We start from the raw sequence: 229201 nt of genomic DNA on the forward strand, positions 1-229201 counted from the left end.
CCTGGCACTGGGTATCGGCAAGATCGGCCCGATCGGCATCCCCATCATCATCTTTGCCGTGGTCGCGCTGATCTTCTGGATGGTGCTGCGCTACACCACTTACGGCCGCTATGTGTACGCGGTGGGCGGCAATGAAAAGAGCGCGCGCACCTCCGGCATCGGCGTGCGCAAGGTGATGTTTTCGGTGTACGTGGTCTCGGGCCTGCTCGCCGGGCTGGCCGGCGTGGTGTTGTCGGCGCGCACCACTTCCGCCCTGCCCCAGGCTGGGGTGTCCTATGAGCTGGACGCGATTGCCGCCGTGGTGATCGGCGGCACCAGCTTGTCGGGCGGCACCGGCAGCATTGTCGGCACGCTGTTCGGCGCGCTGTTGATCGGCGTGATCAACAACGGGCTGAACCTGCTCGGCGTGTCGTCCTATTACCAGCAGGTCGCCAAGGGCCTGATCATCGTGTTCGCAGTACTGATCGACGTGTGGCGCAAGAAAAAACGCTAGAGAACGACCCAACTACAACAATAACGGAGTTCCCCTCATGAAACTTGGTACCACCTTGGCCGCCGTGGCGGCCCTCTCCCTGCTCGCCAGCAGTATCGCCGTGGCCGCCGACGGCAAGACCTACAAGGTCGGCGCAGCCGTCTACGGCCTCAAGGGCCAGTTCATGCAGAACTGGGTCCGCGAGCTCAAGGAACACCCGGCGGTCAAGGACGGCACCGTGCAATTGACCGTGTTCGACGGCAATTACGACGCCCTGACGCAGAACAACCAGATCGAAAACATGGTGACCCAGCACTACGACGCGATCCTGTTCGTGCCCATCGACACCAAGGCCGGCGTCGGCAGCGTGAAGCAGGCCATGAGCAACGACGTGGTGGTGATCGCCTCCAACACCAAAGTGGCCGACGCCGCCGTGCCGTATGTGGGCAACGACGACGTCGAAGGCGGCCGCCTGCAGGCCCAGGCCATGGTCGACAAGCTCAACGGCAAGGGTAACGTGGTGATCATCCAGGGCCCGATTGGCCAGTCGGCGCAGATCGACCGGGAAAAAGGCGAGCTGGAAGTGCTGGGCAAGCACCCCGGCATCAAGATCATCGAGAAAAAAACCGCCAACTGGGACCGCGCCCAGGCCCTGGCGCTGACTGAAGACTGGCTCAACGCCCACCCCAAAGGCATCAACGGCGTGATCGCGCAGAACGACGACATGGCCCTGGGCGCTGTGCAGGCCCTGAAGTCCCACGGACTGACCTCCAAGGACGTGCCCGTCACCTCGATCGACGGCATGCCGGATGCGATCCAGGCGGCGAAGAAAGACGAAGTCACCACCTTCCTCCAGGACGCCCAGGCCCAGTCCCAAGGCGCATTGGACGTGGCATTGCGCGCCCTCGCCGGCAAGGACTACAAACCGCAATCGGTGATCTGGGAACGTTATGCCAAGGACGTGAAATGGGCCGACGGCACCGCCAAGACCTACATCCTGCCGTGGGTGCCGGTGACCAACGCCAATGCCGACGCGCTGTACCAACAAGTCAGCGGCGGCAAGTAACTACTGGCTTGAAACACACTCAAGTGTGGGAGCAAGTGTGGGAGCAAATGTGGGAGGGGGCTTGCCCCCGATAGCGGTGCACCAGTGATAGATCAGGTGACTGACACACCGCCATCGGGGGCAAGCCCCCTCCCACATTGAATCTCCAGTGCTATTTAAAGAGGAGTCATTCATGTCTGGATTCTGGAACCAAGCCTTCGACCTCACCGGCCGTTGCGCGGTGATCACCGGCGGTGCCGCCGGCATCGGCCTGGCCTGCGCCAGCCTGCTGGTCGAACGCGGCGCGCGGGTGGCGCTGCTGGACCGCGACCCGGCGGTGGTGGCCGTGGCCGCCGGCCTCGGCGCCGAGCATCTGGGCATTGCCGTCGACCTCAGCCAGATCGACCAGGTGCAACACAGCGTCGACCGGGTTTTCGCCCACTTCCAACGCCTCGATTACCTGATCAACAGCGCCGGCGTGGCCTTGCTGGACAAGGCCATCGACGTCAGCGAAAGCGCCTGGGACACCACCCTCGACATCAACCTCAAGGCCAGCTTCTTCGTCGCCCAGGCCTGCGCCCGGCACATGCTCGCCCAGGGCGGCGGGCGCATCGTCAACCTGGCCTCCCAGGCCGCGGTAATCGGCCTGGACCGGCATGTCGCGTATTGCGCGAGCAAAGCGGCCATCGTCGGCATGACCAAGGTATTGGCCATGGAATGGGCGCCACAGATCAACGTCAACGCCATCTCCCCCACCATCGTCGAGACCGCGCTGGGCAAGCAGGCCTGGGCCGGCGAAGTCGGCGAACGGGCCAAATTGCAGATCCCGGCGGGCCGCTTTGCCCAGCCGGAAGAAATCGCCGGACTGGCGCTGTACCTGCTCAGCGACGCGGCGCAAATGATCACCGGCGCCAACATGGTGATCGACGGCGGCTACAGCATTCAATAATTCATCTATTTGTCGTGAGGTTTTGTCATGTCCACCGTTACCGAACGCACGCCCGAGCAACTCACCCCGATCATCCCGAAAACCATGCAGGCCGTGGTCTGCCATGGCCCGGAAGACTACCGCCTGGAAACCGTCGACGTGCCCACCCCCGGCCCCGATGAAATCCTCACCAAGGTCGAGCTGTGCGGCATTTGCATGGGCGACATCAAGACCTATCGCGGCGCCCCGTCGTTCTGGGGCGACGCCGAACAACCGCGCTACGTCAAACCGCCGATGATCCCCGGCCACGAATTCGTCTGCCGCGTGGTGGCCCTCGGCCCCGGCGCGGAAAAGCGTGGGGTGAAGGTCGGCGACCGGGTGATCTCGGAACAGATCGTGCCGTGCTGGGGCTGCCGCTTCTGCAACCACGGCCAGTACTGGATGTGCCAGAAACACGACCTGTATGGCTTCCAGAACAATGTGCAGGGCGCCATGGCGCAGTACATGATCTTCACCAAGGAAGGCATCATCCATAAAGTGCCGGACTCGATTGCGCCGGACGAAGCGATCCTGATCGAACCGCTGGCCTGCTCGCTGCACGCGGCGGAACGCGCCAATGTAGATTTCGACGACGTGGTGGTGGTCGCCGGCGCCGGTACGCTGGGCCTGGGGATCATCGGCGCAGTACGCATGCGCAATCCGAAAAAGCTGATCGTGCTCGACATGAAACCCGAACGCGCCGCCCTTGCCCTGCGCATGGGCGCCGACGAAGTGTGGAACCCGGCCGAGGTGGACGTGCTGGCGAAGATCCGCGCAATCACCGACGGCTACGGCTGCGACATCTATATCGAAGCCACCGGTCATCACAAGGCCGTCAACCAGGGCCTGGCGATGCTGCGCAAACTCGGGCGTTTCGTTGAGTTCAGCGTGTTCAACGACGAGGCTACGGTGGATTGGTCGATCATCGGCGACCGCAAGGAACTGGACATCCTCGGCTCGCACCTGGGGCCGTACATGTACCCGCGCGCCATCGACTTTATCGGCAACCGCAAGATCGACATGCGTGACGTGGTGACCCACAAGTTCGCCCTGGCGGACTTCAAGGAAGCGTTTGCGGTGATGGAGCGAGGCGACAAATCACTCAAGGTCGTCCTCGAACCCTAAACACACCACACATCCCAATGTGGGAGGGGGCTTGCCCCCGATAGCGGTGGCTCAGTAATTGATGAGCTCACTGTCACGCCGCCATCGGGAGCAAGCCCCCTCCCACACTGAACAGCTGTGAACCCATAAAACAAGAACACAGGAACCCGCGTTATGAATCGAGTCATCAACGATCCGGACCACGTGGTCGAGGACATGCTGCGCGGCATCCTGGTCGCGCATCCGCAATTGCGCCAGTACGAAACCAATCCACGGGTCATCGTCAAAGCCAAACCGTCGGGCCAAGGCTGCGTCGGCATCGTCACCGGCGGCGGTTCGGGCCATGAGCCGGCCTTCCTCGGCTACGTCGGCCCCGGCCTGGTCGACGCCGTGGCCGTCGGCGAGATCTTTTCCTCGCCCACCGCCAAGAGCTTCTTCGATGCGTTCCGCGCCGCCGACCACGGCGCCGGCGTGGCCTGCCTGTACGGCAACTATGCCGGCGACAACATGAACGTGAAGCTGGCGATGAAAATGGCCGCCAGCAAAGACATGCGTATCCGCACCGTGGTCGCCAACGACGACGTGGCGTCCGCGCCCAAGGCCGAGATCGCCAAGCGGCGCGGCGTGGCCGGGGAAATCTTCATGTGGAAGATCGGCGGTGCCGCCGCTGCCCAGCACTACGACCTCGACGGTGTGATCCGCGTCGCCCAGAAAGCCGTCGACCACTGCCGCTCGATCGGCATCGGCCTCACCCCCTGCACCATTGCCGCCGTGGGCAAGCCGAACTTCGAGATTGCGGACGGCCAGATGGAACTGGGCATCGGCCATCACGGCGAACCGGGCATCGAAGTCATCCCGATCGAACCCGCCGCCGCCATGGCCGAGCGCATGCTCGCGCCGATCCTCGCCGACCGCGACTTCAGCCAGGACGACAGCGTGGTGGTGCTGGTCTCCGGCCTCGGCGCCACGCCGGTGATGGAGCTGTATATTTTCTACGCCGAGGTGGAACGCCAACTCACCGCCAAGGGTTTGAAGATCCACCGTTGCTACGTGGGCAACTACTTCACGTCCCTGGAAATGATGGGCGTGACCCTGACCCTGCTCGGCCTCGACACCGAGCTGAAAACCCTGATCGACCAACCCTGCCGTTCCATCGGCATGACCCAGGCGGAGTGAACCATGAGCGAGCATTTTTCCACCCGCGACGGCAGCGCCATCGTCGCCGACCTGGTCAGCGTGATCGTGGCCAACCGTGAGTACCTCAGCGAAATCGACGGCGCGATTGGCGACGGCGACCACGGCATCAACATGGCCAAGGGCTTCGCCCATTGCGGGCGTGCGATCGAAGGCCGCCAACTGAGCCTGGCCGAAGCCCTGGACGAACTGACCCTGAGCCTGATGGAAGGCATCGGCGGCTCCATGGGGCCGTTGTACGGCAGCCTGTTTATCGGCATGGCCGATGAAGTGCGCGGCTGCGAAGACATCGACGCGGCCACCTTCGCCCACCTGCTACGCGGCGGCCTGACCTCGTTGCAGGACATCACCGAGGCCGGCGTGGGTGACAAGTGCCTGATGGACACCTTGATCCCGGCGGTCGAAGCGTTCGAGCGGGCCCATGCACAGGGGGCGTCCTTCGGCGATGCGCTCGACGCGATGAAAACCGCCGCCTCACAGGGGCGCGACTCGACCAAGGACCTGGTGGCCAAGATCGGCCGCGCCAGCCGCCTGGGCGAACGCTCACTGGGCGTGCTGGATGCCGGCGCGGTGTCGTGCTGCCTGATCCTCACCCGCCTGGCCGATTCCGTGCAGCCGCGGCTGGTGTAACGCCTCAGGCTGGCGTTTGCTTGACCTGCTGGATATACCGCGCCACCGCCGGCGCTTGCTCGAAGCGCCGGTGAATCAACGACAGCCACGACGCCGCCTCACTGCCCTGAATACTGCGATAGACCACGCCCGGCAGACTCACATGCCCGACCACCGACGCCGGCACCACGGCCACGCCCTGCCCCAACGACACCAATGCCACCACCGCGACCAACCCGCCCGGCTGCGGCCCCAGGCGCGGCGCATAACCGCCTTGGGCGGCGACGTGCAACGTGCCGCTGATCTGCTCCGGCAGGATAAACGTCTCGTTTTGCAGATGCTCGCAACCGATGCCCTTCAAGCCCAGTAACCAGGAATCCTGGGGCAGCGCCAACACGAAACCTTCGCGGTGCAGGCGTACCGCCTCCACGCCGTCGGGCAACGTCATCGGCGAACGGATGTAGCCTATGTCGTAGCGCCCATCCGCCACCGCGCCGGGCAAGGTCGCCATCGCACATTCGCGCACGTTCACGCTGACGTCGGGAAACGCCTGGCTGAACCCGTGCATTTGTCGCTGCAACAGCCCGGAATACACCGCCGAAGCCACGTAGCCCAATTCGATGTGGCCGGTCTCGCCACGCCCGGCACGCTGGGCACTGCGCTGGGCAAATTCGAATTGACGCACGGTGGCTTCGGCCTCGACCAGCAGCGCCGCGCCGGCTTCGGTCAGGCTGACTTCGCGCTGCTGACGGATAAACAAGCGCGTGCCCAGGCTGGTTTCCATGTCCTGGATCTGCCGGCTCAAGGTCGGCGGTGCGATGCCCAGTTGCTCGGCGGCGCGGGTGAAGTTGCGCTGTCGGGCCACGGCCAGGAAGTAGCGAAAATGGCGGATGTCCATACGAGGATTAGCTCAAAGGTAATGAAGTGCTTCGCCGTGGCTAACAAAGGCAGCAGCGTGCGGGGATAAGCTCAAGGTACTTCAACAGTAGAGAGCCCTTGCGATGTCCGTCAACTGCCTTTTCCATATTGCCTGTAGGGTAATTACAGCATGAGCCGGGTCAGTCCACGCCTGACACTGCTGACCGCTTCCGGCGTCTGCTCGCTGATCGTGCTCGACACCAATATCGTCGCCGTCACCCTGCCGAGTATCGCCCGCGATCTGGGGGCCAATTTCGCGGATATCGAGTGGGTGGTCAGCGCCTATATGCTCGCCTTCGCCGCGCTGTTGTTGCCCGCCGGCAGCGTCGCCGACCGCTTCGGCCGCAAGAGGAGCCTGATCTGGGGCCTGGGTATTTTCATCCTCGCCTCCCTCGGCTGCGGCGCCGCGCCCAGCGCGCTGTGGCTGGATATCGCGCGCGCCGTCAAAGGCGTCGGTGCCGCGCTGCTGCTCACCTCGGCGCTCGCCTCCATTGGCCACACCTTCCACGACGAAGTGGAGCGGGCCAAGGCCTGGGCGTTCTGGGGCGCGTGCATGGGCGTGGCAATGACCGCCGCACCGACCCTCGGCGGCTTGATCACCGAGTTCCTGGGCTGGCGCTGGATTTTCTACCTCAACCTGCCGGTGGGCCTGGGGTTGATGGCGCTGGTGCTGCACGCCATCCCCGAGTCCCGCGATACCCTGGCTGCGCGGCTCGACCCGTGGGGCAGCCTGGCGTTCAGCGCCAGCCTGCTGTGTTTGATCTGGGGGTTGATCGAGGCCAACCGCATCGGCTGGGACAACCCGCTGACCTACGCGCGCCTGCTCGGTGGCGGGTTGCTCCTGGGCGTGTTCGTACTGGTCGAGCGGCTGCAACAGCGGCCGATGGTCGACCTGCAACTGTTCCGTCACCCGCGCTTTATTGGCGCCCTGCTGGGCATGTTCGCCTACGCCGGCTGCGCCCAGGTGATGATGACGTTGCTGCCGTTTTACCTGCAGAACGGCCTGGGCTTTTCCGCGATTGCCTCGGGCCTGGGCATGCTGCCGTTCGCGCTGACAATGCTGATTGGCCCACGGATCGGCGCACGCCTGGCGCAACGCTTGGCGCCGGCGACCATGATGGCCAGCGGTTTGACCCTCGTCGGCTGCGGCAACCTGTTGAGCGCCTGGGCGCTGAATGTCGGCGGCTACCTGCCCTTTGCCCTGGCGATTGCAGTCACCGGGGCCGGGGCCGGTTTGCTCAACGGCGATACGCAGAAAAACATCATGGCCTGCGTGCCACGGGAGCGTGCGGGGATGGCCTCGGGCATGAGCACCACCATGCGCTTCAGCGCGATCATGCTGGCCATCGGCGTGTATGGGGCACTGCTGAGCAGCCACAGCGAACAGCTGTTGCGCGCAAGTATCGACCCGCAATGGCAGGCGCAGGTGGCGGGAATCGCTTCGCGGGTGGTGGCGGGTGATATGCCGGCGGCGCTGAACCTGGTGCCCGAGGCGGCGCGGGTGAGGCTGCAACCGCTGGCGCGGCAGGCGTTTGTGGACGGGTTCAGCGGGGTGTTGTGGGTGGCAGGGTTATTGGGATTGCTCGGAGCGCTGGTGGTGGGGAGGCTGATGCGCAAGCCGATACCCACACCGAACTAAATGTGGGAGGGGGTAAGCCCCCTCCCACAGGTATTACCTATACCCCAAAGAGGCTTACCAGAACCGCTGCTGGGTCAACCGGCTCCACCAGGTCAGCAGCACGCGGTCCACCGAACCGCTGGCCGCCAGGCCCACGCGCTCTTGCAGGCTCTTGCGCTCAGAGTAATGCAGGTGGAATACCTCGGCGGTCTTGGCCTTGGTGGCCAGGTATTCGTCGCTGGTTTGCAGCTCGTCGACCAGTTGCTTGTCGAGGGCTGCAACACCCAGCCACACTTCCCCGGTCGCCACTTCGTCGATCGCCAGCTGCGGGCGATAGCGCGACACGAAGTTCTTGAACAACTGGTGGGTGATGTCCAGGTCTTCCTGGAACTTCTCCCGGCCCTTCTCGGTGTTTTCGCCAAACACGGTGAGGGTGCGTTTGTATTCGCCGGCGGTCAGCACTTCAAAGTCGATATCGTGCTTTTTCAACAGGCGGTTGACGTTGGGCAACTGCGCCACCACCCCGATGGAACCGAGGATCGCGAACGGTGCGCTGATGATCTTCTCGCCAATGCACGCCATCATGTAGCCGCCGCTGGCCGCGACCTTGTCGATGCACACGGTCAACGGCACGCCCGCCTGGCGAATCCGCGCCAGTTGCGACGACGCCAACCCGTAGCTGTGAACCATGCCGCCGCCGCTTTCCAGGCGCAGCACCACTTCGTCCTTGGGCGTGGCCAGGCTCAGCAAGCCAGTGATTTCATGACGCAGGCTCTCGGTGGCCGAGGCCTTGATGTCGCCGTCGAAGTCGAGCACGAACACCCGTGGCTTGGCCTCGGGTTTCTTTTTGCTGTTCTTCTTTTCGGCTTTGCTTTCAGACTTGCGCAGGGCCTTGAGCTGATCCTTGTCGAGCACGGTCGATTCAAGGCGCTCGCGCAGGCCTTTGTAGAAATCATTCAGCTTGCTGACCTGCAACTGGCCAGCCGATTTGCGACGACCTTTGCTGCGCAGTGCCGCGAAGCTGATCAGTACCACCAGAATCGCGACCACCAGGGTGACGGTCTTCGCCAGAAAGCTCGCGTATTCAGCCAAAAAATCCATGTGTCTCCTTAACAATGCACGGCGCCAGGCGCGGATCGCCCAAGCATACCGACGGGACCGCCGGGGAGCCAGTGCTCAAACCGCCAGCAGGCAGGCGCTCTAACGCGCTTTTAAAACAAGCGTATGTTTTTTCATTGACAGCTCGCAGGCATCCTCATAACCTCGCCAGACTTTCAACGTACCGGGAAAACGGACGTGGGCAGCATCTATCTGATTCGACATGGCCAGGCCTCCTTCGGTGCAGACGACTATGACGTCCTGTCGCCCGTCGGCGTGGAACAAGCGCAAATCCTCGGTCGCCACCTGGCAGACATGGGCGTGACGTTCGACCGCTGCGTCGCCGGCGACCTGCGCCGCCAGCAGCACACCGCCACGGCCGCGTTCGATCAATACAGCGCCCTCGGCCTGGCGGTTCCAGCCCTGGAAGTCGACAGCGCCTTCAACGAATTCGACGCCGACGCGATCATCCGCGCCCTGCTCCCCGACCTGCTCACCCGCGAACCCGACGCCCTGGAGATCCTGCGCAACGCTGCGCAGAACCGCAGCGAATTCCAGCGCATCTTCGCCCTGATCATCGAGCGCTGGGTGGCCGGCACTTACGATACGCCGGGGCTGGAAAGCTGGCTGGGGTTTGTCGAGCGCGTCCAGGGTGGCCTGCAGCGTCTGCTGGAAGCGGCCGACAACACGCACAAGATCGCCGTGTTCACCTCCGGCGGCACTATTACTGCCCTGCTCCACCTGATTACCCGGATGCCGGTCGCCCAGGCCTTCGAACTGAACTGGCAAATTGTTAACACCTCGCTCAACCAGCTGAAATTCCGCGGTCGCGAGGTGGCACTGGCTTCCTTCAACAGTCATACCCACTTGCAACTGTTGAAGGCGCCGCAGCTCATCACTTTCCGATGAAGTGCGGCCAACCGTGACCCCAAGGTCGCTGGACTCTACCCTAAAGGATCGAAACCATGACTGACGTAGCTAAAGCCGTAGAAGCAATGAAAGCCAAATTCAACCCAGCCGCTGCTGCCGGCCTGGACCTGGTATTCGGTTTCTGTATCGATGACAGCAAACACTTCTCGCTGATCGTCAAAGACGGCACCTGTGAACTGCAGGAAGGCGAAAACCCTGACGCCCAGGTGACCCTGGTCATGAACGGCGAAACACTGGAAGGCATCGTCAGCGGCGAAACCGACGGCATGCAGGCCTTCATGAGCGGCAACCTGCGCACCGAAGGCGACATGATGCTGGCGATGAAGCTGAGCGATCTGTTCCCTTCCTGAGAACGCTGGCTGTAACGCACGCATTGAAACGACAAATCCCGCCAATGGCGGGATTTGTCGTTTCTCGGCCGGCGATCAGCGGCGTCGACTTTCTTGAACTGCTCCAAATCTGGTGGGGGATGGCAGCGTTCGCCATGATCTACATCCCTGTAAAAGTCGGGGCGGCGAATTTGCCCGATTCAAGGCGTGGAGGGTACATGCAACAGCAACACCACCAACGCACTCCACCCCGTCTGGTGTGACGCCCCCAACCCGCGCCCGGTCTCCCCATGGAAATACTCATGGAACAACACCAGATCACGGCTGGCCGGGTCCGCCTCCAACTGCGCATACCCGGCCATCGACGGACGCAGGCCATTGTCATCCCTGAGGACCAATCGGCTCAGACGCTGGCTGAGGCTGTCGGCGACTTCCTCCAGGGACGACAGATAACCACTGCCCGTCGGGTACTCCACCGAGAAGTTATCCGCGTAGTACCGATGAAACTCGCGCAACGATTCGATCAGCATGTAATTCACCGGCATCCACAACGGCCCGCGCCAGTTGGAATTGCCGCCGTACAGACGCGAATCGGATTCACCGGGTTGGTAGCGCGCGCACAACGTGTCGCCGTTCATCTTCAGCGCCAGGGGCTGCTCGGCGAAGGCCTTGGACATTGAGCGCACGCCAAACGCCGAAAGAAACTCATCGTCATCCAGCATGCGCCGCAGCAAATCCTTGGTGCGCTCGCCGCGCAATAACGCCAGCAACAGGCGATTGCCCTGCCCCGGTTCGTTCCAGCGCGAGACCAGCTTGGCCAGGTCCGGCCGGTGGTGCATGAAGCCCAACAACCGCTCACGCAAGCCTTCGAGGCCCTCATGCTCGCGCTGTTCCAGCACCAGCACGGCGAACAGCGGCATCAGGCCGACGATGGAACGCAGGCGCACCGGTTCGTTCTGACCGTCGGGACGGTGCAGTACGTCGTAGAAGAACAGGTCCTGCTCGTCCCACAGGCCCTCGGCGCTGTCGTCGACACGGTTGATCGCGCCGGCGATATACAGGAAGTGCTCGAAAAACTTCACCGCGATATCGACGTACACGACATTGCGCTTGGCCAGTTCCAGCGCGATACGCATCAGGTCCAGCGCATACGCCGCCACCCACGCCGTGCCGTCGGCCTGATCCAGTTGGTAGCCCGGCGGCAGTGCGGCCGAGCGGTCGAACAAGGCGATATTGTCCAGGCCGAGGAACCCACCCTGAAACAGGTTGCGCCCCTCGGCATCCTTGCGGTTGACCCACCAGGAGAAATTCAACAGCAACTTGTGGAAGATCCGCTCCAGGAAATCCATGTCGCCGACGCCGGTCAACGTCTTGTCCTGCTGATACACCCGCCAACAGGCCCAGGCATGCACCGGCGGGTTGGCGTCGTCGAAGCGCCACTCATAGGCCGGCAACTGGCCGTTGGGGTGCATGAAGCGGTCCTTCACCAGCAGCAACAGTTGTTGCTTGGCATACCCCGGATCGATCAGCGCCATGGCCACCGCCTGAAAGCCCTGGTCCCAGGAGGCGTACCACGGGTATTCCCAGGTGTCGGGCATGGAGAGGATGTCGAAGTTGGACAGGTGCCGCCAATGGCTATTGCGCCGTTGCAAACGCTCGGGCGGCGGCGCGGGTTGGGTCGGGTCGCCGTCGAGCCATTGGTTCACGTCGAAGTAATAGAGCTGCTTGGACCACAGCAAACCGGCCAGGGCCTGGCGCTGCACATTGCGCGCGTCGGCATCGGCGATGCCCTGCTGCAACGCGGCGTAGAAGTCATCGGCTTCCTGGCGGCGCTGTTCAAACAGCTTGCGCGCATTGACCTCGGGCGCGTCCTTGGGCGCAAAGCGCAGATACACGACTTTGCGCTCCAGACCCGCCAACTCCAGGACGAAACGCGCGGCCGCCTTGGTGCCGCTGTCGCGGCGAATCGCGGTTTCCTGCCCCGCCACCACGTAATCGTTGATCCCATCCTTGAACGGCCCCGGCGCCGGTTGCCCGTCCAGCTTGGGGGCGTTGCTTTCGTTTTCGCAGAACAGCCATTCGACGCCGTCCTGGCCCCAGGCACTGAGGTGGCGGTCCGGCAATTCATGATGCCGCGCCAGCACGCGCTCGCCGTCCAGCCGCAACTGCGGTTTTGGCGCGCCGACGGCCCAGCTCCAATCATTGCGCGCCCACACCTGCGGCAGCACTTGCAGGCGTGTCGGCTGGTCGGAGCGGTTGTGGACGCTGACGCGCATGAAGATATCGTCGGGCTGGTGCTTGGCGTATTCGACGCTGACGTCGCAATACCGGTTGTCTTCGAACACGCCGGTATCGAGGATTTCGTACTCGGCGTCCGCCAGCCCGCGCTGGGCGTTTTCGGCGATCAGGTCGGCGTAGGGAAACGCCGCGTGGGGATATTTGTAGAGCATACGCATGTAGGCATGACTCGGCACACCGTCGACGAAAAAGTACAGTTCCTTGACGTCCTCACCGTGGTTGCCCTCGGCGTTGTTCAGGCCGAACAGGCGCTCCTTGATGATCGCGTCACGCTCGTTCCACAGCGCCAGGCCCAGGCACCAGCGTTGCGCCTTGTCACTGAACCCGGCCAGGCCATCCTCGCCCCAGCGGTAAGCGCGGCTGCGCGCATGTTCGTGCGGGAAATAACGCCAGGCATCGCCGTCGGCGCTGTAGTCCTCGCGCACCGTGCCCCATTGGCGTTCGCTCAGGTACGGGCCCCACTCGCGCCAGCACTCGGCGGAATCGGCGGCCAGGCGCTGGCCTTCAGTGGTTTGCACAATAGTGGCGCTCATCCAATCCTCCCTCAGCCATCGCGTAAGGCCAGTGTAGAACCCATTCCCGGCGGGATGCACATGAAGACGGTTTTACCCCACTCATTCGTTTGCAGAATGAAGTCCAGAGGAATCTTCGTTTGCGCGGGCCTGCGGCGCCCAACAGAATCGGGGGTAACGGCATTCATTACTCTTACCGCAGCCAGGAATTTTTCTATGCCCAGCACCGCGTTTATCAGCCCCGACGACATCCGCAAAGGCTTTTCCAAGGCCATGTCCGACATGTACCGCGATGAAGTGCCCCTGTACGGCGCGCTGATGGGGCTGGTGGCCGACATCAACCGCCGCGTGCTCGACGCCGACCCGAGCCTGGCGCAACAGCTGCAACGGACCGGCGAAATCCAGCGCCTGGACATGGAACGCCACGGCGCCATTCGCCTGGGTACCGCCGCCGAACTGGCGACCATCCGCCGCCTGTTCGCGGTGATGGGCATGCAACCGGTGGGCTACTACGACCTGACCCCGGCCGGCGTGCCGGTGCATTCCACCGCATTTCGCGCCGTGCATGAATGCGCGCTGCAAACCAGCCCGTTTCGCGTATTCACCTCGTTGCTGCGCCTGGAACTGATCGAAAACCCCGAACTGCGCGCCTTCGCCGAAGCCGCCCTGGCCAAGCGTTCGATCTTCACCCCCGGCGCCCTCGCCCTGATCGAACAAGCGGAACGCGATGGCGGCCTCAACGCTGACGACGCCGAGGCATTCATCCGCCAGGCCCTGGAAACCTTCCGCTGGCACCACACCGCCACCGTCACCGCCGCGCAGTACCGGCAACTGAGCGACCAACATCGCCTGATCGCCGACGTGGTGGCCTTCAAGGGCCCGCACATCAACCACCTGACCCCGCGCACCCTGGATATCGACCAGGTCCAGGCCGCCATGCCCGGCAAAGGCATCACCCCCAAAGCCGTGATCGAAGGCCCGCCGCGCCGCCACTGCCCGATCCTGCTACGCCAGACCAGCTTCAAGGCCCTCGACGAAACCATCGCCTTCACCGACGCCCAAGGCAGCCACAGCGCACGCTTCGGCGAAATCGAACAACGCGGCGTCGCCCTCACACCCAAAGGCCGCGCGCTGTACGACCAACTGCTGAATGCCGCCCGCGACGCACTCGGCGCCTTCCCCAACGAAGCCAACGCCGCGCATTACATGCACTTGATGGAACAGCACTTCCAGGCCTTCCCGGACGACCACACACAAATGCGCGAACAAGGCCTGGCCTACTTCCGCTACTTCGCCACCGACAAAGGCCTCGCGGCACGCGGCCAAGCCGACCAACCGCGCACGCTGGACGCGCTGATCGCCGCCGGTCACGTCGATGTAGAACCGCTGGTGTATGAGGATTTTCTGCCGGTGAGTGCCGCGGGGATTTTCCAGTCGAACCTGGGGGATGCCGCGCAAAGTCACTACGCAGCCAATTCGAACCAGGCCGAATTCGAACAGGCACTGGGGCGCAAGACCCTTGATGAGTTGGCGCTGTATGCCGAGACGCAACAGCGCTCGATGGATGAATGCACCCACACGCTACTGGCCTGACACAAACTGCCCGCCCGGCTCAGCAGCGCAATCCTCGCGCCCTATAACCCCCCAGAGCCGGGTGGACGGCGGGCATCATAAGTATCGGCGGGAAGGATGTCGTTCAGCCAAATCTGAAAAAATGTGCAAGGGAGCGACTGACGCGCTCCCTCCGTGGTGAATGGATCGCGCGCTTTACTGCAGCAAATCCTTGATCTCATCTTTAACCAACAAGCGTCTTTCCTTTAACTTCTTCAGCTCCTCATCGCTGCCGGCTGCCTTTTCAGCGCTCACCACCAATTCGTCGACGGCGTTGTATTTATCAAACAGCGCGTTCAGACGCGGATTTTTCGCCCGGTGTCCATCGACTTCGTCCTTGCTCAAACCCAAGTCCTGATACAGGTCGTGTTTCACTGGCATGGCCTACCTCCGCAAGTTGATCAATGATTACGCCCTTGAAGCTAGCCCATTCCAGGGGGTCTTGTCATGTTTGCGGGCAAACCAGTTCCGTTCGTCGCTACACCGGCGATGGAATCAAACCTTTGCCGCGCCCTGCCCTCCACTGTAGATCGCTACCTGAGGGAGACCGGTTTCATGAATCACGCCGCCACCGCTGTCGACACCCAATGCATCAACACCCTGCGCACCCTGGCCATGGATGCCGTGCAGAAGGCCAATTCCGGCCACCCCGGCACGCCCATGGGCCTGGCGCCGGTGGGGTATACGCTGTGGAGTCGCTTCCTGCGTTATCACCCGGAGCATCCCGACTGGCCCAACCGTGACCGCTTTGTATTGTCGGTGGGGCATGCGTCGATGTTGCTGTATTCGTTGCTGCACCTGGCCGGCGTGGTCGAGATCGATGCCCAGGGCCAGCGCTCGGGGCAGCCGGCGATCAGCCTGGACGATATCAAGCAGTTCCGGCAGATGGGCTCCAAGACCCCAGGCCACCCCGAGTACCGCATGACCACCGGCGTAGAAACCACCACCGGCCCCCTCGGCCAGGGGTGCGCCAACAGCGTCGGCATGGCCATGGCCGGGCGCTGGCTGGGCGAGCGCTTCAACCGCGACGGCCAGGTGCTGTTCGACTACAACGTCTACACCCTGTGCGGCGACGGCGACATGATGGAAGGCATCAGCAGCGAAGCCGCCTCCCTGGCCGGGCATTTGCGGTTGGACAACCTGTGCTGGATCTATGACAACAACACCATCAGCATCGAAGGCCACACCGAACTGGCCTTCAGCGAGGACGTGATCCAGCGTTTCCAGGCCTATGGCTGGCACACCTTGCACGTGACCGATGCCAACGACCTGCACGCCCTGAGCACGGCGCTGCAGACCTTCCAGCGCAATACCGGTGCGCCGACCCTGATCGTGGTCGACAGCGTGATCGGCTACGGCTCGCCGCACAAACACAACACCGCCGCCGCCCATGGCGAGCCGCTGGGCGAGGCGGAGATCCGCCTGACCAAGGCCGCGTATGGCTGGCCGGAAGACGCCAGCTTCCTGGTGCCCGAGGAGGCACGCACGGTGTTGCGTGATGCATTGCACGCGCGCGCCGAGCCGTTGTACCGACAGTGGCAGCAAACCCTGGCGTCCCTCGACCCGCAACTGGCCGACGAACTGCAACGCATGCGCGCCGGGAACATGCCCGAGCAATGGCAGGCTGAACTGCCCAGCTTCGACCCCGACGCCAAGGGCGTGGCCAGCCGTGCCGCCGGCGGCGAGGTGCTGAATGCCTTCGCCCGGCAGATTCCCTGGCTGCTGGGCGGTTCGGCGGATTTGTCGCCGTCGACCAAAACCAACCTGACCTTCGACGGCGCCGGACGCTTCAGTGCCGATGACTACAGCGGGCGCAACCTGCACTTCGGCATCCGTGAACATGCCATGGGGGCGATCGCCAATGGCATGGCGCTGTCCTACCTGCGCCCGTACACCTCGACGTTCCTGGTGTTCAGCGACTACATGAAGCCGCCGGTCCGCCTCGCGGCAATCATGGAATTGCCGGTGGTGTTCGTGTTTACCCATGACTCGATCGGCGTCGGCGAAGACGGCCCGACGCACCAGCCGATCGAACACCTGAGCCAACTGCGCGCCACGCCGGGGTTGCTGACCCTGCGTCCCGGCGATGCGAATGAAACCCTGGAACTGTGGAAGGTCGCCCTGGCCCAGACCCACCGGCCGAGCTGCATGGTGTTGTCGCGCCAACCGCTGCCGACTCTGGACCGCACGCAGTACGCAGCCGCGTCCGGTGCCGCCCAGGGCGCCTATGTGCTGGCCGGCGCCGCACACCCCGAGGTCATCCTGCTGGCAACCGGCAGCGAAGTCAGCCTGGCGGTGGCGGCGTATGAACAGCTCAAAGGCGAAGGCATTGCCGCGCAGGTGGTCTCGATGCCCAGCTGGGAGCTGTTCGAAGAGCAGCCCACCGCCTACCGCGACAGCGTACTGCCGCCAGCGGTGACCGCGCGGGTGGTGGTGGAACAGGCCGGTCCGTTGGGCTGGGACCGCTATGTCGGACAGACCGGCGCCAAAGTGGTGATGAACAGCTTTGGCGCATCGGCGCCCCTGGCCAAGTTGCAGGAGAAGTTCGGGTTTACCGTGGAGAATGTGGTGAAGCTGGCCAAGCAACAGATCCAACGGCAGGAACATTGATCACAACGGTGACTGACACTCCGCTATCGGGGGCAAGCCCCCTCCCACATTGACCGCATTCCCTTGGTTGATCGGCGGGGTTAGTGGCATTTGCTCATGCTCGGGTGCCGGCGGTGAGCCCCACTCTCCCATGTGGGAGGGGGCTTGCCCCCGATAGCGGTGCATCAGTCACTGCATGAGTACCCGAACCACTGAAGTGCGCCCCATTGATGGTCAGACCAGCTCCCGGGCGAGAAACGGCGCAGTGCGGCTTTTCTTGCTCTTCGCCACCTGTCGCGGCGTGCCGCTGGCAACCACCTTGCCGCCCAGGTCCCCAGCGCCCGGCCCGATATCAATCACCCAGTCACTCTGGGCCACCACGCGCATTTCATGCTCCACCACAACCACCGTATGCCCGGCGTCGACCAGATGGTTCAGCTGGCGGAGCAAGCGGTCCACATCCCGTGGGTGCAGGCCGGTCGTCGGCTCGTCCAGCACATACAAGGTGGCGCCCCGGGCATTGCGTTGCAGTTCGGTGGCCAGCTTGATGCGCTGCGCTTCGCCCCCGGACAGTTCCGTCGCCGGTTGGCCGAGGCGCAGATAGCCCAGGCCGATATCGCGCAGCACCAGCAACGACCGCAGCACCCCCGGCTGCTCGGCGAACACTGCCACCGCCTGCTCGACGGTCAAGCCGAGCACTTGGGCAATGTTCAAACCATGCCATTGGATCGCCAGGGTCTCGGGGTTGTAACGCGCCCCGTGGCAGGTCGGGCACGGCGCGTACACGCTGGGCATGAACAGCAACTCAACGCTGACGAACCCTTCGCCCTCGCAATTCGCGCAGCGGCCCTTGGCGACGTTGAAAGAAAACTGCCCCGCATCGTAATCACGCTGCTTCGCGGCCGCTGTGGCGGCGAACAGTTTGCGCACGTTGTCGAACAGCCCGGTGTAGGTCGCCAGGTTGGAGCGCGGCGTGCGGCCGATGGGTTTCTGGTCCACCTGCACCAGCCGGTGAATCCGTTCCAGCCCGGCGCTGATGCACCCGCCGCTGGTGGGCGGGGCATCGTCTTCCAGGCTCGGTTCGTCGTCGCTTTCCGGCACGCGGCCGAGGCCGCTGCCCACCAACTCCAGCAGCGCCTGGCTGACCAGGCTGGATTTGCCCGAGCCGGAAATACCGGTCACCGCAGTGAAGCAACCCAGCGGGAAATCGACACTCAAATCCTTGAGATTATTACGTGTGACGCCCTCCAGGCTCAGCCAGCCGGTCGGTTCGCGGCGCCGGGGATTGGCCGGGCGCCGTTCGGCAAACAGGTACTCACGGGTCTGCGACGCTTCAACCTGCGCCAAACCCGCCGGCGGTCCGCTGTACAGCACTTGCCCGCCGTGTTCACCGGCCGCCGGGCCGACGTCGATCAGCCAGTCGGCGCGGCGCATGGTTTCCAGGTCGTGCTCCACCACAAACAACGAATTGCCGGCGGCTTTCAAACGCGCCAACGCAGTGAACAGCGCTTCGCCATCCGCCGGGTGCAGCCCCGCCGACGGCTCATCCAACACATAGATCACGCCAAACAACTGCGAGCCCAGTTGCGTAGCCAGGCGCAAGCGCTGCAACTCGCCGGACGACAAGGTCGGCGTGCTGCGCTCCAGGGACAGATAGCCCAGCCCCAGCTCGGTCAGGGTGCTGACCCGTTCGAGCAGATCCTCGGCGATGCGCTGGGCGGCCAGGCGCTTTTCCAGCGACAGTTTCATCGTGTCTTGCCCCGCCGCCACCGGCCGCAGCAGCTCGGCCAATTGAGTCAGCGACAGTTGCGAGAGTTCGCCGATGTCCACCCCGGCAAACTTCACCGACAACGCCGCCCGGGTCAGCCGTTTGCCGTCACACAACGGGCAGGCGCTGCCCTGCATGAACTGCGCGACGCGCTTTTTCATCAGCGCACTTTGGGTGTGGCTGAAGGTGTGCAGGATATAGCGCCGCGCGCCGCTGAACGTGCCCTGGTAGCTCGGCTCCAGCTTGCGTTTCAGCGCCTCGCGGGTCTGCTCCGGGGTGAAACCGGCGTACACCGGCACGGTCGGGGTTTCGTCGGTGAACAGAATCCAGTCGCGCTGCTTTTTCGGCAAATCACGCCACGGGATGTCGACGTCATAGCCCAGGGTCACCAGGATGTCGCGCAGGTTCTGGCCTTGCCACGCCAAGGGCCAGGACGCGACCGCACGCTGGCGGATGGTCAGCGAGGGATCGGGCACCATCAGCGCCTCGGTCACCTCATACACGCGGCCCAGGCCGTGGCATTGCGGGCAGGCACCCTGGGGCAGGTTCGGCGAAAAGTCCTCGGCATACAGCATCGCCTGCCCCGGAGGATAACTGCCGGCGCGCGAATAGAGCATGCGGATCAGGCTGGACAACGTCGTGACACTGCCCACCGACGAACGCGCACTCGGCGTGCCGCGCTGTTGTTGCAGGGCCACGGCAGGCGGCAGGCCTTCGATGGAGTCCACATCGGGCACGCCGACCTGATCGATCAGGCGTCGCGCATAGGGCGCCACCGATTCGAAATAGCGCCGCTGGGCCTCGGCATACACCGTGGAAAAAGCCAGGGACGACTTGCCGGAACCCGACACGCCGGTAAACACCACCAGGGCATCCCGCGGGATATCCACATCGACGTTACGCAGGTTATGTTCGCGAGCGCCGCGAACCCGGACGAACCCAAGCTGTTGGGCAGTGATCTGAGGGATGTTGCGCGATGAAGTCATGGTCAACCTTGTGGCGCGGCAAGCACGCGGCGCACTCGATGCGTCTGGGTTTCGGGGTTATAGGGCTTGCTCAGCAGATGAATGTCGGGGCTCAGCAGGTGCGGAATTGGCTAAAAAATGCATCGGTTGGCTCTTGGCGAAGAGAAGCGTGGGTTGGTGGTACAGCACCACGCATAGAAAATAGGAGCCTGCCGACAATCATTCGTTTCATTGCATATAGCTTATCCACGCAGGCTGGGGCAACTGCGCTCAGTGAAAATCCCGGCTGCGCACAGCGATGCCTTGCAGCAGCGGCGACAGGTCGGTGAGGCGCCCGGCGATCAGGTGCCGCACCTCGCCCACCGCCTCCCAGCGCCCGTCCACCTTGAGCAGGCGCGAGCCGACCAGGGCCTGGCGCTGACGTTCTGCCAGATCGCGCCAGACCACCACATTCAGGTTGCCGAATTCATCCTCCAAGGTGACAAAGGTCACACCGCTGGCGGTGCCGGGGCGCTGGCGACCGGTCACCAGGCCGGCGACGCTGACAGTGCGGCCATGCTCCACCGCCATCAGCTCACGGGAACTGCGGCAGCGCCGTTTGCGCAATTCATCGCGCAACAACGCCAACGGATGCGGGCCCAGGGTGGTGCCGAGCGTGGCGTAATCGGCCTGCAGGTCTTCGCCCACCGTGGGTGTCGGCAACTCCACCCGCGCTTCGTCGGGGCTGGGCAGGCCGGCGAACAGCCCGAGTTGTTTGTGTACCCCCGCCACTTCCCAGCGCGCCGTGTGCCGGTTGCCGGCCAACGCCCGCAAGGCTCCGGCATCCGCCAGCAAGGCTTGGGCGCGGGGATCCAGCCCGACGCGTCGGTCGAGGTCGGCAATGTCACTGAATGCACGGTGCTCGCGCGCCGCTTCGATCCGTCGCCCATCCTCTTCGCGAAACCCCGCGATCATGCGCAACCCCAGGCGAATCGCCGGTTGCGCGCCAGCGATGGGTTCCAGGCTGCAATCCCAGTCACTGGCCTGCACGTCCACCGGGCGGATCTGCAAACGATGGCGCCGCGCGTCCTGCAGGATCTGGTCCGGGCTGTAGAACCCCATGGGCCAACTGTTGATCAACGCACAGGCGAAGGCCGCCGGTTCATGGCATTTGAGCCAGCAACTGGCGTAGGTCAACAAGGCAAAACTGGCGGCGTGGGATTCCGGGAAGCCATAGCTGCCAAAACCCTTGATCTGCTCGAAGATCTGCGCGGCGAAGGCTTCGCTGTAGCCGTTTTTGAGCATGCCGGTGCGCAAGCGTTGCTGGTGCGGTTCAAGGCCGCCGTGACGCTTCCAGGCCGCCATGGAACGGCGCAACTGATCAGCTTCACCAGGGCTGTAATCGGCGGCGACCATGGCGATCTGCATCACCTGTTCCTGGAACAACGGCACGCCGAGGGTGCGTTCGAGCACCGCTTCAAGCTGCGGCGACGGATAGGTGGTGGGCTCCTCTTTGTTCCGCCGCCGCAGGTACGGATGCACCATGCCGCCCTGGATCGGCCCCGGGCGCACGATGGCGACTTCAATCACCAGGTCGTAAAAGGTCTGCGGCTTGAGCCTGGGCAACATCGACATCTGCGCCCGCGACTCGATCTGGAACACGCCGAGGGTGTCGGCCTTGCTGATCATTGCGTAGGTGGCCGGGTCTTCCTTGGGGATCGTCGCCAGGCACAGGTCGTGGCCACGGTGGCGACGCAGCAGGTCGAAACAGCGGCGGATCGCGCTGAGCATGCCCAGGGCGAGGATATCCACCTTGAGCAGGCCGACGGCGTCGAGGTCGTCCTTGTCCCACTGGATGATGGTGCGCTCGGCCATCGCCGCATTTTCCACCGGCACCAGGGTGTCCAGCGGGTGTTCGGAAATCACGAAGCCGCCGGGGTGCTGGGACAGGTGCCGGGGGAAACCGATCAGTTGCTGGGTCAGCGCGAGTATGCGGCGCAGCACCGGGCTGTCGGGGTCGAAACCGCCTTCACGCAGGCGTTCCAGGGGCGGCGCCTGGTCACTCCAGCGCCCGCAGCACTCGGCCAGGGCATTGACCTGGTCCGGCGGCAACCCCAGGGCCTTGGCCACATCGCGCACCGCGCCGGCACCGTGGTAGCTGCTGACCACCGCCGTCAGTGCCGCGCGGGTGCGGCCGTAGCGCTGGAATACGTATTGCAGCACCTCTTCGCGGCGGTCGTGTTCGAAGTCGACGTCGATGTCCGGCGGCTCGTTACGCTCCCGGGACAGGAAGCGCTCGAACAGCATGTTCATCAGGCTCGGGTTGATCTCGGTGATGCCCAAGGCGAAACACACCGCCGAGTTGGCCGCCGAACCCCGGCCCTGGCACAGGATCGAACGGCTGCGGGCAAAGCGCACGATGTCATGCACCGTGAGGAAATAGCTTTCATAGCCCAGCTCGCTGATCAGTTCCAACTCGCGGTCGATCTGCTGCCGGGTCTTGGCGTCGACCCCTTGCGGCCAGCGCCGGGCGATGCCTTCTTCGGTGACGGCGCGCAGCCAGGATCGGGCGTCATGGCCGGCGGGCACCAGCTCACGCGGATAGTGGTAGCGCAGTTGGCTGAGGTCGAAGGTACAACGGCGCGCGATGGCCAGGGTTTCGTCGAGCAACGATGGCGGATACAACGCCTGTAACGCCGGCAGGCTGCGCAGATGCCGCTCGCCATTGGGATGCAGGCGCGTGCCGGCTTCGGCCACCGGTACGTGATGGCGGATGGCGGTCATGGTGTCTTGCAGGGCGCGGCGGCCGCGGGCATGCATATGCACATCGCCGCAGGCCACCGCCGGGAGCTGCAGGCTGGCGGCCAGTGCCAGGCGTTGCTCCAGGTGACGCGCATCGTCCTGCCCGCAATGCAGATGCACCGCCAGCCACAGGCGCTCGGCGAAGGTACGGCGCAGCCATTGGATCGAGGCCTGGGTGTCGCTGTCTTCGGCAATCCAGAGCGCCAACAGGCCGGGCAGCGGTTGGTCGAAGTCTTCTGGCAGCAGGCGATAACGGCCCTTCTCCGCCCGTCGTCGGGCCAGGGTGATCAAGCGGCACAGGTGTTGGTAGCCGCTGAGGTCTTCCACCAGCAGTAGCAGTTTCGGGCCGTTTTCGACGCGCATCTCACTGCCGATGATCAGCGGCAAACCCACCGCTTTCGCCGCCTGCCAGGCGCGCACGATGCCGGCCAGGGTGCATTCGTCAGTGATCGCCAGGGCGCTGTAGCCCTCGCGCTTGGCCCGCTCGAACAACTCCAGCGCCGTGGAGGCGCCGCGCTGGAAGCTGAAGTTGGACAGGCAATGCAGCTCGGCGTAACTCATGCGAACCAGCCTTGCAGCCACAGCCCGTCGCATTGCCCCACGGTGCGGTAGGCCCAGCCTTGCTGGCCGGCGCGGGTCTGGATCAGGTAATAGTCGCGGCGGATATCGGCGCCATCCCACCAGCCCGATTCGATGCGCTCCGGGCCCTTCAGGATCTGCACGCCTGCCTCGGCCAACAAGGTCGGCTCGGCGAGCAGCCAGCCGGGGCGTTGCACGTTGTTCAAAGTGGGGCACGGGTTTTTATCGGTCGCCGCTTGCCAGGCACATTCGGGGCGGTGGTCGGCGTGAAAGCGCAGGCCGTGTACCGCCTCATCGCCAAGCCGGGCGCGCAGGCGTTCGCGCAGTTGCGCCCAGGGCAGGGTCTGTTGCGGGCGGGCGTCGAACAGGTCCTGGCGTTGCGGCACGAACACCGGCAGGTCCTGGGCTACCAGGCGAACACCGCGCACGGGGGACGTCACTTGCACCTGCTCCAGACGCCCGCGGGCCAGTTCGAACAGCATCGGCGCTTCACGCTCGGCGCTGAGCAGGCCGACCGGGATCACGCTGTCGAGGGCCTGGGCGTGTTCCAGGTGCAGGGCGAAACGCTGGACGCCACTGTCGCGGCCACAGAGGAAGGCGGACAGGTCGCCGGTCAGGCGGCGCAGCGGGAATAACAGGGCCTGGTGGGATTGCACGTCGTAGTTCAGCTCGATGCGTACATCGAAGCGGTCCGGCGGCTGATAGAAGCCCAGCGCCAACGGCCGCTGCCCGCTCAGGGCATCCAGATGCTTGAGCAACGCCGCATCGAAACGCCGCGCCAGGGTGTGCCGGGGCAACGCCTGCACCTGGGCCAGGCTGCGCAAGCCCATGCGCGACAAGGCGATAGCGGCCTGCGGGTCCAGGCCGGCGCGGTCGATGGGCAGTGGCGCCAAGGCCTGCATCAACGCGTGATCATCGGCCACGGCCAGGCCATCGTAGCGGTTCGCCAGCACCCGCGCCGCCGCCGGGTTGGGCGCGGCGACGATGCGATGACGAAAGCCCAGCTCGCTCAGCTCTTTGCGCAGGCGGGCCTCGAAGCGCGGCCAGGGCCCGAACAGGCCCAGGCTCGACTCGATCTCAAACAGCAAGGCGCGCGGGTAAAACACGCTGACCTGGGAACTGAACTGGTAGGCCCAGGCCGCCAGAAACTGCTGCCAGCGTTCGATCTCCACGGGGTCGTATTCGGCGCAGGCAAAGGTTTTGACCAGCGCATGCGCCGCCGTCAGCGATTGACCGGGGCGCAGGCCCAAGGCGTGCGCGGCCGCGTTGACGGTTTGCAGGACGCGCCGCTGCGGCGTGCCGGCCAGCAGCGCCAGCGGCTCGTGCGGCGTCGGATGCATACGCTGCACCGCGTCCAGCGCCAATTGCGGGAAGACAATACACACCCAGCGCATGCCAACCTCAGTGCCCGGCCAGCGCAATCGGCGCCGGGTGGGCCAGCCCGCCCCGGCACTTGAGCACCCGCACTTGCGCGGGCCGGGCGTCGACCGCCAGGCGCAGAGCGGCCGGCGAGGCGTTGAGCGCGTCACTCAGGGCGCGCCAGGCAAACGCCAGGGTCTGCCCGGTTTCCGCCGCTACCTGCAAGCGCCGCAAGGCACGATCATCGGCCTTGCGCGGCCAGCACAACACCGCACCGCAACTGCCCGAACGCAGGCACTGCTCGACCGCCCACAACGCATCCCGCTCCTCGGCCCGGACCACCGCGATCTGACGCAAATCCACCCCGGCGTTCTGCCAGGCGTGGGGGTACGGCGTGTAGGGCGGCGCCACCAGCACTATGCGCTCCCCCGCCGCCGACAAACGCGCCAGGGTCGGCAACACCAGTTGCAGTTCGCCCACGCCGTCCTTGGCCATGAGGATTTCGCTGAGGGCCGACTCCGGCCAGCCGCCCGTGGGCAGCACCGCATCCAGCGCCGCCAGCCCCGTGGGGTGGACACTGGCCGGTGGCGCGGCGGGCCGGCCCTTCCACACACGCCCGCCATTGAACAGCGCGTCCAGGGCAACGACGGCGCCCATCAGCCTTGCCTCACCAGGCCGCAGAACACGCCTTCGATGGCCAGGTCCTGATCGGGCCCGACCACGATGGGTTGATACGCGGGGTTGCGCGGCAGCAGCCGCACGCTGTCGCCATTGCGTTCGAAACGCTTGATGGTGACTTCACCGTCCAGGCGCGCCACCACAATCTGCCCGTTCACGGCTTCGGCACTGCGGCGCACGCCCACCAAATCGCCGTCGAGGATGCCGTCTTCGATCATTGAGTCGCCCTGCACCCGCAACAGATAGTCCGGGGTTTTCGCGAAAGTGGCCGGGTCGAGTTGCAGGCGGCTGTGGACTTCGGCATCGGCGCCGATGGGCAAGCCGGCGGCGACACGGCCCAGGACCGGGACGTCCAGCCATTCGGGCCGCGCTGGCGGGTTGAGCAGGCGAATGCCACGGGCCTGGTTGGGGTTGACTTCGATGAAGCCGGCTTCGGTCAGGGCCACAACGTGTTTGCGGGCGACGCTGCGGGAGGCGAAGCCGAATGCCTCGGCGATCTCGGCGAGGCTGGGGGATTGGCCTTGTTGCGCGATGCGGTCGCGGATGAAGGTCAGGATGGCGGTGCGGCGGGGGGTTAGGGTTGTCATGGAGTACATTTGTACTCTTGTGGGAGATTTCTGACAAGAGCCGGTAGTCGGGGGGTTGGGGGTTGGGGGTATATCCGTTATTTAGGTAACGGCAGCTATTGGTTCCGCTCTTACAGCGGGTCACTTTGGAAAAGCCCCAAAGTAACCAAAGGGCTCTTGCCCCACCACTCGGCACCTCGCTAGTGCTCGGTGTGCCCTCACTCCGGCTTGAATCCGTGGGCCGCCGTCATGGGCCATCCCTGGCCCAGGACGGCTAACCCGGCGTCCTGCCGGGTTACCCACGGATTCAAGCCTGCGTTCGGCCAGCGTGGTTTTACGGGGCGCCTAAGATCAAAAGCCAGAGCCAGAGCCAGAGCCAGAGCCAGAGCAAAATGAGGTCTATCTGATCCATGGAGATCAAAATGTAGGAGGGGGCTTGCCCCGATGGCGGTGGATCAGTCATGCATGTAGTGACTGACACACTGCCATCGGGGGCAAGCCCCCTCCCACATTTTTGACCGAGTTCGGCTCGCAGAGTCAGGTCGGCTACAAGGCCGCTTTGCTTTTGATCTGGGGCACACCGGGCCTAGTTTTGGCTACTTTTGAGAAAACGGATATCGACACGCCCCACTCTCACCATCCCTCTTTCAACATCCGCAATTCCAGATGCTGCAACAGCATGATGGTCTTCCCATCCACGATCTCACCGCTCGCCACCATCGCCAACGCCCGCTCGAACCCCAGTTCCAGTACCTCAATGTCCTCGCCTTCCTCTTCGATCCCGCCGCCCATTCCCACCCGATCCTCCGGTTGGTATTCGCCGAGGAAAAAGTGAATCCGCTCCGTCACCGATCCCGGGCTCATGAATGCCGCATAGATCTTCTCCACATGCCCCACGCGATAGCCCGTCTCTTCTTCGGCTTCCAGGCGAATGCGTTCCTCAGGGCTGGCGTTGTCCAGCAACCCGGCCGCGGCTTCGATCAGGTAACCGGGGTAGTCGTTGACGAATGTGGGCATGCGGAACTGTCGGATCAGCAGCACAGTGCGCTGGGCGCGGTTGTACAGCAGGATGGTCGCGCCGTTGCCCCGGTCGTACACTTCGCGGGTCTGGGCCTGCCAGCTGCCGTCTCGGCGGCGCAGGTCGAAGCTGTATTTTTTCAGCAGGTACCAATTCTCCGAGAGCGTTTCTTCGGCGGTGATGCGAACGGGGCTGTTGTCCATGGTCGGGCCTTTGCTCAAAGGAGCAGGAGCATGTCGCGCCAGCAACGCCAACGTCAAGCCGGTCGCATACCGCTACAATCGGGCCCCACAAAAAGTCTCTGCAAGGGCAAGGCAATGTCGCTGCATATCCCGACGCTATTGTTAGTCGCCGTGTTCGTGTTCTGCCTGATGGGCCTGCTCACCGTGCATGCCTGGAGCCGTGGCCGTGAACCGACCCTGGGCTATCTCGGCATCATGCTGCTGCTCGCCACCCTGGGCACCGGGCTGATCGCGGTGCGCGGCGTGGGCCTGGACTTTGTCGCGTTGATCCTCGGCAATGTCGTGCTGTTGCTCAGCGCCGCGATGAACTGGACCGCCATGCGCGCTTTCGTGCAGCGCAAGCCGAGCCTGCCGGGGATCTTTGCCGGGTGTGGCGTGTAGCTGTTGATGTGCCTGTTGCCGCAGTTCTATGGTTCGCTGTCGGCGCGGGTCACCCTGTATTCGCTGCTGGCGGCCGGTTATGGCGTGCTGTCGGCCCTGGAGCTGTGGCGCAACCGCGCGACCCTGGAAGTCGCCTACGCTCCCGCGCTGGCGCTGATCCTTTGGCACACCGCGTTCTATGGCATACGCGCAATCACCGACGCCGGCCTGCCGCTGAAAAACGCCCAGGCCTCGGGGGGTGAAGGCGCGCCGTTTTTCTCGTTCATGCTGTTTGAATCGATGCTGTATGCCATCGGCATTGCCTACATCACCCTGGCGATGGTCAAGGAGCGTGCCGAGTTGCGCTTCAAGGCCGCCGCCTTCAGCGATGCGCTGACCGGCGCCGGCAACCGCCGCGCCTTTATGCTCAGGGGCGAAAAACTGCTGGCCGACTGCAGCCGTCGCCAGCGCAGCGCGGCCCTGCTGCTGTGCGACCTGGACCACTTCAAGCGCCTGAACGACAGCTTCGGCCACCCCATGGGCGACCAGGCGCTGATCGCCTTCAGCCAGATGACGCGGGCCATGTTGCGCAGCGGTGATGTGTTTGCGCGTATCGGCGGTGAAGAGTTCGCCTGCCTGCTGGCCGACAGCGATGCGGCCGGGGCGTTTGAAGTGGCCGAGCGCATCCGCCGCGGGTTTGCCGAACTGGACCTGCTGACGCCGGGGTTCTTGAGCGTGAGCATCGGCATCGTCACCACCACGGCGGCAGGCCACGACCTCTCGCACTTACTGTCCCAGGCCGACCAGGCGCTGTACCAGGCCAAGGCCTATGGACGCAATCGCGTGCAGGTGGTGGCGCTCGCCTGAGCGGACGACGCTTGAATGCCGCAATACTTTGCAAGCAATCAGTAAACGCCTGATCTACGGGCATTCCCTGGCGGATGTGGCCACCGCCGTGGCGGATACCGCCTTGCCGGTGCGCTGGCTGCTGTCGCAGAAACTCGATTCCATCGACAAGATTGCCGACATCCATATGCCACTGCTGGTGGTCCACGGCCTGGACGACCGCTACGTTCCCCCACGGTTCAACGAGCAATTATTTGCCGCCGCCCAGGAACCCAAGCGCTTGTTGCTGGTGCCCGGCGCCAGCCACAACAACAGCATGAGCCTGGCCGGGCGCAGCTATCGCAAAGCGCTGGACAACCTGATGCAAGCGAAGATGCCGACACAGGTTGTCACCCACTCAACCGGGCGCGCCAACGACTCATAAAATGTGTTTTCGGCACTGGGTTCGCGCGGGGCTGTCAAGCGCAAACCCAGCCTATGCTGGCCCGCGCCAGAAGTTGATCAAATATTGATCTTGGGTTGAATCGCCAACCCCTGCCGGGCCCTCGCAAAGTTATCCACAGAGATACCCACGGTTTTCGTGGACAACTCTTTTTATTTTTTTACGATTTTTTTGCTCAGCCCGCGCCTTGGGGAAAGGTGCCAGGCAGCAAAATTTCGCGATTCACATCGCGTATATCGTTATACCCGCACAGCGCCATCGACACGTCCAACTCGCGGGCGATGATCTCCAGCGCCTTGGTCACCCCCGCTTCACCCATCGCGCCCAGACCGTACAAATGCGGGCGACCGATCAGGGTGCCTTTGGCGCCCAATGCCATGGCCTTGAGCACGTCCTGGCCGGAACGGATACCGCCATCGAGCCACACTTCAATACGCTCGCCCACCGCCTCGACGATCGCCGGCAATTGGCTGATGCTCGATGGCGCGCCATCCAACTGACGACCGCCATGGTTGCTCACCACCAACGCATCGGCGCCGGCATTCGCCGCCAGGCGCGCATCTTCCACATCGAGGATGCCCTTGATGATCAACTTGCCGCCCCAGCATTTCTTGATCCATTCCACATCGTCCCAACTCAGGCGCGGGTCGAACTGTTGGGCGGTCCATGCCGACAGCGAACTCATGTCCGCCACACCTTTGACATGCCCGACGATATTGCCGAAGCCATGACGCTTGGTGCCGAGCATGCCCATCACCCAGCGCGGCTTGGTCATCATGTTGAGGATATTCGGCAGGGTCAGTCTGGGCGGTGCCGACAGGCCGTTGATCAGGTCCTTGTGACGTTGGCCGAGGATCTGCAGGTCCAGGGTCAACACCAACGCATCGACACCGGCGGCCTTGGCGCGCTCGATCAACTGCTCGATAAAGGCGCGGTCGCGCATCACATAGAGTTGAAACCAGAACGGCTGGCCGACCTGTTCGGCGATGTCTTCCAGGGAGCAGATGCTCATGGTCGACAAGGTGTAGCGCAGGCCAAAGGCAGCAGCGGCACGGGCGGTGAGAATCTCACCATCGGCATGCTGCATCCCGGCCAGGCCGGTGGGCGCCAGGGCGACTGGCATGGCCATGTCCTGGCCGATCATGGTGGCGCGGATCGAACGTTTATCGATATTGCGCGCCACCCGTTGGCGGAATTTGATCTGGGCAAAATCGCTTTCATTCGCCCGGTAAGTGCTTTCAGTCCAAGAGCCGGAATCGGCGTAGTCGTAAAACATCCTTGGAACACGTTTTTGCGCCAGCTTGCGTAAGTCTTCGATGGTTGTGATCAACGACATCTGCGTCACCTCTCCCTGAACTGAGTAGGAAGAGTAACCGCCCATCCGCCGTACAACCAGCCATTGCGTTGATTGATCAGGCCGCTGACGGTTCGTCCGTGGCAGGTGGCTCAGGGGTGAGTCCCCAGTCGCCGTGCTCGTACCAGTCATCGCCGATCATCTCGGCCGGGTGCATGGTACGGTCGGCGCCGTTGCCACAGGCCAGATCGGTCGTGGCGCAATAGCGGTCGCAGCCCCAGCAGATGCGTTCGGGGTGCTTGGGGTGCAGCGGGAAAGGCTTGGCCATGATGAGGTTCCCTACCGGCGAACAATAGAGTCAACCTAACCTGCTCGAGGGGGCATGGCCTTGACTGCGGTCAAGGTTGGCCAACATGAAATATCGCAGAAACTTGACAAGAATCATTATTATTTACGATCAACCTTCCTAGACTCGGGATCTTTCCCCCTCACCCGTCAGGAAGCCTCCATGCGTATCCCTTCTACTGTGTCCCTGGTCCTGCTGTTGTCCACCTCTGCGGCGTTCGCCAAGGAGTACCCGATCGGCGAGCCGCAGCACTGCCCAGGCCTGGAAATCGGCGCGGTGTACCTGCAACCGATCGAGATGGCACCCGCCGGCATGATGCGCGCCACGGCCGACTCCGACGTCCACCTTGAAGCCGATGTGCGCGCCACGGCGGACAATGCCCAAGGCTTCCAGGAAGGCAGTTTCGTGCCGTACCTGAACCTGTCCTTTACGTTGAAAAAGCAAGGCAGCGACACGCCGATCACCGGTGATTTCCACGCCATGGTCGCCAATGACGGGCCGCACTACGGCGACAACGTCAAGCTGCAAGGCCCAGGCAAATACACCCTGACCTTCAGCGTATTGCCGCCCAGCGGCCACCAGTCCCTGGGCCGCCATACCGACAAGGAAACCGGGGTCGCACCGTGGTTCGAACGCTGCGAAGTCCACTACGAATTCGTCTATGCCGGCATCGGCAAGAAAGGCGGCTACTGATGCGTCGCGCCTTGCTGCTGGGCAGCTTGCTGCTGAGCGGCGCGGCCCTGGCGGCGCCGTTGCCGACCTATGAACTGACCCTGCAGGACGGCCACTTCATCCCGCCGCAACTCACGGTCAAGGCCGGCGAGCGCTTCAAGATCGTGCTGCACAACCTCGGCCAAGGCCCGGCCGAATTCGAGAGCACGCCGCTGCGCGTGGAGAAAGTCTTGTCCCCCGGCGTGACCACCTTCGTCGTGATCCACCCGCTCACGCCGGGGTTGTATCCGTTCTTTGACGAGTTCAACCCACAGTTGCCCGAAGGCAGCATCCTTGCCCAATAGCCCCGGGAGCCGTTGATGAATCAATCGATGTTTATTGTCTGGCGCGAAAGCGTCGAGGCGCTGCTGGTGATCGGCATTCTGCAGGTCTGGATCAGCCGCCAGACCGCGCACTCGCGCCTGGGGCGTTTCCTGTGGGCCGGGGTGGTCCTGGGCTTGTTCTGCTCGGCCGGCCTGGCCGGCTTGATGCTGTGGGCCGGTGAGGCCATGACCGGCCCCCAGGGCGAATGGCTGCAAGCGGCGCTGACGTTATTGGCCAGCGGCCTGATGGTGCAGATGGTGTTCTGGATGCATCGTCACGCGGCCACACTCAAAAACACCCTGGTACGCGAAGCCGATGAACGCCTGGCGCGCCAGGGCGGTTGGGGCGTGTTGCTATTGACGCTGTTGGCGGTGAGCCGCGAAGGCAGTGAAACCGTGGTGTTTCTGTACGGTGCCGGCGCGCGTCTGCAGGGCCCGGCGCTGAACCTGTTCGCGATCGGCGGCGTGCTGGGCCTGGTGTTGGCGGGGCTCACGGTGCTGTTGTTGCGCAGTACGCGGCGCTTCATTTCCTGGTCGCTGTTTTTCGCCCTCAGCGAAGCGCTGTTGCTGCTGCTCGGCGGGGCTTTGCTGGTGGCGGCCGTGGACCGTATCAGCGGGCAATTGCTGGCGATGGACATGCCCGAGTGGGTCTATTCGAGCTTCGGTGAAAGCCGCTGGGACAGCAGTACCCTGCTCAGCGACAGCCACGGCCTGGGCGCGATGTTGGCTGACTTTGTCGGCTACCGCGCCGCGCCGAGCCTGGTCACCGTGCTGGTGCTGCTCGGCTATTGGTTGTGGGTGGGCAACGGCCTGCGCCGTTCGCGGCACGCGGCATGAGCTGGCTGCAGCGCCTGGGCGATGGCATGCGCCGCCATGGGCGCTTGATCCGTGCCGTGCAATGGGCGGTGGTGCTGGTCTACGCCGTGCTGCTGGTGCTGCCGGCGCTGCTGCCGTTGCCGGACAGCCAGGCGCGCCTGGTGAACAACCTGACGCTGCTCGCGCAATTCATCTTTTGGGGCCTCTGGTGGCCGTTCGTGTTGCTGTCGATGGTGTTGTTCGGGCGCCTGTGGTGCGGCGTGCTCTGCCCGGAAGGTTCCCTGAGCGAATGGGCCAGCCAGCACGGACGCGGCCTCGGTATTCCGCGTTGGCTGCGCTGGGGCGGCTGGCCGACGCTGGGCTTTTGCCTGACCACCCTCTACGGCCAATTGATCAGCGTATATGACTACGCCCAGGCGGCCCTGTTGATTCTCGGCGGCTCGACCCTCGGCGCGGTGATCGTCGGCCTGTTGTTCGTGCGCGGCAAGCGCGTGTGGTGTCGGTACCTGTGCCCGGTCAGCGGCGTCTTCGCCCTGCTCGCCCGCCTGGCGCCGGTGCATTTCGCGGTGGATGAGCAGCGCTGGAAAGCCAACGACGCACCGCGCCTGCCGCTGCCCAACTGCGCGCCGCTGCTGGATATCCGCCGCCTGCAAGGGGCCAGCGAGTGCCATGCCTGCGGCCGCTGCAGCGGGCAACGTGGCGCGGTGCAACTGATCGCCCGCTCGTGCAATCAGGAGATCCTGCAGGCGCCGCGTCAACCCGGCTCAGTGTGGGACGCGCGGCTGTTGCTGTTTGGTGTGATCGGCCTGGCGATGGGGGCGTTTCAATGGACCGTCAGTCCGTGGTTTATCGCGCTCAAACAAACCCTGGCGACGTGGCTGGTCGGCCATGACTGGCTGTGGCCGCTGCAAGACAACGCGCCGTGGTGGTTGCTCACTCATTATCCGCAGCTCAATGACAGCTTCAGTTGGTTGGATGGCTTGTGCATTGTGTTGTATCTGGGGGGGAGTTCGTTGGTATTGGGGGGCGGCTGTTGGCTGCTGTTGCGGTTGGCCGCGTGGGTGGCGGGTGATCGTGCACTGTTTCGGCCCTTGGCGCTGACGCTGACGCCCCTCGGTGGTGCAGGTTTGTTCCTGGGGTTGTCGGCGACCACGGTGAAGTTGTTGCGGTATGAGGGCTTGGGGTTGGCTTGGGTGCAATCGGCGCGGGCCGTGTTGTTGATGGCGGCGGTTGGGTGGTGCTTGTGGTTGGGGTGGCGGCAGATTCAGGGGGTTGGGGGGCTGCGGCGTTGGGGTGGGTGGTTGTGTGTGGGGTTGAGTGTTGGGTTGGTGGGGGGTGGATGGTGGTTGCAGTTTTGGGGGTGGGGTTGAGTGCCGTTTTTTTCGGTGATTGCGGCGGCGGCTGAGTACATATCCGTTATGGTTCCGCTCTTACAGCGGGTCACTTTGGAAAAAAAAGCCCCAAAGTAACCAAAAGGCTCTTGCCCCACCACTCGGTGCCTCGCCTAGGCTCGGCATGCCCTCACTCCGGCCAGCGTGGTTTGACGGGGCGCCTAAGATCAAGATCAAAAACCAGAGCCAGAGCCAGAGCAGAATGAGTTCTATCTGATCCATGGAGATCAAAATGTGGGAGGGGGCTTGCCCCCGATGGCGATGGATCAGTCATGCATGTAGTGACTGACACACTGCGATCGGGGGCAAGCCCCCTCCCACATTTCTGACCGAGTTCGGCTTGCAGGATCAGGTCGGATATAAGGCCGCGCCCAAGAGCAAGAGCCAGAGCAGAACGAGTTCTATCTGATCCATGGGGATCAAAATGTGAGAGGGGGCAAGCCCCCTCCCACATTTTCTGACCGCGTTGGGCTTGCAGGATCAGGTCGGTTATAAGGCCGCCGCGCGTTGGTTACTTTTCGGGTTGGCCATTACCGAAGAAACGCATCGCCACACCACCTAAACCTTAAACCGCGCCACCGTCTGATGCAGTTCCCCCGCCATCCCCGCCAGATCATGCCCCGCCGTTTCGGTATGCAAGGCCCCTTGCAATACCTGTTGCGACAGGTTCCGAATCCCCACCAGGTTGCGATCCACTTCCCGCGCCACCAGTGCCTGTTCTTCGGTGGCGCTGGCAATCATCAAGTTGCGCTCATTGATCTGCGAAATCGAGCGGGTGATTTCATCCAGCGCCTCCCCCGAGCGTTGCGCTACGCCCAAGGTCGCCTGCACCCGTTCGCTGCTGCTGTGCATGGCGGCCACGGCGTGTTCGGTGTCCTGGCGGATGTTGCCGATCATCTGCTCGATCTCCTGGGTCGAGGTCTGGGTACGATGGGCCAGGGCGCGCACTTCATCGGCGACCACCGCAAAACCGCGCCCGGCATCGCCGGCCCGGGCCGCTTCGATCGCGGCGTTGAGGGCCAGCAGGTTGGTCTGGTCGGCGATGCTGCGGATCACGTCCAGCACGCCGCTGATGTCTTGCACGCGGCCGGCGAGTTGCTGGATGCGTTCGGAGGTTTCCACCACACCGGTGGCCAGGGTGTTGATCGAGGCCACGGTTTCCTGCACCTGCGCCCGCCCAAGCTGGGCGGTCTGTTCCGACAGGCGCGAGGCTTCGCTGGTGCTCACCGCGTTGCGCGCGACTTCATCGACGGCGGCGGTCATTTCGTTCACCGCGGTGGCGGCCTGTTCGATTTCCTGGCCCTGCAACTGCAGGCTGCTGCTGGTCTGGCTGCTGACTGCGCTCAACTCTTCGGATGAACTGGCCACGCCATCCACCGAGGCGGCGATCTGCCGGACCATCTGGTTGAGGTTCTGCTGCATCTGGTGCAGGTTGCGCATCACGCTGCCGTCGGCACTGTTGCCCAGCGGCACCTCGATGGTCAGGTCGCCCTGGGCGATATGGCTGAGCACCCGCGCCACCTCGTCCGGCTCGCCGCCCAAAGGCCGGGTGACGCTGCGCGTGACGATCACGGCGGCCGCCACGACCAGGCTCACGCATAGCAGGAATAATCCGATCATCGTGCGGCGCGCATCGTCGTAGAGAATTTGCGCAGCCTGCTCGCGCTCGACGAACAGTCGGCCTTGCATGGCCATCAACGCATCGAGGCTCTTGAACACCTCAAGCTCGGCCGGCACCACCTGCTGTTTGAGCTGGGCCAGGCCCTGCTCGCGGGCGCCCTGCTTGATCAGCGCCTGCACCTGGGTAAAGGCCGCGACGTAGGTTTCCCGATGGGTTTTCAACGCGGCATAGGCCGCCTTGCCTTCGGTGGTATCGAACAGTGGCTCCAGGGTGGCGAACGCCTGGGTAATGCGCTGCCGGGTGGTGCCAATGGCCTCTTGGGCCTGCTGGTTATCCTGGTCGATCAGCAGGTCGCGGGTGTTGCGCCCGTTATCGCGCACGCCGGTGGCGATCACCATGATCGGTGCGATTTTCGGCCAGTCCTGCTGCACGATCTGTTCGGACTGTTGCTTGAGGGTTGCCAGGTCGTGCAAGGCGTAAAACACCAAACCGACCAGAGCCAGCGGCGCAATCGCGAAGCCGATGACAATGCGTTGTGCCGTGGTTAACTGCGTCATTCTAAACATTCCTTGATGAATACCTGCCCGAAACGGGCAGCATCTTTAAAAATCCTGGAAGGGCGATCGGTCACCCTCGTAATACAAAAGCCGGAAACAACTCGCGCATGTGGCCCCACAACTCCGGCAATGCCATCTGTGCCGGGGCAATCGGCAATTGCTCATCGAGCATGCTTGCCGTGCGGACCATCTGCACGGCGAAGCGCTTGACACCACTGGCTTGCAAACGCTGGGCCAGGCGCAGCAGGCGCGACGTATCAATCAGATGCCAATGCACCGTGGTACGGCACTCGTAGTCCACGCCACTGGCCAGCAAGGTCTCCAAACTGCGCCAATTGGCGGCGCCGCTGCCTTTGACCTGGGTGACCAGTTGATAGTCCTCGACCAGGGCCTTCACATCGAAGCCCACCCAGTCGGCATGGCGCAGCGCATTGGCAAAGCCTGCCGGTTTGATCCCCGCACTGTGCAGGCCCACGCGAAAGCCCATGGCGCGTACCTCGTCCATCGCCGCTGGCAAACCTTCCTGCAAGGTCGGCTCACCGCCGCTGAACACCACTGCGTCCAACAGGTCCTGGCGGCGCTGCAAAAACAGCAAAACCCGGCGCCAATCGATCTCCGCGCTACCGCGCGGTGCAATCAGGTCCGGGTTATGGCAGTAACGACAGCGCCAGGCACAACCCTGGCAGAACAGCACACAGGCGAGCATGCCGGGGTAGTCGAGGGTGGTCAGGGGCACCATGCCCCCAACCCGTAGCATTCGACTCATTGGCGCCCGGCCGCGCAAGCCGCTTCGGTAAAGTGAACACGCTCCTTGTGTTCGGACTGCTTGCCGGGGTTGAACGCGGACACCGGCCGGTGGTAACCCATCACCCGGGTCCAGACTTCGCAGCGCTGACGTTGTGGCTGGGATGTTTGCATGGTGAATCTCCTTGCGGGTTGAAAAACAGGTTCAAGACTGGGCGGCAAGCGCGAGGATCTCATCGCACTTGGGGCAGAACTCGTGTTCGCCGGCGAGGTAGCCGTGTACCGGACAGATCGAGAAGGTCGGGGTCACGGTCAGGTACGGCAGGCGGAAACGCCCCAGCGCTTTGCGCACCAATTGCTTGCAGGCCTGGGCCGAGGAAATCTGTTCGGCCATGTACAGGTGCAGCACGGTGCCGCCGGTGTATTTGCATTGCAGTTCGTCTTGCAGCTCGAGGGCTTCGAAGGGGTCTTCGGTGAAGCCCACCGGCAGTTGCGACGAGTTGGTGTAGTACGGCGCATCCAGGCTGCCGGCTTGCAGGATGTCCGGGTAGCGCTTGCGGTCTTCCTTGGCGAAGCGGTAGGTGGTGCCTTCCGCCGGTGTGGCTTCGAGGTTGTAGAGGTGACCGGTTTCTTCCTGGAAACGCAGCAAGGTGGCGCGCACATGGTCGAGCAGGCGCAGGGCGAACGCGCGGCCTTCTTCGGTGTGCGTGCCCTGCGTGTCATCCGTGAAATTGCGCAGCATCTCGTGCATGCCGTTGAGGCCGATGGTGGAGAAGTGGTTGCGCAACGTCCCCAGGTAACGCTTGGTGTAGGGGTACAACCCGGCGTCCATGTGGTGCTGGATCACCTTGCGCTTGACCTCCAGGCTTTCCATGGCCATTTCCATCAGGCTGTCCAGGCGTTGCAGCAAGCCGCCGGTATCGCCCTTGAACAGGTAACCGAGGCGCGCGCAGTTGATTGTCACCACGCCCAGCGAGCCGGTCTGCTCCGCCGAACCGAACAGCCCGCCGCCGCGCTTGAGCAGCTCGCGCACGTCCAGTTGCAGGCGACAGCACATGGAGCGCACCTGGTTGGGTTGCATGTCCGAATTGAGGAAGTTCTGGAAATACGGCAAGCCATAGCGCGCGGTCATCTCGAACAGGCGGTCGGCGTTCTCGCTGTCCCAGGGGAAATCATGGGTGATGTTGTAGGTCGGAATCGGGAAGGTGAACACCCGCCCCTTGGCATCCCCGGCCTGCATCACTTCGATGTAGGCGCGGTTGATCAGCTCCATTTCCGTTTGCAGGTCGCCATAGGCAAATGGCATTTCCTCACCACCGATCACCGGCACCTGCTCGCGCAAGTCTTCCGGGCAGACCCAATCGAAGGTCAGGTTGGTGAATGGCGTCTGAGTGCCCCAGCGCGACGGCACGTTGAGGTTGTAGATGAACTCCTGCACCGCCTGGCGCACCTCGGGGTAGCTCAACTGATCTTTGCGCACATAAGGCGCAAGATAGGTGTCGAACGAGCTGAACGCCTGGGCGCCGGCCCATTCGTTTTGCAGGGTGCCGAGGAAGTTGACCATCTGCCCCAGGGCACTGCTCAAATGCTTGGGCGGCCCCGCTTCGACGCGGCCCGGCACGCCATTGAGGCCTTCGTGCAGCAACGAGCGCAGCGACCAACCGGCGCAGTAGCCGGCGAGCATGTCGAGGTCGTGGATATGCAGATCCGCCTCACGGTGTGCGCGGCCGATCTGCTGGCTGTAGACCTCGTCCAGCCAGTAATTGGCAGTGACCTTGCCCGACACGTTCAGCACCAGCCCGCCGAGGGAATACCCCTGGTTGGCATTGGCTTGCACGCGCCAGTCTTCACGGTCGAGGTATTCGTTCATCGAGGTGGCGACTTCCACCAGGGTCTTGCGGTCGCGGCGCAGGCGACCGTGCTGTTCGCGGTAGACGATATACGCGCGCATCGACAAGAAGTAACCGGCATCCATCAACACCCGCTCGACGCTGTCCTGGATCTGCTCCACATCCAGCCGTTCGATGCCGCGCAGCCGCGCCAGCACCGCACCGAGCAACAGGTCGACCTCGGCCTCCCGATACTCGCCGGTGGCATTGCCGGCGGCGATCAGCGCCTGACGGATTTTTTCGGCGTCGAAGGCAACGAGGCTACCGTCGCGTTTGTGCAGGCGGTTACTGACCAGCGGGCTGAGCATGCTTTGCATTGGAAGGCTCCAGACACTACATATAGATTTAATAGATCTTTGAAACACAATATGCAGTGATATTACGGTCAAGCGTTTGGGCTGCCATTGATCAAGGTCAAGTCTGAACGAAGATCAAAATGTGGGAGGGGCGGTGCGACGATTCGACTTGTTCCCGATAGCGGTGGATCAGTCGTGCATGTATTGGCTGACACACTGCTATCGGGGGCAAGCCCCCTCCCACAGTAAGCCTCCTCCCACAGTAAGTTCCCTCCCACAGTAAGTCTCCTCCCACAGTAAGTTCCCTGCCACAGCAAGTCCCCTGCCACATTCAACCGCCGCTCATATTCATGAAGCGCACCACCTGCACCTCCCCTGCCCCGGTGAAATCATGGCGCAGCGGCTTACCCCGCAATCCCTTGTGCAACGCCTCGATCAACGGCGCGTCGTCCAACGGGTAACGCCGCAGCAAAGCGCGGAAGTCCACCGCGTTGTCCTGCCCCAGGCACAGCAGCAACTGCCCTTCGACGGTCATCCGCACGCGGTTGCAACTGCCGCAGAAGTTGTGGGAGTTGGGCGAGATAAAGCCGATGCGCGTGCCCGGATGCCGCGCCAGGCGCACATAGCGCGCCGGGCCGCCGCTGTTTTCGGTGCTGTCGAGCAAGGCATGGTGACGGGCGATCACGCTGCGTACTTCATCACTGGCACAGAACGTCTCGCCGCGGGAGCGGCCCACGTCGCCCAGGGGCATTTCCTCGATAAAGCTGATGTCGATGCCTTGGTCAATCGCGTACTGCACCAGCGCCGGCACTTCATCGAAGTTGCGCCCTTTCATCACCACGCAGTTGAGCTTGACCCGCTCGAACCCGGCCTCTCGCGCCGCCTCGATACCGTCCAGCACCTGGCGCAGATCACCGTTGCGGGTGATCGCGCGAAAGCGCTGCGCATCCAGGCTGTCGAGGCTGATGTTCATGCGCTTGACCCCGGCGTCCACCAGCGGCTGCGCGAGGCGCGCCAACTGCGAGCCGTTGCTGGTCATCACCAGTTCGCGCAAGCCCGGCAGTGCCGCGATATTGCGGCACAACCCGACAATGCCCGGGCGGATCAACGGCTCGCCGCCGGTCAGGCGGATCTTGCGCACGCCCTGGCCGACGAACAGCGCGGCCAGGCGTTCCAGCTCTTCCAGGGTCAGCACCTGCTGGCGCGGCAGGAACGTCATGTTTTTCGCCATGCAGTACACACAGCGAAAATCACAACGGTCGGTCACCGACAAGCGCAGGTAATCGATCGAACGGCCCACCCCATCCACCAGGCTCATGTCACTGCACCAGCGGCGAGTCGGCGCCCTGCAGCGCGATGCCACGAATGTCCGCCGCGCCGATCAGGGTTTGCAGGTACTGCACCAATGCCTTTTGCCACACGCCTTGCTGCAACTGGGTGCGGATCGCCACCGCCACCGCTTCATACGGCAGCGGTTGGCCTTCGATACGCTGATCGACATAGATCACATGCCAGCCATAACGACTCTCCAGCGGCTTGCCGGCCAAGCCCGGCGCGAGGGTGAACAACTGACGCTCCAACTCGGGCACGGTCTGGCCCTTGCTCACCTGGCCCAGCGAACCGCCCTGGGCCTTGGACGGGCACGCCGAATACTGCAGGGCCAGCTCGGCGAATTGGCCGGGCTGCTCGTTCAGGTTCAGCAGCAGCACTTCCGCCTGACTGTGCGCCAGATGGCGCGCCTCGGCGTCGTCCGGCGCGCATTCGAGCAGAATGTGCCGCACCGCCAGCAACGGCGCGCTGTGAAAGCGCCCGCGGTTGTTCTCGAAGTAGCGCACACAGGTGGCCTCGTCGCACTCAGGCACCTTGACCTCACGCTCGAGCAGCAAGCGCGTGGCGGCTTCTTCTTCGTTCTCGCCGGCGGCGATCTCCACCGCCAGGCCCAGCTCGGCGATCCGCTGCTGCAACAGCTCGCGGATCACCAGCGCACGGGCGGCCAGATACACCGCCTCCTCGCGGCTTTCGGCCGGGTGATATTGCAACTCCAGGGCCATGGCCTCCGGCGTGACGGGCACGCCGTTGACGCTGATGATCGGCCATTCCTGTTCACTGCTGGCGATCAATTCAGGCGCCTTGAGTTCCTCGAACAGAGCCGGGGCCGCAACCTCGGCCACCACCGGTTCTTTGACCGACGAGCCGCAACCGCCGCTGCCGCCATTACCGCCACCACATCCGCATCCAGTTGTCATGACGCTCTCCTCAATACTTCTGCCGCACGATTTGATAACGACGCCCCAGGTACCAGATTGGCGCGCTGACCATATGCACCAAGCGGGTAAACGGGAACAGCACGAACAGGGTCAAGCCCAGCGCCACATGCGCCTTGTAGATCAGGCTGACCGGCTCGATCGACGCCGCCGCGTCCACTGGCCGCAACAGCACCACGTTCTGCGCCCAGTCGGCGAGCATCACCATGACCGAACCGTCCATATGCCCGGTGGACGCGACGATGGTCAGCAAACCGAGCACCAACTGCGCGAGCAGCACCAGCAGGATCAGGATGTCCGACGGGCTCGACGTGGCCCGTACACGCGGGTCGCCCAGGCGGCGCTTGACCAGCATCAGCAAGCCCACCAGGCACAGCAGGCCGAAGACGCCACCGGAGACCATCGCCAGCAACTGCTTGTGCTCAGTGCTGATCACATGGTGATAGACCGACGCCGGGGTCAGCAGGCCGACAAAGTGCCCGGCCAGCACGAACAGCACGCCAATGTGGAAAAAGTTGCTCGCCACGCGCATGCCACGGTTGTTGAGCATCTGGCTGGAGCCAGCCTTCCAGGTGTACTGCGACAGGTCGAACCGCGCCCAACTGCCCAACAGGCAGATCGCCAGGGCGACATAGGGGTACACCCCGAATACCAGCAAATTCCACTTAGACATTACCCACCTCCGTGGCCGGCACTGCGGCCTGCCCTTCTTGCTGAAAATCCACCCAGTGCAACGGCACCGCGCTTTCTTCGCGGGCTTTGCCCGGTGCGCTGGGCATCGAGCTGCAACGGTCCTGTTGTTCGGCCTGCATAAAGTCCACCGCTTCCTCTTCCCAGATCTTGTCCAGGGCTTCGAGGGAGTCGTCACGCGGCTCGGCGGCGACCTGCGCGCGCAGTTCGGCCACGGCCTGGTGCGGCTCGGCACCCGAGATCTGCAGCAACGCACGGAAGCAACTGGCGTAGCCGCTCTCGCGCTCGTCCAGACGTGCGGCGAGCAGCGCCAGCAGGTGCGCCACATCCGCCAGGCCCTCGCGGGCCTCGATGTCTTCGCGGGTCGAGAGGAACTCCAGGTACAGCGGGATATAGTCCGGCAGCTCCTTGACGCCGATGGCAAACCCGGCCTCTTCGTACTGGGCCATCATGTCGACCATGGCCTGGCCACGGTCGCGGGACTCGCCGTGGACGTGTTCGAACAACAGCAACGACAGCGAGCGCCCACGGCCGAACAGCGCACCGTAGTGTTCCTGGCCGTCCATCAGGTCATTGGCGCAGATCAGCTCGAGCAACTCGAACAACGCGCCGCGCTGCTTGGGGCTGATCTCCCGCGACTCGATGATCGCCTGTTCCAGTTCGTCGCGGCCGTTCACCAGGGTTTCGGTGGGGTAGTCCAGCAGCAACGAAATCACTTTGAGAATACGCATGCTCAGTCCTCCCAGATCTGTACGGTTTTCAACACGTCGCGACGGTTGGCCTTCTTGGCGCCGAACATGTTGGTGTCGGAGCTGCCGCTGCAACCGCTGCCGAAGCTGAAACCACAGCCGGAGCGTTCGGCGAACGCGTCGCTCATGGCGTCTTCACGGTGCGCGCTCGGCACCACAAAGCGGTCTTCGTAGTTGGCGATCGCCAGGTAGCGGTACATCTCTTCCACCTGTTCCACGCTCAGGCCGACGTCTTCGAGCACTTGCAGGTCCTGCACGCCGTCGACTTGCTGGGAGCGTTTGTAGGCACGCATCGCCAACAGGCGTTTGAGCGCACGCTTGACCGGTTTTTCATCGCCAGCGGTGAGCAGGTTGGCCAGGTAACGCAGCGGAATGCGCAGGCTGTCGACATCCGGGATCACCCCGTTCATGCCCACGGTGCCAGCGGCGGCAGCGTTCTGGATCGGCGACAGTGGCGGTACGTACCAAACCATCGGCAAGGTGCGGTATTCCGGGTGCAGCGGCAGTGCGAGTTTCCAATCGACGGCCATTTTGTAGACCGGCGAGCGCTGGGCCGAGTCGATCACCGACTGCGGCACGCCATCGGCCAGGGCCTGGCGAATCACCGCCGGGTCATTCGGGTCGAGGAAGATTTCCAGCTGTTTCTCGTACAGGTCTTGCTCGTTGGCGGTGCTCGCCACTTCGCTGATGCGGTCGGCGTCGTAGAGCAGCACGCCAAGGTAGCGAATCCGGCCGACGCAGGTTTCGGCACACACGGTGGGCATGCCGGCTTCGATGCGCGGGTAGCAGAAGATGCACTTCTCGGATTTGCCGCTCTTCCAGTTAAAGTAGATCTTCTTGTACGGGCAGCCGCTGATGCACATGCGCCAGCCGCGGCACTTTTCCTGGTCGATCAGCACGATGCCGTCTTCTTCACGCTTGTAGATCGCACCGCTCGGGCACGAGGCCGCGCACGCCGGGTTGAGGCAGTGCTCGCACAGGCGCGGCAGGTACATCATGAAGGTGTTTTCGTACTCGCCATAAATGTCGGCCTGGATCTGGTCGAAGTTCTTGTCCTTGCGGCGCTTGGCGAACTCGGTGCCGAGGATTTCTTCCCAGTTCGGGCCCCACTCGATTTTCTGCATGCGCTTGCCGGACACCAGCGAGCGCGGACGCGCGGTCGGTTGGTGCTCGCCCAAAGGCGCGGTGTGCAGGTGCTGGTAGTCGAAGTCGAACGGCTCGTAGTAGTCGTCCAAGCTCGGCAGGTCAGGGTTGGCGAAAATGTTCGCCAACACGCGGAACTTGCCGCCGATGCGCGGGTTGATCGAGCCGTTGGCGTTGCGCACCCAGCCGCCCTTCCACTTGTCCTGGTTTTCCCATTCTTTCGGGTAACCGATGCCGGGCTTGGACTCGACGTTGTTGAACCAGGCGTATTCCATGCCTTCACGGCTGGTCCAGACGTTTTTGCAGGTGATGGAACAGGTGTGGCAGCCGATGCATTTGTCCAGGTTCAGGACCATGCCGATCTGTGAGCGAATCTTCATCTCAGTTCTCCTCGATATCAGTCGGCAATGGGCGCGGCAAGTCATCGCCGGTGGAACCATCGAGCCAGTCGACCTTGGCCATTTTGCGCACCACGACAAACTCGTCGCGGTTGCAACCGACCGTGCCGTAGTAGTTGAAACCGTAGGCCTGCTGGGCATAGCCGCCGATCATGTGGGTCGGTTTGAGCACCACGCGGGTCACCGAGTTGTGGTGGCCGCCGCGGGTCTTGGTGGTTTCCGAACCCGGCACGTTCACGATGCGTTCCTGAGCGTGGTACATCATCACCATGCCTTCCTTGACGCGCTGGCTGACCACCGCACGGGCGGTCAGTGCGCCGTTGACGTTGAAGCACTCGATCCAGTCGTTGTCCTCGATCCCGGCGCGCTTGGCGTCGATCTCCGAGAGCCACACAATCGGCCCGCCGCGGCTCAAGGTGAGCATCAGCAAGTTGTCGCTGTAGGTGCTGTGGATGCCCCACTTCTGGTGCGGAGTGATCCAGTTCAGCACGATCTCGGTTTCGCCATTGCTGCGCTTGCCCTTCACGCCTTCGATGGTCTTGGTGTTGACCGGTGGCCGGTAGCTCATTAACTGCTCGCCGAACGCCTGCATCCACGGGTGATCCTGGTAGAACTGCTGGCGGCCGGTGATGGTGCGCCATGGGATGTTTTCATGGACGTTGGTGTAGCCGGCGTTGTAGCTCACGTGTTCGTCTTCCAGGCCGGACCAGGTCGGGCTGGAGATGATCTTGCGCGGCTGCGCCTGGATATCGCGGAAGCGGATCGCTTCATGGGCCTTGGAAATCGCCAGGTGGCTGTGGTCGATGCCGGTGAATTCCGACAGCGCGGCCCAGGCTTTCAAGGCCACCTTGCCGTTGGTTTCCGGGGCCAGGGACAGGATCACCTCGGCGGCATCGATAGCGGTGTCGATTTTTGGCCGGCCATGGCTGATCCCGGCATCGTTTTCGTGATGGTTCAGTTCGCCAAGGAACTCGACTTCTTCATCGGTGTTCCAGTTGATGCCCTTGCCGCCGTTGCCGAGTTTTTCCAGCATCGGGCCCAGCGACGAGAACTGTTTGTAGATGTTCGGGTAGTCGCGTTCCACCACTGCGATGTTCGGCGCGTTCTTGCCGGGTACCGGGGCCACGCGTGCGCTTTTCCAGTCGGTGCCGCCAAACGGTTGGGCCAGTTCGCCGACGCTGTCGTGCATCAGCGGTACGGTGACCAGGTCTTGTTCCACACCCAGGTGACCGACCGACATGGCCGAGAACGCCTTGGCGATGCCTTTGTAGATTTCCCAGTCGGAACGCGATTCCCACGCCGGGTCGATAGCCGCCGACAACGGGTGGATGAACGGGTGCATGTCCGAGGTGTTCATGTCGTCTTTTTCGTACCAGGTGGCGGTCGGCAAGACGATGTCGGAATACACGCAGGTGGAGGACATGCGGAAGTCCAGCGTGGTCACCAGATCGAGCTTGCCGATGGCGCCGTCCTCGACCCATTCGGCCTCGGTGGGCTTGCATTCGGTGCTGTGGCCGATGTCTTCGTTCATCACGCCGTTCTTGGTGCCCAACAGGTACTTGAGCATGTACTCATGGCCCTTGCCCGACGAACCGAGCAGGTTGGAGCGCCAGATGAACATGTTGCGCGGGAAGTTCACCGGGCTGTCCGGCTGTTCGCAGGCAAAACGCAGGCTGCCGTCCTGCCAGGATTTGACCACGTAGTCTTTCGGCGTCATGCCGGCAGCGGCGGCCTCACGGCAGATGTGCAGCGGGTTGGTGTTGAGCTGCGGCGCGCTGGGCAACCAGCCGGCGCGTTCGGCGCGGATGTTGTAGTCCAGGGCGTGTTCGGGGAACTGCGACTTGTCGGCCAGAGGCGAGAGCACATCGTGCATGCTCATTTTTTCGTGGCGCCATTGCGAGCTGTGGCCATAGAAGAAGCTGGTGCCGTTCATCTGGCGCGGTGGGCGGTTCCAGTCCAGGCCGAAGGCCAGGGGCAGCCAGCCGCACTGCGGGCGCAGTTTTTCCTGGCCGACGTAGTGGGCCCAGCCGCCGCCGGTCTGGCCGACGCAACCGCAGAGCATGAGCATGTTGATCAGCCCGCGGTAGTTCATGTCCATGTGGTACCAGTGATTCATCGCCGCGCCGACGATGATCATTGAGCGACCCTTGGTCTTGTCGGCGTTGTCGGCGAACTCACGGGCGATCTGGATGGCTTTCTCGCGGCTGACGCCGGTGATCGCTTCCTGCCACGCCGGGGTGCCCGGCACGCTGGCGTCGTCGTAGTCCTTGGCCACGTTGTGGCCGCCCAGGCCACGGTCGATGGCCAGGTTGGCCGCCGACAGGTCGAACACGGTCGCCACCTTGGCCACGCTGCCGTCGGCCAGGGTCACGTTGTGGACCGGCACGCGGCGGTACTGCACCGCCTCGCCAGCGACGTGCTGGAAATGCTCCTGGACTTCGCCGGCGAAGTACGGGAACGCCACTTCGGCGACGTCGTCACCGATCAGGCTGAGTTTCAGGTCGATCGCGCGGCCTTCACCGCCCTCTTTGGCGAGGATGTTCCACTTGCCCTTCTCGCCCCAGCGATAGCCGATGGAGCCTTGCGGCGAGACCAGTTCGCCGCTCTCGTCGAGGGCGATGGTTTTCCATTCCGGGTTGTTGTCCTGGCCGAGGTTGCCGGTGAGGTCCGAGGCGCGCAGGAAGCGGTCCGGCTGGAAGCCTGCGCCGGGAGCGAAACCGGTCATCGGCTTGAGCATCACCAGCACCGGCAAGTCGGTGAAGCGCTTGGCGTAGTCGGTGAAGTAGGCGCTCGGCTTGTCCAGGTGAAATTCTTTGAAGATCACATGGTTGAAAGCCTGGGCCAACGCGGCGTCGGTGCCCTGCTTAGGGTTGAGCCACAGGTCGGTGAGCTTGGCCACTTCCGAATAGTCGGGGGTGATCGCCACCGTCTTGGTGCCCTTGTAGCGCACCTCGGTGAAGAAGTGCGCGTCCGGGGTACGGGTCTGCGGAACGTTGGAACCCCAGGCGATGATGTAGTTGGAGTTGTACCAGTCGGCCGATTCCGGCACGTCGGTCTGCTCGCCCCACACCATCGGCGAGGCCGGTGGCAGGTCGCAGTACCAGTCGTAGAAGCTCAGGCACACGCCGCCGATCAGCGACAGGTAACGCGAACCCGCCGCGTAGCTGACCATCGACATGGCCGGGATCGGCGAGAAGCCGACGATGCGGTCCGGGCCGTATTGTTTGATGGTGTAGACGTTGGAGGCGGCGATGATTTCATTCACCTCCTCCCAGTTCGAGCGAATGAAACCGCCCATGCCGCGCTTGCTTTTATAGGAGTCGGCCTTGGCCTTGTCCTCGACAATGCTCGCCCAGGCTTCCACCGGCGCCAGGGTCTGGCGCGCTTCACGCCACAGCTTGAGCAGCGGCTTGCGGATCTTCGGGTACTTGAGCCGGTTGGCGCTGTAGATGTACCAGCTGTAGCTCGCACCGCGCGGGCAGCCACGGGGTTCGTGGTTGGGCAGGTCGTTGCGGGTGCGCGGGTAGTCGGTCTGCTGGGTTTCCCAGGTGATCAGGCCGTTCTTCACGTAGATCTTCCACGAGCAGGAGCCGGTGCAGTTCACGCCATGGGTGGAACGCACGATCTTGTCGTACTGCCAGCGCGAACGGTAGACGTTTTCCCAGTCGCGGGACTCTTTACGGGTCTCGCCGTGGCCGTCGGAAAATTCGTTTTGTTTGCGGTTGAAGAACCGCAGTTGATCCAACAAATGACTCATGGTGCTTTCCTCATCAGGCGTGCTGCGGGGTGCGTTGCCCCGCGAATTCAGGTCGGACTAGCAGGGGGTGGCGCAACCTTTGCGGGCATACCACCACCAGGTCACGACAATGCAGCTCAGGTAGAAACCGACAAACATGTAGAAGGCCATCGCCGGGCTACCGGTGGCGGCCATGGAGGTGCCGAAGGACTTGGGAATGAAGAACGCACCGAAGGCGCCCATGGCCGAACTGAACCCCAGTACGGCGGCGGATTCCTTGCCGGCATTCTTGATGGCCTGCTCGCGCTCGGCGGCGGATTTACCGGCGCTGGCTTTCTCGTGCTGGGTGCGGAAGATCACCGGGATCATGCGGAAGGTGGAGCCGTTGCCCACGCCTGTGGTGATGAACAGCAACATGAACAGGCCGAGGAAGCCGTAGAAGTTGCCGCCCTGGCCGTTCTGCGGCAGGAAGTGCAGCACGCCGAATACCATCACGATCATCAGCACGAAGTTCCACAGGGTCACTCGCGCGCCGCCCAGTTTGTCCGCCAGCCAGCCGCCCAGTGGGCGCACCAGGGCGCCGACCAGCGGGCCGAGGAAGGCGAACTTCAACGCCACCACGTCCGGAAACGAGGTTTTGATCAGCAGCGGGAACGCCGCCGAAAAGCCGATGAACGAACCGAAGGTCGCCAGGTACAACCAGCACATCAGCCAGTTGTGCTTGCGTTTGAAGATCACCGCCTGCTCGCTGAACGAAGCGCGGGCGCTGGACAGGTCATTCATGCCGAACCAGGCCGCCACGGTGACGGTGAGGATGAACGGCACCCAGATGAACCCGGCGTTCTGCAGCCACAGCTGGCTACCGTCGGGCAGGGTTTGCGCTTGCCCGCCGACCATGCCGAACACCCCGAAGGTGATCACCAGCGGCACGCAAAACTGCATCACCGACACGCCCAGGTTACCGAGGCCGGCGTTCAGGCCCAGGGCCGTGCCTTGCTGCGCCTTGGGGTAGAAGAAGCTGATGTTGGACATGCTGGAGGCGAAGTTGCCGCCGCCAAAGCCGCACAACAAGGCGATCAGCACGAACACGCTGTAAGGGGTGTTGGGGTCTTGCACCGCGAAGCCCATCCACAGCGCCGGCAGCAACAGCGACGCGGTGCTCAGGGCAGTCCAGCGACGCCCGCCGAAGATCGGCACCATGAACGAATAGAACACCCGCAAGGTCGCGCCGGACAGGCCGGGCAACGCCGCCAGCCAGAACAGCTGGTCGGTGGTGAAGCTGAAGCCGATGGCGTTGAGGCGCACGATCACCGTGCTCCACACCATCCACACGGCGAAGGCCAGCAGCAGCGCGGGAATCGAGATCCACAGGTTGCGGGTAGCGGTCTTTTTGCCGCTGGCCCCCCAGAACGCGGGGTCCTCGGGGCGCCAGTCGTGAATCACCGGGCCCGAATCGGGCTTTTGCGCGATGGACATGTTCATTCTCCTTGGAGACGTTGGGCGGTGTTGCCCAGCAGCGGTTGTTTGCGGATTTCGCTGAGGTACATCCAGGTCAGGGACACCCAGACCACGCCGTACATCAACATGAAGCAGGACGAGCGCACGCCGGTGAGGTCCACCAGGGCGCCAAACAGAATCGGCAGCACAAAGCCCCCCAGGCCACCGGCCAGGCCGACGATGCCGGACACCGCGCCCATGTTCTGCGGGTAGTCATTGGCGATGTACTTGAACACCGAGGCTTTGCCGAACGCGAAGGCGATGCCCATCACGAACAGCAGCACGGTGAACAGGGTGGGGTTGAGGCCGATGTGCAAATCCAGGGGACCGTTGACGGTCTGCACCTGCAATTGGGTCTGCGGGTAGCTGAGCAGGAACAGGCAGACCCAGCTCACCCACAACACCCACCAGGTCACGCTCTGGGCGCCCCAGCGGTCGGACATCCAACCGCCGACCGCGCGCAGCACACCGCCGGGCAGGGAGAAACAGGCGGCCAGCAGCGCCGCGCTTTGCAGGCTGAAACCGTATTCCTGTACGTAGTACTTGGTCATCCACAATGCCAGGCCGACGTAGCCGCCGAAGACAATCGAGTAGTACTGGCAGTAGCGCCACACGGCCGGGTCTTTCAGGCACCGCAGTTGCTCGCGCAAGGTGGCGCCGCCGGCACTGCGGTGGGCCTTGTTCTCGCTGGTGAGGAACCAGAACAACAGCGCGGTGATGAACAGGATCGCGCCGAACACCTTGGGCACCAGGTGCCAGGTGCCGAGGGCGATCAGCGCCGGGGCGAGGAACTTGGTGACCGCGGCCCCGGCGTTACCGGCGCCGAACACGCCCATGGCGAAGCCCTGGTTGTCCTTGTCGAACCACTTGGCGACGTAGGCGATGCCCACCGAGAACGAACCGCCGGCCAGGCCGACAAACAGGCCCAGCACCAGGAACTGCCAATAAGCGGTGGCGTAGGTGATCAGGTACAGCGGCAGCACGCAGGCCAGCATCAACAGGAAGAACACGATGCGCCCGCCGAAGCGGTCAGTCAGCAAGCCCAGGGGCAGGCGCACCAGGGAACCGGTCAAGACCGGCGTGGCGGCCAGCAGGCCAAACTGGGTTTCGTTGAGTTGCAGCAGCTCTTTGATGGGCACGCCCAACACGGCGAACATCATCCACACCATAAAGCAGACGGTGAAGGCCAGCGTGCTCATGCCCAGCACCAAGCCTTGTCTTATACGGGGTTGAGTCACGGTATGCGCTCCGAAAGGTGATTTCATGAGCGCAGGTTAGGGGCGACACCCCCTTGGAACTTGACGCAGATCAACGTCGGCCAGGTGGGTATAAGGCTATGCTGATCCCATATACCTCTAAGGAGGTAGTTCCTATAACAAGAGAAAGTCTTTATTTATCAATGGATTGATCTCTTGTGCCGGCGTTTTCCCGTGGGAGGGTTTGCCGGCAACTCTTTAGAGGTAGTGCGCCAGGGATCGCCGTTTTCCAGCTCGTTTTTCCTTTTCAGGTGCCGCCATGCAGGCTTTCTCCCCCCTCCGACTACGCCGTGATGTTTAGCTGGCTACGCAGCTCCCTGCCCGCACGCGCCGGCTTGGCTGTGATCCTGATCGCTATCCTGGCCCTTGCCAGTTCCTTGAGTGCGGGGCTGATCGCCTGGTTCAGCCAGGGCGACGCCGCCGCAATCAACACCGCCGGCTCCGTGCGTATGGAGACCTACCACCTCAGCTGGCGGCTCGCCGCCGCCGCGCCGGCCGAAGAGATCGACAGCATCACCCAGAGCCTGCAAGGGCGCCTCGACAGCGACTCGCTCAAGGCGGTGCTGGAAGACGGCCCAAACAGCGCCCTGCTGCAGAGCTACCAACAGATCCAGCAACGCTGGAACGACGAGCTGCGCCCGGCCCTGACGCGCGGTGATACGGCGCAGTTCCAGGCCAGCGCGCCGACATTCGTCGAGCAAATGAATCAATTCGTCAGCCTGTTGCAGCAACAGAGCGAACGCAAACAAAGCTGGCAGCAAGGCATCCAGGGCCTGGCGCTGTTCAGCACGTTGATCATCCTGTTGATCGGCCTGTATGAGTTGCAGTACGGCGTGGTCAACCCTTTGCAGGAACTGGTACAGGCCACCCGGCGCTTTCGCGACGGCGATTTCAAGACCCGGGTCAACCACCGCTCCGAAGATGAGCTGGGGCAACTGGCTCTGAGCTTCAACACCATGGCCGAGACCATCGAGGCGTCCCACCGCACCCTGGAAAGCCAGGTGCGCCTCAAGACCCTCAACCTGCAACAAGCCAACGCCGCCCTCGAACTGCTGTACCAGAGCAGCAGCAGCCTGGCCACGCGCCTGGCCAATGCCGAGGGCCTGGACGAATTGATCCGGCGCTTCCAGAAACGCCTGCCGGGGTTGCGCCTGTCGTTGTGCCTGCAAGGCCACTTCCTCGCACCGGCCCAGCAGATGCTCGCCTTGCACGGCGGCGACAGCCGTAACATCTGCGCCATCGGCGATTGCGCAAGCTGCCATAAACACAAAGTGGCGCCGCCGCAGATATTCAGCATCAGCAACCAGGGCTCGGAACTCGGCGAACTCAAGGCCCACTTCGACGATGGCCACCCTCCGCAAGACTGGGAAAAGCAATTGATCCAGGCCCTGGCCAACCTGATCGGCACTTCACTGTCGCTCAAACGCCAGCGCGAACAGGACCATCGTTTGCTGCTGCTCGACGAGCGCACCATCATCGCCCGGGAACTGCACGACTCCCTGGCGCAGGCGCTGTCGTACATGAAGCTGCAAGTCAGCCGCATGCAAACCCTGATCCGCCGGGGCGAACCCGTGGAAACCCTGGCCACCGTCACCGCCGAACTGCGCGACGGCCTGAACAACGCCTACCGTCAACTGCGCGAGCTGCTGACCACCTTCCGCCTGCAAATCCACGATGCCGGGTTGGTACAGGAGCTATCGGAAACCGCCGAAGAGTTCTCCCGGCGCGGCGAATTCCAGGTCCACCTGCACGTCGACGCCCTCGCCTTCCAATTGTCGGCCAGCGAACAGATCCACTTGCTGCAGATCACCCGCGAAGCCCTGTCCAACTGCCTGCGCCACGCCCATGCGCAAAACGCCTGGCTGCAACTGCGCCAGGAGGGCGAGACCGTGAGCCTGAGCATCGAGGACGACGGCCGTGGCTTTTGCGGCGCCGTCGACCAACGCGAACACCACGGCCTGACCATCATGGACGAACGCGCGCGCAGCCTGCACGGCCAACTCGACATCAGCCCCCGCGAGCCCCAGGGCACACGGGTGCATTTACGTTTTCAACCGGAATTTCTCGGGCAACCTCTACAAGGTAACCTCCCATGAGCACACTCCCCCGCCACCGCATTTTGCTGGTCGACGATCACCCGATGATGCGCCACGGCATGCGTCAGATACTCGAACTCGAAGACGATCTGCAGGTGGTCGGCGAAGCCGGCAATGGCCAGGAAGCCCTGGACCAGATCGAAACCCTGCAACCGGACCTGGTGCTGCTGGACAACAACATGCCGCAGATGAACGGCCTGGAAACCCTGCGCCGCCTGCGCGCCATGAACTATGCGGGCAAGGTGCTGCTGTTTACCGTGTCCGATGCCGAGGATGACATTCGCGATGCACTGCGCCTGGATGCCAACGGGTATCTGCTCAAAGACATGGAGCCGGAGTTGGTGGTGGAGTTCATCCGTGATGCGTTGCATGGAGCGCTGGTGATCAGCCCCGGGTTGACGCGGGTGCTGGCCCAGGCACTGCGCTCGCCGCAACCCCATGCGGCGGTGGACTTGACGGAGCGGGAACGGCAGGTGCTGCGCACGATTGCCAGTGGCTACAGCAATAAGGTGATCGGGCATAAGTTGGGGATTACCGAAGGGACGGTGAAGGTGCATGTGAAGAATCTGCTGCATAAGTTGGGGTTGCGGTCACGGGTGGAGGCGGCGGTTTGGGCGATGGAGCACTTGCGGCAGGCGGGTTGATGGTTTTTCTGGGGATTGGGTACATATCTGTTTCTTCGGTAGCGGCGGCTGGTGGCTCCGCTCTTACAGCGGGTCATCTTGGAAAACTCCCAAAATAACCAAAGGGCTCTTGCCCCAACACTCGGCACCTCGCTAATGCTCGGGCAAGAGCAAGAGCAAGAGCAAGAACAGATCAAAAGCAGAGCAAGGTCTATCTGATCTATGGAGATCCAAATGTGGGAGGGGGCTTGCCCCCGATAGCAGTGTGTCAGCCACTACATGCATGACTGCTCCACCGCCATCGGGGGCAAGCCCCCTCCCACATTTTGACCGAGTCCAGCTTCCAGGATCAGATTGGCTATAAGTCCGCGCCTAAGAGCAAGAGCAAATACAGAATGAGGTCTATCTGACCCATGGAGATCCAAATGTGGGAGGGGGCTTGCCCCCGATAGCAGAGTGTCAGCCACTACATGCATGACTGCTCCACCGCCATCGGGGGCAAGCCCCCTCCCACATTTTTGACCGCGTTCGGCTTGCAGGATCAGGTTGGCTATAAGGCCGCGCCTAAGGGCAAGAGCAAATACAGAATGAGGTCTATCTGACCCATAGAGATCCAAATGTGAGAGGGGGCTTGCCCCCGATAGCAGTGTGTCAGCCACTACATGCATGACCGCTCCACCGCCATCGGGGGCAAGCCCCCTCTCACATTTTTGACCGCGTTCGGCTTGCAGGATCAGATTGGCTATAAGGCCGCGCCTAAGAGCAAGAGCAAATACAGAATGAGGTCTATCTGACCCATGGAGATCCAAATGTGGGAGGGGGCTTGCCCCCGATAGCAGTCTGTCAGCCACTACATGCATGACTGCTCCACCGCCATCGGGGGCAAGCCCCCTCCCACATTAAGGCCGTCTCTTTAACCCAAGCTGACCGAACGTGGGAAGAGGTACCCCCTTCGAGGCATATCCCCAAACCCCGGGCCGCCCTACCCTGATGAACCGCGGAGGCCCTTATGCTCACCCATCCCAACATCGTTCTAACCCTGCGCAGGCATCACCTGTTCAGCCGGCTGCCTGAAAAAACCTTCCAGGATGTCTGCACCCTGGCCAGTCTCAAGCGTTTGCCCAATCACACCCCGCTCATGCACCAGGGCGATCCCGCCGATCGGTTCTTTCTGCTGGTCAGCGGCCAGATCAAGCTGCACCGGGTCACTGGCGAAGGTCAGGAGCATCTGGTGGAAGTCATCCGCCCCGGCCAGACGTTTGCCGAAGCGCTGCTGTTCACCCAGGCCAAGGCGTACCCGGTGAGTGGCACCGCGCTCAAGGACAGCGTGCTGGTGAGTATCGAAGGCCAACACTATCGCCGCGCCCTGGAAGACCAACCGGCCATTTGCCTGGCGATTCTGGCGAGCATGAGTATTCACCTGCATCAGCGCCTCCAGGACATCGACACCCTGACCCTGGCCAATGCCAGTCGCCGGGTGATCAATTTCCTGTTCCAGGAGCGCGACGACGTCAGCGGTGAGGTGGTGTTGCAGGTGCCCAAGCGCCTGGTGGCGTCGAAGCTGGGGATTCAGCCGGAGACGTTTTCGAGGATTCTGCATCGGCTGGTGGAAGGCGGGTTGATCGAAGTGCGCCAACGCACCATTCGAATCCTGAACGCAGAACAGTTGATGGGGTATCAAGCCGGTTGATACCCCCTCGCGGTCAATGCCCGCTGTGCATCATCGGCATCGGTTGCTGCAACAGCGCCAGGTCGATCTGCTCGAAACGCAACAGCCGGCCACCGGTGTCCGCCGCGACTTTCTGCGCTTTGGCCTCATCGGCAAACGAAGCCAGTACCACGCCCATGGCGCCCTTGAGCCCGGTGCCGATCACGTAGTACGCGGTGCGGGCGTCGATCAGGTGCTTGTCGTCCGGGGCATTCCATTGGCTGCGGCCCATGTCGTGTACGTACAGCTTCGCGTCGTCGTGCCGGTTTTCCGGTTGCAGCCACCAGCCGAGCATTTCGGCGGTAGAACAGAATTTCTTCACCCCGCCCCGCTCCACCACTTGGCCCTTGGGCCCGGGGAATTCGTTGATCACCATACCGCACACGTGGCACTCGTCGTTGGGATGAAACGCCACCGGCGCGTCACTGAAGCTCGACTCTGGCGCCTTGTCGCAGGCGCTCATCAACAAGCCGACCAGCAAGGCCGCCACTACCCGTGTCTTGAAACCCATTTCACTCACTCCAGCAGTCATAAAAAATCCTCACGCCGCGCGGCGGCGGAACAGCCCGTAGGCCAGCGCCAGCGGCACGGCCACCCACGCCAGCAGGCACGCCCACAGGGCCAGCGGCGGTACGTCCAGGTCCGAACCCAGGGCCATGACCCCGACGGACTGGGTGCCCGTACCGAAACCCGAGAGGTTGATCAACCGATACACGTCGGTGGGGTTGAGCAGCAGCAACCAGGGCAGCCCCTGCGGGTTGAACTGGCCTTTGCTGAGCACCAGCAAGGCCAGCAGCGCCAGGTCGAAGACCAGCACGAAGAAGAACCACACGCCGAGCGCCAGCCCGGCGGCGGTGGATTTTTCCGCGCACAGGCTGCTCAGGCCATAAGCCAGCCCGAGAAAGCACCAGCCAAGCAGGGCCGAGGTCAGCATGAACCGGCCAAAGGCCCAGAGCAGCATGGCGAAGTCCACGTCGTCGACCAGCAACGCAATGGCGAGCATCGCGCAGCCGAAGCCGAGGACCGTGGCCAGCGCGAGGATCAGCCCATGGCCGACGAACTTGCCGAGCAGGATCTGCCCGCGCCCCAACGGATAGGTGAGCAACAGCAACAAGGTGCCGCTCTCGTCTTCGCCGACGATCGCGTCGTAGGCCAGCAACAGCGCGATCAGCGGCATCAGGAACGTCGCCAGGCTGGCCAGGCTGGCGATGGTCGCCGGGATCGAGGTGAAGCCCAGTTGCCCGGCGGCGGCGGCGCCCAGCCAGGCGATGCCGATGGCCAGCACCGCGAACAACAGGCTGATCGCCAACAGCCAACGGTTGCGCAGGCCGTCGCAGAACTCTTTGCGGGCCATGTTCCAGATCGGGTTCATAAGGCCGCCTCCTGTGCCGTGACCATCGCGCTGTCCATGTAATGCCGGTAGATGTCTTCAAGGGACGGCGGCAGGATTTCCACGTCGCTGGGGCTGTCCTCGGCCAGCAGTTGGCGCAGCAGTTGCACCTTGCTGCCGTTGTGCGCCGCCACTTGTAGCCCTTCGACGCCCCAGCGCCGGGTGACATGGCCGGCGGCGCTCCAGCGTTGTTGCAGCGATTCGACGCGCTGCAAGCCGCAGGTGCGGATCAGCGTCGGCAAGCCGGCCTCGGCGCGCAACTGCGCCAGGCTGCCCAAGGCCAGCAGGCGGCCCTGGGTCAGGATCGCCGCACGGTTGATGTGCGCCTCGACGCCCGGCAGCACGTGGGAGCACAGGATGGTGCTGGTGCCGGCCGCACGCAGGCGGTCGAGCAGGCGATACAAGTCCTGGGTGGCGAACGGGTCGAGGCCCACGGTAGGTTCGTCGAGCAGCAACAGGCGCGGCTCGCCGAGCAAGGCCTGGGCCAACCCGAGGCGCTGGCGCATGCCCTTGGAATAGGTCTTGACCCGCCGCCCTGCCGCCGCAGTCAGGCCGACGTCGTCCAGCAGGCTGTCGACCTGATGCATCGGCGCGCCCTTGAGCCGGGCGAAGTGACGCAGGGTTTCGACGCCGCTCAACTGTGCATAGAACGTGACGTTTTCCGGCAGGTAACCGAGCCAGCGGCGCACGTGGGGATCACTCGGCGCACGGCCGAACACCCGCACCTCGCCGGCGCTGGCGCGCAGCAGGCCGAGCACCAGCTTCATCGCCGTGGTCTTGCCCGCGCCGTTGTGCCCGAACAACCCCAGGACTTCGCCGGGGGCCAGGCTCAGGTTCAGGTCGTGCAGTACCGTGGCACGCCCATAGCGCTGGCTGACGCCTTCGATCTCGACGACATTCATCATGCAGGTTCCTTCTGAGTGGGGGCTTGCATCAGGGGGTGGCTGTCCATCACACCCGGCGACTTCATCACCGGAAACGCACGTTGCACCCAGCGCAGCAACTCGATGCCGGGGCTGTTCATCAAGAGCCGCACCTGGGGGTACAACCACAGCAGGCGGTCGACGTTGTCGTTCGGCTCATACGCCACATCGCCGAGGCCATCGCCGTTGCGGTCCCAGCCGAGGTAGTCGCTCCAGTAGTTGCCCCGGCCGTCCGCCGACCATTCCTGCAAGCGGCTGGCGACGTATTTGACCTGGCGCTGGTTGTCGATGAAGGCGTTGCCGGCGATGCGGTTGTCTTCGGAGCCGGCGGTCAGGTGAATGCCCACCGCGCTGCGCGCGAAGCGGTTGTTTTCGATGCGGTTGAACAGCGAGTTGTAGATGAACAGTGCCTTGCCTTCGCCGCCGGCGATCATGGTGTCGCCGGTGGAGCCGTCGCGCACATCGGTGACGACGTTGCCCTGCAAGGTCGAATAGGTGATGTAGTTCATCAGGATGCCGTAGTTCTGGTCCTGCTCGGAGCGATTGCCGATCACCGTCAGCTTGCGGCTTTGCATCAACGCATAGCCGGTGCGGGTGCGGCGGGTGGTGTTGCCCAGGACCTGGTTGTCGTTGGCAAACATGTAGTGGATGCCGTAGCGCAGGTCTTCCAGGGTGTTGCCTTGCAGCAGGTTGCCGTTGGAGGTGTCGATGTAGATGCCGTCGCGGGTGTCGCGCACATGGTTATCGATGACGCGGGCACCGTGTACCGCGTACAGGTGAATGCCGTTGCCCCGGTCCTGCGAACGTACCGAGGTGTCACCCTGGATGCGGTTGCCGATCACGCTCACGTCCTGGGTGCCATCGACCCAGATGCCAAAGCCCTGGCCTTGCAGGCGGTTGCCCAGCACTTGCGCGCCACGCGCCTGGGGCTGGATGAACACAGCGGCGTTCATGGCCGTGAGGTCGTCGCCCCAATCGAGGAACGTGCAGCCTTGGACGCTGACATCCGGCGCGCTGATCAGCAGGCCGTTGCCCTGCCCTTCGGCCTGGAAGATGGCGCCGGGGGCGCAGGTCAATTGCAGCGGTTGGTCGATGCGGAATGAGCCCCGGTACTCGCCGGCAGGCAAGCGCCAACGGTTGGGGCCGTCGGCTTGCAGGGGTAAGTCGGTGATGGGGCGAACGGCGGCGACCGCTCCCGCCGAAGCCACTATCAGCATCACCAGGATGACGAGTGATCGAGCCACGATGATGTCCTCTTAAAGGAAATACGGCTAAAAGTGGGAGGGACGGTGCGACGATTCGACTTGCTCCCGATGAGGGTGTGTCAGTTGATGCATCTGTGACTGATTCACCGCCATCGGGAGCAAGTCGAATCGTCGCACCGTCCCTCCCTCATTTGCCTTGTGTCGTTTCTCAAACAGCGTGTCAGGCGGGCTCGACCTTCATCCGCCCGACCATTTCCATGTGCAGGGCATGGCAGAACCAGCTGCAGTAGTACCAATGCAGCCCGGGCTTGTCGGCAATGAATGTGATCGACGAGGTCTGCTGCGGGCTGATCTCCATGCTCGCGCCGTGGTTGACCATGACAAAGCCGTGGGTCACGTCTTCGATCATGTCGATATTGGTGATGGTCACGGTGACTTCATTGCCCTGTTTGACGGTGAACTCCGAAAGCCCGTAGGCCGGGGCCATGGAGGTCATGTACACGCGCACCTTGTTGCCGTCGCGGATCACCTTGCTGTCGGTTTCCAGGTTGATCCCGTCCTTCTTGGCGATGGCCACCGTTTCGGCGAAGAATGGATCGTTGCGCTCCCAGATTTTCTTGGTCTTGATCTGGTCGCGGCGCGCCATCACACAGTCATGGGGTTCGGCGAAGGCCGGGCCGTCGTGGACCAGTTTCATTTCATCGCCGGAGATGTCGATCAACTGGTCGTTTTCCGGGTGCAGCGGGCCGGTGGGCAGGAAGCGGTCCTTGGAGAACTTGCTCAAGACCACCAGCCACTGGCCGTCGGCGTCGCGGGTTTCGGTCAGCGACGCATGGTTGTGACCGGGCTGGTACTGCACATCGAGCTTCTGCTTGATGTAGTTGACCTTCTCGCCGCCATAGGCACGGATGGCCTCGGCGATGTTCCACTTGACCACCTGGCTGTCGATGAACAGCGTGGTGTAGGCAAAGCCGCGTCCGTCGTAGGTGGTGTGCAGCGGGCCCAGGCCCAGCTCCGGTTCACCGACCACCACACCGCGCGGGTCGCTGATCTTGCCGCTGAACAGGTCGTCGAGTTTGTCGATGGCGATAATGGTGCAGGTCGGCGACAGCTTGCCGTTGGCGATGAAGTACTTGCCATCCGGCGAGGTGTTGCAGCCGTGGGGGTTTTTCGGCACCGGAATGTAGCGGGTGAACTCGCTGTCCTTGCCGTCCTCGGATTTGCGTCCGTCCACCACCGGCACCTTGACGCCGTCCACATTGATGAACTTGCCGGCCTTGATCGCCGCTTCGATGCGCGGGATGTTGAACACCACCACCCAATCGCGCTCATTGCGCATCATGCCGGCCAGGTCGGTGGCCTTTTCCGAGTTGTAGCAGGTGGCCGCTGCGTACTTGCCGGTGTAGTCCATGTCGGCGTTGTCGAGGTTGCCGTCGACGATCACCTGGAAGGCCATCTCCATTTTTTCCGCATCGATGGCGTTGAACATGGTGAAGCTGTTGCGATCCTGCAGGTCGAAGTTTCGGCCGTCATTGGGGTGCGGGATGATGAATTCGGCGTTGCAGAACACGTACTTGGTGTAGGGCACCTTTTGCAGGCGCAGGCCGTGGATGGCCTGGACGTTCGGTACGGTGAGGATTTTGTCGCACTTCATGATATCCAGGCGGATGCGCGCCACCCGGCTGTTGGCCTTGTCATTGATAAACAGGTACTTGCCGTCGTAGTGGCCGTCGGTGGTGGACAAGTGCGGGTGATGGCAATCGCCGTTGGAGTACTTGGCGCCCTCGCCGAGGATGCGCTTGCTCTCGTTGGTCAGGCCCCAACCGGTGGCCGAATCGACGTTGAACACCGGGATACGCATCAGCTCGCGCATCGACGGGACGCCCATCACCCGCACTTCGCCCTGGTGACCGCCACTCCAGAAGCCGTAGTAGTCGTCGAGCTGGCCGGGTTCCACATGGATTTTCGATTTGGCGTCCTTGGCCGCCGCCGCGAAGGATTCACGGGTAAACACCGCGCCGCCGAGGGCCGATGCACCCGCCAGCACGGCGCCGGTCACCGCACCGGTGCCGAGGAAACTGCGCCGGGTCAGGCCGTCATGTTTATCGTCTGTATCGTTCATGGGTTGCTCCTTCAAGTGTTGGGATTGATCTGCACTACGGGAATCTGTTCGGGCGCCGCCTTGTTGCGCTTCTTGCGTTTGTTGATCAGCGGCGGGCATTTGTTTTCGTTGTGCCAGGTCATCTGGCAGTCGAGGCAGTAGTGGCATTCGTTGGCGTTGATATGGCCGTCCGGGTGGATCGCCTGGATCTCGCATTCCTTCGCGCACAGCTGGCACGGGTTGCCGCATTCCTGGCGCCGCTTGAGCCAATCGAACAGGCGGAATTTGCTGGGGATCGCCAGGGCGGCGCCGAGGGGACAGAGGTAGCGGCAGTAGACTTTGCGGGTGAACAGGTTGATCACCAGCAACGCCACGGCGTAGAGCACAAACCACCACTGGCGGTCGAACTTGAGCGTGATGGCGGTCTTGAACGGTTCCACTTCGGCAAAGCGTTCGGCGGTGGCCATGGATTCCAGGGAGAGGCCGAACAGCACCAGCAGGATCAGGTACTTGATCGCCCACAGCCGTTCATGCACCGCGAAGGGCAATTCGAACTGGCGGATCTTCAGGCGGCGCGCGGCCTCGTTGAGCAGTTCCTGCAAGGCCCCGAACGGGCACAGCCAGCCGCAGAACACCCCACGCCCCCACAACAGGATGCTGGCGGCGGTGAAGACCCAGAGCATGAAGATCAGCGGGTCGGTGAGAAACAGTTCCCAGCGGAAGTCCTGGACCAGCGCATGCACGAAGGTCAGCACATTGACCACCGACAACTGCCCCAGCGCATACCAGCCGATGAACCCCACGGTAAACACCAGGTAGCCGCGGCGCAGCCAGTGCAGCAGGCGCGGGCGCCGGGCCAGGCTGTCCTGCAGGAACAGGATCGCGGTAAGCAGCAGCAGCGCGACGCCGAGCACCATGACCTGCACCTGTTTCTGGTACCAGATGCTCAACCACAGTGGGCGGCTGGCCTCATCCAGCGCGGCTTGTTCGGCGGCGGTGGGCAGCGGCCGTTCCAGGTACTGTTCGGGCATCTGGTAAGGCAGTTCGAAGCTGCTGAACGTGCCGCTGACCGGGCCGGTCTGGCGCCGCACCAGCAGTTCCAGGGTCCAGGGCGAGCCTGGGTCGAAGCCGGCCTGCGGGCGCACGATGAATACCGACATCTCGTCGAAGGCCGGGATGCCCTCGGCGTAGACATCGTCGATGCGCTGGTGGTCGAGGTCGCGGAAGCTGATCACGTTGCCGAACTGGCGCAACTGCACCCGGTCGAAAATCCCGCCGCGCACATAACCCGAACCCTTGAACGAAAACAGCCCACGGCCGAGCACGGCGATGGCCTGTTCGCCGGGTTTGAGCCCCTGCATCAGGGTGCGGTAGTGCTCTTCGCCCAGCAGGTTGCGGCCGATGCTCGGCGGGTTGATGTCGGCCACATAGAGGTCGATGAAGGTCTCGTCCGCGGCCTCGGCGCCTTCGGCGGCGGTGTCCTTGAAGGCCGCGTCGACCTGGCCCCGGGTCAAATGCAGGCGGCGGATCGCGCCATTGCCGGTCAATTGTGCCCAGGTGGCGGGGTCAAACCGGTCGGTGCGGATCAGCGCGACTTTCTGCGCGGTCGCGGCCTTGCCGTCGATCAGCTTGAGCCACACCGCCACGTCATGGGCCGCCCGCATCACCACTTCATTGACCACCATCGCGGTCACGGTCGCGCCGGCAATCGCGTCCACCGTCACCGCCTTCGGATCGCTGGAACGCCCGACCACCACGCGCTGGCGCACATCGACACCGGAATAGTGCGCGGTAAATTCGTGCAGTTTGATCTCGGGAATACCGATCAACAGGATCGGCTCGTGGTGTTCCAGCACGTAGGCATCGCGGATCACCCCGGCGGCGTCGAGGATCACCAGGGTGTTGATCGGCTTGCCTGAATACGCCGGGATCGCCACCACATCCAGGCTCTGGAACACGTAGCCGATGGGCTTGCCGGCAGTCGAAATGGTCCGCACCTTGAACGGCCCGTCGGGTGCGGAGACCGCATCCTGGGCGGGGAAAGCGCGTTCGATACGCTGCTGTTCGATGTCGCCGTAAGGCCGGGCCTGGGCGGTGAAGCTGGTGATGAGCAACACCACCAGCAGCGTCAGCCAGTGGCGTGTCAAGCGCGCGGAGCGAGTCATGGAGTCCCTTGAGGCGTCGGGCTGAAGATGGGACGGATGGTAGGGGTGGTGATGGCAGGTGGCCCTTGACCAGAATCAAGTCTGGCCGGTAGGTAGTGCGGCAGATACGCACAGCTGGCGTGTTGTCACACCCCTTACTTGAGCTTCAGGCGCCGCGCCAGCTTGTGCAGGTTGCTCGCGTCCACGCCGAGCAAACGCGCGGCACTCGCCCAATTGCCGGCGCAGTGTTCCAGGGCGTGGCGAATGTTCCAGCGCTGGCACTCGTCCACCGCCACCGCCAAGGGTTGGAAGGCCTCGATCGATGACGCGGGCATGGCTCGTTCCACCGCGACGGCGGCCGTGTCCAGGCCCAGAGCGTGCGGTTCCAGGCGGATCACCGAACTGCGCGGCTCGCCACGACTGAGCTGCTTCAACGCGGCGCGACTGATCACATGCTCCAGCTCACGCACATTGCCCGGCCAGGCGTACTCGAGCAGCGCCTGTTGCGCCGCCGGCGACAGTTGCAGGTCATGCAAGCCCAGGCGCTCGCGGTTGAGCTCAGCGAAATGCCGCGCCAGCAGCAACACATCCTCGCCACGCTCGCGCAACGCCGGGATCGGCAGCGGGTACACCGACAGCCGGTGATACAGGTCGGCGCGAAACAGGCCGTCACGCACGCGGTCGGGCAGGTGGCGATTGGTGGCGGCGATGATGCGGACATCCACATGCAATGGCCGATCGGCGCCCAGGCGCTGGATCTCGCCATTCTCCAGGGTACGCAGCAGCTTGGCCTGGATGCTCAAGGGCAATTCGCCGACCTCATCGAGGAACAAGGTGCCGCCGTTGGCCGCATCGAACCGCCCGGCGCGGTCGTGGGTGGCGCCGGAGAAGGCGCCCTTGACGTGACCGAACAGCTCGCTTTCGGCCAACGCCTCCGGCAGCGCCGCACAGTTGACCTGCACCAGAGGCTTGTTGCCGCGTTGCGACAGGCGATGCAGGCGCCGCGCGAACAGCTCTTTGCCGACCCCGGTTTCGCCGAGCAACAACACCGGCAACTGCGTTTCGGCCAGCAACGCCAGCTCGTCGAGCAACTCCTGCAACACCGCGCTCTGGCCGAGGATGCCGTCGAGCGGCGCGGTCATTTCGACCCTCCTGGGGTTCAGAGCACCCTGGCAGCGTGTGGTCATGATTACCTTACTCCGGGATAAATCGTTACTTTTCAATGCGTTAAAATTGGCACGCTGCCTGCAATCACTGGTTCATACCCGTACTGCCGATGAGGAAAGCCCGATGACCGTGAGCGACTGGAACACCCAAACCCAGGACCACTTGATCGACCATCTGCTGGCGCGCTACCACGCACGTCATCGCGAGCAATTGCCGGAACTGGTCCGCATGGCGAGCCGCGTCGAACAGGTCCACGGTCAGCACCTGCAATGCCCCAACGGCCTGGCCGACCTGCTGCTCGACATGCAGCAGGAACTGGAGAGCCATATGCTCAAGGAGGAACAGGTATTGTTCCCGATGCTGCAAATGGGCATGGGGCCGCAGGCGTCGACGCCGATCCAGGTGATGCGCTACGAGCACGACCAACACGCCGAGGCCCTGGAGCAGTTGTTGAGCCTGACGAACCAGATCACCCCGCCGGCCGAGGCCTGTAATACCTGGCGCAGCCTGTACCGCGAGCTGAGCGCCTTCCATGCCGACCTGCGCGAACACATCCGCCTGGAGAACGACATATTGTTTGCCCGGGCCGCGCCCAGCCTCGCCGCGGCCCGCGCATAGCGCACTTTCGCAAGCGTTCACTGCGACGATCGTGCAGCGTTGCCTGTGCGCTGCCCTTGTCGTAGATCAAGTACGGCCGACGCCAACAGGATTAACCTTGGGTATCCCTTCCCGATATTCCCCGAGGTCAAGATGGTGCTCCATCGTGTTCATCACCAGATCCTGCGCAGCCACCACTTGTTCGAACCCCTGGACGAGGCGCAGTTGAACGAGCTGATGAGCAGCAGCCAATTGCTCAGTGTCGACAAAGGCGAACCGCTGTTCCGCCAGGGCGAACCGGCCGATGCGTTCTACTTCGTGATCGCCGGCGCGGTGAAAATCTACCGCCTCACCCCGGACGGCCAGGAGAAGGTGTTCGAGGTGATCGGCGAACGGCAGACCTTCGCCGAAGCCATGATGCTGATGGATACGCCCAACTACGTAGCGTGCGCCGAAGCGGTGTGCCCCACGCAGTTGTACCGGCTGTCCAATGCCACCTACATGCGTTTGCTGCAGAGCAACAGCCGCCTGACCTTCGCCCTGCTCGGCAAGTTGTGCGTGCGCCTGCACCAGCGGGTCAACGAGATCGAAACCCTGTCGCTGAAAAACGCCACCCACCGCGTGGTGCGCTACCTGCTCACGCAACTGGTGCGCTTGCAAAGCACCACCGACTGCAGCTTCGAGCTGCCGATGGCCAAGCAACTGATTGCCGGGCACCTGTCGATCCAGCCGGAGACGTTTTCGCGGATTATCCGGCGCTTGATCGACGAGAAAATCATCACCCAGGACGGCCGGCAGATCGCAATTCTCGACCGCCCGCGCCTGGAGCAATTCGAGTGAAAACCTGCCTGGTCTGCCAGCACGGCAATGCCGTGGAGCGCGACCTGTGCGAGCGTTGCGCCACACCGCTGCCCGAGGCCCACGCCAGCACCCAGGCGCGCCGACTGAAGCGTTTCCAGTGGTTCTGCCTGGGCCTGACGCTGTTCTGCGTGGTGATGTTCTTCTGGTTGCCCAGGGACTTTTACTGAGTCTCGGTCAACTGCCGATACAGCTGCGGCAGGCGTTGCGGTAATTGTTCGGGGCGATGGATCAGGGTAAAACCATGGGCGCCGAACATGTACGGCAGATAGTCGCCGGCCTGTTTGTCGATGGTGATGCAGAACGGAATCAAGCCCTGGCGCCGCGCTTCGACCACCGCCTGGCGCGTGTCCTCCACGCCGTAACGTCCCTCATACAGGTCCAGGTCATTGGGCTTGCCGTCGGTGATCAACAACAGCAACTTGCGCCGCTGCGGGCAGGCGCCGAGCAACTGGGTAGCCTGACGGATAGCCGCGCCCATGCGCGTGTAGTAGCCCGGCTTGAGGCCCTGGATCGCGCCGCGCGTGCGGTCGTCATAGGCTTGCTGGAACGTTTTGAGCACCTGCAAGCGCACCTGGTGCCGCCGCAGTGAAGAAAACCCATACAACGCAAAGCGATCCCCTGCCCCGGCCAGGCTTTCGCCGAACAGCAGCAGGCTGTCGCGTATCACATCGATGACCTTTTGCTCATCGTTGACATGGGCATCGGTGGACATCGACAGATCGGCCAGCAACAGGCACGCCAGGTCGCGGTGGGTGTGGCGTTGTTCAAGGAACAGCCCGCGTTCGGCGCAGGCACCCTGCTGGCGCTGCACATGAAAATCCAGCCAGGCCTGCAGGTCGACCTCTGACCCCTGGGGCTGCTGGCGCTGCCATTGGCGGTCGGTGCGCAGGCTCTGGAATTGCCGGCGCAAGCGCTGGGCCTGGGCCTGCAACCGCGCGGGCAAGGGTTGCGGTGCGTCGCAACGCGGCTGCATCAATTGCAGGTTGACGAAGCCTTCCTGCAAGCACTGCCGGCGGTAATCCCACTCGGGCAACTTGATGCCGTCGCCCAAGGGGATGTCGTCGACATCGGCGGGCGGCAGATCCAGGTGCAGCTTGAGCCCGCCGCTCTTGCGCACGCGCTGGCGCGACAGGCTCAACTGGTCGAGGTCTTCGGCGACGCGGGCGGCGTCCGGGTCCTGGCTGTCGTCGGACCAGCGATCGAGGTCGACGTGTTCGCTCCAACTGAACAGGTTTTCCAGGCGCACCACCAGCAGGCCGCCATCGCGGCTCGCGTCGTCAACGCGGGTGGCACGCTTGGGCCCGCCTTGCTGCTCGCCGGGCGGGGCTGAGAGGTCGTCGCCCTCCTCCTCCAGGTCGGTATTTTGCGCGGTGTCCAACTGCAGCGCCGGGTACAGCCATAACGGCAACGGCCAGGCGGCCCGTGAACTGCGCGGCAAGTGACGCACGCTGCCGGGTTCGCGCAGGGCCTTGCGCAAGGCCCGCTCCAGGGCGGCTTCGTCGGGTTTGAGGCTGGCGGGGTCGGGGCGCAGTTGCAGGTGCGCCTCCACCAGGCGTTGGTAGCGCGGCAGCATCGCCGGGTAGCGCTGCAACAGCAGCCAGGTCCAGCGTTGGTTGTCGCGGGCCCAGTGGCTCATCGGCCCGGCGTGGGCCGCGAGCAGCGCCAGCCAGCGGTACAACTCGTGATTCAGCGCCGCGTCGGGAAATACCGCCAGGCGTGCCGGCAAGCGCAAGCGGTTACCGTCGCAGGACGCCAGGGGGGCTTGCTTGCAGGTACCGGCGATACGCATCAACAGGTTGCGGCGCAGCAACAGGTCGCGCTCGCAGGCCGCCTCCAACGCCATCCCGCCAGCGCCGCCCAGGGCGCGGAACAACAGGGCCAGGCTGCGCTGATGGTCCGTCAGCGCGACCTGCGCCTCGGGGAAATCGACATTGGCACGGCGGGTGATGAAGCGGTGCCAGACGCTGCCGACCCACTCTTCCAATTCCAGGGTAAAGGCCATGAGCCGTGCTCCAAACGTAAAACGGCCCGCTGTACCAGCCGGGCCGCCGTCTTAGGGATTGACGATCAATACACAATCGGCGCCGGCGCACCGGCGACGGCTTGGCGTTGGCGGAAGCTGTACAGGTAGCAGAGCAGCCCCAGCAGGAACACCACGCCACTGGCCAACCGGGCCCAGAACAAGACGGTCAAATGCTCGACCGTGGCCATGAACGGCAAGGCCACACCGTCCGCCGGCCAGCGCTGCAACCACACCTGCACCACACCGGCGGCGGTGAGGAACAGGGTGATCATCACCATCGACAGCACCATCAGCCAGAAGCCCCAGATTTCAATGGTCTGCGAACGCGCATCGGGCGCTTCGCCGAGGCCGCGCAAGCGTGGCATGGCGTAGCTGATCAGGGTCATCACGATCATCGCGTAGGCCCCGAAGAACGCCAGGTGACCGTGGGCCGCCGTGAGCTGGGTACCGTGGGTGTAGAAGTTGACCGGTGCCAGCGTATGCAGGAAGCCCCAGACCCCGGCGCCGAAGAACGCCGTCACCGTGGTGCCCTTGGCCCACAAGGTCGCCGCGCGGTTCGGGTGCTGGCGCCGCCGACGTTTGACCATGGTGAAGGCGAACATCACCATCGCCAGGAACGGCAGCGGCTCCAGGGCCGAGAAGATCGAGCCGACCCACAGCCACACCTCGGGTGCGCCGATCCAGAAGAAGTGGTGCCCGGTGCCGATGATCCCGGTGATCAAAGCCATGGCGATGATCACGTACAGCCATTTCTCCACCACTTCACGGTCGACGCCGGTGACCTTGATCAGCACGAACGCCAGCATCGAGCCCATGATCAGTTCCCACACGCCTTCTACCCAAAGATGCACCACCCACCACCAGTAGAACTTGTCACGTGCGAGGTTGCCGGGGTTGTAGAAGGAGAACAGGAAGAACACCGCGAGGCCGATCAGGCCGGTCATCATCACCATGCTGACCGTGGTTTTGCGGCCCTTGAGCAGGGTCATGCCGATGTTGTAGAGAAAGCCCAGGCACACCACCACGATGCCCATTTTGGTAATGGTCGGTTGCTCGAGGAACTCGCGGCCCATGGTCGGCAGCAGTTCGTTATGGGTCAGCTTGGCCAGTGCCGCATAGGGCACCAACAGGTAACCGAGGATGGTCAACACCCCGGCTGCGGCAAACACCCAGAACAGCAAGATCGCCAGTTTGGGGCTGTGCAGCTCGCGGTCGGCCTCCTCGGGTATCAGGTAATAGGCGGCGCCCATGAAGCCGAACAACAGCCAGACGATCAACAGGTTGGTATGGACCATCCGCGCCACGTTGAAGGGGATCAACGGGAACAGAAAGTCGCCCACCACGTATTGCAGGCCCATGATCAGGCCAAACAGCACCTGGCCGACGAACAGGATCAAGGCAAACACAAAGTAGGGTTTGGCCACGGCCTGGGATTGGAATTTCAGATAGGGATTGGCGCTGCGCATGGCTCAGCCCTCCTTGTTGGGTGGCCAGTTATTGGTATCGATCTTCGAGCTCCATTTGAGGAACTCGGCCATATCGTCCACCTCCTGGTCGCTGAGGTTGAATTGCGGCATGGCGCGACGCCCCGGCACCCCAAGGGGCTGCATTTTCATCCAGGCGTGCAGGAACGGCTTGAACCCTTCGTCACCCCCACGACGCTTGAACACATTGCCCAGCTCCGGCGCAAAGTACGCGCCTTCGCCCAACAGGGTGTGGCAACCGACGCAGTTATTACGCTCCCAGACGCTCTTGCCTCGGATCACGGATTCAGTGAGCTGGTCGACATTGCTACGGGCGGGAAAGGTTTGTTCGGTGTGGTAGGTCAAGGCCAGGAAAATCAGGAAGAAGAACACGCTTCCTCCGAAATAGATGTTCCTGGCCATGCCCTTGGTGAAGGTCTCTGACATGGTCGCTTCCTCATGGCTTGGCGGGGGTCATGATAGGAAGGTGGAGGGTGAAAACCGCTTGATGGCGATCAAGAATTGTTGATCGGGGTGGTCAGGTATTCTTGGGGGGATTGAGTAGCAGTCGGTTTGGCTCCGTGTGATTCAGGGTGTGGCGAAGAAGCTAAGCGTGCTCTTTAGCGTTGCCCAGTGAGCCGCTTCGGCGGGCCCGAGGGGTTGGGTCTTGACGTAACTCAACGCGATCAGGCGGCGTGTGCCCGGTAGTTGCAGCGCCAACTGGTACTGGTAAAAGCTGTCGCTGCCTTTGTTGAAACTGTTCTGCACTTCATAGGCATCGACATCCAGTGCGGCCCCCACCTTTATGGCTTGCACTGGCGAGTAACGAAGGTACTTCTCCTGTTGTTCGAGCGTCTTGAGCTGCGCTTCGAAGTTACTTTGCAACGTTTCGCCGTCCGCCAGCGGGCTACGGCTGACGACCAGCGTGGTGCCCAGGTGGGCGAACTTGAGGATATTGATCGAGGCATCCTGTAAGGCTGCATCGGGCAAGGTGAATTGGGCTTCATTGATCAAGTAGTTCATGGTGCAAGTATCTCGTTATTGGCCGGCGCCCGGCTTGTCCGCAAATGTTGATTCGACGGCGTTATGGATAGTGGCTCGCACACCCTGCTGACCGGGTGATGTGCCCTCGTCACTGCCCTGGTTGATATCCAGTTTGCCTTGTGTCTGGATCTTGCTGCTGCCGGAGGAAAACAGATTGAACGAGCCACAGGTCAGGTTGATGGCTCCGTCTGCCGTGAGCTCAATCACACTGTCGCCGCACACCAGACGAATACTGTCTCCAGCTTCGATGGTATAGCGCGTGGCGGCGCTGTCAGACTTGGGGCCGACCACCAGCGCGGTCTGCGGGCCTTTGACGATGGGGCGATAGGTGTTGGCCAGCGGGCGGAAGCTTTGTTGGGCATCGATGCAGGTCAGGCTGCTGTCGAACTGCGCCGAGCTGGAGCCGCCGCCGCTTTCCAGGCTTTCCTGAACGATGTAATAGCGGCAGCCGACGATCAGGTATTCGCGGTTCTGGTCCTGGCGACTGAAGCCGGTGAGGCTGAACAGGTGGCCGGAACCGAGGCCGCGGGCGTTGCCGTTGAATTCGATTTGTTCATGCAGGGTTTGCAGGGCTTCGATGCGGGTGCGCGCGTAGTGTTCGCCGTCCGCGCTTTGCACGTAGGTGCCGGGGTAGTCGTACAGCGGGTAGTCGCCGGCGGCGTGCGGGCGCGGCATCGCCGAGCGCACGTCGATGCTCGCGCTGGGGCGCTGGAAGTCGTAGTCGTTGAGCTCCAGCGAGCCCGGCTGCACTTGCTGGGCCAGGTGCCAGTTGTACAGGTGGTCGCGTTCGCGTTGCTGCTCGTCCTTGGGATAGTACGGAATCGACACGTAGCCCGGCACCGTGGCGTGGGCGCCGTAGGCATCGGCCAGTACCAGCACGTGGCGGTCCTGTTCATGGCGGAAGAAGTAGTAAATGCCTTCCTGTTCCATCAAGCGGCTGACGAAATCGAAGCTGGTCTCGCGGTACTGCACGCAGTATTCCCACTCGCGGTACGGCCGGCTCAGGGCGTCTTCAAAGTCGGAAAAGCCCAGGTCGCGGAACACCTGTTTGATGATCTGCGGGATGCTCAGGTTCTGGAAAATCCGGCAGTCCGACGTGCGGCTCAGCAGCCACAGCCACGGGCGCAGCGTCACCTGGTAGCTGGCGAACTGGCCCTGGTCGATGCTCTGGCTGCACTGCGCGACGATGCCGTGAAAGTGCCGCTCGCCGCCGTCCGCCAATTGCACGCCGACGCTCATCGGCTTGCCCAGCAACTGGTTGAGGTCGATGTTGGCGTCCAGGGAGGTCAGTTGCAGCTCATAGGCGAACAGCCGGCCCAACTCTTCGCCGCCACCCATTTGATTGAGCAACAGCACGTCCGGCCCGAGGGGGCTGGTGATTTTGGCCAGGCGTGAGGTTTGGTTGAATAGCATCGAAGTACCCTAATAGCTGAAGGAACCCAATCCAAATGTGGGAGGGGGCTTGCCCCCGATAGCAGTGTGTCAGTTGATGCATCTGGCGACTGATTCACCGCCATCGGGGGCAAGCCCCCTCCCACATTTTTGATCGTGTTTCTTCAGGTCAATCGTTGAACTGATAGTGCAATTCGTTATCCAGGCTACTGATCCGCACACCCGCCAGCGCCTTGCCTTCGAGCATGCGCGTGAGGAATTCATGCCCTTCAGGACCGTCTTATTTATGCCTTTTTGCACTCGCTTAAGTGGCCGAAAAATAAACAGACTAAATAACAAATAGACCTATCCCGTCTTACGCGCCTGAGCGATAAGCGCTGAGTGATAAGCGCTGAGTGATAGTCTTAGTCATTAGGCATAAGAATCTCACTAATATCAGCGCCTCTTAATTTTAATGATTTTATTGCGCTCTTTATTTCAAGTGCGGTTTCGATGCCGAGAATAATGGCCGGGCTTTTTTCTTTCCCGCTACCGAAGCCAATACTTGTGAAAAACATTCCATATTCTAGACGCTTCCCAGTTTCTTGATAGAAACTCGGGATGGGAACCACACAGTCAAAATATTGACCACACGTACTACAGAGATTTTCCAACTGTTGAGCACTGTATTTGATGATTTTTTGAGGCCGCATCATGAATAGCTGATTTTTTTCATTGACTAATGAAAATCCAACACTCAATTTTAAATTTTCGATGTATTCCTTGAAACGTAGCGACGCGATGAAGCGCCCATCATAAGTTGCACCAATATCAGCTTTGTTTGGTGTTTTAAGTTCTCTAGGCAGATAGTTTTTATCAATGCAGCAACCACAGGTTTTGCAAAAAATACTATCAGGTGCTCCATCAAAAAAGTACGCGTGATTATCTATAGCGCTTAAGTCGTAGGCAATGGTTAAGAACTGAGTCACTACTTTAGCCCCTGGTGTTGTATGAAGAAGTCAAAAACAGCATCTTTGTATTGTGCACCCTTACCTTTGTAGAAGTCAGCAAGCGCTCTGAGCCTTTCAGTCCTGGTGAAATTCAACCGTATTTTTTTTCCGCTGTTACCTCGTTGAGGCCGCATATGCACGGTGCCGCCATTGATGTTTTTTGTTTTTCCGACTAAGAAGTCATTCATATCACGGTGAAGCTGTTTGTGATCAGTGTCGGTAAGTTTCGTCAGATTTTGGTTATGTTTTCCCCCCATGAATTTTGGATCGGAGTGATGCCCATGGTGACCACATGCCCAGCCAAAAGGATCTATCCATGTGACCGGGTTAGGGGCATACTGATAAAGGTTGAACCCACCCATCAGGTCAATAGGGTCGGTTGTTGTAAAGCGGCCTATATCGGGATCATAAAACCTAAACGTATTAAAATGCAGCCCCGTCTCCCGATCCAGATACTGCCCCTGAAACCGCAAATTCTGCTCTTCAATGAAGTAAGGTTCCCGCACCTCCTCCCGCGTATTGCCCCACACCCGATAAGTCGCTCGCCAGATGTCGTGGCCGTCGGCCTCGCTGAGTTGCTCCGGCAAGCCGTTCAGGTCGTTGTGGTAATACCGCACGCGTTGGTGTTCACCTTCACCGTCGACCCTGGCGAGTGGCTCGTAGCTGTCGCCATCGTAGAGATAAAGGCTGGTCTGACTGTGTTTATGCTCCTGCAACAACCGCAGGCCATCCCAGGTGAACCGGGTTTCGCCCAGCGGATAGCCATCGCTGCCGTGTTCAGTTTTTTCAATGCGCCGACCCAACGGGTCATAGACCATCCTAACAACGCTGCCGTTTTCATTACGCACTTCAACCAACCGGCTTTCGGCGTCGTAGGCAAAGCGCTGCAAACCTCGTGCAGCGCTGCGCTTTTCAACCATTCGCCCAAAAGCGTCGTAGGTATAGCGCTTGTCTTGATACGTCAGCAGCCAGTTATGCCGTACCAGGCCGCCTTGTTGTGGCCCGTCGAGCAGGTTGGCCGCCGCATCGTAGGCATAGGTTTCGATCCGGCCTATCTGTTGGCTGACGAGGATACGTCCGCTACTGTCGTAGGCCAGGTGCTCTTGGCGATCGGTACGGCGGCGTCCGATCAGGTTGTCGCTGGGGTCGTAGCTGTAGTGGGTTTCGACCAATGGCGGCAACTGCCACGGCTGGTCGATGCTGCGCCGCTGGCGTGAGCGGACCCGGCCACTGCGGTCATAGTCGGTATTTGTTCTGAGTTGACCCTGGGTGCGTTGCAGTTCGCGGTGCAGGCGGTCGCGTTCAAAGTCGCTGATGACGTGGCCGTCGAGATTCAGCTGATGCAGGTGGCCGCTGCCGTAGTACAGGCGATTGAGCCAGCGTCCGTCAGGCAAGTGGGTTTGAGTCAGGTTGCCCAATTCGTTGTAATGGTGTTGCAGACACCCCGCCGAGCTGTGTTCTTCAAACAGTTGCCCCAGCGCGTCATAGCTAAAGCCAAGTGCTTGCTCGCGACCGTCGAGAGCGGTGAAGGTGACCGCGACCAGTTGGTCGTTCAGGTCGTGCTTATAAACGGTGGTGCCGTCGGCGGTGACTTTGCTGACCAGGCGCCCGAGCGGGTCGCGTTGGAACTGGTGTGTCAGGGCGTCTACCGGCTCGCCTTCGGTGCCCGGCAGGTAACCGACGGCGACGACGTTATCCAGCGGGTCATAGGCATAGCAGCGCCGACTGTGGTCGAGGTCTTGTTGCTGCACCAGGCGGTCGGCCGCGTCCCACTCAAAGCGATAGCTTTCGCCGTTTTCATTGGTCAGTTTCAGCAGTCGCCCGTAGGCGTCGTGGTCGAAGGTGACGCAGTGGTTGTGCGCGTCCCAGCGTTGTTTGACCTGGCCGCGCCGGTCGTAGGCATAGCGGGACGTGTTGCCGGCGGGGTCGACATAGCCCGTCAGATAACCACTGGCGTTGCGCTGGAAATGCTCAAGGCGCCCGTCCGAAAGTCGGCATTCCAGCAACAACCCTTGCCGGCTGTACTGATAGCGCACCGACTCACCTTCAGCATTGGTGTGCACCACCACATTGCCGAACGCATCGTACTGGTAGGCGGTGGCGTAGCCCGAGCAATCCACCTCCTCGATCAGTTGGCTCCACTCGTCCCAGTGCAGCTTCCGGGTTTTGTCGGTGGCATCGATGATCTGCACCGGCTGGCCGAAATCGTCGTAGACATAACGGGTGCGGTTGCCCAGCGGATCGATCTCTTCGATGCAGTTGCCATGCCGGTCGTAGCGGTAATGCCAACGGTTACCCGCCGGGTCGGTTTCCACTTCGGGCAATGCCCAATGCGCCAGCCACTGGGTGTTGCTGATCCTGGCCAGTGGATCGGTCACTGCGCTCAGGTTGCCGGATTCGTCGTAACTGAAGCGCCACTGGCCGTTTTGCGGATCAATCGCGCCGAGCAATTGGCGATCTTCGCTCCATTCGAACTGCCACGTATGGCCCAGGTTATCGACGTAGCGGATGATCTGGTACTGCGGGTTCCAATAGCGTGTGCTGACCCGTTTCAGGCCATCGGTGACGCGCGTGATACCGGCATCCAGGTCGTAATCGAAGGTGAATTCATCGCCGGCGTCGGTCCAATGCCGGCTGACCCGCCATTCTTCACCCTGCGGGCCAGACACTGCGCGCCATTGGTAGAAGCAGCGCAAGCCACTCGGCAGTTGGTGTTCGACCATGCGCCGCGCGCTGTCGTAAGCAAAACGTCGTTGGCTCGTGCCTTGTGCGTCGAAGACTTCGGCCAGGTCGCCGTGGGTGTCGTAGCGATAGCTGACCAGCACGTCGCTGCGCCCAGCAAAATGTTGCCGATGCAGGTAACGGCGCTCGATATGGCTCACGCGCCGCGGATGCTCGACGGTGTAGCTCACGTCGACGTGCATCAGCGCATGGCTGTCGCGCAGGCGGCACAGGCGACCCTGGGCGTCGTAATCCAGAAAGAGGCGCCCTTCGTTGCGATCACCCAGCAGATACAGGCGCATCCGCAAGGGGTTCAGAGGGTCGGGCTCGAAGAGCCGATACAGGCCGTCGATACTTTCGATCAGGATGGCGCCGTCGGCGCTGCGCCTGACCGCAAGGCCTTCGCCGGGGCTGAAGGCGCCGCCTGACAACGGGAGGTAGCCGATGTCTACGCGGCGCCCCTGTTCGTCGATGTAGGTGAGGTGTTCATCTTGATCGATCTCGACGGCGACCTCATAGGCAACGCTCCAGCCGGCGCCGAAAAGGCCGTCGTGGCGTTGATCGAGGCTGCTGTAGAAGCGCTGCCAGTCGATGGGGAGCAGGCCTGGCAGGACGAAGTCCAGTTCTTCTTCGGCGCCGAGGATTTTGGCCCCGGTCGGGCTATGCACCGGGTTGGGCGAACCGTTGACCGCGCTGTTGAGTGCCGAGGTGAGCTTGCCGGTTCCATACGCCACGGCCCCGCCCGCCAGCGCGCCGCCGGCCAGGCACGGCAATTTGCTCCAAAAGCCTTTCACATTGCCGCGTAGCGCAAGCAGCGCGGCAATCGCCAAGCCGACGCCCGGTGTCTTGCCACTGCGAATTTCGCGCACCACGACGGGGTCGCCACCGATACGCACATCGGCAGAAATCAGCCCCTCGACGCTGCCGATCTTGGCGTCACACGTGCTGCGGTCACCGCTGCGTGCGGCCGGTTGCCCGTTGATGAAGACCGAACTGGAACCCTCGGCAATAAATTGCTCGGGCATGGGCGGGTGCTTGGTGCAGGCGACCGTGTCCAGCGGACACGGCACGGTACCGGCAGCGGGTGTGGCGACCGTCGGGCGCCACAGTTGTGAGAAAAATCCCTGTGCGATGTCCAGAAAACGGGGGGCCGGTGGCTCACTGGGCGCGATCGGCACAGCCATCATCTGTCCGGCGGCCCGGGCCGCTGGTTTGCCATTGATGAAAACGTCGTTTGAGCCGCTGGTGATAAAGGCCTCGATCACCGGCGGAAAAACCCAGTTGGCGGCGGTTTCGCACCAACTGGAGATCTTCACGTCAGCCCCCGAGAGCCCGGCGCTGATCCCCACCACCGCGCCGACCGCCAGTCCCAGGGCGACGCATCCAACGCCACCTGTGGCAATGGTCACGCCGGTCGCTGCGGCAATCAGCGCGCCAGCGGCCAGGCAGCCCACGGACGTGATGGCGGCATAGGCGGCGACTTCCAGCACACCGCCGAGAACATCGGCCATCATTGAGGCGTGCAGCAGCGCGTCGCCTTCGCGGGCGGCCCAAAACGCGTCAGTCATGACCAGCAATCCCTGCCTGAAAAGGCCGGAATCAAATCACGCGACTAACGTGTTGCTCAGGTGAGACTTTCCGAGGGAGGCGTAAGAATTTTCCCAAAGCAGGCGGAGCGGAGGTGCCTGCGATGCAGACATCTCAGTCCATCAGGTCCACCCAGGCGATGCCATCGCAGGCAAGCCAGCTCCCACTGGTGACCGGGCCCGGCTTCCAGAATCAAGTCGGCTATACGGCCGCCTCGCTTTGGCTTTTGATCTTGGGCGCCCCGAGCCTAGACAAGCCCCACCACCAACACCAGAACCACCGGCCAACCCAGCACCAGCCGACGCCAAAACCTGGGAGCATGCCGCAACTCCATGAACCCATCGGCAATCAGCCACGCCTTGACCACCGCCAGCAGCAAAACCGCCAGCCACAGCCCGGAGCCGCCGGCGAGCACGGTGCCGACGCTGAGCACCACCAACGTGGCCCAACACACGATCAGCCCTTGGGAAATGGACATCGGTACCTCATCCAATCACGTAAACCAACGGAAACAGCACCACCCACACCAGGTCCACCATGTGCCAATACAGCACCCCCGACTCCAGCCCGCCGACCGACAGCCCGCCGCGCCAGCAGCCCAGCGCCAGCCACGCGAGAATCACCATGCCCAGCAGCACATGCAGGAAATGGAACCCGGTCAGTAGCCAGTACAAGGTAAAAAACGTGCTGTGCTCCAGGCCCAACCCGGCAGCGCCGAGGTGGGCGTACTCGGTGAGTTTGATCGCCACATAGACCAGCGCCACCAACAGCGCCGCGACGAACAAACCGGCACCGCGTCGCCAGCGCTGCAATCGCACCTGCTGCAACGCCAGCGCGGCGAGCAGCCCGGCGGTCAACAGGCTCAAGGTCATCGCCAGCCCGGTGGAGGTGTCCAGTTGCGCGCGCCCTTCGGCAAACACCTCGGGCTTGAGCACCTGGGTCACGGCGAACGCGAGGATCAGAATCGCGAACACCGACAACTCGGCGAGGATGAAAAACCACATCGCCAGGTCGCCCGGCAGGCGGCGCGGTTCAGGCAAAGTACACATCGACCACGTCCATCAAGGCGGTCACGGTGTGCGGGTCGTCCGTCAGCGCCTCGGCCAGGCATGCCAGGCAGGCTTCGCGAATGGGCATGCCGGCGGCGATCAGGCGCGCGGTGAAAATCAGCAGACGCGTGGAGGCCACTTCTTCCAGGTCGTGTTGATCGAGGCGGCGCAAGGCCTGGCCGAGGCGCACCACCTGGGTCGCCAGGGCAAGGTCCACCTGGGCCTCGCGCGCCACGATGCGCGCTTCGCCCTCGACGGCCGGGTAATCGAAGCGCATCGCGACGAAACGCTGGCGGGTGCTGGGTTTCATGCCCTTGAGCAGGTTCTGGTAACCGGGGTTATAGGACACCACCAGCATGAACGACGGCGGCGCCTTGACCACTTCGCCGGTGCGCTCCAGGTACAACTCGCGGCGGTCGTCGGCCACCGGGTGCAGCACCACGGCGGTGTCCTGGCGCGCCTCGACCACTTCGTCCAGGTAGCAGATGCCGCCTTCGCGCACGGCACGGGTCAGCGGGCCGTCCTGCCACCAGGTGCCCTCGGCGCCGATCAGGTGACGGCCGATCAGGTCGGCGGCACTCAGGTCGTCGTGGCAGGCCACGGTGTACAGCGGCAAGTTCAGACGATGCGCCATGTGCTGCACGAAACGGGTCTTGCCGCAGCCCGTGGGGCCCTTGATCAGCACCGGCATGCGGTGGCGCCAGGCGTGTTCGAACAGCAGGTGTTCATTGTCCAGGGGTTGGTAGAAGGGCTCAGTCATGACAGGCATCCACAGCGGGTTTGATGGCCACGCTAAGGGCGCCTGCGACAACCTGGCAAGCACCGCCCGAGACAAACTTGATCGTGATCAAGCGAAGTTTGCGGTGCTGCCCCCTAGTCTGGCCCCGCACGAAGAACCTGCGCCCCGCACCGTGTTGCGAGGCAACGCAAAGGTCCCGCCTGAGGAGTAAATGGAATGCTGACTCGCAACAGAAAACCCTTCACCCTGAGCCTCGCCGCACTGAGTTGCGCGTTGGCCTTGGCACTGCCCTTGAGCGCCCATGGCGCACCCCAGCCGGCCGAAGTGAAAACCGCCGGCGCGCCGGACATGAGTCAGGCGGACTTCGACACCTCCAAACAGATTTACTTCGAGCGCTGCGCAGGTTGCCACGGCGTGCTGCGCAAGGGTGCCACCGGCAAACCGCTGACACCGGACATCACCCAGGCCCGTGGCCAGGCCTATCTGGAAGCGCTGATCACCTACGGTTCCCCCGCCGGCATGCCGAACTGGGGCACCTCCAATGCGTTGACCAAAACCCAGATCAGCCACATGGCCAGTTTTATCCAGCACACCGCGCCAACCCCGCCGGAATGGGGCATGGCCGAAACCCTCAAGACCTGGAAAGTGCTGGTCAAGCCCGAAGACCGGCCGAAGAAACAGCTGAACGATCTGAACCTGGAAAACCTGTTCTCCGTCACCCTGCGCGACGACGGCAAGATTGCGCTGATCGATGGCGACAGCAAGAAAATCGTCAAACTGATCAACACCGGTTATGCCGTACACATCTCGCGGATCTCCGCCTCGGGCCGCTACCTGCTGGTGATCGGCCGCGACGCCAAGATCGACATGATCGACCTGTGGCCCGCCGAACCGACCAAGGTCGCCGAGATCAAGGTTGGCATCGAGGCGCGCTCGGTGGAGACCTCGAAATTCAAGGGCTACGAAGACAAGTACGCCATCGCCGGTTCCTACTGGCCGCCACAGTTCACCATCATGGACGGCGAGACCCTGGAGCCCAAACAGATCGTCTCCACCCGCGGCATGACCGTCGACAAGCAGGAATATCACCCCGAGCCGCGTGTCGCGGCGATCATCGCCTCCCACGAATGGCCGGAGTTCATCGTCAACATCAAGGAAACCGGCAAGGTGATGCTGGTCAATTACCAGGACATCAAGAACCTCACCATCACCACCATCGACGCCGCGCCGTTCCTGCATGACGGTGGTTGGGACAGCACGCACCGCTACTTCATGACGGCGGCCAACAACTCGAACAAGGTCGCGGTGATCGACTCCAAGGAGCGCAAGCTCACTGCCTTGGTCGAGGTCGGCAAGACCCCGCACCCAGGCCGTGGCGCCAACTTCGTACACCCTACCTACGGGCCGGTCTGGGCCACCAGCCACCTGGGCGACGGCGGCATTTCAGTGATCGGCACCGACCCGATCAACCACCCGCAATACGCCTGGAAACAGGTGGAATCGCTCAAGGGCCAGGGCGGCGGCTCGCTGTTCATCAAGACCCATCCCAACTCCCGGCATTTGTATGTCGACACCACCCTCAACCCCGACGCCAAGCTGAGCCAGTCGGCCGCGGTGTTTGACATCGACCATCTGGACAAGGGTTACACCGTGCTGCCGATCGCCGAATACGCCGGCATCAAGCAAGGCGCGCTGCGCGTGGTGCAGCCGGAATACAACAAGGCCGGCGACGAGGTGTGGTTCTCGGTGTGGAACGGCCAGACCGAGGAATCGGCACTGGTAGTGATCGACGACAAGTCCCTGAAGCTCAAAGCGGTTATCAAGGACAAGCGCCTGATCACCCCAACCGGAAAATTCAACGTCTACAACACCCAACACGACATTTATTGAGCCCCATCAACACAAGGACTTCCGATGAAAAATACTCTCTTCGCACTGCTGACCTGTGCCGCCGCATTCAGCCTACAACCGGCCTTCGCCCAAGACGGGCTGGCCTTGTTCAGCAGCAAACCCTGCGTCGGCTGCCACATGGTTGACAGCAAACTGGTGGGGCCGGCCTTGAAGGACGTCGCGGCCAAGAACGCCGGCGTGAAAGACGCCGCCGTGACCCTCGCCAGCCACATCAAAAACGGCACCCAAGGCAACTGGGGGCCGGTTCCGATGCCACCAAATATGGTGACGGAAGACGAAGCCAAGGTCTTGGCCGAATGGGTCCTGACCTTGAAATAAGCACAAGGAGCGCGCCATGAATGCATCGATGATCGGTACGGCCATGGCGCTGTTCCTGCTGATTCCCACGTGGGCGCTGGCCACACCGGACGCCGCCCGCCTCGAACACCTGCTGACCCAGGACTGTGGCGCCTGCCACGGCCTGTACCTCACCGGCGGCCTGGGCCCGCCCCTCACCCCGGCGGCCCTCGCCGGGCAAAGCCGCGACAGCCTGACCGCCACCATTACCTATGGCCGCCCTGCCCGCGCGATGCCCGGCTGGGCGCCGTTGCTCAGTTCCAGCGAGATCGCCTGGCTGGTCGAACGCCTCTTGCAAGGAAGCCCCGCACCATGATGCGCCCCACTCTTCTATCGCTGTGCCTGCTGCTCGGTGCCTGTGCCCAACCGCCGCTGCGCGGTACTGGCGACCTGGGCCTGGTGATCGAACGCGCCAGCGCCAGTGTGCAAATCATCGAGACCAGCGGGATGACGGAGCTGGGCCGGATCGACGGCTTGGGCGACCTGTCCCACGCCTCGGCGGTGTTTTCCCGCGACCAGCGCTACGCCTACATTTTCGGCCGCGATGGCGGCCTGAGCAAAGTCGATCTGCTGCGCCAACGCGTTGAAAAACGCATCATCCAGGGCGGCAACAGCATCGGCGGCGCCATCAGCCAGGATGGCCGCCTGATTGCCGTGTCCAACTACCAACCCGGCGGGGTCAAGGTGTTCGATGCGCAGACCCTGGCCCAGGTGGCCGACATTCCCGCCACGCCCCTGGCCGACGGCAAACGCTCGCGGGTGGTGGGCCTGGTGGATGCGCCCGGCCAGCGCTTCGTGTTCAGCCTGTTCGACACCGGCGAGATCTGGAGCGCCGACTTCAGCCAGGGCAACACCCCGCAGATCACCCGGTTCCGCGGCATCGGCGAGCAACCCTACGACGCGCTGATCACCGCCGATGGCCGTTACTACATGGCCGGGCTGTTCGGTGAGGACGGCATGGCCCAGCTCGACCTGTGGCATCCCGAGCACGGGGTCAAACGCGTGCTCGCGGATTACGGGCGCGGCCAGGCAAAACTGCCGGTGTACAAGATGCCCCACCTCGAAGGCTGGGCCGTGGCCGACAACCAAGCCTTCGTGCCCGCCGTCGGCCATCACCAGGTGCTGGTGATGGATGCGCGCAGCTGGCAGCAGACCGCCGCCATCGACGTCGCCGGCCAACCGATTTTCGTCACCGCACGCCCCGACGGGCGCCAGCTATGGGTCAATTTCGCCTACCCGGACAACGACCGCGTACAGGTGATCGACACCGAGACCCACAAAGTGGTGGCCGACCTGCGCCCCGGTCCCGGGGTGCTGCACATGGAGTTCACCGGGCGTGGCGAACAGCTGTGGCTGTCGGTGCGCGACGGTGAGCAGGTGCAGGTCTGGGACCCGTACCGCATGACCTTGCTCAAGACCTTGCCGGCCTTGAGTCCCAGTGGAATTTTCTTCAGCAGCCGCGCGCAAAAAATGGGGTATTGAGATGGACCTTGACCTGCTTAGCCGTCAATTGATCGAACGCTACCAGCACGGCATGCCGCTGTGCGCCGAACCTTATCGCGAAATGGCCCAGGTGCTGGGCTGCAGCGAGGCCCAGTTGATGACGTGCCTGCACCGCCTGGAACTGGCCGGTTCGCTGTCGCGGGTCGGCCCGGTGTTCGAACACACCCGCGCCGGCGCCAGCACCCTGGCTGCCCTGGCGGTGCCGGTCGAACGCCTGGAACAGGTGGCACGGCGCGTCAGCCAGTACCCGGAAGTCAACCACAACTATGCACGCGAGCATCAGTACAACCTGTGGTTCGTGTTGACCGGCCCACACCGTCAGCACCTGCGACAGATCCTCGACGAGCTGGAGCAAGACACCGGCCTCATTCCCCTGGATCTGCCGATGCTCACCGCCTATCGCATCGACCTCGGGTTCTCCCTGGGAGCGCATCCGTGATCATCCCGCTGAGCCAGGAGCAAATGCTCGACCTGCGCCAATGCCTGGAGCGCGGCTTGCCTCTTGTCTCGCGGCCCTACGACAACCTCGCCGAACAGATCGGCGCGCATCACGACCAGGTGTTGCAGCAGATGCAGCAATGGCAAGACCAGGGCCTGTTCCGCCGTGTCGGCCTGGTGCTCAATCACCGCGCCCTGGGCTTTGTCGCCAATGCCATGCTGGTACTGGACGTGCCCGATGCGCTGGTGGACGAAGTGGGCAACCGCCTGGGCCGCGCGCCCGGTGTCAACCTGTGTTACCAGCGCCCACGCCGCCTGCCGCAGTGGCGCTACAACCTGTTCTGCATGGTGCATGGCCGCGAACGCAAGGAGGTCACGGCGCATATCCAGCGGATGCTGGAACAGCAGCAACTGAGTGACCTGCCGCACCAGCTGCTGTTCAGCACCCACGCCTTCAAGCAATGCGGCGGGCGCTTTACGCCGCCGTCGTCGCAGGTATGGGCCCATGGATGATCTCGACCGGCGCCTGATCAATCGCCTGCAACATGGCCTGCCGCTGGTGCGCGAACCCTGGCGGCAGGTGGCGCAGGAACTGCACAGCGACCCGAGTGAAGTGCTCGACCGCCTGCACGACCTGCTCGAAGACGGGGTGCTGACGCGCTTCGGGCCGATGTTCGATGTCGAGCGCCTCGGCGGCGCCTTCACCCTGGCTGCGCTGGCCGTACCCGACGCGCGCTTTGACGCGGTCGCCGAACAACTCAACGCGCTGCCCCAGGTGGCCCACAACTATCGCCGCGAACACCGCTGGAACATGTGGTTCGTGCTGGCCTGCGGCACCGAGGCCGAACTGGCCGCCACGCTGTCCCGCATCGAGGCCCTGACGGGGTTGGCGGTGCTCAATCTGCCGAAGGAGCAAACCTACCATGTCGGTCTGTATTTCCCGGTCTGACCATCACCTGGCCCTGCGCCTGGTCGCCCTCACCCAGGGTGGCCTGCCGCTGCTGGACGATCCCTGGGCCTGGCTCGCCGAGCAGTTGGGCATCAGCGTCGAGTCGACCCTCGACTTGCTCAAGCACCTGCAGGCCGAAGGCGCGATCCGGCGTGTCGCCGCCGTGCCCAACCATTACCGCCTGGGCTATCGCCACAACGGCATGACCGTGTGGGACGTGGCCGACGTGCAGATGCCGCGCCTGGGCGAATTGATCGGTGCCCAGCCGTTTGTCAGCCATTGCTACCGCCGCCCGCGCCGTCCCGACTGGCCCTACAACCTGTTCGCCATGGTGCATGGGCGTAGCCGCGAGGAAATCGACAGCTACCGCGAGCACCTGCGGTTCCTGCTCGGCGATGCCTGCCGCGGCGACGAGATGCTGGTGAGCAGCCGCATCCTGAAAAAAACCGGCCTGCGCCTGACGCCGGCACCTTAGAAGGAGCGTCCTATGCTACGGATCAGTCAGTACCTGCGTACCCTGGCCGGAAAATGCCCGCCGCCCCGCACCTCGCCTCCCGGCAAGGAGCGGCCGCCGGTGGTGATCTGGAACCTGCTGCGGCGTTGCAACCTCACCTGCAAACACTGTTACGCCACCAGCGCCGACAGCGTGTTCCGCGATGAACTGGACACCCCGGCGGCGCTCCAGGTGATCGACGATTTGCACGCGGCCGGGGTGCGTGTGCTGATTCTATCGGGCGGCGAACCGCTGCTGCGCGCAGACCTGTTCCAGCTCAGCGCGTATGCCCGGGACAAAGGTTTTTTCGTCGCGCTGTCGAGCAACGGCACGCTGATCGACGAACACAATATCCAGCAGATCACCGACGCGCGCTTCGACTATGTGGGCATCAGCATTGACGGCCTGCAGGCGACCCACGATGCGTTTCGCCAGTTGCAGGGCAGCTTCCAGCGCTCGATGCACGCCATCCGCCTGTGCCGCGAAGCCGGCATTCGCGTGGGCCTGCGTACCACCCTGACCCAGGAAAACCATGGGCAGTTGCCGCAACTGCTGGCGCTGATGCGTGACTACGATGTGCAGAAGTTCTACCTGTCGCACCTCAACTACAGCGGGCGCGGCAAACGCAGCCGCCAGTTGGACGCGCACCGGCAGATGAGCCGCGATGCGATGACGCTGATTTTCCAGCAGGCCTGGCACGACATCGAAAACGGCGTCGACAGTGACTTCGTTAGCGGCAACAACGACGCCGACGCCGTGCTGTTGCTGCAGTGGGTCCACCAGCATCTGCCCGAGCATTACCCGCAGTTGGAACACCTGCTGCACGGCTGGGGCGGCAATGCGTCGGGCAGCGGCATCGCCAATATCGACAACACCGGCGAGGTACACCCCGACACGTACTGGTGGCAGCACTCGGTGGGCAATGTGCGCAACACCACGTTCCGCCAGCTCTGGCTGGACCGGCCCGACCCGTTGCTGCTGCGCCTGCGCGAACACCCGCGGACCATCGGCGGGCGGTGTGCCGAGTGTCGCTGGCTGCCGATCTGCAACGGCAACACACGCACCCGCGCCTGGGCCAACGGCGACCTTTGGGGCCCCGACCCGGGTTGCCACCTCAGCGACGCCGAGATCGCCCTGCAGCCTCGCAACCTGATCCCTTGCTCGACCACCCGGTGACACAACCGGGGGCAGCCTACCTGATGATGTATCAAGGACGTCTCATGCACACTCCGACCACCTTACCTGCCAGTTTGCACAGCCCCTTCCACCCCGGCGAAGTCGCCTTGGTGGGCGCCGGCCCCGGCGACCCGCGCCTGCTGACCCTGCGGGCCTGGAGCCTGCTGATGCAGGCCGATGCGGTGGTCTTCGACCGGTTGATCAGCGCCGAGATGTTGGCGCTGATCCCGCTGACCTGCGCGCGCCATTACGTGGGCAAGGCCAGCGGCTGTCACAGCCTGCCCCAGGATCAACTCAATGAACTGCTGGCCGAACTGGCCGACCAGGGGCAACGGGTGGTGCGCCTCAAGGGCGGCGACCCGTTTATCTTCGGCCGTGGCGCCGAAGAGCTGGAATACCTGCTGGCCCGAGGCGTGCCCTGCCAGGTGGTGCCGGGCATCACCGCCGCGTCCGGGTGCAGCGCCTATGCCGGCATCCCCCTGACCCACCGCGATCTGGTCAACTCCTGCCGCTTCGTCACCGGGCACCTGCAACGCGACGGCGCGTTGAAGCTGCCTTGGGCCAGCCTTGCCGAGCCGAGCCAGACGCTGGTGTTCTACATGGGCCTGTCGAACCTCGCGCTGATCGCCGAACACCTGGTGGCGGCGGGCCTGCCGGCGGACACACCGGCGGCGCTGATCAGCAACGGCGCGCGAGCCGACCAGCAGGTGGCCCGTGGCACCCTGCGCCAGTTGCCGACGATGGCCGCCGACTGCGAACCCGGTGTGCCGACCCTGACGGTGATCGGCCATGTGGTCAACCTGTTCGCCGGAGCCGCCCTGCACTTCCCCGCCAGCCTGTCGCCGGCCCGCGAAGCGGTGGCGGTATGAAACGCCTGCTACTGCTGCCCTTGCTCTGGGCCGCCGCCGCCCACGGCACGCCGGCCGAGGACTACCAGCGTCACTGCGCGAGCTGCCATGGCGTCAACCGCATCGGCGCCAGCGGCCCGGCGTTGCTGCCGGAAAGCCTGGGACGGATCAAGCCGGACGAAGTGCGCAAGGTCATCGAGCAAGGGCGCCCGGCCAGTCAAATGGCGGCGTTTGCGCCACAGTTGAGTGCTGCGCAGATCGACGGCCTGGCGAATTTCCTGCAGCAACCGCCCGCCACACCGGCGACCTGGAACGCGCAGGACATCCATAACAGCCATACCCTGCTGGCAGACCTGAGCCGCTTGCCGACTACGCCTCAGCATCATGCCGACCCGCTCAACCTGTTTGTGGTAGTGGAGTCCGGCGACCATCACATCGACATTCTCGACGGTGACACCTTTGCCGTGCTGGACCGCTTCCCGACCCATTTCGCGGTCCACGGCGGGCCGAAATTCTCCCCCGATGGGCGCTTTGTGTACTTCGCCTCGCGCGACGGCTGGATCAGCCTGTACGACCTGCACAACCTCAAGCTGATCGCCGAAACCCGCGTGGCGCTCAACACCCGCAACCTCGCGGTGAGCAAGGACGGACGCTGGGTGCTGGTGGGCAATTACCTGCCGGGCAATCTGGTGGTACTGGATGCCCGCGACCTGTCGCTGGTCAAGACCCTCGACACCGCGTCGCGGGTCAGCGCGGTGTACACCGCTCCGCCGCGCAACAGCTTTATCGTGGCACTCAAGGACGTGAATGAAGTCTGGGAACTGTCCTATGCCGCCGCCCGGCCCAGCTTCGAACCCCGGCGCATCCAGGCCCAGGACGTGCTCGATGACTTTTCGTTTTCCCCGGATTATCGCCAACTGGTCGCCACCTCACGCAAGGCCGGCGGCGGCCAGGTGATCGATCTGGACACCGGCCACGTGGTCACCGACATCCCCCTGTCCGGCATGCCGCACCTGGGCTCGGGGACGTATTGGCAGCACAATGGTGAGTGGGTGTTTGCCACGCCCAATATCAGCAAGGGGCAAATCTCGGTGATCGACCTCAAGACCTGGACGCTGATCAAGCAGATCCCCACCCTCGGCCCGGGCTTTTTCATGCGCAGCCATGCCAATTCCCGTTATGTGTGGAGCGATGTGTTTTTCGGGCCGGACAACGATGCGATTCACCTGATCGACAAACAGACCCTGGAAATCGCCCACACCCTACGCCCAATGCCGGGCAAGACCGCCGCCCACGTGGAATTCACCCGCGACGGTCGCTACCTGTTGCTGAGCATCTGGGCCAACGATGGCGCGCTGATCGTCTATGACAGCCAGACACTCAAGGAGATCAAGCGCATCCCGATGAACAAACCGTCGGGCAAGTACAACGTGGGCAACAAAATCGAATTTGCCGAAGGCACATCACACTGAACCTCGCGCTGGGGACCTGCCCGTCAGCGAGGAAACCCCGGCATGGGTTGAAATGAAAATCGACAGCTCCCCCAAGGAGACCGCGCTGCGGGCGGACATGACGATCTAGTGTGGGAGGTGTCGAGCCCCGGCGAGGCTGCGACGGGGCCGGTACTGCTGATATTTTTGCCGCCTGACCGTCCGCTATCGCAGCCTCGCTGAAGCTCGACAACTCCCACAAGGAGACCGCGCTGCGGGCGGACATGGCGATCTACTGTGGGAAGTGTCGAGCCCCGGCGAGGCTGCGACGGGGCCGGTACTGCTGACATTTTTGCTGCCTGACCGTCCGCTATCGCAGCCTCGCTGAAGCTCGACAGCTCCCACAAGGAGACCGCGCTGCGGGCGGACATGGCGATCTACTGTGGGAGGTGTCGAGCCCCGGCGAGGCTGCGACGAGGCCGGTACTGCTGACTTTTTTGCTGGCTGACAGCCCGCTATCGCAGCCTCGCTGAAGCTCGACAGCTCCCACAAGAAGACCGCGCTGCGGCCGGACATGGCGATCTCCTGTGAGAGATGTCGAGCCCCGGCGAGGCTGCGACGGGGCCGGTACTGCTGACAGTTTTGCTGCCTGACAGCCCGCTATCGCAGCCTCGCTGAAGCTCGACAGCTCCCACAAGGAGACCGCGCTGCGGGCGGACATGGCGATCTACTGTGGGAGGTGTCGAGCCCTGGCGAGGCTGCGACGGGGCCGGTACTGCTGACAGTTTTAGCGCCTGACCGTCCGCTATCGCAGCCTCGCTGAAGCTCGACAGCTCCTACAAAGGGACCGCGCTGCGGGCGGACATGGCGATCTAGTGTGGGAGGTGTCGAGCCCCAGCGAGGCTGCGACGGGGCCGGTACCGCTGACATTTTTGCCGCCTGACCGTCCGCTATCGCAGCCTCGCCGAAGCTCGACAGCTCCCACAAGGAGACCGCGCTGCGGCCGGACATGGCGATCTACTGTGGGAGGTGTCGAGCCCTGGCGAGGCTGCGACGGGGCCGGTACTGCTGACAGTTTTGCTGCCTGACCGTCCGCTATCGCAGCCTCGCTGAAGCTCGACAGCTCCCACAAGAAGACCGCGGTGCGGGCGGACATGGCGATCTAGTGTGGGAGGTGTCGAGCCCCGGCGAGGCTGCGACGGGGCCGGTACTGCTGACTTTCTGCTGCCTGACAGTCCGCTATCGCAGCCTCGCTGAAGCTCGACAACTCCCACAAGGAGACCGCGCTGCGGGCGGACATGGCGATCTAATGTGGGAGGTGTCGAGCCCCGGCGAGGCTGCGACGGGGCCGGTACTGCTGACAGTTTTGCTGCCTGACAGCCCGCTATCGCAGCCTCATGCTCGCTCCCACATGTTGATCGGTGTATGGCCTAACTCATCCAATTACCGCCATCGACGTTGTAGGTCTGGGCGACGACATAGTCGGAGTCCTTCGACGCGAGGAAGATCGCCATACCGGTGAGGTCTTCAGCGGTGCCCATGCGTCCGAACGGCACCTCGTCGCCTACCCGCTGCTTCTTCTCACCCGGCGCCAGGCCTTCGTGCTTGGCGAACAGTGCGTCCACCCCGTCCCAATGCTCGCCGTCGACCACGCCCGGGGCGATGGCGTTGACGTTGATGCCCTGCTTGATCAGGTTCAGCCCCGCCGATTGGGTGAGGCTGATCACCGCCGCCTTGCTCGCGCAGTACACCGCGACCAGCGGCTCGCCGCGCCGCCCCGCCTGGCTGGCCATGTTGATGATCTTGCCGCCGTGGCCCTGGCGGATCATCTGCCGGGCCGCGGCCTGCAGGGTGAACAGGGTGCCGGCGACGTTGATCGAGAACAGCCGCTCGACACTCTCGCGGGTGATGTCGACAATCGGCGCCAGATCGAACAGCGCCGCGTTGTTGATCAGAATATCCAGCTGGCCGGCATGGGCCACCACGGCGGCAATCGCGGCGTCGATCGAAGCCTGGTCGGTGACGTCCATTGCCACCGCGTAAGCCTGCGGACCCAGTTCGGCCGCTGTGACCTGGGCCCGCTGCAGGTCGATATCGGCGATGGCAACCGTGGCGCCTTCATGGATATAGGCCTGGGCAAAGGCGCGACCGATGCCTCGCGCCGATCCGGTGATCAGCGCGCTCTTACCTTCCAGTCGTTTCATGGGGTGCGTGTCCCTCGGGCATTGATGGGGGATAACCGGCGCGATTGATCTCGTGCTCGGCGGTGTCCACCGCTTGTTTTTATGGTCGAGGGCCGATTACAGCAGCTTGGCCGGGCCCTCACAAACCCGTGGCGAATGCCCGACCGATACTTTTTTAACCGCAGGCCCGGGATCAAAAAAGTATCAGTGTCGGGCGAAAGCTTCGGTAGCGCGGCTGTCACCAACACGCGTATTTTGGCGCAATTCCCCAAGTACAAGAGGCATCACCATGCCCATCAGCCGCGCCGAGTTGTTCGAACACCGCCCCGCGGAACTCGAAGTGATCCTGCCCGAGCCGGAACACTGTTTTCGCTGGTTCGAACATGACTACCCCTACGAACTGGCGCGCTGGAATCACCACCCGGAATTCGAGATCCACCTGATCCGCCAAGGCAGCGGCAAGTTGGTGGCGGGCGATTACATCGGCGCATTCAGTGCCGGGCATGTTGCGCTGATCGGCCCGGACCTGCCCCACGACTGGATCGGCGACCTGGCCCCCGGCGAACACCAGAGCGGCCGCGATGTGGTGCTGCAATTCGATGGCAGCGCCCTCCTCGCCCTGCGCAAGACCCTGCCGGAACTCGGCGACGTGCAGCCGTTGTTCGAACAGGCCCGGCGCGGCCTGGCATTCAGCGGCGAAACCGCCGTGCAAGCGGCCCGCCTGCTGGAAGACATCGGCAGCGCCCACGGCCTGCAACGCCTGATCCTGTTCCTGCAACTGCTCGACACCCTCAAGAACGCCCCGCCGCCGCAGGTGAAGGCCCTGGCCAGCCCGTGCTATGCGCCGACCCTGGACGCGCGCAGCGCCGAGCGCATCAACAAGGCGTTCGACTACCTGATGCGCGAATTGACCGGCGATGTGCGCCTGTCGGTAATCGCCCGGCAACTGGAGATGAGCGAAGCGGGCTTCTCACGCTTCTTCAAGCGCAACACCGGCCACGGTTTTATCGACCTGATGCGCAAGTTCCGCATACAGCGGGCGTGCCGGCTGTTGCTGCAAAGCGAGCTGTCCGTGGCGGCGATCTGCTTTGAAGTGGGCTACGCCAACCTGTCCAATTTCAACCGGCACTTTCGCATCGAGATGCACCAGACGCCCAGCGAGTATCGGCGCGAAACGGCCATGCACCTGTTCCAGCGCAGCGAAAAAATGACACCGCGTCAATACTGACCCCAAGAACCCGACATTGATCGGCAGCCAGGACATCAGTCTTCGGCCACAAGGATTGTTTCGAACGGAAGGGGTATATCGACGTGTCGAAGATTCTCGGCATCGGTAACCGTAATGAAAAAGGCGCATGGGATCATGGCTCGCCGCTGTTCATCGAGCACGAACCACGGACCTCCATCGACGATCCGGCGGCGTGCAGCCTGGCCATCGGCGCGGTCAAGGAATGGTACGCGGCCTTTGACTGGATCTACGACCACGGCAGCACAATGGCGCCAGCAATGAATACGCATGGGACGGCCACCGTGCGCAGCTGAAATACTTCGCGCCCATCCGGCAGTTGAACGACGGCGCCTCACTGACCTATATCGGCTTCACCAACTGCGATTTCGGCAAGGACCTGCGCAAGGAAAACCCGGCGCACACCGCTAACATGCTGGGGTTACTACGCCGGCGTAGGCTACCAATTCTGATCAAGGAGTTTTAGATGAGTCTGTTTACCCGTGTCTCGCTGGCCGTCGGCCTGGCGCTGCTGCCCCACCTGGTACTGGCGCAGGCGCCTGCGCCGATCAAGCCCAAGGTGATGCTGGTCACCATGTTCGCCCCCGAGGCGCAAACCTGGATCGATCGCCTGGCGCTCAAGCAGGAAGTCCGCGTGCCGGGCTTGTCCGCCGAATACCCGGTGATTCGTTGCAATACCGAAGACGTCTGCCTGCTGGTGACCGGCATGGGCCAGACCAACGCCGCCGCCTCCACCCTGGCGTTGGCGCTGTCACCCAAGTTCGACCTGCGCCAGAGCTACTTTCTGATCGCCGGGATCGCCGGCATCAGCCCCAAGCACGGCACCCTCGGCACCACCGCCTGGGCGCATTACCTGGTGGAGTTCGGCACCCAGTGGGAAATCGATTCGCGGGACGCGCCCAAAGACTGGCCGACCGGCTACATCGGTATCAACACCAAGGGTCCGAACGAAAAACCGCCGCTGGACTACAAGACCGAAGTGTTCGAGCTGAACCCGAAACTGCAGGCCAAGGCGTTTGCCCTGTCGCAGAAGGTTGAGCTGACGGAAAGCCCGAAATCCAGCGCCTGGCGCAAACACTACCCTGCGGCACCGGCCAACCAACCGCCGCAAGTCACCCGCTGCGACACCCTGGCGGGCAACACCTGGTTCTCCGGCACGCGCCTGAGCGAGCGCGCCGAAGTCTGGACGCGGTTGCTCACCGACAACCAAGGCGAATACTGCACCACCCAGCAGGAAGACAACTCCACCTATGAAGCCCTGCTGCGCGCCAGTCGCGAAGGGCTGGTGGATATCCAGCGCCTGGCGGTGGTACGCGCCGGGTCGGATTTCGACCGGCCTTATCCGGGCTACAGCGAGGTGGATAATCTGCTCAAATATGCGGACCAGGGCGGCTTCGTGCCGGCGCTGGAAAACCTGTACCGCACGGGCAACCCGTTGGTCCAGGCGATCCTGAAGCACTGGTCGGCGTGGGAAAAAGGCGTGCCCGACGCCTAGTCAAAAACCACCGGTGGGAGCGGGTTTGCTCCCACCTGTTCAAGCGCGTCAGGGCAGCAGGACGATCTTATCGGCACTGCCCACATTCACCTCCTCGAAGCATTTCACGCCCTCGGCCAACGCCACTTCGCGCAGGCCGCTCGGCAGCGGCAGCAACCCTTCGTCAAAGAAGTGCCCGAACTGCTCCAGCATCACCGCACATTGCTCGCAGTTGTAGAGCAACGAATTGATCCCCACCACCGAACCGCCCTTGCGATACAGGGCCAGGGCCGGCAGTTGCACATGACCGTCGACCGGCGCGGCGATGATCGCGATGCGCCCGAACGGCGCCAGCCCCGCCACGGCGGCGGGCAACCAGAACCCCGTGGTGTCGAAGATCACATCGGCGCCGCCCTTGAACACGGCATTGACCTGCGCGTCCAAATCCTCCGGCTGGCCCAGGGTAATCGCGGCGATACCTTGCGCCTGCAACACTTCGGCCTGCTCAGGGCGTCGCACCGCCGCCAGTACCTGCGCCCCAAGGATTTTCGCCAAGGCCAACGCCGCACTGCCGACGGCCCCGTTCGCACCGATGACCAGCACCCGCGTGCCCTCGCCGACCGCGCTGCGCTGCAGGGCGTCCCACGCGGTGGTGTACGGCACACCGAGGCTGGCGGCCTGGGCAAAACTCAGGTGGCTGGGTTTGTGCGCCACGCCCTTGGCCGACACAGTGAGGTACTGGGCGTGGGAACCGTCGGCGAAGAAACCGAGGTCACGCCCGGTGCCCCAGACCGCCTGCCCGACCCATTCCTGCGGGCCTTCGACCACCACGCCGGCGAAGTCGCGACCGGGAATGCGCGGCAGCGTGGTGTAGGGAAAGCGACCGAGCACATTCTTCACGTCGCTGGGGTTGAGACCGGCGGCCTTGATCTGTACCAGCACGTCCCCGGCGGCGGGCACCGGGGTGGCGACGTCGACGAAACGCAGGGTGGAGAGGTCGCCGGTGGCGGAAAATTGCAGCGCTTTCATGAGCGGCATCCATCAAAGGGGAAAGGACATTCAGGACAACCAACCACTGACCAATTGACGCCCCATCGGCCACAGTTTTTCGCCGAGCAACATGCCCATCAGGCCTACCAGCGCGATGGCCGGCGGCGCGGGCGAGCGGAAATCCAGCGCACCGTAGATCACGCCGACGAAGAGGCCAATGGCAAGGGAGATCAAGTAACTCATGGGGGCAGCGCCTGGTGGTTGGATGGCGCTCAGTGTAGGAAGCCGCCACCCACCTCATCGGCCAAGTGCTTCAGGATTTCGGCCAAACCTTCAACCGCGGTACTGCGACGGTGCCACGCCGAGTTCACGACGGAACATGTCGCTGAAACTGCTGGGCGAGTAACCCAGGGACCGCGCGATCGCGCTGACTGACTGGCCTTGGATCAACTCAGCCACCGCCGTGGCCAGTTGCACCTGGCGGCGCCATTCGGCGAAGCCCATGCCAAGGTGGTTCTGGAACAGCCGCGCCAAGGTCCGCACACTGGCACCGGCGGCCTCGGCGTGATGCTCGAAGGGAATCGCCAGGGATGGCGCCGCCATCACCGCCTGGCAGGCATTGACCAGGCGGCGGTCAGCCTCCGGCGGCATGGCGATGCGGATTGACGCGCGGCGTGCGCGCTGCAGCTCGAGCAGGGCCAGGCCGACCACCGCGTCGTAATAGCCGGCATCGCCACTGTCGCCCTGCTCCACCAGGGTGACGATCAACTCGCGCAGCAGCCCGCCGACTTCAATCACCTGCACCTGGCTGTCCAGCGTCGCGGCCAGCGCCGGGCGCAGGTAGATATTGCGCATCTGCAAATCCGAGACCACGCGTATCCCATGTTCCACGCCCGGCGGCAGCCAGACGGCGCGTTGGGGCGGCACCACCAGCGCTTCGCGTGGCGTCTCGACCCACATCACCCCGCTCATGGCATAGAGCAACTGGCCCCAGTCATGCCGATGGGGCTCTACGTACCAACCACGCGGGTAGGTCCGCGCCAGCGGTTGCACGGGCACGGCGTGATCACTGAGGTCGGGGGGCGTGGCCAGGGCCATGGGGAACACATCCGGCAAGGGTGAGCGGCCATGGTAATGACCAGCGCCCGACAAACCGAGCGAATTTTTACCGCGCTCAGCCTTTAGCCGACTTGGCGCATTCGCAGCCCGTCGGCGCCACACACGGCTCACCATGGGCATGGTGTTCGGCACAGCCCTGGCAGCAATAGCCCTTACCGTCTTTCATCACCGCCTCCACTCCCAGTACACATTTGCAGTGTGGGCAGGCACAGGTTGTATCTGGCATGGTCAGACTCCTTCGTCATGGTCGTCCCGGTGCGGCGGGCGCCGACACCTTTAGCAGTGACTGCGGACCGGCGCGGATGGTTCCTACCATCAGTCAGTCGGTGCGGGTGTTGCTGCGGTACCTGAACATCAGCGCTAGCGCCAGGCAGGCCATTGCCACGATCCGGCTGCCCGACAGTTCGATGGCCGGGTGGCCCAGCCAGCCGAAATGGTCGATCAGCACGCTCATGGGGAAAACGCCTCGCGGTTAAAGTAGGTCCATTCCGATTTTTCGGGCCACTATTCCTAAGCCCGGCACGCTGCGACAGACTTCGACGAAATCCTTGTTTGGAGCAATGCCATGGATGTCATGTACCGCAACCCGTCGCGCTCAAAACGGTTGGCGTCAACCAGCGGTCAGGCTGTCTTTGATAGCGCCAGCAGTTCTGGCTATATTTGGCCAAAATATGCGGAGAGCCCCATGATTACAGTGCCGTTGGGCGAAGCCAAAAACACGCTGTCAAAACTGGTTGATGAGGCGGCTGCCGGCAAAATCATCACCATCGCCAAACATGGGCGAGCGATGGCGCAGCTTGTCCCTGTTGGAAAATCCAAAGGCCGGCGAATTGGCGCCATGCAAGGCAAGCTGGTGATCCCGGATGACTTCGACGCGCCTTTGTCCGACGACCTCATCGCGGCGTTCCAGGGCACTCATTCATGAGAGTGCTGCTGGATACCCACATCCTGCTGTGGACGTTGAACGATGACCCCAAGCTCTCCAGCAAAGCCCGAAAGCTGATTGAACATGCCGCAGAGATCTACGTCAGTGCCGCCACATTCTGGGAACTGGCGATCAAGGTCGGCCTGGGGAAACTCACTGTCGATCTGGATGAAGTCCGTGAGTGCTGCCTGCAAAGCGGTTTCGTCGAACTCCCCATCACGTCAGAACACGCCATTGCGGTCAAGGATCTCAAGCCTCATCACAAAGACCCTTTCGATCGGCTCATCGCTGCAACCGCCCTGAGCGAACCGATGAAGCTATTGACGGCCGATCCGCAGGTTGCCCAATACACATCGCTGGCGGTCCTGGTGTAGATCGCCCCAGCACCGCGGGCCTTGGATCAAAACAACCACTGCCCGATCAACTACGCATTCGCGCCACTGATCAGCGCAAACAGAAACCACGCGAGCACGCGCGTCGGCAGGCGATTGACGAACGGGCCCATCAGGCGCGCGTCGCCGGTCATGCGGATCAGCGGATACAACGCAAACGGCAACTGCAGGCTGAGCACCACCTGGCTGAGAATCAGCAACTTGCCAATGGCCGCGTCGCCCATCAGCCACACCCCCACGAACGCCGGGATCAGCGCCAGCCCACGGGTGATCAGGCGTCGCTGCCAGCAAGGAATGCGCAGGTCGAGGTAGCCCTCCATGATCACTTGCCCGGCGATGGTGCCGGTGAACGTGGAACTCTGCCCGGAAGCCAGCAAGGCGATGCCGAACAGGATGCTGGCGAAGGCGCCGCCGACCAGAGGATCGAGCAAGTGGTAGGCGTCCTGGATCTCGACCACATCGGTATGCCCGGTTTTATGGAACGCAGCGGCGGCAAGCACCAGGATCGCGGCGTTGACCAGCAAGGCCAGGGCCAGGGAGCCGATGGTGTCGATACGCGCCAGCTTGACCGCGTCCTGCTTGCTGGCGAGGTCTTTGCCGATCAGCCGGGTTTGCACGATCGAGCTGTGCAGGTAGAGGTTATGCGGCATCACGGTGGCACCGAGGATACCAATCGCCAGGTACAACGGCGCGGCATCGCTGATGGCCGACAACGACGGCGCAAAGCCGCTGAACACGTCCGGCCAATAGGGTTTGATCAGCACCAGCTCGATGAAGAAACACACGCCAATGGTGGCGACCAGCGCCAACATGATCGCTTCCAGGCGGCGGAAACCACGGTTTTGCAGGGCCAGCACCAAGAGCGTGTCAAACGCGGTGATGACAATGCCGGTGGTCAACGAAACACCGAGCAGCAGGTGAAACGCCAGGGCGCAGCCGAGCACTTCGGCGAGGTCGGTGGCGATGATGGAAATTTCCGCCAGCACCCACTGGGTGCGGGCCGAGCGTTGGCTGTAGCGTTCGCGGCACAGTTGCGCCAGGTCCTTGCCGGTGGCGATGCCCAGGCGCGAGCACAGGCACTGCACCACCATGCCCGCCAGGCTGGCCAGCAGCACCACGAACAGCAGGTTGTAGCCGTAGCGCGAACCGGCCTCGATCGCCGTGGCCCAGTTGCCCGGGTCCATGTAGCCGATGGAAATCAGCAAGCCGGGGCCGGCAAACATCAGCATCCGTTTGAAAAACGACGCCTTGGGGTCGACGATGACAGAGCCAGCCACTTCCGGCGGACAAAACGGAGCGGTAGCGATTTTCGGCAGGCTGAATTTCACGCAGTATCCCAGGCAAACACTCTAGACAAGCCCGTAGCTTATCAGTCGGATGCAACCGTTCGCATCACCGTGTCCCGCGGCAGGTCAAACGCTTCGACCACTTGCACCACCAGGTCCATTTCCTGGTTCAACGCTTCGCGCTCCATGCGCTGGCGGATCACCCCGATCACCAGTACCGCCAAGGTCGTGATCGAATACGCCGGGCCGGAAAACGCACGCACCCCGCTCACCAGCAACATCGCCGCCGCCAGTGCCTGGCCCACCAGCGGAATCGCCGTGGCCGCGCCGCGCCGCAGGATGAACCCGGTCAGCCCCGCCAACGCCGTACCGCTCAACGCCGTGGCGGCCGAACGGCCGACATCGATGCGATGGAACAGGCCCTGCTCCTTTTGCGCCGCCGCCTGAAGCTCGGCGTCGAACGCCTGGCGGTCGGCGTGGCTGAGTTTGTCCTTGTATTGTTCGATGAGTTTTTCCGCGACCTGCGCTTCGATGTCCGCCAGCACGACGGTCTCCATCGGTTCATCGAACTTGATCCCCAGCCGCTGCGCCACATCCTCGGCGATCTGGCGATACCCCACGCCGTGCCCCCGGGCGAGGTTCATGAAGCTGTCGCCGCCCATGCGCTGCAACTCGATGGCCAACTTCAGCGGCTCGCGCACCGTGGCATCAATCGAGGCACTGCGCTTTTGCGCGATCAATTCGGCGAGAAATTTCAGCTCGTCCGGGCGCGCCCGCACCAGCACCGGGAACAGTTCGTCATCTTCTTCGGCAAAGCGCACCTCGCTACTGCGCTGGTCGGCGCGGATCATGCCGCGTCGCTCCTGCAGCAGGTCGGTGTACTGCACCACCGTCTGCAACTGCGGCCAATAGGCCGCGTGATCGAAGCTGGCCAGGTGAACGTTGGTCACCTTGGCCTTGAGCGCGGGTGTGATCGGGATGGCGTAGCGACCGATGCAACGCTCGGTATCCGGTTTCATCGCCAGGGCCCAATCCTTACTGGAGTGACAGTTGATCACCCGCCCCGAAAGCGCTGCGCACACTTCATCCCAAGGGCTCGACGTACAGATCGCCCCGCCCATCAACAGCAAATGGTTCAACGGCAGTTCGCGCGCAGTGTCGGGGTTGGCCAACACGCTCTTGACCAGGATGCGCGCGCCGAGGGAATGCCCGATCAGGTTGATGCGCCGCACCTGCAGCGACTCGCCGTGGAGGAATTCGGCCAATTCCGGCAACAGGCTGCGGGCCACTTCATCCACCCGCGCCTCGACACTTTTGTAATGGTCGAGAAAATACCCGATCGCCTTGCCCACCCCTACCGTCGCCGCTCCCAGGCCGCCGCCGCCGAGCATCGCGGTGATCACGTCCTTGAACGGTGCGAACAGGTTTTCCAGAAAATGCCCGGCCGGCCAGAACAGCATCAGGTTGGTCGAACCTTCGATACTTGCCAGTTGCGCCGTGAAGTTGCCCAGTTGCTGCCGGTTGAAGAACGCCGAGTAACCGTGAACATAGAGATTGAGCACGTCCCCCTGAGGCTCGCCGCACAGTACGAACGTGGGCTTGCGGGTACGGTGCATTTCATCCCACTGGTGCTGCATGGGCCGATGACTCCTGGTGACGAAGGACGCCGATAGTAACAAAGGGCGGGCCACAGGAAGGTGAATCCTGACGGGCGCGGACGCCGCAACCCCCTCAGAACAACGGCGCGGCCTTTGATTTAGTCAGATAACGCGCCGGGGTATCGCCCAGGTTGCGCCGGAACAACGCAGTGAAGGCGCTGGCACTGCTGAAGCCCAACTCAAACGCCACCTCGGTGACGGACACGCCGTGGCTGAGCCGGGCAGTGGCTTCCAGCAGGCAGACTTGCTGGCGCCAGGCGACGAACGTCATGCCCGTGTTCTCAAGGAAATGGCGGGTAAAGGTGCGCCGGCTCATGCTCGACCACGCGGCCATTTCGTCAATCGAAGTGTGTTGCGTAGGGGCCTCCAGAAAACGCTGGCAGGCGCTCGCCAGCCGTGGCTCGCGGGGCAACGGCGCGCTGAGGGGCAACTCGGGCATCGCTCCGATCTCGTCGATCAGCAGCGTCAGCACGCAGGCCTGCCTGGCATTGGGTAAGGTCGAGGGCTCGATGGCCAGCGCCGCCTGCAACAGATGCCTGAGCAGGGGCGACACTTCAAACACCTGGCAGCGTGCCTGCAACCCCGCCCGTGCGGCGGCGCCGGCGTCCAGGTAGGTATTGAGCATCACCACATCGCCGCGCATCTGCATTTCATGGGGCACGCCGCCGGGCACCCAGATCGCCCGCTGCGGCGGCACCACCCAGTTGCCCAGGTCGGTAAACATTTTCAGTGCGCCGGTGGAAGCGTAGGCGAACTGACCTCGCGGGTGCGTGTGCCGCGCAAACACGGTGCCAGAGGGGTATTCGCGCAGCGTCACCAGCGCGTCGGGGCTGTCGGCATCAAAAGTCGGCATCATGGCCCGATTCTGTCAAAAGTTGACCTGGCATAGCAAGCGGGCCATCGCCCTGCCGCCTAACATCGACGCCTTTGAAGCTGCACTCTGCCTAAAAGGAAACCCCATGCAGAAAAAACACCTGGTGCTTGCCGTGCTGGTTACGTTGGTCTGGGGGGTGAACTTCCCCCTGACAAAATTGGGCCTGCGTGCAATCGACCCCTTTGTCCTCACCGGCATACGCTTTGCCCTCGCCGCCCTGCCGCTGGTGTTCTTCATCAAGCGCCCCGCCGTGCGCTTCCACTATGTGGCGGCTTACGGGCTCATCTTCGGGCTGGGGATGTGGGGCGTGATCAACTATGGCATTCAGGTCGGTGTCAGCCCGGGAATCGCCTCGCTGATCATCCAACTCAGCGTGTTTTTCAGCATGGGTTGGGGCTATGTGCTGTTCCAGGAAAAAATCCGCAGGGCCCAAGTGCTCGGCGCCGTGCTCGCGGTGACCGGCCTGGCGGGGATTATCGCGACGCAACACGGCGACCACGCGCTGCTGGGTATTCTGTTGATCGTCTTCAGCGCGCTGGCCTGGAGTGTCGGCAACGTGATCATCAAGCAATCGGGCGTGAAAGAGATCTTCTCGTTCATGGTGTGGGCCAGTCTGTTCCCACCGATTCCGCTGTGGCTCATGGCCTGGTGGCTGCACGGCAGCGCAGCGTTCGCCAACGTGGGCGCCAACCTCGACCTGACGGCGGCGGGTTCCATCCTGTTCCAGGTCTACCTGGCCACGCACTTTGCCTACTGGGGCTGGAACTCACTGCTCAAGGCATACCCGGTATCCACCGTAGCGCCGCTGTCCCTGCTGATTCCGGTGTTCGGCATGACCAGTTCGATGCTGATCATCGGCGAGCGCATATCCACGCCCAACCTGCTCTCGATTGCGCTCATCATCACGGGACTGGCCGTGGGGTTGTACCGCACGCCCGCCAGTGCGCCTGGAAAAACACTCAGCCAGTGAAAGACACGCCCGCGAGAACGCGGTCGCCCAGCAAAAAATCACCTGCCCAGCACGATCCCACACTGCAAAAACACAATTATCGACATGTAAAAAGCGCTCTAATAGCCGCCTGTTGATTGGCTTTAAAGATTTTGGAGTTCGCAATGCCCCATGAAGGCAACCTGTTACAAGCAGCCGTGGTGTTCCTGCTCGCCGCCGTGCTGACCGTGCCCCTTGCCAAGCGCTTGCAGTTGGGCGCGGTGCTGGGCTATCTGTTCGCCGGTGTGATCATCGGCCCGTCGGTACTGGGCCTGATCGGCAACCCGCAAAGCGTCGCGCAGTTCTCGGAGTTGGGCGTGGTGCTGCTGCTGTTCATCATCGGCCTGGAGCTGTCGCCGAAACGTTTATGGGTGATGCGCAAGGCGGTATTCGGTGTCGGCCTGGCCCAAGTGCTGCTCACCGGCCTGGTGATGGGCGGGGTCGCGCTGTGGCTGTTCGGCCAGTCGTGGAACAGCGCAATCGTGCTGGGCCTGGGCCTGGCGCTGTCGTCCACCGCCTTTGGCCTGCAAAGCCTGGCCGAGCGCAAGGAACTGAACCAGCCCCACGGGCGCCTGGCTTTTGCGATTCTGCTGTTCCAGGACATTGCGGCGATCCCGCTGATTGCCATGGTGCCGTTGCTGGCCGGGGGCGATCACCCAAGCACCCAGGCCCAGGGCGTGCAGCACGTGTTGCAGATCCTCGGCAGCATCGCCGTGGTGATCATCGGCGGACGCTATCTGTTGCGCCCGGTGTTTCGCGTCGTCGCCAAGACCGGCTTGCGCGAAGTGTCCACGGCCACCGCGTTGCTGGTAGTGATCGGCACCGCCTGGCTGATGGAGTTGGTCGGCGTGTCCATGGCCCTGGGCGCGTTCCTCGCCGGCCTGCTGCTGGCGGACTCGGAATACCGCCACGAACTGGAATCCCAGATCGAACCGTTCAAGGGCCTGCTGCTCGGCCTGTTTTTCATCAGCGTGGGCATGGGCGCCAACCTCAGCCTGCTGCTCAGCTCGCCGCTGGTGGTGATCGGCCTGACCCTGCTGTTGATCGGTTTGAAACTGCCGCTGCTGTATGCCGTCGGCCGGCTGGTGGGCGATCTCAACCGCGAGAGCGCCTTGCGCCTGGGCGTGGTGCTGGCGGCAGGCGGTGAATTCGCCTTCGTGGTGTTCAAGATCGGCCGCGACCAGGGCCTGTTCGAACCGCACCTGTACGACATCCTGGTGCTGACCATCACCCTGTCGATGGCCGTGACGCCGCTGCTGTTGCTGGTCTGCCCGAAGCTGTTCAAGCCCAAGGTCAAACCCGTGGAAGTCCCCGAGGAATACCGCACCATCGAAAGCGATGCGCCGCGCGTGATCATCGCCGGCATGGGCCGCATGGGGCAGATCGTCGCGCGAATCCTGCGCGCGCAGAACATTTCGTTTATCGCCCTGGACACCTCGGTTGAAACCATCGAGCTGACCCGCAGTTTCGGCGGCATGCCGGTATTCTACGGCGACCCGCAACGTCCGGAGATCCTGCACGCGGCCAAGGTCGACCGGGCGGAGTTCTTCGTTATCGCGATGGATGACCCGGAGATCAACATCAAAACCGCCGAACTGGTGCGCAGCCTCTATCCGCACATGAAGATCATCGCCCGCGCCCGTAACCGCCAGCACGTCCACCGTTTGGTGGACCTCGACGCGTCACCGGTGCGCGAAACCTTCTATTCCAGCCTGGAAATGAGCCGCCGCACCCTGGTGGGCCTCGGCCTGAGCCAAGCCCAGGCCGACGCGCGCATCACCCGGTTCAAGAACCACGACCTGCAGGTCCTCGCCGCCCAGCACGCGGTGTACGACGACGCGGCCAAGGTCATGCAGACCGCCCAGGAAGCCCGTGCGGAACTGGCGCGGTTGTTTGAAATGGACCGTCTTGAGGAAGAGTCCGACAAGGTGTGATGGTGCAGATGAACGATCTTGCGAATTTTCTGACAGAATACGGCGCAATTTCGTTCATCTACCGGAGCGCTTCTTCATGGCCACTTTCACCAAGACCGCCGTCCTGCTGGCCCTGGCGCTTAGCGCCGGCAGCGTATTCGCCGCGGCCAAGCCGGCGGATCAGACCATCTCCACCTTGGGCGGCAAGTTCAGCTTCGACCTGCCCAAAGCCTATGTCGCCGACACCCTGCCAGCCGGCAAGGCAGCAGACGGCACCGGGGATACCCAAGGTACGATGTACGCGAACCAGACCACGAAAAGTGTGGTCATCGTCGCCGAAACCGTGCGCAACGACGGGGTGACCATTAAAGATAATGACCCGCAGTTTCTCGACGGCGCAGTCGCCGGCTTCGTCAAGGACCAGAGCGCCGCCCTGCCCGACTTCAAGAAACAGAACGAAAAGAAACTGACCTTCAAGGGCCTCGGCCTGCGCCAGGTGGACAGCACGGCCACCCAAGGCGGCGGCAAAACCTTGAACTCCACCTTCCTCGGCGGTTCCGGCAATCACTTACTGGTGATCCAGGCGATTTCGCGGGCGGATGATGTGAAGGGGCATGCGCAGTTGGTGAAACTGATCACCGGCGGCAAGTAAACCGACCGTTAAAACCACACCGATCAACTGTGGGAGGGGGCTTGCTCCCGATGGCGGTGCATCAGTCATGCATGTGTTGGCTGACACACTGCTATCGGGAGCAAGCTCCCTCTCACATTTTTAGCGGTGTTCACTTCACATTGGTTTCCAGCCAGGCCTTCAAGTCCTGCACTTCCGCTGCGCTGACGGTGTGGTTCATGCCCGGATAAGTATGAAACTGCGGCTTGAGCCCCAACCCCGACAACACCTCGTTCGCCCGCGTCGCCGAGGCATACGGCAGCGCCTGGTCCAACGTGCCGTGACCGATGAAAATCGCCAACTGGCCCAATCGCTCATCCGGCTTGAGCTGCGCCTTGAGCACCGGCAGCACGCTGCCACTGAGCGCCGCAATCCCGCGCACCAACTCAGGGTCACGTAACGCCACCTCGTAAGACATGATCGCGCCCTGGCTGAACCCCACCAGGAACACCCGGTCAGGCTGGGTGTGGTATTTGACGGTAGCCTTGGCGACAAACGCCTTGATCAGCCTGGCGCTGCTCTGCAGGTCGTCGGTCATCCCATCGTAATCGCCGTCACCCGGCGTCTTGGTGAACCAGCGGAACCCTTGGGCGTCCACCGGCATCGGCGCGCGCGCCGACAGGTAGGTCCAGGTGGACGGCAGCGCATCCTTGATGCCGAACAGGTCTTCCTCGTTGCTGCCAAAACCGTGCAGGAAAATCACCAGCGGCTGGTTGCGCGCATCGCCCTGGGTCTGTTCCAGGTACAACAACGGCAAGTCGGTGTGCAGGTCGGAATCGGCGTGGGCGGCACCGGCCACCAGGGTCAGCACCAGCGCGAACAGTTTGAACATGGAGATCGACCTCAGGGTTTGCGCAGCAAATAAGTGTCCATGATCCAGCCGTTGGCCAGACGCGCAGCCTTGCGCACCCGTTGGATGTCTTCAGCGACTTCACTCACCTTGCCGCTGATGAGGATTTCATCCGGCGTGCCGAGGTAGGCCCCCCAATAAATGTCCAGATCCTGATCGGCCACGCTGCGGTAGGAGTCTTCGGCGTCGAGCATCACCACCAGGGTGTCGGCATCGCTCGCCTGCCCCGCCGCCAAACGGCGCCCGGTGGTGATCTCGATGGAGCGGCCGATGCGGTTCAGCGGCACTTTGTGCTGGGCCGCCAGGGCCTGCACGCTGGTGATGCCGGGGATCACTTCGAATTCAAAGACGCAGCGGCCACTGGCCAGGATCGCCTGCAGAATGCGGATGGTGCTGTCGTACAACGCCGGATCGCCCCAAGCCAGAAAAGCCCCCACTTCACCGTCGGCCATTTCTTCGTTGATCATGCGCTCGAAGGTCTGCTGCTTATCGCGGTTGAGGTCCTGCACGGCGCGGGTGTAGTCGATGTCCCCGCGCACCCGCTCGGGGCAATCGGCCTCGACGAAGCGGTAGCCGGGCTCGGTGATGTAGGTCGCGCAGATCTCACGGCGCAGGTCGATCAGTTTGTCCTTGCTCTGGCCCTTGTCCATCAGGAAAAACACGTCGGTGCGGTTCAGCGCCTTCACGGCCTGCATCGTGATGTAGTCAGGGTTGCCGGCGCCAATGCCGATGATCAGGATGCGTTTCATGGGTTGCTCTCATTGCGGGGCGTGGATTTTGCCATGTTCACGCACTCAGGCGTGAGTTTCCAGGCGCAGGCGCCAGACGCCGTTGAAACGCAGCTCCGTGCAAGACAGCGGCTCCACATCGATGCGATAGAACATCGCGACGGGAAACTGCATGACGTAGAGCAACGCGGCGCGGATGACAAACGGGTGGGTGATGGCCACGACATGGCCGGATTCGGTTTGCAGCGACTGCATCCACTGCGCGACGCGCGCGCAGAGCCGATCCACCGACTCGCCACCGTGGGGTGCGCTCGCGCTGTCGGTGAGCCAGGTCGTCAGTTCGGCGCTGTCGAGCGCGGCGATGTCCTGGCCTTTCCAGTGCCCGACATCGCCATCGCGCAAGGCCTCGTCGATCTGCGCCCGATCGCCGAACAAGCTCGCTGTCTGACGGGTTCGCGCCTCGGGCCCACAGCGCAGCCGCACGTTTTTCTTGAAGCGACCGGCCAGGGATAACGCCGCGTTTTGCCAATCCATCACCAACGATTCGTCATCGGCAAAGCAGCCGCGCTTTTGCAACGGCGTGACGGCATGGCAGATCAGAGTCAAACGGGTGGCTTGCATCGCGGATCGCAGCTACAGGAAGGATGAGACCGCCAAGACTGGCGCAGTTGGGGCGATCACGCAACGTCCGGGGCCGGATCCTGCACTAATCAAACCACTCCCGCCGCCCCTCGAACGTACTGGTGATCAACTCGACAATCATCTGCACCGCCTCGGCATGCTGCACCTGCGCTTTCACCGCCAGCCACACCTGGCGCTGCATGGGCTCGGCGAGCAATCCCGGCAAGGCCACCAGGCCACGGTCGAAGCTGCCCATGTAGCGCGGCAGCAAACCGATGCAGGCGCCGCAGCGGATCATCTCGAGCATCAACGAATAGGCATGCACCTGCACGACCGCGGCCAGGCGCTGTGCCACCACCGTGTTCCATGGCTGCAAGGCGTTCACCTGCCCATCCGGCTGCCACTGCACCAGCATGTAGTCATCCAGGTCTTCGACACTGTCGGGGCGGGTTGTCAGCCGCGAGTAACGCTTGGCGATGTGCGGCAGGTACTCCAAGCGCGCCAGCACTTGAGGCGGCGCAGTGGGGAAACTCGGGCCGGGTGTGGGGCCATCGGCGTCGGAGAGCCACAGCACCACGTCAACGTCCACAGCTTGCAGGGACAATTGGCTGTCGATGGAGATGATTTCCAGGCGCACGCTGGCGTTGCGGCGCAGCAAGGCGATCAGGTCGCGCCCGAGGATGTCGTGCAGGATCGGCTCGGCCACGGCCAGGCGAATCAGCGGCTGCTCCACCACCGGCAGGCGCCGCGCATGGGCCAGGGCAATCAATTGCGCCTGCAGCAGTTGGCCATCGCGGCTGAGTACCAGGCCGTTGCCCTGAAAAATGAACAACACATGGCGCAGCTGTTCCTCCAGTTGCGCCAGGCGTTTGCGCAGCAGCGTCGCCTTGATATTCAGGCTGCGCGCCGCCTGCATGAAACAGCCGCAGCGCGCACTCACCAGAAAGTAGCGCGCGACCTCCGGCTCGATGTCGTTGGCCAGGGCCAACCAGGCGCTGCGGGACTGGCTCGGCTCGCGATAGGGTGCAGGCCCCTGGGGGCCAGACGGTTCTAGAAATGCCATGGGAGACTCCCTGTCTTGTAGGTCTTGTGCATCCAATGCGCTTGACGCGGGTTACTCCAGCACCTGGTTCAACTGCGCGCCGTCGATGCTCAAGGTCGCGGTATTGAGCATGCCTTCCAGATACGCCTTGGCGATCTGTTCCTGGCGTTGCGCGCGCAGGGCCTGGGTCAGGCGCTCGCGCAGTTCGTCGAGGGTGGCGGTGCGCGCCGGTTGCTGGGCGGTGAGTTTGAGCACATGGAACCCCGCCGGGCTTTGCACCACCTCCGAGACCGCGCCGACCTTGAGCCGCGACACCGCTTCGCGCACCGCTGGCACCAGTTGCTGCAACGGCTGCAAGCCCGAGTCGCCACCGCGCTGGGCGGTGTCCGGGTCTTGCGAGTATTGCGTGGCCAGGGCGGCAAAATCCCCCGGCGCGGCCTGGGCCTTGCGGCTCAGTTCCTGGGCCTGGCGACGTACCGCGTCGACACTTTGCGGGTCATTCAGCGCCAGGAAGATCTGGCTGACCCGGTACATCGGCGGCGTTATCCATTGTGCTTTGCCAGCGTCGTAGGCCTGCTGCAATTCAGCGGCGCTGGGGTAGTCGGCCGGCACCTGGCTGACCGAGAGCATGTAGTCGCGAAACACGATCTGTTCGGTGGCGGCGCGGGTCTGTTGCTCCACCTCCGGGCGCTGGCGCCAGCCCTGGGCGTCGGCCTGTTCGAGCACGGCCTTTTGCGCCAGACGCGAACGCAGCCAGCTCTCCAGGGCGCCACGGTTGCCGCGCAGTTGCTCACGGGATTCGGCCGGCAGGCTCGCCAGCACGCTTTTCAGTTCAGGCACGTCGATCTGCTGGTTGCCCAGGCGTGCCACCGCCGGCGCGCCACGCTCATTGGGTGAGGAGGTGACGACAGGCGCCGGTTGCTGAGCGGCGACCGGGTCGCTACCCGGTCGCAGGCTCAACCCCACCGCCACCACCAGCAACGTCAGCGCCCCCGCGCCGACAACCACGGTTCGCTTCTTCACAGCACCGGTACCTCTTCAGCCACAGGTTCAGCCGCCGCCTGGGCCTGCAACTGCGCGGCGTGCTGGCTGTACTCACGCAGGTAGACGATAAATTCCTGCAGCAGGCGGTCCCACAGTTCCAACTGGCTGCGCAGGTGCGTGGCGCCGACACCGGCCACCACCACGTCCATTTCCATCAGCAGAAATTCACCCTGCACCGACAGCCGCGCAAAACGGCGCGAGGCGTTCCACACCTGGGCCAGGCCTTCGGGCAAGTCGCCCTGCACGCGCAGCGCGCAGCTGTAGGTGAAATCCACGTAGCTGCCCGGCTCCGTCGCCGGGTTGCCGAAGCGCACGGCAAAGCCGATGCCCTGGCTGGCGCTGAGCAGTTGCACGATGCCGTTCTGCTCGCTCTGGTTGACCCGGTAGCCGGCCTCTTGCAGCAACTCGGTGAGGCTCTGGGCGGTGACGCTGGTGATCAATTCGTTCATGGTCTGCTCTTCCTTGTGGATCAATGATTGACGCCCGCCTGGGGCGCATCGAAGCGGGTCTTGTACAGATCGTCGCCAAAACCCTGGGCCAGTTCCTCGAACTTGACCCGCGCACCGCTGGCGAAGGGTTGGCGAATACTCATTACCTCGGCCACGTCGATTTTTTCGTAGGCCGCGAGCAACTGCTGAGCCACGCCGTACATCTGCTGATTCTTGGCTGAACATTGCTGCACTTGTGTGTCACGTTCGCTCAGTTGCGCCTGCAGGCGTGCGCGCTCGGTTTCTTTGCCCTTGGCCAACACCAGCAGTTCGTCATAAGCCTTCTTGAACTTGCCGATCTGCTCGTTGCTCGCCGCCGCCTGGGCTTGCGCCTGGCTGTGCAGGTTCTGTTGCTGGCCGGCGAGTTGCTCGGCCACGCCACGGGCCTTTTCCAGCTCGGCGGTCAATTGCTTGATTTGCACCTGGGCCTGCTTGGCCTGGTTTTCCGCCGCCAGGCGCGCGGCACTGGCCTGGGCCTGCTCGCTTTGCAGCGCCTGCAACTGCTGGGTGGTGCTGCGCAGTTGCGTGCGCAGGCGCTCTTCCATGCCTTCGGCCGAAGCACCGGTGGTAACCAGCAGCAACAGCAGCGCGCATATTCGCGTGTTCATGGGGCATCTCCCTGCGCATCAGAAGCGCGTGTTGAGTTCCAGTTGCATCACATCGACTTCGAACGGCGCGCCATACACTTCCGACGCGCTCAACCAACGCGCACTGGCGTAGATGTTCTTGTCGATGCCGTAGTTGCCGCCAATGAAGTAGCCCTTGGCGTTGGTGCCGCCGAGGTGATACGAGGAGTCGTTGAAACCGTCAGGCAAGGCGTCAGGCTGGATGTACTTGTAGCCGGCCAGCACGTTCCAATCGCCACGTTTGCGCATCTCCAGCGCACTGCCGAGGGTGAACTGCACCATCATGGCGTTGCCGCCACTTTCAAACTGGCCCTTGCTGTTGATGTTGTTGACGATCTGGCCTTCGCTGCGCTTGAGCATTTCGCCTTTGTCGTAGGCCAGGTTGCGGATGTAGTTGCCTTGGGTGCGCAACTTGAAGTCGCTGGGCAGTTCGCTGTCCCAGACCAGGTTGAGGTCCAGCACGTCGAACTTGGACGCCAGGCCTACGTACTGCGGGTCTGGCGTTCTAACAGGGTCCGCCGGGTTGGTGGTGTTGTTACGCAGCAGGAACACACTGTTGCCTTTTTGCATAAAGGCCACACGCGTGCCGTCGGTGTCGCAACCGGGGGCGCCGGCCCACGGCGAACAAGGGCTGGAGCGCTCGCCCTGGATGTCCTGGAACTGGTAGTAGGCCGCGGCGAGCTTAAGGCTGTTGCCGCGGTTGATCTTCCAATCGGCGCCGATTTGCCCGCCGAACAGCCATTTGGTCTGACTGTCTTCCTTGTCCTTGCCGTTGCTGCTGGCGGCATCCGCGGTGTATTCGACCGGGAATGCACCGAGGGTGCCGAACAGGCCCCACTCGTTGTTGAGCTTGTGGTTGAAGATCGCAGCCACGCCGTCGAAATTGAGCTCGTTGGAATACATCATGTCGGTGGCGTAGAACGGATTGGCGATTCGCCCGCCGGTCAAGGTCATGTAGTCGGTGGTTTTCCACCTCAGGTAACCCTGGTCGAGCCAGATGTCCTTCTTGCCGAAGCCACCGCCCAGGGTCTGGGTAGTGGACACCGGGTTATTGTCAGAGCCGGTGCCCAGGCGAATGCCGGCGGTCCATTCCGGCGAAATCACCGCTTTCATGCCCAGGCGCGCACGCAGGCGGAACAGGCTTTCGCGGTCTTCACGGGTGTTGAGCAGCGGCGGCAACTTGGTGTTGGAGTTGCGGTTGACGTCGTAAGGCCCGTTCTCATTGAGCTTGGCGTAATCGAGGATTTCATTGCTGTTGTTACCCGAGAAATAGCGCGACTCGTCACGCAGGCGGATATCGCCATCAAAGCTGATGCGCGAGACCCAATCCGGGAAGGTATTGGGCTGGGCCCAGTTTTCCTGCTTGGCGGTGGCCATGACTTCGGCCTTGACCTGATCGCGGATCTGATCGCGCACCGCTTGCGGCACATACTGCACGCGCACATCGCCAGGTGCCGCCGTCGGGCCGCTGGCGACCACCGGCGCGGCATTGGCCTGGCGTGCCTGCTGGGCCTCTTTTTCTGCCTGGGCGATCAGCCCATTGGCGGTGTCCTGGGTGAGCACGCCTTGCTGTACCAGCAGGCGGATCAGGTTGATCGTGACGTTTTCCGAAGGGGCGACCGGGGCGGCCGTCGCCTGGCCGACCAGGGTCGCGATGACCATGCCGACCGCCAGGGTCAGGCGATTCACGGGGGAAATCATTCGTAAGCAACTCCTGTAAAAAACTGCAAAAAATGGGTTCGATCAATCCGGACGCCGACCCTTGAGGGACAGGCGCACCGGCATGCTCACCGAGGCTGGAACGCGTTGCGCGGCATGCGGTACACGCAACGCCGCCAGCACCTGGGCGTCGGTCTCGCGGTCGCCGCTGGACTTGGCCAGCTCCACACGCGTGACCTGACCCTCGGCGCTCAACCACACATCCGCCTGTACCGCGTAGGCCTTTTTGCGTAACTCCGGGTCTTCCCTCAGCAGGCGTTGAAACACCCCCGCCAGGTATTGCTTGTACGTGCCGGCACCGAGGCCACCGCCGCCGGAACCGGCCATGCCACCGCCCTTGCCCGCGCCGATGTTGAAGCCGTCATTGCCGGACTGCGCATCGCCATCGATCTGCATCGGGTTGGCCAAGTCGTCGGCCGGCGAAGGCGGTGCTTCTTCCGCCGGTTTCACCTCTTCGGGCTCCGGCGTGGGCACCGGCTCGGGTACTTTTTCTTCCACCTGGGGCTCGGGTTCCTTGGGTTTTTCCGGCGGCGGTGGCGGCGGTGGCGGCAACGGGATAATGGTCGGCACCTTGGGTGCTTCGCGGCGTACCCCACTCATGTCATTGGCCCATTGCCAGAGAAACCAGGCGGCCACGGCGCCCAGCAGCAGGCCGGCGCCCCACTTCAGCGGGCGCAGCGGCGGCTTGTTCTTCACGGGCAACGGCGGCATCGGGATCTGTGCGGTCATGACTCAGCCCTGGCTCGGTTTGCCGGTGACCAGCCCGACCTGGGACAGCTCCAACCGCCGCAGCAGGTCGAGCACCTCGATCACCTTCTGGTACTGCACCGTGGCGTCGCCGCGCACGATCACCGGGAAATCCGGGTTCAGCGCTTTCTCGATGCGCAGGCGCTCCTCCAGCTCGCCGAGGGTGACCGGGTAGGCATCGAGAAACACCTGGCCGCCGTCGTTGACGGAGATGGCCTTGGTCTTGGCCTCCGACAGCGACACCGAGGCGCTGGCCTTGGGTAGATGAATCTGGATGCCCGAGACCTGGGCGGTGGCGGTGAGGATGAACATCACCAGCACCACCATCAGCACGTCCACCAGGGGCGTGATGTTGATGCTGTCGACGGCGGCATCGTCGTCATCGTCGTGGGAGGCATTTACGGAAGCCATGGCGATTCTCCTCAGGCCGAAACCGGCGCGTGGTGCGGCACGCGGTGCGCCGCGTCACTGAACTGGCTCTCGCCGTGCATCTCCGCCAGGCGTGTGATGAACTCGTCAACGAACACGCGCATGTCGGCGCTGACTTCCTTGTTGCGCGTGATCAGACGGTTGTAGCCGAACAGCGCGGGGATCGCGACGAACAGGCCCATGGCCGTGGCCAGCAAGGCCGCCGCCATGCCCGGGGCGATCGCATTGATGTTCACGTCGCCGGCCATGGCCGTGCCGAGGAACACCACCATGATGCCCAGCACCGTACCCAGCAGGCCGATGTACGGGCCGCCGGCGATGGCGTTGGACAGCGTCGACAGTTTGGAACTGAGTGCCTGGTTTTCGCGGGTACGCACGCCGTCCATGGAGCAACGGATGGCTTCGATGGTGGCCGCCGACACCGACGAGGTGTCGGCGCCCTGGGCGCGGCGGGTGCGGATCTCCTTGACCGCCACGCAGTACAGGCGCCACAGCGAAGAGTGGGTCAGGCGTTCGGCGAGTACGCTGTCGTCGTAGAACATTTCCAGGCGGGTGCCGATCTGCGCGAACTGCTCGCGAAACGCCTCGTTGGCACTGCTCACACGGCTGACCATGCGGTTCTTGCGAATCATGATGACCCACGACTGGAACATCATCGCCACCAGCACCAGGATGATCACCCAGGCATCCACCGGCACCGCGTTGAGCAGAAAGCCCAGGCTGCCGAAACCGAAGCCCGACTGTTCTTCATCCACGCCGTAAGCGACCAGTTTCGACTCGGCGCCCTGGGCACTCGCATCGGCCAGCAACACGGTCGCCGGGCGGGCCACCTTGGACAGGCGCAGCTCATCCATCGCCCCGGCAAACGGCAAGTGCGGGCCGGCTGCTTCCGGCAGATCGGCGCCGATCGCCAGTTGTGTATTGAACGCCGGCATCGCCACCGCCAGGCTCGCGGTTTCGCGGCCGTTGACATACAGCGTGACTTTTTCACCCTCGGCGGTGAACGCCAGGTGCTGCCATTGACCGGGGTTCAATGGCTGGGTCGAGACGGCGCGCTGGCCGTCGACTTCCACGAACGGCATGCCTTGGTTCAACCCGAGCAACAGGCTATGCGGAGCCTCACGCCGGGCGAGGACGATCTGCTCGCCGCTGGCCTGGTCCAGGCGCAGCCAGGCGCTGAATGTGAAGGCGCCACCGGCGGCATGTTGCAGCGACGGGCTGGCCGGCAACAGCAAGGGCTGGCCACTGAACTGCAAGGCCCGCCCGACCACGCCGTCGATGCTGCTGCCGGTGGCATTCAGCGCGGTGTTGGCGTAGGCCGTGGTGTCCCGTGGCGGTGTGCCGCTGGCCCCGTCAAAGTGATACAGCGCGGTGTAATTCGGGTCGAAGGTCAGCTGGCCGTTGGCGGTGGCCGGGGCCTTCTGGTTACCGTAGTACATCCACAGGTCCTGGCGCTGAGCGCCTTCGACCTTGGGCACATCGACCCAGATCAGCGCCATGCCCATCAGCGGGTCGAAGCTTTCGATCTGGTGGTTGAACACGGTCTTGTCATCGGCACCGACAAAGCGCAGGTCGCTGCCGTCATCCTTGACCCCGTCAAAGGTGAAGTTGCCGGTGTGCAGGCGCACCAGCAGCGCGGTGCGGCCCAGAGCCTGGTTGATCGCGGCGCCTTGGGCGGTGGTGTCCACGCTGATCTGTTTGCGGTAGTGCCAATCGTCCTGCCACCAGGCATGGGCGGTGGCCGGGAGCGCGAAGCCCAGGCAGATCAACAGGCTCAGGAATAGGCGTTGCATGGGAAGAATCTCCGGGGAAAAGGGTCAGAAGGTCGCTTGCACACTGAAGTGCAGTCGCGAGTCCTGTTTCTGGGTGTTTGGTCCGTCGAGCAGCGGGTAGCCCCAATCCAGGCTGCCGGACAACCATTTGCTCAAACTGGCGCGGGTGCCAAGGCCGACACTGGCCAGGCTGTATTCGTCTTCCTGCTCGGGCAGCGGGTCGTGCAGACGCATGCGCGCGCCTTCGGCGAACGCGTAGAGGCGCCACTCCTGCACATAACTGCCGAGGAACTTGGCCAAAGACGGTGTGCGCAACTCCTGGGAGAGCAGCAACCCCTCATCCCCCGTGCGCTCAGCCGCCAGGTAACCGCGCACCGAGGTGGCGCCGCCAGCGGAATACTGCTCGTTGGACACCAGCGGTCCCGAGGCCAGCTGGAAGCCGGCCTTGGACGCCGACTGCCAGTCGTTGGCGAAGGTGTAGGTGTAATTGGCATCGCCCTTGAGCACGGCGAAACTCGGGCTGGAGTCCCAGCGCTTGGCACGGAATTCTTCGGCATCGCTGCCGTAGCCGAAGAACGCCCGGGTGCCCACCACCAGGTTCAACCCCAGGCCCAGCTGGGATTTTTCGCTGTAGCGGTAGCCGTTGTAGCCAAAGGTGAACGGGGCATACTTGAGCGGCACCTGGTCGCTGCTGGCGCCGAATTTCAGTTGTTCGTCGAAGTCCTTGAAGTCGATGCCGAAGGAGAACGAGTTGGCCCAGTTCCCGTCCAGCGGCAGGTTGTAGATCGCCGACACCCCGTAGGAATGGCCCTTGCCCAACACGTTGCTGCCGCCGATAGTGGCGATGTTGCTGTCGGACTGATAACCGGAAAACTGCAAGGTCCAGCGCTCATCCAACGGCGCGCTGTAGGAACCCGACCAGACCTTGGCATTCGAGCTGTCCTGGGGCGCGGTGAAATACGTCAGCGAGATGCTGTGGCCCAGTTGCCAGAGGTTGTCGTAGCCCAGGGTCGCGACCGAGCGCAGCTTCTCGGTGTCGGCGCTGTAGTCGTTGTTCAGGCCGATACTCGCGTGCCACGGATTCTGGTCTTCCACCTGCAAGTCGACGTCCATCGTGCCGGGGCGCTGCCCCTCGCGCACCAGCGGCGTGACCTGGCGCCCGGCACTGCGGTTGAGCCCGGCCAGCTGGGTTTGCACGCTGGCGAAATCCGGCACGGCGCCTTCCTTGAGCGCCGGTACTTCCTCGCGGATTTCCACCGGCGAGTAATGCTTGGCCCCCACCACCCGCACGCGGCCGACCTTGGTTTCGCTGACTTGCAGGTAGACGATGCCGTCATCGACCTTCTGCTCCGGCAGCTCCACAAACACCGACTGGTAGCCACGCGCCTGGTAGATCTTCTGCAGCGCGTCGCGGGCGCCTTCGATATCGTTCAGGGTCTTTTGCGGGCCGAGAAACGGGTACACCGCCTCTTCGATCGTTGCCGCATCGAGCACGGTATTGCCGCGCACGAAGTACTCGTTGACGTCCACCCGGCGCGCCGGGGCATCGCCCTCTTCGGCCAGCGCCGGCTGCACCAAGGTGCCCAGCGCCAGGCAACACAGCGCCAGCGTTGACTTGAACAGATGCTCCACACAGCCCCCTAAATGTCTAAAATGTTGCGCCCTCGCCGATTGCACGGCGTTTGGCCTGCTCAATTGCGGGTTATCGAAAGTTGGCTGTGCCGTGCCAGCCAGGTGTGCAACAAGGCGAAGTTCAACGAGAACTCCGGCATGTGCAGCAAGGCGCCACAAAACACTTCACCGATGACGGTCTGGATCAATTGCACCGCCCGCGGGTTGCTCAACAGGGTGGCGATATCGCGCTGCAGCACCTGGATGCCCCACACCTTCTGGTGCAGGTCGAGGCCGACGAACCAGCGGAACAGCAGGTTGTAATTGAGCTGTTCGTGCAGTTGCTGTTCGCTGGGCACGGAGTACAGCAATTGCAGCAGCAGGATCTGCAACACGGTGCGCGGCGCGATCTGCGTCCCGGGTGCGGGCTGCAGCAGGTCGTGGTGCCGGTCGAACACCGCATCGATCTGCGGGCGCAACAACACCAGCGAATGGCCGGCGGGGATGTAGCTGGAGACTTCCTTCAAAGCGCCCTGCCAATCGTCCTGCGAAACGATCCACACCCAGGGCGCGCCGTAGCGGTACACCGAAACCGGCTTCTTGCGCGCGGCTTCGACGATCTTCGACAGGCGCTGATCGAGCTCCTGCATGCCGACTTTCGAGTAACGTTCCATAGTTCCCATGTGCCCCACTCCTGGCGTCCTGCTGACGGCTGGGGAGACGACTTGTGGCCGCCTCCAGCGCGTTACATAGGCAAGACGGGCGTGGCCGGGCACTACCGAACTTTTGTCACGAAAGCTTCATTTTGGATTGAGTGGGGGGCATTTTTTGGGGAGGGGGTGATCGGCTACATGTCCGGTTCTTTGGGTGTGGCGGCTGGCGGTTCCGCTCTTACAGCGGGTCACTTTGGAAAAGCCCCAAAGCAACTAAAGGGCTCTTGCCCCACCACTCGGCACCTCGCTAGTGCTCGGTGTGCCCTCACTCCGGCCAGCGTGGTTTTACGGGGCGCCTAAGATCAAAATCCAAAGCCAGAGCAAAAGCAGAATGAGGTCTATCTGATCCATGGAGATATCTGATCTATGGAGATCAAAATGTGGGAGGGGGCTTGCCCCCGATGGCAGTGGATCAGTCATGCATGTAGTGACTGACACACTGCCATCGGGGGCAAGCCCCCTCCCACCCTTCCAGCCGAGTTAGCCATGAAACACCAGCCTGCTATTAGGCCAACGCGCCAACAGCAAAAAAAACGGGGCAATCACTGATTGCCCCAAACGTACATCGAGAGGTCCTTCCACCTACAACGTGATCTGCTTGCGCTCCTCATCCGTCAACCGCGCACGCGCCTGTTCGCTCAGCGGCCCGGCGCCCAGTACCTGCACCGGGCTGTTGGGGTTGTACCCCGAGGTCTTCGGCTGTTCCTGCGGTTCGCGCTGCACCGGCTCGGAGCCAAAGCTCAACACCTCCACCGTCACGATCGACGCCCTGCCCTGCTTGGCCGCCGCCTGCTGGCTGCGCGCCGCGTCTTCCGCCGCCTGGGACGCCGCCGCCCCCGCGGCGCTGGCCGAGGTCATGGCGCCGGTGTTGACGGTGGCCGTCACCGGCACCCCGGACGACTTGCCCTGGGTCTGGATGTTCGCCGCGTTGACCACATGCAAGGCGGCGATGTTGACGTTGCCCGAGACCCGAATGCCCGCCTCGCCCGCGTCGATGGTGCCGGCCGGAGCCAACAGGTCGATGTCACCGGCCGGCACTTCGGCGATCGGTGCCAGTGTGGCAATACCGGCACCGGCGCTTGGCACATTGGGTGACAAGGTCACGTTGCCCCAGGTGTCATAGAGCCGCTTGGGCGGTGTGTACAGCACGGTGGTTTTCGAGCCACGGCCGGCGTTGATGTCGCCTTCGTTGGACCAGGCGAGAATCGCCCCGCCAAAGGTGGTCATGATCCGGCTCTGGCCTAGCAGGATGCTGCCCCGGGAATACAATTGAATATCCCCGGCACCCTGCGTGAGGACCCCGGCACTGGCCGGCGGCACGTTGCCTTCAATCCCGAACACCTGCTGCCCGCCAGGGCTGAGCATCTGGATATTGCCGCCAAACAGGGTATGCACCCCGGCACCGCCGTACAGGGTGATGTCGCCGTTGTACACGATCGGGTTACCCGCCACGTCCTTGCTCGGCAACAGTGCGTTGATGGCCGCGCGGCTGCGGACAAAGCTACCGGAACGCGGGCCAGCGGCCAGGTTGTATTCGCGACCACCTTCGCGCACTTCGGCGAAGTACACCGAACGGGCGAAGATGCGTTGCTGCTCGGGGCCCAAGCCTGCAAAGTACGCCCGCGCCTGCTCGGCATCGCCGCTGAAGGCGTAGCGCTCGTTGAGCCATTGCAACAGTTCGGCCTCGTAGGTTTTCGCCACCTTGCCGGCTTGCGCGGCCAGCGCGACACCCTCGACCGCCTGATTGGCGCGGTCCAGGTAGGGCGTGACGAACTTCAGGTAATCCAGGCCGTTGAGCCCGACCCCGGCTTCCAGCACGATGGATGCCCCCGGACGGGAGTCGCCCGCCGCCACCGGTCCCAGGCTGGTGATGGATGCTTTGTCGGCCATCAACAGGTTGCGCCCGGCACTGACTTCCAGGGTGCCGGGGCCGGCGACGTTGAAGCTGCTGTAGAGAATGTCGCGCCCGGCGGAAACCACTGACACGTCCTCAGGACGGCTGTGAACGAACAGGTTGCCGCGGCTTTCACCCAAGTAATCGCCGTTGTAACCCAACAGTTTAGGAAGCACCGTCGACGAGCCCATATCGGTACCTGAACTGACAATGTCGCGCCCCGCCCGCATCCAGACCGGGCCTGCGGACTCATAGCGGACCTGGCCTTGACGCGGGCTGCCGAACGTCAGGATCTCACCGCTGCGCAGCCCCACGATGTCGCCCTGCTGGGCATAAAACCTGGCCGGCTCTGCCTGGGAAGCCGGACGCGCAAGATCAGTCGCGCTGCGGAAGGCGAACAAGGAAAGGTCGTCCTGTATCGCGTCACTGCCCAGGTTGTTGACGACCAGGCTGAACCCATTCCTGCCGACAAAGGCTGGCGCGAACGGTGTCGGTATAGCACCCTGGCTGTCACCCGACTGGTTGACCGCATAACCGCTGGCGTAAATTGAGTCCCCGGCCAACATGGCCAATCGTCCTTTGCTCGACGGCGCCAATAACAGCGAATAAGCAGGATTGTTAGGCAGCGGGCCAGCACCCAGCGCGGATGCGCCGAGATAAATACTGCCATTGGCTGCTACCACGCCGAGCTTGGAGGGGAAGATGAAACGCCCGTCCGAACTGGAGTAGTTTTGCTCGGGCAGAGGATTCAGCTGGCCATTGGCGCTCAGCGACATGCTCTGCACGCTAGGCGTCAAACTGCCACCTGCGGAGAACAAGTCGATGGCGGTACGCTCGGTCCATAATGAGAACCATGTGGTGCCATTGCCATAAGCGCTACCGTTGTAACTGAACGCTTGGGTATTTTCGGTAGAGACGCGTCCAGGGTCGCCGGTCCCCGCCAACACCAGGTCACCTCGCGTCGACAGGGTGGCCGTGGCGTCGCCCAGCATCAAGGTGATCCCGCCCGTGGCCGTGCCCAGGCTTGCGGTGTACGGCGAGTAGGCTCGGCTTTCCTTGACATCCTGATCGTTACGCATACTGCCATAGTTCAAGGCAATGCCCCCCAGGCTGCCTGCCTGCAGGTTCAAGGCGCCACGCAGGTTGGTCAGCACGCCATTGAGGCTGAGTGTTTGTGCCTTATAGTCGACTGATTGCAAGCTGGCGGTATTACTGCGGGTCGCACGAGCGTCCAGCCCAGGGTTCAAATCGCCTCCCATGCGTACATCCAGGTCGCCGCCCCCCGTCAACAGCAATTGACCGTCCACCACCCGCCCGGTACTCCCCACTGCCAACACCAGGCCTTCACTGCGCGGTGCTCTCAAGCCATCCACGGAGCCACGGCGCGTCTGCATGCCACCATCGCTGCCCAGGTCCAGGGTCAGATTGCCGCCGCCCAGCGTGCCGACACCGGTGAACCCCACCAGGCGTGGCAGCTGGTCTATCTGTGCAGCGTCGTCAAAATACCGGTTGGCAGTGCCGCTTTTGCCCTTTATATAAGTGCCAAAGTTGATCCACCAACTGGTCGGTATCGGGGTGACACCCGCCGTGCTGCCTGTGCCTTGGCGCCACAACCAGTTGCCCAGGTTCGCACTGTTGAGTTGGCTGCGACCGTCATTGTCCATTGGCCTATCTTGCATCGGCGTCCAGACAGCGCCCGTCAGGCTACCGCCGGTGCGCAGCAACACGTTGCCGCCGCCGTCGGGGTACCAGGCGGCGTAAGGGCTGGCGCTGCTTTCATCGACCAAGGCTTCATACGCCTTGGCCGCGCTGCCCAGCACCGTCACATCCGCAGCGGTGACGCGAGCCTGGTTGAAGTCGGCGGCGGCACCACCTGCGCGAGACGCGCTGGACGCCCCTGCGGTGTACACGCCGTAGGGCGATTGCATTGAGACGTTGCCCGCAGCGATCAGATCCAGATCACCGGTGCCGGTGCGCAGCACACTGAAATGCTGACTCACGGGTGAAACCAGTTTGACCGGACCGACGATCACCTGCTCAGGGATTGCTGGAGTGGGTTCGCCCAAGGAAACGCACAGATCTGCGTCGCACGTGCTTTCGTTTTCGGGTGACACCGGCGCCCCGGGAGTAAAGCCAAACAACTCGGCTAAGTCGCTCCACACGTAGTTGACGCGCACGCACAAGTCCGGGCAAGAAGCCCACTCGGACTCCGGCACCGGAGTACCCGCCGTGACGCCGAACAGCTCGGCCGCAAAGTCACTCCAGTACCAGGCGCCGCCTGGCCGGGCCGGTTGCCCCGGGATGATGGTTTTACTGTGAGTCTCGTAAATGCCGTAGTGCGTGTCCGCCAGGGTCAGGTCGCCGGCAAAGGCCGGCTGGATAGAACGCGTGTCGGCCGCCTGGGTATCAGCACCGGACACCAGACGCAACGACCACGACTGCGAGCCTTCGGCCAACATCGGCGCCACAGCCCAGTTCTGGCGTGCCGTGGCGCCGGTCACGGTGCGCAACGGCACCGATATCGCGCCGTTCGGCAGTTTGACGTCCGTGCCATAAGGAATCAGCGCGCCAACCTTGAGAGCCAGGTTCACAGCCAGCAAAACACCGTCGCTCGCACTGCCGATCAGCACCCCTCGGCTGGGTAACGGCACGCCGGCCGGCCAGGTCATCGCGCGCAGGGCGGCAGCGCCCGCCAATACGGTGCCGGCGTCCAGTCGTGTACCGGCAGCGAGCACCACAGGTTGTTGCAACAACGTGCCGGCGGCATACAGCAGGTTGCCGGCGCTGTCGCGCACCGCCGCGCTCAACACGGTATTGGCCGGCAGGGTCAGTGGCGCATCGAGGATGCCCTGCGTCGGCAGCACAGTGCCTTGCGCCAGCGTGGTGGCCTGGATCGGTAACGAGTAGTTGAGGGTCTTGCCAGTGGGGAATGCACTGCCCTCTGCCAGCACCACACCAGGGCCGGGCACTATCACATCGCTGCCGAACCCTTGCAGGCCGGGGGTCAGCACCCAGCCGTTGTCGTCCGGGGTGGGCGGCGGCGGGGCAAAACCGTCGTTGATGCTGCCGTAGACGTCCAGGTTGCCACCGGCACGCACCACCAGGCTGCCGACCTCGCCCGAACCATACACCAACGTCTTCGGCGTATTGCGGTTGAGGCTGGCATAGCGCATGCCCGACAGGTCCAGGTCGCCACTGACCACCAGATCGCCTTCGGCGACGATTTCCACGCCTGGGCGCAGGTGGAAGGCGTCGGCGTAGCGGCTGTTGTTCAAGCCCGCCAGCTTGCCTTGCGTCAACCCGAGGTTGTTCAAGGCATTGTTGATAAAGGTTTCACTGAGCGCGTGTTTTTTATTCAGGTAATCCTGATCGATCACCTGATACGGCCGGCCACTGGCCGACGGCTCAACGCCGGGCGGCGCATCGGTGTAACGGGCGACGGCGTTCAGCGCGATGGAGCGAGCGCCAAGGATATCGACGCGCCCGCGTGCATCGATGGCCACATCATTGGCATTCAGCCGGGGGGCATTCAGTTCCAGGGTGCCACGGGCCAGGCCGTCGTATTGCCCCGGGCCACGGCCCAGGACCGCAGCCGTGCCGTGGCGCACGTCGATACGCGCGCCATCGGCCAAGGTCAATTGACCGTCACCGCTGTTGAGTTCAACCATCGCCCGGTTCGGCGCATCGATGATTTTGCCGTAGCTGTCGACCCGCAACGCCGTACCGTGGGCATCCAGCACCGCACTGCCGGCGAGGGTCAGACCCTGCTTGCCGGCCAGGCGGATACTGCCGACCCGCTCACCACTGGCGTCGATAGTGCCCACCACCGTCAAACTGCCGTTATCCACCGAGACGTTGACCTGATTGGCCTTGAGTTCATCGCCGATAACCAGGTTGCCCTGCTTGAGCTGGAAGCTGCGCGAACCCCACACCTGCCCCTGGTTCAAGCGTTGGTTCAACGCGGCGAAATCCCCCATCTGCTGCGCACGAATGTCCACCCCGCCCGCCTGGTACGGTACCAGGGTGCCACCGGCATCGTAATAGCCGCTGCTACCGGCGCGGATCTGCCCTTGCAAGTCGACCTGCCCTGCTCCGGCGTCCACCGCCACGGCTTTGAGCAGGCCACCTTGGTTGTATCGGGCGGACAGGTCGACGAGCGCACCTGCGGCCTGATAAATGTTGCCGTGGCGGCTTTCCAGGCTGACGTCACCGCCCCAGCTGTATTTGCTCACGTCGTTGTTCCGCACGGTGCGACCACTGAGGTCCAGACGCGAAGAAGCGCCCAGGGTCAGCGCTTCATCGGCGCTGAGAGTCAGCTTGCCGCTGGGCAACACCACCGCCGTATCGACCGCCACGCTGCGCCCGGACAGCAATAACTCGGCGCCCAACGCGTCGATGGCCGTCGCATCCGCCGGGGCCGCACCGTTGGCCGGGGCCACTACGGTCACTGCGCCACCGGCGGTGATCCGGTTGATCGAACCGGCTTCACCGGTCAACAACGGCGCGGTGATGGTCAAGTTGCCGCCACTGTAGGCAAAGCCCTTGCCCGCTTCATAAGCGCCCTGGGACTGATGCACCGCCAGGCTGCCTTTGTGGTTGGCCGTAATGCGTTCGTCGGCGTTGAGGTGGACATTGGCAAAGCCCAGGGTCATGCGGCCATTCTCGGTCAGGCCATCGGGCTGGGCGTTGCGGCCATAGCCGAATTCGATGCGCCGAGCCTGCAGCTCCAGGGTGCCACTGCCAGTGCCCGCGCCTTGGTTGATCACGGCCGGCGGCGCACTGGTATCGCCTCCCCACACCAAGGTGCCGGTCTGGATCAACGCCACATCCGCCGCGTTGCCATAGCCATAGATCGCCGGAGTCGTCAGTAACAGTTCATCCAGCAGTGACTTACCCGAGCTGTCGAGGGTGCTCAGGGTTGCGCTGCCATAGAAGTTCAAGGATTGCCCAGCTGTCAGTGCCAGGCTTTTCAGGGCCGGTGCGCCGCGTGAGGTATCGCCGCGCAACAGGCGATCCATCACTTGCTGATTGAGGGTCAAGCCCGACGGCAACACGCCGCGCGCGGCTGCCTCGGCCAACGCCTCCGGGCTGCCGACGTTGATCCCACCCACCGCCAGCGCCAGATGACGGGTGCCGTAGCGCACACCGTCACCCAAGGCAAAGCGGTTGGTGGTGGCAAAGGCAATCGAGCCCTCGGAATACAGTGACGTTTCACCGCTGCAAGCCCCTGGATTGCACTGGCCGATCAGGATGCTGCCTGGTCCTCTATTATTGTCGCCAGCGGTTGGGGCCAGCATCTGCAAGCGCCCGTTGGACACTGCCAGGACACTATGAGCGCCTGGTCGATAGATAAAACCATCATCCGAGTCATAGGCAGCCTTGCCGAGCCCCAGGGTGTTGATCGACGCACCTTGTTCGATCTCAATGGCGCCCGAGGACGTACCCGTCATCAAGAACACTTCCGGCGCCGCCAAGCTCGCCCCCTGACGCACAATCACCGAGTTCGCGCTGGATCCTGTGTCGAACCCGACGAAATTACCACCCTGGCCGTACATCACCGTCGTCAAGCCGCCCACCACCAAACGGGCGGCCCCCAAGGCATTCAAATCGCTGGCGCGTACCGCCACCGTCGACGGTGTGGTACTGGCTTGGGCAGTGTCAGAAATCACCTCGATGGCGTTGCCCTGCACCGCTACAGTGGCACCGAATCCACCCTCCGCGGGTTTAAAACGCCCCTCGCCATCAAAGGTGAACCCCACGTCTTTTTGACCGGCGATCAGTTGCAACTTCAGGGTTTTGGCGTCGGCTTCAAGGGCCGCACGCGGGACGCCCAGGCGCGCAGCGTCAGCGCGCACGAAGTCTGCGTAACGGGTTTCGTTGTACTGGGAATACCGGCGCAATACCGCCGCCGGCGTGACGATCACCTGGCTCGACAGGCTGTCGCGAATGCCGGTGTGGGCAATCGACAGGAAGCCCTCGGTTGACCAGGAACCGTTATTCATGGCCGAAGCGTTCGGCATCGAACCTGCGGCAAACGCCGTTGCCAAGCCGTTGATCTCGACCCGAAACGCCCCCGGCAACAAGGCGTAACTAGACGGCAGCAAGGTGTAGGTCCCCGCCGGCAAGCCTGGAACCCCGGCACCGATACTGATTTGTTGCCCCACCAGCGGCTGGGTCGCACCCGGCTCGCCACCGCTGGGCGCGACTCCCGGCTGGGCGCCGGGAACAATCGCATAGATCGGGTTGGTGGCCAGCCCCGGCAAGGTAAAGCGCCCGTCCGCACCGATTTGCACCAACGGGTTGTAGCGCGCATCGGTGGAGCCGCCGCGCCCGGAGACAAACGCCGCGCCGAGCAACTCACCGCCACCGGCAAGGTCCAGCACCGCGCCCTGCTGCACATTCAGCGAGCGCCCGACCAATTGCATACCAACGGCCAGACTGCCCGTGTTATAGGTGCCGCCGACGCCCAGCAACTCCACCTGTTTGCCGTTGTACTGCCAGGTCACGCCGTCGACTGTCCCGCCATACGGCAGCACCAGGCCACCGGCGCTGACGGAGGTCAGGCTGCCAGGCAACAGGTTGATCACTTTGGTGGAACGGACGATGCCGCCATCCATGCCCAGGGTCAGCACGCCCATGGGCGCCCGCAACACGCCGCCTTGTTCGATGGTCGAGGCACTCAGCAGTAAGCTGCCAAACACTGAATAAGGTTGCGCCGGGGCCTCACTGCCGACCCGGCCGATGCGCAAGGTGCGTGTCGGGTCAAAGTCGCTGTTAGGCCCCGTGTAGCCGGCCGTGACCTCGGCAACGGCCCCCGTAGCCGGGTAAATCTGCGCCGCCGTCAGGCTCAAGTCGGCCTGGGTGGTCAAGGCGGTTTTAGTATTGTTCGCGCTGCGGGCCAGAAAGCGCATATCCCCCAGGCTGACCAACTGAGCCTGATCGAAGGCGCGTCGGTCAATGCCGTTGGCCAACGCCTTGGAGCGCTCGGCATGGGCACCGAAGTTGAGGCTATCACGCACATCCAGCACGTTTGCCGCTTCAACCCTCAAGAGCCCGGCTGTACCCTGCGTGGAAACGCCACCCTGGACCGTCGGACGAACGGCGCCGTCACTGCCCTGGCTGTTGTTGCCAACCCCGGCCAGGCGTACATAAGGCGCCGCCAGGAGCACCTGGGACTGTCGGGGCGCGCCATCCGTCAACGCCATGGCCCCGGAATACAGGCTCAGGCTCTGCCCCAGACGCAGGGACACGTCACCGTCGAAGCTGATCAGACCATTGCTCAACAGCGACAGGTTATCGAAGCCGCCGGCGTCGACCTGGCTGACCGTGAGCCGGCCATGACCGTAGACCAGGCTGCCCGCGGCCGATTCGGGGGTGCTGCCGGCGGGCAACGGCACGCCCGGATCGGCGGCACTGACAATCAATTCACGGGCTTGCCGCACGCGAGCCGCGGCTGATTCGGCGTACAGCGGCGTTTCCAAGGCCAGGCTCAGGGAACCACCCGCCGCACCGGCACCACCGCTGCCGGCCTTGAGCGTACCGTCGAGGTACACGCCGGTGTTGGATGCCAGGGAGATGTTGCCGCCACGGCTGGCGATCACGCTCGGGCCGGCACCGTCCAGGTCCAGCACCGCCTGGCTGCCGGAAGCGTCAAGGCGCGCGCCTTCGCGCACCACCACAAACAGGTTGGCGGCGGAAGCGATCCCGGTGGCCGGGTCGATCACCCCGCCAATCACGATAGTGCCGCCCTGGCCGACCGTACCGTAGCGCCGGCCGAGACTGTCCACTGCGGTGAACGCCCGCCCGGCCACGTCCAGTACTGCGTGTTCACCGATCCAGATCGAACGGCCATGGCCCTGGTTTTCAACGCCATCGGCCACGTTGGGTTGCACGCTGACGGCGCCCAGCGTGATGCTGCCACCCCAGGCATTCAGGCTGCCATCCACGGTCAACTGGCCAATGCTGCGTAGACTGATCGCTTGACCCGGATCAACCTCAATCCGCGCGCCCTGGCCGATGCGCAGTTGCGCCGACGCCATCTGCGCCGCTGTCGACAACAACGTACCGGCTTGCAAGCTCATGCTCGCGCCTTTGCGGGGGGTCAACAGGCCCTTGGTGGGGTTTTCCTGATACTGCGGCGGGGTCCAGATCTCCAGCGCAGTGCGTGGCGCTGCACCGCTCGCCACGCTTTGTGCGTTGTCATTGAGGCGGTACACCGGGGTTGTCACTGCAAGCTGGGTGCCATCGGCGACCACCAGACCTTCATTACCCGTGATGTCATAGGCGCCAAAGCCCTTATTGAAGAACCCACTGCCGAGCTGCAACGTCCCGGTACCTGGGGCAACCGCCGAATCGCTGATCAGCACCTGGCCGGCCTGCACACTCAGGCGCCCGCCGCCATTGACCCCATACCCGAGCAACTCACCGTCGAGGGCCAGGCTGCCTCGGCTGTCGCCACTATTGGCGTTGGCCGCGAGCGTCAGGTCACCACCCTTGCCGCCAGTGAGCTGGCCCTTGGCATCCAGGACTGCGCCGGATGACACGTCGACCTGGCTACCTGCCGCCAGGGTCATATCACCGCTACTGCGCAACGCCACGCTGCCGCCGTTGAGATAGGGCAAACGGCTGCCATCGCCGGTGCCCAGCCGCTGATTGCTCCACAGGCCGCTGGCATCCAGGGACACGCCGTTGTTCACCGTCAGGCTGCCACGCCCACCGAGGGTCACATCGACTTTGCCGGCGGGGGTGATCTGCGTTTGTACGTTACCCAGTTGCAGGCTGCCGGAATGCGCGGTCAGGTTGGCATTGACCTCGATTTTCGGAGCAAACAGGGTGATGTCGCCGGCTGCAGCCACCTCCAGCGCACCGTTGACCAGAATCGAACCGGTGCTGGCGATTTTGATCGTGCCCAGCTCCGTCGCGTTCAAGGCATCGGTGTCCAGATAGAGCGTGGACACCCGATCAGCCGGCAGTGCGGTGGTCAAGTCCAGACCTGCGGCGATAGCCGCCGCCCGCTGCCCGAGCACGACGTTTTTCACGGTGCTGGCATCCGCCCCCAGGGCGTACTGCAACGTGGCGCTGTCCTTGACGTAATACGGCACGTAACTACCGACCACGAATTGGGCACCGCGGGCCACGGCTTTTTGCGATTGCAAATAACCGTCCAGGCCTTTTTGCGCGGCCTGGGTCTGGCGTTCGCCCTGATAGGTGTCACCCACAACCTGGCCCTCCAGAACCGCACTGGCGGTACTGACGACCAGGCGTCCGGCATCGCGCCCTACGGTGTAGGCACCTTCTGAACGCTCACGCGGGGCGATCAAGGGGTTGTAGTAATACTCGGTCACGCCCCAGCGCTGGCTGTGGTCCTCATAGCCTTTGTAAATCCCGCTGTAGAGCAAGTCCCCCGGCGCGGTGGACAGTTCATACAAGCGCCCGTCCGGCCCTTTGAGCCAGGTTTGCTGGACCTTGCCCGCCTGCACATCGAGGGTGCCGCCGGACAAGTTGATCTGCGAACCCTGTTGGGTCACCACGTCCTTACCGCTGAAGGTCACCGTACCGCCCTGGGCCATCCACTCGCCAATGCCGTGGTTACGGGTGCCCAAATAACCGCCCACTTCCAGCAGGCCGCCTGCGGTGTACCAGCGGTCGGTGGCATAGCCATTGGTGCCAGCCGCGACAAAAATCAAGTCGCGGACATCCACCCACACATCGTTGTTATTCAGGGACTTGTCGTCGCGATTGACCGCCGCATCGCGCTGCTCGTTGCCTTGGATATTGACCTTGACGCTATTGGACGCCATCGACACCTTGACCCCGGTGGCGCCGGACACGTCGATCACCGCGCCGTCGCGCACCAGGGTGCGCTGCGCAGCCTTGATACCGACTTGGCCGCCAGTGGCCAGGGTCACGGAACCGCTGCGAAAATCCACCGTGCCGTCGCTGGTGATTTCCACCAGGGACTGGTCACGGCGGTAGGTATCGGCCGGCACAATGTTGCCGTTCTGATCAAGCGACGGCGTCATCAGCCCAGCGCGCTGGCTGTCGAGGGCGCTGCTGCTGTCGAGCAAAATCGCGCTGAGGCTGCCCTCGCCCAGGGTCACGCTAGCGTTGTTGCCCGTGCCCTTTACATGCAGGGTACCCCGGGCTTCCACCGACGAACTGGCAAGTAACACGCCGTTTTGCAACACCTGCTGGCCGGCCAGGGTGATGTCACCGGTAGAGGCCTGAATCAGCCCGCTGTTGCTGACCTTGCCGTTGCCGGTGACGCTGACTTCATTGCCCCGCGTGGTGGACGCGACATTGCCATCGGTGCTGTAGCCCTTCTTGATCACAAAGCTGTCGCCCGCCGCCAGGGTGGTCTGGCCTCGCGCGGTGGAAATGGTCCCGGCGTTCTCCACCTCTTTGCCGAGCAACAGCACATAACCGCCGCCCGCAGTGGAGGTGGCGGGCACCTGGGTCTGGATCTGCGCGCCACGCTCGACCGTCACCTTGCCGGCGGCCTGGGTGAATCCGGGCGCGCTGTTGCTTGAACTGTACAGCCCCTTGGCGGTGAATTGCTCATCGCTGAAGCCCGTGGCGGCAGCCACCAGGTTGCGCACGTTGACCTGGCTGCTGCCGCTGAACACGACGCCGTTGCTGTTGAGGATCAGCACCGTGCCGTCAGCTTTGAGAGCCCCTTGGATCTGGCTCGGCGCCGTGCTGTTGTTGACCTTGTTGAGCGCGGCCCAATCGCTGTTCTGTTGGAACTGCACGGTGGTGTTGCGACCGATGTTGAAGGTGTCCCAATTGAGGATCGCCTTATCGGCCGTTTGCTTGATCGAGACCAGCGTCTTGCCGTTGGCATCGGTTTGCACCGGCCCCTCGGCGTTGACGAACAGCGGCTTGCCATCCGCGCCGATCACCACATTCAAGCCGTTGCCGCCCAGACCGTTATGGATCGTCTCCGGCCCCGCGCTGGCGTTATTGCGGGCAGCGGCCTGCGCCGCCTGTTGCGCGGCAATTGCGGCGACGCTGGTGTTGAGGGTCTGAAAGGAGCGTTGCAACTGCTGACCAAGCGCCTGTTGCTGGGCCAACGGCGGCGGCGTTCCCGGCGACGTCGCGCCAGGGCGTGCGCCGCCATCGACCTGCGTCACGCCCTTGGCGGCAAACCAACCCGAACTGAACGCATGGGGCTGCGCCGCGTGGGCACCGCCGGTAAACACCAGCAGTGCGATCACATGGGCCAGGGGTTTAAGGCGCAACACCGGTTGACCGGCAGTGGCAGGCACGTTGGCAGCGCGGTTGGCAGGCAGCTTCAGACGGGAACGCATCACTTACAGGTCCTTTTGACGGGGCAGGCGAACGACGGGCGCGCGAACACTGCGCGGGCACGTGTTGTGGTTATTGCTTAAGGCGGTTGCCGAGGGGTGCGACCGAACTGATGTCACACAATGTTCATACAACGCGGTTCAACTGGCGGGTCGCGATGCACAACGACAAAACCGGCAATGACGCGAAGTCATTGCCGGTTGTGGGGCCAACCCTGTCGAGACGGGGTGTTACAACGGACGACCGATACCGTTGCAGGTGTTGGTGTCGCCGATGCGCAGCGAGCTGGTGGTGGCAACGAAGTTGTCGTAGACCGCTTTCTGCCAGGTGGTGGACAACGGAATGAACGAGTGGCTGCTGATAGCCGCGTTATTCACGCCGGTGTAGTGACGTTTCAGGAAAGTCTGGATGCGGATGTTGTCAGTGGAGTCTTTGTAGCACTGGCTGAAGACCAGGTTGGTGTAGCCGACGATGGGGTAGCCCGCAGTCGGGTTGGCAAACGTAGGGACCCAGTTCAACGGGTCGGCGGCGGCGGTGGAACCGACGGCCGGTGGCGCAATAGTATCGAGAGAAGCTTGAACGTTCACTTCAGTCGGCAGGAAGCCATTGACCGAGGCAACGGCGGCGGCGCTGTTGAACGCTGCGTAGTCAGGGCTGACGTAACCGATGGCACCATTGTTATTGGTGATAGCAGTGGCGACACCTTGACTGCCGGTTACAGCGAGGTAGCTTGAACCGACCGGAGCGCTGGTGGCTGGGTCAAAGCCGATGGCGGTGACGAAGCTGTTGCTGACATTCGGTACCGATGCGGGTTTTACCGCTTTGAGGTGGTTGGTAAAAATCTCGGTGGTCCCGCTGGTTTCCTGACGGTAGACCACTTTGATCTGCAGGTCTGGACCGGCAGCCCCGTTGAATTGCACGTCTTTCCAGTTAGTGATCTTGCCGGCGAAGATATCGGCCAACTGAGCACTGGTGAGCTGCAGCGAGGTTTTACCGTCGATGTGGTAAGGCACGGTCACCGAAGTGGCTTCAGCCGGGACTTGAACCAGCGGGCCATAGACGGCGCGGCCTTTAACGGTGTCAGCGTTGTAAGCAGCCAGTTCCGCGGCGCTCACCACCGAGTCGCTACCGGCATAATCAATGGTAATACCCGCGGCCAATTTCAGCTTGGTCGAATCGTTACCGAAGAACGCCTTCTTGCCGTCGCCGCTGCCCACACCGATGTAGGGGCTAAAACCTGGAATGCTGGCAGAGAGGATGCCGGTAGCCGTCGTCGATGTGGCAGTGCTGCCGTAGAGTTTTTCCGGCAAGGTGGCCCCGCCACCGACCACTGCGGCCATGGATTGGGCCGAAGCCAGTGCTGCAACTGCCAAAGAGGCCGCGATCATAGTGCGCTTAAACATGAAGAATCTCCTTTCGTCGTGTTTGTACGTTTGAGGTAGATGGCTCTTGCATGACGCCATGGCTTCGGTCCCAAGCCGTGTTCCGGGGGTGACTGGGGTGAGGCCATGGCTAGAGAATTTCGCAGCTTCCGATGACAGCTAAGGGAAAAAACCTCGGGAGGAAGGGCTTGATTTTTAAAAAGATTCTCGGGTGTTTTGGTCATGGTTTTGAGCGGTTTGGAGGCAGGTGACAGCGCGGTTTCAGTGGGGGTTTCGTCAAGGCGGCGTAGGCTGCGGCGAGGGGCTTGGCTGTGACGAAACGATGAACCCGAGGTTGCGGGCTGGCGGTATCGGCCCACCCCAAAATCAACTGAACAGGTAGGGTCCAATGTGGGAGGGGGCTTGCCCCCGATGAGGGAGTGTCAGCCAAAGATGCATAGACTGACCCATCGCAATCGGGGGCAAGCCCCCTCCCACATTCAGGTCACCAGTTGGTTGATTTCGATGATCGGCAACAGCACCGCCATCACGATCACCAGCACCACCGCGCCCATCACCACGATCATCAATGGCTCGAGCAGCGCGGTCATGCCCATGGCACGGCGTTCGATGTCCCGCGACAGGGTCTGCGCTGCGCGTTCGAGCATGGGCGGCAGTGAGCCGGTTTTTTCGCCGCTGGCGATCAGGTGGATCAGCACCGGTGGGAACACCTTCTCCACCGCCAGCGCCGGAGCGAGGTTGACGCCCTCGCGCACTTTGGCGGTGGCATCGTTGACGCACTGGCTCAGGCGCTCGTTGGACAAGGTCTGGCGCGCCGCTTCGAGGGCGCGCAACAGCGGCACGCCAGCACCGCCGAGGATCGCCAGGGTCGAGGCAAATCGGGCGGTGTTCAGGCCCAGCACAAAGCGCCCGATCAGCGGCAAGCGCAGCACGCGGCTGTGCCAGTTCAAGCGCGCCACCGGGTCGCGCAGGTACAGGCGCCAGCCCCAGAAGCTGCCGACGATCCCGGCAAAACACAGCCACCCCCAGGCGCGGATAAAGTCGCTGGCGTTGAGCATCGCCAGGGTCAGCCCCGGCAGGTCCTGGCGCGCCTGGGAGAACGCGCTGACCACCTGGGGCACCACGTAGCTGAGCAGGAAAATCACAATGCCGATGGACACCAGCCCCACCACGCCGGGGTAGATGAATGCGGTGAGGATCTTGCCGCGCAGGTTGTTGCGCTCCTCGATGTAGTCGGCCAGGCGCTCCATCACCTGGGCCAGGTCGCCGGACTCCTCCCCCGCCGCGATCAGCGCACGGTAGATCGACGGAAAGTCCCGTGGCCGTGCCGCCAGGGCATCGGCCAGGCGCATGCCGCCGCGCACGTCGGCGCGCACGGCGGCCAGGGTCTGGGCGATGTGTTTTTTCTCGGCCTGCTCCACCGTCGCGCTCAGCGCCGCTTCCAACGGCAGGCTGGCGCCGAGCAGGCTCGCCAGTTGCCGCGTGGCCCAGGCCAGGTCGTTGTCCGACAGCTTGGCGCTGAACAGGCTGCTGCCGCCCGCAGCCTGTTGATTGCCTTCGACCTGCACCAGAAGCGCGGTCAGGCCACGGCTGCGCAACGCGGCAAACGCCGCGCTCTGGCTGTCCGCCTCCAGGTGCCCGGCCTCGACCTTGCCGCTGGCGTCGGCGGCTTCATAGCGATAGCGATTCATCAGGCGTCCCGTGTTACGCGCAGGATTTCTTCGGCCGCGGTGGTGCCGCTGCGCACCCAGCGCTCGCCGTCTTCACGCATGCTGAACATGCCGGCGCGGCGTGCCGCCAGACGCAGCTCCTGCTCGCCGGCGCCCTGGTGGATCAGGCTGCGCACCTCGTCGTCGACGCAGAACAATTCATGGATACCGGTACGCCCGCTGTAGCCGATCTGGTTGCACTGCGCGCAGCCCACCGGGCGCCAGGTGCCCGGCACGGCCGGGTCTGCCTGCTTGCAGTGCGGGCACAGGCGCCGCACCAGGCGCTGGGCCAACACGCCCAACAGTGAAGACGCCAGCAGGAACGGTTCGACGCCCATATCGATCAGGCGGTTGACCGCCGACACCGCGTCGTTGGTGTGCAGGGTGGCGAGCACCAGGTGGCCGGTGAGCGAGGCTTGCACGGCGATCTGGGCGGTCTCCAGGTCGCGGATTTCGCCGATCATGATGATGTCCGGGTCCTGGCGCAGGATCGCGCGCAGGGCCAGGCCGAACGTCATGTCGATCTTGGCGTTGACCTGGATCTGGCTGATGCCCGGCAGGTCATACTCCACCGGGTCTTCGACGGTGAGGATATTGCTGGTGCTCGCATCCAGCCGCGCCAACGCGGCGTAGAGGCTGGTGGTCTTGCCGCTGCCGGTGGGCCCGGTGACCAACACGATGCCGTGGGGCTGGCGGATCAGCGTGTCGAGGCGCGCCAGCAGTTGCGGCTCCATGCCCAGGGTCTCCAGTTGCAGGCGCCCGGCCTGCTTGTCCAGCAAGCGCATCACTACGCGCTCGCCATGCCCGGTGGGCACTGTCGACACGCGGATATCAATCGGCCGCCCGGCCACGCGCAGGGCGATGCGGCCGTCCTGGGGCAGGCGTTTTTCGGCGATGTCGAGCTGGGCCATGATCTTGATCCGCGACACCAGCGCGCCATGCAGCGCCTTGCGCGGCGAGACCACGTCGCGCAGGGTGCCGTCGACGCGGTAGCGCACCACGGAGTGGGTTTCGTAGGGTTCGATATGGATATCACTGGCCTCATCGCGGGCGGCCTGGGTCAGCAAGGCGTTGATCATGCGGATCACCGGCGCGCCGTCCTGGGTGTCGAGCAGGTCGGTGATCTCGGGCATGTCCTGCATCAGGCGGTCGAGGTCGACTTCGTTTTCGGCGGCACCGACCACCGCAGCGGCGCTGCCGGTGTCGGCATAGGCGCTGGCGAGCAGGCCGTCGAGTTCGTCGTCGCGCACCTGCTCAAGGCGGCTCTGGCCGAACTGACGCTGGACTTCGCTGATCGACCAGCCGGGGGTCGACGGGCAGACCGTCAGCAGCAGGCCGGCCTCGCCGGGACGCAGGAGGATGCGTTGGGATTTGGCCCAGGCGTAGGGCAGCAGGCTCATGGGGTTGACCCTTTTGGATTGAGTACATATCCGTTGCTGCGGTAACGGCGGCTTATGGTTCCGCCCTTACGGCGGGCCGCCGCGCAGTGTAAATGTGGGAGGGGGCTTGCCCCCGATAGCGGAGTGTCAGTCAATTCATCTGTAACTGAACCACCGCTATCGGGGGCAAGCCCCCTCCCACATTTTGAAGCGGTGAGTGCCCAGGAGTTTTCAGTCAAATTCGACTGCACCCGTCTGGGCACTGCATTGATTGCAGCGGGGTTGTGGCACAAATCCAGGCCATGAAAAAACACCGCCCCCCCGCGTAAACACGATGCGAAGCGAGCCGCTTTTGATCTTAAACCACGCAAGCCTGCGTTCGGGCCCACCGAGCCTAGGCGAGGTGCCGAGCGGTGGGGCAAGAGCCCTTTGGTTACTTTGGGGCTTTTCCAAAGTGACCCGCCGTAAGGGCGGAACCATAAGCCGCCATTACCGAAGACCCGGATATGCACTCGCTCAACATCAATCACGAGCCGGCACCGCCCTGATCACCGCCCTCGGCCCAGCCCCCGGAATCGCCTTCTCCACCGACGGCAACTGCGGCGCCTGCACATCCGGCATTGCCCAACTGCGCTCCGGCTGCAAGCCTCCCTGGGCGCGGCGCATGAACTCATAGCGGTTCAACGTGATACTGCGCCCCGCGCCACTGTCGCGAATGATGTAGGGGCGCAAAAACACCATCAGGTTGGTCTTGTTCACACTGCGCTTTTCATTGCGAAACAACGCGCCCAACCCCGGGATATCCGACAGCCACGGCACCGCGTCATTGCTCTGGCTGTAGCCGTCCTGCAACAACCCGCCGAGCACCATGATCTGCCCGTCGTCCAACAGGATGCTGGTATCGATCGCCCGCTTGTTGGTCACCGTGCCCGCGTCCACCGACGCCCGCGCGTCCACGCTGCTGACTTCCTGGTAGATATCCAGCTTCACCGTGCCGCCTTCGGAAATCTGCGGGCGCACGTTGAGCTTGAGCCCCACTTCTTCGCGCTGCACGGTCTGGAACGGGTTGTTGCTGGTGCCGCCGCCGCCCGTCACATAGCTGCCGGTGACGAACGGAATGGTCTGCCCGACAAAAATGCTCGCGGCTTCGTTGTCCAGGGTCAACAGGTTTGGTGTCGACAGCACGTTGGTGCCGCCCTTGCTCTTCAAGGCGCGGGCCAGCACTTTGAGGTCGAGCACCTTGCCGATCCCGGGGATGTCGACGCTGCCATCGACCAGGCCGATATTCAGGCCCTTGGGCAGCACATCGATGCTGGTCTTGCTGGTCGACGTGCCATTCACCCCGCTGCCACCCAGGTTCACCCCGCCAAAACCGCCCTTGCCGCCGAGGTTGCCGGCCTGCCACTGCACGCCGAACTCGCTGGCGTCGTCTTCGTTGACTTCGACGATCAGGCTTTCGATCACCACCTGGGCGCGGCGCTGGTCAAGCATGTCGATCACTTCGCGCAGGTTGCGGTACAGCGGGTCCGGCGCGGAGATCAGCAAGGTGTTGGTGGTGGCGTCGGCCTGGATCGTCACGCCGCCGGCGCTGAACGCGGTGTTCTGATCGCTGGGGTTGCTGCCGGTCGCCGGTTTGTCCTGGCTATACCCGGCCTGCACGCCGCTGCCGGTGGGCGTGCCGCTGCTGTTCTGCGCGGTGCTGTTGCCCTGGGTGCTCTGGGCATTGCCACCCATGGCACTGAGCTTGCCCCGCGCCTCGTCGCTGACGCCGGACTCGCTCTCGCCGGTGAGCAAGCCGCGCAGCGACTGCGCCAGCTTGCCGGCCTGGGCGTTGCGCAGGTAGACCACGTGCATGTTGCTCGGGTTGCTCTGGGCATTGTCGAGTTTGTAGATCAGGTTGCGCGCCAACTCGGTGCGCTCGGGGCTGCCGGAACGGATGATGATCGAGTTGGAGCGCGGGTCACCGATCACGTTGATCTTCTGGGTCTGGTCGGCGCCCTGGGTTTCCAGGAGTTCGCTGACCATGGCGGCGATGTCCACGGCGATGCCGTTCTGCACCATCACCACGTCGGTGTCGATGGCGCTGGGGGTGTCGATGCCGTCAATGATCTGCGCCACCCGCGCAAGGTTTTCCGCGTAGTCGGTGATGACGATGCTGTTGTTGCCCGGGTAGGCGTTGATCGGGTTGTTCGGCGACACAATCGGGCGCAGCACCGGGATCAGGTTCACCGCGTTTTCATATTGCAGGCGAAAGGTGCGGGTCTGCATGCCGCTGCTGCCGGCGCTGTAGATCGGCCCGCCGAGCAACTTCGCATCGGCCTCCGGCACCACCTGGGCCACGCCGCCGACGTCGACCACGCTGAAGCCCTGCATGCGCAGCGCCGCCAGCAGCATGTCGTAGGCTTGATGCGCCGGCACTTGGCCTTCGCTGACCAGGGTCAGGTTGCCTTTGACTCGAGGGTCGACCAGAAACTGCTGGCCGGTGGCACGGGACAGCGCGCGCACCACCGCCTGGATATCGGCGTCGACAAAATTCAACTGCACCGGCTGATCGCCCAGCGGGTTGCGCGTCTTGACCGCAGCCGGCGCGTGGCCACGGGCGCTGTTGGTCAGCGGGTGCTGGACGCGGGGCTTGGGCGCCGGCTCGCGCTGGCGCTCCAGCACGCTCTCGCTGCTGCGCCGGGTGTCGGCCAGGGGCTGGCCGAGTTCGCTGTCCACCTGCAACGGCTTGGTCGGCGACGGGGTGTTGCTGCACGCGCTCAAGGCCAGTAACAGCAGCGGCGCGACCTTGCGAAAAGGCGCAGGGTTGGGGACTGACCACTTCATGAAGCTTCCTTAGCGCCAAGCGCCTGATCCATGCGAACGGTCCCGGACACAGTGCCGGCCGAGTTGTCGATAGCGTCCGCGCTACGCTGCAAGCGCGCCTCGGACACCTCCAGGGAAAACGAACGGGGATTGCCCAGTAACCAGTCCATCACCGCATCGGCCGGCGCGTTGTCGAAGCTCAGGCGCCAGGCGCCGGCATCCAGCGCCTGCAACTGGTAACGACCTTGCAGGCCGGCGCTGTCCAGGGCCTGTTGCAGCGTGGCAGCATCGGCGGGCCGCGGCGCGGCGACGCCCTGCAACAGCGCGTGCAAGGTGGCGGCCTGGGTGCGCAACTTGGGGGTTTCGGCCTGCCAATACGCGATCGTCTTCAAGGGCGGCTGAATCAGCACCAGCCAGGTCAACAGACCTGCCAGCACCAGGCCGGCGCCGCTGAGCATGCGTTGTTCGCGCAGGGCCAGGCCGCTCCAGAACGCCTGGGCCTGGCTGCGTAGACGGCGCCACTTATTCATCAGCGGCTCCCGGTTTTTCGGCGCTTTCCACCGGGCCCAACGTCCAGCCATGCTCATCGCGGGTCGCGCTAAACCCGGCCTGGGCCAGCGCCGCTTGCCCATCGCCCGGCGCCGTCGGGCTACGGCTGTCGGCCAGCAAGCCCACGTGCAAGCGGCCCTGTTCGAAGCTCAGGTTGTCGACGTTGCCGACCATGAACGGCAGGCTGCTGCCGGCCACTTGCAGCAGGCTGCCAAAGCGCTGGGCGGGGTCGGCGGCGGCGCCGGTTTGGCGGGCGGCCAACTGTTGGCGGGCCTGCTGCAAGGGGTTGAGGATCACCGGTAATTCGGGGAAGGCCTGGCGCACCTGCTGGCTCAGCAGCGCCTTGAGCTGCTGGCCTTCGCCCGCCTGGCGCGCGGCGTACAGGTTCAGGCCCAGGGTCCAGACGGCAGTGGCCAGGGCGACAGCGGCCAGCGCCCTGCCCCAGCCACCGCTCGCCGGTGGGTTGAGGCGGCCGTGCAAGCCCCAGCCAGGCACGGCGCCACTCCAGCGTTGCGCCTCCGGCGCCAGCGGCACCTCCAGCCCTTGATCCAACACCTGTTGCCCGAGCGGATGCACAGCCGCTTGGTGCAGGCTATGGCGTGTCAGCAAATAACCGTCGTGCATGGCCGCGGTGCCGAGCGGCAAGGCATACGGCGCCGGGTACAGGCCGCGCAACCTGAACTGGCCCTGCGCCAACACCTGGCCCAGGCGCTCCAACCCGGCCGTGGACACCCAGGCCACCTGCACGCGCCCATCGCTGTCGCGCGGGCCGTGGGCCACCTGCATCTGCTCCACCGGCCCGAGGATCAACGCCTGTGCGGCACAGGCCACGGCGGCGGCGGTTTTGGCGGCGGCCAGCGGCGGCAGCTCGAGGCTGGTCGACAGGCTGTCGGCGGGGTGCAGGAAGCACTCCACCGACGGCTTGGACCGGCCCAACTGCTGCAGGCTTTCGCAACCCTCGCTCACCACGGCGCCGCGCTCCAGCCAGGCAAATTGCACCTGGCTGTCGACCGTCAGTTGATCGAGTGGCGGCAAGCCGATCCGCAGGCGTTTCATGCGCCCACCCGCGACCAGATCACCTGGGGCCGGCGGTCTTCAGGGCGATGCAACAACGCGTCGATTGTCACCCGGCGCTGTTCACGGCGTACCTGGCCCTGCAGGCGAAACCACTCGCTGGTGATGCCCACTTGCACGCTGTCCACCGCCACTTGGGGCAGGTGCAGGCGGTTGACGAAATCGCCACGGTTGATAAACCAGCGCCCGCTGTCGCGCTCGGCCACCAATGCCTGGGCCTGGGCCAGGCTGAGTTCCGGCACCACCGCGCTGAGCACTTCGGCGCTGGCGGTGTTGCCGTTGACCCAGGTATTGCCGGGCAGCACGCCGACGAAGGTCTGCAGGCGTCGCAGCAGCAGCGGGTCGAGCCCTTCGATACCGCTCAGGTCATCCAGGCTGCGCAGCATCGGGTAGCGCGCCGGCAGCAGCGTCTTGTCGGTACGTTGATCATAGGAGGCGATCACTCGCCGGCTGATACGTCGGCTCACGGCCGGGTCGATGTCAATCAGGCGGCACAGGCGCTCGAAAGCTTGCAGTTGTTCGGCGTCGAGCCGCTGGTGATTGACCAGATTGCGCAGGTTGAACTTGCCCTGCTCGTCCTCCAGGCGCCCTTCAAACACCCCGCCCTGGGGCCGCGCCCACGGCTGATCGAGGCGCGTCAGCACGTCCTTCTGGCGCGCCTCCCACAGCAACAGGCGGCTGTGTTCCAGGCGGCCTTGCAACAGCCACTGACCCTGAATGCGCAATTGCTCGGCCTCCACGCTGCGGGTGAATACGCTCTGGCGCGTGAGCATGGCGCCGGCGATCACCGCCACCACCGCCGCGATCAGTAACGCGCTGATAATCGCCATGCCGCGCTGCTTCGCCGCTGCGGGCGAATCCCGTTTCATCGCGCGCTTTACAGCTGCCAGGAGCCGATATCGGCATTCACGCCGTCGCCATCCGGCTGGCCGTCGGCACCCAGGGAGAACACATCGACCTCGCCGTTGGCGCCTGGGTTGAGATAGTGATAAGGATGGCCCCACGGGTCATTGGGCAGACGGTCGAGGTAGGCGCGCCAGTTGCTGTTTTTCGCATCCGCCGGGCGTTCCACCAGCACTTTGAGGCCCTGGTTCATCGTCGGGTAAGTGCCGTGGTCGAGGCGATAGAGTTTCAGCGCCTGCATCAACCCGCCGATGTCCTGTTTCGCCGCGGTGGCCCGCGCCTGGTCCGGACGGTCGAGTACCTTGGGCACCACCATCGCCGCCAGAATCCCGAGAATGACCACCACCACCATGATCTCGATCAGGGTGAAGCCACGCTGGCCGCGAGGGCCTGGCAGTGGGGATGTTAGGCGTGCGATATCCATCTCGACATTCCTTGGCTTGAGTGCATTTCGGGGCGCAGTGTTGCAAGAACACATGTCAGTCGTATTGAAAATCCTCGGGAGTTTCGGTCGCCAATCGGTCAACTGCCAGCGCTAGGCTGCGCACCTGTTTCCAGGCTTTGAGAACGCCATGCGCAGGCACCGCAACGAGCGAGGTTTTACCCTGATTGAAGTGCTGGTGGCGCTGGCGATCATCGCGGTGGCCATGGCCGCGGCCGTGCGCGTGGCCGGGTTGATGACCCAGAGCAACGGCCTGCTGCGCGACAAGTCGATGGCGATGCTGGCGGCGCAAAGCCGGCTGGCAGAGTTGCAGTTGGAGGGGCGTTTGAGCAGCGGTAAGAAGACCTTCGCGTGCGATCAGGGCCGCTTGAAACTGCGTTGCGAGCAGACCCTCAGCAGCAGCCCCGACAGTCAGTTGGTGCAGGTCGATGTGCAGGTGCGGGACGCCAGCCGCGAGGCGCCGCCGTTGGCGCGCCTGGCGACGACCCTGGCCAGGCCGCAGGTCAAGGCCGAGTGAGGCGTGGCAATGCGGGCGCCTGCGGCAACGTGTCGAGCTGCACGCGCACCTTCTCGCCGCCGCGTTCGATCTCGACACCGTCGCCCGCGATGGCCGTCAAGCGCACGCCGGGGCTGAGGCGCTCGCCGAGCAGAAAACTGCGCGGCGGGCCATCGTTGAGGCTGAGGATCGCCACCGCGCCCCGCGCTCCGGCCAAGACCCCCGAGACCTTGACCTGCAATGCCGTCGGCGCCGTGGAAAACCACTGCAACGCCGGGTTATCGCTGCGCGCCGCCAACGCCTCGGCGGCCGCCGGCGGCGTGTGGGATTCGGCGGAAGTGAGCAGCAACGGCGTCCAGACCGCCACGCCGGCCAACGCGGCAACCACGGCCAGTGCCTGCACGCCGAGGGCGGGAGAAAAACGAAGGGCAAGTGCCATGGGTGGACCTCCTGTTTGTCCGTGGCATCAGCCTACAGGCCAATTCGCACGTTTTTATTTCATAACCTCGCCAGCTTTCCAGGTGCCGCCCCATGAAACAGCAAGGCTTCACCCTGATCGAACTGATGGTGGTACTGGTGATCATCGGCATTGCCAGCGCCGCCATCAGCCTGACCATCAAGCCCGACCCGCTGCACCTGCTGCGCAAGGATGCCGAGCGTTTGAGTCAGTTGCTGCAAGTGGCCCAGGCCGAAGCCCGCGCCGATGGGCGGCCGATCACCTGGCGCGCGGACGCCAAGGGTTTCCGCTTCAACCGTCGCAGCGATGACGGCCTCGGCGTGGAGTCATTCCAGGGCGACACCCAACTGCGCCCGCGCCTATGGGAGAGCACGCCGATGCAGGTCACGATCGAGCCCCGGCAAACCTTGGTGCTCGACGCCGAATGGATCAACCCGCCGGTGCGGGTCGAGCTGTCCGACGGGCAACACCGCCTCAGCCTGCAACGTGATGCCGCCGGTTTGATGCGCGTGGTGAGCCAGCCATGAGTGCCTCGCAGAAAGGCTTCACGCTGATTGAGGTGATGGTGGCGATCATGCTGATGGCGCTGGTCAGCCTCATCGCCTGGCGCGGCCTCGACAGCATGACCCGCGCGGATCAGCACTTGCAGGCCAGCTCGGAACAGACCGAGGCGTTGTTGCGGGCGCTGAACCAGTTGCAGCGCGATCTCAACATGCGCGCCAGCGTGGAGCTGAGCGTGCCGGCTTCTCTGCAAGCCGATAAAACCAAGCCCAGCGGGTTGGCGGCGGTGACGGTGCGCAGTTCCGACAGCAAGGGCTTTCGCCTGGACGTGATCCGCAGCGCGCCGGTCGCGGCGGATGGGCTGCAACGGGTGCGGTGGTGGCTCAAGGGCGACAACCTGTACCGAGCAGCCGCACCGGCGCGGGATCGCTTTCCGTTGCCGGCGGCTAAGGATGGGGTGGTGGTGTTGACCGGGGTCAGTGATCTGCAGGTGCGGATATGGGAAGCGGACAAGGGCTGGCGGCAGTTGAGCGGGAATCGGCGGGAAGATCCGCTGGGGCTGGAGGTGAGCCTGGTGCGGCAGACGGCGCAGGGGGTGGAGCGGTATCGGCAGGTGGTGGGGCCGCTTTGGTAGGGGTGGGTGATGGGGGCATATTCGTTTTTTTGGTAATGGTGGCTTGGGGTTTTGATGGGGGACATATCCGTTTTTTTGGTAACGGCGGCTTAGGGTTCCGCTCTTACAGCGGGTCACTTTGGAAAAGCCCCAAAGTAACCAAAGGGCTCTTGCCCCACCACTCGGCACCTCGCCTAGGCTCGGTGTGCCCGAACGCAGGCATTACTCCGCGGGCCGCCGTCACGGGCCATCCATGGCCCGGGACGGCTAAACCGGCATCCCTGCCGGTTTACCCGCTGCGTAATACCTGCGTTCGGCCAGCGTGGTTTTACGGGGCGCCTAAGATCAAGATCAAGAGCAGATCAAAAGCAGATCAGAGCAAGGTCTATCTGATCTATGGAGATCCAAATGTGGGAGGGGGCTTGCCCCCGATAGCGGTGGATCAGTCATGCATGTAGTGGCTGACATATTGCTATCGGGGGCAAGCCCCCTCCCACATTTTTGACCCGGTTCGGCTTCCAGGATCAGGTCGACTATAAGGCCGCCTCGCTTTGGCTTTTGATCTTAGGCGAGGCACCAAGTGGTTTTACGGGGCGCCTAAGATCAAGATCAAAAGCAGAGCAAGGTCTATCTGATCTATGGAGATCCAAATGTGGGAGGGGGCTTGCCCCCGATAGCGGTGGGTCAGTCATGCATGTAGTGGCTGACATATTGCTATCGGGGGCAAGCCCCCTCCCACATTTTTGACCCGGTTCGGCTTCCAGGATCAGGTCGGCTATAAGGCCGCCTCGCTTTGGCTTTTGATCTTAGGCGAGGCACCAAGTGGTGGGGCAAGAGCCCTTTGGTTACTTTGGGGCTTTTTGTACGGACCGGAACCATAAGCCGCCGTAACCTAAATAACGGATATGTACTCAATCCAACCCAATCCAAAAAAATGCCCGGTCAACCTAACTCAACAACACCACCCCCCCCGGCAATTCCGTACACTTCGCCCCATACGCATCACGAATCAACAACGCCACCCCCGCCAACTGCTGCAAACTGAACCGCGCCTGCACCCGGCGCTGGCCCAGTTGTTTGTTCAATAACACCAACATCCCCGGCCGGTAGCGGTTTATCTCGTCCACCACCGTCGCCAGCGTCGCGTTGTTGAACACCAGCACCTGCTCGCGCCAAGCCACCACCGCCTGGGCGTCCACCGTCTCCACCGCGCCGATCCCGGCGGCGCCATAGGTGAGTTGTCGGCCACTCTCCATATGCACAGTGCGTCCAGCGACATCCACCGACAGCCACCCTTCGATACAGGTGACGCACACGTTGCGATCGGTATGCCGCACATTGAACCGCGCCTGCGCCGCACTGACCCAGCCAGCGCCGGCCTGGACCTTGAGCGGCTGGGCCACGTGGGCGAGCACTTCGACTTCGCCTTCGAGCAATTCGATCCCCTGCCCCACCCGGCTGATGCGCGTCTGGGTATTGAGTTCCAGGCTCACGCCGTCGCTCAACAGTACCTGGCGCTGCTCGCCGACCGCGGTGCGATAGTCCGCGGTCAAGCCGGCTAGCCCACCCGGGGCGCCGACGCCCACCATCACCAACGCCGCCGACGCCGCTATCGCGCCGCCGAGGAAGGCTCGCCGGCCAAAATGGCGCGGGGGCTGCGCCTGTTCAACCGCCGTGCCCACTTGCCGCCATAACGTCTTGGCCTGCTCAAACGCCTGGGCATGCTCCGGGCTCTGGGCGCACCACGCTTTCAGGGCCTTGGCATCGGCTACGGTGGCGCGGCCCGAGGTCAGCAGAAGCAGCCAGTCGCGGGCTTCATCGTGCAATGGGCTGGCGGGGGTTGCCCGGGCGGTGGAGAGGCTAAAAATGTTCAAGCGCGCAAATACTCACGGATTTATCAGGGACTCAACACTAAGACGGTTTTCCGGCCCCGGGACCGAACCGCTGGATCACTTTTCTTTCCAGGCGCTTGGCACAGTGGCCCAGGGCGGCCTTGATTTCCTTTTCGACCATGCGCGTGGAAATGCCGAAACGTTGGGAAATTTCCAGGTGCGGCGCTTCTTCCAGGCGCGCGGCGATGAGGATCTTGCGACGGCGCGCCGGCAGTTCGTAGAGCGCCTTGACCAGGGACTGGATTTCTTTCTGCCCGCCCACTACCCGCGAGGGGTCCTGGGCTTCGTCGGCGCTTTGCAGCAGCTCTTCGACTTCGCTGCCGGTCAACAGCCGGGCGTCGGCTTCGCGGCGATCGGCGGCGATGTTCAAGGCCATGCGGTACAGGTAGGCATTGGGCTGCGCCAGGTTCGGCGGCATGTCCATGCGGTCGACGCGCAGGTAGGTTTCGTGCAGCACATCGTTGGCCAGGTCTTCCGAGCCCAGGCGCTTGCGCAGACGCACCTTGAACTCCTCGTAGGACGCCAGGAACAGGCTGACCATCGTGCTGTGCCCGGAATCTTTCATCCGCCCCAGGCTCCTTTCCCTGCTGTGCATTCCATGCGCGTTCCTGTTGTGTCGGGCATCAAAAGTAAAGTCACCGGCTGGCGCAGCGAGCTCGGCGCCGGGCGTTCGACCCGGGCAGCGCCCAGGCTGCGCACCAGGGCTTCATCGCGTTGTTCATCGCCGGTGGAACTGACCAACCGGCTGTATTCGATCAACCCCTGAGGGCTGACCCAGACCTGCACCAGCGCTCTGAAGCTGCCGGGGTGGGTCAACGGCGAACGGCACAGGCTGGTTTCGATCGCCTGTTGCAACGCCGCGGCATAGCTGTTGTTGATCCGTGCTGCGTTGCGTGCCGATGCACCACGGGTAACAGGAGGTTGGCTGACCGCGGGCAGTTGCAAGGTGAACGCGTCACTGCGTGCATAGCGCGCCATCAGGCCACTCCCCGTCAGCAACATCGCCAAAGCCTCCTGCGCCGTGAAGCGCCCGCGCACGCTGATGGAGCGCCGGCCCCGCGTCAGTTCACGGTCGACCAGCACCGCCATGCCGGTGGCGCGGCTGTACGCTTGCAGTGCGTGTTCCAGATCTTGTGCCGGCAGGTCCAGTATCAACAGCGGCGGCTCTGCCCTCGCCGGGGTACCCAGCGCCAGCAGCAACAGCAAGGCCAGGGCACCGATGGCGCGCCGCAAGCCCCACTGTTCCCCCCCCGCTCTGCATCGCTGCACGGCCGACGTGTCCTTGAAAACCGTCATCCTGAGGCCAGTTTATGAACCTGATGTTACGGTGATAGCAAAAAAAACATCACGGTGATGGGAAACCCGCTGCACTACACTTTCAAGCCTTATCGGCCCAATTCCCCAGGCCCGCCAGGAGGCCCCATGAAGCGACTCCCCACCCTCGCCAGCCTGTTGCTGTGTACCGCGCTGCCCCTGCTCGCCCACGCCGAAACCGCCGCCAAAGGCTGCACCGAGGTGACGGTGGATGGCTATAAGTCTCCCGACTATGGCTGCCTGGGCCAGCAGATGGGCAACAACGCGGACGCGGCCAAGGCGGCGCAGAAAAACCGCGAGGCGCAGAACGTACCGGTGCAGAAGCGGCCGCCGAATCAGGTGGGACTGTCCACCCCGGCGGCGACCAGCATTCGCATGGGCAATACGTTCGGGACGTCGGTCAAACCGCAGCGGCCTTGAACCTCTGACAAGCCATCAAGGCTGAACCGCTCAACCGAGCACGCCCATACAATTCGCTTGGCTGCCCTACCCCCTAATCTCCTGACTTTCCAAAAAGGCGGGAGAGTAGGCATGTACAAAAAAGTGAGAACGGTATCGCTGGCATTGACGCTGTTGACCGGCGCCATGATGAACTGCGCCTTTGCGGCGACGCCAGCGGTCGCCGTGGCACCGCAATATGACACTAGCCATGTGTACGTCGCCCCGGCCGATGTGGACCGTTTCACCCAGAGCTTCCTCGCCACTTTCGGCGGCAGGAGCACGCCCCAGGTGGTGGTGAATGTGCTGCCGGTGCCCAGCAGCACCACCTCGCAGTTGCTGCAGACGCCAGCAGGCACGGTGTCGCTGTTTGGCTTCACCACCCCCATCCCGCATCCGTTCGGCCAGGAACGCAACGGCTATCTGGTCAAGGACATGGACGCAGCGCTCAAAGCCGCCCGGGACAACGGTGCGGCGGTGATCGTCAGCGACTTTCCCGACCCGATTGGCCGGGACGCGGTGATCCAATGGCCAGGTGGTGTGAACATGCAGCTCTACTGGCACACCAAGACCCCAGACTACGCGGCGTTCCAGACCCTACCGGAAAACCGTGTTTACCTCTCCGCCGATCGGGCCGACACGTTCATCCGGTCGTTCCTGGGCTTCTCCCATGGCAAGGTGCTGGCCGATGACAAGCACGCATCCGCGGTCGATGTGGGCCAGGTCAGCGGCACCTACCGGCGCGTCGAGATCGAATCGCCGTTCGGACGCATGACGGTGCTGGTCACTAACGGCCAACTGCCCTACCCGTTTGGGCATGAAACCACCGGCTACCAAGTGGCGGACCTGACCGCCACGCTCGGTAAAGCCACCGGCTCGGGTGCCAAAGTGCTGGTGCCGGCCTTCACCAGTAAAAACCGGCGCAGCGCGCTGGTTGAATTCCCGGGCGGCTATATCGCGGAAATTCACCAGCTCAATATGGCGCACTGAGCCCATGCCCATGACTCGACGCACCGGCTGGGGCCTGGCTGTGCTGTGGCCGCTGCTCGCCAGCAGTGGCCACGCAGACGAGTTGGCCACACGACCGGCGATCAAGACCAACCGCTGGCAGGAAGACTGGTCCGTACTCAGCGATCCGGCGCTGCGCACGCAGCCACTGGACAGCTTGAAGTACCTCCCGCTGTCCAGCGCCAACCCATTCACCTACCTGTCCCTCGGCGCAACATTGCGCGAGCGCTTCGAGATGAACGATGCCAGCGGTTTTGGCGTACACAATGTGGCCCGTGATAGCTATTTGCTCCAACGCTTCCAGGTCCATGCTGACCTGCACTTGAATGAAAACTGGCGTGTGTTCACCCAACTCGAAGATGTGCGGGCCTACGACAAGACCACGATCGGCGGCGCCGATCAGAACCGCGTGGACCTGCGCCTGGCCTTCGCCGAATACATCAACACCTTCGACGCCGGCACCTTCAAGAGCCGTATCGGCCGCCAGGACTTTGCCTTTGACTTGCAGCGTTTCATCTCGTCGCGGGACGGCCCGAATGTGCGGCAATCCTTTGATGCGCTGTGGGCCGACTGGGAGACCCGTCAGTGGCGCTTTATCGGCATCGCCAGCCAGCCGGTGCAGTATCAGGACGGGCGGCACTTCGACGACACATCCAACAGCGATGCGCGCTTTCATATGCTGCGGGTCGAGCGACTGGTAGGCGGCAAGAATGAACTGTCAGCCTACTACGGCGTGTATGAGCGCAGCGCCGCGCACTATCTGGATGCGGACGGCGATGAAACCCGGCATTTCGTCGACGCACGCCTGGGCGGGGCGGCCCAGGGTTTCGACTGGGACATCGAAGCCATGCTGCAAAGCGGCTCGGTAGGCCACAAGGACATTCGCGCCTGGGCCGGCGGCAGCCGCACCGGATACACCTTCGATAGCCTGGCGTGGAAACCGCGCATCGGCCTGCAATTGGATATTGCCTCGGGCGACCGTAAAGCCGGCGACGGCACCCTCGGCACTTTCAACCCGCTGTTTCCCAACGGCTACTATTTTTCCCTGGCGGGCTATACGGGCTACAGCAACCTGATTCACGTCAAGCCCTCGATCACCGTTCAGCCTGTCGACAAGCTGAGCGTGCAGACCGCCGTCGGCCTGCTCTGGCGGCAGACCACCAGCGACGCGGTCTACACCCAGCCGAACTTGCCGGTCGCCGGCACCGCAGGCCAGGGTGATCGCTGGACCGGCGCTTACGCTCAACTGCGTACCGACTATGTGTTCACGCCAAACCTCAGCGGCGCGGTTGAAGCGGTGCATTACGCAGTCGGCCGGACCTTGCGCGATGCCGGAGGCGACGACAGTAATTATTTGGGGGTAGAGCTCAAGTTCAGTTGGTGAACCCAAGCAAGCACACCCATACAAGCCCGTTGCCCGGTTTGGGGCAATAGTGATCCTGATGTTTTTCGTTCCTCAACCAAGGAGTTTTCCATGAGCACATTCGTTGCCAAAGACGGTACCCAGATCTACTTCAAGGACTGGGGCAGCGGTAAACCCGTGTTGTTCAGCCATGGCTGGCCGCTGGACGCCGACATGTGGGAATACCAGATGGAATACCTGAGCAGCCGCGGCTTTCGCACCATCGCGTTTGACCGCCGGGGTTTCGGGCGCTCGGATCAGCCGTGGAGCGGTAACGACTACAACACCTTTGCCGACGATATCGCCCAACTGATCGAACACCTGGACCTCAAGGACGTAACCCTGGTCGGCTTTTCCATGGGTGGCGGCGACGTCGCGCACTACATCGCCCGCCACGGCAGTGCCCGTGTCGCCGGCCTGGTGCTGCTGGGCGCGGTGACGCCGCTGTTCGGTCAGAAACCGGACTACCCGCAGGGTGTGCCCACCGATGTGTTCGACGGTATCAAGGCCGGCCTGCTGAAGGATCGGGCGCAGTTCATTGCTGATTTCAACCTGCCGTTCTTCGGCATCAACAAAGGTCAGAAAGTCTCCGACGGCGTACTGACGCAAACCCTGCAGATCGCCCTGCTGGCATCGCTCAAGTCGACCGTGGATTGCGTCACCGCCTTCTCCGAGACCGACTTCCGCCCGGACATGGCCAAGATCGACGTGCCGACCCTGGTGATCCACGGCGATGGCGACCAGATCGTACCGTTCGAAACCACCGGCAAGGTAGCGGCCGAGATGATCAAGGGTGCCGAGCTGAAGGTCTACAAAGACGCGCCGCACGGGTTTGCAGTGACCCACGCCCAGGCATTGAACGAAGACCTGCTGGCATTCCTGAACCGCTGAACCGCTTAGACCCCGCTCTCCTTATTTAGCCGGGCTTGCCCGGCTTTTTTTGCTCAGGCAAAACGCTGACCGAGGGTGAAGCGACCCGGCCCGGCGATCAGCACGCTGGTGAAAATGATCAACAGCAGCCAGCCGAACTGCCCTTCCAGCAACGTCCACTCCGGGTGCACCACCAGCATCGCGATCAACAGCACCGCGAGGATCGGCAGGCAGGCCAGGCGCACCAGCACCCCGGCGATGATCAACAGCGGGCACAGTACTTCGGCGCCAATCGCCAGCAGCAACGTGAGGTGGGCGCCGAGGTGAAACGGGTCTTCGATCAGTTTCAATTGCTCGCTGTAATTGAGCAGTTTGGGCATGCCATGCACCCAACACAGAAACAGTGCGCCGCTGACCCGCAGAAACAGCAGACCCACATCCTGATTTCTTGATTCGTTCATAAGCGAGCTGTCCGTGAGATGACTGCCGCCGATTGTGTGCACAAAGATGCCGGCGAGCTTGCAAGCGTGTGCTGACCTCACTCCCCGGTGCCGGCAAACCCCGCGACGATTTCATCGATCACCACCCGCACCCGCGCGGTGTGGCGCAGGTCGGCGTGGGTCACCAGCCAGACGTCGTAAGGCATCGGCCGAGTGCGCTCCGGCCAGAGACGCACCAGCCCGTCGCGTTCGCCGGTACACACCGGCATCTCACCGATACCGATGCCGGCGGCAATGGAACGGCGCACCAGCAGGCCGGAGCTCAGGGTGGCCGCGATGCGGCCGCGGCCCAGGGGTTCGCAGACCAGGGTCATGTCCTTCTGGCTCTGCAGATAGGCGTGGTACACCACCAGATCATGGCCTTCGAACAGGCTGCCGGGCTCCGGTGCGCCGTGGCGGTCGATATAAGCCTGGGAGGCAAACAACCCAACCGGCCAACGTGCGATACGCCGCGCGATCAGGTCAGGGCTGTCCGGGCGCATGTTACGCACGGCGATGTCGGTTTCGCGCTTGGCCAGGCTGAGAAACTGGGTGGACGCGTCCAGATGCACGCGCACGTCGGGGTGCTGCTCGTGCAAGCGGGCAATCGCCGGGATCAGGAAATCGATGGCCAACGAGTCGGTGGTACTGACCCGCACGGTGCCGGTCAGGCGTTCGTCCAAGCCTTGTATCTGGCGCTCCAGGTCGAGGGCCGAGCGTTCCATTTTTTCCACGCTGCGCAGGGCGGCTTCGCCGACGGCGGTCAGCGCGTAGCCTTCGGAGGTGCGCAGGAACAGAGTGGCGCTCAAGGACTTTTCCAGCGCGTTGATCCGTCGGCCGACGGTGGCCTGGTCGACCCCCAGCACCCGCGCCGCGCCACGTAAGGTCGACTCGCGGCACACCGCCAGGAAGACCCGTGCATCGTCCCAATTCATGCCCTCTCCTTATGCTGCATATATGCATCGATGCGCCGCATACTCGCAGCGTTATTGCATCATGCAACGGGGCTATGCTGAGCGCCAGAGAAAACCCTCAGGACCGCCGTCATGCCCGACACTCACACCCCGCCCCGCCGCGCACTGTGGTTACCGATCTTCGCCGGCCTGTGCGCCAGCCTGGTCAGCATCGGCCTGGCGCGCTTCGCCTATACCCCGCTGATCCCCTCGCTGATCCAGGCTCACTGGTTTGCCGCCAGTGACGTGGTGTACCTCGGCGCCGCCAACCTGGTGGGCTACCTGGTCGGCGCCCTGATCGGACGGCCCCTCGCCCGGCGCACCTCGAACACGGCCGCCTTGCGACTGATGATGGTGGCCGTGACCCTGGCGTTCTTTGCCTGTGGCTTTCCCTTGTCGTTGCTCTGGTTCTTCGCCTGGCGCCTGCTGTCGGGCATCGCCGGGGGCGCGATCATGGTGCTGGTGGCGGCGACGGTGTTGCCCCACGTACCCGCGGCGCGTCGGGGCCTGGCCAGCGGCGCGATCTTCCTCGGCATCGGCCTGGGCATTGCAGGCTCCGGGACGATTGTGCCGCCGTTGTTGAGCCTGGGTTTGCAACAGACGTGGTTCGGCCTGGGCCTGTTGGCGCTGGTATTGACGGCAGCGAGCTGGTTCGGCTGGCCTTCGGGCACCCTGCATGAAGCGGCACCGCAAGCCAACGCGTCCGTCGCGACCCCGCCGGGCGTATACCTGCTGTTTGGGCAATACGCGTTCATGGCCGCCGGGCTGGTGCCGGCCATGGTGTTCCTGGTGGACTACGTCGCCCGTGGCCTGGGGGCCGGGCCGCACGTCGGGGCGATGATCTGGGTTATGTACGGCCTGGGGGCGATTGTCGGCCCGGTCACGTATGGATTTCTCGCCGACAAGCTCGGTGCGCGCCTGAGCATCCGCCTGGTGCTGGCGGTGCAGGCGACTGCGGTCGGCCTGCTGCCGGTCTCCAGTTCGTTCACCGCGTTGGCGCTGCTGGCGGTGATCCTCGGTTCGTTCCCGCCGGGTATCGTGCCGCTGGCATTGGCACGGGTTCATGAGCTGGTGCCCAACCATCACCATCAACAGCTCGCCTGGAGCCGCGCAACGGTATCTTTCGCCACTTTCCAGGCGCTGGCAGGCTTTGCCTACTCGGCGCTGTTCAACGGCAGCGGCGGCCAGCATGCCCTGTTGTTCATGATCGCGGCCGGGGCCATCGTGGTCGCGCTGCTGCTGGAACTGGGCATGATCCTGCTGAACCGCCGCCCGTCAGAGGCGGTCCCAACCCATACGCTCATCGCCACAGGAACTCTCGAATGACGCTCCCGCACGAAATGACCCTGATCGAAATCACCCAGCCCGGCGGCCCCGACGTCCTGCAACCGCGGCGGGTCGCCGTACCGGTGGCGGGCCCCGGCGAGATCCTGATCCGTGTGCAGGCGGCCGGGGTCAATCGCCCGGACGCCTTGCAACGCGCCGGCAAGTACCCGCTGAAACCCGGCATGAGCCTGATTCCGGGGCTGGAAGTGGCCGGTGAAGTGGTGGCGCTCGGCGACGGCGTCAGCGCATACGCCATTGGCGACAAGGTGTGTGCCCTGACCAATGGCGGCGGCTATGCGCAGTTTTGCGCGGTGCCCGCCAGCCAGGCGTTGCCGATCCCCGAGGGCATGGACTGGATTCAAGCCGCCGCCGTGCCGGAAACCTTCTTCACGGTGTGGTCCAACCTGTTCGGCCTCGCCGGCGCGCATAAAGGCCAGCGCGTGTTGATCCACGGCGGCACCAGTGGCATCGGCACCACCGCGCTGATGCTCTGCCGCGAGTTCGGTATCGAGTCCTTCGCCACCGCCGGCAGCGCCGACAAATGCGCCGCCATCGCCAAGCTGGGCGCCGAACCGATCAACTACCGCGAGCAGGACTTCGCCGACGTCATCGCGCAGAAGACCGCCGATCAGGGGGTTGATGTAATCCTCGACATCATGGGGGCCTCGTACTTGAACAATAATCTCAAGGCCCTGGCCATGGACGGTCACCTGGTCATGCTCGGCTTTCTCGGCGGCGGCAAGGCGCATGACGTCGACCTGCTGACCATCCTCGGCAAACGCGCGGTGATAACCGGTTCACTGTTGCGCCCCCGCACCCGCGAGGAAAAGGCCGTGATCGCCGAACAGTTGCGCGAACAGGTATGGCCTGTGCTGGCTGCCGGGCGTTGCCTGCCGATCATCGACAAGGTCTACGCCTACACCGACGCCGCCCAGGCCCATGCCCGGATGGAAGGTGGGGATCATATCGGCAAGATTGTGTTGCAGGTGGCGTGACGCCTGATGCCGTCACTGTCGGGCCTTGGCAGGGCCCGACAGCTCGCACAAGAATGACCTATTGGGCATGCACCGGGTAATCGATATAGCCCACTTCATTGCCACCATACATCCCCTCCGCCCGCAGCGGATTCAACGGCCAGCCATTGAAGAGCCGTTGCGGTAAGTCCGGGTTGGCAATGAAGGGCCGCCCGAACGCAATCAGGTCGGCCAACCCCGCGTCGACCAACCGCGCACCGCGCTCGGCGGTGTAACGCCCGGCGTAAATAATCCGCCCGGTGAAGGTGTCACGCACGGCCTGACGGAACGTGTCGGGCAGGTCGGGGGCGTTGTCCCAGTCGGCTTCGGCAATCGAGACATAGGCGATGCCCGCCGCTTGCAGCACCTTGATCGCTTCCAGGTAGGTGTGGTGCGGGTCGTCTTCCACCAGGCCGATGTACACGCGGTCCTGATCGGTGCCGCTGAACAACGGCGAAAAGCGCACGCCCAGGCGTTGCGGGCCGACCACCTGGCTCACAGCCTCGACAATCTCCCGCAAAAAACGCAGACGGTTGTGCAGCGAACCACCGTACTCATCGTCGCGCTGGTTGGCGTGGGCCGAGATGAACTGGTTGACCAGGTAACCGTTGGCCGCATGGATCTCCACCCCGTCAAACCCGGCGTCCAACGCATTGCGTGCCGCCTGTGCGTAGTGCCCGACCAATGCCTTGACCTCAAGGGTGGTCAAGGCACGGGGCACGGGCGGTTGGACCAGTTCACCCTGGCCAGGCCCGGTGGCGATGAACGCCTTCGCCTGTTCGGCCTGCAGCGCGGACGGTGCGACGGGCGCGGCGCCGTCTGGCTGCAACGCATTGTGGGACACCCGGCCCACATGCCAGAGCTGGGCGAAGATCACCCCGCCTTCGGCATGCACCGCGTCGGTGACGGTGCGCCAACCGTCGATCTGCGCCGGGGTGTAGATGCCCGGCGTCCAGGCGTAACCCTGGCCGCGCGGCTCGATCTGGGTGCCCTCGCTGACCATGAAACCGGCCGAGGCGCGTTGACGGTAATACTCGGCCATCAGCTCGGTGGCGACATCGCCGGGTTGCGCGCTGCGTTGACGCGTCAGCGGTGGCAGGACGACGCGGTTGGCCAAGGTGTGATGCCCGAGTTTTATCGGGGTACTTAAAACACTGTGGGTCATTTGAAAGATTCCAAATTCAGGACGAGCGAAACCGTTGGCGGCTCTTGAGAGCCGCCAATCCATGCAGGTTTAAAACCGTTGATTAACTTATGCGGTGAGCTTCAGCAGGGCCTTGGCAACAGCGCTGGAACTGGCAGGGTTCTGCCCGGTGACCAGCAAGCCGTCTTCAAGCACAAAGGATTGCCAATCGGCACCCTTCTCATACTTGCCGCCCAGTGCCTTGAAATCGTTTTCGATCAGGAACGGCACCACATCGGTCAGGCCGACCGCGGCTTCTTCCGCGTTGGAGAAGCCAGTGACGCGACGGCCCTTGACCAGCGGCTCACCATTGACCGCCTTGACGTGGCGCAAGGCGCCCGGTGCGTGGCAGACAAAACCGATGGGCTTGCCGGCCCGCTCGAACGCCTCGATCAGGGCGATGGACACCGGCGACTCCGCCAGGTCCCACAGTGGGCCGTGGCCACCCGGATAGAACACGGTGTCGAAGTCGGCGGTGTTGATCGTGTCCAGCTTGACGGTGTTGGCCAGGGCCTGCTGCGCGGCCGGGTCGGCGGCAAAGCGGCGGGTCTGTTCGGTCTGCGCATCCGCTTGATCGCTCGCCGGGTCCAGTGGCGGCTGGCCGCCGGCCGGAGACGCCAGCACCACATCGGCGCCGGCGTCCTTGAACACGTAGTACGGTGCGGCAAATTCTTCGAGCCAGAAACCGGTCTTGCGCCCGGTATCGCCCAGCTGGTCGTGAGAGGTCAGTACCATTAATACTTTCATGTTCCAGTGCCTCGATAGGGTTAAGGTCAGTGTGTGTCAGGGCAACCCAACAGCTGTCGGGTCAGCAGCAGCGCCTGATCAAACGGCGCGGATGTACGGGTGATCTTGCTCATGACGCTGCTCCCCAGCCACAACGCATACAGGCTCCGGGCCAGGCTTTGCGGGGCTTGCGCCACGGTCAGCGAACCGTCTTCGATGCCGCGCCCGATCGCGCCGGCAAGCAAGGCGATGGTCCTCGATGTGCCGCGATCCAGGGCCAAGCGCATGGGTTCTGAAAGGTCTGACACTTCCGCACCGAGTTTGACTGCAAGGCATTTGCCCGCGTCGGTGCAGCCGGTCTGGTTGTCGATCCAGCCTTGCCAGTAGCGCATCAACTTGGCGCGCGGGGACAACCCGGGCTGCTCGAACAGTTGCGCCATGCCCTCTACGTAGTGATCGAAGTAGTGGTCGAGCAATACCACACCGAATGCATCTTTGGAGTGGAAGTAGTGATAGAACGAACCTTTGGGCACATCGGCGGCTTGCAGGATTTCGTTCAACCCCACCGCAGAAAACCCTTTGGCGCCGACAATCGATTGCGCCGCGTCGAGAATGGTCTGCCGTGGACGTTTGCTGGCGCTGTGCATGCTTCACTCCGTCCGATTAGACCAGTCGTCTAGTGCATGGGGTGAATGTTAGGAGCCGGGCCGGGCGCCCACAATGTCATATCCGCAAGGATTGCGGACATGCGCCGAACCCGGTTGCCGTTTTCCCGGCACGCGCCGACAATCGCCCCTCCCGCCCGCGTTGGAGTATGGCGATGCATAGCGTTGCGCTGATGGTTTACCCGAACTTCCAGTCCCTGAGCCTCAGCCTGGGCTCGGTGTTCGAGTGCGCGAACCTGCTGCGCGGCGAGCCGGCCTATGAGTTTCACCTGGTGTCGGAAAGCGGCGGCGCGGTGATGACGTCCCAGGGGTTCTCGGTGAACACCACGCCGATCCGGCCGCAGGGCTATGACACCCTGATCGTCAGCGGTTACCTGGAATTTCGCCTGCCGGAGGCCAACCTGCTGGCGCTGGTCAAGGCCGCGTCCGCTCAATCGCGGCGTGTCGCCTCGCTGTGCATGGGCATCTTCGTGCTGGCCGAGGCCGGGTTATTGGCGGGCAAGCGCACCACCACTCACTGGATTCACGCACCGGCGTTTCGCAAGCGCTACCCGGATATTCAGTTGGAAGAAGACAAACTGTTCATCGTCGACGGCCAGATCTGGACCGGCGCCGGCATGAGCGCCGGGGTCGACCTGGCGCTGGCAATGGTGGAGAACGACCTGGGCAGCGACCTCGCCCGGCGTATCGCGCGCAAGCTGGTGATTGCCCAGCGCCGGGGCAGCGAACAGTCGCAGTTATCGGCGTTGCTGGAATTGGACCCCAAGTCCGACCGCATCCAACTGGCCCTGGCCTATGCCCGCGAGAACCTGACCCACGACCTGTCGGTGGAAGCCCTGGCCGATGTCGCCCGGCTCAGCCCGCGTCAGTTCAGCCGGGTGTTTCGCGAAGAAACCGGGCAGACACCGGCCAAGGCCATCGAATCCCTGCGGGTTGAAGCGGCGCGGGCGATGATGGAAACCAGCCGCCACCCGGTCGAGGTGGTCGCCCGCGAAACCGGCTTCGGCGACCGCGAGCGCATGCGCCAGGCGTTTCTGCGTGCCTTCGGGCAGCCGCCCCAGGCCATGCAGCAGGCTTTTTTCAACGAGCGCAGCGTTTAGTGCAACGACGCCCGTGTGATCAGGTAACTGGTCAGTTGCGGATCATCGTCCAGCTCGAGGGTCTGCACCGGGCGTGGCAGGTTATCCAGCACGGTGCGCCAGAACGCCTGGGACACTTCATCCTGGTCATAGAAACGCACCAGCCAGTTGGCCGCGCCGCTGCATAGCACCTGGGTGGCGATCGCGCTGCCGATGCCCTTGCGCCGGTAGCGCTTGAGGATGAACAGGTCGGCCAGTTCCAGGGCATCGATGCCCGGCAATTCACTGCCTTCGATCAGCAGGAAGCCGGCGATATAACCGTCGACCAGCAGCAGGTTGGCGCTCCACTGCGGGTCGTGCCAATAGCGGTTCAGGTGTTCGTCATGGATGTAGAAACGGCCGTCCGCCTCGACATCTTCCTGCTCCCAGTCCGAGGATTCATAGGCGTAGTACTGGTACAGATTGCGGATCAGCTCGGACGCTTCCGGGCCGGTCTGGATCAATTCGACGGTGGTTTCAGGCATGAGGCTCTCGGTGAAAAAACGCAGGGCGCCATTGTTCACAAAACGCTGCCCCAGTCCAATAGCGGCATGAACCTTTCTACTTGCTGAATCGATTGCAGATAGCTGCCGCCTCGCCCGAACCTTCGAAACATTTCGAATAAACTTCGCCGACTGCCTCTTTTTTCTCAAGGACATGTACTTTGACCAACGTCTGTTCCGCCGGCCTGGATGTGGGCTTCGCCTCCCTGGATTACCTGCAGATTTTCATCCTGGGCGTGATCCAGGGCATTACCGAGTTGTTGCCGGTGTCGTCCACCGCCCATATGCGTGTGGTCCCCGCCCTGCTCGGCTGGCAAGACCCGGGCTCGGCGTTTTCGGCGGCGATGCAACTGGCGGCGCTGGCGGCGGTGGTCAGTTACTTCTGGCGCGATGTGCGCCAGGTGGTCAGCGGCAGCATTGGCGCGGTGCGCCAGGGTGACTACAACAATCAGTGGTTCAAGCTGGCGGTGGCGATTGTGCTGGCGACCATTCCGATCTGCATTGCCGGCCTGGCGTTGTCGTCGACCTTGAATGCCTGTAACTCGCCGCTGCGCGGGTTGATGGTGATCGGCATTGCCTGCGTGGTGATGGCAGTGTTGCTGGCGGCGGCCGAACTGCGTGCGCGGCATACGCGGGAGGTGAGCGAAATGCGCCTGCGCGATGCGTTGATCGTCGGTATCGCACAGATTGGCGCCTTGATTCCCGGGGTCTCGCGCTCCGGCTCCACACTGACCGCCGCGCTGTTCCTCAATTTCAAGCGTGAAGAGGCTGCGCGTTTCTCTTTTCTGCTGGGCCTGCCGGCGATCGCCCTCGCCGGCTTGAAGGAGCTGTGGGTGCTGCTGCACGCCGATATGCCGGTGCATGCCTGGCCGCACTTGCTGTTTGGCCTGGTAGTCGCCAGCGTCTCGGCGTTCTTCGCGATCTGGGGCCTGATGAAGTTCCTGGAGCGGTTCTCCACCTGGCCGTTCGTGATCTACCGCGCGCTGCTGGGGATCTTCCTGATCGTCGCGGTCAGCACCGGGTTGTTGAGCTGAGCCTCATCGACCTCAGCGCTCGAAATCGCGTGCATCGTGCCGCTCCGGCAGTTGCTCTTCGAGCGGCCCGGACACCCGGTTGACCCGCCGTCCACGCTGCACCGCCGGGCGCGCCTCGATCGCATCGGCCCAGCGCAGCACATGCTTGTAATCCTGCACCGAAAGAAACTGCGCCGCGTCATACAGGCGGCCTTTGACCAGGCCACCGTACCAGGGCCAGATGGCGATGTCGGCGATGGTGTAGTCGTCACCGGCAATGTACTCGCTCACGGCCAGGCGCTTGTCGAGCACATCCAGTTGGCGCTTGGTTTCCATGGCAAAGCGGTTGATCGGGTACTCCATCTTGCTCGGCGCATAGGCGTAGAAATGCCCGAAGCCACCGCCTAGGTACGGCGCGCTGCCCATCTGCCAGAACAGCCACGACAGACACTCGGCGCGGGCCGCAGGTTCGGTCGGGAAGAACGCCCCGAATTTCTCCGCCAGGTACTGCAGGATCGCACCGGACTCGAACACGCGAATCGGCGTGGCGCCGCTGCGGTCGAGCAAGGCGGGGATTTTCGAGTTCGGGTTCACTGCGACAAAGCCGCTGCCGAACTGGTCGCCGTCGCCGATCTTGATCAGCCAGGCGTCGTATTCCGCGCCGGTATGCCCGAGGGCCAGCAGCTCTTCGAGCAGGATCGTGACTTTCTGCCCATTGGGCGTGGCCAGCGAGTACAGCTGCAGCGGGTGTTTGCCGACCGGCAGTACCTTGTCGTGGGTCGCCCCGGCGATGGGCCGGTTGATACTGGCGAACGTGCCGCCACTTTCGGTGTCCCAGGTCCAGACCTTGGGGGGTACGTATTCGGTCATGCTCACGACTCCTGATGTGCTTGAGGTCAACGAATCGACCCAGACTAAACCAAAGGTTGGGGTTGCGTCACAACCCAGCCTTCATCCTTGAGCGCTGGGTGGACACTTATCGGTAACGCCTTTCAATTGCCCCAGGTAGCTGTCCACTTCCTTGAACAACCACTGGGAAAACGCCTGCTGCTTGGTGTGCGAACCTTCGCGGGGCGGCCAGACCAGCCAGTAGGGATACGCGTAGGGCACACTGATATCGCCGAGCTGCACCAGTTCGCCACGGGCGATGGCGTCCTGCACCAGGCTGCGCCGCTCCAGGGCGATGCCCTGCCCCAGGCGCACCGCCTCCAGGATCAGGTTGGAGTCATTGCTGCATAAGCCGGCGCGCTCGCCGGACATCTCGACGCCCGCCGCCTCGCACCATGGCAGCCAGGACTCGGTGCTACGGATGATCGGGCTGTCGACGATCTGCTGTGGTGTCTGCGGCAACTGCCCGTGATTGAAATGAGGCGCGGCCACGGCGATCACTTCATCGTGAAACAACAGCCGCTGCTCTACGCCGTCCCAATCGCCCTCGCCCATGCGGATGCCGATATCGACCGATTCCTGATGCAGGTTGGAAATGCTCAGGCTGGCTTGCAAGCGAATGCGGATATGCGGGTACAACGCCTGGAACGTCGGCAGGCGTGGGACCAGCCAGGAGCAGCCGAACGAGGGCAGCACCGCGACCACCAGTTCATCGGTCTTGGGTTGGGCCTGGATCAAGCGCGTGGCTTCGGCGATATCTCCCAGCGCCTTGCGAATCTGCAAGGCGTACAGGCGCCCGTCTTCGCTCACCCGCAGGCCGCGACCTTCGCGCACGAACAGGGCCAGACCGACGAGCTCTTCCAGCACTTTGATCTGCTGGCTGATGGCTGAGTGGGTGACGTGCAGTTCCCTGGCCGCCAAAGTCACGCTGCCCAATCGCGAGGTGGCTTCGAAGCTGCGCAGGCAGGTCAAGGGAGGAAATGCGCTCATGTAAGCTCAGCTAACCTTTTACGGTAAAAATAATCGATATTGCAGGACCTACAGCCGATTTAAAGTTACCTAAATTAACCAATCCTGCCAACTACCCATTACCAAGGAGGCTTTATGAAACTGGTCGGCATGCTGGACTCGCCTTATGTACGTCGCGTGGCCATTTCCCTGGAACTGTACGGGGTGGATTTTGTGCATGAGCCCTTGTCCGTGTTCAGCACCTACAACGCATTCGCGCGGATCAACCCCGTGGTCAAGGCGCCCACCCTGGTGCTGGACGATGGGACCGTGTTGATGGACTCCAGCCTGATCCTGGATTACCTCGAAGCCCTCGCGCCAGCTGACAGAAAGTTGCTGGCGCAGCCCCCGGCGGCACGCGCCAAGGACTTGCAGTTGCTCGGGCTGGCCCTGGCGGCCTGTGAGAAAAGCGTGCAGATCGTCTATGAACACAACCTGCGGCCGGCCGAGAAGCAGCATGCGCCGTGGCTCGACCGCGTCAGCGGGCAATTGCTGGCCGCGTATACGCTGCTGGACAAACACCTGAGCCAGGCCGACAGCGAAGCGCTGACCCAGGCCTCGCTGACGGTGGCGGTCGCCTGGTCCTTCAGCCAGTTCACCGTGGCCTCGGTGGTCAAGGCAGATGCGTTCCCCCATGTGCAACGCCACGCCGAACGCCTGGAGCAGCACCCGGCCTTCAAGCGCTACCCCATCGAGTGACCGGAGTTACACCCAGCCGCCATCGACAATGAAGTTCTGCGCCGAACACATCGCCGACGCCTGCGAGGCGAGAAACAGCGCCATGCTGGCGATGTGTTCCGGCAATACGCTGCCAGGCAGGCACTGGCTGCGGCTGATCAGTTCCTTGGCGGCGTCGTCGACCCACATCGTCAATTGTTTTTCGGTCATCACCCAGCCCGGCACCAGCGTATTGACGCGGATACGGTCCGGGCCCAGCTCACGCGCCAGCGCCCGCGTCATGCCATGGGCGGCGGCCTTGCTGGCGGCGTACACCGGGTAGCCGGCGGAGGCCATCATCCAGCCAACGGAGCCCAGGTTGATGATCGAACCGCCACCCGCACGTTTCATCATCGGCACCACAGCCTTGGCGGCAAAAAAGGCGTGCTTGAGGTTGACCGCGATCAGCTTGTCGAACGTCTCCGAATCAACTTCCTCCAGGGTATGACGCACGTCGTTGGCGGCATTGTTCACCAACACGGTGATCGGCCCCAGGGCGTATTCGAAGCGCGCAATCGCGGCCTTGTATGCAATCTCGTCGGTGATATCGCAGTGACCGAACTCGACGGTGTGCCCCTGGGCACTCAACAACGCCGCCAGGCGCTCGCCCTGGCCTTGCGCGCGGTCGACAAACGCCACCTTGGCCCCCTGCCCGGCGAAGGCTCGCACCATGAATTCGCCGATCCCCGAAGCGCCTCCGGAAATCAATACGGTCTTGCCCTTGAGGTCGGGATAAACGGCCTGTTCAGTACTCATATCAAGGTTGCCTCGATCAATTAGTCTTATTTTATTTTACGAAATCGGCGTTTAAGGCTATAAATTTGCGGCCTCACCGACAAAATATCGCACATTAGTAGAACTATTCAACTCAAAACAACAAAAGGAAGTTCGACCATGAAGCACCCTCGATACCTGTTGTCCGGCCTCGCCTTGTCCATGCTGATCGCCAGCGGTGGCGCGCAGGCCGCCGGTCTGTCCAGTGAACACAAACCCTTCGGGAAAACCAACGACGGCACCGCTGTCGAGCAGTACATATTGCGCAACAGCCATGGCATGCAAGCCACGGTCATCACCTATGGCGGCGTGTTGCAGGCGCTGAAAGTGCCGGACAAGCACGGCAAGGTCGAGGACGTGGTGCTCGGCTTCGATGATGTGCAGGGCTATCAGCGCGGTACGGCGTTTTTTGGCGCGACCATCGGCCGCTTCGGCAATCGCCTGGCCGGCGGTGCGTTCGAGCTCGACGGCAAGCGTTATCAGGTGCCGCTCAACGACGGTCCCAATTCGCTGCATGGCGGCGCCCAGGGCTTCGACAAGCGCGTGTGGCAAGCCAAGCCCGTCAAGGACAAGGATTCGGTCGGCGTGACCCTGACCTACCTGTCCAAGGACGGCGAGATGGGCTTTCCCGGCAACCTGACCACCGAAGTCACCTATCGGCTCAACGACAACAACGAATTGCACATCGACTACAAGGCCACCACCGACAAACCGACGGTGCTCAACCTCACCAACCACAGCTATTTCAACCTCGCTGGCGCGGGCAACGGCGACATCCTCAAGCAGGTGGCGACCTTGCACGCCAGCCACTACACGCCGGTGAATGCCACCTTGATTCCCACCGGCGAAGTGGCACCGGTCAAGGGCACGCCGATGGACTTTCTCCAGCCCACCGCCATCGGCCAGCACATCAAGGACGCGCATCCGCAACTCAAATTCGCCGAGCCGAAACAGGGCGGGTTTGACTTCAACTGGGCGCTGGATACCCAGGGCGACATCAAGCAACTCGCCGCCGATGTGTACGACCCCGCCTCCGGCCGCCGTTTGCAGCTCTACACCACGGAACCTGGGGTGCAGTTCTATACCAGCAACTTCCTCGATGGCTCGGTGAAGGGCAAGGCAGGCAAAACCTACCTGCATTGGAGCGGTTTCACACTGGAGACCCAGCACTTTCCCGATGCGCCGAACCAACCGACGTTTGCCTCGACACGCTTGGACCCTGGGCAGACCTACACCCAGCGCACCCTCTTGAAGTTTTCCGCCGATTGAGGATGGCGGCGGGCTTGCCGGCGACCGAAACGCTGTCGCCGGCAAGCCGGCGTCCGGCGCTAATGTGATGCAAATAGTCCCCAAAACCGTACTTGGCTGCTATTGTGCCGCGCTTTGAAAAGCCGCCTACCAGCAAGGAATTGGACGTTGAACACTGACGAAAAAATGACCGGGGACCTGTTCGAAGTGGATAAGCGTCTGTCACTCAAACCCGTGGTGGACTTCAACGCCTACCTGCGCAACGCATTCGGCGACGGCCCCTGCACCTGCGTGCGCTGTGCTGCCGCTGGCGGGGAGGAAACCGGCTATGAGTTCCAGCACACCTTCAACCTCGACACCAAACCCACCCACCGCCGCTTTGCCTCGACGGCCGGCAGCGATGTGCTGTTGATGTTGAAAAAGGCGTGGCTGTCGTACACCAAGGCGGAGTTGCCGCTCAGTGGTGTGCTGGCATTGCCGACGGTGAAGGAGTTTGTCGAGCCACAGTTGCACAAGCGCCTCGCCCCGTTGTTTCTGGCCAGTGGGTTGGCCAAGGATGTCGACGGCGAACTGCGCATCCAACCGCAGGCCATGGCCTGATCCCGCCCGTTGAGCCCCCCTTGAATGCGCGGCTCAGGCGTCGGGGTGATAAATCGAACCGTTGAGTGAGCACAGTAGCGAGCGTCCTACCCAGGGACGCCGCTGTCCCTACGCCAATCCTGCCTATTTCGGCTTTTTCCTTGCGCAAGTTTCATCAGTGGGATCAGCATGGCCCTCAATGAATAGCCGCTTGATCGAATAACGCGCCTTCACCGCCAAAGCCGAACACCGTCGTACCGAGACGGGCATCCTGCGCGTGACGATGTCGCCCGACTGCCGCCGCGCAGGGTTGGCGCAGCAAAAGCACAGCTCAGGTTTTGCGTTGATCACAAGGAGTTCTGGATGGCCGCACCAAGCAAGAAGATGAGCCTGTTGGGCCTGACCACCCTCGTAGCGATCAACATGATGGGCTCGGGGATCATCATGTTGCCGGCCAGCATGGCGCAACTGGGCGCGATTTCACTGCTGTCGTGGGTCGTCACTGCGCTCGGTTCGATGGCGATCGCCTACGGCTTCGCTCAATGCGGGCTGTTCTGTACCCGCAGCGGCGGGATGTCGGCGTATACCGAGGAGGCCCACGGCAAGTCGGGGTTTTTCCTGTGTTCATTTCTGTATTTTCTGTCGCTGATCATTGCCAATGTGGCAATTGCGATTTCGGCGGTGGGTTATTTGTCGTCGTTCATTCCGTGGCTGGGCAGCGGGCCGGGGCCGTTGTTCGTCGGCAGCCTGGCGCTGATCTGGCTGACCACCGTGGCCAACTTCGGCGGCCCGCGCATCACCGGGCGCATCGGAGTGGTCACGGTATGGGGCGTGATCATTCCAGTGGCGGGGCTCTGCGTGATCGGTTGGTTCTATTTCAAGCCCGAGGTGTTCACGGCCGCCTGGAACCCACACCAACGGCACCTGTGGGACGCCGTCAGTGCGAGTATTCCTCTGACCTTGTGGGCATTTCTTGGCATGGAGTCGGCCGCCCAGGGCTACGACGCGGTGGAGAACCCCAACCGCACCGTGCCCCTGGCCTGCCTGCTCGGCACGCTTGGGGTGGCGGTGGTGTATGTGCTGTCGACTGCGGTGATCCAGGGCATCGTGCCCAATGCCGAACTGGCCGCGTCCTCCGCACCGTTCGCACTGGTTTACGCACAGATGTTCAGCCCCTGGGTCGGCAAGCTGATCATGGCGTTGGCGGTGGTGGCCTGTATCGGCTCGTTGCTGGGCTGGCAATTCACCCTGGCGCAAACGGCCAAGATGTCGGCGGACCAACGCCTGTTTCCGCGGTTTTTCAGCCGCATCAGCGCCGCGAATGCGCCGGTGCTGGGGCTGCTGGCGTGTGCCACGCTGCAAAGCCTGATTGCCTTGTCGACCATCTCGCCCAGCGCCAGCGCGCAGTTCAGCAAACTGGTGAACCTGGCGGTGGTGACCAACCTGCTGCCCTACGTGACCGCCCTCACCGGCCTGCTGGTGATGATGTACAAGGCACACGCCAGCGCGACGGTGCAGGCGCGCAATACGTTGGTGGTGCTGGTGGCCGTGGGGTATTCGCTGTATGCGATTTATGCCTGCGGTGAAGAGGCGGTATTTGGCGCGATGCTGGTGCTGGCGTTCGGGTATCTATTGTATGGCTTCCTGGCCAAGCGGTTTGTCGGGGAACCGGCAGATTCCCCTGGCAGATGAAGATCAAAATGTGGGAGGGGGCTTGCCCCCGATTGCGCCAGTCGATACATGCATTGACTGAACCAACGCTATCGGGGGCAAGCCCCCTCCTACAGTGTTTACCGCGTTTGCCTGAACTGATTATTTACGCGCCGCCTCCCACTGCTTGAGCAGGTCGCCGTAGGCCACGGTTTCGCCTTTGGGTTTCTCGTTGGCCAGTTTCGGCTTCGGCGCGCCGGGCTGGTCGAACCAGTATTGGGCGTCACGCTCCGGGTTCATTTTCGGACCGCACACCGGTTGCACTTTGGAGCGTTCCAGGCGCGTCATGATCGCGTCTTGCTCCTTGGCCAGGTTGTCGAGCGCCTGTTGCGGGGTTTTCTCGCCGCTGGCCGCCGCCGCAATGTTGCTCCACCACAGTTGCGCCAGGCGTGGATAGTCCGGAACGTTGGTGCCGGTCGGGGTCCACTCGACCCGGGCCGGGCTGCGGTAGAACTCCACCAGGCCGCCAAGCTTCGGCGCCAGGTCGGTCATGGCCTGGGAATTGATGTCGGACTCACGGATCGGCGTCAGGCCGACGATGGTTTTCTTCAGTGACACGGTTTTCGAAGTGACGAACTGCGCGTACAGCCAGGCCGCGAGCTTCTGCTTCTCAGGCGTCGACTTGAGGAAGGTCCAGGAACCCACGTCCTGATAACCCTTCTTCATGCCCTTTTCCCAATAAGGCCCGACGGGCGACGGCGCCATACGCCATTTCGGTGTGCCGTCGGCGTTGACCACGGGCAGGCCCGGCTTGGTCATGTCGGCCGTGAACGCGGTGTACCAGAAGATCTGCTGGGCGATGTTGCCCTGGGACGGCACCGGGCCGGATTCGGAGAAGGTCATGCCGGCCGCTTCCGGCGGTGCGTAGGCTTTCATCCAGTCCACGTATTTCTGTGTGGCGAACACGGCGGCCGGGCCGTTGGTGTCGCCGCCCCGGGTCACGCTGGAGCCCACCGGGTGGCAGTCCTCGACGCGAATGCCCCACTCGTCCACCGGCAAACCGTTGGGCAAACCCTTGTCGCCACCACCGGCCATGGAGAACCAGGCATCGGTGAAGCGCCAGCCGAGGGACGGGTCTTTCTTGCCGTAGTCCATGTGCCCATAGATGCGCTTGCCGTCGATTTCCTTGACGTCCTCGCTGAAGAACTTGGCGATGTCTTCATAGGCCGACCAGTTCACCGGCACGCCGAGGTCGTAGCCGTATTTTTCCTTGAACTTGGCTTTCAGCTCCGGCCGCTCGAACCAGTCAGCGCGGAACCAGTACAGGTTGGCGAATTGCTGGTCGGGTAACTGGTAGATCTTGCCGTCCGGCGCGGTGGTGAAGGAGATACCGATAAAGTCCTTGATATCCAGGGTCGGCGAGGTGAAGTTCTTGCCTTCGTTGGCCATCAGGTCAGTGATGGATTCGGTTTTGCCGTAGCGAAAGTGCGTACCGATCAGGTCGGAATCGTTGACCCAGCCGTCATAGATGTTCTTGTCGGACTGCATCTGGGTTTGCAGCTTTTCCACCACATCGCCTTCCTGCAGCAGGTCGTGGGTCAGCTTGATACCGGTGATTTCACTGAAGGCCTTGGCCAGCACCTTGGATTCGTATTCATGGGTGGTGAGGGTTTCCGACACCACGTTGATCTTCATCCCACGGAACGGTTCGGCGGCCTTGATGAACCACTTGAGTTCCTCGAGCTGCTGGTCGGCCGTGAGGGTCGACGGCTTGAACTCGCTGCCGATCCATTTTTTCGCCGCTTCTTCATACGCATCGGCCCAGGCCGTGGCACTCAAACCGCTGAGGGCCAATACGGCGGCCAATGAAATGCTATGTCGCAGCTTATTGTTTTTATCGAACATAGAGACCTCCTGGTTGATTTCAAAAGGGACTACAAACGCCACACACCCCTTGTAGGAGCGAGCTTGCTCGCGAAAAACGCCCAGACACCGCGCACGCCCAGAAACGCCGCGTTATCGTTGACGAATTTCGCGAGCAAGCTCGCTCCTACAGGGAATAGAGGCATCCGCACTAGCCCCAACGCATCACACACAACAGCCATACAAGGGAGAGCGCGGACGCCACCCAGATGCTCCAGTCGGTTACGCCGATCACCAGCAGGTGCAGGTAGGCGCTACCGAGAAGACCGATAAACAAACGATCACCACGGGTGGTGCTGATCGGCAGAAACCCGCGCCGAGGGATACTCGGCGCGCGCAATTCCCAAGTGGTCATGCCCGCCAGAATCAGGGCGATACCGCCAAAGAACAGCGCGGTGGGGGTGGTCCAGGCCATCCATTCCATCATCGACTCCTCAGACCCGGCCCAGGGCAAAGCCCTTGGCCACGTGGTTGCGTACAAACCAGATCACCAGCATGCCGGGCAGGATGGTCAACACCCCCGCCGCCGCCAGCACGCCCCAGTCGATCCCCGACGCCGAGACGGTACGGGTCATCACCGCCGCGATGGGCTTGGCATTGACCGAAGTCAGGGTGCGCGCCAGCAGCAGTTCGACCCAGGAAAACATGAAGCAGAAAAACGCCGTCACGCCGATGCCGGAGCCGATCAATGGGATAAAAATCTTCACAAAGAACTTGGGGAAGGAGTAGCCGTCGATGTAGGCGGTTTCGTCGATTTCCTTGGGCACACCCGACATGAAGCCTTCGAGAATCCACACCGCCAATGGCACGTTGAACAGGCAGTGCGCCAGGGCCACCGCGATATGCGTGTCGAACAGGCCGATGGACGAATACAGCTGGAAAAACGGCAACAGAAACACCGCCGGCGGCGCCATGCGGTTGGTCAGCAGCCAGAAAAACAGGTGCTTGTCGCCCAGGAAGCGATAGCGCGAGAACGCATACGCCGCCGGCAGCGCCACGCTCAAGGAGATCAGCGTGTTCAGGCTCACGTAGTACAGCGAGTTGAGATAGCCGGTGTACCAACTCGGGTCAGTGAAGATCACCTTGTAGTTGGCCAGGGTGAAATCCTGCGGAAACAGCGTCAGCCCGCCGAGGATTTCGGTGTTGCTTTTGAAGGACATGTTCAGCAGCCAGTAGATCGGCACCAGCAGGAACAGAATGTAGATCAGCAGCGGTATGACTTTGCGCTTGCTCATGTTGGTGGCCTCAGCGGTTGGCGTCGGAATGGGTCATGGCGGTGTAGAACAGCCAGGACACCAACAGGATGATCAGGAAGTACACCAGGGAAAACGCCGCGGCCGGGCCCAGGTCGAATTGGCCGACAGCCATCTGGGTCAGCGTCTGGCTGAGGAACGTGGTGGCGTTACCCGGCCCGCCACCGGTCAGTACGAAGGGCTCGGTGTAGATCATGAAACTGTCCATGAAGCGCAGCATCACCGCGATCAGCAGCACACTTTTCATCTTCGGCAGCTGGATATGTCGGAAAACCGCCCAGGCCGACGCCCGATCGATACGCGCCGCCTGGTAGTACACATCTGGAATAGCGCGCAGCCCCGAGTAGCACAGCAGCGCCACCAGGGAGGTCCAGTGCCAGACATCCATCACCAGCACCGTGACCCAGGCGTCCATGGTGTTGGCCGCATAGTTGTAGCTGATGCCCATCGCATTGAGGGTAGAACCGAGCAGGCCGATATCGGCGCGACCGAAAATCTGCCAGATGGTGCCCACCACGTTCCACGGAATCAGCAACGGAATGGCGAGGATGATCAGCACCAGCGATGACCAGCGGCCCTTGGTCGGCATGGTCAGGGCGATGGCGATGCCCAGCGGGATTTCGATCAGCAGCACGCACGCCGAGTAGATGAACTGGCGCAGCAGCGAGTCGTGCAGACGCGGGTCGAGCAGCACCTGCTTGTACCAGTCGGTGCCAACGAAATAGCGGCTGGACTGGTCGAAAATGTCCTGCACCGAGTAGTTGACCACCGTCATCATCGGGATCACCGCACTGAATGCCACCAGCAGGAACACCGGCAACACCAGCCACCAGGCCTTGTTGTTCTGCACCTTGTTCATGGCCGCACCTCCAGCAGGTAATCGTCGGCGTAGAGCATCAGCCACTGCGCGGGGAAGCTGATAGAGGCTGTGCCTTCGGGCACCGGTTTGTCTTCGGCCAGGCGCACTTTCAGGGTGGCGCCGTCCAGGCTCAGGGTCAGGATCTTGTAGGTGCCGAGGTCTTCAATATGGGTGACGTCGGCTTGCAGTGCGTCAGGGTTATGCTCATCCCACACATGAATGAATTCCGGGCGGATGCCCACCTGCAAGGTCGTGTAGGGCGTGTCGGCGAGGCGTTGCTGCACGGCCTCGGACAACCGCAGATGGGTGTCGGCAAAGCGCACTCCGCCGGCCTCAGCCTGCACTTCGATCAGATTCATCCCAGGGCTGCCGATGAAATAGCCGACAAACGTATGGCTTGGCCGCTCGAACAACTCCCGCGGCGTACCGAATTGCACGATTTGCCCGCCGTACATCACCGCGATCTTGTCGGCGAAGGTCGAGGCTTCCAGTTGATCGTGGGTCACGTAGACCATGGTGATATTGAACTGCTCGTGGATCTGCTTGAGCTTGCGCCGCAGTTTCCATTTGAGGTGCGGGTCGATCACCGTCAGCGGTTCATCGAACAGGATCGCCGAGACGTCGTCACGCACCAGGCCCCGGCCCATGGAGACTTTCTGTTTTTCGTCGGCAGTGAGGTTGCGTGCCTTTTTGCTCAGCAGGCTTTGCAGGTCGAGGACTTCGGCAATTTCCTGCACCTTGCTGTGAATTTTCGCCTCGGCCATGCCCTGGTTACGCAACGGGAAAGCCAGGTTGTCGAACACCGTCATGGTGTCGTACACCACCGGGAACTGGAACACCTGGGCGATGTTGCGTTTTTCCGGGGTCAGCTCGTTGACCACTTTATGGTCGAACAGCACGTGCCCTTCGGACGGGCTGAGCAGGCCGGAGATGATATTAAGCAGGGTTGATTTGCCGCAGCCCGAAGGCCCGAGTAAGGCGTAGGCGCCGCCCTGCTCCCATACGTGGTTCATTTCCCGAATGGCGTAGTCCTCGGGACCTGTCGGCGTAGGGCTGTAGCTGTGCGCCAGGTTCTGCAAATGGATCTCGGCCATCAGGCAACCCTCGCGACACGGCGCCCGGGGGCCTGGACCAGACGGCCCTGGCCATCGAACACAAACAGTTTATGGGTGGGGATATACACACGGATCGGCGCGTCGACGTCGTACTCATGCACCCCCGGCAAGTGCAGCACCAGCAGGAAATGCTCGCTGCGCACATGCAGGAAGGTTTCCGAGCCGCTGATCTCGGCGACTTCCACGGTCACCGCCAGTTCGAGGTCGTCGTCGTTGCTGGGCACCAGGCTGATATGGCTGGGGCGCACGCCAAAGCGGAACTCGCCCTCGCCGATGGGACGCAGGTCAACATTGAGTGGGAAGTGTACGAAATTGGCGAAGCTCACTTCATTGCCGCTGATGCTGCCCGGCATCAGGTTGATCGGCGGTTCGGAAAACAACTCGGCGGCCAATACGGTCTGCGGCTGGTGATACACCTCGGCCGCCTTGCCGCTCTGGATCACCCGGCCTTCGTGGAGAATGGTGGTAGTGCCGCCGAGTGCCAGCGCTTCGTTGGGCTCGGTGGTGGCGTAAATCGCAATGGTGTGGCGGGCCTTGAACAGCTCGCGCATTTCCTGACGCAGCTCTTCGCGCAGTTTGTAGTCCAGGTTCACCAACGGCTCATCGAACAGGATCAGTTCGGCATCCTTCACCAACGCGCGGGCCATCGCCGTGCGTTGCTGCTGGCCGCCGGACAGCTCCAGCGGGTGGCGCTTGAGGAACTTCTCGATGCGCAGCATCTTCGCGGTTTCCAGCACCTTGCTCTGGATCAGCTCGTTGGACACACCGGCCTGGCGCAACGGCGAGGCGATGTTCTCGAACACGGTCATGGTCGGGTAGTTGATGAACTGTTGATACACCATCGACACGTTGCGCAGGCGCACCGGTTTAGCGGTGACATCCACGCCGTTCATCAGGATGCGGCCGCTGTCGGGCTTGTCCAGGCCGGCCATCAGGCGCATCAGGCTGGTCTTGCCGGACAGGGTGCGACCGAGCAGCACATTGAAGGAGCCGGCCTCGAAACGCAGGTTGGCATCGTCGATCCAGGTCTGGCCTTCGATGACGCGGGAGACATGTTCCAGGGTCAATGACATGACACGCCCTTTTTTATTATTGGAATGAATCTGGCCAGTGGTCACAGCGAGTTTCGTGCCAACCGCAGCAGGTGCTTGATCCACAAGGAAATGCCCTGAAAGCGAGGTTCGGGAGCGAACAAAAATGAACAATTCGGACTGAACAACTGAACACTCAGCGGGTTGACAATGAACAGTTTTGAACAACACTGTTTGAACCCGATTGACTGAACAACGCAGAACACATGTGTGGGGGGCGGTGCGACGATTCGACTTGCCCCCTCCCACATTGACCGGGTGACATCCGTTAGATTGTGCAAGACCCAAAAACAATAAAAAGAAGGTCTCCATGGCCGAACCGCTGACTCACGACACCCTCATCCAGGAGTCCTGGCGCCGCTGCCGCGCATTCGGCCTGGACCACCAGAGCCCACCCAGCTTTGACCAACTGCCCGCCGAGGGCATCAGCCAATTGCTGGAGAGCCAGCATTCCCTGGTACAGACCACCCACCAGGAAGTGTTGCCTTACTACGAGAACATCCTGAGCAACTCCAACTGCCTGATCATGCTGGCCGACAACCAGGGCCAGGTTTTGACGTCGTGGGGCACCCAGCGCTTTATCGACCCCAAGTTGGCCCGTGGTTTCAGCCCCGGCGCCAGTTGGATGGAGCGTTCCAGCGGCACCAATGCCATCGGCACCGCGCTGGCCTGTGCCCAGGCGGTGCATATCGAACACGATGAACACTTCCTCAAGGCCAACCGCTTCATGACCGGTTCGGCGGCGCCGATCTTCGACGCCCAGCGCGAAATCATCGCGGTGCTGGACGTGTCCAGCGACAGCTACCTGCCGCCCTCCCACACCCTGGGCATGGTCAAGATGATGAGCCAGACCGTGGAAAACCGGCTGATCCTCAACCTGTTTCGCGGCGAGCATTTCCAGCTGACCTTCAACACCGGGCTGAACAACCTCGACAGCCAATGGGCGGGCCTGCTGATCTTTGATGAAAGCGGCCAGGTGTTATCGGCCAACCGCCGCGCCGACAACCTGCTGGGCATCAGCCTGTCGCGGGTGATGATCGACCGTTTGTTCAAGGTGTCGATGCTGGAGTTACTGAATCAGCCGGAGGGTTTGCCGTTCTCCTTACAGGCGGCCGGCCGCAATCGTTTCCAGTGTTTATTGAAGCGGCCCAAGCAGATGCCGGTACACGCGCGGGTTTTCAGCGAACCGGCGCCGCCGCAAGCCACACCGATCAGCCTCAAGACCCTGCATTTCGGCGATGTGCGCGTGGAAAAAGCCGTGCGCCAGGCCGAGCGCCTGCTGGAAAAGGACATTCCGCTGCTGATCCACGGTGAAACCGGCGTGGGCAAAGAGGTATTCGTCAAAGCCCTGCACCAGGCCAGTTCGCGCAGCCAACAGGCATTTATCGCGGTGAACTGTGCGGCGATTCCCGCTGAGCTGGTGGAATCGGAACTGTTCGGCTACGAAAAAGGCGCCTTCACCGGCGCCAATCAAAAAGGCAGCGTCGGCCTGATCCGCAAGGCCGACAAGGGCACGCTGTTTCTCGACGAGATCGGTGATATGCCACTGCCGACCCAGGCCCGCTTGCTGCGGGTCTTACAGGAACGCTGCGTGCAACCGGTGGGCAGCAGCGAGTTGTTCCCGGTGGATTTGCGCATCATCTCCGCCACCAACCATGTACTACGCGAGCAGGTGCAGGCCGGGCGCTTCCGTGAGGATTTGTACTACCGCATTGGCGGGCTGACCCTGGAGTTGCCGCCACTGCGCGAGCGCACTGACAAGCAGGCGTTGTTCCAACAACTGTGGCAGCAACACCGCGAACCGAAGCAATGGGCCGGGCTGAGCGCCGAGGTGCTGGCGTTGTTCGAGCAGCACCCGTGGCCGGGCAATTTGCGCCAGGTCAGCAGTGTGTTGCAGGTGGCGTTGGCCATGGCCGAGGAGCAGCCGATCCGCCCGGAGCATCTGCCGGACGACTTCTTCGTCGATCTGAACGTGACGGCGCCGCTGCCCACCAGCGCGCCTCTGGAGGACAGCATTGACCTGACGCGGCGCTTGAAAGCGGCAGGCGGGAATATTTCCCACCTGGCGCGGGAACTCGGCGTGAGCCGCAACACCCTGTACAAGCGCCTGCGCCAAGGCAATGACTGAAACCCGGGCAGCAATCGACCGCTGCCCTCTCGGGCTTGAAACCGCCTTGCCCACACGCGACACTGCGCCGCTCCATCACGAGGACACCGCCGATGACCGCAACCGCCGCCACCGTTTCTGCACGGGAGGCTTATCAAGTGCTCAAGGATATGGCCCTGGAAACGCGGGTCATCAGCGCCTGCGCGGCAGCGGATGACACGGTGAGCGTGGAAACCGACGGCTGGCGGATGGTGCTGCTGACCCAAGGTGCGGTGCTGGTGGGGTGCCAGCACTGCCGCTCACCCGACGGGCGGCATGGCTCATTGGACAGTTGGCAACGCTATGGCACCAACCCAGTGGCATTGATGAGTACGTGGGAGCACGCGCAAGTCGAGCGTCTGTTGTCGGTGTCTCAGCGCCAGCTCCACGACACGCCGGTGTAGATGCCCCGACCATCCCCGGGCGTGGAGCGGGCGGCGTCCAGGCCCTTGTCGTCATAACCCGGGGTGACGGTGTTGGCGTAGCGGCGGTTGGTCAGGTTGCGCAGGTCGACCCAGGCTTGCCAGTCCTGCTGCGGGGCGTCGTAGCCGAACGTGGCGCCGAGTAAGGTATAGGCCGCCGCGTAGTAGGAATTGGCGTAATCCACCGCCACCCGCGAGGAATGCTCGGTGTTGAGGCTGGTGTAGAAACCGGTCGGATGGTTGTAGCGCAACTGTGCCTGGTAGTAGTGCTTGGGAATGCCCGGCAAGGTGTTGTCGCCGAAGCGGTCGTCGTTGCGGTAGTGGAAGTCGCTGAAGGTGTAGGCCTGGCGCAGGGCGAGCTTACCGCTGCGGCCGCCGTCCCACAGCGGGCTGAGCAGGCTCAGTTCGACACCTTGGTGAACCGTGGGGCTGGCGTTGGACTCGGCGAGGATCGCGTCGCTGGTGGGGGTCTGGGCCTGGGTTTCAACGGTGAGCAACTCGTGGCGCACTTCCGAGCGGTACAGTGCCAGGTCCCATTGGCCGAACCACGCGTCACCACGGCCGCCGACTTCCAGGGTGGTGGCGGTCTGGTTTTTCAAACTCACGCCTTCGCGTTGCAGGCCGGTGGCCGGGCCGCTGCCCGGCCCGAAGTATTTGTTGGAACCCCAGATCATCGACCAGGCATGCGGCGGCTCGACCGAGCGGCTCAGGTTGCCGTACACCTGCAATTGCGGGGTGAAGTCATAGCGCAGGCCGATGCGCGGCGCATAGTCCCAGTCATGTTGACTGAGCGGCGCCTGGCCGTCGGGATAGGTCACCTGGGTTTCGCGGCGGGTGTAGATCGCGGCCAGGCCGGTGGTCAGCCACAGGTCCGGGACCAGTTCCAGGTCGTTGCCGATATGCAGCACGGTGTCGGAGCCCAGGTAGCTGTAGTCGCGGGTCTTGGTGCCGGGGGCATAGCCTGCGGTCTTGCCGACAGGAATTCGCACGTATTCCGACGCGCCGTTGTTGGGCATCGCCTGGGTGGTGCGCAGGCCGATCGTGGTTTTACTGTCGTGACCGAACAGGGTGTCCTGGCGAATGTAGTTCAGCGTGCCGCTGATATCGGTGTAGGCGACTTTCAGGCGATTGGTGCCTTCGCGCAGGTCCATCGGGTAGTCGTGATAGGCCAGGCCGACTTCGAGCCGTGCGTTGTCGTCGAGCTGCAACGTGGTCTTGTTGGCGATCCAGGTGGAGCCCGGTTGCAGGCGTTTTGAATCGCGGGCGGCGTTGAGGCTGTTGGCGGCACGCGGATCATGGCTGATCTGGTAGCGCGTGAGCTTGCCTGGTGTGTCGTTGGTGGTTTCGCGGTAGCGCAAGTAAAAGCGCGTCTCCAGGTTCGGGTTGAAACGGTAGCCGAAGTTGGCCGCGACGCCCTTGCCCGTGCCGGCGCTCTGCTGCTGATAGCCGTCGGATTCGGAATCGGTGAGGCTGATGTAATAGTCGGCATCCCCCAGCACCTGGCCCGAACTGATCTCGCGCTGGGCGTAGCCACGGCTGCCCGCTTCGTAGCGCACTTGCAGCTTGGGCGCGTCGTAGCCGGTATGGGTCACGTAATTGACCGCCCCACCCAGGGCCAGCGCGCCCTGATCAAAGCCGTTGGCACCGCGCAGCACCTCGACGCGGCTTTGCCACAAGGGGTCCTTGAGTTCATAGGGCGTACCGCCGGGGCCCGTCAGCGGCAAGCCGTCGAGCGTCTCGTACAACCCGGAAGCATGGGCGCCGGGGCTGCGGTTGAGGCCCGAGCCACGGATCGAGAGTTTGACGCCTTCATTATTCGCCGCCTTGGCGTACACCCCAGCCTGATACTTGAACACGTCCTCGTTGGTGCTCACCCGCCCCTGTTGCACGCTGCTCATGTCGATGTAATTGGTGCCGCCGGGCACGCGCTTGAGCTTCGCCTGCGCCACTTCAGCCGCGCTGGCTTCGCTGGTGGTGACTTCGACCGGCGCCAGTTGCAGGTCTTCGGCCTGCACAAGGGAACTGAGGGTCAGGGCAGCAAAAAGCAGCGGGGGTTGGCGCAGCAACATGGGGCGGGTCCTTGGAATGCGGGGGCGTGAAGGCAAGGCCTCGCACGCGAACTGTGATGGGAAGACCGGGACGCTCGCCAGGTCACGCCTTATTCAAGGCGCAGAGCCTTCCCGACCCCTGAAAAAACTACCTGTCTCCTAGCCCGCGGCGGACGCCAGCACGCACATGAAGTCATCCGCCTCCGACCCCGCCGGAAAGCGGAACCCGTACATTTCGTCGGTCGTCAGAATGCTGTTGAGGGCGTCGCGAAATTGCGCCTCAGTCGGCGACTCCTGCAGCAGTTTGTGTGCCGGTAACAACAACTCGGCTGAGACGCCTTGCGCACTCGCGGCGTCAATCACCGCAAACAGGATAAATCGCAGGCGGATTTCGCGATCCGTGGGCCAAACCGTTTTTCGCTTACCCAAGGTAGGGCCTCATATTTAAGAAAAGTCCGAGGCTATTGCCGACAGATGGGCGTTTCAAGCAGTGCAGTGCAAGATAGGGCACTTCCTACAGAGGAAACGGAAACACCGCACTCAACGGCCCTAACGCTCACTGCACCGGCAGAAAATTCATCAGCAACAGGCTTTGCGCGTAATTGACGCCAATGCGTCGGTAGCGCTCATCGAGCATCTGGGTCAGCAGGTCGAGTCGCGCGACGATCTTGCCGAACTCAACGGCGAAACTGAGGTTACTGCCCTCCTCCGAGATCTCGTTGGAAAACAGCAGCAGCACGCCATTGGCATCCTGACGCTGGCTGAGCAGCCAGGTGGCCTTTTCGATATTGCGCGCCGCGTTGCTGACGAATTGCGGGTTGATCGTGTCAGAGATATAGAACCGGGTGCGCCCGCCATGTGCAGTCACCAGCATGCTGCCAATCGCATAGATAAACGCCCCGACCCGATCGCCGCGAAACTCGGGGCTCAAGGAGTAACTCAGGGCCGCCAGATCGCGACGATCCCCCAGGGCGGGCAGCGGTTGACGGTTTTCGATGGCCGAACGGATTTCCCGCGCCGCGCTCACCGCGTCTAGGTAACCCGACTGCCGCCACTGGTTGGGGTTGCGCAGGTACAGCTTGTTCATCAGCAGATACAGGCTTTGCAGGTTATCGCGCATGCCGAGGGTGGCCATGCGGTCGACGCTGGTCTGGAGAAACTCATCAGGCTTGCCATTGCTGAATTGCCTGGCGATATCGCGCCCCTGTTGCTGGCTGCAGGCGGTGGTGCAGAGCAGAAACACGAGGACGAGCCAGCGCGGGCGGTTCATCCATCGGCAGGTAAGAGGCGGGAACGTATGATCCATCGGCACCAGGTCTAGTTCTTATGTCCACACGCAGTATGAGTATGGCTGGGATAGAGATAGATCCGAAAAATCCGAAAAAGTGCAGGATTGGGCAACAGAACATCCGGAAGGTCATGAGAAATGCCCAGTGCATGTCAGTGGGTTTCGCAACAAAGCGACCTCAGGGCCGGTCGGCACCCGAATCAGCACAAGCGCGTAACGATCCGCAGATTCAGGCTGCCAAAACGGGAACCTCAACCTTGTAGGGCAAGCGTCGGACATAGCCTCCCGCCGACAAAGAACGCGTTATACAAACAAAAACGCCAGCTTCAGCAGAGCTGAAACTGGCCGTCAATGCGTTGCGTCTTCCGGGCTTGACCGGCGATCGTCCGCTTAGAAAATCGAGATTGGGTAATCCACGATCAGACGGGTTTCGTTGTAATCCCCTTCCGCCTGATCAGCGTTACCGCGGTGCCAGGCTTGACGCACGCGCATCGACAAGTCTTTGACCGGGCCGCTCTGCACCACGTATTTGGCTTCAAAGTTGGTTTCATGGTGCTTGCCGTCAGCACCATAACCATAGGCACGGTAGGCGCTGCCGACCGGCATGTGCGTGCCGTCGATATTGTCACCGTTGAGGTAGCGCGTCATAAAACTCAGCCCTGGCACGCCATAAGTCGCCATGTTCAAGTCATAACGGGCCTGCCAGGACTTTTCGCCTGGGCCGTTAAAGTCAGAATATTGAACCGAGTTGGCCAGGAAGATGGAGTCGGCCAGATCACCCGACTTGTTATTACCCACGGCCACATAGTCGAACGGCGTGTCGCCGTGAACCTTCTGGAACGCCAGTGTGACGGTATGAGCACTCAGGAACGAATACGCCGCCGCCAACGACCAAGTGGTGTTGTTGATGGAGCCGGCTTTGGACTGGCCGGAATCGGTGGTGCGGTAGATGTTGAAGTCCAGGTTCAATGATTGATCGGCAGTGAACGGAATCGTGTAGTTGGCATTACCGTAGTATTGATGCCAGACGTCCTTGAGGTCCGAGGCAAACACGCTCATGGACAAGTTATCGGTCAGCGTGTACTTACCGCCGAGGTAGTCAATGCTCTTGGCCGGTATGTTGGCATAACCGGCATACAATTCGTGGCTATTGTTGGTCGTGGTCGGACCGTTACTGCTGGTGAAGTGCCCGGCGTCGAAGTTCAACCCTTCAATTTCGCTGCTCAACAGGTTGAAGCCAGTCGCTGTTTGAGGCGTGGCGCGAGTACCCGCCGTGGCCAGGACCGGGTTGTTGGGCTGCAAGTTGCCATAATGCAGTTCAGTCTTGGAGAACCGTGCCTTGATCGACGCGCCTGCACTGCTGAAGTCATTCTCCGGCCGGCCGTTGCTGTCGACCGGCAAGTTGCCAGAGCCTGCATTGCCTTTGCCACCGTCCAGCTTCACGCCCCAGTATCCGTAAGCATCTACACCAAAACCGATGGTGCCTTGGGTGAAGCCGGAGGAGAAGTTGCCTTGTATCACCTGCAACCAGTCCTGTTTATCACCCGCCGAATTCTTACCGTCACGATCAAAATAAAAGTTACGAAGCAGCAGGTTCAAACTACTGCCTTCAACAAACCCCTTGGCAGTCGCCTGGTCCTCCACACCCGCGGCTGACGCTAGTTGACTAGTGGACTGAGCGGTTAATTCATTTATCTAATGGTAACGATATACTGTGCGTCCAATGTCATGGATTGGTTATGCGCATGGCCCGACCGACTTCCCCCTTCGCTTTAATGCCTTCCGATCTCATCGCCCTGCAAGGTTGGTTGCGTATGAGTACGCTGGAACAGAGCCTCGCCCAGCGAGCGCGCATCCTGCTTCTACTGGCTGACGGATTGACGCCCAAGGCCGTCAGCGAGCAGTTGCAGGTCACGCCGCCGACGGTATTCAAGTGGCGAAAACGTTATCTGGAGGCGGGAATCGAAGGGTTGAGCGATCTGCCGCGCAGCGGCCAGCCACTCAAACTTGGGCCCGATAAAATCAACGAAATCCTGACACTGACCACCCGGCGTGTACCCCAGGAAGCCACTCACTGGAGCGTCCGTTTGATGGCCAAGTATGCGCGGGTCACCACGTGGCAGGTTCGGCAGGTCTGGGCCGCTTCCGACCTCAAACCCCATCGTCTGAAGACCTTCAAAATCAGCAACGACCCTCATTTCGCCGACAAGGTAGTCGACGTGGTCGGGCTCTATCTGAACCCACCGGATAATGCCCTGGTGTTGTCGGTTGACGAGAAAACCCAGATCCAGGCGTTGGATCGCACCCAACCGATGCTCCCGCTACGCCCAGGTCAAGTTGAACGCCGGACGCATGATTACAAGCGCCATGGTACGGCGAGTCTGTACGCGGCTTTCGACATCCTAACCGGCCAAGTAATCGGACGGATTACCCAGCGCCATCGAGCCAAGGAGTTTCTGGCTTTTCTGCAACAGATTGAACGCAGCACGCCAGCCGGACTGGATCTGCATGTGATTCTAGATAACAGTTCGACCCACAAAACGGCTGCAATCAAGCAGTGGCTGGAAAAGCATCCGCGTTTCAAATTGCACTTCACACCGACCAGCGCGTCTTGGCTGAACGCCGTGGAAGGCTGGTTTGCACAACTGGAAAGACGAGCGCTATACCGGGGTGCCTTCACCAGCGTCGCCGACCTAAAAGTCGCTATCCGCCAATTTATCGAGGCTCACAATGAGCATTCAGCCAAGCCGTTCAAGTGGAATAAAACGGCTGAGGCCATCATTAGCTCGGTACATAAAGCGAAGCTGAGTGTGATAAAAAATAAATTAATGGATTAACCGCTCAAGCCACTAGCACCCAGCGAGACCGTCAGCGCCACCAAATTCCACTTAAAAGACATTGTTTGTTCCCCTGTTTTTAATAGAGCTGCCTCGTCTCTCAACGCACAGTCAGCAGGGTCTCCCCTGAAGTCAGGCGGTCAAAAGCGAAGAGTCATAAGTCGATGGCAGATGAGAAGGTTTCTAAGTCGCAACGCATTGACTGCGCAGCGCAAGGTACCGTTTTATAACGGTTTATTTTTAGTACAGGGCAGAGCCTAAGGTGAAAAACTTATAACACTTTCCCGCCGATGGAATGACCTCGTTTCCCGTGAAAGTAATTTTCCATTTCTGTAACAATTCAGGTTTATACAAGACAGCCGGACGCGTGAAATGAGCTGGACATCGATGTTTCGCATACATCTAAAGTCCCAACTGCGCGATGAAAACGGCACGCTCTGAGCCTGGATATCCGCAAAGGGCCAAACTGATTCAGGCGTTCTTGGGGCTCCCTTATCGAGAGCGGCGAATGCCGCAATATTTAAAGCAACGTTGTGCTAGCGTACCTGTAGGACGGATTACATGATGGTCTTAGACGCATGCCTCGAGGTCGATACGACTACAAGCCTCGAGGCAGGACATCACATCGCTATAGAGCCAGCCTGCAGGTATCGCAGCGCCATGGGGGTACAGAACCTGATGACACACATTGCTCCATTGCCCCCCCTTGATTTGAATCACGATCACCCACTCATAACGGCCGCGTTGTGAACGCTGAGCTACCTCATTCAGGTTCGCAGACGCCGCTTGAGGGTTTGTGCGAGGCGCAGGTGCAGCAACGTCTGGCGCAGGACGGGCCGAACGAACTCCCCGCCTCCCGCCGACGCAGCGCCTTGCGCCTGATGTGTGACGTGGTCTTCGAGCCGATGTTTCTCCTGCTGGTCGCGTGCGGCGCTTTGTATATGGTGCTGGGCGATGTCCAGGAAGCCCTGATGTTGCTGGGCTTTGTCTTCGTCGTGATGAGCATCAGCTTTGTCCAACAGCGACGCAGTGAACGCTCCCTGAATGCGTTGCGGGACCTCTCCAGCCCAAGGGCTAAAGTGCTAAGGGAAGGTAAGGAGTGCAGCGTTCCCGCGCGGGACCTGGTCGTTGGCGATGTTGTGATGCTGGCTGAAGGCGATCGCGTACCCGCTGACCTGCTACTGACAACATGCGCCAACCTATCAATTGATGAGTCCTTGCTGACCGGAGAATCCATGCCAGTCAGCAAGCTGGTCGCGCCGCAGTCTCATACACTTGGTGATCCAGCGCCGCCGCCAATGGATGCGACCCTTGCGCAGGCATTTTCAGGCACATTGGTCACGTGCGGCACCGCCCAGGGACGTGTCACCGCCACAGGCGAGCGCAGTGCGCTGGGCCGGATTGGCCAGTCACTGGCGGACATCGAGGTGGAACCCACCCCGACACAACAGCAAACGCGTCGTGTGGTCAAGCGGGTCGCTGTCATAGGCCTGGCGCTGGCGGCGGCGCTCGCTATCGCTTTCGGGCTGCTGCGCGGTGACTGGCTGCATGGGATGCTGGCGGGCCTGACGCTGGCGATGGCAATCCTACCGGAGGAGTTGCCGGTTGTACTGACGCTCTTTCTAGGCCTCGGCGCCTGGCGACTCGCCCGTGAGAAGGTGTTAGCGCGTAGCATCCCTGCCGTCGAATTGCTCGGTGCGACCACCGTCTTATGCGTCGACAAGACCGGTACGCTGACGGCTAACAGAATGACGGTCAGGCGCCTTTGGTCCGAGGAGGCTGAGTATGAAGTCGCCAGAGACGGTACTGACGGCGGCATGCCTTTGCAGGAGGCACTCCATGGTGTGCTTGAGTACGCGGTTCTCGCCAGCCACCGCCGTGCTTTCGACCCGATGGAGTCGGCCATCGGCGAGACCGGGCAGAGCCTGCTGGCGCTCACCGAGCACCTTCACGCCGACTGGACGCTGATCGACGACTATCCCTTGTCACCCCAGATGCTGGCAATGTCGCGGGTCTGGCAATCGCCGAATCAACGAGAGCGACTCATTGCCGCAAAGGGAGCGCCCGAGGCAATCGTCGATTTGTGCCATATGGATCCCGTTCGCAGCGCGCGTATTGCGGCTCAGGTGCTGGCGATGGCGGCAGACGGGCTTCGCGTTCTCGGCGTCGCACAGGCGACCTTCGCCGCCGAGGTATTGCCCGGTTTACAGCACGACTTCGACTTCAGGTTTCTAGGATTGGTCGGGCTCGAAGATCCGATTCGTCCAGATGTGCCGCAGGCTATTGCCGAGTGCCGGGCCGCAGGCATCCGTGTGGTGATGATGACGGGCGACCACCCGGCCACAGCGATGTCGGTCGCCAGGCAGGCCGGGCTGGGCACCGATGCGCCGGTGATCACGGGAACCGAACTGTCCACGCTGAACGATTCTGAGCTGGCCGCACGATTGATCACCACGCAGATCTTCTGCCGTGTTCAGCCAGAGCAGAAACTGCGCCTGGTACGCGCGTTCCGTACACAGGGTGATGTCGTCGCCATGACCGGCGACGGTGTCAACGACGCGCCTGCGCTGAAGGCAGCCGATATTGGCGTTGCGATGGGCGCGCGTGGCACCGAGGTCGCACGCGAGGCGGCCGCGCTGGTTTTGCTCAATGATGATTTCGAGTCGTTGGTGACCGCCGTGCGCTATGGCCGCCGCATTTTCGCCAACTTGCGCAAGGCGATTGTGTTTGTGGTGGCCGTACACGTGCCGATCGTCGGCCTATCGATGCTTCCAGTGCTTTTCGGCTGGCCGATGGTGCTGATGCCGGCGCACATTTTGTTCTTGCAACTGATCATCGACCCCGCCTGCTCGGTCGTGTTCGAGGCCGAACCGCTTGAGCCGGATGCGATGAAGGCTCCTCCACGTCGAAAGGAGCAACGGTTGTTCGACAGCGCAGTGATGATACGCGGCCTCTGCCAGGGCATTGGCTTACTGATACTGCTTCTCGCGACGTATGCGGGTATGAGGTTCTTTGCGCCGGTTGCGTCTGAGCGAGATGAGCTTGCGAGAACACTGACCTTCGTCGTCCTGGCGCTGGCCAACCTCGCCCTGATCCATACCAATAAGTCATGGGGCCGCACGCGCTGGGTGGGGCCTGGCGCGTTTGGCACCCAGCTCAGTTGGATCGCTTTCGCAACGTTGGCCATGTTGGCGATAGCGCTGTTTTTTCCGCCGGTTACCCAGCTGTTCTCATTCGTGACACCCGCGCCAGTACTGCTACTTTTCGCATTTGGCATCGTCGCGCTGAGCGTAATGTGGTTCGAAGTCGTGAAATGGCTAATACGAATGAGGAGCGGGCATAGCGACTGAGCGAAGCCTTTCGTGCTGATCCCCGAGTTCGCCAGGGGCTGCACATGTCGCAACCCAGGCGAGGTTTGTTCAGCAGCTAATCGCTTAGATTGGCTCCCAGCTTTGGAAAAGCAAACCGGATCAGCAGCGCAACATCGGGTGCTTCGCCCGTGAGAGTAATCTCCGCCCCTCGAACATTATCGGGTAACGCGGCGAGTGGACTCGTCACGTTGGCGAACCTCTTACTCGGGTCAACGCCTTCATAAAAGGTGTACGTCAGGATTCGAACCCTGGAATCGCCAGTAACGTTCACCGGCTTCCAGGAATCCAAAGTAACTTTTTAAAACAATACGTTAGATTCTAATAATTACCGCACCAAGGCACTTTTGAATGCGTTGGAGCCCGCGCCGATCATGGGGCGCATAAGGTGGCGGAAATCATTCCGCCCTCCCCCGCGTGCTGCCGATCGAACACTATCGCCAATAGTCGTAGTGAAACATCCGGGGGCCGCTGATAATCTGCGACCACGTTCGCCAGCCGTTTAGGGATGGAGGCGAAAATAGAAGCCCTGGAGCCGCGAACCTCCGGGGCTTTGCTTTTTTGGCGCAGGCTGACACCCAACTCTTCTGGGCATTTTTTCCTTTGGCCCTAAATTGTTCAGGGCGCTGGGCGAAATCCCTTTCAGTACCGACATGGCCGAAATCGGAATGGTTGTGATGTGCCTCGATCTTTCCCGATAGACACGTTCGATTGCCCCCGCCGGATTGTTTGGCTGTCATGGATTTGGTGTGTTTGTGCATTGGCGTAGCCGTGAAGCAAGCCTACGATCAGCCCCTGAGGCAGCCGACCTAGCGATTGCTCATGATCGCGTTTAGCGCGGATACAATAACGCCCGCGTGGCGGCGGGCGTTTGGCATAGATCGTCGAAGCGTTATCGCCTTAATCGAAGGCGCCGTTGAGGACTTCGTAGATTAGGCCGGAAGCAATTGCGACCAGTATCAAGTCCGTGCCTGCCTGCTGCCATTCGTAGCCGTCGTAATGTGGAAGTCTGCCCAGCAATCGACCATCAAGTTTCTTGGCGATGCCTGGAGGAAGAGGCTTCCCTCTGGCGAGGTTCTTTTGTATTCCGGGTGGCAGTGAAGGGCCTGGGCTCCAGTAGTCACGGTAGCCGCCGAGCACTCCCAATACGCTGCCCCGGTCAATGCTTGGTCCGCGAGACCAATCGTCTCCGCTGGGACCTTTCCCCTTATTACCCTGGTTGCCATGACCCTGACCACCTTGTGAGTTGCCTTTTCCATTGCCTTGACCTTTCCCATTGCCAGGGTCTGCGAGTGCAGCCACCGAGCCAACGGCCAAAGTAAGGCAGATAGCAGCTACAAGCGTGCGTGATCTAAACATGACTGTCTTCTCCGGAAGGGAATGCTCCCTGAAATGTAGACGGTATTGAAGGTTTTAGTTCCGTAATACCCATCCCACTCGCTGCATCCGTTAACGGAGCGTGGCACCCAACGATAACCGCCGATTAGGCACCCTCCAGGTTAAAAAACTGCGGGATCAGGTGCTGCTTTCGATTTCACCAATCGTCGATGCCTTACACCCAGCACTGCCAAACACGTACATACATTCCCCTTGTATTTGATAGCTTAAAGCCATCAAGTGGCATGCCTCATGCGCAGAGCCACCTTGGACAAGACGTGGACGTCTGGCAATCATCACTCATTGGTGAATTGTTTCTATCAGGGAAGAGGATCTGAAGCGGGTGACCGCCACCCCATCCTCCATAGCCAAATGCTCAGGCATGCACGCGCGCCTATGGCTGACCCTGCCCGACCAAAGCGTTAAGCATTGGTGCCTTCCCAGGAATCTGTTTTGCGACCAACAGTCGTTGCCCAGGAGCACCCTCAGGAAATGGATTCCGGAAACCATTCAATAGACGGGGCGAACTCCGAAAAGCCAAACGAGTAGGAACTTAAATATGGAGATTTATAGTATGTCAGCTCAAGAAAACTACGTTGGTGTTGGCGGATGGACTGCTTACCACGAACTGACTCCAAAGGACCACGCTGTATTCAAAGAAGCCTTGGAAGGCTTTGTGGGGGTGCAATACACCCCTGAGACGGTTGCGACCCAGGTCGTCGCCGGCACAAACTATCGCTATCACGCCAAAGCACAGCAGCCTGGTTCGCCAGCAATCTGGGCAGCAATCGTAGAAATCTACGCCCCCCTCAAAGGTAAGCCGCACATCACCCAGATCATCCGCATCTAAGCGCGCTTAACACCCTTCGGGTCACGCGAGGATTGCGGGACTCGAAGGCTGATCGCGCGCCCTTGCTTGTGCTGCGCTTCTGGCTTCTCCCTCCCCTGGAGCCGCAAGCATGACGATTGATGCCCTCCCCGACCTGAATGCGTATCCCACCCCTGAGCGGGCGTTTCGCTATCTGCGACTTATTGCGAGGTGGCCGAGGTTCGTGGGTGCGATGAAGGCTACGTGCCGGACCTCTTCCCCGCCCAGCATTACGATGACTACCTGATCCTGAACATCGACCTGAAGCCAGGCCGGATCAAGAACTGGAGGAAGCCGGTCGCCACCGACATCGAAAAGATGATCGAGGCGAACCAGGAAAACTGATCAACCAGCGCGGTGTATCGGATATCGCTCAGCCCTCTGTGATGACAGCAGGGTGGTTGCCTTGCCCCTGGCCTTAGCGGATTTTGTCGCGGCGTAGACGGGCAACACTCGAAGGGATTCAAGCGACATCCGATGCGGACGAATTCGCGGCCTATAACGCTATAGGCCGCCACTGATACTCAAGGAATCAGTCATCCCGATCATCACGATCTCGACCGTGATAACGATCATACCCGCGATCATCGTATCGGCGATCATACCCACGGCCCCGACCTTGGTCATCGTAGCCCTGGTCGTATCTGCGCCCATGATCATCCCCTCTGTAACGATCATGCCCATACCGTCCTCCGTCGTCCCAGATAGGCACGCAACCACCAAGCAGAATAAGACCAGAAATGGCCAAAAGGGTTATTGCTGCGCGCTTCATCTTGAACGTCCTAATTGCTTGAGAGGGTTAATTTTTTGACTGCAAATCAGCCCAATGATTCAGCCGTGCCCGCGAATAAACATCGGCCCGAGCGGCCGCCAGGGCATGATCAATTACACGTCGCTGAAGAGCGTCGCGCCGGGGAAAATTGGCCAGGCCGATCTACCTGAGCGCCATGTGCATCGACGCCCGGGGCGACCGCTACAGCAATTCCGTGGAGAGGGTGAGCACTAAAATCCACCAACACCGCTAAGCCGTGCGTTAAAAGTAACCGTACAGTAGACACATCTTGACGAAATCATCTTAGGCCATGGCGCGAGCAAGACGCCCTTGTTGACGGTAGCGGTGAAGCGTTTACGAGCTTTTGGTGTCCGGGAGAGGCCCTTTGGCCCAGTGGGCCAATGCTTCACCGCTCAGGTAAGGCAGAGCCTCGCGGGCCGTATGTGCGAACCGAGTACTACTGGTACCTTTATCGTCATATCTGAACCAGTGGTCGCCGCCCATAAGCTGTATCAAAACGTGGGCTTTGTGCTGGAGTCGGAGCAGGAAGGACAGCAGTGGTGCAAGTCGGTGGTGGAGCAGTGTTTTGTGCGGCAAGGGGTTTGACGCAACAGCGCCCCAGTAAATGGGGCACTGTTACGGCCTGACGATCACTCGTCGAGATTGCCCATGGCTGTGGTGTTAAAGCCGCCGTCCACGTACATGATTTCCCCGCTGATTCCCGACTCCAGGCCCGAGCACAGGAAGGCGCCGGCATTGCCGACCTCTTCAATGGTGACGTTACGGCGCAACGGCGTTTGCGCCTCGTTGGCCACCAGCGTCTTGAGGAAATTCTAGATGCCGGAAGCGGCGAGGGTGCGAATCGGCCCGGCAGACACCGCGTTAACCCGCGTGCCTTCGGGGCTCAACGAGCCGGCCAGATACCGTACGCCAGCCTCCAGCGAAGCCTTGGCCATGCCCATCACGTTGTAGTTGGGCATGGTGCGTTCTGCGCCCAGGTAAGACAGGGTCAACAGGCTGCCATTGCGGCCCTTCATCAGCTCCCGACCGGGAATATTACGAGGCCCATGGGCGGTTGGGGAGATACTTTTTCAAGTGATGGCATTAAGCTATCTCGCACTTAACCATCATGGCATTTAACAGGGTTTGAATTTATCTATGGGTCGTTCCTTTGCTTGGGTCTTTCCGTTGTGCCTGGTGGCTGTTTTTGGTGCGGGTTGTTCTTCTCATAAAGGCCTGCCGCCGGCCAAACCCAAGCCGGTCGTACTGACGGCAGACGACCACCATGCGAAGGTTATTTTCAGAATGCTCAGCACCGAATCGCAGGTGAGCTTCAGCGCTGGGCCCGAGGGGAATTTGAGCAGCGTGGGGGTTGTTTACAACGATTCCCTGGAGCAACAGGCGCCGGCGTTTGTCCGAGGGTTACCTGTGCAACGAATTGCGTTACTGCTTTCCATGGCAGCCGTCGGGGGGTGTGTTAGTCAGCCAGTGTCGCTGAGCAAAAGTGCGGTAAAGGCATATGGCGTTTTTCTGGGTCAACCTGTGGTAGCTGATACGGTATTCCGTGACGGAGACAGATTGAATTTCCAGCTCGTCGCTCCGAAAACAGATGCAAAACCGGAACGCACCGTTGTGCAATTGGAGGCGTCTTGCAGCGTGGCACAACTGCGTGCCGCTTACATTGATTCTCCCTTTGCGCGGGTTTACATCAATCGGCAAAACGGGGTGTACGTGGGCGCACGCTCCCTGACGTCATCCCTTTATTCAGGGCTCACCAGTAACCCGAGTTTCATTCACGCCTGTTCTGAGACACCGCAGCCCGACTGGAGAGTCGTCAGCGTAAAAGAGGATGACCAATGGGTGATGCTTGATAGGCATAGCATCAAACAGCAAGGCTCGGAAACGCTGTTCTGGGGGGCGTATGACAATAAAAAAATAGTGACGGATGCCTCGCAAGGCACGCCGTCTGCCCAAAAGCGTGAACACTATGCTGTCGATTGCACCGAGCAGAAGTTTCGTCGGCTGGCCAGTTATGACGTTGATATATTTAACAGTGTGATAGACGGTGAGACCCCGCAGAATCCAGTCGTCAAGACTGTTGCGCAAGCCCGCGATGATTACAAGCTGTTGTTCAAGACGCTGTGCGCCGGCGCTGAACAACTGAAGCAACTGCCCACGTATAAACCGCGCTACAAAGTGCGTGCTGTGCCAAGCCCATATAGTGTTGGTACGCCAATGCTTTCTGCAATCAACGCCCTCAATCTGCAACCGGCAGCCAAAAAACTCAGCTATGTTGCGACGAGCCGGACACCCACCCGCAAGGGTGGTGCTTCGTTGGTGTACGAAGAGAATTTCCTCACCACGGACTCAGCGAGCGGGCAAGTAGTTGTCGATGTACGCAGTGAGGCGTACGAGATACGTAGAGTTACTTGGCGGGGGTTGATTGTGCTCGCCAGTACCATCACTACGTTTGACCAGAAAGTGGGCACCTATGAACTCAAAAGCTTGAGTTTTTCCGGGGATTGGCAGCGCATGCCCATAGGCTCTCTCCTGAGTTACTCCGCTCAGGGGCGCCAGCACGGCGCTGAGCAACGTTGGGGCGACGGGAAAGGCTACGCGGTCGACTGCACTGTAAAGCGCGAACTTGACGCCGATGAGCTCAGTGCTGGACTGACTGGAAAAGCCAAGGAAATGGGCTGCACGACTCAAGGCGACAAGCACGCAATCGTTAGAAAATTTTATTATTTGGCTGACTACGGCTATTTTTTCGCATGGGGTACGCAGAGCAATTCGCTCTCTGGTGATGAAGTTCATATTTTGAGCGTTCGCTAAACGATAGCGCTAAAAAAAGAGGGGTGGTCAGGCACAAGAAGCCATCAACGCATTGGTATGGTCGATCTGGCTCTGCATTTGTATGTCTTACTGTGTAGCCTTAGAAGCGACCTTCAGAGCCGCGTCGAGATCCTGCTCAGCGATGGAAAGAATGATCCTTAGATTCTCCATCTCGTAATGATGATCCTTGGATACCGCAGCCATTTCGAGCAGATTCTGTTTATTGATTTCCTCAATTTCGGCGCGGAGCTCCTGGCTTAGGGCGTTCTGACGAACCACGCTCGAACCGAGGGTCGCTGCGACCTCTGCTCTCGCTTTTTTGCTCTCGATTAACGTTAGTACCAGTACACCGGTCACGATCAGAAGCGCACCGATCACGAACACCCAGCCAGCAGAATAACCGCCAGTCCCGCTACAACACTTCGCATGTCGTTCCCTCTTTGGTTTGGCGGGACTGTAGCACCTGGCCGCAGAAAGCAAAAAGCCCAGCGCGAGGCTGGGCTCAAAGCAACTAATCTGCAAGAGACTAAGCGTCTGGAACTTCTTTATCGAGTGCAAGCTTTGGATCAGCCACCTCTACCCAGCCCTTCTTCAAATACTCATCTGCCACAATTTTACGTATCAAAAAACAGTAGATGATTGGCAGTCCAGCAATAGGTATAGCTGCCCATGGCGGGCCTGCAAACAGCCCCAACCCTATAGCAATACCCCAGATCAATAAATGGCGCCAAAGGCCGGCGAAGCAAAGATAGAGTGGGCCTAGGAACAATATTGCCAGAACCTGAAACGCATCGACTTCTTCAACCTTGCCATTGTCTAGACTTTTGAAGTATCGGGTCATTGCACTCTCCGTGTGGGGGTTAATTCGGAAAAAATAGCACTGGGAAAGCCAGATGCAAAGAGCCCTGCGTGGGGCTGGGCTCTTCTGTTGTGAGCTCAGCCCTTCTTCAGTGCGATGAAAGCACCGCCGACTCCAAAAACAGCACTGTAGCCGGCCCCGCACGGAACGTCGGGTTGTGCTTGGCTGCCTCAAGCATATGCGGAGCGAGATCATGTGCATCAAGCGCTTCTTTTGATGCCCACTTCTTGATCAATACCCTGATCCTGAACATCGACCTGAAGCCGGGCCGGATCAAGAACTGGAGGAAGCCGGTCGCCACCGACATCGAAAAGATGATCGAGGCGAACCAGGAAGGCTGATCAACCAGCGCGGTGTATCGGATATCGCTCAGCCCTCTGTGATGACAGCAGGGTAGTCACCTTGCCCCCAGCCTTAGCGGATTTTGTCGCGGCGTAGACGGGCAACACTCGGAGGGATTCAAGCGACATCCGATGCGGACGAAATCGCGGCGTATATAGCTCGGCCTATAACCTCTCCCGGCAACACCAAAGCGAACTGTCAGTAGCTATCCACCAAGATGAACCGAACTATTTTGCTGCGTAGCTTTTGCAAAGATCCTGCGTCAAAACCACCAGACCCGAGCTTTTGAGAGATTGCACCATAAATTCAATCTCACCTTTGTAAGCGGGGTCTGAGCTAACTTTGCGAGCCTCGGCCTTGGTTGCTTCGTCCGTGTCAGGATCGCTGGCCAGCACGTTTTCGAAAGAGCCATTTAAGGCCGGGTTTGCCTTATTGCAGAGCTGCTCCACTGCAATGAGGGTTACTGCAACTTGATGAGCATCAACAGGCTGACTCGCAAAACAGCTACTGGCAAAGCCGGTGCTGACCAGGGTAAGGCAAAGCGTTGCGTTTCTTACTGAAAACATTCAACAGCCCCTAAACTTTCAAATAAATGAGTATGGCTTTGACCATATCGGCCTAAGGCCATTCAGCTTTACCCCTTCCCGAAAATATCCGCATGCACTGCCCCCGCGCCAATCGGCAACCAGAGGGAGGCATGAGTGTTGACGAATACAGGTGAACCAACGAATGGAGAGAGTCATGGGCAAAGACAACAGCACCCCGGCGTTCCCGAGCGACAGCAATGAATACGGCGCGGTGCTGGGCATGAGCATGCGCGACTACTTCGCCGCAAAAGCGCTTACAGCTTTCATGCAGTGGGAGTTGAGCCAAATGCCGGAAGGTACTGCTGATTCGCGTGGCGCGGCGTCAGCCAGCGGCCGCCAGGGCATGATCAACTACAAATCGCGGAAGAACATCGCACCGGGGAAGATCGGTCAGGCCGTCTGCGGCATCCCGCATCGATGGACTATCTACCTCCGCGCGCTCTGCATCGACGCCCACGGCGACCGGTACAGCAAGTCAGTGGAGATTGCGCCCGATGGGCTCTACCTCTCCGACCACCTGGAAGACGTGATCGAGCATTGCTACAAGGAACTGCGCGATTCTGCAAACCAAAGTCAGATGGTGACCTCGGGATGGATCGCGATTCCCAAAGCGATGTCGCTGGACGAGGCTCACGCCGCGCGGTTCTTCGAAGCGGTCGGCGCCTGGAATCAGCAGAAGGTCGCTGCGTGAAACGAATCCACAAACAGGTCAGCGCGAGACACCGACTAACCTGGCTCGCACTGCCGGCCAGCGAAATAGAAGAGGTAGGCCATGGCCAAATCAGTACAGGAGCGATCAGTCAAGGCTGCGCAGAAGCGCTTGGCGGTCGCGGAGAAGGAATTGCGGCACAAAGTCAGGCCGGGTATCGAGCGGGCCATGGAGCGTATTCGGATGCCCGGCAAGGTGCCGGTCATCAGCGAGGTATTGCAGATCGCTATCATGAAGATGGACTTGATGGCTGACGACGAGCTGATCGAGTTCTTGAGTTATCCACGCCACGAAATCGTGATTAGCGAAAACGTGGCGCGAACGTTTCACAATCGAAGTATGACTGAGATTAGTCGGGACCCAGGCGAAGAAATTGTGCCTCCTATCGCTCAGCCTGCAGAGTCAGAGTTATCGACCCCGGCTCACCCTCTTTGGTGAGACCCGGGATCTGGGTTATCACGTGGCCTTGGAAGCTGCCACCCACTGAAAGAGTGACATCAAACTCACCCTCTAGGGCCGGATCGCCAGCATGACTGTATGTGCCTTCGCGGAGCGTGACCCTGTACACATCGATTTTGTCAGTATCTTCTAAAAAAAGCTCTTCCGGACTTTGTTTTCGGTCATAGAGCGCCGCTCTAGATCCTGTTCCAATTGACAAACGATCTATCTTTAACTTCCCCACGAATTTCTCCTTGATCCGGCTCCATGCCGGTCCCCTTTGATACCCTATATCAACGAACCGTGCCAGCCGGCGAGGCATTTGACATTATCGGTTCGGGGTAGGCTGCAGCAAAGGCATCCGTAAAATTTACCCAATAGAAATTCAAATTACTGAGTCGCATTGAAAGCTCTTGCAGCAAAAAGATGTACTCCTGCTCAGGTAAAGCCGTAGTGCCAAGGCTATTGCGCGTCTGAACTAGAATGCTAGCGACACTTGCCACCAACCCACTGTGAGCAATCACAAGATCGTAAGTACCAAGCTCGTGCGCCGGTAGCAATTTCAATGAATCAAATGATGACTCTATCGAGTGCGAGTACATCAAGTTCCAGTTCATTCTGACAATCATAAAAGAGTGACTGTGCTGCGTAAAACTCACGAAATTGTTTGCAGCATCCACAGCATTTTTCGCTACAGCAAAAAAAGCAGATGCTTGCCTATTACGCTCCTCTGCTCGCTCCGACTGCTGGCGTTCGACCTGCCGATTACTGATTTGGAATGCCCCCCAAATCGCTGCAATCGAACCTAGTGCTTGAGCCCAGCTTGCAAGCTCGCTGCTGCTGAGGTTGAGAAGAGACAAAATAAAAATCACCGCTGCCGCTAAAACAACGTTTTGGACTGAGCACAAAGGCTTGAAAAGACTTTTACCGTAATCGTTCAACATTCCCGCCCCCTATTTTTACTAATTCCGCAAATATACCCGGCGAGGCTCCCCTATGTCCGACATTACCTACGGCTCTGTGTGCAGCGGAATCGAAGCCGCTACCCAGGCCTGGCACCCGCGGGGCATGCGCGCCGCTTGGTTCGCCGAGATTGAGCCGTTCCCCTCGACGGTCCTCGCCCACCATTACCCCGACGTGCCGAACCACGGCGACATGACCAAGCTTGCCGCCCTGGTGCTGGCCGGCAAGATCCCGGCACCGGACGTACTGGTCGGTGGTACCCCGTGCCAGGCCTTCTCAGTCGCCGGCATGCGCGAAGGCCTCACCGACCCGCGCGGCGCCCTCACCATCAAATACGTGGAGCTTGCAGATGCAGTTGACTATGTTCGCGCCGGCCAGCGAAAGTCCGCCAGCGTCATCGTACCCGGCGTCCTCAGCGACAAAGGGAACGCCTTCGGATGCTTTCTTGGCGTGCTTGCTGGGGAAGACTGCGAGCTGCAGCCTTCAGGGAAGAAAGGCAGGACGCTGGTTGTGTGTATGGCCCCAAAAGAACAATCGCGTGGCGGGTCCTGGACGCCCAATATTTCGGCCTGGCCCAACGACGCCGTCGTGTGTTCGTTGTCGCAAATGCTCGAAACGGGTTCGATCCCACCGAGGTACTTTTTGAGTGCGAAGGCATGCGCCGGGATACTGCGCCGCGCCGAGGCCATGCGGAAGCTCCCGCCGGCACTCTTAGAAGCACTGACGGTGGCGGTGATGTTGACCACGCAGTAGCTGGCCATCTTCAGTCAACCGCATTTGGAGGCGGCGCCAACTGTGAACAGACCGAGGTAGCAACTGCTCTCAGCGCGCATCCGGGCGGCACACGGATGGATGCTGAAACCGAGACCTTCATAGTCTCAGCGCCTCTCACCACAAACCCATATGGCGACCACGAGAGTCGGGAAAGTCTTCTTGTCGTGGCGGGCACATTACAAGCGAACGGGAACCTGTCGTGGATCGGGCTCAAGTGGGCAGGCATGAAGCGGCCACGGGTAATCAGCCTGGAGAACGTGAAGCAGATCCTGCAATGGGGCCGGCTGATCGCCAAGCGCGACAAGGCCACCGGCCGCGTGGTGAAACTCAGCGGAGAAATTGCAGCACCTGGTGAAGTTGTGCCGGTGGGCCAGCAGTTCCTGATCCCTGACCCTAGGCAGCGCGGCCGCACTTGGCGCCGTTTCGTAGCCCTGCTGGAAGGCATGGGCTATGTCGTTGAGTGGAGGGTGATTAAGGCCTGCGACTTCGGCGCACCAACCAGCCGGGAACGCCTGTTCATGATCGCCGGGTGCGATGGGAAGCCGATCGTGTGGCCGGAGCCAACCCACGCGAAAAACCCGGTCAAGGGCCAGCAGAAGTGGAAAACCGCTGCTGACTGCATCGACTTCACCGACCTGGGCAAAAGCATCTTCGGTCGCAAGAAAGACCTGGCCCCGGCCACACTGCGCCGCGTTGCCAAGGGCATGAAGAAGTTTCTCATCGACAACCCGGCGCCGTTCATTGTCCCGATTGCTAACTGGTCCGGCGAGGCAGTGCAGTCCGCCAGTGAGCCGCTGCGCACGATCACCTCCTACCCTAAGGGCGGCGCCTTCAGCGTGGTCAGCCCGATCATCGCACCGGCAACGCACCAGGGCAGCGACAGAATCAACGACCCGCTCGAACCGCTGCCGACGGTCACGTGCGCGAACCGCGGTGAGCTGACACTGATCAGCCCTGTGATGGTTGGGGCCGGCGGCCCGGTCTACGCCGGGCACCCGGTAGCAGCGGATAAGCCAGTCGGCACGCTCATGACTCGCAGTCACCGCGCGATCGCAGCGGCGCACCTGGTGAAGTTCCGTTTCGATGACGCGGGCAAGGCGCTGGACGAGCCATTGCCGACCATCACCAGCGGCGGCAACTATCAGCGCCCGGCCGGTGCCGCTCACGCCATGGGCATCTCCACGGTGTTCATGGCCCAGATGAATGGCGGCTTCAACACCACCGACGCCAAGAGCATTGAAAACCCGATGACCACGGTGACCAACACCGGCAGCCAGCAGCAGCTGGTGGCGGCAAACCTGGTTCACCTGCGGGGCAACTGTGATGCACGGGACGTCAATGACCCGCTACACACCGTCAGCGCCGGCGGCCAGCACCACGGGCTGGTCAGCGCATTCATGGAGCGGGCATTCGGCGGCAGTGTTGGCCAGGGCCTGGAAGATCCGGCGCCGACCATTACTGCCGGCGGCGGCGGTAAAAGTTCACTGGTGTCGCTCACGCTGTCGCCAGAGCATAAAGCTGGCGCCCTGCGCGTTGCCGCCTTCCTGATCAGCTACTACGGCACCGAGAACACTAGCGCTTGCGACTCACCAGCACCGACGATCACCACCAAGGACCGCCTAGCAATGGTCACCGTAATGGTGAAAGGCACGCCATACGTGATAGTCGACATCTGCTTGCGGATGCTGAAACCCACGGAGCTTTACAAGGCTCAGGGCTTCCCGGCCGACTACATCATCAGCCACGGCGCCGATGGCAAGCCGTTCACCAAGACCCAGCAAGTACACATGTGCGGCAACAGCGTCAGCCCGCCGCCGATGGCCGCGCTGGCACGGGCCAACGACCCGTGGCGCGCGGAACAACGCCAAGCCCGCGCCGCATAACTCCCCACTCCACCGCCCGGGCATAGCCCGGCAAGGACTCATCGTGAAACGGATTTACCTCAGCGGCCCCATGACCGGCCTGCCCGATCTCAACTTCGCAGCCTTCCACGCCATGACCGCCGACCTGCGCGCCGCCGGCCACGCCGTCACCAACCCCGCCGAGATCAACCCTGACGGCGGCACCTGGACCGACTGTATGCGCCGCGACATTGCCGCCCTGATGGACTGCGACACCGTGGTCACCCTGTCCGGCTGGCAAGAATCGAAGGGCGCCCAGCTCGAAGTCCTGATTGCCCAGCACCTCGGAATGCGCGTTGTGGGAGCCCATGAAAGCCTTCAAAAAGCAGTTGAGCGTCAGCTACTTGAACCGAAAACTACTGAGCCACCCAAAATACTGCTCTCGGATACATGAACCAAAAAAAGATTTCTCAACTTATCTTGGGCGCCATCTTTAGTTTTAAAGCGCTCATGCCATTCAGCAACTGAATTACAGACATCTGTACAAAACGCACTGACATCTAGCTGCAAAACGCCGTTGACGCGATTGCAATGCCCAGTTGTTGTTGTGAAATGGATACTATCTAAAAATGACCGAACCTTTTGAGTGGTTAGGTCTGCATCACCTTGATGTAGCATCGAGCATCTTAGTGCGTAGCATGAATCGCCATCCATAAATATAGTTCTTCCGTTCATAAGAGGATGCTGAAAGGAATACTTATTCATCATATATTCATCAAACCAAGCAGCGTACTTAACCCCACTTGTCTTGTTATTTGCCGCTTCAAGCTTTGAGCAAATGTCCGGAAGTGACAAAGACATAAATAGAGCGGCGTACCAGTTTTTGTACTCTAAAGATTTCAATATAGCATCAGTAAATCGCTTCATGATTTCCCTCTGTGAGCTACGCAATTTGAGCTCGCAGCTTAGCTCAGTATAAGAGAAACACGAGTCCCCTCCCCCTTCAAAGTCAGCCGCTATAGCGGCAAGGACACCCCATGTTCGCAACGAAACTCACCCTGATCCTGCTGGGCGCTTTGCTGTACCTGGCCGGCACCGGCTACTGGCTCGCCTGGCTCGGGCCTGACCTGCTCAGCACCGGCACCATCGAGGCGCTACTCGGCGCATTCGCCGGCACCTGTGCCTGGATGTTGATCACCTTCGGCCTGGTCATCCACATCATCAAGACAGCGCGGCCCGCCGGCTCTCTCGACAAACCTGACGTATAGAGGTGCATAGCATGGAAATGCAAAGCGAAACCCTTGCCGAGGAAGAGCTGGCAGCGATCACAGGCTACATGATCCCGTCCGGCCAGATCGCGTGGCTCAACCGGAATGGCTGGAAGTACGTACTGACCCGGGCAAGGCGCCCGGTAGTCGGCCGGGTCTACGCCCGCATGAAACTGGCAGGCGTGAAACCATCAGCAGAAAACGTCGCGGCTGAAACCTGGTCGCTGGATCTGTCAAAAGTAGGATAAAGCGATGCGAGCAAAAAAGGCGGCAAACAGGGATCTGCCGCCGCGAATGATTCGGCGTGTGCGCACGTTGAAAGGCGGTAAAGAGTGGGTTGGGTACTACTACGACGGGAGGAATGAAGACGGGAAGCGGGTGGAAATACCGCTCGGGGGTGATTTGGATATCGCCAAGGCTGAATGGGCAAAGCTCGATTGCAAGCCAGTGCCAAAGAAGGACGCTCTGCTGGGCCAGGTATTCGACCGCTACGAGCGAGAGATCATCCCGGGCAAGGCACCGAAGACGCAAAGCGATAACCTGCTGAGCCTGAAGCAATTGCGCAAAGCCTTCAGCGATGCGCCCATTGACGCGGTGACGCCGCAGGTCATAGCCCAATATCGGGACGGGCGGAGCGCCAAGGTACGAGCCAACCGCGAGATATCCCTGCTTTCGCACATCTATAACATCGCACGCGAGTGGGGGATCACCGATAGCAACCCGGCCGCCGGCGTGCGGAAGAACAAGGAAGTACCGCGGGACTTTTATGCAACCGAGGAAATCTGGAGCGCCGTGTATGCGGTCGCGACCTCGGAGTTGCGCGACGCCATGGACCTGGCTTATTTGACTGGCCAGCGCCCCGCGGACGTGCTTTCGATGCGGGAAGCAGACGCGGTTAACGAGTTCCTGCAGGTTGCCCAGGGCAAAACTTCCAAAAAGCTACGAATCCGCCTGACTGCCGCCGGAGTTTTGAATGACTTAGGCACACTAGTGGAGCGGTTGATAGAGCAGAGGCGTTCCCGCGGCGTGCGGAGCCCGTACCTGATTGTCACGGAGGATGGGCGACAGGTGACCAAGCCGATGCTGCGATTGCGCTTTGACGACGCCAGGGACCGGGCGATAGCGACAGCCCGCGAGAAAGGAGATGGGATTCTTGCTGCGAGCATTCGTCAGTTCCAATTCCGCGATATCCGACCGAAAGCCGCCAGCGAGATCCTCGACCTGGGTGATGCCAGCCGCCTCCTGGGGCACACGGATAAGCGCATCACGGAGACGGTCTACAGACGCGTTGGCGAGATCGTGAAGCCGACTCGCTGATCTCAAATCTGGCTGAGTTGCGGAAACCGCCTGAAATGATGCGGAAACGATCAGATGTTTCACTATCAGCATTCCTGAACGCCAGAAACGCAAAAGCCCCGCAATCGCGAGGCTTTCGTGTAAATCTTGGCGGGAAACCAGGGATTCGAACCCTGGGAACGCTATTAACGTTCGCCGGTTTTCAAGACCGGTGCATTCAACCACTCTGCCAATTTCCCTTTTGCATCACAGGATTATAGCAGCCCATCCTGTCTCAGCGGGCGCCATAATACCCGAATGAAACACACTGTCAAACTCTCGCCATCGCTTGTTACAGAGCGTCTGTTATGATCTTTGCGACTGAACGTTTCAAAACCGAAGGAGTGTCGCCATGCGCGAACAGAATTACGCAGTGAATGGTAACGCGCAGGCTGAGCAGCTTGAAGTCAGCCGCGTCTTGCGCAACACCTATGGCTTGCTCGCCCTTACCCTCGCATTCAGCGGCGTGATGGCGTTCATGGCGCAGCAGATGCGCGTCGGCTACCCGAATGTCTTTGTCGTGTTGATCGGCTTCTACGGTCTGTTCTTCCTGACCAACAAGCTGCGTGACTCGGCCTGGGGCCTGGTGTCGGCGTTTGCCTTGACCGGTTTCATGGGCTTTATCCTCGGCCCGATCCTTAACCGTTACCTCGGCATGGCCGGCGGCGCGGAAGTGGTCAGCTCGGCGTTTGCCATGACAGCCCTGGTGTTTGGTGGTTTGTCGGCGTATGTGCTGATCACCCGCAAGGACATGAGTTTCCTGGGTGGCTTCATCACCGCCGGCTTCTTCGTGTTGCTGGGGGCAGTGGTCGCTGGCATGTTCTTCCAGATCAGCGGTCTGCAGTTGGCGATCAGCGCAGGTTTTGTGCTGTTCTCCTCCGTGTGCATCCTGTTCCAGACCAGCGCCATCATCCACGGCGGTGAGCGCAACTACATCATGGCGACCATCAGCCTGTATGTGTCGATCTACAACCTGTTCATCAGCCTGTTGCAGATCTTCGGCATCATGAGCCGCGACGACTGATTGCCAGCAGTATAAAAAATGCCCCGTATCGCAAGATACGGGGCATTTTTGTTTCAGGACGCTTTGTTCAGGGCTCAGTACTGGTTGGGCTCCATCTCCAGATCGACCTTGAAACGCTGGGCAATATCCTGCTGGATACGTAGCGCCAGGTTGGCGATGTCATGCCCGGTGGCGCCGCCGTAGTTGACCAGCACCAATGCCTGCATCTTATGCACGCCGGCATCTCCATCACGAAAGCCCTTCCAACCGGCCTTGTCGATCAACCAGCCGGCAGCGAGTTTCATCTGCCCGTCGGCCTGGGGATAGGCCACCAAGTCCGGATACAAGCCCTGCAGCTCGGCGGCCAGCGCCTGGGACACCAATGGGTTTTTGAAGAAGCTGCCGGCATTGCCCAGCTCTGCGGGGTCCGGCAGTTTTTCCCGACGGATGCCGCAGATCGCCCGGCTGACATCGCTCGGGGTGGCGTCGGTAATCCCCTGCCCGGCCAGGCGCTGTTGCACGGGGCCGTAGTCGAGCTTGAGGTGGCTGACGCGGCTCAGGGCAAACCGCACCCGCAGGATCAGCCAACGTCCGGTTTCGTGTTTGAACAGGCTGTCCCGGTAGGCGAAGTTGCATTCTTCCAGGCTGAAATCACGCAACTCGCCGGTCTGGCGATCGAGGGCCGTCAAGCCGGCGAACACATCCTTGATCTCCACTCCGTAGGCGCCGATGTTTTGCATCGGTGCAGCGCCCACGGTGCCGGGGATCAGGCTGAGGTTTTCGAGGCCGCAGAAGCCATGTTCCAGGGTCCACAGTACGAACGGGTGCCAGGCTTCGCCCGCTTCGGCCTCGACCACCACATGCTGGCCGTCATCCTGCAGCACCCGAATACCCTGGGTCGCCATGCGCAATACCAAGGCCGGAATGTCCCGGGTCAGCAGCAGGTTGCTGCCACCACCGATCACCAGCAGCGGTACTGCCTGGGCGGCGGCATAGGCCAGGGCCTCGCGAACATCCGCGTCGCTGTGGGCCTCGGCGAAGAGCTGGGCACGCACGTCGATGCCGAAGCTGTTGAATGGCTTGAGCGATACCTGCGCAAGCACTTGCAAGGTCATAACCGCCCCTTCAATTCGATCACCAATAAATCACAGGCTCGTTCGATCAGGTCCAGGACCCGCTCAAAGCCTTGTTCGCCTTCGTAGTAAGGGTCTGGCACCTCGTCCACTTCAGAGTCGTAGCGGCGCAGGAACAGGTCGAGCTCGGCCTTGCCCTGCCCCGGCTGCATCGCTTTGAGGTTACGCAGGTTGCTGTGGTCCATGGCCAGGATCAGGTCATAACGCGCAAAGTCGGCGCGGGAGACCTGCTGCGCACGCTGGGCCGACAGATCGTAACCGCGCTGCCGCGCTGCCTGTTGGCTGCGTGAGTCCGGTGGGTTGCCGATATGCCATTCCCCCGTGCCGGCGGACGCTACGTCGACCTGGCCAGCCAAACCCGCTTCGCGCAATTTATGGCGCAATACGCCTTCAGCGGTGGGCGAGCGGCAGATGTTGCCCAGGCAGACAAACAGAACCTCCATCAGGCCCCCAGCAGGCGGCGGACGCGCTCGAGGTCTTCGTGGGTGTCAACACCCGCAGGCGGTGCTTCCAGAGCATCGCCGACATGGATACGCACGCCGTGCCACAGGGCACGCAGTTGTTCCAGGGATTCGGTGTTTTCCAGCCAGCACGGGCCCCAACTGACGAAGTCATGCAGGAAACCGGCGCGGTAGGCATAGATACCGATGTGACGGCGGTACGGCACGCCTTCTGGCAACCGGTCAGGATGCCTGGCAAAAGCATCCCGCGCCCAGGGCAACGTCGAGCGGCTGAATGTCAGCGCCAGGCCGTTGATGTCGCTGACCACCTTGACCACGTTCGGGTTGAACAGCGTTTCAATGTCTTCGATGGGCTCGGCCAGGGTCGCCATGCGCGCTTCGCCATGGGCCGCCAGGTTCGCGGCCACCTGGTCGATCACGCGCGGCGGGATCAACGGCTCGTCACCTTGCACATTGACCACGATGGCATCAGGCGCCAGGCCAAGTTGTGTGGCCACTTCGGCCAGGCGGTCGGTGCCGGAGTTATGGTCTTCGCGGGTCAGTACCGCTTCGGCACCGAAGGTTTTGCACGCATCGATAATGCGCGGATCATCGGTGGCGACCACCACGCGTTCGGCGCTGCTTTTGCAGGCCTGTTCCCACACCAGCTGAATCATCGGCTTGTTGCCGATCAGTTGCAGCGGTTTACCCGGCAAGCGGGTCGAGGCGTAGCGCGATGGAATGACAACGGTAAAGGCTGTAGTCATTTATCCAGGCGCTCGTCGGTGGTCAGCGTGCGGGCTTCGCTTTCCAGCATCACCGGGATGCCATCACGGATCGGGTAAGCCAGGCCGGCGCCTTTGCTGATCAGTTCGGTCTTGTCCGCGCTGAGCTTGAGTGGGCCTTTGCAGATCGGGCAAGCGAGGATGTCGAGCAGTTTGGTGTCCATGAGTGTTTCCTGGAATGAAGCGTTTAAGGCAAGAGACGGGCGGGCAACAGACGCATCAGTTGCATGTCGAACCAGGCGACAAACGCTGGCGACGGCACCGCATCCACCGCAAGGTACCACCAGTCGGACTGGGCAAAGGCGCGGCACTTCACCGCGTCCTTCTCGGTCATGACCAGCGGCAATGATGGCGTGAAATTCAAGACTTCCGCGCTGTAGGACGCATGGTCGGCAAAAGCATGGGGTATCGGCTGCCAGTGTAGCGTTTCAAGGGTGTTGAAGAAACGTTGCGGGTTGCCGATACCGGCGACCGCATGCACCTGCTGCCCCGCCGGGAAGTAATCGACCGGCTGGCGTTCGCCGGTTTGCAAGTTGACCAACGCCGTGGGCAGCAGACGAAAGGCGAAACCATCTTCGCGATCGGCCGCGGCGCCATTATAGAGCAGCGCATCCACGCTCTTCAGGCGCTCCGCCGGTTCGCGCAACGGCCCGGCAGGCAGGCAGCGGCGATTGCCCAGGCCCCGGGCGGCGTCGATCAGCACCAGCTCAAGGTCGCGAGCCAGGCGGTAATGCTGCAGGCCGTCGTCGGAGAGGATCAGGTCCAGGGTTTCGCTGGCCAGCAGCGTCTTCACTGCGCGGCTGCGATCGGGGTCGATCATCAAGGGGACCCCGCAGCGTTGCACGATCAGCAAGGGTTCATCGCCAGCCACTTCAGCAGCGTGGCTGGCCTCGACCCGCCACGGCAACTGCGGTGGCTTCGCGCCATACCCGCGACTGACCACGCCCACACGCAAACCTCTGCGCTGGCAATGCTCGATCAACCACAGGATCAACGGCGTCTTGCCAGTCCCGCCCACGGTGATATTGCCGACCACCACCACCGGCACCGGCGATTGGTAGATCTCGCCCTCGCCCGCCAGGAAGCGCGCGCGCTTGCGCTGCACCACCGCGCGATACAGCGACTCCAGCGGCCGCAGCAACGTCAGCGCCGGATGGCCTTCGTACCAGGCCTTGAGCAAGCGATCGGACATGGCCATCAGGGTTGGCTCACCGCCTCGACGGTGCTCATGCGCAAGTGGCTGAACCCCAGCTTGCCGGCAGCGTCCATCGCAGTAATGACAGCCTGGTGCTGGGTCTTGCCATCAGCACTGATCGACAGCGGCATCTTGGTATCGCCACCGGACTCTTTCTGCAGGGCTTCCATCAGGCTGTTGAGGTCGTTCTTCTCGAGCAACTGGTTATTCACCGAAAACACGCCGTCGGCACTGATGGCGATATCCAGTTGCTTGACTTCCTGGTCCTCGGCCGGCGAGCCGCTGACCGCTTCCGGCAAATCGACCCGCAGCTGGGTCTGCCGCGTAAAGGTGGTGGTCACGACAAAAAACAGCAGCAGGATAAACACCACGTCGATCAGCGACGCGAGGTTGATATCAACATTTTCCCGTTGCTTGCGGCGAAATTTCACGCTTTGTCCCCGACCAAGTCCACGTCACGGTCGCCCTGCACCACTTCCACCAGCTTGATGGCCTCCTGCTCCATGCCGACCACCAGTTCATCGATCCGGCGCTGCAGGAAACGGTGGAAGAACACCGAAGGAATACCGACCATCAGGCCCGCCGCCGTGGTGATCAAGGCCTTGGAGATACCACCGGCCAGCACCGCGGCGTTGGTGCTCATGCCCGCGCCCATGAACGAGCTGAAAATATCGATCATGCCCAGCACCGTGCCCAGCAGGCCGAGCAACGGTGCCATGGCGGCGATGGTGCCGAGGGCGTTGATATAACGCTCCAGCTCATGGATGACCCGCGCCGCGGCCTCTTCGATGCACTCTTTCATGATCTCGCGACCATGCTTGGAGTTGGCCAGCCCGGCCGCGAGGATTTCACCCAGGGGTGAATTGGCACGCAGTTCCTTGAGTTTCTGCTTGTCGAGCTGCTTGTTCTTGATCCAGCCCCAGACCTGCCCCAGCAGATGCTCGGGTGTGACACGGCTGGCGCGCAAGGTCCACAGGCGTTCGGCAACGATGCCGAGTGCGGCGATGGAGCTCAAGATGATCGGCAACATCATCCAGCCACCGGATTTGACCAATTCCCACACAGTGAATGTCCCCTCGAAAAAGTCCGCCACTTTACCATATAGGTCAGGCAGCGGGGCTCGTCGACCCACGACCCGCCGATCACAGGCTTCGGCCATTGGTAACGTGCGCTTACGGTAGCGCTTCTCGCCAGAAGCGGCGTTGACTGCGCGCAACAATCGGTGGCGCAAAGGCGCCCAATCGCAAACGTACCGCGCCCTGTTCGGCGCTGTCATACACCTGCGTTCCCAACGCTTGATAGCGCTCCACCACCTGTGGATGAGGATGACCGAACGCATTGCCGCGCCCTCGGGAAATCAGCACCGACTTCGGCGCCAGCCGCTGCAGAAACGGCCAGGATGACGAACTGCGGCTACCATGGTGAGGGGCTTGCAGCCAATCGGTCGGCACCGCCAGGGTCGAGGCCAGAAACGCCTGCTCTGCGGCGCGATCGATATCGCCGGTGAGCAGCAGGCGCTCGCCATTGGCCTGTATGTGCAATACACAGGATTTGGGGTTGCCATCAACTGCGTCTGGCCATTGCCACAATTCAAAGGACACGCCGTCCCACGCCCATTGTTCACCGCTGATACAAGGCTGAGTGTCGAGAAGCGCCGGCAACCCTTCGGTTTCGCCACCGACGACCCGTTTGATCGACAGCCCACGGGCGACAGCCGCCGCACCGCCGGCATGATCGGCATCGGCATGGCTCAGTAACATCATGTCCAGAGCGTCTACCCCGAGCCTCTTCAGCGACGGCAACACCACCCGCGCGCCGAGATCGACCGCCCCGGAGCGCGGGCCGGCATCGTAGAGCAAGGTGTGATGGCGGGTGCGCAGGATCAACGCCAGCCCCTGCCCGACATCCAGTTGCAGTACGTCCACCTGCCCGTGGGGCACCGGCTCGCGCGGCGGGAACACCGCCAACAACAGCATCGGCCAGCCGAGCAGCCGAAACGGCACACCCTTGGGCAGCAACAGCAACACCGCACCGACCAGGCTAACCAGCCAATAGCCCATGGGCACCTCGGCCGGTATCCACGCGGGCAATTGCCCCGCCAGCAGCGCCAGGGCGTTGAACAAGCCGTCCAGCGCCCCACCCGCCAGCCACAACAAGCCCGCGCCCACGAACGGCACCGCCAGCAATGCCGTCCCGAGCAGGGCCAGGGGCAACACCACCAGGCTGATCCACGGCACCGCAAATAGATTGGCCAGCGGCGCGCTGAGGCTGATGGGCAAACCCAGCACCAGCAACACCGGGAAAAGACCGATGGCTATCAACCATTGCGGACGGGTCCATGCCTGCCAAGCACTCCAGCGTCCTAACCGACCGCCGAACGTCAGCCCCAGTACCGCCACGGCCGCAAAGGACAACCAGAACCCCGGCTGCAAGCTGGCCAACGGCTCAAGGATCAGCACGCTATTGAACGCCAGCAACAGCGGCCACCAGATGCCCAGATGACGGAAACGCAAACGCCACAGCAGCACCAGCCCCACCATTACACAGGCGCGCTGCACCGGCACGCCGAACCCCGCCAGCAGGCCGTACCCCAACGCCGCGGTAAACGCCAGGCCACACGCCCACGGCAGCCACGGCCAGGTGCGCGGCCAGCAGCCGTAGCGCGCCAGAGCGCGCCAGAGCGGCGACGAGCGCGTAGATCAACCCCGCCAACAGGCCAATGTGCTGGCCGGAAATGACCAGCAAATGCACCGTGCCGGTGTCCTGCAAGACACGCCAGTCGTCGGCCGTCAGCCCGGAGCCGTCCCCCAGCACCAGGGCCGCCAACCCCGCCTCGCGCCCTTGGGCGTCCACCGCCATCAAGCGCTGACGGACCGCGTCGCGCCAAGCGTTGCGGGCCGGCGCCAGGCGTTCGCCGTCCTTTACCGAGCCGGTGGCACCGATGCGCTGGGCGAGCAGCCAGGCTTCATGGTCGACGCCATGGAAGTTGAGCAGCCCCGACGGACGTTTAAGCGTCACCGCGAGGCGCCAACGCTCACCGCTGCGTACCGGTGGGCCACCGTGCCAGTACAGCCGAATGCGCGCGGGCATGCGGGCGTTGCGCGACCGGCTGTCGCTCAGTTCGAAACGCACGCCGCTGTCAGTCTGCTGCGGCAACCCGCTCACACGCCCCTCCAGCCAACGCGTCTGGCCGTCGAGCGGCGGACGCAAGCGGTCATCCAGCGCCCACTGCGCGCTCACACATGCCCAACACAAGCCGAACAGGAAAAACGCCAGCGGATAAGTGCGAAACGGCAGCAGCATCAACGCCACCACTGCCAGGGCCAACAGCATCCCGGCAGACGGCAGTGCGGGTAGAAATCGCAGCGCAAGCAGCCCGAGTGCAAGCGCGAACATCCCTGTCCTCATGGATCATTCCTTTGACGTGATCCATTCAGTCTTAGCTGCCCCCCGGCCGCAGCCTATGATGTTTTGTCACAAAGTCTGAATTTTCTGTTTATAGAATGCGCGCATACTTGCCCCTCGACTTGATCTGGACCCCTTATGCCCCGGCGCTTATTCAAACGGTACATGCCCGACCCCACCAGTATCAGGGAACACAAGTCATTACAGTTTCTGGGCACCTTGCTGCATGACCCGAACCTCTGGCACCTGAATCGGCACTCGGTAGCCCGCGCCATGGCGGTAGGCCTGTTTGCGGCGTTTATCCCGATCCCCTTGCAGATGCTCTTGGCGGCGGTGCTGGCGATCACGGTGCGGGGCAATATGCCGATTGCCATCAGCCTGGTGTGGCTGACCAACCCGATCACCATGCCAGTGGTGTTCCTGTGTACCTACATGACCGGCGCCTGGCTGATGAACGTGCCGGCGCGCAGCCTGCCCGACGACCTGACGTGGGAGTGGATCAGCGGTCAGTTGAGCACGCTGTGGCAGCCGTTCCTGCTCGGCTCGCTGGTACTGGGTGTGGTGTTGGGCGCGCTGGCCTATTGCCTGACCATGGGTTATTGGCGCTGGTGGGTCGCGCACCAATGGAATAAACGCAAACTGCGTCGCGCTTGAGTCCTAGGCTGCCCACAAACGCAGATGCACACGCAAGCCCTGGCCGGTATTCTCCGCCCACAAGCTGCCGTCCTGACGTTGCACCGCATTGCGCGCGATGCTCAACCCCAGCCCGAAGCCACCGTCGCCAGGCCGTGAGCCGTCCAGGCGGATGAACGGCGCGAAGATCCGTTCCAGATCGCGTTCGTCAATACCTCCGCCCTGATCCTCCAGCCATAGGTGCCAATATGCGCCATCACGGCGCCCATCGAGGCTGACGACACCGCCGGCAGGTGAATGCCGTATGGCGTTGCGCAGGATATTTTCCAGCGCCTGGGCCAGGGCGTTCAGATTGCCGCGTACCCAACAATCCGGCCCCAGCAGGCATGGCAGCAGCGAGGCTGGCCAATCGCTTTCGAAACAGGCGTTGTCCTTGAGCATGTCCCACAACGCCTGAACCTGAATGTCTTCGACAGGCAGCGGCGTCCGCTCGGTGTCCAACCAGGCCAATTGCAGGCTGTCCTCGACCAGACGCTGCATGACGTCGATCTCCCGCCCCAGCCGTTCACGCAGTTGCGCCAGATCCTGCTCGCTGTCACAGGCCACGCGCAAACGGCTCAGGGGGGTGCGCAGTTCATGGGACATGTCCCGCAACAGCTGTTGCTGCAATACCACCGTGCCCTGCAACCGCTCGGACATATGGTCAAACGCCCGCCCCAGCTCGCCCAATTCATCCTGGCGGCTGGTGGCATCGTGGGATAGCCGCGTGTTCAATTGATCGGCACGCCAGGCGTTGGCCTGCTCGCGCAATTGATTGAGCGGCATGATCAGCAGCCGGTACAGGCCGATGCACAACAACAGGGTAAACAGACCGGGAATCACGCCATTGGTCACCACCCGCCAGAACAGTTGGTAGCGCCCCGGCATAAAGCGCTGGGGCAACTCGATCACCAGCGAGCCGACACTGGGGTCCAGGGGAAACGGGATTTTCAACCATGGCAGGCCTTTGGCGTGGCGGCTGACCGGCCAGTCCAGGCCGCGCAGAAAAGTCAGGCGCTGGCTTTCCTTATCGGTCAACGGCGTGCTGGCGAGAGATTGCAGGTCGTTGCCGATCACGCCGATCCAGGTGCGCTCACGCGCAGCCATCAGTTGCAACCAGGCGTCCACACCGTCAGCGCCCTGGGTACTCCAGGCCAACTCCGCTCCCGCCGCATAACCGCTGAGAATCTCGCGGGAGGTGTCAGACAGATAAGCGTTCTGCTGCTCCATGTACCGGCCCCAGGACCAACTGAGCCAGATCATCAACAAGCAGAAGGCAATCAGCAGGCAGGCCAACTTCCAGAATAACGAGTGCCTGCCCGGCAGACGTTTCAAGCCTCCCTCAAAGGCCTTCATCGTGACCGCTCAACACATAGCCCTTACCCCAGACGGTACGCACTTCACGCTCGCTATAGCCGATGCTCTTGAGTTTGCGGCGAATCTGGCTGATATGCATATCGAGGCTGCGGTCATGGGGCGCATAACCGCGCTGCAGCACGTGCTGATAAAGGAAGGCTTTGCTCAGCACTTCCTCGCCGTTGTTGTGCAAGGTCTGCAGCAGGCGGTACTCGCTGCGGGTCAGCCCGGCCCACTGCTGCTGGTAGAAGACGTCGGACAGTTCATCGTCAAAGCGCAGGCTCCGGGCGTCGTCGCGCACGGGCGGCAAACTCAGCGGCGGACGGCGATCCAGGGCCACCCGGCGCAGGATGGCTTCAATACGCACGCGCAACTCGATCATGCTGAACGGCTTGGGCAGGTAGTCGTCCGCACCCAGGCGAAAGCCGTTCACGCGATCGGCTTCGGCGCCCAGGGCCGACACCAGGATCACCGGGACCGCATGGCTCTGGCGCAGATGCGTGAGGATCGACAGCCCGTCCAGCCCCGGCAGCAGAATATCCATCAACACCACGTCGAAGACGTGCTCGCGGGCCATCTGCAGGCCTTGCTGGCCGTTCCGGCACCACGTGACCTGAAAGCCACAGCGCCCCAGATGCTCGTGGACATAGGCGCCCAGCACGGGGTCATCTTCGATGGTCAGGATACTGGGTAGACCAACTTCCACGGGATTCATTAGCGCCTGCAAGTAATTCTCAATCACTGATTATTCAAGATTCCCCCGCGCCAGGCAATCGCCACGTCGCGCCAAATGGCCCGAAGATTGCCTGCTGTCATTAATTTGCAAGATTCCACGCCGCGCAAATGGCTACACTGCGCAGGGGTGCGGGCCGGATGCCTGCACGGGCGATCGATCACAACGTGGTAGCAGGAGAGTGGCGTGCTTAGAAGAATGGGGATAAAAGGCCGCGTACTGTTGCTGACCTTATTACCGACCAGTCTGATGGCCTTGTTGTTGGGCGGCTATTTCACCTGGATGCAGCTCTCGGAGTTGCAGTCCCAGTTGCTGCAACGTGGCGAAATGATCGCCGAGCAGTTGGCCCCACTGGTGGCTCCGGCGCTGAGCAGCAAGAACGCCGACCTGCTCGAACGCATCGCCACCCAATCCCTGGAACAACCGGACGTGCGCGCCGTTTCCTTCCTCGCGCCGGACCGCTCGTCGATGGCCCACGCCGGCCCGACCATGCTCAACCAGCCGCCGGTGGGTAACAGCTCGCACCTGTTGCAGCGCACCGGTAACGACGCCACGCGCTATCTGCTGCCGGTGTTTGGCCGTCATCGCAACCTTGCCGGCGAGCTGATTCCCGATGAATCCGACCGCTTGCTTGGCTGGGTCGAGGTGGAACTGTCCCACAACGGCATGTTGCTGCGCGGTTATCGCAGCCTGTTCGCCAGCCTGCTGCTGATCGCCATCGGCCTGATCTGCACGGCGACCTTGGCCCTGCGCATCAGCCGCACCATCAATTCGCCGATCGGCCAGATCAAGCAAGCCGTGGCCCAACTCAAGGACGGCAACCTGGAAACCCGCTTGCCGGCGCTGGGCAGCCAGGAGCTGGACCAACTTGCCTCAGGCATCAACCGCATGGCCGAGACCCTGCAGAACGCCCGGGAAGAACTGCAGCACAGCATCGACCAGGCCACCGAAGATGTGCGCCAGAACCTGGAAACCATCGAGATCCAGAACATCGAGCTAGACCTGGCGCGCAAGGAAGCCCTGGAGGCCAGTCGCATCAAGTCGGAGTTCCTGGCGAATATGAGCCACGAGATCCGCACCCCGCTCAACGGCATCCTCGGCTTCACCCATCTGCTGCAAAAAAGCGAGCTGACACCGCGTCAGCTGGATTACCTGGGCACCATCGAAAAGTCCGCCGATAACCTGCTGGGCATCATCAACGAGATCCTCGATTTCTCGAAAATCGAAGCCGGCAAGCTGGTACTCGACAGCGTGCCCTTCAACCTGCGTGACCTGCTGCAAGACACCCTGACCATCCTCGCCCCCGCCGCCCATGCCAAACAGCTGGAACTGGTGAGCCTGGTGTACCGCGACACGCCGCTGGCATTGGTGGGTGACCCGCTGCGCCTCAAGCAGATCCTGACCAACCTGATCAGCAATGCGATCAAGTTCACCCGCGAAGGCACCATCGTGGCCCGGGCGATGATCGAGGATGAACAGGAAGACAGTGTGCAACTGCGCATCAGCGTGCAGGACACCGGCATCGGCCTGTCCAACCAGGACGTGCGTGCGCTGTTCCAGGCGTTCAGCCAGGCCGACAACTCGCTGTCGCGCCAACCGGGCGGCACCGGCCTGGGCCTGGTGATTTCCAAGCGCTTGATCGAGCAGATGGGCGGTGAAATCGGCGTCGACAGCACACCCGGCGAAGGCTCGGAATTCTGGATCAGCCTGAACCTGCCCAAGACCCGCGACGACGTCGAAGACCTGCCCTGCGCGCCGCTGCTCGGCCGCCGCGTGGCCGTGCTGGAAAACCACGAACTGGCGCGCCAGGCCTTGCAACACCAGCTCGAAGACTGTGGCCTGGATGTCACGCCGTTCAATACCCTGGAAAGCCTGACCAACGGCATCACCGGCGCGCATCAGACCGAACAGGCGATCGACCTGGCGGTACTCGGCGTCACCGCCAATGACCTCCCGCCCGAGCGCCTCAACCAGCATCTGTGGGACCTCGAACACCTGGGCTGCAAGGTGCTGGTGCTGTGCCCGACCACCGAGCAAATGCTGTTCAGCCCGTCGGTGCCCAACCCCAACAGCCAGTTGCAGGCCAAGCCCGCGTGTACGCGCAAGCTGCGCCGCGCCCTGACCGACCTGATCAGCCCGCGCCCCACACGCTGCGAACCGGGCGAACCGTTGTCCAGCCGCGCGCCGCGGGTGCTCTGCGTGGATGACAACCCGGCGAACCTGTTGCTGGTGCAAACCCTGCTGGAAGACATGGGCGCCAAGGTCCAGGCCGTGGAAAGCGGCTATGCGGCCATCAATGCCGTCCAGCAGGAAACCTTCGACCTGGTGCTGATGGACGTGCAGATGCCCGGCATGGACGGTCGTCAAAGCACCGAGGCGATTCGCCAGTGGGAAAGCGAGCGCCACGGCACACCGCTGCCGGTGGTGGCCCTCACCGCCCACGCCATGGCCAACGAAAAGCGTGCGCTGCTGCAAAGCGGCATGGACGACTACCTGACCAAACCCATCAGCGAACGGCAATTGGCCCAGGTGGTGCTGAAATGGACCGGCCTGGCCCTGCGCAACCAAGGGCCGGAGCGCCCGACCGAAGGCCTCGGCCCAGGCGTGCGATTGCTGGTGCTGGACCACGAGGAAGGACTGCGGCTGGCCGCGGGCAAGGCGGACCTGGCGGCGGACATGCTCGCCATGTTGCTCGCCTCCCTCGAAGCCGACCGCCTGGCCATTACCCTCGCCCGGGAGGCCAATGACAACCATGCCTTGATCGAACGCGTCCATCGCCTGCACGGCGCCACCCGCTACTGCGGCGTACCGCAACTGCGCGCCGCCTGCCAACGCGCCGAAACCCTGCTCAAGCAGGACGACGCCAAGGCCATGGCCGCGCTGGACGAGCTGGACATGGCCATTGCCCGGTTGGCCAGTGAAGCGCGGGTCAGCGCCTGAGATTTTTTTTACAACGCCGGGCCCGATCCCACAGGGTCCGCGTTACCAAAACGTACATTGCAGGGAGCTTTTTCATGCGCGTCATTCTTTTCAGCAGCCAGACCTACGACCGCGACAGTTTTCTCGGCGTGCCGCTGCCGCCCGGCCTGGAACTGCAATTCCAGCCCGCCCGGCTCACCCTCGACACCGTGGCCCTGGCCGAACGCCACGAAGTGGTCTGCGCGTTTATCAACGATGACCTCAGCGCGCCCGTGCTCGAGCACCTGGCCACGGGCGGCACCCGCTTGATCGCGCTGCGCTCGGCCGGTTACAACCATGTCGACCTCGCCGCTGCCAAACGCCTGGGCCTGACCATCGTGCGTGTGCCCGCCTATTCGCCTCATGCCGTCGCCGAACATGCCGTGGCGCTGATTCTCGCCCTGAACCGGCGCCTGCACCGTGCCTACAACCGCACCCGCGAGGGCGATTTCAGCCTGCATGGCCTGACCGGCTTCGACCTTGTCGGCAAGACCGTCGGCGTGGTCGGCACCGGGCAGATCGGCGCCACCTTCGCCAAGATCATGGCCGGTTTCGGCTGCCACCTGCTGGCCTACGACCCGTTCCCCAACCCGCTGGTCCAAGCGCTCGGTGCGCGCTATGTGAGCCTGCCCGAGCTGCTGGCCGAAGCGCAGATCATCAGCCTGCACTGCCCGCTCACCACCGACAGCAAGCACCTGATCAACGCCCGCTCCCTGGCGCAGATGCAGCCCGGCGCGATGCTGATCAACACCGGGCGCGGCGGCCTGGTGGACACCCCCGCGCTGATCGAAGCGCTCAAGGACGGCCAACTCGGCTACCTGGGGCTGGATGTGTATGAAGAAGAAGCCCAGCTGTTTTTCGAGGACCGCTCCGACCTGCCCCTGCAGGACGACGTGCTCGCGCGCCTGCTGACGTTCCCCAATGTGATCATCACCGCGCACCAGGCATTTCTCACCCGCGAAGCCCTGGCGGCGATCGCCGAGACCACCCTGGCCAACATTGCGGCCTGGGCCGATGGCCGGGCGCAGAATCGTGTCGACGGATGATCAGCGGTCACATACCAGGCGCATGATCCGCAGGCGCGCGTGCTAGGATGCCGCGCCTATTTGGAGGAACCATGGCCGAACACGATTTCCGCTTCAGCTTGCTGAGCCCGCAACACACCCTGATCGAATGCCGCGCCCTGGTGCCGGGCCGCTATCAGGTCACCGGCAACGGTGGTTCGATCAAGCATGGCGACGTACTGATCGTCACCCTGCGCGGCAGTAAAACCCTGTCGATGCGCCTCACCGTCGAAGGCGACGCGCGCTACTCCATCCGCCCGGCAGGCCAGTGGGTCGCCATGGCCCAGGGGCCGAAGTTCGGCGAACTGGAGATTCACACCTGGAAGGTCAACTGCGACAGCTGCGAGGCCGTGCTGGAGTTTGAATTCGCGGTGGAGACCAAGCTGACCAAGGAACCGCTGCAACCGGCCGCCAATGCGCGCATTGCCGAGTTGGGCTGGGCCAGCGAAGGCGCCAAGCACCGCTGCCCGAAATGCCAGAAGGCCGCGCAATGAAAGGCCTGCTTCTGCTGGCCGCCGTCGGCGCGAGCCTGATGGGCTGCGCTGGCGACGCGGCAAAGCTCGAGCGGGATCACAGCTACGTGGTGGAATGGATCGGTGAGCGGCCGCTGATGGATTACGCGCACCTGAGTGTCACTCTGGGCGCCGATGGGCGCGCCTACGGCAACGGCGGGTGCAACCACTGGTTTGCGCCGTACACCGTGGAGGGCGACAAACTCAGCTTCGGCAAGATCGGCAGTACGCGCAAACTCTGCGGCGACGCCCTGATGGAGCAGGAACACCGCTTCTTCCAGGCCCTGCAAGGCGTTGAGCGCTGGGACATCTCGCCGATCGAGCAGACCCGCTTCTGGCCGGCCGAAGGCAAGCCTATCCGCCTGTGGCTGGAAGAAGGCTGATAGCAGGCTCAATGGGATCTAACTGTGGGAGGGGGCTTGCTCCCGATTGCGCTATGTCAGTACCGAATATGTTGGCTGACACACCGCCATCGGGAGCAAGCCCCCTCCCGCATGCTCAACCGCGCAGGGCCTTGAGCTTGGCCAGCACGCCTTGCGCCGTCTGTTCGCCCATCAACTGCTCACGCACCTTGCCCTTGTCGTCGATGATGTAAGTCACCGGCAACGCTTCGCTGCGTGGAATATCAAAGATCCCGTCCGGGTTCTGCGCCAGCACGGTGAACTTGATGCCCAGCTTGTCACTGGCTTCCTTCAGTTCCGCGCCCTGCACATTGTCGAAATTGACCCCGAACACGCCGACGTTCTGCCCTTTGAGCTGTTCAGCCAAGGCATTGAGTTCCGGGATTTCCGTGCGGCACGGGCCACACCATTCCGCCCAGTAGTTGACCACCAGCCATTGCTTGTCCAGGCGTTCGGCCGCCACTTTCTGGCCATATTGGTCAACGCCGTAGTCATTACCGCAGCCGCTGAGCAGCAGGGTTGTGATGATCGCCAATGCACCGATCAGTCGCCTTGTCATGGGGTAATCCTTCGCAAAAATGAACGTTGGCTGCGACGGATCGCCTCTTACGGTTTAAGGACCGGGCGCAGCGCAGGTAGAATACCCGCCACCTTACGCAAGATGCGACCCGCACATGACCGATCTGACGCTTTATCACAACCCGCGCTGCTCGAAATCCCGCGGAGCGCTCGAACTGCTGGAAGCACGCAGCCTCGCGCCGACGGTGGTGCGCTACCTGGAAACCCCGCTGAATGCCGCGCAACTGAAGGCCCTGCTGGGCAAACTGGGGATCAGCGCACGCCAATTGCTGCGCACCGGCGAAGAGGAATACAAAACCCTCAACCTGGCAGACGCGACGCTCAGCGAAACACAGTTGATCGCCGCCATCGCCGAGCACCCCAAGTTGATGGAACGTCCGATCCTCGAAACCCCCGACAAAGCCATCATCGGCCGCCCACCGGAGAGCGTGCTGGAGATCCTGCCGTGAGTGCGCCGTATGTGCTGGTGTTGTATTACAGCCGCAACGGCTCGGTCAGCGAAATGGCCCGGCACATTGCCCGAGGCATCGAACAAGGCGGGATGGAAGCGCGCCTGCGCACCGTACCGGCGATCTCCAGCGAGTGCGAAGCCGTAGCGCCGAGCATTCCGGCCGAAGGCGCGCTGTATGCCAGCCTGGATGATCTGAAGAACTGTTCAGGCCTGGCCCTGGGCAGCCCGACCCGCTTCGGCAATATGGCCGCGCCATTGAAGTACTTTATCGACGGCACCAGTAACCTGTGGCTGACCGGCGCCCTGGTCGGCAAACCGGCCGGGGTGTTCACCTCCACCGCCAGCCTGCACGGCGGCCAGGAGACCACGCTGATGTCGATGCTGCTGCCGCTGCTGCACCACGGCATGCTGATCACCGGCCTGCCCTACAGCGAACAAGCGCTGCTCGACACCCAGGGTGGCGGTACGCCTTATGGCGCCAGCCACCATGCTGGCCCCGACGGCAAGCGCCTGCTGGATCAACATGAAATCGCCCTGTGCAAGGCCCTCGGCCTGCGCCTGGCGAAAACCGCTGCGTTGCTGGAGAACGGCCGTGGCCAAAAAACCTAAGATCCTGCCACCCCAGGCGTGGCTGGAGCCGCGGGTCAAAGTCGCACGCGCCCTGAGCCTGCTGGCGTTTTTCGGCCTGGTGGGCCTGCTCTGCGTGTATTACCTGTTCGTCGCCGACCTGCACGGCGCACGGCCGTGGGTGATCCTGCTGATCGAACTGGTGCCGCTGCTGGTGCTGGCGCCGGGGATACTGATCGGCAGCGCACGCGGGCATTCGTGGATGTGCTTTGTGGTGAACCTGTATTTCATCAAGGGCGCACTGGCGGCGTATGACCCGAACCGCCAGTGGTTCGGCGTGCTGGAAATGCTCGCGAGCCTGGCGCTGTTCTGTACGGCGTTGCTGTATGTGCGCTGGCGGTTCCAGTTGGATCGGCGCTTGGCCGGCGAGGGTCAGCCAGCCTGACCCGCCGTCATCGCGGGCAAGCCCCACATCTGGAATGCAGTTTCCTGTGGGAGTGGGCTTGCCCGCGATGGCATCACCTCGGTCTCAATGATTGACCGTATACGCCAGCATCATCGACAACTGACACATCGGCCGCCCGCTCTCGGCATGCCACTGGTTGAACGCCCCTTGCACCGTCGCCAGGTCGCGCAGGCTGGTGGGGGCCTTGTCGACGATCTTCTGCGCGTGCAGTGCCGCGACCACGTCATCGCTCGGCACGAACGTATCCTTGCCCACCATGCGCAGAAAGCGCGGCGCCGACAGCCCGCCCAACTGATGACCGTGCTTGCTCAGGTATTTCCACAAGCCGACGATATCGGTCACCGGCCAGTCGGCGATAAACGCGCCGAAACTACCCTTCTCCTGGGCGATATCCAGGATCATCTGCGCGTTGCGTGGCACGCTCTTGAGCTTGCCCAGGTGGCGGATGATGCGCGTGTCCTGCATCAAGCGCTCCAGGTGCTCGGCGCCCATCAGCACGACTTTTTCCGGGTCGAAGCCAAAGAACACCTGCTCGAATGCAGGCCATTTGGCATCCACCACGCTGTGCTTGAGCCCGGCGCGGAAAACCCGCAGCGCCAGGGTCGACAGGTAGCGATCATCACTGATCTGGCGTAATTGCGCCGGCGTCTTGGGGACAGGCAGACGGGCTTCCAGTTCGGCCGCCGAACCGAAGCGGTTCAGACAATATTCGTGCAGCCACTTGTAATCGCGCATGCCCTCTCCTGGGGATTGAAATGAAAACGGCGCCTGTGAGCGCCGTCGTTCAGAGCGTTGAGAAACGTCAGAGGTTCACCACGTTGACGAAGCGCGAAGCGGCGTTCTCGTCGATACGCAGGCTGGTGAAGTCGAACAGGTTACGGTCGGCCAACTGCGACGGGATCACGTTCTGCAAGCTGCGGAAGATACTCTCGGTACGCCCTGGGGTCTTGCGTTCCCAGTCCTGGAGCATCTCCTTGACCACCTGGCGCTGCAGGTTTTCCTGGGAGCCGCACAGGTTGCACGGGATGATCGGGAATTGCTTGAAGTCGGAGTAGGCCTGGATGTCCTTCTCGTTGCAATACGCCAGCGGGCGAATCACCACGTTGCGTCCGTCATCGGCGCGCAGCTTGGGCGGCATGGCCTTGAGGGAGCCGTTGAAGAACATGTTGAGGAAGAATGTCTCGACGATATCGTCGCGGTGATGCCCCAGGGCCATCTTGGTCGCACCGATCTCATCGGCAAACGTGTAGAGCGTGCCACGGCGCAGGCGCGAACACAGCGAGCAGGTGGTCTTGCCCTCCGGGATCAGCTCCTTGACCACCGAATAGGTGTCTTTTTCGACGATGTGGTACTCGATGCCCAGTGTCTTGAGGTAGGCCGGCAGCACGTCTTCGGGGAAGCCCGGTTGTTTCTGGTCCATGTTGACGGCAACGATCTCGAACTTGATCGGCGCAACCTTTTGCAGGTGCAGCAGCACGTCGAGCATGGTGTAGCTGTCTTTGCCGCCGGAGAGGCAGACCATGACCTTGTCGCCGTCCTCGATCATGTTGAAATCGGCGACCGCTTCACCGGCCAGGCGACGCAGGCGTTTTTGCAGTTTGTTCTGGTTGACCGTAAGAGTGCCCATGGCGCTTGGATCCGCTAGAGGTGTGTGACGAAAAGCGCGGTATTTTACCGGTAAGGTTGACCAAGTTCCAATGTGGGAGGGAGCAAACCTCCTCCCCCACTTGAGTGCATTGCCAACGACAGACCGCGCCGCGATTAAGCCCACTGTTTACAGCGCAATTTGCTCTAAAGCCCTACGGTTTTTCCGGTCATCACTTCCTATACTGCGACTTGAGGTCGCACATAACTATCCAGACCTTTCAGGCCATCTGGCCCGTGGGCGCTCCGATGGGGGGCGATGGTAATAACGACAGGAGTGACTGGCATGATCCATCACGTCGTGGGGCTTTTTACCCATCCCGACCAGGAATGGCGGGAAATTCGTGGCGATAAAGAAGAAAGCGTCAGCCACATGTACCTCACTCACACCTTGATTCTCGCGGCGATCCCCGCCGTATCAGCCTTTATCGGCACCACCCAGGTCGGCTGGGTCATCGGCAGTCGCTCCCCGGTCATGTTGACCCAGGAAAGCGCCTTGTGGATGACCGTCATGTCGTACCTGGCGATGCTAGGCGGCGTAGCGGTCATGGGCGCCTTCATTCACTGGATGGCGCGCACCTACGACGCCAGCCCCAGCATGGCGCGTTGTGTCGCCTTTGCCACCTACACCGCGACACCGTTGTTCATCGGCGGGCTGGCGGCGCTCTACCCGCACATGTGGCTGGGGATGGTCGTCGGCACGGCGGCGATCTGTTACACGGTGTACCTGCTGTATGTGGGGTTGCCGACGTTCATGAGCATCGATCCGGACGAAGGCTTTCTGTTTTCCAGCTCGGTGCTGGCCGTGGGCCTGGTCGTGCTGGTGGCAATCATGGCGTTCACCGTGATCGTCTGGGGCCTGGGCGTTGGCCCGATCTATACCAACTAAGCGGTTTCACCCAGCAGGCAAGGCCACCGCAAGGTGGCTTTGTGCGTCATGCATGACCATTCGGCGCCTGACCGATTCGGAAACACCCGCCTTTGCGGCATACTGGACATCTCTGGAGAGATGTACAGCATGCCCGAGCAACTCAATACCCGCGTCGAAGATTGTTTCCTGCTAGCCGAATCCTTTTTCAAACGAAGCTTCAAACGCCCCCAGGTCAGCCTCAAGTTGCGGGGCCAGAAAGCCGGTGTCGCGCATTTGCACGAAAATCTGTTGCGCTTCAACCCACAGTTGTACCGAGAAAACAGCCAACACTTCCTGAAACAGACCGTGGCCCATGAAGTGGCGCACCTGATCGCCCACCAATTGTTTGGCGAGCGCATCCAGCCCCATGGCGAGGAATGGCAACTGATCATGCGCGGCGTGTATGAACTGCCGCCAGACCGTTGCCACACCTATGAGATCAAGCGCCGCCAGGTGACCCGCTATATCTACCGCTGCCCGTGTGCCGACAGCGACTTCCCGTTTTCGTCACAGCGCCATGGGCTGGTGAGGCAGGGGCGGCGTTATCTGTGCAGGCGCTGTCGGCAGACGTTGGTGTTTACCGGGGAAACTCGCGTTGAGTGAAATATGCGGTGTGTGTGAGGGCCTCATCGGGGGCAAGCCCCCTCCCACATTTTGACCCTGTTCACAGAGCTAATTGTGGGAGGGGGCTTGCCCCCGATGAGGCCCGCCCAGTCACTACACAATCACCTTGGCAGCACGCAACGCGCTGATGCGCTGTGAGCTCAAGCCCAATTCCATCAGCACTTCATCACTGTGCGCGCCCACCGCGGCCCCGATATGCCGAGGGGCTGGCAACCCTTCGGAGAACTTCAGCGGGCAAGCCATCTGCGCCTGGGTCGAGCCGTCGGGCCGCGGCACCTGGGTGACCAGTTCCCGCGCCTTCAACTGCGGATGCTCCACGGCTTCGCTCAGGCTCAACACCGGTTCGACGCACGCATCGACCCCGGCAAACAACTCGCACAACTCCTCGAAGCTGCGCTTCTCAAACTCAACCTGCAGCGCCTGCTTGAGCGCCTTTTGCTGCTCAGGCTCGGGCGACAAACCTTGTGCCGCCAGTTCCGGTCGCCCCAACGCGGCGCACAATTGCTGCATGAATGCCGGTTCCAGACTGCCGACCGACATCCAGCGCCCATCGCGGGAACGGTAATAATCGTAGAAACTGCCGCCATTGAGCACATGGGTCTCCCACCCCGGCTCCACGCCACAGGCCAGGTAGCCAGCGCCGGCCATGGCATTCAAGCTGAACGAGCAGTCGGTCATGCTCACATCCAGGTACTGGCCAACGCCGCTCTGTTGCCGCGCAATCACCGCCGCGAGCAGGCCCACCACCGCGTGCAGCGAGCCGCCGGCGACATCCGCCAATTGCACGCCCAACGGCAGCGGCCCGCTGTCCCGCCGCCCGGTATGGCTGGCCACTCCGGCCAACGCCAGGTAGTTGATGTCGTGCCCGGCGCGGTCCTTGTAGGGGCCGGTCTGACCGTACCCGGTGATCGACACATAAATCAGCCGCGGGTTGATCGCCTTCAACGCCGCATACCCCAGGCCCAGGCGCTCCATCACCCCGGGGCGAAACTGTTCGAGCACGATGTCGTAGCCCTTGACCAGCTCGCGCACAATCTCCAGCGCCTCGGCCTGCTTCAGATCCAGGGCGAGGCTGCGCTTATTGCGATTGAGGTAAGCATGGCTGGCCGAGGTACCCTGATCGTGGGGCGGCAGCACGCGCAGCAGGTCCATGCGCGTGGGCGATTCGATGCGCAGCACCTCGGCGCCCATGTCTGCCAGCATCAGCGACGCAAACGGGCCGGGCAGCAAGGTGGAAAAATCCAGTACTTTGAGCGACGCCAAGGGACCTGACATGGAGACTCCGTTTCCGATTCGACTGGCGACAGCGTAGTCAGCCTTCAGCGCCGACGGCAATCGTCAGAACGATCATCGGCAGTGACCGTTTTGATCACGGCGGGCTTTTTCCCGGCGGCGGCCTTATCATTGGCCTACGTTTGCTTGCAGGGGGTTCCATGAAATTTGCGATAGCACTGTTTTCCGCCGCCCATGCGCCCTCCTCGCGTCGCGCCTTGCTGTTCGCCCAGGCGGCGCTGGCCGGCGGACACGAGATTGTGCGCCTGTTTTTTTATCAGGACGGCGTCTACAGTGCCTCCAACACCATCGTTGCGCCACAGGATGAGCAAGACATCGCTCGCCAATGGCGTGAGTTTGTCAGCGCGCATCAGTTGGACGCCGTGGTGTGCATCGCCGCCGCCCTGCGTCGTGGCGTGCTCGACAGCGAAGAAGCCGCGCGTTACCAGCGCAGCGCGGTGAACCTGGAGGCGCCATGGGAGCTGTCGGGCCTTGGGCAATTGCACGACGCGACCCAGGCCGCCGACCGCCTGATCTGTTTTGGAGGGCCGTGACATGTCCAAATCCTTGCTGGTGATCAGCCGCCAGGCACCGTGGTCCGGGCCGAGCGCGCGGGAAGCCCTGGATATCGTATTGGCCGGCGGCGCGTTCGATCTGCCCATCGGCCTGTTGTTCCTGGATGACGGCGTGTTCCAACTGGCGCCGCACCAGGACGCCAAGGCCGTGCAGCAAAAAGACCTCGGCGCCAACCTGCAGGCACTGGGGCTGTTCGGTATCGACGAGGTGTTTGCCTGCGGCCACAGCCTGGCTGCGCGCGGGCTGACGCACCCGGTCAATGCACAGCCGCTGAACGACGAACAGATTTCCCAGTTGATTGACCGTTACGACCAGGTGATAACCCTCTGATGTCGACTTTACATGTGGTGTCCCACTCCCCGTTTACCGATAGCCGCCTCGACAGCTGCCTGCGCGTCTGTGGCAGCGACGATGCGATCCTGCTCTGTGGCGACGGCGCCTACGGGCTGCGTCACCCGGCGCTGCTGACCAAAGGCGTGAAGGTCTTTGTGCTGGCCGAAGACAGCCTGGCGCGCAACCTGCCGCTGCCCGACTGGGCCGACTGCGTGGATTACCCAGGTTTCGTGCAACTGTCGATCGACTACGACAAGGTCAACACCTGGCTATGAACACCCTGACCGTGGGCGCGCGCACCCTCGAACTGGACAAGGACGGCTACCTCGTCGACCTGAACGAGTGGTCGGCCGACGTGGCCAACGCCCTCGCCGCCGCCGAAGCCCTCGAGCTGACCCCGGCGCATTGGGAAATCCTCGAGCTGCTGCGCCAGTTTTATCAAGAGTTCCAGCTGTCCCCTGCCACACGCCCGCTGATCAAGTACACCGCCTTGAAGCTGGGCACGGACAAGGGCAACAGCCTGCACCTCAACAAACTGTTCAACGGCACTCCCGCCAAACTCGCCGCCAAGCTGGCCGGCCTGCCCAGACCGACGAATTGCTTATGACCGACTTTGCTCCGCTGCCCCTCGAAACCCCTCCCGAGCACCCGTTTGCGCCGTTCGTGCGTATCCTGGGCAAAGGCAAGCGCGGTGCGCGCAACCTGACCCGCGAAGAAGCCCGCGAAGCCATGGGCATGCTGCTTGACGAAAAAGTCGAAGACACCCAGCTCGGTGCCTTCCTCATGCTGCTGCGCCACAAAGAGGAAAGCCCGGAAGAACTCGCCGGTTTCACCGAAGCGGTGCGCGAGCGCCTGCACGCCCCGGCGCTGAAGGTGGATATCGACTGGCCGACCTATGCCGGCAAAAAGCGCCACCTGCCGTGGTTCCTGCTGGCCGCCAAGTGCCTGGCGCAGAACGGTGTACGCATCCTCATGCATGGCGGCGGCGCCCACACGGCCGGCCGGCTGTACACCGAGCAATTGCTGGAAAGTCTACAGATCCCGCTGTGCCGCAATTGGCAGCAGGTCGAGACGGCCTTCGAGCACGGCAACCTGGCATTCATCCCGCTGGGCGACTGGGCCCCGCAACTGCAACGCATGATCGACCTGCGCAACACCCTGGGCCTGCGCTCGCCGATCCACTCCCTGGCACGCCTGCTCAACCCGCTGAATGCACGCTGCGGCCTGCAAAGCATCTTCCATCCCGGCTACCAGGGCGTACACCGCGATGCCAGCGGCCTGCTCGGCGACACGGTGATTGTGGTCAAGGGCGATGGCGGCGAAATCGAGATCAACCCCGACACGATCAGCCACCTCTACGGCAGCACCGGTGGCGAAAGCTGGGACGAAGAATGGCCCGCCCTCGCCGCCCAGCGCCATGTCAAACCGGCCAGCCTGGAGCCCGAGCAGTTGAAAGCGCTGTGGCGCGGCGAGGTCGAGGACAGCTACCCGCAACTCGCCTTGATCGCCACCATGGCCCTGGCCTTGCGCGGCCTCGGTCATCCGCGGGAGCAAGCGTTCGAATTGGCCCAGCAATACTGGGACGCACGGGATAAATCGATTTAATCGATCATTCCCCCGCAATCTTTGCGCTTTTAGTTCGAACTCATCCCTTTAGACTGGACTCCAACGCTTATTAGCCAAGGAGCCAGTCATGGGTTTGCTGATTGAAGGACGCTGGCACGACCAGTGGTACGAAAGTAGCGCGGATGGCGCGTTCCAGCGGGAACAGGCACAACGCCGCCACTGGGTGACCGCTGACGGCCAGCCCGGCCCCAGCGGCGAAGCTGGCTTCAAGGCCGAAGCCGATCGTTACCACCTGTATGTGTCGCTCGCCTGCCCGTGGGCCCATCGCACGCTGATCCTGCGCAAACTCAAGGGGCTGGAAGGTCTGATCGACGTGTCCGTGGTCAGCTGGCTGATGCTGGAAAACGGCTGGACCTTCGACAAGGCCCGCGGCTCCAGCGGCGACTCGCTGGATGGCTTCGCGTTCATGCACCAGCGCTACACCGCCGACACGGCCGATTACACCGGGCGCGTCACGGTGCCGGTGCTGTGGGACAAACAACTCAAGCGCATCGTCAGCAATGAATCAGCGGAGATCATCCGCATGTTCAACAGCGCGTTCAACGGGCTGACCGGCAACACCCTGGACTTCTACCCCGAGGCTCTGCGCCCGCGCATCGATGCGCTGAACGAGCGCATCTACCCCGCCGTGAACAACGGCGTGTACCGCGCAGGCTTCGCCACCTCGCAGCAGGCCTATGAGCGTGCGTTCGATGATGTGTTTGCCGAACTGGACCACTTGGAACAGCACCTGGGCGAGCATCGCTACCTGGCCGGTGAGTACCTGACCGAGGCGGATGTTCGGCTGTTTACCACGCTGATTCGATTTGATGCGGTGTATTACAGCCACTTCAAATGCAACCTGCGGCGGATTGCGGATTATCCGAATCTGTCGAATTGGTTGCGGGAAATCTATCAATGGCCGGGAGTGGCCGAGACGGTCGACTTTGCGCACATCAAGGGGCATTACTATGCCAGCCACCGCACCATCAATCCGACGGGGATTGTGCCCAAGGGGCCGTTGCAGGTGTTTGATGCCGAGCATGATCGCGGGCGGTTGAGCGCTAAGGGCGTCTGGCGTTGATCCAGAGGATGGGTTGGATCTAATGGCCTCATCGGGGGCAAGCCCCCTCCCACATTGGAAGGCATTCCAAAATGTGGGAGGGGGCTTGCCCCCGATGCATTCAGGCTCAGACCTGGGCCTGGGCGCCTTCAAACCATTTGAGCTTCTCGCGCAGCACCACCACTTCACCGACGATCACCAGCGTCGGCGCATGCACTTCATGCTCCGCCACCAGGCGCGGCAGGTCGGCCAGGGTGCCGGTGAACACGCGCTGGTTGGACGTGGTGCCCTGCTGGATCAACGCCGCTGGCGTGTCCGCCGAACGTCCATGCTTGATCAACTGTTCGCAGATGATCGGCAAACCGATCAAGCCCATGTAGAACACCAGGGTCTGCGACGGGCCCACCAGATCACCCCAAGGCAGGTCCGAGGTGCCGTTCTTCAAGTGCCCGGTGATAAAGCGCACCGATTGCGCATAGTCACGGTGGGTCAACGGAATCCCGGCATACGCCGCGCAGCCGCTGGCCGCCGTGATCCCCGGCACCACCTGGAACGGAATGCCATGGGCCGCCAGCTCTTCGATCTCTTCGCCGCCACGGCCGAAGATGAACGGATCGCCGCCCTTGAGGCGCAGCACGCGCTTGCCTTGCTTGGCCAGGTCGACCAATTGCTGGTTGATCTGGTCCTGGGGCACGGCGTGATCGGCGCGACGCTTGCCCACGTAGACGCGCTCGGCATCACGACGGCACAGCTCAAGAATCGCTGGGGCCACCAGACGGTCGTAGAGCACCACATCGGCTTGCTGCATCAAACGCAAGGCGCGGAAGGTCAACAGGTCCGGATCGCCGGGGCCGGCGCCCACCAGGTAGACTTCGCCAGGCGCATAAGGCGGCGCGCCGTTGACCTTTTCGATCAGCAAACGCTCGGCTTCATCGCCCTGCCCGGCCAGTTGCCGGTCGGCAATCGGGCCCTGGAAGACTTCTTCCCAGAACGCGCGGCGCTGCTGCACGTCCGGGTACAAACGCTTGACCTGGGCCCGAAAGCGCGCCGCCAGCCCGGCCAACTGGCCATACGTGGACGGAATCCAGGTTTCCAGCTTGGCCCGGATCAAGCGCGCCAACACCGGCGCATCGCCGCCACTGGACACCGCGATCACCAAGGGCGAACGGTCGACAATCGCCGGGAAGATCACGCTGCACAGGGCTGGCGCATCCACCACGTTGACCGGTACGCAACGGCGCTTGGCATCACTGGACACTTGCGCGTTCAGCGGTTCGTCATCCGTTGCGGCGATGATCAGGGTGCAACCGTCAAGGTCGGCCTCCTGATAACCGCGCACGGTCAGTTCCCCGCCACTGCCCAGCACCAGTTCACGCAACTGGTCTTCGATCTGGGGAGCAACCACCCGCAGCAGCGCACCGGCGTCGGCCAGCAGGCGGGACTTGCGCAAGGCAATCTCCCCGCCACCGACGACCAACACACGACTGCCGCGCAGGTTATGAAACAGCGGCAGAAATTCCATTTAGCCGATGACCTCGATGCCCGCCATGTACGGCTTGAGCACATCCGGCACACGGATCGAACCGTCGGCCTGCTGGTAGTTTTCGAGCACGGCCACCAGGGTACGGCCTACAGCCAGGCCCGAACCGTTGAGGGTATGCACCAGTTCCGGCTTGCCGGTTTCCGGGTTGCGGAAACGCGCCTGCATGCGACGGGCCTGGAAATCACCGCAGTTGGAGCACGACGAGATCTCGCGGTATTTGTCCTGGCTCGGCACCCACACTTCGAGGTCGTAGGTCTTCACGGCGCTGAACCCCATGTCGCCGGTACACAGCGCCAGCACGCGGTACGGCAGCTCCAACAGTTGCAGCACGCGTTCGGCGTTGGCGGTCAGGCCTTCGAGGGCTTCCATGGAGGTCGACGGCTCGACAACCTGCACCATCTCGACTTTGTCGAACTGGTGCTGGCGGATCATGCCGCGAGTGTCGCGCCCCGATGCACCGGCTTCACTGCGAAAGCACGGCGTGTGGGCGACGAGCTTGAGCGGCAGGTGCTTGGCGTCGAGGATCTCGCCGGCGACGATGTTGGTCAGCGACACTTCGGCGGTCGGGATCAGGTACAGGTCGGCTTCGCCATCGCGGCTGATCTTGAACAGGTCTTCCTCGAACTTCGGCAACTGGCCGGTGCCCTGCAGGGCCGGCGCCTGAACCAGATACGGGGTGTAGGCCTCTTCGTAGCCGTGCTCGCCGGTGTGCAGGTTGATCATGAACTGCGCCAGGGCGCGATGCAGGCGGGCAATCGGGCCGCGCAGCAAGGCAAAGCGCGCACCGGACAGCTTGGCGGCGGTTTCGAAATCCAGGCCGCCGTTCAGTTCGCCCAGGGCGACGTGGTCCTTGATCGCGAAATCAAAGGCCTTTGGCGTGCCCCAGCGGCGCACTTCGACGTTGCCGTCTTCGTCCGCACCGACCGGCACCGACTCGTGCGGCAGGTTCGGAATGCCCAGCAGGATCGAATCCAGCTCGCCCTGGATCTTGTCCAGTTCGAGTTTGCCGTCGGACAGCTCGGTGCCCATGCGCTCGACATCCGCCATCAACGGCGCGATGTCTTCACCGCGCTGCTTGGCTTGCCCGATGGACTTGGAACGCGCATTACGCTCAGCCTGCAGTGCTTCGGTGCGGGTCTGGACGGTCTTGCGCTGTTCTTCCAGCGCTTCGATGCGCGCAACATCCAAGGCAAAGCCACGGGATGCCAGGCGGTCCGCTACGTCCTGAAGGTTGCTACGTAACAGTTTGGAATCGAGCATGTCGGTCTCTCGTTTATCAAAGTTTGGTCAAGGACAGGCCGGCCCAGGTGGCGAGCAGCCCGCCGAACACGCTGATGCCCAGGTACCCGAAGGCAACCAGGGCCTGCCCGCTTTCCAGCAGGCGCACCGTATCCAGTGAAAAGGATGAAAAGGTCGTCAGACCGCCTACAAAGCCGACAATCAAGCCGGCACGAATTTCAATCGGCACTTCCGGGCGCAACAGGAACCAACCGTACAACAGCCCGATGATCAGGCAGCCCACCAGGTTGACCGCCAGGGTCGCCGTATAAAAATGCCTCGGCCAGTTGGCGTTAACCCAATTACCAGTGGCGAAACGCAATAATGTACCAGCGATGCCGGCAACGGACACGGCAAGAATCGTCTTGAGCACTACTTTCTCCGCTGTTTGGGGCTGAGACGGTCGAGTTGAGCGAGGTGATTGAGCTTTTCACCGATCTTCAGCTCCAGGCCACGGGGCACCGGCTGGTAGAACGGCTGCGGCTCAAGCGCGTCGGGGAAGTAATCTTCGCCGGCGGCATAGGCGTCCGGTTCATCGTGGGCGTAGCGGTATTCATCGCCGTAACCCAGTTGTTTCATCAATTTGGTCGGCGCATTGCGCAGGTGCAGCGGCACTTCAAGGGAGCCATGTTCGGCCGCGGCGCGCAGTGCCGATTTGAAGCCCATGTACACCGCGTTGCTTTTCGGCGCGCAGGCCAGGTAGGTAATGGCCTGGGCCACCGCCAGCTCGCCTTCGGGGCTGCCCAGGCGCTCCTGCACTTCCCACGCCGCGAGGCACAGGCTCAAGGCGCGGGGGTCGGCGTTGCCGATGTCTTCGCTGGCCATACGCACCACGCGGCGCGCGAGGTAGAGCGGGTCGCAGCCACCGTCGATCATGCGCGCGAACCAGTACAACGCGCCGTCGGGGTTGGAGCCGCGCACCGATTTGTGCAGCGCCGAAATCTGATCGTAGAACGCTTCACCCCCCTTGTCGAAACGCCGGCGCGTGTCGCCGAGCAGGCTTTGCAGGAGTTCGACGCCAATCTCGCTGCCGTCCTCGGCCAGGTCGGAGGCGTTCTCCAGCAGGTTCAGAAAGCGCCGCCCATCGCCGTCGGCGGCGCTGAACAGGATCTTGAAGCCTTCATCGCTGAGGCTCAACTGGCGCTTGCCCAAGCCCTTGTCTTCGCTCAAGGCGCGCTGCAGCAGCTTTTGCATCGCCGCTTCATCCAGGCTCTTGAGCACATACACCCGCGCCCGCGAGAGCAAGGCGTTGTTCAATTCAAAGGACGGGTTCTCGGTGGTCGCACCGATAAAAATCAGCGTGCCGTCTTCGACATACGGCAAGAACGCGTCCTGCTGCGACTTGTTGAAGCGATGCACTTCGTCGACGAACAAGATGGTGCGCTTGCCGTATTGCCCGGCCTGCTGCTTGGCCACTTCCACCGCCTGGCGGATCTCCTTGACCCCAGCCAGCACCGCCGAGACCGTTTCGAAGTGAGCATCCGAGACTTTCGCCAACAGCCGCGCCAGCGTGGTTTTACCCACCCCCGGCGGCCCCCAGAAAATCATCGAGTGCAGCGCTCCCTGCTCCAGGGCTTCGCGCAAAGGCTTGCCGCGAGCGAGCAGGTGTTCCTGACCGACGTACTCATCCAGGTTGGTCGAACGCAAGCGTGCGGCCAGGGGTTGAGCGATCGGGTCACTTCGAAACAGGTCCATGGGCAGCGTTTGAAACCTCTAGGCAGGTTATTCCTGGATCACGTCGGCACCCTTGGGGATGTCGAACTTGAACGTGGACGCGGGCACCGGCACGTTGGCCTTGACCCCGGTGAACAGGATATCGGTGCGCTGGCCGACGCTGTCGATCAGGCGCATGTTATTGATCACGCCGTTACCGAACGAAAGGTGCAGGCTGTCGAACAGCGTGTCCTTGGATTTCGGCTTGAGGGTGAATTCGATCACGTTACTGGTTTGCTTGGAGGTGATCTCGAAGCTGTCGTTGATCTTCGACACATCGCCCGACAGCAACAGCGCCGGGGTCTGGTTCAAGCGCGGATCGAGCTTTTTGATGGTCGCCTGTTCCAGGTCCGGGTCCCACAGCGTGACTTTCTGGCCATCGGAAACGATGGTCTGCTCGGCCTTCCCTTCCGTGTGCCAGTAGAACAGCCCAGGGCGCTGCACGGCCATTTCACCGGCGGTTTCCTGCAACTGGGTGCCGCCGGCATCCAGGGTCAGCTGGGAGAAGCGCGCGGTCAGGGTCTTGGATTTGTCCAGCAGGTTGGTCAGGCTGGCGACGGAGGCCGGATCAGCGTGAGCCGAAACAGCAGTCAGGGCCAGTGCCGGCAACAACAGCATGCGGATAAGACGCATGGGAGTCCTCATTGAGTCGTTAGGGCGCGCCGCGTGCTGCCACGCGGCGCGTGATCAGTCGCGCATCTGCCCGGGGGCGATGACTTCGCGCGAGCCGTTGGTGTTCATTGCGGTGACGACGCCGGCATTTTCCATGGCTTCGATCATGCGGGCGGCGCGGTTGTAGCCGATTTTCAGCTTGCGCTGCACGGCGGAGATCGAGGCGCGACGGCTTTCCAACACGAAGGCCACCGCTTCGTCGTACAGCGCGTCGGTTTCGGCATCATCGTCGCCACCACTGCTGCCGCCGTCGAAGCCGCTGCCGGCTTCTTCAACACCGGCGAGGATGTCGTCGTTGTATTCCGGCGCACCGCGCAGTTTCCAGGCTTCCACCACGCGATGCACTTCATCGTCGGAAACGAACGCACCATGCACGCGAATCGGCAGGCTGGTGCCCGGCGGCATGTAGAGCATGTCACCGTGGCCCAGCAATTGTTCGGCGCCGCCCTGGTCGATGATGGTGCGCGAGTCGATCTTGCTCGACACCTGGAACGCCATGCGCGTCGGGATGTTGGCCTTGATCAGACCGGTGATCACATCCACCGACGGCCGCTGGGTCGCGAGGATCAAGTGGATACCGGCAGCACGCGCCTTCTGTGCGATACGTGCGATCAACTCTTCAACCTTCTTGCCGACGATCATCATCATGTCGGCAAATTCGTCGACCACCACGACGATGGTCGGCAACTTGGTCAGCAATGGCGCTTCGTCGTGGATGCTTTCGCGCTTGTACAGCGGGTCGGTCAGCGGCGTGCCGGCGTCCTGGGCTTCCTTGACCTTGGCATTGAAGCCCGACAGGTTGCGCACGCCCATCTTCGCCATCAGCTTGTAGCGCCGCTCCATCTCGGCAACGCTCCAGCGCAGGGCGTTGGCGGCGTCCTTCATGTCGGTGACCACCGGGCAGAGCAAGTGCGGAATGCCTTCGTAGATCGACAATTCGAGCATCTTCGGGTCGATCATGATCAGCTTGGCGTCTTCCGGGCCGGACTTGAACAGGATCGACAGGATCATCGCGTTGACCC

General features: G+C 62.5%; 204 protein-coding genes, 1 tRNA gene and 11 pseudogenes (2 of these 216 running past the window's edge). 90 read left to right on the forward strand and 126 right to left on the reverse strand.

Features of this window, described 5'->3' with window-relative positions; genetic code table 11:
• The 6 genes from MOQ67_RS18690 to dhaL all read left to right on the forward strand — a co-directional run.
• A protein-coding gene (locus MOQ67_RS18690) for an ABC transporter permease (protein WP_017846659.1) crosses the window boundary here: on the forward strand, window positions 1–493 show its 3' portion. The gene continues 494 nt to the left of window position 1, outside the view; only the last 493 of its 987 coding nucleotides appear in the window; its start codon lies off the left edge, out of view; the stop codon is at window positions 491–493.
• A gap of 37 nt (window positions 494–530) precedes the next feature.
• Entirely contained in the window at window positions 531–1538 is a 1008-nt protein-coding gene (locus tag MOQ67_RS18695) for a substrate-binding domain-containing protein (protein WP_017846660.1), read from the forward strand.
• 172 nt (window positions 1539–1710) lie between these two features.
• Window positions 1711–2466, forward strand: a complete 756-nt coding sequence (locus tag MOQ67_RS18700; RefSeq protein WP_046383107.1) for an SDR family oxidoreductase — start codon at window positions 1711–1713, stop codon at window positions 2464–2466.
• Between the two features lie 27 nt (window positions 2467–2493).
• Window positions 2494–3609 (forward strand): MDR/zinc-dependent alcohol dehydrogenase-like family protein, encoded by a 1116-nt coding sequence (locus tag MOQ67_RS18705; RefSeq protein ID WP_046383106.1) that lies wholly within the window; start codon window positions 2494–2496, stop codon window positions 3607–3609.
• A gap of 153 nt (window positions 3610–3762) precedes the next feature.
• Window positions 3763–4764, forward strand: coding sequence for a dihydroxyacetone kinase subunit DhaK (locus MOQ67_RS18710; protein WP_017846663.1), 1002 nt, complete (start codon window positions 3763–3765; stop codon window positions 4762–4764).
• 3 nt (window positions 4765–4767) lie between these two features.
• Complete coding sequence (dhaL, locus tag MOQ67_RS18715; RefSeq protein ID WP_017846664.1) at window positions 4768–5412, forward strand: dihydroxyacetone kinase subunit DhaL; 645 nt, start codon at window positions 4768–4770, stop codon at window positions 5410–5412.
• A gap of 4 nt (window positions 5413–5416) precedes the next feature.
• On the opposite strand, the gene MOQ67_RS18720 is transcribed toward dhaL, so the two are convergent.
• Entirely contained in the window at window positions 5417–6289 is an 873-nt protein-coding gene (locus tag MOQ67_RS18720) for a LysR family transcriptional regulator (protein ID WP_017846665.1), read from the reverse strand.
• A gap of 150 nt (window positions 6290–6439) precedes the next feature.
• On the opposite strand from MOQ67_RS18720, the gene MOQ67_RS18725 reads away from it, so the two are divergent.
• Window positions 6440–7948 (forward strand): MFS transporter, encoded by a 1509-nt coding sequence (locus tag MOQ67_RS18725; protein WP_198717650.1) that lies wholly within the window; start codon window positions 6440–6442, stop codon window positions 7946–7948.
• Between the two features lie 54 nt (window positions 7949–8002).
• Here the strand turns inward: MOQ67_RS18725 and sohB are convergent, their stop codons facing one another.
• Window positions 8003–9028: a protease SohB gene (gene sohB / locus MOQ67_RS18730; RefSeq protein WP_046383102.1), complete on the reverse strand. Its 1026-nt coding sequence runs from the start codon at window positions 9026–9028 to the stop codon at window positions 8003–8005.
• 195 nt (window positions 9029–9223) lie between these two features.
• On the opposite strand from sohB, the gene MOQ67_RS18735 reads away from it, so the two are divergent.
• Window positions 9224–9934 carry a histidine phosphatase family protein gene (locus MOQ67_RS18735; protein ID WP_198717649.1) on the forward strand — a complete coding sequence of 237 codons (711 nt, stop codon included), beginning with the start codon at window positions 9224–9226 and terminating at the stop codon, window positions 9932–9934.
• Window positions 9935–9990: 56 nt separating this feature from the next.
• Complete coding sequence (locus MOQ67_RS18740) at window positions 9991–10305, forward strand: SCP2 sterol-binding domain-containing protein (RefSeq protein WP_026139983.1); 315 nt, start codon at window positions 9991–9993, stop codon at window positions 10303–10305.
• 179 nt (window positions 10306–10484) lie between these two features.
• On the opposite strand, the gene MOQ67_RS18745 is transcribed toward MOQ67_RS18740, so the two are convergent.
• Complete coding sequence (locus MOQ67_RS18745) at window positions 10485–13115, reverse strand: MGH1-like glycoside hydrolase domain-containing protein (RefSeq protein ID WP_198717648.1); 2631 nt, start codon at window positions 13113–13115, stop codon at window positions 10485–10487.
• Between the two features lie 195 nt (window positions 13116–13310).
• Between MOQ67_RS18745 and hglS the strand changes: the two genes are divergently transcribed.
• Window positions 13311–14687: a 2-oxoadipate dioxygenase/decarboxylase HglS gene (gene hglS, locus MOQ67_RS18750; RefSeq protein ID WP_169883983.1), complete on the forward strand. Its 1377-nt coding sequence runs from the start codon at window positions 13311–13313 to the stop codon at window positions 14685–14687.
• Between the two features lie 174 nt (window positions 14688–14861).
• Here hglS and MOQ67_RS18755 read toward each other — a convergent pair whose 3' ends face one another.
• Window positions 14862–15086 (reverse strand): YdcH family protein, encoded by a 225-nt coding sequence (locus tag MOQ67_RS18755; RefSeq protein WP_017846672.1) that lies wholly within the window; start codon window positions 15084–15086, stop codon window positions 14862–14864.
• Between the two features lie 174 nt (window positions 15087–15260).
• On the opposite strand from MOQ67_RS18755, the gene tkt reads away from it, so the two are divergent.
• Window positions 15261–17315: a transketolase gene (gene tkt / locus MOQ67_RS18760; RefSeq protein WP_198717647.1), complete on the forward strand. Its 2055-nt coding sequence runs from the start codon at window positions 15261–15263 to the stop codon at window positions 17313–17315.
• Window positions 17316–17528: 213 nt separating this feature from the next.
• On the opposite strand, the gene MOQ67_RS18765 is transcribed toward tkt, so the two are convergent.
• From MOQ67_RS18765 to MOQ67_RS18790, 6 genes are all read right to left on the reverse strand, one after another.
• Window positions 17529–20048 carry an excinuclease ABC subunit UvrA gene (locus MOQ67_RS18765; RefSeq protein WP_198717646.1) on the reverse strand — a complete coding sequence of 840 codons (2520 nt, stop codon included), beginning with the start codon at window positions 20046–20048 and terminating at the stop codon, window positions 17529–17531.
• Window positions 20049–20297: 249 nt separating this feature from the next.
• Window positions 20298–23390, reverse strand: a complete 3093-nt coding sequence (locus tag MOQ67_RS18770) for an error-prone DNA polymerase (protein ID WP_198717645.1) — start codon at window positions 23388–23390, stop codon at window positions 20298–20300.
• On the reverse strand, window positions 23366–24781 hold the full coding sequence (locus MOQ67_RS18775) for a Y-family DNA polymerase (RefSeq protein ID WP_198717644.1): 1416 nt from the start codon (window positions 24779–24781) through the stop codon (window positions 23366–23368). The genes MOQ67_RS18770 and MOQ67_RS18775 overlap by 25 nt, the downstream gene beginning before the upstream one ends.
• A 7-nt stretch (window positions 24782–24788) precedes the next feature.
• Window positions 24789–25403 (reverse strand): translesion DNA synthesis-associated protein ImuA, encoded by a 615-nt coding sequence (gene imuA / locus MOQ67_RS18780; protein ID WP_198717643.1) that lies wholly within the window; start codon window positions 25401–25403, stop codon window positions 24789–24791.
• Entirely contained in the window at window positions 25403–26020 is a 618-nt protein-coding gene (lexA, locus tag MOQ67_RS18785) for a transcriptional repressor LexA (protein ID WP_017846678.1), read from the reverse strand. Before lexA ends, imuA begins: the two co-directional genes overlap by 1 nt.
• A gap of 603 nt (window positions 26021–26623) precedes the next feature.
• Window positions 26624–27211: an NUDIX domain-containing protein gene (locus MOQ67_RS18790; RefSeq protein ID WP_017849304.1), complete on the reverse strand. Its 588-nt coding sequence runs from the start codon at window positions 27209–27211 to the stop codon at window positions 26624–26626.
• 114 nt (window positions 27212–27325) lie between these two features.
• Between MOQ67_RS18790 and MOQ67_RS18795 the strand changes: the two are divergent.
• A pseudogene (locus tag MOQ67_RS18795) lies at window positions 27326–28477 on the forward strand (diguanylate cyclase).
• Window positions 28478–28541: 64 nt separating this feature from the next.
• Window positions 28542–28880, forward strand: a pseudogene (locus tag MOQ67_RS18800) (alpha/beta hydrolase); the annotation flags it as partial.
• A gap of 193 nt (window positions 28881–29073) precedes the next feature.
• On the opposite strand, the gene MOQ67_RS18805 reads toward MOQ67_RS18800, so the two are convergent.
• Window positions 29074–30234, reverse strand: coding sequence for an alpha-hydroxy acid oxidase (locus MOQ67_RS18805; RefSeq protein WP_079444110.1), 1161 nt, complete (start codon window positions 30232–30234; stop codon window positions 29074–29076).
• 76 nt (window positions 30235–30310) lie between these two features.
• Entirely contained in the window at window positions 30311–30520 is a 210-nt protein-coding gene (locus MOQ67_RS18810; RefSeq protein ID WP_017849308.1) for a DUF3079 domain-containing protein, read from the reverse strand.
• A gap of 180 nt (window positions 30521–30700) precedes the next feature.
• Between MOQ67_RS18810 and MOQ67_RS18815 the strand changes: the two genes are divergently transcribed.
• Genes MOQ67_RS18815 through MOQ67_RS18830 form a run of 4 tightly spaced genes read left to right on the forward strand, consistent with a single transcriptional unit; the run spans window position 30701 to window position 33758 of the window.
• Window positions 30701–31231: an iron transporter gene (locus MOQ67_RS18815; RefSeq protein WP_017849309.1), complete on the forward strand. Its 531-nt coding sequence runs from the start codon at window positions 30701–30703 to the stop codon at window positions 31229–31231.
• The gene (locus MOQ67_RS18820; RefSeq protein WP_017849310.1) at window positions 31231–31554 is read left to right on the forward strand and encodes a cupredoxin domain-containing protein; all 324 of its coding nucleotides are present in this window, start codon (window positions 31231–31233) and stop codon (window positions 31552–31554) included. The genes MOQ67_RS18815 and MOQ67_RS18820 overlap by 1 nt, the downstream gene beginning before the upstream one ends.
• A 15-nt stretch (window positions 31555–31569) precedes the next feature.
• On the forward strand, window positions 31570–32409 hold the full coding sequence (locus tag MOQ67_RS18825; RefSeq protein WP_046383091.1) for an FTR1 family iron permease: 840 nt from the start codon (window positions 31570–31572) through the stop codon (window positions 32407–32409).
• Window positions 32406–33758, forward strand: coding sequence for a 4Fe-4S binding protein (locus MOQ67_RS18830; RefSeq protein ID WP_448675539.1), 1353 nt, complete (start codon window positions 32406–32408; stop codon window positions 33756–33758). Before MOQ67_RS18825 ends, MOQ67_RS18830 begins: the two co-directional genes overlap by 4 nt.
• Window positions 33759–34337: 579 nt before the next feature.
• Here MOQ67_RS18830 and MOQ67_RS18835 read toward each other — a convergent pair.
• The 12 genes from MOQ67_RS18835 to MOQ67_RS18890 form a co-directional block, all read right to left on the reverse strand.
• On the reverse strand, window positions 34338–35957 hold the full coding sequence (locus tag MOQ67_RS18835; protein WP_017849315.1) for a methyl-accepting chemotaxis protein: 1620 nt from the start codon (window positions 35955–35957) through the stop codon (window positions 34338–34340).
• Between the two features lie 70 nt (window positions 35958–36027).
• A complete protein-coding gene (locus MOQ67_RS18840) occupies window positions 36028–36723 on the reverse strand; it encodes an anaerobic ribonucleoside-triphosphate reductase activating protein (protein ID WP_169883988.1) in 696 nt (231 codons plus the stop codon).
• Window positions 36720–36875 carry an anaerobic ribonucleoside-triphosphate reductase gene (gene nrdD / locus MOQ67_RS18845; protein ID WP_017849317.1) on the reverse strand — a complete coding sequence of 52 codons (156 nt, stop codon included), beginning with the start codon at window positions 36873–36875 and terminating at the stop codon, window positions 36720–36722. The genes MOQ67_RS18840 and nrdD overlap by 4 nt, the downstream gene beginning before the upstream one ends.
• A gap of 31 nt (window positions 36876–36906) precedes the next feature.
• On the reverse strand, window positions 36907–38907 hold the full coding sequence (locus MOQ67_RS18850) for a ribonucleoside triphosphate reductase (RefSeq protein ID WP_046489186.1): 2001 nt from the start codon (window positions 38905–38907) through the stop codon (window positions 36907–36909).
• A gap of 310 nt (window positions 38908–39217) precedes the next feature.
• The gene (gene moaA / locus MOQ67_RS18855) at window positions 39218–40204 is read right to left on the reverse strand and encodes a GTP 3',8-cyclase MoaA (RefSeq protein ID WP_017849319.1); all 987 of its coding nucleotides are present in this window, start codon (window positions 40202–40204) and stop codon (window positions 39218–39220) included.
• A gap of 1 nt (window position 40205) precedes the next feature.
• On the reverse strand, window positions 40206–41132 hold the full coding sequence (locus tag MOQ67_RS18860; protein WP_198717790.1) for a peptidylprolyl isomerase: 927 nt from the start codon (window positions 41130–41132) through the stop codon (window positions 40206–40208).
• 10 nt (window positions 41133–41142) lie between these two features.
• A complete protein-coding gene (gene narI, locus MOQ67_RS18865; RefSeq protein ID WP_017849321.1) occupies window positions 41143–41823 on the reverse strand; it encodes a respiratory nitrate reductase subunit gamma in 681 nt (226 codons plus the stop codon).
• A complete protein-coding gene (narJ, locus tag MOQ67_RS18870; RefSeq protein WP_017849322.1) occupies window positions 41816–42571 on the reverse strand; it encodes a nitrate reductase molybdenum cofactor assembly chaperone in 756 nt (251 codons plus the stop codon). Before narJ ends, narI begins: the two co-directional genes overlap by 8 nt.
• 2 nt (window positions 42572–42573) lie before the next feature.
• Complete coding sequence (gene narH, locus MOQ67_RS18875) at window positions 42574–44112, reverse strand: nitrate reductase subunit beta (RefSeq protein WP_017849323.1); 1539 nt, start codon at window positions 44110–44112, stop codon at window positions 42574–42576.
• Between the two features lies 1 nt (window position 44113).
• Window positions 44114–47887, reverse strand: a complete 3774-nt coding sequence (locus MOQ67_RS18880) for a nitrate reductase subunit alpha (protein ID WP_017849324.1) — start codon at window positions 47885–47887, stop codon at window positions 44114–44116.
• A 57-nt stretch (window positions 47888–47944) separates the two neighbouring features.
• The gene (locus MOQ67_RS18885; protein WP_046489190.1) at window positions 47945–49342 is read right to left on the reverse strand and encodes a NarK family nitrate/nitrite MFS transporter; all 1398 of its coding nucleotides are present in this window, start codon (window positions 49340–49342) and stop codon (window positions 47945–47947) included.
• A 2-nt stretch (window positions 49343–49344) separates the two neighbouring features.
• Window positions 49345–50601 (reverse strand): MFS transporter, encoded by a 1257-nt coding sequence (locus MOQ67_RS18890; protein ID WP_032804979.1) that lies wholly within the window; start codon window positions 50599–50601, stop codon window positions 49345–49347.
• Window positions 50602–50912: 311 nt separating this feature from the next.
• Between MOQ67_RS18890 and MOQ67_RS18895 the strand changes: the two genes are divergently transcribed.
• The 3 genes from MOQ67_RS18895 (at window position 50913) to MOQ67_RS18905 (ending at window position 55028) form a co-directional block, all read left to right on the forward strand.
• Window positions 50913–52715 (forward strand): HAMP domain-containing protein, encoded by a 1803-nt coding sequence (locus MOQ67_RS18895; protein WP_126587235.1) that lies wholly within the window; start codon window positions 50913–50915, stop codon window positions 52713–52715.
• Window positions 52712–53359, forward strand: coding sequence for a two-component system response regulator NarL (gene narL, locus MOQ67_RS18900; protein ID WP_017849328.1), 648 nt, complete (start codon window positions 52712–52714; stop codon window positions 53357–53359). The genes MOQ67_RS18895 and narL overlap by 4 nt, the downstream gene beginning before the upstream one ends.
• Window positions 53360–54347: 988 nt before the next feature.
• On the forward strand, window positions 54348–55028 hold the full coding sequence (locus tag MOQ67_RS18905; protein WP_046383082.1) for a Crp/Fnr family transcriptional regulator: 681 nt from the start codon (window positions 54348–54350) through the stop codon (window positions 55026–55028).
• 13 nt (window positions 55029–55041) lie between these two features.
• On the opposite strand, the gene MOQ67_RS18910 is transcribed toward MOQ67_RS18905, so the two are convergent.
• The 7 genes and pseudogenes from MOQ67_RS18910 to MOQ67_RS18940 form a co-directional block, all read right to left on the reverse strand.
• Window positions 55042–55557: a nitrous oxide reductase accessory protein NosL gene (locus MOQ67_RS18910; protein ID WP_017849330.1), complete on the reverse strand. Its 516-nt coding sequence runs from the start codon at window positions 55555–55557 to the stop codon at window positions 55042–55044.
• Between the two features lie 30 nt (window positions 55558–55587).
• Complete coding sequence (locus MOQ67_RS18915; RefSeq protein ID WP_046383080.1) at window positions 55588–56418, reverse strand: ABC transporter permease; 831 nt, start codon at window positions 56416–56418, stop codon at window positions 55588–55590.
• Window positions 56415–57338, reverse strand: coding sequence for an ABC transporter ATP-binding protein (locus tag MOQ67_RS18920; RefSeq protein WP_017849332.1), 924 nt, complete (start codon window positions 57336–57338; stop codon window positions 56415–56417). Before MOQ67_RS18920 ends, MOQ67_RS18915 begins: the two co-directional genes overlap by 4 nt.
• Window positions 57338–58576 carry a nitrous oxide reductase family maturation protein NosD gene (locus tag MOQ67_RS18925; protein WP_198717791.1) on the reverse strand — a complete coding sequence of 413 codons (1239 nt, stop codon included), beginning with the start codon at window positions 58574–58576 and terminating at the stop codon, window positions 57338–57340. The genes MOQ67_RS18920 and MOQ67_RS18925 overlap by 1 nt, the downstream gene beginning before the upstream one ends.
• 208 nt (window positions 58577–58784) lie before the next feature.
• Entirely contained in the window at window positions 58785–60686 is a 1902-nt protein-coding gene (gene nosZ / locus MOQ67_RS18930) for a TAT-dependent nitrous-oxide reductase (protein WP_017849334.1), read from the reverse strand.
• 11 nt (window positions 60687–60697) lie between these two features.
• Window positions 60698–62830 (reverse strand): transcriptional regulator NosR, encoded by a 2133-nt coding sequence (nosR, locus tag MOQ67_RS18935; protein ID WP_017849335.1) that lies wholly within the window; start codon window positions 62828–62830, stop codon window positions 60698–60700.
• A 134-nt stretch (window positions 62831–62964) separates the two neighbouring features.
• Window positions 62965–63930 (reverse strand): annotated as a pseudogene (locus MOQ67_RS18940) (sigma 54-interacting transcriptional regulator); the annotation flags it as partial.
• 208 nt (window positions 63931–64138) lie between these two features.
• Between MOQ67_RS18940 and MOQ67_RS18945 the strand changes: the two are divergent.
• The 3 genes and pseudogenes from MOQ67_RS18945 to MOQ67_RS18955 form a co-directional block, all read left to right on the forward strand.
• A pseudogene (locus MOQ67_RS18945) lies at window positions 64139–64594 on the forward strand (hemerythrin domain-containing protein); the annotation flags it as partial.
• 132 nt (window positions 64595–64726) lie between these two features.
• Window positions 64727–65413 carry a Crp/Fnr family transcriptional regulator gene (locus tag MOQ67_RS18950; RefSeq protein ID WP_017849338.1) on the forward strand — a complete coding sequence of 229 codons (687 nt, stop codon included), beginning with the start codon at window positions 64727–64729 and terminating at the stop codon, window positions 65411–65413.
• A complete protein-coding gene (locus tag MOQ67_RS18955; protein WP_017849339.1) occupies window positions 65410–65601 on the forward strand; it encodes a hypothetical protein in 192 nt (63 codons plus the stop codon). Before MOQ67_RS18950 ends, MOQ67_RS18955 begins: the two co-directional genes overlap by 4 nt.
• Here MOQ67_RS18955 and MOQ67_RS18960 read toward each other — a convergent pair.
• The 11 genes and pseudogenes from MOQ67_RS18960 to MOQ67_RS19010 all read right to left on the reverse strand — a co-directional run bounded on the left by MOQ67_RS18960 (window position 65595) and on the right by MOQ67_RS19010 (window position 78462).
• On the reverse strand, window positions 65595–67436 hold the full coding sequence (locus MOQ67_RS18960; protein ID WP_017849340.1) for a nitric oxide reductase activation protein NorD: 1842 nt from the start codon (window positions 67434–67436) through the stop codon (window positions 65595–65597). The genes MOQ67_RS18955 and MOQ67_RS18960 overlap by 7 nt on opposite strands.
• Before the next feature lie 65 nt (window positions 67437–67501).
• On the reverse strand, window positions 67502–68923 hold the full coding sequence (locus tag MOQ67_RS18965; protein WP_017849341.1) for a cbb3-type cytochrome c oxidase subunit I: 1422 nt from the start codon (window positions 68921–68923) through the stop codon (window positions 67502–67504).
• Between the two features lie 3 nt (window positions 68924–68926).
• A complete protein-coding gene (locus tag MOQ67_RS18970) occupies window positions 68927–69367 on the reverse strand; it encodes a c-type cytochrome (protein WP_017849342.1) in 441 nt (146 codons plus the stop codon).
• A 141-nt stretch (window positions 69368–69508) separates the two neighbouring features.
• Window positions 69509–69943 carry a DcrB-related protein gene (locus MOQ67_RS18975; RefSeq protein WP_046489201.1) on the reverse strand — a complete coding sequence of 145 codons (435 nt, stop codon included), beginning with the start codon at window positions 69941–69943 and terminating at the stop codon, window positions 69509–69511.
• 15 nt (window positions 69944–69958) lie between these two features.
• Window positions 69959–71377: a type VI secretion system tip protein VgrG gene (gene vgrG, locus MOQ67_RS18980; protein ID WP_448675540.1), complete on the reverse strand. Its 1419-nt coding sequence runs from the start codon at window positions 71375–71377 to the stop codon at window positions 69959–69961.
• A 148-nt stretch (window positions 71378–71525) separates the two neighbouring features.
• Window positions 71526–71618: pseudogene (locus MOQ67_RS18985) on the reverse strand (hypothetical protein); the annotation flags it as partial.
• Between the two features lie 142 nt (window positions 71619–71760).
• On the reverse strand, window positions 71761–72324 hold the full coding sequence (locus tag MOQ67_RS18990) for a hypothetical protein (RefSeq protein ID WP_158683846.1): 564 nt from the start codon (window positions 72322–72324) through the stop codon (window positions 71761–71763).
• The gene (locus tag MOQ67_RS18995; protein ID WP_232925644.1) at window positions 72324–76634 is read right to left on the reverse strand and encodes an RHS repeat-associated core domain-containing protein; all 4311 of its coding nucleotides are present in this window, start codon (window positions 76632–76634) and stop codon (window positions 72324–72326) included. The genes MOQ67_RS18990 and MOQ67_RS18995 overlap by 1 nt, the downstream gene beginning before the upstream one ends.
• Before the next feature lie 266 nt (window positions 76635–76900).
• Window positions 76901–77131, reverse strand: a complete 231-nt coding sequence (locus MOQ67_RS19000; protein WP_017849346.1) for a cytochrome C oxidase subunit IV family protein — start codon at window positions 77129–77131, stop codon at window positions 76901–76903.
• Between the two features lie 7 nt (window positions 77132–77138).
• On the reverse strand, window positions 77139–77702 hold the full coding sequence (locus MOQ67_RS19005; RefSeq protein ID WP_017849347.1) for a cytochrome c oxidase subunit 3: 564 nt from the start codon (window positions 77700–77702) through the stop codon (window positions 77139–77141).
• Window positions 77686–78462: a CbbQ/NirQ/NorQ/GpvN family protein gene (locus MOQ67_RS19010; protein WP_017849348.1), complete on the reverse strand. Its 777-nt coding sequence runs from the start codon at window positions 78460–78462 to the stop codon at window positions 77686–77688. The genes MOQ67_RS19005 and MOQ67_RS19010 overlap by 17 nt, the downstream gene beginning before the upstream one ends.
• A 195-nt stretch (window positions 78463–78657) precedes the next feature.
• Here MOQ67_RS19010 and nirS point away from each other — a divergent pair, with 195 nt between their 5' ends.
• From nirS to MOQ67_RS19065, 11 genes are read left to right on the forward strand one after another with little or no spacing between them, the layout of a single operon-like run.
• Window positions 78658–80331 carry a nitrite reductase gene (gene nirS / locus MOQ67_RS19015; RefSeq protein WP_102618930.1) on the forward strand — a complete coding sequence of 558 codons (1674 nt, stop codon included), beginning with the start codon at window positions 78658–78660 and terminating at the stop codon, window positions 80329–80331.
• A 24-nt stretch (window positions 80332–80355) separates the two neighbouring features.
• Window positions 80356–80670 (forward strand): c-type cytochrome, encoded by a 315-nt coding sequence (locus MOQ67_RS19020; RefSeq protein WP_017849351.1) that lies wholly within the window; start codon window positions 80356–80358, stop codon window positions 80668–80670.
• A gap of 16 nt (window positions 80671–80686) precedes the next feature.
• The gene (locus MOQ67_RS19025; RefSeq protein ID WP_017849352.1) at window positions 80687–81004 is read left to right on the forward strand and encodes a c-type cytochrome; all 318 of its coding nucleotides are present in this window, start codon (window positions 80687–80689) and stop codon (window positions 81002–81004) included.
• Window positions 81001–82170 carry a cytochrome D1 domain-containing protein gene (locus MOQ67_RS19030; RefSeq protein ID WP_017849353.1) on the forward strand — a complete coding sequence of 390 codons (1170 nt, stop codon included), beginning with the start codon at window positions 81001–81003 and terminating at the stop codon, window positions 82168–82170. Before MOQ67_RS19025 ends, MOQ67_RS19030 begins: the two co-directional genes overlap by 4 nt.
• Before the next feature lies 1 nt (window position 82171).
• Entirely contained in the window at window positions 82172–82630 is a 459-nt protein-coding gene (locus tag MOQ67_RS19035) for an Lrp/AsnC family transcriptional regulator (RefSeq protein WP_017849354.1), read from the forward strand.
• 23 nt (window positions 82631–82653) lie between these two features.
• Window positions 82654–83142 (forward strand): siroheme decarboxylase subunit beta, encoded by a 489-nt coding sequence (ahbB, locus tag MOQ67_RS19040; protein WP_032804989.1) that lies wholly within the window; start codon window positions 82654–82656, stop codon window positions 83140–83142.
• Window positions 83135–83578 carry an Lrp/AsnC family transcriptional regulator gene (locus MOQ67_RS19045; RefSeq protein WP_017849356.1) on the forward strand — a complete coding sequence of 148 codons (444 nt, stop codon included), beginning with the start codon at window positions 83135–83137 and terminating at the stop codon, window positions 83576–83578. The genes ahbB (MOQ67_RS19040) and MOQ67_RS19045 overlap by 8 nt, the downstream gene beginning before the upstream one ends.
• On the forward strand, window positions 83553–84053 hold the full coding sequence (gene ahbB, locus MOQ67_RS19050) for a siroheme decarboxylase subunit beta (protein WP_017849357.1): 501 nt from the start codon (window positions 83553–83555) through the stop codon (window positions 84051–84053). The genes MOQ67_RS19045 and ahbB (MOQ67_RS19050) overlap by 26 nt, the downstream gene beginning before the upstream one ends.
• Window positions 84054–84065: 12 nt before the next feature.
• Window positions 84066–85247, forward strand: coding sequence for a heme d1 biosynthesis radical SAM protein NirJ (gene nirJ, locus MOQ67_RS19055; RefSeq protein WP_017849358.1), 1182 nt, complete (start codon window positions 84066–84068; stop codon window positions 85245–85247).
• A 44-nt stretch (window positions 85248–85291) separates the two neighbouring features.
• Entirely contained in the window at window positions 85292–86116 is an 825-nt protein-coding gene (gene cobA / locus MOQ67_RS19060; RefSeq protein WP_017849359.1) for a uroporphyrinogen-III C-methyltransferase, read from the forward strand.
• A complete protein-coding gene (locus MOQ67_RS19065; RefSeq protein ID WP_198717438.1) occupies window positions 86113–87567 on the forward strand; it encodes a nitrite reductase in 1455 nt (484 codons plus the stop codon). Before cobA ends, MOQ67_RS19065 begins: the two co-directional genes overlap by 4 nt.
• Before the next feature lie 1388 nt (window positions 87568–88955).
• Here MOQ67_RS19065 and MOQ67_RS19070 read toward each other — a convergent pair.
• Window positions 88956–89729, reverse strand: coding sequence for an L-iditol 2-dehydrogenase (locus MOQ67_RS19070; protein ID WP_104902996.1), 774 nt, complete (start codon window positions 89727–89729; stop codon window positions 88956–88958).
• Between the two features lie 268 nt (window positions 89730–89997).
• On the opposite strand from MOQ67_RS19070, the gene MOQ67_RS19075 reads away from it, so the two are divergent.
• From MOQ67_RS19075 to MOQ67_RS19085, 3 genes and pseudogenes are all read left to right on the forward strand, one after another.
• Complete coding sequence (locus tag MOQ67_RS19075; protein WP_046489208.1) at window positions 89998–90936, forward strand: AraC family transcriptional regulator; 939 nt, start codon at window positions 89998–90000, stop codon at window positions 90934–90936.
• A 41-nt stretch (window positions 90937–90977) separates the two neighbouring features.
• Window positions 90978–91366 (forward strand): annotated as a pseudogene (locus tag MOQ67_RS19080) (outer membrane protein OmpK); the annotation flags it as partial.
• Window positions 91367–91420: 54 nt separating this feature from the next.
• On the forward strand, window positions 91421–92449 hold the full coding sequence (locus tag MOQ67_RS19085; RefSeq protein ID WP_104902995.1) for a purine-nucleoside phosphorylase: 1029 nt from the start codon (window positions 91421–91423) through the stop codon (window positions 92447–92449).
• A gap of 48 nt (window positions 92450–92497) precedes the next feature.
• On the opposite strand, the gene MOQ67_RS19090 is transcribed toward MOQ67_RS19085, so the two are convergent.
• From MOQ67_RS19090 to MOQ67_RS19110, 5 genes and pseudogenes are all read right to left on the reverse strand, one after another.
• Window positions 92498–93457, reverse strand: coding sequence for a quinone oxidoreductase family protein (locus MOQ67_RS19090; RefSeq protein WP_102618441.1), 960 nt, complete (start codon window positions 93455–93457; stop codon window positions 92498–92500).
• Between the two features lie 30 nt (window positions 93458–93487).
• Window positions 93488–93661, reverse strand: a complete 174-nt coding sequence (locus MOQ67_RS19095; RefSeq protein ID WP_017849167.1) for a DUF1427 family protein — start codon at window positions 93659–93661, stop codon at window positions 93488–93490.
• A 90-nt stretch (window positions 93662–93751) separates the two neighbouring features.
• Window positions 93752–94516, reverse strand: a complete 765-nt coding sequence (locus MOQ67_RS19100) for an AraC family transcriptional regulator (RefSeq protein ID WP_104902994.1) — start codon at window positions 94514–94516, stop codon at window positions 93752–93754.
• 76 nt (window positions 94517–94592) lie between these two features.
• Window positions 94593–94763, reverse strand: a complete 171-nt coding sequence (locus MOQ67_RS19105; RefSeq protein ID WP_079444133.1) for a metallothionein — start codon at window positions 94761–94763, stop codon at window positions 94593–94595.
• Window positions 94764–94856: 93 nt separating this feature from the next.
• A pseudogene (locus MOQ67_RS19110) lies at window positions 94857–94991 on the reverse strand (DMT family transporter); the annotation flags it as partial.
• Between the two features lie 111 nt (window positions 94992–95102).
• Between MOQ67_RS19110 and MOQ67_RS19115 the strand changes: the two are divergent.
• Entirely contained in the window at window positions 95103–95462 is a 360-nt protein-coding gene (locus MOQ67_RS19115; RefSeq protein ID WP_232925629.1) for a type II toxin-antitoxin system Phd/YefM family antitoxin, read from the forward strand.
• On the forward strand, window positions 95459–95836 hold the full coding sequence (locus MOQ67_RS19120) for a type II toxin-antitoxin system VapC family toxin (protein ID WP_026140307.1): 378 nt from the start codon (window positions 95459–95461) through the stop codon (window positions 95834–95836). Before MOQ67_RS19115 ends, MOQ67_RS19120 begins: the two co-directional genes overlap by 4 nt.
• 50 nt (window positions 95837–95886) lie before the next feature.
• Here the strand turns inward: MOQ67_RS19120 and MOQ67_RS19125 are convergent, their stop codons facing one another.
• From MOQ67_RS19125 to MOQ67_RS19135, 3 genes are all read right to left on the reverse strand, one after another.
• Window positions 95887–97182, reverse strand: coding sequence for an Nramp family divalent metal transporter (locus MOQ67_RS19125; protein ID WP_448675541.1), 1296 nt, complete (start codon window positions 97180–97182; stop codon window positions 95887–95889).
• Between the two features lie 41 nt (window positions 97183–97223).
• The gene (locus tag MOQ67_RS19130; protein ID WP_017849161.1) at window positions 97224–98777 is read right to left on the reverse strand and encodes a DUF726 domain-containing protein; all 1554 of its coding nucleotides are present in this window, start codon (window positions 98775–98777) and stop codon (window positions 97224–97226) included.
• 94 nt (window positions 98778–98871) lie between these two features.
• Entirely contained in the window at window positions 98872–99654 is a 783-nt protein-coding gene (locus tag MOQ67_RS19135; protein WP_198717439.1) for an AraC family transcriptional regulator, read from the reverse strand.
• 103 nt (window positions 99655–99757) lie between these two features.
• Here MOQ67_RS19135 and MOQ67_RS19140 point away from each other — a divergent pair, with 103 nt between their 5' ends.
• From MOQ67_RS19140 to MOQ67_RS19150, 3 genes are all read left to right on the forward strand, one after another.
• Window positions 99758–100642, forward strand: a complete 885-nt coding sequence (locus tag MOQ67_RS19140) for an EamA family transporter (protein ID WP_104902991.1) — start codon at window positions 99758–99760, stop codon at window positions 100640–100642.
• A 143-nt stretch (window positions 100643–100785) separates the two neighbouring features.
• The gene (locus tag MOQ67_RS19145) at window positions 100786–102594 is read left to right on the forward strand and encodes a monovalent cation:proton antiporter-2 (CPA2) family protein (RefSeq protein WP_017849158.1); all 1809 of its coding nucleotides are present in this window, start codon (window positions 100786–100788) and stop codon (window positions 102592–102594) included.
• A 76-nt stretch (window positions 102595–102670) separates the two neighbouring features.
• On the forward strand, window positions 102671–103225 hold the full coding sequence (locus MOQ67_RS19150) for a hypothetical protein (RefSeq protein ID WP_017849157.1): 555 nt from the start codon (window positions 102671–102673) through the stop codon (window positions 103223–103225).
• A gap of 130 nt (window positions 103226–103355) precedes the next feature.
• Here MOQ67_RS19150 and MOQ67_RS19155 read toward each other — a convergent pair whose 3' ends face one another.
• From MOQ67_RS19155 to gspG, 22 genes are all read right to left on the reverse strand, one after another.
• The gene (locus tag MOQ67_RS19155; RefSeq protein WP_017849156.1) at window positions 103356–104075 is read right to left on the reverse strand and encodes an alpha/beta hydrolase; all 720 of its coding nucleotides are present in this window, start codon (window positions 104073–104075) and stop codon (window positions 103356–103358) included.
• An 11-nt stretch (window positions 104076–104086) separates the two neighbouring features.
• Entirely contained in the window at window positions 104087–104842 is a 756-nt protein-coding gene (cobF, locus tag MOQ67_RS19160) for a precorrin-6A synthase (deacetylating) (protein ID WP_057004366.1), read from the reverse strand.
• Between the two features lie 45 nt (window positions 104843–104887).
• A complete protein-coding gene (locus MOQ67_RS19165; RefSeq protein ID WP_017849154.1) occupies window positions 104888–105442 on the reverse strand; it encodes a histidine phosphatase family protein in 555 nt (184 codons plus the stop codon).
• A gap of 85 nt (window positions 105443–105527) precedes the next feature.
• Window positions 105528–106505, reverse strand: a complete 978-nt coding sequence (locus MOQ67_RS19170; RefSeq protein ID WP_046489220.1) for a LysR family transcriptional regulator — start codon at window positions 106503–106505, stop codon at window positions 105528–105530.
• A 51-nt stretch (window positions 106506–106556) separates the two neighbouring features.
• Window positions 106557–107507 carry a peptidylprolyl isomerase gene (locus MOQ67_RS19175; protein WP_046383053.1) on the reverse strand — a complete coding sequence of 317 codons (951 nt, stop codon included), beginning with the start codon at window positions 107505–107507 and terminating at the stop codon, window positions 106557–106559.
• A complete protein-coding gene (locus MOQ67_RS19180) occupies window positions 107504–107977 on the reverse strand; it encodes a YbjN domain-containing protein (protein ID WP_046383052.1) in 474 nt (157 codons plus the stop codon). The genes MOQ67_RS19175 and MOQ67_RS19180 overlap by 4 nt, the downstream gene beginning before the upstream one ends.
• A gap of 20 nt (window positions 107978–107997) precedes the next feature.
• On the reverse strand, window positions 107998–108624 hold the full coding sequence (locus MOQ67_RS19185; protein WP_046489225.1) for a hypothetical protein: 627 nt from the start codon (window positions 108622–108624) through the stop codon (window positions 107998–108000).
• An 18-nt stretch (window positions 108625–108642) separates the two neighbouring features.
• Window positions 108643–110343 (reverse strand): putative porin, encoded by a 1701-nt coding sequence (locus tag MOQ67_RS19190; RefSeq protein WP_057004369.1) that lies wholly within the window; start codon window positions 110341–110343, stop codon window positions 108643–108645.
• 42 nt (window positions 110344–110385) lie between these two features.
• Window positions 110386–111090: an energy transducer TonB family protein gene (locus tag MOQ67_RS19195; RefSeq protein ID WP_017849148.1), complete on the reverse strand. Its 705-nt coding sequence runs from the start codon at window positions 111088–111090 to the stop codon at window positions 110386–110388.
• A gap of 3 nt (window positions 111091–111093) precedes the next feature.
• The gene (locus MOQ67_RS19200) at window positions 111094–111519 is read right to left on the reverse strand and encodes an ExbD/TolR family protein (protein WP_017849147.1); all 426 of its coding nucleotides are present in this window, start codon (window positions 111517–111519) and stop codon (window positions 111094–111096) included.
• 11 nt (window positions 111520–111530) lie between these two features.
• Entirely contained in the window at window positions 111531–113330 is a 1800-nt protein-coding gene (locus MOQ67_RS19205) for a DUF2341 domain-containing protein (protein ID WP_198717440.1), read from the reverse strand.
• Between the two features lie 24 nt (window positions 113331–113354).
• Window positions 113355–114941 (reverse strand): ShlB/FhaC/HecB family hemolysin secretion/activation protein, encoded by a 1587-nt coding sequence (locus MOQ67_RS19210; protein ID WP_198717441.1) that lies wholly within the window; start codon window positions 114939–114941, stop codon window positions 113355–113357.
• Window positions 114942–115000: 59 nt separating this feature from the next.
• The gene (locus tag MOQ67_RS19215) at window positions 115001–115594 is read right to left on the reverse strand and encodes a transposase (protein ID WP_104902985.1); all 594 of its coding nucleotides are present in this window, start codon (window positions 115592–115594) and stop codon (window positions 115001–115003) included.
• Between the two features lie 621 nt (window positions 115595–116215).
• Window positions 116216–128836 carry a filamentous haemagglutinin family protein gene (locus tag MOQ67_RS19220; RefSeq protein ID WP_198717442.1) on the reverse strand — a complete coding sequence of 4207 codons (12621 nt, stop codon included), beginning with the start codon at window positions 128834–128836 and terminating at the stop codon, window positions 116216–116218.
• A gap of 228 nt (window positions 128837–129064) precedes the next feature.
• Complete coding sequence (locus MOQ67_RS19225) at window positions 129065–130237, reverse strand: substrate-binding domain-containing protein (RefSeq protein ID WP_198717443.1); 1173 nt, start codon at window positions 130235–130237, stop codon at window positions 129065–129067.
• Window positions 130238–130695: 458 nt separating this feature from the next.
• Window positions 130696–131907 (reverse strand): type II secretion system inner membrane protein GspF, encoded by a 1212-nt coding sequence (gene gspF / locus MOQ67_RS19230; RefSeq protein ID WP_017849141.1) that lies wholly within the window; start codon window positions 131905–131907, stop codon window positions 130696–130698.
• Window positions 131907–133325 carry a type II secretion system ATPase GspE gene (gspE, locus tag MOQ67_RS19235; RefSeq protein WP_057004372.1) on the reverse strand — a complete coding sequence of 473 codons (1419 nt, stop codon included), beginning with the start codon at window positions 133323–133325 and terminating at the stop codon, window positions 131907–131909. Before gspE ends, gspF begins: the two co-directional genes overlap by 1 nt.
• A gap of 501 nt (window positions 133326–133826) precedes the next feature.
• Window positions 133827–136130, reverse strand: coding sequence for a type II secretion system secretin GspD (gene gspD / locus MOQ67_RS19240; RefSeq protein WP_198717444.1), 2304 nt, complete (start codon window positions 136128–136130; stop codon window positions 133827–133829).
• The gene (gspM, locus tag MOQ67_RS19245; protein ID WP_017849138.1) at window positions 136127–136639 is read right to left on the reverse strand and encodes a type II secretion system protein GspM; all 513 of its coding nucleotides are present in this window, start codon (window positions 136637–136639) and stop codon (window positions 136127–136129) included. Before gspM ends, gspD begins: the two co-directional genes overlap by 4 nt.
• Complete coding sequence (gspL, locus tag MOQ67_RS19250; protein WP_198717445.1) at window positions 136632–137714, reverse strand: type II secretion system protein GspL; 1083 nt, start codon at window positions 137712–137714, stop codon at window positions 136632–136634. The genes gspM and gspL overlap by 8 nt, the downstream gene beginning before the upstream one ends.
• The gene (gene gspK, locus MOQ67_RS19255; RefSeq protein ID WP_158243620.1) at window positions 137711–138601 is read right to left on the reverse strand and encodes a type II secretion system minor pseudopilin GspK; all 891 of its coding nucleotides are present in this window, start codon (window positions 138599–138601) and stop codon (window positions 137711–137713) included. Before gspK ends, gspL begins: the two co-directional genes overlap by 4 nt.
• Before the next feature lie 8 nt (window positions 138602–138609).
• Entirely contained in the window at window positions 138610–139059 is a 450-nt protein-coding gene (gene gspG, locus MOQ67_RS19260) for a type II secretion system major pseudopilin GspG (protein WP_017849135.1), read from the reverse strand.
• Window positions 139060–139207: 148 nt separating this feature from the next.
• Here gspG and gspI point away from each other — a divergent pair, with 148 nt between their 5' ends.
• Window positions 139208–139594, forward strand: a complete 387-nt coding sequence (gene gspI, locus MOQ67_RS19265) for a type II secretion system minor pseudopilin GspI (protein ID WP_046489240.1) — start codon at window positions 139208–139210, stop codon at window positions 139592–139594.
• Here the strand turns inward: gspI and MOQ67_RS19270 are convergent.
• Window positions 139581–140012, reverse strand: coding sequence for a type II secretion system protein N (locus MOQ67_RS19270; RefSeq protein WP_046383041.1), 432 nt, complete (start codon window positions 140010–140012; stop codon window positions 139581–139583). The two genes, gspI and MOQ67_RS19270, sit on opposite strands and share 14 nt — an antisense overlap.
• 92 nt (window positions 140013–140104) lie before the next feature.
• On the opposite strand from MOQ67_RS19270, the gene gspH reads away from it, so the two are divergent.
• Together gspH and MOQ67_RS19280 are read left to right on the forward strand one after the other, a co-directional pair.
• Entirely contained in the window at window positions 140105–140557 is a 453-nt protein-coding gene (gspH, locus tag MOQ67_RS19275) for a type II secretion system minor pseudopilin GspH (RefSeq protein ID WP_046383040.1), read from the forward strand.
• On the forward strand, window positions 140554–141165 hold the full coding sequence (locus tag MOQ67_RS19280; protein ID WP_198731741.1) for a type II secretion system protein GspJ: 612 nt from the start codon (window positions 140554–140556) through the stop codon (window positions 141163–141165). The genes gspH and MOQ67_RS19280 overlap by 4 nt, the downstream gene beginning before the upstream one ends.
• A gap of 926 nt (window positions 141166–142091) precedes the next feature.
• On the opposite strand, the gene MOQ67_RS19285 is transcribed toward MOQ67_RS19280, so the two are convergent.
• The 3 genes from MOQ67_RS19285 to MOQ67_RS19295 are packed head-to-tail and all read right to left on the reverse strand — an operon-like array spanning window position 142092 to window position 144242.
• On the reverse strand, window positions 142092–143018 hold the full coding sequence (locus tag MOQ67_RS19285) for a FecR family protein (protein ID WP_017846681.1): 927 nt from the start codon (window positions 143016–143018) through the stop codon (window positions 142092–142094).
• Window positions 143019–143055: 37 nt separating this feature from the next.
• A complete protein-coding gene (locus MOQ67_RS19290; RefSeq protein WP_017846682.1) occupies window positions 143056–143601 on the reverse strand; it encodes an RNA polymerase sigma factor in 546 nt (181 codons plus the stop codon).
• Window positions 143598–144242, reverse strand: a complete 645-nt coding sequence (locus tag MOQ67_RS19295; RefSeq protein WP_026139985.1) for a secretin and TonB N-terminal domain-containing protein — start codon at window positions 144240–144242, stop codon at window positions 143598–143600. The genes MOQ67_RS19290 and MOQ67_RS19295 overlap by 4 nt, the downstream gene beginning before the upstream one ends.
• A 216-nt stretch (window positions 144243–144458) precedes the next feature.
• On the opposite strand from MOQ67_RS19295, the gene MOQ67_RS19300 reads away from it, so the two are divergent.
• The 4 genes from MOQ67_RS19300 (at window position 144459) to MOQ67_RS19315 (ending at window position 148089) form a co-directional block, all read left to right on the forward strand.
• Entirely contained in the window at window positions 144459–144770 is a 312-nt protein-coding gene (locus MOQ67_RS19300; protein ID WP_017846684.1) for a hypothetical protein, read from the forward strand.
• A 111-nt stretch (window positions 144771–144881) separates the two neighbouring features.
• Window positions 144882–145778 (forward strand): glyoxalase, encoded by an 897-nt coding sequence (locus MOQ67_RS19305; RefSeq protein WP_198718432.1) that lies wholly within the window; start codon window positions 144882–144884, stop codon window positions 145776–145778.
• Window positions 145779–145788: 10 nt separating this feature from the next.
• Window positions 145789–147180: an alginate export family protein gene (locus MOQ67_RS19310; protein ID WP_026139986.1), complete on the forward strand. Its 1392-nt coding sequence runs from the start codon at window positions 145789–145791 to the stop codon at window positions 147178–147180.
• A 90-nt stretch (window positions 147181–147270) separates the two neighbouring features.
• Window positions 147271–148089 (forward strand): alpha/beta fold hydrolase, encoded by an 819-nt coding sequence (locus tag MOQ67_RS19315; protein ID WP_198718431.1) that lies wholly within the window; start codon window positions 147271–147273, stop codon window positions 148087–148089.
• Window positions 148090–148142: 53 nt separating this feature from the next.
• Here the strand turns inward: MOQ67_RS19315 and MOQ67_RS19320 are convergent, their stop codons facing one another.
• Both MOQ67_RS19320 and MOQ67_RS19325 read right to left on the reverse strand, forming a co-directional pair.
• Complete coding sequence (locus MOQ67_RS19320) at window positions 148143–148529, reverse strand: DoxX family protein (RefSeq protein WP_102618857.1); 387 nt, start codon at window positions 148527–148529, stop codon at window positions 148143–148145.
• A gap of 77 nt (window positions 148530–148606) precedes the next feature.
• The gene (locus tag MOQ67_RS19325) at window positions 148607–149482 is read right to left on the reverse strand and encodes a LysR family transcriptional regulator (RefSeq protein WP_102618858.1); all 876 of its coding nucleotides are present in this window, start codon (window positions 149480–149482) and stop codon (window positions 148607–148609) included.
• A gap of 111 nt (window positions 149483–149593) precedes the next feature.
• On the opposite strand from MOQ67_RS19325, the gene MOQ67_RS19330 reads away from it, so the two are divergent.
• Together MOQ67_RS19330 and MOQ67_RS19335 are read left to right on the forward strand one after the other, a co-directional pair.
• Window positions 149594–150826, forward strand: coding sequence for a YbfB/YjiJ family MFS transporter (locus MOQ67_RS19330; RefSeq protein WP_198718430.1), 1233 nt, complete (start codon window positions 149594–149596; stop codon window positions 150824–150826).
• Window positions 150823–151821, forward strand: a complete 999-nt coding sequence (locus tag MOQ67_RS19335) for an NAD(P)H-quinone oxidoreductase (RefSeq protein WP_198718429.1) — start codon at window positions 150823–150825, stop codon at window positions 151819–151821. Before MOQ67_RS19330 ends, MOQ67_RS19335 begins: the two co-directional genes overlap by 4 nt.
• Before the next feature lie 58 nt (window positions 151822–151879).
• Here the strand turns inward: MOQ67_RS19335 and MOQ67_RS19340 are convergent, their stop codons facing one another.
• The 3 genes from MOQ67_RS19340 to MOQ67_RS19350 form a co-directional block, all read right to left on the reverse strand.
• Window positions 151880–153004, reverse strand: coding sequence for an alkene reductase (locus MOQ67_RS19340; protein ID WP_017846692.1), 1125 nt, complete (start codon window positions 153002–153004; stop codon window positions 151880–151882).
• 87 nt (window positions 153005–153091) lie between these two features.
• Window positions 153092–153769 carry a type 1 glutamine amidotransferase domain-containing protein gene (locus MOQ67_RS19345; protein ID WP_057004385.1) on the reverse strand — a complete coding sequence of 226 codons (678 nt, stop codon included), beginning with the start codon at window positions 153767–153769 and terminating at the stop codon, window positions 153092–153094.
• Between the two features lie 26 nt (window positions 153770–153795).
• Window positions 153796–154395, reverse strand: coding sequence for a TetR/AcrR family transcriptional regulator (locus tag MOQ67_RS19350; RefSeq protein ID WP_198718428.1), 600 nt, complete (start codon window positions 154393–154395; stop codon window positions 153796–153798).
• 173 nt (window positions 154396–154568) lie between these two features.
• Here MOQ67_RS19350 and MOQ67_RS19355 point away from each other — a divergent pair, with 173 nt between their 5' ends.
• Window positions 154569–155513 (forward strand): GlxA family transcriptional regulator, encoded by a 945-nt coding sequence (locus MOQ67_RS19355; RefSeq protein WP_046487182.1) that lies wholly within the window; start codon window positions 154569–154571, stop codon window positions 155511–155513.
• Here MOQ67_RS19355 and MOQ67_RS19360 read toward each other — a convergent pair.
• The gene (locus MOQ67_RS19360; RefSeq protein WP_026139989.1) at window positions 155510–156016 is read right to left on the reverse strand and encodes a GNAT family N-acetyltransferase; all 507 of its coding nucleotides are present in this window, start codon (window positions 156014–156016) and stop codon (window positions 155510–155512) included. The genes MOQ67_RS19355 and MOQ67_RS19360 overlap by 4 nt on opposite strands.
• Before the next feature lie 179 nt (window positions 156017–156195).
• Here MOQ67_RS19360 and MOQ67_RS19365 point away from each other — a divergent pair, with 179 nt between their 5' ends.
• Window positions 156196–157068, forward strand: a complete 873-nt coding sequence (locus MOQ67_RS19365; RefSeq protein ID WP_046487180.1) for an undecaprenyl-diphosphate phosphatase — start codon at window positions 156196–156198, stop codon at window positions 157066–157068.
• A 12-nt stretch (window positions 157069–157080) separates the two neighbouring features.
• On the opposite strand, the gene yghU is transcribed toward MOQ67_RS19365, so the two are convergent.
• Window positions 157081–157917 (reverse strand): glutathione-dependent disulfide-bond oxidoreductase, encoded by an 837-nt coding sequence (gene yghU, locus MOQ67_RS19370; RefSeq protein WP_046383028.1) that lies wholly within the window; start codon window positions 157915–157917, stop codon window positions 157081–157083.
• 81 nt (window positions 157918–157998) lie between these two features.
• Window positions 157999–158925: a LysR substrate-binding domain-containing protein gene (locus tag MOQ67_RS19375; protein ID WP_102618864.1), complete on the reverse strand. Its 927-nt coding sequence runs from the start codon at window positions 158923–158925 to the stop codon at window positions 157999–158001.
• 114 nt (window positions 158926–159039) lie between these two features.
• Between MOQ67_RS19375 and MOQ67_RS19380 the strand changes: the two genes are divergently transcribed.
• Complete coding sequence (locus MOQ67_RS19380) at window positions 159040–159642, forward strand: glutathione S-transferase family protein (RefSeq protein WP_102618865.1); 603 nt, start codon at window positions 159040–159042, stop codon at window positions 159640–159642.
• Window positions 159643–159648: 6 nt separating this feature from the next.
• Here the strand turns inward: MOQ67_RS19380 and MOQ67_RS19385 are convergent, their stop codons facing one another.
• A complete protein-coding gene (locus MOQ67_RS19385; RefSeq protein ID WP_017846701.1) occupies window positions 159649–160416 on the reverse strand; it encodes an SDR family NAD(P)-dependent oxidoreductase in 768 nt (255 codons plus the stop codon).
• Window positions 160417–160554: 138 nt separating this feature from the next.
• On the opposite strand from MOQ67_RS19385, the gene MOQ67_RS19390 reads away from it, so the two are divergent.
• The 3 genes from MOQ67_RS19390 (at window position 160555) to potE (ending at window position 163953) form a co-directional block, all read left to right on the forward strand.
• Window positions 160555–161703 carry an aldose epimerase family protein gene (locus tag MOQ67_RS19390; protein ID WP_198718427.1) on the forward strand — a complete coding sequence of 383 codons (1149 nt, stop codon included), beginning with the start codon at window positions 160555–160557 and terminating at the stop codon, window positions 161701–161703.
• Window positions 161704–161850: 147 nt separating this feature from the next.
• Window positions 161851–162282, forward strand: coding sequence for a hypothetical protein (locus MOQ67_RS19395; RefSeq protein WP_017846703.1), 432 nt, complete (start codon window positions 161851–161853; stop codon window positions 162280–162282).
• 342 nt (window positions 162283–162624) lie between these two features.
• Window positions 162625–163953, forward strand: coding sequence for a putrescine-ornithine antiporter (potE, locus tag MOQ67_RS19400; protein ID WP_046487170.1), 1329 nt, complete (start codon window positions 162625–162627; stop codon window positions 163951–163953).
• A 120-nt stretch (window positions 163954–164073) separates the two neighbouring features.
• Here potE and MOQ67_RS19405 read toward each other — a convergent pair whose 3' ends face one another.
• The 6 genes from MOQ67_RS19405 to MOQ67_RS19430 all read right to left on the reverse strand — a co-directional run bounded on the left by MOQ67_RS19405 (window position 164074) and on the right by MOQ67_RS19430 (window position 170134).
• Window positions 164074–165816: an ABC transporter substrate-binding protein gene (locus tag MOQ67_RS19405; RefSeq protein ID WP_046487167.1), complete on the reverse strand. Its 1743-nt coding sequence runs from the start codon at window positions 165814–165816 to the stop codon at window positions 164074–164076.
• Window positions 165817–165985: 169 nt separating this feature from the next.
• Window positions 165986–166258, reverse strand: a complete 273-nt coding sequence (locus MOQ67_RS19410; RefSeq protein WP_010567825.1) for a DUF2160 domain-containing protein — start codon at window positions 166256–166258, stop codon at window positions 165986–165988.
• A gap of 10 nt (window positions 166259–166268) precedes the next feature.
• Window positions 166269–167069, reverse strand: coding sequence for a carbohydrate ABC transporter permease (locus tag MOQ67_RS19415; protein WP_017846707.1), 801 nt, complete (start codon window positions 167067–167069; stop codon window positions 166269–166271).
• Window positions 167070–167079: 10 nt separating this feature from the next.
• Entirely contained in the window at window positions 167080–167946 is an 867-nt protein-coding gene (locus tag MOQ67_RS19420) for a carbohydrate ABC transporter permease (RefSeq protein WP_046487164.1), read from the reverse strand.
• Window positions 167943–169040, reverse strand: a complete 1098-nt coding sequence (locus tag MOQ67_RS19425) for an ABC transporter ATP-binding protein (protein WP_046383020.1) — start codon at window positions 169038–169040, stop codon at window positions 167943–167945. Before MOQ67_RS19425 ends, MOQ67_RS19420 begins: the two co-directional genes overlap by 4 nt.
• Window positions 169040–170134, reverse strand: a complete 1095-nt coding sequence (locus MOQ67_RS19430; RefSeq protein ID WP_102618745.1) for an ABC transporter ATP-binding protein — start codon at window positions 170132–170134, stop codon at window positions 169040–169042. The genes MOQ67_RS19425 and MOQ67_RS19430 overlap by 1 nt, the downstream gene beginning before the upstream one ends.
• A gap of 328 nt (window positions 170135–170462) precedes the next feature.
• Between MOQ67_RS19430 and MOQ67_RS19435 the strand changes: the two genes are divergently transcribed.
• Window positions 170463–172280 carry a sigma-54-dependent Fis family transcriptional regulator gene (locus MOQ67_RS19435; RefSeq protein ID WP_198718426.1) on the forward strand — a complete coding sequence of 606 codons (1818 nt, stop codon included), beginning with the start codon at window positions 170463–170465 and terminating at the stop codon, window positions 172278–172280.
• 92 nt (window positions 172281–172372) lie between these two features.
• Window positions 172373–172702 (forward strand): DUF7693 family protein, encoded by a 330-nt coding sequence (locus MOQ67_RS19440; RefSeq protein WP_046383018.1) that lies wholly within the window; start codon window positions 172373–172375, stop codon window positions 172700–172702.
• On the opposite strand, the gene MOQ67_RS19445 is transcribed toward MOQ67_RS19440, so the two are convergent.
• From MOQ67_RS19445 to MOQ67_RS19460, 4 genes are all read right to left on the reverse strand, one after another.
• Window positions 172672–174789, reverse strand: coding sequence for a TonB-dependent receptor family protein (locus MOQ67_RS19445; RefSeq protein ID WP_198718425.1), 2118 nt, complete (start codon window positions 174787–174789; stop codon window positions 172672–172674). The two genes, MOQ67_RS19440 and MOQ67_RS19445, sit on opposite strands and share 31 nt — an antisense overlap.
• Before the next feature lie 138 nt (window positions 174790–174927).
• The gene (locus MOQ67_RS19450; protein ID WP_198718424.1) at window positions 174928–175197 is read right to left on the reverse strand and encodes a hypothetical protein; all 270 of its coding nucleotides are present in this window, start codon (window positions 175195–175197) and stop codon (window positions 174928–174930) included.
• Between the two features lie 127 nt (window positions 175198–175324).
• Complete coding sequence (locus MOQ67_RS19455) at window positions 175325–176038, reverse strand: hypothetical protein (protein WP_017846714.1); 714 nt, start codon at window positions 176036–176038, stop codon at window positions 175325–175327.
• A gap of 408 nt (window positions 176039–176446) precedes the next feature.
• Window positions 176447–177751, reverse strand: a complete 1305-nt coding sequence (locus MOQ67_RS19460) for an OprD family porin (protein ID WP_448675951.1) — start codon at window positions 177749–177751, stop codon at window positions 176447–176449.
• 50 nt (window positions 177752–177801) lie between these two features.
• Between MOQ67_RS19460 and MOQ67_RS19465 the strand changes: the two genes are divergently transcribed.
• Both MOQ67_RS19465 and MOQ67_RS19470 read left to right on the forward strand, forming a co-directional pair.
• A complete protein-coding gene (locus MOQ67_RS19465; RefSeq protein ID WP_034114923.1) occupies window positions 177802–178893 on the forward strand; it encodes an IS630 family transposase in 1092 nt (363 codons plus the stop codon).
• A gap of 746 nt (window positions 178894–179639) precedes the next feature.
• Window positions 179640–182243: a cation-translocating P-type ATPase gene (locus tag MOQ67_RS19470; protein ID WP_307847777.1), complete on the forward strand. Its 2604-nt coding sequence runs from the start codon at window positions 179640–179642 to the stop codon at window positions 182241–182243.
• A gap of 918 nt (window positions 182244–183161) precedes the next feature.
• Here the strand turns inward: MOQ67_RS19470 and MOQ67_RS19475 are convergent.
• A complete protein-coding gene (locus MOQ67_RS19475) occupies window positions 183162–183620 on the reverse strand; it encodes an anti-virulence regulator CigR family protein (RefSeq protein ID WP_198718542.1) in 459 nt (152 codons plus the stop codon).
• A gap of 592 nt (window positions 183621–184212) precedes the next feature.
• On the opposite strand from MOQ67_RS19475, the gene MOQ67_RS19480 reads away from it, so the two are divergent.
• Window positions 184213–184488: a hypothetical protein gene (locus MOQ67_RS19480; protein WP_046385245.1), complete on the forward strand. Its 276-nt coding sequence runs from the start codon at window positions 184213–184215 to the stop codon at window positions 184486–184488.
• 222 nt (window positions 184489–184710) lie between these two features.
• Window positions 184711–184851 carry a hypothetical protein gene (locus MOQ67_RS19485; protein WP_198718543.1) on the forward strand — a complete coding sequence of 47 codons (141 nt, stop codon included), beginning with the start codon at window positions 184711–184713 and terminating at the stop codon, window positions 184849–184851.
• A gap of 159 nt (window positions 184852–185010) precedes the next feature.
• Here MOQ67_RS19485 and MOQ67_RS19490 read toward each other — a convergent pair whose 3' ends face one another.
• Window positions 185011–185190: a hypothetical protein gene (locus tag MOQ67_RS19490; protein ID WP_046383012.1), complete on the reverse strand. Its 180-nt coding sequence runs from the start codon at window positions 185188–185190 to the stop codon at window positions 185011–185013.
• A 586-nt stretch (window positions 185191–185776) separates the two neighbouring features.
• Here MOQ67_RS19490 and MOQ67_RS19495 point away from each other — a divergent pair.
• Window positions 185777–185884 (forward strand): annotated as a pseudogene (locus MOQ67_RS19495) (MarR family transcriptional regulator); the annotation flags it as partial.
• A gap of 44 nt (window positions 185885–185928) precedes the next feature.
• On the opposite strand, the pseudogene fabI reads toward MOQ67_RS19495, so the two are convergent.
• Window positions 185929–186327, reverse strand: a pseudogene (gene fabI, locus MOQ67_RS19500) (enoyl-ACP reductase FabI); the annotation flags it as partial.
• A 109-nt stretch (window positions 186328–186436) separates the two neighbouring features.
• Between fabI and MOQ67_RS19505 the strand changes: the two are divergent.
• Window positions 186437–188110 carry a hypothetical protein gene (locus MOQ67_RS19505; RefSeq protein WP_198718544.1) on the forward strand — a complete coding sequence of 558 codons (1674 nt, stop codon included), beginning with the start codon at window positions 186437–186439 and terminating at the stop codon, window positions 188108–188110.
• Window positions 188111–188197: 87 nt separating this feature from the next.
• On the opposite strand, the gene MOQ67_RS19510 is transcribed toward MOQ67_RS19505, so the two are convergent.
• The 4 genes from MOQ67_RS19510 to MOQ67_RS19525 form a co-directional block, all read right to left on the reverse strand.
• Complete coding sequence (locus tag MOQ67_RS19510) at window positions 188198–188488, reverse strand: hypothetical protein (protein ID WP_126585723.1); 291 nt, start codon at window positions 188486–188488, stop codon at window positions 188198–188200.
• A 148-nt stretch (window positions 188489–188636) separates the two neighbouring features.
• Complete coding sequence (locus tag MOQ67_RS19515; protein WP_104902960.1) at window positions 188637–188951, reverse strand: hypothetical protein; 315 nt, start codon at window positions 188949–188951, stop codon at window positions 188637–188639.
• Between the two features lie 106 nt (window positions 188952–189057).
• The gene (locus tag MOQ67_RS19520) at window positions 189058–189204 is read right to left on the reverse strand and encodes a hypothetical protein (protein WP_226926172.1); all 147 of its coding nucleotides are present in this window, start codon (window positions 189202–189204) and stop codon (window positions 189058–189060) included.
• 334 nt (window positions 189205–189538) lie between these two features.
• Complete coding sequence (locus tag MOQ67_RS19525) at window positions 189539–189877, reverse strand: hypothetical protein (protein WP_104902959.1); 339 nt, start codon at window positions 189875–189877, stop codon at window positions 189539–189541.
• A gap of 307 nt (window positions 189878–190184) precedes the next feature.
• Here MOQ67_RS19525 and MOQ67_RS19530 point away from each other — a divergent pair, with 307 nt between their 5' ends.
• A complete protein-coding gene (locus tag MOQ67_RS19530) occupies window positions 190185–190589 on the forward strand; it encodes a hypothetical protein (RefSeq protein WP_307847780.1) in 405 nt (134 codons plus the stop codon).
• Between the two features lie 81 nt (window positions 190590–190670).
• Complete coding sequence (locus tag MOQ67_RS19535) at window positions 190671–191045, forward strand: hypothetical protein (protein WP_104902958.1); 375 nt, start codon at window positions 190671–190673, stop codon at window positions 191043–191045.
• Window positions 191046–191338: 293 nt separating this feature from the next.
• Here MOQ67_RS19535 and MOQ67_RS19540 read toward each other — a convergent pair whose 3' ends face one another.
• The gene (locus MOQ67_RS19540; protein ID WP_104902957.1) at window positions 191339–191989 is read right to left on the reverse strand and encodes a hypothetical protein; all 651 of its coding nucleotides are present in this window, start codon (window positions 191987–191989) and stop codon (window positions 191339–191341) included.
• Between the two features lie 52 nt (window positions 191990–192041).
• Here MOQ67_RS19540 and MOQ67_RS19545 point away from each other — a divergent pair.
• From MOQ67_RS19545 to MOQ67_RS19555, 3 genes and pseudogenes are all read left to right on the forward strand, one after another.
• Window positions 192042–192973: pseudogene (locus MOQ67_RS19545) on the forward strand (DNA cytosine methyltransferase); the annotation flags it as partial.
• Between the two features lie 33 nt (window positions 192974–193006).
• Window positions 193007–194665, forward strand: a complete 1659-nt coding sequence (locus MOQ67_RS19550; protein WP_448675952.1) for a DNA cytosine methyltransferase — start codon at window positions 193007–193009, stop codon at window positions 194663–194665.
• Between the two features lie 43 nt (window positions 194666–194708).
• The gene (locus MOQ67_RS19555; protein WP_448675542.1) at window positions 194709–195077 is read left to right on the forward strand and encodes a DUF4406 domain-containing protein; all 369 of its coding nucleotides are present in this window, start codon (window positions 194709–194711) and stop codon (window positions 195075–195077) included.
• Here MOQ67_RS19555 and MOQ67_RS19560 read toward each other — a convergent pair.
• A complete protein-coding gene (locus MOQ67_RS19560; protein WP_198717587.1) occupies window positions 195020–195550 on the reverse strand; it encodes a hypothetical protein in 531 nt (176 codons plus the stop codon). The genes MOQ67_RS19555 and MOQ67_RS19560 overlap by 58 nt on opposite strands.
• A 110-nt stretch (window positions 195551–195660) precedes the next feature.
• On the opposite strand from MOQ67_RS19560, the gene MOQ67_RS19565 reads away from it, so the two are divergent.
• From MOQ67_RS19565 to MOQ67_RS19575, 3 genes are read left to right on the forward strand one after another with little or no spacing between them, the layout of a single operon-like run.
• Window positions 195661–195891 (forward strand): hypothetical protein, encoded by a 231-nt coding sequence (locus MOQ67_RS19565; protein ID WP_198717586.1) that lies wholly within the window; start codon window positions 195661–195663, stop codon window positions 195889–195891.
• 11 nt (window positions 195892–195902) lie between these two features.
• The gene (locus MOQ67_RS19570; protein WP_198717585.1) at window positions 195903–196139 is read left to right on the forward strand and encodes a DUF4224 domain-containing protein; all 237 of its coding nucleotides are present in this window, start codon (window positions 195903–195905) and stop codon (window positions 196137–196139) included.
• Between the two features lie 4 nt (window positions 196140–196143).
• A complete protein-coding gene (locus MOQ67_RS19575) occupies window positions 196144–197208 on the forward strand; it encodes a tyrosine-type recombinase/integrase (protein ID WP_198717584.1) in 1065 nt (354 codons plus the stop codon).
• Window positions 197209–197335: 127 nt separating this feature from the next.
• Here MOQ67_RS19575 and MOQ67_RS19580 read toward each other — a convergent pair.
• Window positions 197336–197426, reverse strand: a tRNA-Ser gene (locus tag MOQ67_RS19580).
• A gap of 152 nt (window positions 197427–197578) precedes the next feature.
• Here MOQ67_RS19580 and MOQ67_RS19585 point away from each other — a divergent pair.
• Complete coding sequence (locus MOQ67_RS19585; RefSeq protein ID WP_017848008.1) at window positions 197579–198250, forward strand: Bax inhibitor-1/YccA family protein; 672 nt, start codon at window positions 197579–197581, stop codon at window positions 198248–198250.
• Between the two features lie 74 nt (window positions 198251–198324).
• Here MOQ67_RS19585 and murB read toward each other — a convergent pair whose 3' ends face one another.
• The 8 genes and pseudogenes from murB to MOQ67_RS19625 all read right to left on the reverse strand — a co-directional run bounded on the left by murB (window position 198325) and on the right by MOQ67_RS19625 (window position 205190).
• On the reverse strand, window positions 198325–199344 hold the full coding sequence (murB, locus tag MOQ67_RS19590; protein ID WP_017848009.1) for a UDP-N-acetylmuramate dehydrogenase: 1020 nt from the start codon (window positions 199342–199344) through the stop codon (window positions 198325–198327).
• Window positions 199341–199805 carry a low molecular weight protein-tyrosine-phosphatase gene (locus MOQ67_RS19595; RefSeq protein ID WP_017848010.1) on the reverse strand — a complete coding sequence of 155 codons (465 nt, stop codon included), beginning with the start codon at window positions 199803–199805 and terminating at the stop codon, window positions 199341–199343. Before MOQ67_RS19595 ends, murB begins: the two co-directional genes overlap by 4 nt.
• Window positions 199805–200569 (reverse strand): 3-deoxy-manno-octulosonate cytidylyltransferase, encoded by a 765-nt coding sequence (gene kdsB, locus MOQ67_RS19600; protein WP_017848011.1) that lies wholly within the window; start codon window positions 200567–200569, stop codon window positions 199805–199807. The genes MOQ67_RS19595 and kdsB overlap by 1 nt, the downstream gene beginning before the upstream one ends.
• A complete protein-coding gene (locus MOQ67_RS19605) occupies window positions 200566–200751 on the reverse strand; it encodes a Trm112 family protein (RefSeq protein WP_003174668.1) in 186 nt (61 codons plus the stop codon). Before MOQ67_RS19605 ends, kdsB begins: the two co-directional genes overlap by 4 nt.
• A gap of 23 nt (window positions 200752–200774) precedes the next feature.
• Window positions 200775–201785, reverse strand: a complete 1011-nt coding sequence (lpxK, locus tag MOQ67_RS19610; RefSeq protein WP_198717583.1) for a tetraacyldisaccharide 4'-kinase — start codon at window positions 201783–201785, stop codon at window positions 200775–200777.
• Entirely contained in the window at window positions 201785–202213 is a 429-nt protein-coding gene (locus MOQ67_RS19615; protein WP_046382925.1) for an ExbD/TolR family protein, read from the reverse strand. Before MOQ67_RS19615 ends, lpxK begins: the two co-directional genes overlap by 1 nt.
• Window positions 202210–202845: a MotA/TolQ/ExbB proton channel family protein gene (locus MOQ67_RS19620; protein WP_017848014.1), complete on the reverse strand. Its 636-nt coding sequence runs from the start codon at window positions 202843–202845 to the stop codon at window positions 202210–202212. The genes MOQ67_RS19615 and MOQ67_RS19620 overlap by 4 nt, the downstream gene beginning before the upstream one ends.
• 109 nt (window positions 202846–202954) lie before the next feature.
• A pseudogene (locus tag MOQ67_RS19625) lies at window positions 202955–205190 on the reverse strand (DNA internalization-related competence protein ComEC/Rec2).
• Window positions 205191–205325: 135 nt separating this feature from the next.
• On the opposite strand from MOQ67_RS19625, the gene MOQ67_RS19630 reads away from it, so the two are divergent.
• Window positions 205326–205841: a DUF2062 domain-containing protein gene (locus MOQ67_RS19630; protein ID WP_017848016.1), complete on the forward strand. Its 516-nt coding sequence runs from the start codon at window positions 205326–205328 to the stop codon at window positions 205839–205841.
• Window positions 205842–205844: 3 nt separating this feature from the next.
• On the opposite strand, the gene MOQ67_RS19635 is transcribed toward MOQ67_RS19630, so the two are convergent.
• Both MOQ67_RS19635 and MOQ67_RS19640 read right to left on the reverse strand, forming a co-directional pair.
• Window positions 205845–207215, reverse strand: a complete 1371-nt coding sequence (locus MOQ67_RS19635; RefSeq protein ID WP_198717582.1) for a sensor histidine kinase — start codon at window positions 207213–207215, stop codon at window positions 205845–205847.
• A complete protein-coding gene (locus MOQ67_RS19640; protein ID WP_198717581.1) occupies window positions 207202–207930 on the reverse strand; it encodes a response regulator transcription factor in 729 nt (242 codons plus the stop codon). The genes MOQ67_RS19635 and MOQ67_RS19640 overlap by 14 nt, the downstream gene beginning before the upstream one ends.
• A gap of 204 nt (window positions 207931–208134) precedes the next feature.
• Here MOQ67_RS19640 and MOQ67_RS19645 point away from each other — a divergent pair, with 204 nt between their 5' ends.
• From MOQ67_RS19645 to MOQ67_RS19660, 4 genes are all read left to right on the forward strand, one after another.
• Entirely contained in the window at window positions 208135–210888 is a 2754-nt protein-coding gene (locus tag MOQ67_RS19645) for a response regulator (protein ID WP_026140161.1), read from the forward strand.
• Between the two features lie 74 nt (window positions 210889–210962).
• The gene (locus MOQ67_RS19650) at window positions 210963–211952 is read left to right on the forward strand and encodes a 2-hydroxyacid dehydrogenase (protein ID WP_017848020.1); all 990 of its coding nucleotides are present in this window, start codon (window positions 210963–210965) and stop codon (window positions 211950–211952) included.
• 71 nt (window positions 211953–212023) lie between these two features.
• On the forward strand, window positions 212024–212464 hold the full coding sequence (locus MOQ67_RS19655) for a hypothetical protein (protein WP_017848021.1): 441 nt from the start codon (window positions 212024–212026) through the stop codon (window positions 212462–212464).
• Window positions 212461–212865: an META domain-containing protein gene (locus MOQ67_RS19660; protein WP_017848022.1), complete on the forward strand. Its 405-nt coding sequence runs from the start codon at window positions 212461–212463 to the stop codon at window positions 212863–212865. Before MOQ67_RS19655 ends, MOQ67_RS19660 begins: the two co-directional genes overlap by 4 nt.
• 115 nt (window positions 212866–212980) lie before the next feature.
• Here the strand turns inward: MOQ67_RS19660 and MOQ67_RS19665 are convergent, their stop codons facing one another.
• Entirely contained in the window at window positions 212981–213442 is a 462-nt protein-coding gene (locus MOQ67_RS19665; RefSeq protein WP_017848023.1) for a TlpA disulfide reductase family protein, read from the reverse strand.
• Window positions 213443–213557: 115 nt separating this feature from the next.
• On the opposite strand from MOQ67_RS19665, the gene arsC reads away from it, so the two are divergent.
• The 3 genes from arsC to MOQ67_RS19680 are packed head-to-tail and all read left to right on the forward strand — an operon-like array spanning window position 213558 to window position 214925.
• Window positions 213558–213911, forward strand: coding sequence for an arsenate reductase (glutaredoxin) (arsC, locus tag MOQ67_RS19670; RefSeq protein WP_198717580.1), 354 nt, complete (start codon window positions 213558–213560; stop codon window positions 213909–213911).
• Window positions 213908–214522 carry an NAD(P)H:quinone oxidoreductase gene (gene wrbA, locus MOQ67_RS19675; RefSeq protein WP_046485241.1) on the forward strand — a complete coding sequence of 205 codons (615 nt, stop codon included), beginning with the start codon at window positions 213908–213910 and terminating at the stop codon, window positions 214520–214522. The genes arsC and wrbA overlap by 4 nt, the downstream gene beginning before the upstream one ends.
• Window positions 214506–214925 (forward strand): DUF2069 domain-containing protein, encoded by a 420-nt coding sequence (locus MOQ67_RS19680; protein ID WP_017848026.1) that lies wholly within the window; start codon window positions 214506–214508, stop codon window positions 214923–214925. The genes wrbA and MOQ67_RS19680 overlap by 17 nt, the downstream gene beginning before the upstream one ends.
• Before the next feature lie 84 nt (window positions 214926–215009).
• On the opposite strand, the gene MOQ67_RS19685 is transcribed toward MOQ67_RS19680, so the two are convergent.
• Both MOQ67_RS19685 and ttcA read right to left on the reverse strand, forming a co-directional pair.
• On the reverse strand, window positions 215010–215681 hold the full coding sequence (locus tag MOQ67_RS19685; protein ID WP_017848027.1) for a DNA-3-methyladenine glycosylase I: 672 nt from the start codon (window positions 215679–215681) through the stop codon (window positions 215010–215012).
• Window positions 215682–215748: 67 nt separating this feature from the next.
• Window positions 215749–216573, reverse strand: coding sequence for a tRNA 2-thiocytidine(32) synthetase TtcA (gene ttcA / locus MOQ67_RS19690; protein ID WP_017848028.1), 825 nt, complete (start codon window positions 216571–216573; stop codon window positions 215749–215751).
• A gap of 303 nt (window positions 216574–216876) precedes the next feature.
• Between ttcA and MOQ67_RS19695 the strand changes: the two genes are divergently transcribed.
• Complete coding sequence (locus tag MOQ67_RS19695; RefSeq protein ID WP_046382918.1) at window positions 216877–217479, forward strand: Yip1 family protein; 603 nt, start codon at window positions 216877–216879, stop codon at window positions 217477–217479.
• Between the two features lie 129 nt (window positions 217480–217608).
• On the forward strand, window positions 217609–218103 hold the full coding sequence (locus MOQ67_RS19700; RefSeq protein WP_026140162.1) for a SprT family zinc-dependent metalloprotease: 495 nt from the start codon (window positions 217609–217611) through the stop codon (window positions 218101–218103).
• Between the two features lie 114 nt (window positions 218104–218217).
• Here the strand turns inward: MOQ67_RS19700 and MOQ67_RS19705 are convergent, their stop codons facing one another.
• Window positions 218218–219399 (reverse strand): CaiB/BaiF CoA transferase family protein, encoded by a 1182-nt coding sequence (locus tag MOQ67_RS19705; protein ID WP_057004417.1) that lies wholly within the window; start codon window positions 219397–219399, stop codon window positions 218218–218220.
• Window positions 219400–219557: 158 nt separating this feature from the next.
• Here MOQ67_RS19705 and tusD point away from each other — a divergent pair, with 158 nt between their 5' ends.
• The 6 genes from tusD (at window position 219558) to MOQ67_RS19735 (ending at window position 222994) form a co-directional block, all read left to right on the forward strand.
• The gene (gene tusD, locus MOQ67_RS19710) at window positions 219558–219950 is read left to right on the forward strand and encodes a sulfurtransferase complex subunit TusD (protein WP_046382916.1); all 393 of its coding nucleotides are present in this window, start codon (window positions 219558–219560) and stop codon (window positions 219948–219950) included.
• 1 nt (window position 219951) lies between these two features.
• The gene (tusC, locus tag MOQ67_RS19715) at window positions 219952–220302 is read left to right on the forward strand and encodes a sulfurtransferase complex subunit TusC (RefSeq protein ID WP_017848033.1); all 351 of its coding nucleotides are present in this window, start codon (window positions 219952–219954) and stop codon (window positions 220300–220302) included.
• Window positions 220302–220580, forward strand: a complete 279-nt coding sequence (gene tusB, locus MOQ67_RS19720; RefSeq protein ID WP_017848034.1) for a sulfurtransferase complex subunit TusB — start codon at window positions 220302–220304, stop codon at window positions 220578–220580. Before tusC ends, tusB begins: the two co-directional genes overlap by 1 nt.
• Complete coding sequence (locus tag MOQ67_RS19725; RefSeq protein WP_104902886.1) at window positions 220577–220912, forward strand: TusE/DsrC/DsvC family sulfur relay protein; 336 nt, start codon at window positions 220577–220579, stop codon at window positions 220910–220912. Before tusB ends, MOQ67_RS19725 begins: the two co-directional genes overlap by 4 nt.
• Complete coding sequence (locus tag MOQ67_RS19730) at window positions 220909–221910, forward strand: glycosyl transferase family protein (RefSeq protein ID WP_198717579.1); 1002 nt, start codon at window positions 220909–220911, stop codon at window positions 221908–221910. Before MOQ67_RS19725 ends, MOQ67_RS19730 begins: the two co-directional genes overlap by 4 nt.
• Before the next feature lie 88 nt (window positions 221911–221998).
• Window positions 221999–222994 (forward strand): glutathione S-transferase family protein, encoded by a 996-nt coding sequence (locus MOQ67_RS19735; RefSeq protein ID WP_198717578.1) that lies wholly within the window; start codon window positions 221999–222001, stop codon window positions 222992–222994.
• A 106-nt stretch (window positions 222995–223100) separates the two neighbouring features.
• Here MOQ67_RS19735 and cysG read toward each other — a convergent pair whose 3' ends face one another.
• The 6 genes in view from cysG to ftsK are tightly spaced (at most 54 nt apart) and all read right to left on the reverse strand, a layout consistent with a single transcriptional unit that may run on beyond the window.
• Entirely contained in the window at window positions 223101–224495 is a 1395-nt protein-coding gene (cysG, locus tag MOQ67_RS19740; protein ID WP_198717577.1) for a siroheme synthase CysG, read from the reverse strand.
• Complete coding sequence (gene serS / locus MOQ67_RS19745) at window positions 224496–225776, reverse strand: serine--tRNA ligase (protein WP_017848039.1); 1281 nt, start codon at window positions 225774–225776, stop codon at window positions 224496–224498.
• Window positions 225777–225792: 16 nt separating this feature from the next.
• Window positions 225793–226167 (reverse strand): fluoride efflux transporter CrcB, encoded by a 375-nt coding sequence (gene crcB, locus MOQ67_RS19750; protein WP_017848040.1) that lies wholly within the window; start codon window positions 226165–226167, stop codon window positions 225793–225795.
• On the reverse strand, window positions 226167–227489 hold the full coding sequence (locus MOQ67_RS19755; protein WP_017848041.1) for a replication-associated recombination protein A: 1323 nt from the start codon (window positions 227487–227489) through the stop codon (window positions 226167–226169). The genes crcB and MOQ67_RS19755 overlap by 1 nt, the downstream gene beginning before the upstream one ends.
• Window positions 227490–227516: 27 nt before the next feature.
• Window positions 227517–228140 carry an outer membrane lipoprotein chaperone LolA gene (lolA, locus tag MOQ67_RS19760; protein ID WP_017848042.1) on the reverse strand — a complete coding sequence of 208 codons (624 nt, stop codon included), beginning with the start codon at window positions 228138–228140 and terminating at the stop codon, window positions 227517–227519.
• Window positions 228141–228194: 54 nt separating this feature from the next.
• Window positions 228195–229201, reverse strand: the 3' portion of a protein-coding gene (ftsK, locus tag MOQ67_RS19765) for a DNA translocase FtsK (protein WP_017848043.1). It continues 1399 nt past the right edge of the window; 1007 of the gene's 2406 nt are visible here — the last part of the coding sequence; the start codon falls outside the window, past its right edge; it ends in the stop codon at window positions 228195–228197.

The organism is Pseudomonas sp. LY-1 (genome assembly GCF_053502595.1).

Coding starts and splice junctions, on each gene's coding strand:
- MOQ67_RS18975 (WP_046489201.1), bottom strand. CDS start 69,943: ATGAACTACTTGATCAATGAAGCCCAATTCACCTTGCCCGATGCAGCC.
- MOQ67_RS19225 (WP_198717443.1), bottom strand. CDS start 130,237: ATGTTTAAGCGCACTATGATCGCGGCCTCTTTGGCAGTTGCAGCACTG.
- MOQ67_RS19320 (WP_102618857.1), bottom strand. CDS start 148,529: ATGAACGAATCAAGAAATCAGGATGTGGGTCTGCTGTTTCTGCGGGTC.
- MOQ67_RS19575 (WP_198717584.1), top strand. CDS start 196,144: ATGCGAGCAAAAAAGGCGGCAAACAGGGATCTGCCGCCGCGAATGATT.
- gspL (WP_198717445.1), bottom strand. CDS start 137,714: ATGAAACGCCTGCGGATCGGCTTGCCGCCACTCGATCAACTGACGGTC.
- MOQ67_RS19290 (WP_017846682.1), bottom strand. CDS start 143,601: ATGAAAGATTCCGGGCACAGCACGATGGTCAGCCTGTTCCTGGCGTCC.
- MOQ67_RS19385 (WP_017846701.1), bottom strand. CDS start 160,416: ATGAGTACTGAACAGGCCGTTTATCCCGACCTCAAGGGCAAGACCGTA.
- lexA (WP_017846678.1), bottom strand. CDS start 26,020: ATGTACTCCATGACAACCCTAACCCCCCGCCGCACCGCCATCCTGACC.
- MOQ67_RS18765 (WP_198717646.1), bottom strand. CDS start 20,048: ATGACTTCATCGCGCAACATCCCTCAGATCACTGCCCAACAGCTTGGG.
- MOQ67_RS18840 (WP_169883988.1), bottom strand. CDS start 36,723: ATGAGTCGAATGCTACGGGTTGGGGGCATGGTGCCCCTGACCACCCTC.
- MOQ67_RS19355 (WP_046487182.1), top strand. CDS start 154,569: ATGCATAGCGTTGCGCTGATGGTTTACCCGAACTTCCAGTCCCTGAGC.
- MOQ67_RS19070 (WP_104902996.1), bottom strand. CDS start 89,729: ATGAAACGACTGGAAGGTAAGAGCGCGCTGATCACCGGATCGGCGCGA.
- MOQ67_RS19065 (WP_198717438.1), top strand. CDS start 86,113: ATGAAACGCCTGCTACTGCTGCCCTTGCTCTGGGCCGCCGCCGCCCAC.
- nosR (WP_017849335.1), bottom strand. CDS start 62,830: ATGACTCGCTCCGCGCGCTTGACACGCCACTGGCTGACGCTGCTGGTG.
- MOQ67_RS19130 (WP_017849161.1), bottom strand. CDS start 98,777: ATGCAGCACCAGTGGGATGAAATGCACCGTACCCGCAAGCCCACGTTC.
- MOQ67_RS19635 (WP_198717582.1), bottom strand. CDS start 207,215: ATGAAGGCCTTTGAGGGAGGCTTGAAACGTCTGCCGGGCAGGCACTCG.
- imuA (WP_198717643.1), bottom strand. CDS start 25,403: ATGGGCGCCGTCGTTGCCCTGGACGCGCTGTTCAATGGCGGGCGTGTG.
- gspF (WP_017849141.1), bottom strand. CDS start 131,907: ATGAATCGCTATCGCTATGAAGCCGCCGACGCCAGCGGCAAGGTCGAG.
- MOQ67_RS18705 (WP_046383106.1), top strand. CDS start 2,494: ATGTCCACCGTTACCGAACGCACGCCCGAGCAACTCACCCCGATCATC.
- MOQ67_RS19030 (WP_017849353.1), top strand. CDS start 81,001: ATGATGCGCCCCACTCTTCTATCGCTGTGCCTGCTGCTCGGTGCCTGT.
- MOQ67_RS19630 (WP_017848016.1), top strand. CDS start 205,326: ATGCCCCGGCGCTTATTCAAACGGTACATGCCCGACCCCACCAGTATC.
- MOQ67_RS18950 (WP_017849338.1), top strand. CDS start 64,727: ATGGTGCTCCATCGTGTTCATCACCAGATCCTGCGCAGCCACCACTTG.
- MOQ67_RS18820 (WP_017849310.1), top strand. CDS start 31,231: ATGCGTCGCGCCTTGCTGCTGGGCAGCTTGCTGCTGAGCGGCGCGGCC.
- MOQ67_RS19565 (WP_198717586.1), top strand. CDS start 195,661: ATGTTCGCAACGAAACTCACCCTGATCCTGCTGGGCGCTTTGCTGTAC.
- MOQ67_RS19120 (WP_026140307.1), top strand. CDS start 95,459: ATGAGAGTGCTGCTGGATACCCACATCCTGCTGTGGACGTTGAACGAT.
- MOQ67_RS19025 (WP_017849352.1), top strand. CDS start 80,687: ATGAATGCATCGATGATCGGTACGGCCATGGCGCTGTTCCTGCTGATT.
- MOQ67_RS18910 (WP_017849330.1), bottom strand. CDS start 55,557: ATGGGTTTCAAGACACGGGTAGTGGCGGCCTTGCTGGTCGGCTTGTTG.
- sohB (WP_046383102.1), bottom strand. CDS start 9,028: ATGGATTTTTTGGCTGAATACGCGAGCTTTCTGGCGAAGACCGTCACC.
- MOQ67_RS19685 (WP_017848027.1), bottom strand. CDS start 215,681: ATGCGCGATTACAAGTGGCTGCACGAATATTGTCTGAACCGCTTCGGT.
- MOQ67_RS18700 (WP_046383107.1), top strand. CDS start 1,711: ATGTCTGGATTCTGGAACCAAGCCTTCGACCTCACCGGCCGTTGCGCG.
- ahbB (WP_017849357.1), top strand. CDS start 83,553: ATGTCGGTCTGTATTTCCCGGTCTGACCATCACCTGGCCCTGCGCCTG.
- MOQ67_RS19445 (WP_198718425.1), bottom strand. CDS start 174,789: ATGTTGCTGCGCCAACCCCCGCTGCTTTTTGCTGCCCTGACCCTCAGT.
- MOQ67_RS19325 (WP_102618858.1), bottom strand. CDS start 149,482: ATGAATTGGGACGATGCACGGGTCTTCCTGGCGGTGTGCCGCGAGTCG.
- MOQ67_RS19455 (WP_017846714.1), bottom strand. CDS start 176,038: ATGAACCGCCCGCGCTGGCTCGTCCTCGTGTTTCTGCTCTGCACCACC.
- tkt (WP_198717647.1), top strand. CDS start 15,261: ATGAATCACGCCGCCACCGCTGTCGACACCCAATGCATCAACACCCTG.
- MOQ67_RS19405 (WP_046487167.1), bottom strand. CDS start 165,816: ATGTTCGATAAAAACAATAAGCTGCGACATAGCATTTCATTGGCCGCC.
- MOQ67_RS18895 (WP_126587235.1), top strand. CDS start 50,913: ATGTTTAGCTGGCTACGCAGCTCCCTGCCCGCACGCGCCGGCTTGGCT.
- MOQ67_RS19135 (WP_198717439.1), bottom strand. CDS start 99,654: ATGATGCCGACTTTTGATGCCGACAGCCCCGACGCGCTGGTGACGCTG.
- MOQ67_RS18995 (WP_232925644.1), bottom strand. CDS start 76,634: ATGACTGACGCGTTTTGGGCCGCCCGCGAAGGCGACGCGCTGCTGCAC.
- MOQ67_RS19335 (WP_198718429.1), top strand. CDS start 150,823: ATGACGCTCCCGCACGAAATGACCCTGATCGAAATCACCCAGCCCGGC.
- MOQ67_RS18970 (WP_017849342.1), bottom strand. CDS start 69,367: ATGTCAGAGACCTTCACCAAGGGCATGGCCAGGAACATCTATTTCGGA.
- MOQ67_RS19465 (WP_034114923.1), top strand. CDS start 177,802: ATGGCCCGACCGACTTCCCCCTTCGCTTTAATGCCTTCCGATCTCATC.
- MOQ67_RS19665 (WP_017848023.1), bottom strand. CDS start 213,442: ATGACAAGGCGACTGATCGGTGCATTGGCGATCATCACAACCCTGCTG.
- MOQ67_RS19190 (WP_057004369.1), bottom strand. CDS start 110,343: ATGATTTCCCCCGTGAATCGCCTGACCCTGGCGGTCGGCATGGTCATC.
- serS (WP_017848039.1), bottom strand. CDS start 225,776: ATGCTCGATTCCAAACTGTTACGTAGCAACCTTCAGGACGTAGCGGAC.
- MOQ67_RS19180 (WP_046383052.1), bottom strand. CDS start 107,977: ATGAACGAATTGATCACCAGCGTCACCGCCCAGAGCCTCACCGAGTTG.
- MOQ67_RS18725 (WP_198717650.1), top strand. CDS start 6,440: ATGAGCCGGGTCAGTCCACGCCTGACACTGCTGACCGCTTCCGGCGTC.
- MOQ67_RS19515 (WP_104902960.1), bottom strand. CDS start 188,951: ATGACCCGATACTTCAAAAGTCTAGACAATGGCAAGGTTGAAGAAGTC.
- arsC (WP_198717580.1), top strand. CDS start 213,558: ATGACCGATCTGACGCTTTATCACAACCCGCGCTGCTCGAAATCCCGC.
- MOQ67_RS18815 (WP_017849309.1), top strand. CDS start 30,701: ATGCGTATCCCTTCTACTGTGTCCCTGGTCCTGCTGTTGTCCACCTCT.
- MOQ67_RS18810 (WP_017849308.1), bottom strand. CDS start 30,520: ATGGCCAAGCCTTTCCCGCTGCACCCCAAGCACCCCGAACGCATCTGC.
- gspH (WP_046383040.1), top strand. CDS start 140,105: ATGAAACAGCAAGGCTTCACCCTGATCGAACTGATGGTGGTACTGGTG.
- MOQ67_RS19570 (WP_198717585.1), top strand. CDS start 195,903: ATGGAAATGCAAAGCGAAACCCTTGCCGAGGAAGAGCTGGCAGCGATC.
- narI (WP_017849321.1), bottom strand. CDS start 41,823: ATGTCTAAGTGGAATTTGCTGGTATTCGGGGTGTACCCCTATGTCGCC.
- MOQ67_RS19350 (WP_198718428.1), bottom strand. CDS start 154,395: ATGCACAGCGCCAGCAAACGTCCACGGCAGACCATTCTCGACGCGGCG.
- tusD (WP_046382916.1), top strand. CDS start 219,558: ATGAAATTTGCGATAGCACTGTTTTCCGCCGCCCATGCGCCCTCCTCG.
- MOQ67_RS19345 (WP_057004385.1), bottom strand. CDS start 153,769: ATGAAAGTATTAATGGTACTGACCTCTCACGACCAGCTGGGCGATACC.
- nirS (WP_102618930.1), top strand. CDS start 78,658: ATGCTGACTCGCAACAGAAAACCCTTCACCCTGAGCCTCGCCGCACTG.
- MOQ67_RS19430 (WP_102618745.1), bottom strand. CDS start 170,134: ATGTCATTGACCCTGGAACATGTCTCCCGCGTCATCGAAGGCCAGACC.
- MOQ67_RS19420 (WP_046487164.1), bottom strand. CDS start 167,946: ATGAACAAGGTGCAGAACAACAAGGCCTGGTGGCTGGTGTTGCCGGTG.
- MOQ67_RS19410 (WP_010567825.1), bottom strand. CDS start 166,258: ATGGAATGGATGGCCTGGACCACCCCCACCGCGCTGTTCTTTGGCGGT.
- MOQ67_RS18880 (WP_017849324.1), bottom strand. CDS start 47,887: ATGAGTCATTTGTTGGATCAACTGCGGTTCTTCAACCGCAAACAAAAC.
- MOQ67_RS19390 (WP_198718427.1), top strand. CDS start 160,555: ATGAAGCACCCTCGATACCTGTTGTCCGGCCTCGCCTTGTCCATGCTG.
- MOQ67_RS19330 (WP_198718430.1), top strand. CDS start 149,594: ATGCCCGACACTCACACCCCGCCCCGCCGCGCACTGTGGTTACCGATC.
- MOQ67_RS19105 (WP_079444133.1), bottom strand. CDS start 94,763: ATGCCAGATACAACCTGTGCCTGCCCACACTGCAAATGTGTACTGGGA.
- MOQ67_RS19530 (WP_307847780.1), top strand. CDS start 190,185: ATGCCGGAAGGTACTGCTGATTCGCGTGGCGCGGCGTCAGCCAGCGGC.
- kdsB (WP_017848011.1), bottom strand. CDS start 200,569: ATGACTACAGCCTTTACCGTTGTCATTCCATCGCGCTACGCCTCGACC.
- nosZ (WP_017849334.1), bottom strand. CDS start 60,686: ATGAACGATACAGACGATAAACATGACGGCCTGACCCGGCGCAGTTTC.
- MOQ67_RS19755 (WP_017848041.1), bottom strand. CDS start 227,489: ATGGACCTGTTTCGAAGTGACCCGATCGCTCAACCCCTGGCCGCACGC.
- gspD (WP_198717444.1), bottom strand. CDS start 136,130: ATGAAGTGGTCAGTCCCCAACCCTGCGCCTTTTCGCAAGGTCGCGCCG.
- MOQ67_RS19505 (WP_198718544.1), top strand. CDS start 186,437: ATGGGTCGTTCCTTTGCTTGGGTCTTTCCGTTGTGCCTGGTGGCTGTT.
- MOQ67_RS18915 (WP_046383080.1), bottom strand. CDS start 56,418: ATGAACCCGATCTGGAACATGGCCCGCAAAGAGTTCTGCGACGGCCTG.
- MOQ67_RS19655 (WP_017848021.1), top strand. CDS start 212,024: ATGGCCGAACACGATTTCCGCTTCAGCTTGCTGAGCCCGCAACACACC.
- MOQ67_RS19205 (WP_198717440.1), bottom strand. CDS start 113,330: ATGCAACGCCTATTCCTGAGCCTGTTGATCTGCCTGGGCTTCGCGCTC.
- MOQ67_RS19005 (WP_017849347.1), bottom strand. CDS start 77,702: ATGTGTACTTTGCCTGAACCGCGCCGCCTGCCGGGCGACCTGGCGATG.
- MOQ67_RS19020 (WP_017849351.1), top strand. CDS start 80,356: ATGAAAAATACTCTCTTCGCACTGCTGACCTGTGCCGCCGCATTCAGC.
- MOQ67_RS18755 (WP_017846672.1), bottom strand. CDS start 15,086: ATGCCAGTGAAACACGACCTGTATCAGGACTTGGGTTTGAGCAAGGAC.
- vgrG (WP_448675540.1), bottom strand. CDS start 71,377: ATGCTATTCAACCAAACCTCACGCCTGGCCAAAATCACCAGCCCCCTC.
- lpxK (WP_198717583.1), bottom strand. CDS start 201,785: ATGGCCATGTCCGATCGCTTGCTCAAGGCCTGGTACGAAGGCCATCCG.
- MOQ67_RS18885 (WP_046489190.1), bottom strand. CDS start 49,342: ATGTCCATCGCGCAAAAGCCCGATTCGGGCCCGGTGATTCACGACTGG.
- MOQ67_RS19640 (WP_198717581.1), bottom strand. CDS start 207,930: ATGAATCCCGTGGAAGTTGGTCTACCCAGTATCCTGACCATCGAAGAT.
- MOQ67_RS18830 (WP_448675539.1), top strand. CDS start 32,406: ATGAGCTGGCTGCAGCGCCTGGGCGATGGCATGCGCCGCCATGGGCGC.
- cobF (WP_057004366.1), bottom strand. CDS start 104,842: ATGAAACGCATCCTGATCATCGGCATTGGCGCCGGCAACCCTGACTAC.
- MOQ67_RS19730 (WP_198717579.1), top strand. CDS start 220,909: ATGACCGACTTTGCTCCGCTGCCCCTCGAAACCCCTCCCGAGCACCCG.
- MOQ67_RS19220 (WP_198717442.1), bottom strand. CDS start 128,836: ATGCGTTCCCGTCTGAAGCTGCCTGCCAACCGCGCTGCCAACGTGCCT.
- MOQ67_RS19650 (WP_017848020.1), top strand. CDS start 210,963: ATGCGCGTCATTCTTTTCAGCAGCCAGACCTACGACCGCGACAGTTTT.
- MOQ67_RS19140 (WP_104902991.1), top strand. CDS start 99,758: ATGCAGAAAAAACACCTGGTGCTTGCCGTGCTGGTTACGTTGGTCTGG.
- MOQ67_RS19195 (WP_017849148.1), bottom strand. CDS start 111,090: ATGACCGCACAGATCCCGATGCCGCCGTTGCCCGTGAAGAACAAGCCG.
- MOQ67_RS19595 (WP_017848010.1), bottom strand. CDS start 199,805: ATGGAGGTTCTGTTTGTCTGCCTGGGCAACATCTGCCGCTCGCCCACC.
- MOQ67_RS19010 (WP_017849348.1), bottom strand. CDS start 78,462: ATGACTGAGCCCTTCTACCAACCCCTGGACAATGAACACCTGCTGTTC.
- MOQ67_RS18805 (WP_079444110.1), bottom strand. CDS start 30,234: ATGTCGTTGATCACAACCATCGAAGACTTACGCAAGCTGGCGCAAAAA.
- MOQ67_RS18965 (WP_017849341.1), bottom strand. CDS start 68,923: ATGCGCAGCGCCAATCCCTATCTGAAATTCCAATCCCAGGCCGTGGCC.
- MOQ67_RS19535 (WP_104902958.1), top strand. CDS start 190,671: ATGGCCAAATCAGTACAGGAGCGATCAGTCAAGGCTGCGCAGAAGCGC.
- MOQ67_RS19185 (WP_046489225.1), bottom strand. CDS start 108,624: ATGAACACGCGAATATGCGCGCTGCTGTTGCTGCTGGTTACCACCGGT.
- MOQ67_RS18835 (WP_017849315.1), bottom strand. CDS start 35,957: ATGACGCAGTTAACCACGGCACAACGCATTGTCATCGGCTTCGCGATT.
- MOQ67_RS18825 (WP_046383091.1), top strand. CDS start 31,570: ATGAATCAATCGATGTTTATTGTCTGGCGCGAAAGCGTCGAGGCGCTG.
- cobA (WP_017849359.1), top strand. CDS start 85,292: ATGCACACTCCGACCACCTTACCTGCCAGTTTGCACAGCCCCTTCCAC.
- MOQ67_RS19725 (WP_104902886.1), top strand. CDS start 220,577: ATGAACACCCTGACCGTGGGCGCGCGCACCCTCGAACTGGACAAGGAC.
- MOQ67_RS18740 (WP_026139983.1), top strand. CDS start 9,991: ATGACTGACGTAGCTAAAGCCGTAGAAGCAATGAAAGCCAAATTCAAC.
- MOQ67_RS19480 (WP_046385245.1), top strand. CDS start 184,213: ATGTCAGCTCAAGAAAACTACGTTGGTGTTGGCGGATGGACTGCTTAC.
- MOQ67_RS19705 (WP_057004417.1), bottom strand. CDS start 219,399: ATGTCAGGTCCCTTGGCGTCGCTCAAAGTACTGGATTTTTCCACCTTG.
- MOQ67_RS19280 (WP_198731741.1), top strand. CDS start 140,554: ATGAGTGCCTCGCAGAAAGGCTTCACGCTGATTGAGGTGATGGTGGCG.
- MOQ67_RS18920 (WP_017849332.1), bottom strand. CDS start 57,338: ATGAATGTCGTCGAGATCGAAGGCGTCAGCCAGCGCTATGGGCGTGCC.
- MOQ67_RS18720 (WP_017846665.1), bottom strand. CDS start 6,289: ATGGACATCCGCCATTTTCGCTACTTCCTGGCCGTGGCCCGACAGCGC.
- MOQ67_RS19360 (WP_026139989.1), bottom strand. CDS start 156,016: ATGCCTGAAACCACCGTCGAATTGATCCAGACCGGCCCGGAAGCGTCC.
- MOQ67_RS19045 (WP_017849356.1), top strand. CDS start 83,135: ATGGATGATCTCGACCGGCGCCTGATCAATCGCCTGCAACATGGCCTG.
- MOQ67_RS19035 (WP_017849354.1), top strand. CDS start 82,172: ATGGACCTTGACCTGCTTAGCCGTCAATTGATCGAACGCTACCAGCAC.
- MOQ67_RS19700 (WP_026140162.1), top strand. CDS start 217,609: ATGCCCGAGCAACTCAATACCCGCGTCGAAGATTGTTTCCTGCTAGCC.
- MOQ67_RS19090 (WP_102618441.1), bottom strand. CDS start 93,457: ATGAAAGCGCTGCAATTTTCCGCCACCGGCGACCTCTCCACCCTGCGT.
- MOQ67_RS19000 (WP_017849346.1), bottom strand. CDS start 77,131: ATGTCCATTTCCCAAGGGCTGATCGTGTGTTGGGCCACGTTGGTGGTG.
- MOQ67_RS19560 (WP_198717587.1), bottom strand. CDS start 195,550: ATGAAGCGATTTACTGATGCTATATTGAAATCTTTAGAGTACAAAAAC.
- MOQ67_RS19605 (WP_003174668.1), bottom strand. CDS start 200,751: ATGGACACCAAACTGCTCGACATCCTCGCTTGCCCGATCTGCAAAGGC.
- MOQ67_RS18905 (WP_046383082.1), top strand. CDS start 54,348: ATGCTCACCCATCCCAACATCGTTCTAACCCTGCGCAGGCATCACCTG.
- MOQ67_RS18790 (WP_017849304.1), bottom strand. CDS start 27,211: ATGGACAACAGCCCCGTTCGCATCACCGCCGAAGAAACGCTCTCGGAG.
- lolA (WP_017848042.1), bottom strand. CDS start 228,140: ATGCGTCTTATCCGCATGCTGTTGTTGCCGGCACTGGCCCTGACTGCT.
- MOQ67_RS18925 (WP_198717791.1), bottom strand. CDS start 58,576: ATGCTGATAGTGGCTTCGGCGGGAGCGGTCGCCGCCGTTCGCCCCATC.
- MOQ67_RS19095 (WP_017849167.1), bottom strand. CDS start 93,661: ATGAGTTACTTGATCTCCCTTGCCATTGGCCTCTTCGTCGGCGTGATC.
- MOQ67_RS18960 (WP_017849340.1), bottom strand. CDS start 67,436: ATGGCCTTTACCCTGGAATTGGAAGAGTGGGTCGGCAGCGTCTGGCAC.
- MOQ67_RS19305 (WP_198718432.1), top strand. CDS start 144,882: ATGTACAAAAAAGTGAGAACGGTATCGCTGGCATTGACGCTGTTGACC.
- MOQ67_RS19150 (WP_017849157.1), top strand. CDS start 102,671: ATGGCCACTTTCACCAAGACCGCCGTCCTGCTGGCCCTGGCGCTTAGC.
- MOQ67_RS18695 (WP_017846660.1), top strand. CDS start 531: ATGAAACTTGGTACCACCTTGGCCGCCGTGGCGGCCCTCTCCCTGCTC.
- MOQ67_RS19075 (WP_046489208.1), top strand. CDS start 89,998: ATGCCCATCAGCCGCGCCGAGTTGTTCGAACACCGCCCCGCGGAACTC.
- MOQ67_RS19660 (WP_017848022.1), top strand. CDS start 212,461: ATGAAAGGCCTGCTTCTGCTGGCCGCCGTCGGCGCGAGCCTGATGGGC.
- MOQ67_RS18710 (WP_017846663.1), top strand. CDS start 3,763: ATGAATCGAGTCATCAACGATCCGGACCACGTGGTCGAGGACATGCTG.
- MOQ67_RS19415 (WP_017846707.1), bottom strand. CDS start 167,069: ATGAGCAAGCGCAAAGTCATACCGCTGCTGATCTACATTCTGTTCCTG.
- MOQ67_RS19440 (WP_046383018.1), top strand. CDS start 172,373: ATGACCGCAACCGCCGCCACCGTTTCTGCACGGGAGGCTTATCAAGTG.
- MOQ67_RS19115 (WP_232925629.1), top strand. CDS start 95,103: ATGGATGTCATGTACCGCAACCCGTCGCGCTCAAAACGGTTGGCGTCA.
- ttcA (WP_017848028.1), bottom strand. CDS start 216,573: ATGGGCACTCTTACGGTCAACCAGAACAAACTGCAAAAACGCCTGCGT.
- MOQ67_RS19170 (WP_046489220.1), bottom strand. CDS start 106,505: ATGGCATTTCTAGAACCGTCTGGCCCCCAGGGGCCTGCACCCTATCGC.
- gspE (WP_057004372.1), bottom strand. CDS start 133,325: ATGAGCCTGCTGCCCTACGCCTGGGCCAAATCCCAACGCATCCTCCTG.
- ahbB (WP_032804989.1), top strand. CDS start 82,654: ATGCTCGACCTGCGCCAATGCCTGGAGCGCGGCTTGCCTCTTGTCTCG.
- MOQ67_RS19270 (WP_046383041.1), bottom strand. CDS start 140,012: ATGGCACTTGCCCTTCGTTTTTCTCCCGCCCTCGGCGTGCAGGCACTG.
- MOQ67_RS19490 (WP_046383012.1), bottom strand. CDS start 185,190: ATGGGCATGATCGTTACAGAGGGGATGATCATGGGCGCAGATACGACC.
- MOQ67_RS19215 (WP_104902985.1), bottom strand. CDS start 115,594: ATGGAACGTTACTCGAAAGTCGGCATGCAGGAGCTCGATCAGCGCCTG.
- MOQ67_RS18860 (WP_198717790.1), bottom strand. CDS start 41,132: ATGACAACTGGATGCGGATGTGGTGGCGGTAATGGCGGCAGCGGCGGT.
- MOQ67_RS19525 (WP_104902959.1), bottom strand. CDS start 189,877: ATGTTTTCAGTAAGAAACGCAACGCTTTGCCTTACCCTGGTCAGCACC.
- dhaL (WP_017846664.1), top strand. CDS start 4,768: ATGAGCGAGCATTTTTCCACCCGCGACGGCAGCGCCATCGTCGCCGAC.
- gspM (WP_017849138.1), bottom strand. CDS start 136,639: ATGAATAAGTGGCGCCGTCTACGCAGCCAGGCCCAGGCGTTCTGGAGC.
- MOQ67_RS19585 (WP_017848008.1), top strand. CDS start 197,579: ATGCGCGAACAGAATTACGCAGTGAATGGTAACGCGCAGGCTGAGCAG.
- MOQ67_RS19315 (WP_198718431.1), top strand. CDS start 147,271: ATGAGCACATTCGTTGCCAAAGACGGTACCCAGATCTACTTCAAGGAC.
- hglS (WP_169883983.1), top strand. CDS start 13,311: ATGCCCAGCACCGCGTTTATCAGCCCCGACGACATCCGCAAAGGCTTT.
- tusC (WP_017848033.1), top strand. CDS start 219,952: ATGTCCAAATCCTTGCTGGTGATCAGCCGCCAGGCACCGTGGTCCGGG.
- potE (WP_046487170.1), top strand. CDS start 162,625: ATGGCCGCACCAAGCAAGAAGATGAGCCTGTTGGGCCTGACCACCCTC.
- MOQ67_RS19310 (WP_026139986.1), top strand. CDS start 145,789: ATGACTCGACGCACCGGCTGGGGCCTGGCTGTGCTGTGGCCGCTGCTC.
- MOQ67_RS19475 (WP_198718542.1), bottom strand. CDS start 183,620: ATGTTTAGATCACGCACGCTTGTAGCTGCTATCTGCCTTACTTTGGCC.
- MOQ67_RS19425 (WP_046383020.1), bottom strand. CDS start 169,040: ATGGCCGAGATCCATTTGCAGAACCTGGCGCACAGCTACAGCCCTACG.
- MOQ67_RS19300 (WP_017846684.1), top strand. CDS start 144,459: ATGAAGCGACTCCCCACCCTCGCCAGCCTGTTGCTGTGTACCGCGCTG.
- MOQ67_RS19435 (WP_198718426.1), top strand. CDS start 170,463: ATGGCCGAACCGCTGACTCACGACACCCTCATCCAGGAGTCCTGGCGC.
- murB (WP_017848009.1), bottom strand. CDS start 199,344: ATGACCTTGCAAGTGCTTGCGCAGGTATCGCTCAAGCCATTCAACAGC.
- nrdD (WP_017849317.1), bottom strand. CDS start 36,875: ATGCAAACATCCCAGCCACAACGTCAGCGCTGCGAAGTCTGGACCCGG.
- MOQ67_RS19155 (WP_017849156.1), bottom strand. CDS start 104,075: ATGTTCAAACTGTTCGCGCTGGTGCTGACCCTGGTGGCCGGTGCCGCC.
- MOQ67_RS19375 (WP_102618864.1), bottom strand. CDS start 158,925: ATGAGCGCATTTCCTCCCTTGACCTGCCTGCGCAGCTTCGAAGCCACC.
- cysG (WP_198717577.1), bottom strand. CDS start 224,495: ATGGAATTTCTGCCGCTGTTTCATAACCTGCGCGGCAGTCGTGTGTTG.
- MOQ67_RS19540 (WP_104902957.1), bottom strand. CDS start 191,989: ATGTTGAACGATTACGGTAAAAGTCTTTTCAAGCCTTTGTGCTCAGTC.
- MOQ67_RS18745 (WP_198717648.1), bottom strand. CDS start 13,115: ATGAGCGCCACTATTGTGCAAACCACTGAAGGCCAGCGCCTGGCCGCC.
- MOQ67_RS19200 (WP_017849147.1), bottom strand. CDS start 111,519: ATGGCTTCCGTAAATGCCTCCCACGACGATGACGACGATGCCGCCGTC.
- MOQ67_RS19145 (WP_017849158.1), top strand. CDS start 100,786: ATGCCCCATGAAGGCAACCTGTTACAAGCAGCCGTGGTGTTCCTGCTC.
- MOQ67_RS19695 (WP_046382918.1), top strand. CDS start 216,877: ATGATCCATCACGTCGTGGGGCTTTTTACCCATCCCGACCAGGAATGG.
- nirJ (WP_017849358.1), top strand. CDS start 84,066: ATGCTACGGATCAGTCAGTACCTGCGTACCCTGGCCGGAAAATGCCCG.
- tusB (WP_017848034.1), top strand. CDS start 220,302: ATGTCGACTTTACATGTGGTGTCCCACTCCCCGTTTACCGATAGCCGC.
- MOQ67_RS19100 (WP_104902994.1), bottom strand. CDS start 94,516: ATGGCCCTGGCCACGCCCCCCGACCTCAGTGATCACGCCGTGCCCGTG.
- MOQ67_RS18775 (WP_198717644.1), bottom strand. CDS start 24,781: ATGCGCTGGGTGTGTATTGTCTTCCCGCAATTGGCGCTGGACGCGGTG.
- narH (WP_017849323.1), bottom strand. CDS start 44,112: ATGAAGATTCGCTCACAGATCGGCATGGTCCTGAACCTGGACAAATGC.
- MOQ67_RS19165 (WP_017849154.1), bottom strand. CDS start 105,442: ATGCAAGCCACCCGTTTGACTCTGATCTGCCATGCCGTCACGCCGTTG.
- MOQ67_RS19735 (WP_198717578.1), top strand. CDS start 221,999: ATGGGTTTGCTGATTGAAGGACGCTGGCACGACCAGTGGTACGAAAGT.
- gspG (WP_017849135.1), bottom strand. CDS start 139,059: ATGGATATCGCACGCCTAACATCCCCACTGCCAGGCCCTCGCGGCCAG.
- MOQ67_RS19085 (WP_104902995.1), top strand. CDS start 91,421: ATGAGTCTGTTTACCCGTGTCTCGCTGGCCGTCGGCCTGGCGCTGCTG.
- MOQ67_RS18850 (WP_046489186.1), bottom strand. CDS start 38,907: ATGCAAAGCATGCTCAGCCCGCTGGTCAGTAACCGCCTGCACAAACGC.
- moaA (WP_017849319.1), bottom strand. CDS start 40,204: ATGAGCCTGGTGGATGGGGTGGGCCGTTCGATCGATTACCTGCGCTTG.
- yghU (WP_046383028.1), bottom strand. CDS start 157,917: ATGACCGAATACGTACCCCCCAAGGTCTGGACCTGGGACACCGAAAGT.
- MOQ67_RS19550 (WP_448675952.1), top strand. CDS start 193,007: ATGAAGCGGCCACGGGTAATCAGCCTGGAGAACGTGAAGCAGATCCTG.
- gspK (WP_158243620.1), bottom strand. CDS start 138,601: ATGAAACGGGATTCGCCCGCAGCGGCGAAGCAGCGCGGCATGGCGATT.
- MOQ67_RS19380 (WP_102618865.1), top strand. CDS start 159,040: ATGAAACTGGTCGGCATGCTGGACTCGCCTTATGTACGTCGCGTGGCC.
- narJ (WP_017849322.1), bottom strand. CDS start 42,571: ATGCGTATTCTCAAAGTGATTTCGTTGCTGCTGGACTACCCCACCGAA.
- narL (WP_017849328.1), top strand. CDS start 52,712: ATGAGCACACTCCCCCGCCACCGCATTTTGCTGGTCGACGATCACCCG.
- MOQ67_RS19340 (WP_017846692.1), bottom strand. CDS start 153,004: ATGACCCACAGTGTTTTAAGTACCCCGATAAAACTCGGGCATCACACC.
- gspI (WP_046489240.1), top strand. CDS start 139,208: ATGCGCAGGCACCGCAACGAGCGAGGTTTTACCCTGATTGAAGTGCTG.